Source organism: Gemmobacter nanjingensis, assembly GCF_014652195.1.
GTDB lineage: Bacteria > Pseudomonadota > Alphaproteobacteria > Rhodobacterales > Rhodobacteraceae > Gemmobacter > Gemmobacter caeni.
Genome location: NZ_BMYI01000001.1, coordinates 684761 through 901598, shown reverse-complemented (window position 1 = coordinate 901598; position 216838 = coordinate 684761). Strand labels below are relative to the sequence as shown.

Here is a 216838-nt window from a genome sequence, read left to right as displayed (position 1 = left end):
CGACCCGGGTCCGGACTTCGACTGGCAGCGCTTTGCTGCGCGCGGTCTGTCGGTCTGGCCCGCAATCACGGCGGGACCGGACCCCGAACCGGGCGCCTTCGTGGCGGCGGCGCGGGGCTTTGGCTACCCGGATGCGGCCGAGGATGTGCTGTTGGCAGCCTTCCGTGCGCGGTTCCGGCCCAATGCCTCCGGTCCGGTGGATGCCACCGATCTGGCCATGGTCATGGACCTTGCTACCCGTTTTCCCGTTGACGCCCCCGTGGCGCAGGCGTAAGCCGCCTGTCGCGCGGATGGCTGGATGACCGCGTGCGTCGCAAGACGTGCGAGGAAAGTCCGGACTCCATGAAGTAAGGGTGCCGGGTAACGCCCGGCGGGGGCAACCCCAGGGAAAGCGCCACAGAAAACAAACCGCCCTGCTTGCAGGGTAAGGGTGAAACGGTGGGGTAAGAGCCCACCGCGGGACTGGCAACAGGACCGGCATGGCAAGCCCCACCCGGAGCAATGCCGAATAGGGGCCTCGCGCGGAAAGGTCCGACGTTCAGCCGCAAGGCTGTCGGAGACCTCCGTAAGGGACGCTTCAGCCCAAGAGCGCCCGGGTTGGCAGCTAGAGCGCCGTGGCAACGCGGCGCGCAGAGGAATGGTCATCCAGAGGCGGTAACGCCTTGGACAGAATCCGGCTTACAGGCTATCCGCGCAATTTTCTGCCCTTTGGCCCGCCTCGTGGCAATCCGATGCTTCCCTTTCAACGAATCGCGCTATGCTGCGGGAAACAGAAGGGAGTCGCATCATGAGTTTCATCCGCACCCTCGCCACGCTGGCCGTGGGCTTCGCCGCCGCAAAAGGCGTGCAGAAGTTCCAGCAGAACGGCGGTCTGACCGGCATGAAGGACGCGCTGCGCGGTGCGGGGCAGCCCGGCGGCATGGCTGACCAGATGGGGGCCATGGCCGACAAGCTGGGCATCCCCGGCGGCAGCGCTGCCATGCGCGAGATGATGGGCAAATGGGGTGCCGGCGCCGCACAGGCGACCGAGCAGGCCGAGGCGGGCCTTGGCAGCCTGATGGGCGCCATGACCGGCGCCGCGACGGCGGGCGCCAAGAACATGGGCGAAATGATGGGGGCACTGACCGGCGCTACCCCGGCTGGCCCGATGGCCGAGGAAAATGCCCGCCTGATGATCCGCGCGATGATTCAGGCCGCCAAGTCCGATGGCGAGATTGATCCGGCGGAGCGGGCGGCGATTCTCTCGCATCTGTCGGATGCCAGCGACGAGGAGATTGCCTTCGTTCAGGCTCAGCTTGATGCGCCGGTCGATTATGCCGGGCTGGCCGCAGATGTGGGCGAGGCCGCGCGCAGCCAGGTCTATGCCGCGGCTTTGATGGCGATTACCGTGGATACGGATGCCGAACGCACCTATCTGCGCGGACTGGCCACCGCTTTGGGGCTGGATGCGGCAACCGTGACGGCGATTCACACCGGCGCAGGCAAGCCGCTGGTCTGACCCTGCAAAAGCGGCAGGGAATCCGGCTTTTCGCTGTTGACTCTGCCGCCCGCATCCTTAAAAGGCAGGCTTCAAAGGATTGAGCGGGCGACGCTGTTTCGCCTGATGCAGGAGAGACGACTATGGCGAAGCCGACGACGATCAAGATCCGTCTGAACTCGACGGCGGGCACCGGGCACTTCTATGTGACCAAGAAGAATGCCCGCACCATGACCGAGAAGATGACGGTCAACAAGTATGACCCGGTGGTGCGCAAGCACGTCGAATACAAGGAAGGCAAGATCAAGTAAGATCTGCCGCTCCTTTCTGGATCGAAACCGCGCCTTTCGGCGCGGTTTTTGCTTTTGCGGGGGGGTGTGATGCAGTGCGTGATGATTGTCGGCCAGCCCGGCGCCGGGAAATCCGTTCTGGCGCGCCAGCTTGGTGGGCTGACCGGGTTGCCTGTAGTGCATATCGACCTGATTCACTGGTGCTCCGGCTGGCAGGAGCGGACACGCGAGGAAAAGACCCGCTTGTGCCAAGAGGTCGAGGCGCAGCCGCGCTGGATCTTCGAAGGCGGGCATTCGGCAACATGGGCCAACAGGCTGGACCGGGCGGATACGCTGATCTGGATTGATATGCCGCTGTGGCTGCGGCTTTGGCGTGTCCTGCGCCGCACGCTGATGGGTCTGGGGCGCAACCGCCCCGACCTGCCCGAAGGATGCCCTGAACGGCTTGCAAACCTGCCGGAGTTCCTGGGCTTCATCTGGCGCACCCGACGCAGTTCCCGCGCGGCCATGGCGCGGCTGGTTGCTTCGGCTCCGGCGGGCAAACGAGTCCGTCATCTGCAAGGCCGCCGGGCCGTCACGGCGTTTCTGCAAGAGGTCGCCAATGAAAAGGGCCGGGGTTTCCCCCGGCCCTGATTGCCGTGCCGTCGGGCCGCTTATTCGCGGTTGCCGAGGAATTGCAGCAGGAACATGAACAGGTTGATGAAGTCGAGGTAGAGGTTCAGTGCCCCCATGATCGCCGATTTCGCCAGCCATTCCTGATCGCCATACTGGGCGTGCTGGATGTAGGTGTTCTTGATGTTCTGCGTGTCGTATGCCGTCAGGCCCGCGAAGATCAGCACGCCAATCACCGAAATGGCGAATTGCAGCGCGTCGGAACCCACGAACATGTTGACGATCATCGCGACGAACAGCCCGATCAGACCCATCATCAGGAAGGTGCCCATGCCACTCAGGTCGCGCTTGGTCACATAGCCGTAGATGCTGAGGCTCGCGAAAGCGATCGCGGTGATCAGGAAGGTGGTCGCGATCGACGTGCCCGTGAACACGAGGAAGATCGAGCTGAGCGAGACGCCCATCGCCACGGCGTAGACGTAGAAGAACAGCTGCGCGGCCGGGGCCGACAGGCGATTGATCAGGGCGCTGAAGGCAAAGACCATGACGAGCGGCAGGAACATCACCACCCATTTCAGCGGCGAGGTGTAAAGCAGAGAGCCGAAATTGGTCAGATACTCGCCGGCGCCGATCTGCGCGACACCCGCAGCGGGATCGGTGGTGACAGCAAGACCCGCAATGGCCCAGGCAGCCGCGCCGGTGATCAGCATTGCCACCGACATCAGGCCATAGACCTTGTTCATATGGGCGCGAAGCCCCTGGTCGATCCGCGCGGCGCTTGCGCCTGCGCCGACGGTTCGGATGGTATCGTATTCAGCCATGAGTGCCTCCGGTTGTTACATCGGGGCACGGCCGATTGCTGCCAGCCGCGCCTTATGCCGCAAATATCGGAAGTGTCACACATGATTTCAAGCGCTTCGCAGTGAAAACCATGCCGGTTTCACAGCGGATGCCGCCAGTGCGCCGGAACGTCCCAGATGGCCCGCCGGGCCTCTTCCGCCGCCTCGTCCTGCGTCAGGCCGATATCCTTCAGCAATGCGGCATCCAGACGGGCCAGCGCCCGGCGCTGGCGCGACAGCAGGGCAAGCGCGAACAGACGGCGCAGCAAGGGTTGGCGCGGGGCGGGCCGGGCGCGGCGGAGGCTTTGTGATTGTGCCATTTTCAGTTTCCTTCCTGATGCAAGTGGCAAGATGAATCAGATCTCTTGATGGATCATGCGGGATCTGGCATCTTCATGGAAACGAATGATCGTTGGGAATCATATCAAGGATCGTGATATGCCGCGAAATCTCGACCTTACGGCGCTGCGTGCTTTCGTTGCTGTTTCAGATGCGGGCGGTGTAACGCGGGCGGCGGGCCTGCTGAACCTGACGCAAAGCGCGGTTTCCATGCAGATCAAGCGGCTGGAGGAAAGCCTGGGCATATCGCTGTTCCAGCGTGCCGCCCGCAAGCTGAGCCTTACGCCCGAAGGGATGCAGCTTCTGGGCTTTGCGCGCCGGATGCTGGATCTGAATGACGAGGCGACGGCACGCCTGGCCTCGGATGCCTTCGAGGGCCAGATCCGGCTGGGTGTTCCGCATGACATCGTCTATCCCGCGATCCCCGGCATTCTTAAGCGGCTGTCGGGGCAATATCCCCGGCTGCGGATCAACCTCTCTTCGTCTTTCACCACGCTGCTGCGCACTGCCTTCGACAAGGGCGAGGTGGACGTGATGCTGACGACCGAGGATCGACCCGGGCCGGGGGGCGAGGTTCTGTCGCGGCAGGAACTGGTCTGGATCGGTGCCGACGGCGGCACGGCGGCCAGCCAGCGCCCGTTGCGGCTGGGGTTCAAGGATACCTGCATCTTCCGCCCGACTGCGCAGGCGGCGCTGGATGCGGCAGGTATCCCGTGGGAGCTTGCCTTCGAAGGCGACAGCGAGCAGGCGGCTGAGGCGCTGGTTGCTGCCGATCTGGCGGTCAGTGCCCGGCTTCGCGGCCGCTGGCCGGATGGCACGGTCGAGGTTTCGGGGCAGGGGTTGCCGGATCTGGGGAGTCTTTCGGTCTGCCTCTATGCCGCTCCGACCGCGCGCGGCGAAGCGGTGGAGGCGCTGATGGCGGAACTGCGGCTGGCCTATTGCGGCTGAACGCCGGACAAAAGGAAAGCCGGGATCGCACCGGCTTTCCCGCTTTTCCCGATCAGCCTTCCGCCAGCATCCCGCGCACCAGAGGGATGACGCGGGTGCCGTAAAGCTCGACCGAGCGCATCAGGTCTTCGTGCGGGGTCGTGCCTGCCGAATACTTCAGACTGAAGCGGTTCAGCCCCAGCGCCTTCACCGTCCCGGCAATCTTGCGGGCCACGGTTTCCGGGCTGCCGACATACTGGCTGCCCTGTTCGACCTCGTGCAGGAAGGCAGCCTTTGTGATCGGCGACCAGCCACGTTCGCGGCCCAGCCGGTCATGCAGCGCCTTGTAGCCGATATAGGCGATCTCGCGGGCGGCCTCGTCGGTATCGGCGATCAGGCCGGGCGAATGCACGCCCAGAGGTTTTGCCGTGCCGCCGATCTGCGCATAGGCGTCATGGTAAAGGTCGACGAAGGGGCGGAAGCGGCGCGCGTCACCCCCAATGATGGCCAGCATCATCGGCATGTCATAGCGGACCGCCCGGACGACCGATTCCGGGCTGCCGCCCACGCCGATCCAGGCCGCGATGCCCTGCGGCCCGGCCGGAGGATAGACCGCGCCAACTTTCACCGGCGCACGGTGACGACCTTTCCAGTTCACCGGGCCGCCCTTGTTGACGGCGGCGAACAGGTCCAGCTTTTCCTCGAACAGCATCTCGTAATCATGCAGGTCCTGGCCGAACAGCGGATAGCTTTCGGTGAACGATCCCCGGCCGAGGATGACCTCGCCCCGACCGCCGGACAGGGCATTGAGCGTCGAGAAGCGCTGGTAAAGCCGGATCGGATCGTCGGTCGACAGAACCGTGACCCCGGTTGCCAGCCGGATGCGGCTTGTCCGGGCGGCGATATTGGCCAGCAGGATCTCGGGCGCGGAAATGGCGAAATCGTCGCGGTGATGTTCCCCCAGGGCGATGACATCAACGCCCGCCTGATCGGCGAGGACCGCTTCGGCCACCACATCGCGCAGCACCTCGTCCTGCGCTTTCAGGCTGCCATCGGGGCGACGGGTCACGTCACCGAAAGTATCGAGACCGAATTCCATGGTCTGCCTCCTGTTCCTTCACGTTGCCGCCAAGGTAAGCAGCCGGGCGGTCAATGTCGCCCTGCATGGGGGCACAGTCAGCCGCTTGCTTTGCACAGAAGGTTCAGCCTTCCTCGTCCTTCAGCAGCAGAAGAAGCGCGATGATCGTCAGCGCCACGCCCCCCAGCACGATGGCGGGCGGCACCTCGTGCCCCAGCGCGATCTCCCAGATCAGCACCCAGCTTGGCACAAGATAGGTATAGGCCATGACCTTGGCGGATGGCAGGCGCAGGGTTGCGTATTGGAGCAGAACGAAGGTGGCGGCGCTGGCGGCGACCGCGACATAGACAAGGCATATCCACACTATCGCGGGCAGGGCGGCCCAGTCTGTGTCCAGTACGTCGCGCCAGCCGTAAAGGCATAGCAGGCCGAAGCCCGCCAGCATCATGCCGAAGGTAAAGACCACGGCGGGTTCGCCCCGGTTCAGGCGGCGGATCATCGGGGCATAAAGCGCATGGGCGATGCAGCCGATGAAATAGATGGCCTCGCCGCGCCCGACATGCAGCCGCATCAGGGCGGCAGGATCGCCCCGGAAGATCACCCAGACTGCCCCCGCCGCGCCGATGGCCAGCGCCAGCGCCATGCGTGGGGTCGTGCGCTGGCGCAGCAACATCCAGCCAAAGCCTGCCGCCATCAGCGGTGTCAGGGTAAAGACGGCAGCGGCCGGAACGGCGGCAGCAGTGCGCAGCCCTTCGAACATCAGCACGAAATAGGCGGCCAGAAGCGCACCGAGAATCAGGTAGCGCCAGGGAGCCACGAAGGCGCGGCGCGGAATGCCGGTGGTCAGATGTGCCGCAATCCCCACCAGCGCGCCAGCCAGCGCGAACCGCGGTACGGTCAGCGCGGCGGGGGCGATATGGGGGGCTGCCATCGCGCCCAGCGAAAACGACCCGGCAACCAGCGCTGAAAATCCCAGCATCGCCAGATGTCCGCGCTGGCCCGGGCTCAATGCGCTCAACCCCGCCGATGTCATACGTCGGCCCAGCTTGCGGCAGCGGCTTTCAGATGTGACAGGAAGCTTTGTACTTTCACGGTGCGATGCAGATCCACATGGGTCACCAGCCACAGCGGGGCGGCCCATTCATCGCGCGGCGCCATGATCTCGACCAGACCGGGGTCACGGGCGGCGATGTAATGCGACAGGAAGCCGATGCCCGCGCCCTCGCGCAGTGCTGCTTCCAGTGCGGCGCTGTCCGTTGCACGATAGCTGATCTGTTCGGGTTGCACCGTATCGTGCAGCCAGCGGTGGAAGGGCGCGCGGCTGAGATTGCTGTCAGCCCCGATGAACAGATGTCCGGCAAATTCATCCGGGCTTCGGGGGTGGCCATGCTGCTCGACATAGCTGCGCGCCGCGTAAAGCCCGGTGCGCATCCGCAGCAGGGGTTGCACCACATTGTCGGGCTCTTCCGGGATGGCGCCCGCGCGGATCGCAACATGCGCCTCGCCGTAGTCCAGCCGGAACAGCCGCATGTCGGTGAGGTAGCGCACGATCAGCCCCGGATGCGTCTTCTGGAACGACACCATGACCGGCGTCAGCAGCGAGGCGAGGCCGGTGATCGAGGTGACCACCAGCTCTCCGGTCACGGTTTCGCCCTGACCCTTGATGCGTGAGGCGAGCTGGCTGAACTGTTCCTCAGTGGCCTGCGCAACCGAAAGCAGGTCGCGCCCGGCTTCGGTCGGGGTGTAGCCGCGCGCGTGGCGCTGGAACAGCCGGGTTCCCAGCCGCTTTTCCAGTGCGTCGATATGGCGGATCACGGTCGCATGGTGCACGCCCAGCACCTCGGCCGCGCCTGAGACGGTGCCCAGCCGGGCGACCTGAAAGGCGGTGCGGACCTCATCCCAGTTTTCCATGCGCGGGCTCCTGCTGTTCGGTGCGAGATTAGCGGCTGGGGCCGCGGCGGCAAGGGGCACCGGCATGAGAGCGGCTCCGGGCGGTTTTCAGGCGGCGCGGCCTTGCGGCCGCACGGCTTTGTCTTGCCGTCCGGCTGCGCCGGTCCGGCGCGGCGTGCCTCCGGCGGGGATATTGGGACCAGGGTAAAAGGGGGCTCTGTGTTGACTCAGGGTGTGGTTTGGCCTAGAGGCAGGTCCAATTCCCCGGAGGCTCGTCGCTTCCGGTCCCATGGCATGAGCCGGGATCGCCATCCGTCAGCGCGTTGCGCCCACGGGTGCCCTTGGGCTTTGCTTCATCCGCCGCCGGACCCATATCCGGCAGAACCGCAACGGCCAAGGAGGGCGCGCGATGTTCGAGAACCTGTCGGAACGCCTTGGAGGTGTGTTCGAGCGGCTGACCCGTCAGGGCGCGCTGTCCGAGGCGGATGTGGAAACCGCGCTGCGCGAGGTGCGGGTGGCGCTGCTGGAGGCCGACGTCTCGTTGCCGGTCGCCCGCGACTTCGTGAAGGCGGTCAAGGCCAAGGCCACCGGGCAGTCGGTTACCAAATCGGTGACGCCGGGTCAGCAGGTGGTGAAGATCGTCCATGACGAGCTGGTGCGCGTGCTGTCGGGTGATGGCGCCGCCGATGCGCTGAAGATCGACAACCCGCCCGCGACCATCCTGATGGTGGGTCTGCAAGGTTCGGGCAAGACCACGACGACCGCGAAGCTGGCCAAGCGGCTGAAGGAAAAGAACGGCAAGAAGGTTCTGCTGGCCTCGCTCGATACGCAGCGCCCCGCCGCGATGGAGCAGCTTCAGATCCTCGCCGGGCAGATCGGCGTCGACAGCCTGCCGATCGTCAAGGGCGAGTCGGCGGTGCAGATCGCCAAACGGGCGAAGACCCAGGCCAATCTGGGCGGCTATGATGTGCTGTTCCTTGATACCGCGGGCCGTCTGCACATCGACGAAGTGCTGATGGACGAGGTTCAGGCGGTGCGCGACATCGCCCAGCCCCGCGAAACCCTGCTGGTGGTCGATGGTCTGACCGGGCAGGACGCGGTGAATGTGGCGACCGAGTTTGACGGCAAGGTCGGCATCTCCGGTGTCGTGCTGACCCGGATGGATGGCGATGGCCGTGGCGGTGCCGCGCTGTCGATGCGCGCGGTGACCGGCAAGCCCATCCGCTTTGTCGGTCTGGGCGAGAAGATGGACGCGCTGGACGCCTTCGAGCCCGAGCGTGTGGCTGGCCGTATTCTCGGTATGGGCGACATCGTGGCGCTGGTCGAGAAAGCGCGCGAGACCTTCGAGGCCGAGCAGGCCGAACGCATGGCCAAGCGCTTTGCCAAGGGTCTGTTCAATATGAACGACCTCAAGATGCAGCTGGATCAGATGCTCAAGATGGGCGGGATGCAGGGCGTCATGGGGATGCTGCCCGGCATGGGCAAGGCCGCCAAGATGGCCGAGGATGCGGGCTTTGACGACCGCATGCTGCGCCGCCAGATCGCGCTGATCAATTCGATGACCAAAAAGGAACGGGCAAACCCGGACCTTCTTCAGGCCAGCCGCAAGAAGCGCATCGCCCAAGGGGCGGGGCTTGAAGTGGCTGAGTTGAACCGTCTGCTGAAGCAGCACAAGCAGATGGCTGACATGATGAAGAAGATGGGCAAGGGCGGCATGATGAAGCAGGTTGCCAAGGCCATGATGGGCAAGGGCGGCGGCATGCCGGACCTGAAGAACATGGACCCGGCGCAGCTTGAGGAAGCGGCGCGGGCGATGAAATCGGGCATGCCGGGCCTTGGGGGTGGTATGCCGGGCTTGCCGCGTGGCATGGGCCTGCCTTCGGGCCTGCCTTCGGGCCTGTCGGGGCTGATGAAGAAGAAATGAGCCGGAGTCGCGTCCATATCATTGGGGCGACCCGCTGGGGCAGGGGGCTGCCGTGCTGAGCTATGGCCCCACCCCGGTGCTGGAAACCGAACGGCTGATCCTGCGCGCGCCGGTCACCTCGGATTTCGAGGCTCTTGCGGAGTTCATGGCCTCTGACCGCTCTGTCCATATCGGCGGGCCGATCAGCCGGGCGCTGGCCTGGCGGGCCTTTGGTCATATGACCGGGCATTGGGTCCATCGCGGTTACGGCATGTTCATCTTCACCGACCGCGCCAGCGGCGCACCGCTGGGCATGTGTGGGCCATGGTTCCCCGAGGGTTGGCCCGAGCCGGAGATCGGCTGGTCGGTCTGGGCGACGGAGGCAGAGGGCAAGGGCCTGGCATATGAGGCGGCACTGGCCGCGCGTGGATATGTCTATGGCGTTCTGGGCTGGCCCACGGTCATCAGCCTGATTGCCGCGAACAACACGCGGTCGCAGGCGCTGGCGCGGCGCATGGGCTGCGAGCCCGACGGCACATTCGTGCATGAACAATTCGGCGAAAGCGGCATCTGGCGTCACCCGGCGCCCGATACGCTGAGCGATGGCGGAATGGAGGCTTACGCATGACGACCGACGCAGCGACCCGGGCCGCCGCCGTGCTGAAGGAACATCGTGAATCGATCGACCGGCTGGACGCGATCCTGGTCTATACGCTGGCCGAGCGGTTCAAACATACTCAGGCGGTGGGACGTCTGAAGGCCGAGCATGCGCTGCCGCCTTCGGACCCCACGCGCGAGGCGCGGCAGATCGAGCGGCTGGAACGGCTGTCGCAAGAGGCGGATCTCGACCCGGAATTCGCCCGGAAATTCCTGAACTTCATCATTTCCGAAGTCATCAGGCATCACGAGCAACTGCAAAAGTAACACCCATCCCGGCGGGGGCTGATGCGCCCGTCAAACCGGACTTGAAGGAGAAAACCTATGTCCATGAAAATCCGTCTGGCCCGTGGCGGCTCGAAAAAACGTCCGCACTACGCCATCGTCGCGTCGGACTCGCGCATGCCGCGCGATGGCCGCTTCATCGAGAAGCTGGGCACCTACAACCCGCTGCTGGCCAAGGACAGCGAAGACCGCGTGAAGATGGATGTCGAGCGCGTGCAATACTGGCTGGGTCAGGGCGCGCAGCCGACCGACCGCGTGGCGCGTTTCCTCGAGGCCGCTGGCCTGAAGGCGAAAACCGTGCGCAACAACCCGAAGGCAGCCGTGCCGGGCAAGGCCGCGCAGGAACGCGCCGCGAAGAAAGCCGCCCGCAACGCCGCCCCGGCGGAAGAGTGATCGGCCGCCCATGCAGGGCAGCTATGGCCCGGAGTTCCGGGCAGAGCTTCTGGATCTGATGCGCTGGCGGCGCGATGTGCGCCGTTTTCGCACCGATCCTGTGGAGGCAGCGGTGCTTGACCGCTGCCTTCGCGCTTTTGCGCTTGCCCCCTCGGTTGGACTTTCCGAACCCTGGCGCCTGATCCGGGTGGAAAGCGAGGCCGCGCGCGCGGCGGCGATTGACAATTTCGAATGCACCAATGCGGATGCGCTGTCAGCCTACGATGGCGACAAGGCTGCGCTTTATGCCCGGCTGAAACTGTCGGGCATGCGCGAGGCGCCGGTGCATCTGGCCGTATTCTGCGACGAGGAAACCGCCAAGGGCGCGGGTCTCGGGGCCGGAACCATGGCTGAAACCCGTGCCTGGTCGGTGGTGGGGGCGATCAGCCTGTTCTGGCTCGCCGCGCGCTCCGAGGGGCTTGGCCTCGGCTGGGTTTCGATCCTCGATCCCGACCGGCTCACCCGCGATCTGGCGGTGCCCGAGGGCTGGCGCTTCATCGCTTATCTGTGCCTCGGCTGGCCCGAAACGACCGATGATACCCCCGAGCTGGAACGCGAGGGCTGGGAGGCCCGCGCACCCGCGCTGATCATGGAGAGACGCTGAGATGTCCGACGCCGCTGACCGGATCTGTGTGGGCGCCATCGCCGGTGCCTTCGGGGTGCAGGGCGAGGTGCGGCTGAAAAGCTTCTGCGCCGAACCCGCCGCCATCGCCGATTATGGCCCGCTCTATACCGAGGATGGCAGCCGCAGCTTCAAGCTGCGCCTGACCCGGCCCCTGGCGGGCGGGCTGGGCGCGCGGCTGTCAGGCGTGGCCACCAAGGAAGAGGCCGACGCGCTGAAGGGTGTACATCTTTACGCCGACAAATCCTGCCTTCCGAAGCTGCCGGATGACGAGTTCTATTATGCCGATCTGGTCGGGCTGACGGTGCAGGATACCGGCGGCGCGGTGTTGGGCCGGGTGCGGGCGGTGCATAACCATGGCGCGGGCGATTTTCTGGAAATCTCCGGGCCGGGTCTGAAACAGGGTCTCTTGCTGCCGTTCACGCAGGCGAATGTGCCGACCGTGGATCTTGCCGCCGGGATTCTGGTGGTCGATCCGCCGGAGGAGCAGGCGTAAGGGGCTGAGGCCCCTCGTATCAGGCTGGACGTGCAGGGGAAGTCGGCGCAATCTGTGCGTCAAGAAGGGCATGAAGCCACGTCAGGGGGCACCGGAATGACCAACCGCCTGCGGTTTTTGCAGTTTGCCAACGGGCTGATGTATTTCGGGCCGCTGCTGGCAGGTCTGGGCGGGTTTGGCTGGCGGGTCGTGCCCGCATTCACCCTGATCTTCGCGCTTTGGCTGTTTGTGATGAACCCGGCGGACTGGCCGCGCGGTGGCGCGGAATGGCGGGCGCCGGACAGCCTGCTGAACGCGGGTGGGCGTCTGGTGGTGCAGGTGCTGCTGGTTGCCCTGCTGTTCGGGCTGGGCCGGGGCATTGGCGGTGTCATGGGCAGCACCCCGCAGATCCCCGTGATGTTGCCGGTGGGTCTGTCCTTCCTTGCGATACCGCTGGCGCGGCTGATCTGGACGCCCGGGCCGCGCAGCGCCTCGCCTGACGCTTGGCCGACAGCGGGCGACAGCGGTGCCTCCCTGCCGTGCGACCCGGATCTGGCCTTTCGCATGACGCAACCCCTGGCCGATCTTCCGGCGGAAACCGCCCTTGGCCAGATCGAGGCGCATCTGGCCGCGCTGGCGCCGCATCTGCCGCCGGATCTTCTGCTGCGCGCCCTGTGGGAGCGGGGCCAGGCCCCGGAGGCCCCGCGCCATCTGCGGCAGGCCTTCATCCTTCAGGCCACCGATGCCCATGGGGCAGAGCTTTGCGCCGGGCAGGCGGCGCCGGTCAGGGCTTTGCAGATCGCGGCAGGCGATGACGCGTTGCTGATACTGTTCGCCACCCGCTGTTCCGCGCTGTTGCAGCAGAATGTCGATGTCTGGGGCGATTGCCCCAATGCAGCGGCGCTTGAGGCCGTCGCGGCGCGGTCCGGTCCCGAGGCGGCCCGGACCCTGCGCGCGCTTGCCGCGCTCAACCTGCGGCTCGCGCCGCTGAACGGCGATGGTCGCGGTGTCGTCCGGGCAGGCTGATCCTGCGGGCAACTGGGTGGTGGTGATCCATGCCGGATTTCACAAGACCGGCACGACATCGGTTCAGGCCGCGCTGGCTGCGCATCGGGAGGCGCTGGCCCCCGTCTTCGCGCTTCAACTGCCGCGCGGCCCGGCCTTCCGAACGCTGACCCGGGCAGCGCGTCTGTGGTCGGCGGAGCGGCGCCCGATGGCGATGCGGCTTTACCGTCAGGCGCTGGCGCAATGGCTCGGCGGCCTCGATCTGGCGGCGGGGCAGGGGCTGATCGTGTCGAGCGAGGATCTGGCGGGGCATATGCCCGGCGATTTCGGTATCACGGATTACGGGGCCGCGCCCCGCCTGCTGGCCGAGCTTGCGCGGGGTCTGCGCGCAGCCTTTCCCGGCGCCGATCTGCGCGTCGTGCTGGGGACGCGCGCGCCGGGGGCCTGGCTGGCCTCGCTCCACTGGCAGCAGGCCAAGCGGCACACGATGCTGGAGGATGCCACCGCTTTCGCGGATCGCATGGCGGGCGCGGTGCGCACAGGCCCGTTGCTGGAGGCCGTGGCCCGTGCGACTGGCGCACCCGTCCATGCAGCCCCGCTGGAAGAGCAGGCACAGCGGCGCCTTGGCCCGGTGGAGGCAATCTATGATGCGGCGGGGCTGGGAGCGGATCTGCGCGCGCATCTTGCGCCCGTGCCTGCCGCCAATCGCGGCGCCCCGGCCCAACTGGTGGCGGCCTTCGTCGCGCTGAACCGGCAGACGATGCCGCGGGAGGACCGGCAGGCGGCGAAAGATGCGCTTCTGGCGCAGTTTCGCGCGGGCCTGCCGCTGTAACGCCCCTTTGCGCCGCACAGGCTTTGCCCTAAAAGCGGGGGCATGAGCGAACCGACCATCCCCCCGAAACCGAAAAGCCATGGCCGGCTGAGCATTTCGGCCAGCCTGCAACCGCGCGACCTGATGGCGCCGCAGCGGGTGAAAGGGGCATGGTGCGCAAAGATCGTGACGCTGTTCCCCGATGCCTTCCCCGGCACGCTGGGCCTGTCGCTGACGGGCAAGGCGCTGGATATGGGGCTGTGGTCGCTGGAAACCATCGACCTGCGGCCGTTTGGCGAGGGCAGGCACCGCAACGTCGATGACACCCCGGCCGGGGGCGGGGCGGGCATGGTGCTGCGCGCCGATGTGGTGGCGCGGGCGCTGGATCAGGCGATGCAGGGCGCACCGCGCGACCGTGCCCGCTGGCCCATCGTCTTCCTGAGCCCGCGCGGGCGACCGTTCACCCAGGCCAAGGCGCATGAATGGGCCGCGACCGAGGGGCTGACCCTGCTTTGTGGTCGGTTCGAGGGCGTGGACCAGCGCGTGATTGACGCTTATGGCATCGAGGAAATCAGCCTTGGCGATTTCGTGATGACCGGGGGCGAGATCGCTGCGCAGGCGATGATCGACGCCACCGTCCGGCTGATTCCCGGTGTTCTGGGCAACATGGCCTCCACCGAGGAGGAAAGTTTTGCCGACGGGCTGCTGGAACACCCGCAATACACGCGCCCGACGGTCTGGGAAGGGCACGAAATCCCGGCGGTGCTGCAATCCGGCCATCATGGCGAGATTGCGAAATGGCGCCGGGCCGAGGCCGAGAAACTGACCGCCGCGCGCCGCCCCGATCTGTGGGCCGCACATCAGGCGAAGAAGGGCGGCTGAGCCCCCGCTGCCCTTGACCGGATCGCGCCTTCCCCCTATACGCGCGCAGTCCGGGGGCGAAATGCCCGCCGGACCCGATTCCCTTTGCCACAGGCCCGGCTTCTTCACCGGGTTTCGGCGACAGGGGCGGCACAAAATGCGTCGGTTCATCTCCGGCGGGCTTGCGCGGATGCGCGGGGACCCGATCGAAGGCCAGGAGCTCTGACACGGCATCACCTTTGCGGAACAACCGCAAGCAACGAAAGGACTTGCGCATGAACCTGATCGCGCAGCTTGAAGCCGAGCAGATTGCTGCCCTCGGCAAGAAGATCCCGGATTTCAAAGCCGGCGACACCATCCGCGTCGGCTACAAAGTGACCGAAGGCACCCGGTCGCGTGTGCAGAACTATGAAGGCGTCTGCATCGGCCGCAAGGGCGGCATGACCATCTCGGCCTCGTTCACCGTTCGCAAGATCTCGTTCGGTGAAGGCGTGGAGCGTGTGTTCCCGCTCTATTCGACGAACATCGACTCGATCGAGGTGGTGCGTCGTGGCCGTGTGCGCCGTGCGAAGCTCTACTACCTGCGTTCGCGTCGCGGCAAATCGGCCCGTATCGCCGAAGTCACCAACTACAAAGAAAAAGCTGAGTGAGGATTGGCGCCATGAAACAGGGCATCCACCCCGACTATCACTTCATCGAAGTGAAGATGACAGACGGCACCACCTTCCGCACCCGCACCACCTGGGGCAAGGAAGGCGACACGATGGCGCTGGACATCGACCCGCTTTCGCACCCGGCCTGGACCGGCCAGACCGCCAAGCTGATGGACACCGGCGGCCGTGTGTCGAAGTTCAAGAACAAATACGCGGGCCTGGGTTTCTGATCCACGTCTCTGCGAATTTCGGAAAAGGCGCATCTTCGGATGCGCCTTTTTCTTTGCCGGTCATCAGAGTGCCCCGTCATCGGGCAACTCGCCCGGTGACATGGTGTCTGTCTTGCAGGATTCGCGCGCAGCGTGTCACATCGGCGGCTTCCCGCTTCCCTCTGGCGGGGACAGGCCTTATGAAGGCCGCCACACAGACCAGCGGAAGGGTAGCGGGCCATGGCGCATATTATCGTTGTGGGCAATGAAAAGGGTGGCTCGGGCAAATCGACCACCTGCATGCATATCGCCACGGCCCTTGCGCGGATGGGTCATCGCGTCGGTGCGCTGGATCTTGATCTGCGGCAGCGCAGCTTTGGCCGCTATGTCGAGAACCGCCGCGCCTGGATGGCGGCGAACGGGGTGGACCTGCCCACACCGGATTACCGCGAACTACCCGAGGCCGATGCCGAAACCCTTGCGCCGGGCGAGAATACCTATGACCACCGGCTGTCTGTCGCGGTTTCGGCGCTGGAACCGATCAGTGATTTCATCATCATTGACTGTCCCGGCTCGCATACCCGGCTGAGCCAGGTCGCGCACAGCCTGGCCGATACGCTCATCACGCCGCTGAACGATTCCTTCGTGGATTTCGACCTGCTGGCGCGGATCGACCCGGAAACCAACAAGGTGAAGGGGCCGTCGATCTATGCCGAGATGGTGTGGAACGCACGTCAGCTTCGGGCGCAGGCCGGGTTGAAGCCGATCGACTGGATCGTGCTGCGCAACCGTCTGGGCGCGCAACAGATGCACAACAAGAAGAAGGTTGGCGCGGCGCTGACCGATCTTTCGCGCCGTATCGGCTTTCGCGTGGCGCCTGGCTTTACCGAACGCGTGATCTTCCGCGAACTTTTTCCGCGCGGGCTGACCCTGCTGGACCTCAAGGATACCGGGGTCGAGCAGTTGAACCTGTCGAACATCGCGGCCCGGCAGGAATTGCGCGATCTGGTGGCTGAACTCAGGCTGCCGAATGTAGCCGTGAATTTCTGAACGGGGTGGCGCGCGGCGCAAGGCGCTGGCGGCCCTGCATCTTGCGGATGCGGATATCGAAAAGGTCATCCATCCTGGCCTCTTGCGTCGCGGGCGTCTTGCGGAACATCTGGATCATGCGGGTGACGAAGCTCATGTGATCCTCCTTTCTGGTTGCCCTGAGCCTCAGGGGCACTCGCGGCAAAATTGCGGCAGCAAGCGGTCCGCCCCGGCAAAATCACAAGATTGGGTTAAACGGACCGTTTCCGAACCGGACCCAATCCGCTCCACAGCCTTGAGGCAGCGCCTGCCGCATGGCAGGAAGGTGACGGAGGTGCCCATGCCAAACACGCTGTTCGATGCCCTTTTCGCGCCGCTTGCGGATCGTTACGACGCTTTTCTGATCTTGCCGGACGGGCGCCAGATCACAGGTCACGCGTTTCTGGCAATGGTGGCGCAGCAGGCCCATGCCCTGCGTGCGGCCGGTCTGGGAACTGGTGACAGGATTGCAGTGCAGATTGCCAAAAGCCCCGAGGCTTTGGCGGTCTATGGTGCGGCAGTGGCGCTGGGGGCGGTGTTCCTCCCGCTGAATACAGCCTATACCCCTGATGAAGTTGATTATTTCCTTGGCAATGCGACGCCTGCGGTCTTTCTGTGTGACGGCACGAAAGAGGCAGCGCTTGCGCCGGTCGCGGCGCGCTACGGCGCGACGGTGCTGACCCTCAACGCGGATGGCAGCGGTAGCCTGACGGACCACGCAGCCGGACAGCCCCAAACCATCGCCCCCGTGGATCGTGGTCCCGAGGATCTGGCCGCCTTCCTTTATACCTCGGGCACCACAGGCCGCTCGAAAGGCGCGATGCTGACGCATCGCAACCTGCTGTCCAACGCCGAAGTGCTGCGCGACCTCTGGCGTTTCACGGCTGAGGATGTGCTGCTGCACGCGCTGCCGATCTTCCACACGCACGGGCTGTTCGTGGCTTCCAACCTTGTCCTGCTGACTGGCGGCAAGATGATCTTCCTGCCCGGTTTCGATCAGGAGGCCGTGATCCGTCTGCTTCCACAAGCAACCACCATGATGGGGGTGCCGACTTTCTACACCCGCCTGCTGGATGATCCGCGCTTCACCCGCGATCTCGTCGGGCATTTCCGCCTGTTCATCTCGGGCTCCGCACCGCTGCTGGCGGAAACGCACCGCGACTTCGAAGCCCGCACCGGCCATCGGATCCTTGAGCGCTATGGCATGACCGAGACTAACATGAACACCTCGAACCCCTATGAGGGCGAGCGCCGCGCCGGCACCGTCGGCCTGCCACTGCCGGGGGTGGAACTGCGGGTGATGGCGGACGGAGTTGAAGTGCCGCGCGGCGAGGTCGGCACGCTTGAGGTGCGCGGCCCCAACGTCTTCAAGGGCTATTGGCAGATGCCCGAGAAAACCCGCGAGGAATTGCGTGAGGATGGCTGGTTCATCACTGGCGATCTGGGCGTGCAGGGCGCGGACGGCTATGTCACCATCGTCGGCCGCGCCAAGGATCTGGTGATCTCGGGCGGGTTCAACATCTATCCGAAAGAGGTGGAGTTGCTGCTCGACGAGGTGCCGGGTGTGCTGGAAAGCGCGGTGATCGGCCTGCCGCACCCGGATTTCGGCGAGGCGGTCTTTGCGGTCCTTGTGCTGCAGAAGGGGGCGGTGCTGGAGGTCGAGACCGCACTTGCGGCCATCCGCGACCGTCTGGCGCGCTTCAAGCAGCCGAAAGCCGCTGTCGTGGTCGAGGCCCTGCCGCGCAACACCATGGGCAAGGTGCAGAAGAACCTGCTGCGCGACCAGTATCGTGACTGGTTCACCGCCTGACCGGCATAGAGGCGCCGCCCTCCTCAGACCCCTCCGGGGCCATCGTCTTGCGGCATTGCCATGGCCTGCGTATCGGTTGCCATCCTTGCCCGATGATGAGGCGGTGTAGCTGAAGCTTTTGAGTATTTGGGCAAGAAGCAAGAGCAGACCGATGTGTCCTGCTTCTTGTAAAAATACTCAATCAACTTCGGGCGTCCCTTGATCCGGCGGGGCAGGGGCCACATCACGCAGCTCGGTTTCCAGAAACCGTTCCAGCGCATCCAGATCCACGGGTTCGAACTGGCCGAAGCCCTGCATCCAGACCGAGGCAGTGCGCATGGCGTCGGGTTCCAGCTTGCACCAGATCACGCGGCCGCGTTTCTCGCGGCTGATCAGCCCGGCATCCGCCAGCACCTGAAGATGTTTCGAGATGGCGGCCAGCGACATGGCGAAGGGTTCCGCCACGTCGGTGACGGCCATGTCATCCTCCAGCAGCATGCCGAGAATGGCGCGGCGCGTCGGGTCGGCAAGGGCCGAGAAGATGGGCGACAGAGGGTCGGTCATGGCGCATCCTTGGCGGAGTGGCGCGTGATCGTCAACTGCGGGGTTGAATATGTCTCACGCCGCCGTGAGAGCGCAAACGGCCTCGGCGGGGCCTGAATGATTTTGCAAAATCATTCCTTATCAATGAGTTGATGGGCGCGGTGTTGCTTGACTCAATACGCGCCTCTGCGTAGGTTCGCGCCGACTGTTCAGGGGGCGTACCGCATGGCTCAGGAACCCGATCCGGAACGGCTTCGCGCGCTGGAAGCGCGTCTGGCCGAGGCGAAGGGGAGCAAGGCGAAGCCCGCTGCGGCAGGCAAGGATTTTTCGCAGGCGGAAGTGGCCTGGCGGATGGTGCTGGAGCTGACCTCGGGGATCATGATCGGGGGCAGCATCGGTTACGGGCTGGACTATCTGTCCGGCACCAAGCCCATCCTGCTGATCGTCTTCCTCCTGCTCGGCTTTGCGGCTGGTATCCGCACCGTCATCGGCACCGCCCGTGACATGCAGGAGCGCCAGTTGCGGGCACAGGCGACCGAGACACAGGCGGAACGTTCCGCCGGAACCGAAGGATAACAGACGTGGCCGAGACCGGATTTGCGATCCACCCGATGGATCAGTTCATCGTGAAACGGTTTTTCTGTGATCCCGCGCATGCGGACTGCACCTCGAACATCGGTGCGTTCGAAATCACCAATGTCACGGTCTGGATGGCTGCGACGGTTCTGGTGATCATCGCGCTGATGGTGTTCGGTTCGCGCGGTCGGGCGATCATCCCTTCGCGCATCCAGTCGGTCGGCGAGATGATCTACGGCTTCATCTACAAGATGGTCGAGGATGTGACGGGCCATGACGGGGTGAAATACTTCCCCTTCGTGATGACGCTGTTCCTGTTCGTGCTGTTCTCGAACCTGCTCGGTCTGATCCCGATGAGCTTCACCACCACCAGCCATGTCGCGGTGACCGTGACGCTGGCGCTGCTCGTGTTCCTGTTCGTGACCATCCTGGGTCTCGTGAGGAACGGCATCGGCTTCCTCGGCATGTTCTGGGTCTCGTCGGCGCCGCTGGCGCTGCGCCCGGTGCTGGCGGTGATCGAGGTGATTTCCTACTTCGTGCGTCCGGTCAGCCATTCCATTCGTCTTGCGGGCAACCTGATGGCGGGCCACGCTGTGATGAAAGTGTTCGCGGGCTTTGCCTCAATGGCTGTCATCTCGCCGGTGGCGGTGGGTGCCGTGACCGCGATCTACGGTCTGGAACTGCTCGTCGCGGTCGTGCAGGCCTATGTTTTCACCATTCTGACCTGCGTCTATCTGAAAGACGCGGTGGGCGGCGCCCACCACTAAGGTTCGGACCTCAACCCTTCAATCTGACTTTCCACCAAGGAGAACTCAAATGGTCGAACTCGCGCTCATGGGCAAATACATCGGTGCTGGCCTGGCGGCCATCGGTCTGGGCGGCGCCGGCATCGGCGTGGGCAACATCGCCGGCAACTTCCTCGCCGGCGCGCTGCGCAACCCCTCGGCTGCTGCTTCGCAAACCGCGAACCTCTTCGTCGGCATCGCGTTTGCCGAAGCTCTGGGCATCTTCTCGTTCCTGATCGCCCTGCTGCTGATGTTCGCCGTCTGATCCTGACGCTTCGCATCTTCTCGGCCGGGAGGGCGCTTCGTCCCCCGGCCAGGTTTTTGACGACGTGAGGACATCACATGGCGACCGAAGCGCATGAAGCGGCTGGCGCGGCGGGTCATTCCGCCGGTATGCCGCAACTCGACGTCTCGACCTGGGGCAACCAGATCTTCTGGCTCGTGGTCGCGCTTGTCGTGATTTTTCTCGTGCTGTGGCGCGTGGCCCTTCCCCGGATCGGGGCGGTTCTGGCCGAACGCAGCGGCACCATTACCAACGACCTCGCGGCAGCCGAAGAGCTGAAGCAGAAGGCGCTGGCCGCCGAAAAGGCTTACAACGAGGCGCTCGAGAAGGCACGGGTTGAAGCCGGCCGGATCGTGGCCGAGGCGAAAGCCGAAATCCAGGCTGATCTCGACAAGGCGACGGCGAAGGCCGATGCCGAAATCGCGGCCAAGACGGCGGAATCCGAAGCCCGGATCGGCGAGATCCGTGCGGGCGCGCTGGAAAGCGTGACCGAGGTGGCCAAGGATACGGCGAAGGAACTGGTTGCGGCGCTTGGCGGCAAGGCCGATGCACGCAGCGTGATGGCGGCAATCAACGCCCGGCTGAAAGGATAAGATCATGCAGAAGCTGATCCTGATCGTTGCAGCCTTGGCGGCCAGCCCCGCGCTGGCGGCGGACGGCCCGTTCGTCTCGCTGCGCAACTCGAACTTCATCGTCCTGCTGGCCTTCGTCGTTTTCGTCCTGATCCTTCTGTATCTGAAGGTTCCGGCCAAGCTTGGGGCGATGCTCGACAACCGGGCCGCGCTGATCAAGGCGGAACTGGAAGAAGCGCGTTTGCTGCGCGAAGAAGCCAAGACCATCCTCGCCTCCTACGAGCGCAAGCAGAAGGAGATGATGGAGCAGTCGGAGCGGATCGTGGCGGCGGCCAAGGAAGAGGCTCTCGCGGCGGCCCAACAGGCCAAGGCGGATCTCAAGACCTCCATCGCGCGCCGTCTGGCTGCGGCGGAAGAGCGGATTGCCTCGGCCGAAGCTGCTGCGGTGCGCGAAGTGCGCGAACGTGCGGTGGATGTGGCGATTGCGGCGGCCGGTGACGTGCTGACCAAGCAGATGTCGGCCGAAACCACCGCAGCCTCCATCGACGAGGCGATTGCGCAGGTCGAAGCCAAACTTCACTGATCCGATCCCGGATCGGTGACGCGGAACCCCGGCGCTGCCGGGGTTTTTGCGTTTCAGCGCTGACGTTCGTGTTCGATACGCTGGCGGGCCACTGCCTCGTTCCGGGCGGCGCGCTGCTGTTCTTTCAGGGCCTGTTCGACGTAATCCATGTGATGACAGATCGACGCCCGCGCGGCGGACGGATTGCGGGACTGGATCGCCGTATTGATGGCGCGGTGCTGGTCCAGCAGCCGGTCACGGGTCATGCGGTCACGGAACATCATCATGCGGTTGAAGAACACGCCCTGTTTCAGCAGATCGAACATGGATCGCATCATGTGCAGCATGACGACGTTGTGGCTGGCCTCGATGATCGCCATGTGGAATTCGGCATCCAGCTGCGCCTCGTCGGTCGGGTCGCGCTTCTGATGCGCGGCCTCCATCTTGCCGAAGATCGTGGCGATGACAGCAAGGTCGGTATCCGATCCCAGCCGGGCGGCGCGTTCGGCGGCCAGTCCTTCCAGATCGCGGCGAAAGTCGAGGTAGTCGAACACGGCCTCGTCATGGCTGGAAAACAGCTCGATCAGCGCGGGCGAGAAGGCCGAGCCCAGCACATCGGCAACAAACACGCCCGAGCCGGGGCGGCTGATTACCAGCCCCTTCAGTTCCAGCGCCTCCAGCGCTTCGCGCAGAGAGGGGCGTGACACGCCCATGCGTTCTGCCAGATCGCGTTCGGCAGGCAAACGCTCGCCCGGCCGCAGGATGCCCCGCAGGACCAGGAGTTCGATCTGGCGGGCAACGCTTTGCGACAGTTTCTCGGACACGATCTTTTCGAATGGCATGGCTTCCCCCGACTGGTCAGAAAATATGACCAACTGTCGGTTTCAGCAATGAAAAAGGGCGGCCAGCAGGCCGCCCTTTCCGACACAAGTGCCGCTCAGTTCGGGCGAATGATGATCTCGACCCGGCGGTTCTGCGCCTTGCCCGCCTCTGTGAGGTTCGAGGCGATGGGCTGATCCTCGCCCCGGCCATAGGCCGAAATCCGCGAGCCGGGCACACCGCCGGACATCAGGACACCCGCGACCGAACGCGCGCGGCGCTCTGACAGGTCCTGGTTGTAGGCTGCCGAGCCTGTGTTGTCGGTATGGCCAACGACTTCGACGCGGCTGTTGGGATAGCGCATGAGGTTGGCGGCCACGGCGCGGATGTCGCCTTGCAGATCGGGACGCAGGTTCGCGCTGTCGGTCGCGAACAGGATGTCCTGCGGCATGGTCACAACCAGCGCGTTGCCTGTGTTGGTGATGGTGGTGTTGGGGCTCATCTGCGCGCGCAGTTCGGCGGCCTGACGGTCCATCGCATTGCCGATGGCCCCGCCGAGGGCGCCGCCGACAGCCGCGCCGACCACGGCTTTCGCCAGCTTGTCATCGCCACCCGACTTGGCGCCGATCAGCGCACCGATAGCCGCGCCGGTAACCGCGCCGCCCTTGGTGCGGGCATTCGGGTCTTCGTAGCGATAGGGGTCCTGCACACAGCCTGCCAGCAGGGCAATACCCGCGATGCCAAGGATAACCGGGGTTCTGAAGGTCATTTTCTCGCCTCTCTCTTTGCCGGCACCGGGCCAGCCTCGCTCCACCATACCGCAGCAACGCATGAGGCCGGAATTGGTTGCGTGCGCATGCGCAGTATTCCGCGCATCACGTTTGCGGCACCGGAACCGGCGCCGCACCGCCTGCATCCGCACGGGCGGCCTCCCATGCAAGCATGGCCCGCTTCACGGGCAGGCCCCAGTGATAGCCGCCAAGCGCCCCTGATTTGCGGAGCGCGCGGTGGCAGGGGATGAGGAAGCTGACCGGGTTGCGCCCGACCGCCGTGCCTACGGCCCGCACCGCCGCCGGATGGCCGATGACGCGGGCGATGTCGGAATAAGTTGTGACATGGCCCGAGGGCACCGCGAGCAGAGCCTCCCATACCTTGATCTGGAATGGCGCCCCGATCAGATACAGTGGCGCGGTGCCGGTAGCGCCGAAGGCATCCAGCACCCAGGGGCGCAACATTATCGGGTCTTCCACGAAATCGGCCCTAGGCCAGCGGCGGATCAGATCGGCCATCACCTCGGCCTCGTCCTGTTCGGCGGCGAAGCCCATGCCGCAGATGCCCCGATCCGTCCCCATGACAAGCGCGGGGCCAAACGGGCTTTCGAACCAGCCCCAGTAGATGGTCAACCCCTCGCCACCACGGGCGAATTCACCCGGCGTCATCGCCTCCCATTTGATGAACAGGTCATGCAGCCGCCCGGTGCCGGACAGCCCGCTGGCCAGTGACGCCTCCAGCACGGAATGTCGTTCTGCAAGCAGGTGCCGCGCATGATCCAGCGTCAGATATTGTTGATAGCGTTTCGGGCTGACGCCCACCCATTGCGAAAAGGTGCGCTGGAAATGCGCCGGGCTCATCCCCATCCGCGCCGCCAGCCCGTCCAGCGTCGGTGCCTGCCCACCCGCCTGCATCGCGTCGATCTCGGCCAAGGCGCGCGCGATGACACGGTAATGATAGCTCTGGCTTTGGTCGTTCATGGTAAACTCCGGCAGGTCACATTGCCACTTTAGGCGGCAATGCAACACCCTTCGACCCGGAATATGCGGCTTCGCTTGGCAGCAGACCAAGGGCGCGCTAGGAGGTCGGCATGGCGAAGCAACTTGATTACCATACGATCCGCACGATCTTTACCCGGTTTCAGGCCGCCGAACCCGAACCGCAGGGTGAGCTGCATTACGTCAATGCCTATACGCTGCTGGTGGCGGTCGCGCTGTCCGCCCAGGCCACTGATGCCGGGGTGAACAAGGCCACACGGCCCCTGTTCGCCACCGTGGATACGCCGCAGAAGATGCTGGATCTGGGGCTTGAGGGGCTGACCGAGGCGATCAAGACCATCGGCCTCTTTCGCCAGAAGGCGAAGAACGTGATCCGCCTGTCGGAGATTCTGGTCAACCAGTATGGCGGCGAGGTGCCCTCGTCCCGCGCGGCGCTGCAATCCCTGCCCGGCGTGGGGCGCAAGACCGCCAATGTCGTGCTGAACATGTGGTGGCATGTGCCTGCTCAGGCGGTGGATACCCATATCTTTCGTGTCGGCAATCGTACCGGCATCTGCCCCGGCAAGGATGTCGATCAGGTCGAACGCGCGATCGAAGACAATATTCCGGCCGAGTTCCAGCAACACGCCCATCACTGGCTGATCCTGCACGGCCGCTACATCTGCACCGCACGCAAACCGCGCTGCGCCGATTGCCTGATCCGCGATCTGTGCCCCTACGAGGAAAAAACTGCATGAAGAAGTTTCAGGTCGTCGGCATCGGCAATGCCATGGTCGATGTGCTGTCCCATGCCGAAGAGGCGTTTCTTGAAACGAACGGTATCGGCAAGGGCATTATGCAGCTTATAGACATGGAGCGTGCCGTGACGCTTTACGACCGGATCGGCCCGGCCAAGGAAATTTCGGGCGGATCGGCGGCCAATACCATTGCGGGCATCGCCGCACTGGGCGGGCGGACGGCCTATGTCGGCAAGGTGAAGGACGACCAGCTTGGCCGCATCTTCGCCCACGACCTGCGGGCGCAGGGCGCGGTCTATGAAACCGCGCTGGCCCCGGCGGGCAGCGAACAGGAAACCGGCCGCTGCATCGTTCTGGTGACGCCGGACGGGGAACGCTCGATGAATACCTATCTTGGCTGGTCCGAGTTCCTGACCCCCGCCGACATCGACGAGGCCCAGATGGCCGAGGCGGACTGGATCTATCTGGAAGGCTATCGCTTCGATGGCCCGGAAAGCCACGCGGCCTTCGCCAAGGCGATCCGCGCCTGCAAGGGGGCAGGGGGCCGCGTCTCGGTCACGCTGTCGGACCCGTTCTGCGTCGAACGCCATCGCGATGCCTTCCGCAAGATGATCCACGATGACGTTGACCTGCTGTTTGCCAACCGGGCCGAGATCATGTCGATGTATCAAACCGACGATTTCGAGACTGCCCTGCAAGCCGCTGCTGCCGATGTCGCCATCGTGGCCTGTACGGAAAGCGAGAAGGGCGCCCATATCCTCGCCGAGGGCCAGCGCTGGCACGCGCCAGCTTACCCGACGCGGATTGTCGACGCGACCGGCGCGGGCGACCTGTTTGCCGGGGCCTTCCTCTGGGGGCTGACCAACGGCCATGGCTATGAAATGGCGGGCCGCATGGGTTGCCTTGCCGCCTCCGAGGTCATCAGCCACATCGGCGCACGTCCCGAGGCTGACCTGAAGGAAATGTTCCGCAGCCACGGGCTGATCTGAACACAAGTGCCGCCCTCCTCAGGCCCCGGCGGGGCCATCGTCATGCGGCATTGCCATGGGCGGTGGTGCCGCTGGTGCTTTCGATACAGCGTTTCAGCGACGGCGCGGGAGGAGTTTGAGTATTTGATCAAGAAGCAATACAGGCCGCAGAGAGCCGTTTTGGCATCCCCTTGTCCGCCTTGCCTTGCTTCTTGCAGAAATACTCGTCTTGCCCGGTCGAAGCTGCGCAGGTGGGCTGGTCAGCGGATGGGTTCCAGCACCGCATCCTTCAGTCGGCAGTCACGGATCGCGTCAGCGCCGCAGCGACGGGGGCGCAGATCCTTGGTCAGGCAGATGCGGATTTCCTGAATCATGCCGCTGTCGCAGGTGACTGTGATCTGGTCGGGGGAAAGGCCGGGGTTGGCCTCCAGAAATGCACCTTCCACCACATCGGCGGGGACTTTCAGGCGTTTGTCGATCATCGGGAAGACCTTTGGAATCTTCACCGTGGCGAAAGCGCGGCGCAGGCTGTCGTAATAGCTGCGCGCAGACAGGCCGGAACAGCGGCCATGTTTCTTCCACTGATACCATGCAAGTCCCGAGGCGCCCATGATGTCGGCCATCGTCTCGCTTTCCGCGCGGGAAGGATCGCGTTCGGTGGTGCGGCAGTAGCTGGGCCAGCCTTCCTCATATTGCGGCCAGAGCCCGTGCAGGGTGAAGGCGCGTCCCGCGCCTTTGCGGCATTCCGGGGCGCCGCGGGCGTCCCCCTCCAGCGCGCACCAGTTGGGCGACCAGCTGAGAGACATGACGTAGTAGTCGAAGTCGCCGGCTTTCTCGCCCCCGGCAAACGCGGCGGTGGAGATCAGGGAAGCGAGAGTGGCCCCGAGCAAGATGCGCATTTTCTCTTTCCCCCGCAGTAAAATCGCACTATAAGGCGCGCCAGACTTCCCCGAAAACGTGGAAATCGCGGGCCTCGCCCGCAGCCGTTTTCCCGGCGCGGGAAAGATTTGTAAAGGAGTGATCCTCATGTCGAAACCCCTTATGGCCAAGGCGACCGCGGTCTGGCTGGTCGACAATACGACGCTGACCTTCAGGCAGGTCGCCGATTTCTGCGGCATGCACGAGCTGGAAGTGCAGGGCATTGCCGATGGCGATGTGGCGACCGGCGTGAAGGGGTTCGATCCGGTGGCGAACAACCAGCTGGACCCGATCGAGATCGAGAAGGGGCAGAAAGATCCCTTCTACAAGCTGAAGCTGAAGTTCAACGCTGCTGCCGTGGGCGAGGACAAGCGTCGCGGGCCGCGCTACACCCCGCTGTCGAAGCGCCAGGACCGTCCGAATGCGATCCTGTGGCTGGTGAAGTTCCATCCCGAGCTTTCGGATGGCGCCATCGGCAAGCTGGTCGGTACGACCAAGCCTACCATCCAGTCGATCCGCGAGCGGACGCACTGGAACATCCAGAACATGCAGGCGATCGACCCGGTCGCGCTGGGGCTTTGCCGTCAGTCTGAACTGGATGCCGCCGTGCAGGCCGCCGTGCGCAAGAAAGCGGCCGAGGGTGGCGTGATGAGCGACGACGAGCGTCGCAAGCTCGTGTCGACCGAACAGTCGCTGGGCATGGCGCCCGAGCCGAAGATGCCGGGGTCGCTGGCCGGTCTGGAGGCCTTCACGCAGGTGGAGAAAGAGGAAAACCCCGCCGATTACTCGGATGCGGACAGTTTCTTCAATCTGCCACATGGCGATGACGACGAAGAAGAAGACGACAACTGATCGTGAGACCCCGGCCAAGGTGCCGGGGTTTTCGTTTCTGCGGACAGGGAGGCAGGAATGGGCCGGATCGCGGTGATGGGGGCGGGGGCTGTCGGCTGCTATTATGGCGCAATGCTGGCGCAGGCGGGCGAGGAGGTTGTGCTGATCGGCCGTCCCGCGCTGGCCAGCGCTGTTGCAGGTCAGGGGCTGATCATCGACCGGGCGACGGGGCGCGAGGTGGTGCACCTGCCGGTGGCGACCGATCCGGGGGCGATAGCCGGGGCTGAGCTTGTGCTCTTTTGCGTGAAATCTCAGGATACCGAGGCGGCGGGACGGCAGATCGCGCCGCATCTGGCGCCCGATGCGGTGGTGCTGAGCCTTCAGAACGGCGTGGGAAATGCAGAGAGGCTGGCGGCGTTTCTGGGGCGGCCTGTGATTCCGGCGGTGGTCTATGTCGCGGTCGGGATGACGGCGGCGGGACATTTGCGCCACCACGGACGTGGTGATCTGGTGCTGGGCGATGCGCCGCAAAGTGCGGCACTGGCCACGCGGTTCGCGGCGGCGGGCATTCCGACCGAAGTCTCCGCAGGTGCCGAAACCGCGCTTTGGGTCAAGCTGACCATCAACTGTGCCTGGAACGCCATTTCTGCGCTGACCCAGCAGCCCTATGGCCGCATCCTCGCCGCACCGGGGGCCGAGGGGGTGGTTTCTGGCCTCGTTGCAGAATGCCGGGCGGTGGCGGCCGCCAGCGGGATCACCCTGCCCGAAGGGCTGGAGGACGATGTGCATCGCATTGCCGAGACGATGGCGGGGCAAATGTCCTCGACCGCGCAGGATATGGCGCGCGGGCGTGCGACAGAGATCGGGTTTCTGAATGGCGAGATCGTCCGGCGCGCCGGGCTTCTGGGCATTCCGGTTCCGCTGAATGCGGCCATGACGGTGCTGGTGCAACTGGCCGAGGCGCCGGCCGTCTAGGATTGCGCGGCGAAGAAGGCGTTGGTCTCGGTCAGGAAGCGGCCGCGATGGGCTGGCAGCTCCATCATAACCTCATGTTCCGCCTTCGCGAAAAGCTCCAGCCGGCCTTGCGGCCAGGCGGCCATGCGACGGCGCACGGCGCGGGGGCTGATGATGCGTTCCGAGGTGCCAAGCGCGGTGAGCGCGGGTGTGGCGGGGGCGGGCAGGGCTTGCAGCGCCTGCATCTCGCGGAAGGCGGCATGCAGCCAGGTCAGCGACGGGCCGCCAAGTGCCAGATCGGGATGGGCCGTGGCCTGCTGGCGCATCCAGCTCCAGATCGCGGGATCGCGGGTCAGCATGTTGCCGCGGAATTTCGCGTGCAAAACATAGGTCTGCCGTGTGGTCGTGGGGGTCAACAGATGGCCATGCCCGCGTTCATGCAGCACACGCGACAGGGTGACGGCGACGGGTTCCACCGTCGGAAACAGCCGGATGCCCCACATCGGGGCGGAAAACACGGCGCTTTTCACCGGCAAACCGCGTAACAGCGCCCGCAACGCGATGCAGCCACCCATGGAATGACTGAGGAGATGCCAGGGTTCAGGCAGTCCTTCGGCCCGTGCAAAATCCAGCACCGCCGTGACATCCTGCTGGTATTCGTCGAAATCCTCGACATGGCCCAGCATCGGATCGGGGTGGCGGCGCTGCGACAGGCCCTGGCCGCGCCAGTCGGGCGCCAGCACATGCCAGCCCGCACCCGTCAGTGCGACGGCAGCAGGCCCATATTTCTCGGCATATTCCGACCGGCCCTGAAACAGCAGGACCGTGCCGCGCGCCGCCCCGAAGGGTGCCCAATGGGCGGCGCGCAGTTTTGTGCCATCGCCCGCCGCGAGCCAGACCGCACGGCCGCCTTCGGGGCCCTGCGCGATATCGGCGTAAAACGGCGCGGCGGTCATGGTCAGCTCAGCACGGAGCCGAGTTTCATGGCCATTCCCATGCTGCCGTCGACCTTCAGCTTGCCGGTCATGAAGGCGGTGGTCGGGTTCATCTCGCCGTCCAGAATGGCGCGAAATACCTCGGTATTCGCGGTCAGGGTAACATCGGCCTCTTCATCGCCCGCGTGGACGCCCGTCGCGTCGATCATGATGGCGCCTTCCCCCGGAATGACGAATTTCGCCACACCGTCGAAGCCCGATACTTTGGCTGACAGGGCCTCGACCGCTGCATTGATCACGTCGCTCATATTCTTGCCTCCTCGCTGTGCCATCCCCGGAATGTGACCCGAGGGTTATGGCATTTCCCCGTGCCTTGGATAGAGTGTAGATATGAAAGTCCTGTTGACGCTTCTCAATCTTGCCGTGGCGGCAGTTTTCGCACTGGCGCTTGGTGACGCTGCGGCGCAGGCGGGGCCTGCCGAGGATGCAGCGACGCTGGACCGGCTGTTTGCCGATCTGAAGACGACGGATGATGCCGGGGCGCGTGCCATCGAAAGCGATATCCAGCGGATCTGGTCGCGTTCCGGTTCGGCTTCGATGGATCTGCTGCTGGAACGCGGGCGCAAGGCCATCGACCAGGGCGATGCGGAAACTGCCATCGACCATCTGACCGCGCTGACCGATCATGCGCCCGATTTCGCCGAAGGCTGGAACGCACGGGCCACGGCCTATTTTCTGGCCGGTCGCTACGGGCAGTCGGTCAGTGACATCCGGCATGTTCTGGCGCTGAACCCGCGCCATTTCGGCGCGCTGGCCGGGTTTGGGATGATTCTTGAGCAGCTTGACCGAAAACCTCAGGCGCTGGAAGTCTATCGGGCGGCTCTTGCTATACATCCGCATATGCAGGCGGTATTGGAAGCAGTGAAACGCCTGGAAACTGAAACCTCCGGGCAAAGCATCTGAGACAACGAACCTATGGTCCTTCAGCGACGGGTCACGGCGGTCCTGGGACCGACGAACACCGGCAAGACGCATTACGCCATTGAAAGGATGCTGGGGCATCGGACGGGAGTCATCGGCTTCCCGCTGCGCCTGCTGGCGCGCGAGGTCTATGACCGTATCGTCAAGGCGCGCGGGCCTTCGGTGGTGGCGCTGGTCACCGGCGAGGAACGCATCGTGCCGGAACGGACCCAATACTGGGTCTGCACGGTCGAGGCGATGCCGACGGACATCGGCGCTGATTTCCTGGCCATCGACGAGATCCAGCTTTGCGGCGACCCCGAGCGCGGCCATGTCTTCACTGACCGGCTGATGAATGCGCGCGGACTGGTGGAGACGATGTTCCTCGGGTCCGATTCGATGCGCCCGGCGATTGCCGCGCTGATCCCGCAGACACAGTTCGTGCGGCGTGACCGTTTGTCGACGCTCAGCTATACAGGTTCGAAAAAGATAAGCCGGATGCCGCCACGCTCGGCCATCGTCGGGTTTTCTGTTGATGATGTCTATGCCATCGCCGAGCTGATCCGCCGCCAGAAGGGGGGCTGTGCAGTGGTGATGGGCGCGCTTTCGCCGCGCACCCGGAACGCGCAGGTCGCGCTTTATCAGAATGGCGAGGTCGATTACCTGGTCGCCACCGATGCCATCGGCATGGGGCTGAATCTCGACATCAAGCATGTCGCCTTTTCTGCAACCCACAAGTTCGATGGCCGCCGGATGCGGCATCTGTTCCCGCACGAGATGGGGCAGATCGCCGGTCGTGCCGGGCGGCATATGGAGGCAGGCACTTTTGGCGTGACGGGCGAGGCCAGCCCGCTGGACGAGGATCTGGTCGCCGCCATCGAGGAGCACCGCTTCGCGCCTGTCCGCAAGCTGATGTGGCGAAACGACGCGCTGGACTTCGGCTCGGCCGAGCGGCTGATCGCCTCGCTGGAGGCGCCGACCGGCAATGAATGGCTGATGCGCACGCGCGAGGCCGACGATCTGATGGCGCTGAAGGCGTTGACGCAGATGCCCGACATGGCCGACCGGCTGCGCGCCGGGCCGCGTGCGGTGAAATTGTTGTGGGATGTCTGCCGCATCCCCGATTTCCGCTCGACCACCGGCTCCGATCATGTGGGGCTGCTGCACCGGCTGTTCGGCTTCCTTCAGGATGGGCGTATCCCGGCTGACTGGCTGAAAAAAGCTGTTGCGCGCATTGATCGCAGCGACGGCGATATTGACGCGCTGTCAAAACGTCTGGCCTATATCCGCACCTGGACTTACGTTGCGCAGCGCAAAGGGTGGGTCGAGGATGAATCCCATTGGCGCGACGAAACGCGCGCTGTAGAAGACCGCCTGTCGGATGCGCTGCACGCGCGGCTGACGCAGAGATTTGTCGACCGCCGCACATCGGTCCTGATGCGGCGGTTGAAACAGAAGGAGAGCCTTGTGGCTGAGGTGAATGACAAGGGTGAAGTGACGGTGGAGGGCGAATTCGTCGGCCGTCTGGAGGGTTTCCGCTTCGGTCAGGATGCCTCGGCTTCGGGTGAAGAGGCGCGGGTGATGCGGCAGGCCGCCTACGAGGCGCTGCGCCCCGAGTTCCATCTGCGGGCGGATCGCTTCTACAACGCCCCCGATACCGAGATGGATTTCACCGAACAGGGTGGCCTCATGTGGGGCAGCGCTGCCGTCGGCAAGCTGGTGGCGGGTTCGGATGCGATGAAACCGCAGGTCGAGGCCTTCGTTGACGAAGAGGCCGGGCCGGAGGTGACCGAGAAGGTCAAGCGTCGTCTTCAGCATTTCATCGACCGCAAGGTTGCTGCGCTGTTCGAACCGCTCACGAACCTCAACCGCGACGAAAGCCTGCAAGGGCTGGCGCGCGGCTTTGCCTTCCGTCTGGTCGAAGGGCTGGGCATCGTCAGCCGCGAAAGCGTGGCCGATGATGTGAAGGCGCTGGACCAGGAGGCGCGGTCGTCGCTGCGCAAGCATGGCGTGCGCTTCGGGCAATATACGATCTTCCTGCCGCTGCTGCTGAAACCCGCGCCGACCCGGCTGCGTCTGGTTCTGTGGTCGTTGGCCAAGGGGCTTCAGGAGTTTCCTGAAAGCCCGCCGCCGGGCCTTGTGACCATTCCGAACATCCCGGATGTGCCGAAAGAGCATTATACGCTGGCCGGCTATCGTCCGGCGGGCACTCGTGCCATTCGCATCGACATGCTGGAGCGTCTGGCAGATCTGCTGCGCGCCAAGGACAGCCGTGCTGGGTTTGAGGCCACGCCCGACATGTTGTCGATCACTGGCATGACGCTGGAACAGTTCGCGGATCTGATGGGCGGTCTGGGCTACAAGGGCGAAAAGGGCGAACGCGCCAAGCAGCGCCGCGCCGAAGCTCCGGCTCCGGTGACCGAAGGCAGCGTGGCGCCGATTCCCGAAGAAGTTTCGGTTCTGGCACCTGCCGAGGACACCACGGCCCCCGAGGCGGTGGAAGGCGAAGCTGCTCCCGAGATGGAAGTGTTTTACACGTTCACCTGGGCACCGCGTCCGCGGAATGAAAACCGTGGTCCGCGCCGCGAGGGGCAGGGCAATCGCGGTCCGCGCCGCGAGGCGGGCGAGACGCAGGGCAACCGTCCTGAACGTGCGCCGCGGGAAGCCCGCGAGGGCGGCAAGCGTGAGGATCGTCCGCGAGGTGATGCGCCGCGTCGCGAAGGCAAGCCGGGCGGTAAGCCCGAAGGCCGCCGTGACGAGCATCGCAAGGGCGGCAAACCCGGCAAGGACCAGGGCCACAAGCCCAAATCCTACGAGGCGCGTCCGCCCCGGGCTGAAAAGCCCATCGACCCCGACAATCCGTTTGCGGCATTGCTGGCGCTGAAGGGCAAGGTCTGATTGGCCAAACACCGTTCCGAAGCGGCCCGGAAAGCCGATGGGGCACCGCCGCGTGTGACCATCCGGCTGGACAAGTGGCTCTGGCAGGCGCGATTCTTCAAATCGCGTCCGCTCGCCTGTGCCGTGATTGCCGAAGGGCACCTGCGGCTGAATGGCAATCGCTGTCTCAAACCCGGGCAGCAGGTGGGGGAGGGCGACACGCTCACCTTCCCGCAGGGCCGCCGCATCCGTCTGATCCGGGTGCTTGCCCCCGGCCAGCGGCGCGGACCCGCGACCGAGGCGCAGACGCTTTACCTCGATCTTGATCCGCAGCCCGCCGGAGCGGAGGACGCTTCTGCCGGGGATGACACTTCGTCGCTTGAATGAGCGGGCGCGTTGGACTAGAGCAACAGCCCAGAAACGACTGACCGGGGTTTGAGTCATGACCTATGTGGTGACTGATAACTGCATCGCCTGCAAATACACCGACTGTGTCGAGGTCTGCCCGGTAGATTGCTTCTACGAGGGTGAGAACACGCTGGTGATCCACCCCGATGAGTGCATCGACTGCGGTGTCTGCGAACCGGAGTGCCCGGCGGATGCCATCCGCCCGGATACCGAGCCGGATATGGACAAATGGGTCGAGTTCAACCGCAAATATGCCGAACTCTGGCCGGTGATCACCCAGAAGCGCGATCCGCTGCCCGAGGCCGAGGCGCGCGACGGCGAAAGCGGCAAGCTGGAGAAATACTTCTCGCCGAATCCGGGCGAAGGCTCCTGATCCGGCGACGGCCCCCGATTCGCGAACGGAAGGGGTGACGCGGCGTAAGGTCGCGCCTTTTTGTGCGTTTGGGCGCGTCGGCGAACCTGCTGCGTGTATGGTCGCAGTTGGAATCAGGTCGTTTTTGTGTTATATCTCTGAAACAAACAAAGCACGGTTGCCCGCTTTCCGCCTCGGGACTGCTCGCCTGAGACGGTCATCCATGTGACATTCCCCCATTTTGCCGATGCTCTGGCATCCGGCGGGGGAATTTGTTGCGCCCGGGTTGGCCCTGCGCATGAGGAAGCCGCTGGAATGACCAAGACCAAGAAGCCTGAGTTCCGCCCGAACGAGTTTGTTGTGTACCCGGCCCATGGTGTCGGCAAGATCATCTCGATCGAAGAGCAGGAAATCGCCGGTATCCATCTCGAACTCTTCGTGATCTCGTTCGAGAAGGACAAGATGACGCTGCGTGTGCCGACGCACAAAGCGACCGAAATCGGGATGCGTCAGCTTTCGACGCCGGATGTGGTGAACAAGGCGCTGGACACGCTGAAGGGCAAGGCGCGGGTGAAGCGCGCCATGTGGTCGCGCCGGGCGCAGGAATATGACCAGAAGATCAACTCGGGCGATCTGCTGTCGATTGCTGAAGTGGTGCGCGACCTGCACCGCAATGATGACCAGCGCGAACAAAGCTATTCCGAGCGTCAGCTTTATGAAGCCGCGCTGGAGCGTCTGACCCGCGAAGTCGCCGCCGTTTCCGGTGTTGACGAAGCGCAGGCGCAAAAGACCGTTGATCAGGTGCTGACCTCGCGCGCGGCCTGACCTGCCTGAAATCCGTTGAAAGGCCGCGCTGATGCGCGGCCTTTTGCGTTACAGCAGTGTGCAGGCGGCGGCCAGCGCGGCCAGCTCCCCCAGTTGCTGACTGGCCCCCAGAATATCGCCGGTTTGCCCGCCGATCTTGCGCCGGGCCAGAACGGCCAGCGCGAGTGTCATGGCCGCGACCCAAAGTGCCATGATCAGGGCCTGGCCCCCGGCCACCCCCAGCGCCAGAACGAATGCGACGAGCATGGCCAGCAGGGCCGCCGTGGCATCGGGGCGACCGACGGACTGGCTCAACCCGCTGCCACGCGCATTGGGCAAAAAGCTGATCAGGGCCACCATCGGCGCCCGTGACAGGATGGCGGCGGCGATCATCGCGCCCCAGGCCCCGGTGCTGATCAGCGCGGTGACTGCGCTCCACCGGGCCAGCGTCACCAGTACCAGCCCCATGACGCCATAACTGCCGATATGGCTGTCCTTCATGATTTCCAGCCGCCGTTCGCGCGTCCAGCCGCCCCAGAGCCCGTCACAACTGTCGGCCAGCCCGTCCTCGTGCAGCGCGCCCGTCATCAGCGTGCCCAGCCCGAGAAAGACAGCTGCTGCAAGGCTGGCGGGCAGACCGAACCAGCCACCCAGCGCCGCGCCAAGGCTTGCCAGACCGCCCAGCACCAGCCCGGCCACAGGCCAGGCCCAGACGGCAGGCGGGTTGGGAAAACGGGTGGGGGCGGGCAGGGGCAGGCGGCTGAGCAGGCTCAGCCCGGCGCGCGCCTCGGTCCACAGGCGCGCCGCAAGGGTCTCGGGGTCGCTCTGATACATTGCAATGCCCTTTCCGGGATGGTTTTCACCCGTGATCCTCGCTAGCCAAGGCGCAGCCGAGGTTCAATCGAGGAGTGCGCCATGACTGCGCCGTTTTCCAGCCTGTCCGAGTTTCGCGCCCTGTTGCAGGCGCTTCCGGCCACCGATGCGGCGGCGGTCGCGGCAGCGCAGGCCCGCAACGGGCAATTGACCAAACCGCCCGGCGCCCTGGGGCGGCTGGAGGAACTGGCGATCTGGTATGCCGGCTGGCGCGGCGATGCCCGGCCCCGGCTGGAACACCCGCAGGTCATTGTCTTTGCGGGCAATCATGGCGTGGCTGCCCGCGGAGTTTCGGCCTTTCCGGCCGAGGTGACGGTGCAGATGGTGGCGAATTTCCGGGCGGGCGGGGCGGCGATTAACCAGCTTGCCAAGGCTTTCGGCGCCACAATGGATGTTCTGGCGCTGGAACTGGATCGCCCGACCGCCGATTTCACGCAAACCGCCGCGATGACCGAAGCCGAGGTGATCTCTGCCCTTGCGGCGGGCTGGCTGGCGGTGGATGCGGCTGCCGATCTGCTGGTGGTGGGCGAGATGGGAATCGGCAATACAACCCCGGCCGCCGCCATTGCCTGCGCGCTGTTCGGGGGAACGCCCGGCGAATGGACCGGGCGGGGCACCGGCGTCGATGACAAGGGGCTGTCGGTCAAGACGCAGGTCGTGGCCGAGGGCTTGGTGACGAATCCGGACCGCGAGCCGCTGGAGGTGCTGCGCTGCCTTGGCGGGCGCGAGATTGCCGCCATGGCGGGGGCCATCGCGCGCGCGCATCACGCGCGTATTCCGGTCATCCTTGACGGCTTCATCTGTACCGCTGCTGCCGCCGTGCTGGCGCAGGCGGCGGAAGGCGCGCTGGATCACTGCATCGCGGGCCATGCGAGTGCCGAGGCGGCGCATCGCGCCTTGCTGTCGAAGCTGGGCAAGCAGCCGCTGCTGGAACTGGGCCTGCGTCTGGGCGAAGGTTCTGGGGCGGCGCTGGCCATCGGCGTGCTGAAAGGTGCAGTTGCCTGCCATTCCGGCATGGCGACCTTCGCCGAAGCCGGTGTGTCCGACGCCTGAGCCTGCGGTGGTTCGGGGCGTCGCTTTGCCCCGAACGCGCTATTGCGCGGCGCGGTCGGCGGCGATGTCGTCCTGATCGTCCAGCAGCGCCGTGCGCAGATCCTCGTCCAGCCGCCGGGCGCGGGCGACATAGGCCTCGTTCTGGTGGATGGGCTGGCCCGGCACCCAGAGCTCGGCCAGATCGCGCAGGGCCGCGCGGTCAACCTTGTAATAGGTCTGGCTCAGCTTCGCGGCCTCGTATTCGGTGAAGCCCATGTTTTCCAGCACATAGCGCCCTGCGCGGACCGAGCTGTCAAAGGTTTCGCGCAGGATGTCATTCGCCCCGGCACGGAACAGCTCGTAGACATGCACCCGGTCATAGGCGCGGGCAACGATATGCAGGTCGGGCCTTTGCCGACGAGCGAACTCCACGATCCTTGTGGCGTTTTCCGGGCTGTCGACTGCGACCACCAGAACCTCGGCCTCTGCCAGACCGGCGGCTTGCAGCAGGTCCGGGCGCGAAGGATCACCGAAATAGCCCTTGATGCCGAAACGGCGCAGCCGCTCGATGGCGGCCGCATCGGAATCCAGCACCACCGTGCTCAGCCCTGCGGAGCGGGCCATGCGGTTGACCACCTGCCCGAAGCGCCCGATCCCGGCGATGATGACCGTGCCTTTCTCCTCGATCTCGTCGGCGGGCTGGTCGCTACCGCGCTGGGGGCGGCGCGCCAGCCGGTCATGCAGGATGAACAGCAGCGGGGTCAGCAACATCGACAGGCTGATGACCAGCAGGGCACGCTGTGCCACCATTTCCGGCAGGATCGCCTGGGTCGAGGCGAAGCTGACGATCAGAAAGCCGAACTCGCCCGCTTGCGCCAGCGCCAGCGTGAACAGCACGCGGTCGCGGCCGCGCAGACGGAACAATGTGGCCAGCAGGAACAGCACGGCCGTCTTGGCCAGCATCAGAAGCAGGGTCAGCGCCAGAATGCGCAAGGGCTGATCCGCCAGGAGGCCGGTGTCGATGTTCACGCCCACAGTGGTGAAGAACAGGCCCATCAGGATACCCTTGAAGGGTTTGATATCGGCCTCGATCTGGTGCCGGAATTCCGAGTTGGCCAGCACGACACCGGCGATGAAGCTTCCCAAAGCAGGCGACAGACCGACCAGCATCATCAGGAAGGCAATTCCGATGACCATGAGCAACGAGATGAAGGTGCCCATCTCGGGCAGGTGCGAGGCATGGATGAAGCGGAAAACCGGGCGCGACAGGAAATGCCCGACGAGAACGATGGTCGCAACGATGCCCAGCGTCAGCCCAGTGACCGCCCAGCCGGGCAGCGCCTCGACCAGCGACATGATGGGCTGCGCGGCGCCCTCCTCGGTCGTGTGCGCGGGGCTGCGCAGGGCCATCAGCGGGATCAGCGCCAGCATCGGCACCACCGCGATGTCCTGTGACAGCAGCACTGCGAAGGTGGAGCGTCCGCCCGCCGTACGCAGCAGGTTCTTTTCGGTCATGGATTGCAGCACGATGGCCGTCGAGGACAAAGAAAACAACATGCCCAGCGTTGCCGCGATCTGCCACGGCTCTCCCATCGCCAGCAGCAGGGCCGCGACCAGAGCCGAGGTCAGCGTGACCTGAAGCCCACCGAGGCCCAGCAACTTGTGCCGCATGTCCCACAGCGTGCGCGGCTCTAGTTCCAGCCCGATCAGGAACAGCATCAGCACCACACCGAATTCGGTGAAATGTTGCAGGTCGTGGGTTTCGGACCCGGCAAGACCAAGGGCAGGGCCAAGCAGCAGGCCTGCCGCAAGATAGCCCAGAACCGACCCCAGCCCGAGCCGTACCGAAATCGGAACGATCAGGACGGCGGCGCCCAGATAGAAGGTGGCTTGTAGCAGCAGATTTTCCATGGCGCGACTATCCGGTGGCAGCGGGGCAGAGGCAACGGGCGCTGGCTCACCTTTTGCGCTGCACTTGTAACATGCCGTGTCTCAGGTGCGCACGGGCAACGGTGCATCGGCCTTGAACTGATCCATGACGATCTGGCTTTGCACGCGCGCCACGGCGGGATGCGGCAGCAGACGATGGTGGATCAGGTCATTGAGTGCGGGCAGATCGGCGCACCAGATCCGCAGCAGGTAATCCGCCTCTCCGGTAAGGGTCCAGGCAGAGATCACCTCGGGCAGGGTGGCGATCAGCGTGGCGAAGCCGCGCGCGGCCTCGGGTGAATGCGCAGCCATCTGCACCTGCACGAAAGCCTGCACCGCCAGACCGACGCGGGCCGGGTCCAGCCGCGCGGTATAGCCGGTGATATAGCCCTCGGCCTCCAGCCGCTGCCGTCTTCGCCCGGCCTGACTGGGAGAGAGGTTGAGCATCTGGCCCAATGCCTCGGCCGTCAGATGGGCGTCGCGTTGCAGCGCGGCCAGAAGGCGGGAATCGGTTTCATCCAGCATCGCGGGCTTTCCGTATGTTTTTCTTTAAACGTGCGTGAATTACGCATTTATGTCCAGACATGCGCTCCAGTTCGCGCAAATTCGGCGGAGCCTCCGCGCTATAATGCGGGAACGCGAACGAACAGGAGGATAAGATGGGTCCGTTTCCACACAATGCCCCGCCGGCGGTGATTTCGGCTGAAAACCCGGCCGGAACCGAGGGCTTTGCCTTCGTCGAGTTTGCCCATCCACAACCCCAGGAATTGCGCGCGCTGTTCAGCCGCATGGGCTATACCCTGACCGCCCGCCATCGCCAGAAGGCGATCGAGCTGTGGCAGCAGGGCGATATCACCTATATCCTGAACGACGAACCCGGAAGTCACGCCCGCCGCTTTGTCGAGGAACACGGCCCCTGCGCCCCCTCAATGGGCTGGCGCGTGGTGGATGCGCAGCACGCTTATAACCATGCGGTGAAAAGCGGCGCCAGGCCGCATGACTCCGACGACAAGGCGCTGGATGTGCCCGCGATTGTCGGCATCGGCGGGTCGCTGATCTACTTTATCGACGGCCACCGCAAAGGCAGCGCCTGGGCGGAGTTCGATTTCCTGACGCCTGAACAGCCGAAAGGCGTGGGCTTCTACTACCTCGATCACCTGACCCACAACGTCCACAAGGGCAATATGGATGTCTGGTTCGATTTCTACGGCCGCATCTTTGGCTTCAAGCAGATCCGTTTCTTTGACATCGAAGGCAAGTTCACCGGCCTCTACAGCCGCGCGCTGACCTCGGCCTGTGGTCGCATCCGTATCCCGATCAACGAGGACCGGGGCGAAAAGGGGCAGATCGTCGAATATCTGAAGCGCTATAACGGCGAGGGCATCCAGCACATCGCCGTTGGTACCGATGATATCTATGCCGCCACCGATGCCATCGCGGATCGCGGGCTGAAATTCATGCCGAAGCCCCCGATGTCCTATTACGAGATGTCGCGCGACCGCGTAGTCGGCCATGAAGAACCGCTGGAGGAGATGGCGAAGCACGGCATCCTGATCGACGGTGAAGGCGTGGTGGATGGCGGCGAAACCCGCATCCTGCTTCAGATTTTCTCGAAAACCGTGATCGGTCCGATCTTCTTTGAATTCATCCAGCGCAAGGGCGATGACGGCTTTGGCGAGGGCAATTTCAAGGCGCTGTTCGAAAGCATCGAACGCGATCAGATCGAGCGTGGGGTTCTGTCGGCGGCGGAATAACCAGGTTGCATTTGCAACGGTAACATTTTGAACTTGTTGGAAAATGTTGCGGCGAGGGAAACGGTCTTTCCTCGCCGCGATCTCGTTTGAGGCACCTTTTAGACACATTCTGGCCTTATTCTGGCATCCTTGCGTCAATGTGTGAGGTGCCCCTTGGGTCCGTTCCCCCATTCAGCCCCGGCAGGGCAAATCACTGCCGAAAACCCCGCCGGAACCAATGGCATAGAGTTCATCGAATTTGCCCATCCGGCACCGGATGAGTTGCGTGTGGTGTTTTCGCGCATGGGTTTTGCCTGCGTCGCCCGTCATCGGCACAAGGCCATCGAACTCTGGCAGCAGGGTGATGTGACCTATGTGCTGAATGACGAACCAGGCAGCCATGCCCGCCGCTTTGTCGGGGAACACGGACCCTGCGCGCCTTCTATGGCGTGGCGGGTCGTGGATGCGGCACAGGCGCTGGCCCATGCGGTTGCTCAGGGGGCCGTCGCCTATACCGCCGGTGACCGTGCTCTGGATCTTCCTGCCATCGTGGGGATCGGGGGCTCGCTGATCTATTTCGTCGATGATCGCGGCGCCTATGCGGATTTCGACTGGATTGCCGAGGCCAGTCCGGCAGGCGTGGGCTTTTATTATCTCGATCACCTGACCCACAACGTCCACAAGGGAAATTCGGAAACCTGGGTCGCGTTCTACCGGCGGCATTTCAATTTCCGGCAGATCAGCTTTTTCGACATCGAGGGCAAGCTGACCGGCTTTTACAGCCGGGCGATGCAATCGCCCTGCGGCCGCATCCGCATTCCGATCAACGAGGACAAGGGCGAGACCGGGCAGATCGTCGAATATCTGCGCCGCTACAACGGTGAGGGCATCCAGCACATCGCCATCGGCACCGAAGCGATCTATGACGCGGCGGACGAGATTCACGCGCGCGGCCTGCGCTTCATGCCAAGGCCGCCGATGGCCTATTATGAGGACAGCCACGCGCGGGTTTCGGGCCATTGCGAACCGATAGACCGCATGGCTCGTCACGGTATCCTGATTGACGGCGAGGGCGTGGTGGATGGCGGCCGGACCAAGATACTGCTTCAGGTTTTCTCGAAAACCGTGGTCGGGCCGATCTTCTTTGAGTTCATCCAGCGCAAGGGGGATGAGGGTTTTGGCGAGGGCAATTTCAAGGCCCTGTTCGAAAGCATCGAACGGGACCAGATCGAACGCGGGGTCCTAGCGGCAGAATAGAGCTTAGCCCTTCGGCATTTTCAGGGCGATCATCCGGCTGCCCTTTTTGTAGCGCAGTTCGTTGTCGGTGATGGCGGCCACGGTGCCGCCGTCCACACGATCTCCCACGCGGACCTTCTTGTAGCTGCCGGAGCCGGTGCGCACCAGTGCGTAGCGTTTGGCGGGTGTGCCATAGACGCCGATCAGGTTGGTTTTGCGCAGGTCGATCGCATTGACGAACGTCGCGCTCTTGGCGACCGAGGCTTTGGTCGGGATCTTCGGTGCGCGCGCGGCGGGAACGTTGTCAGGTTCTTCATCCTCACCCGGAATGGCGCTGCGGGCCACACGTTTCGGCTCGGGCTCCACTTCCTTGGCCGGGGCTTCCTTGACCGGGCGGGCGGCTGCGGCCACTGCGGCCTCGACGGCGCGGCTCAGGTCTTTCGGGCGGGCAGCGGGACGGCGCGAGATGGCAACGGCCAGCGGGCTGACCGGGCCACGATCCGCAACAGCGGGCGTCTCGGTTTGCGTCGCGGTCGCAGCAAGCGCTTCGGCTGCGGCAGCGGCGGAAAGCGAGGCGGCTTCGGCTACGCGACGGGCTTCCTCATCAAGCCGCCGCTGTTCCACCTGTGCGGCAATGCTTGCAGGGCGTTCGCGCGGGCGGCGGCTGGTCATGCGCTGATCCGCCGGAATATCCAGCGCGGCGTCATCCTGCGCAGGCGCGGCAGTGGCCAGCCCTTCCGGGCGCGGTTTCGGGCGGAACCCCTCCAGCGCCGGGTCGGCGGCGGGCGGTGGCTCGGCTGTCGTCGCCGTTGCGGCTTCGGGTGCCGGTTCGGCGGGCGTTGCTTCTGCCGCAGGTGCGGCCGTTGCCTGAGCCGCAGCGGCCTGCGTCGCGATGCTCTCGGGGCGGGTTGGTGGCACACGCGGGGGCGACCCGGCGACAAGCCGCACGCCATCCGGCGTCACGATGCCTTCCGCCGTGGGCTTGATCAGCCCGTCGGCACCAAATTCATATTGCGTGCCAAAGGGCGGTGGCGGCGCAGGGGCAACCGGCCCGGCATCAGCGGTGGTTTGTGGCGCCTCAAGTGCCAGCGCATCCAGTGCCTCGGGCGGGTTATCCATGGTGGACAGGATGATTTCATCCTGGCTGCCCGGCAGGGGCACCGGGGCGGCGCCGGTGCCCGAGGCGGCTTCGGGCGCAGGCTCGGTGACCGGCGCCGCTTCGGGGGCAAGGGCCTGCCCGTCGGCAGCCGCCTCATCCTCGGGCAGGGGCACACCATCTGCGGCGGCCTCGTCCTCGGTCGTCGGAGTGTCTTCCGGCGCGGCATCGGCCAAAGCCGGATCGGCCCCGCTGTCGGTCGCGGCCAGCGACGGAGTGCCATCCGTGCCGGCGACCTCGGCGGGGGCCGGATCATCGCCACGCGCCAGATAGAAACTGGACCATGCGGCGATCAGACCCAACAGCAGCAGGAGCGCCGCCGTCAGGATCAGCCCGAGGAACCGCGGCTTGCCACGCCGTGCCGGGCGGCCCATGCCGAAAGGCGGCTCTCCCACCGCACCCGGCGGCGGGGCGACCAGCGTTTCTGCCGCAGCCTGCGGCGACATCTGGCGCGCGGGCTTTGCCTTGCGTCCGGCTGCCAGGCCAGGAATGCCAGGGGCCGTCACCATCCCGCCAAGAGATTTTGCTGCCTTGGCCGCGGCATCCCTGGCGACGGCAGGCTTGGCGGCCTCAGTCCGGGGCGGACGGCTTGTGACGGGCGCGGCGCGTTGCGCTGCCAGACGCGCCTGAAGCGCGGGGGCCAGCGGCGGCGGCACATCATCCTCGGTTGCGGTGTCCTCGGCGGGCGGCGCATAGCTCCGGGCCTCGGCGGCCGTGCTGGCCAGCGGCGGCGGGCTGAGCGGTGCGGCAGGCGCCTTGCGCCGGGCTGTGACGTTGGTCACGGAAAGCTTGGGGGCTTCGGCAGACACGGGCGGCTCTTGCCCGGCGGCGCGGCGCGAGGCGAAGGCCGGGGGTTCTTCCGGCAGACCCGGATCGGCCACGCGGCGCCCAGTGCTCCGCTTGCCCGGCGCAACCGGCGGAATCACCTCAGGGCTGCGCGCGAGTGGCGGCTCGGCACGGCGGCGGGCCGGCAGTTCCTCGGCTTCCTCCATGTCGATGCTGATGAAGGGCGCTTCGGGCACGCTTTCCGCCGCCACCTGCGGCGGTGGCGGGGCGGGCGCAGCGGCGACTGGCGAAAAATCCAGCTCGGGCTGTTGCGCAACCTCGGCGGGCGGAGGCGCAGCTTCGTGCTGCGCGGCCTCGTATGCCGCAGCCACGACCTCCTGAACCGCTGTCAGTTCGACCTCCGGTTCCCATTCCGGCAGCGGGATTTCCGGCTCGGCAGGTTCGGGCAGTTCCGGCTCTGCGGACGGCAGATCGGGTTCCGGCTCCGGTTCCGGCAGTTCGGGAGGCAGGTCCGGGGCGGGTTCCGGCAGGTCCGGCTGCGGGGCCTCGGGTTCCGGCTGCTCCGGTTCCGCAGGAGTGGGTTCCGGCTCGGGGATTTCCGGCTCCGGTGCGGGGGCAGGCTCCTCGACAGGTGCGGGCACAGGCGCAGCTGGTTCGACCGGGGCCGGTTCTGGCACGGGCTCAACCTCGGGCTCCGGCACAGGGGCGGGCTCGGGCGCTGCCGAAACAGTGGGCTCCGGCGGACTGGTAGCCTCATGCCGGGCTTCGGCCGTGCGGGTTTCCCGGCTGATCATCAGCACCGGCTCGGCGTCGCGTTCCACGCTTTCGCCCTGTGGCAAGACCTCGGGGGCGATGGACGAGGGGCCGAACCACGGCTCGCCGGTAAAGCGGCCTTCGTCCGGGATGGCGACAAAGGACACCGGGTTGAACCTGTATTCAGCGGCGAAGCCTTCCGCCTCTTGCAGCGTTTCGCGCGCGATCACGGCGACCTGAACGCGCGGGCCGTCCCCCGACCAGTCAAAGGCCAGATCGTCGACGGCATAGGGCGTCACCCCTTCCAGCGCGCGGCGGATCTGTTGCAGCCGGTGCGCATCATCCGGGCCGGGAGCATCCACCTCGGTATAGAGGATCTGCGAATTGGGAATGACCAGCTTGGAGGTCACGCCATGCGGGGCAAGCCCCAGCGCCGAACGGCGCAGGTAATTCAGTGCTTCGCCGAGATCGGGCGCGTCCAGCGCGGTGGAGCCCACTTCCAGCCAGCCGCGCGCGGTGCGATGCAGCAGGCTGATGCCGTCGTCAGAGAAGTTCAGGGCGAAATTTGGTTTCATTGCACGAGGTCTAGCACTCTTGGCAGGATGCGGGGAGTCGCAGCCGCCGCCCGCCGAAGTCACTATAGCAGCTTTCCGCCGAATGAAAGAAAAACACCCCCGTGAACGCCAAGGATCGGCTTTTGCCGGACGTCATAACAGGCGAATGTCGCATCAGGACAAGGAGATCACGATGCAAGCTTTCCGTTCGACCCTTCTGGCGGCTGCCATGGTGGCCGGTTTTGCCGGCTTTGCCGCGGCTGCCCCGGCGACGCTGACCGTTACCGGCGAAGGGCGTGTGGCGCAGGCGCCTGACATGGCCAGCGTCAGCCTCGGTGTAACCACCGAAGGCAAGACCGCAGCCGAGGCGCTGGCGGCAAATTCGACCGCGCTGGCGGCGGTCATGGCGCGGCTGACGCAGGCGGGAATCGCCCCCGGCGATCTTCAGACCTCGGGGCTGTCGCTGAACCCGAACTGGCAGAATGACAGTTCGACCGGCGGGTCGCGGATTTCCGGCTATATCGCCTCCAACATGCTGACCGTGCGGGTGCGCGCGCTGGATGGTCTTGGCAATGTGCTGGATGCGGCCGTGAAGGACGGCGCCAATACGCTGAACGGGGTGAATTTCGGTCTGGCCGATCCCTCCCCGGTCGAGGCCGAGGCGCGCAAGCGTGCGGTCGCCGACGCAAAGGCGCGGGCTGCTGTTCTGGCCGAGGCTGCGGGTGTGACGCTTGGTCCCATCGTGACGATCACCGAAGGCGGTGGCGGCGGCAATTACCCGGCGCCGATGTTCCGCATGGCGGCCGAGGCGGCCCCGGTGCCGATGGCGGGAGGTGAGGTCGAAACCGCGATGCAGGTGACGATCGTCTGGGAAATCGGCCAGTAAAATTGAAAGGGGCGCCCGGTGGCGCCCCTTTTTGTTTCAGGCAGTTGCGGCGCTCAGCGCCTGATCCAGATCGGCGATCAGATCGGCGGCATCCTCGATCCCGATGGAAATGCGCACCACATTCGGTGCCGCCCCGGCACGAACCTGCGCCGCCTCGTCCAGCTGGCGGTGCGTGGTCGAGGCCGGGTGGATGATCAGCGAACGGGTGTCGCCAAGGTTGGCGACGTGGCTGAACAGCTTGAGGTTATCCACCAGCTTCACGCAGGCTTCGTAACCGCCCTTCACCGCGACGGTGAACAATGCCCCGGCCCCTTTGGGCACGATCCGCGCCACGCGGTCATGCCAGGGCGAGGATTTCAGCCCGGCCCAGGTCACGGCCTCGACCCGCGGATCGGCCTCCAGCCATTCGGCGACGGTGCGGGCGTTTTCGACATGGCGCTGCATGCGCAGGCCCAGCGTCTCGATCCCCATCAGCGTGTAATGCGCGCCCTGCGGGTTCATCGTCATGCCCAGATCGCGCAGGCCGACGGCGATGGAGTGGAAGGTGAAGGCCATCGGCCCCAGCGCCGGGTGGAAGGCAAGCCCGTGATAGGCGGGCTCCGGTTCCGACAGCGAGGGGAACTTGCCGCTGGCCGACCAGTCGAACTTGCCCGAATCCACCACCACGCCGCCGGTGACGGTGCCATTGCCGGTCAGGTATTTGGTGGCCGAATGCACGACCAGCGTAGCGCCATGCTTGATCGGGTTGCACAGCCAGGGCGTTGCGGTGGTGTTGTCGACGATCAGCGGCAGGCCGACCTCGTTGGCGATACCCGCGATGGCGTCCAGATCGGTGATATAGCCACCGGGGTTGGCGATGGTTTCGCAGAAGATGGCGCGGGTGTCGTCGTCAACTGCCGCACGCAGCGCCGCCAGATCGTCGAAATCGACGAATTTGCAGGACCAGCCGAAACGCTTGATGGTCTGGCTGAACTGGGTGATCGTGCCGCCGTAAAGCCGGGTGGAGGCGATGATGTTGCGTCCCGGCCCCATCAGCGGGAACAGCGCCATGATCTGCGCCGCATGGCCGGAGGAGCAGCAGATCGCGCCCGCGCCGCCTTCCAGCGCCGCCACGCGTTCGGCCAGCGCCATCACGGTCGGGTTGGTCAGGCGGGAATAGATGTAACCCACTTCCTGAAGGTTGAAGAGCCGTGCAGCATGGTCGGCGTCTTTGAACACATAGGCGGTGGTCTGATAGATCGGCACCTGCCGCGCCCCGGTGGCGGGATCGGGCTTGGCGCCGGCATGAATGGCAAGCGTATCGAAGCCGAGCGGTTTGTCGGTCATGGGTCTCCTCCCCGGAATGCAGTCGCGGCGGAGGTTAGGGGACAGCCGCGCGGCAGGCAACGGAGGATCGGGCCGGCGGGGTCACATTCGATAATCCGCATCCGAAAACAGGTCGAGAATGCGGAAAATCGCCATCAACCCATGCTGCACATTGTCGATGCGCAGCGTATTGTCGAAGGCCGAGGACCGCAGTCCGCCCAGAACTGCGCTGCGGCGGGTGATATAGCCCATGTCGCTGGCATGGCGGAACTGTAGCTGGCGCAGTGATCGCAACCCGCGCAGGATGGCGCGGCGATAGCGGCTTTCCCGGTCGCGGTCACCCAGGGCGCGTGCCAGCGCGAAGGCCTCGACCAGCCCTTCCAGATACACGCCTGTGGCAGAGGCATGGGGGGGGCCGAACTCCGGCCGGGCAGGGTCGAAGAACTCGCCCTGCACATCGGCGGGGGCCTCATCGCCCTGCTGCATGCCCAGAAGCCAGTCGTTCATCTCGAACACGAAAGCAGCGGCTGCGGTATCGCCGGTTTCGGCGTGATAAAGCGCCAGCGCCATGCTGTGCCAGGGAACGAAAGCCGGGTTCGGCTGCGCGCGATGCCAGTCGCGATAATGGGCGAAGCCACGCGCAACCTGATCCAGCAGGGCAGGATCGCCGGTATGACGGTATAGCCGCATCAGCGCCAGCAACGCCTCGCCGGGGTAGAAATTCTGACAATCATCCTCACGCCCCGGCGGGCGCAGGAAGCAGGTGAACCGGCCCTCCGGGTGCTGCATCGCCTTCAGAAAGGCGGCGAGCCCCCGCAGCTCGGTGGCATAGGCCGCAGGGGCGGGCAAATCGAGGATGGCCCCCAACGCGACGGCAGCGGCCCCCAGCTTGACCTTCGGACCCTCGACAATCACGCCAAAGGCGCCCTCGTCGCGATACCAATGATGGAAGTTATGGGCAAAGTTGCGGTCGCGCGCCTCGGCCAGCCCCTGAGGTGCCTCGGGGCGTGCGGCGGCGCGGGCAAGGCAGGCGCTGCCCATGAACTGTCGGATCATGTTGTTGGACAGAGCATACTGCCCCGAGGAGGGCCAGTATTTGTAGGTCGCCCGGCCCGAAGGCGAGACGCCGCGCTGCATCCAGCCGGTCATCAAGGTGGCCATTTCCGCCACCCTGGTACGGGTGATGGCCGTTTGTGGCACCACCGGCTGCCCGCGCATCAGTGGCCTTGCCCGGCCCTGCGGCAGTTCCAGCAGAATCTGGACGGCGGGAAGGCGCAGCGCCTCGACCGGCGCCTCAGGCGGCTGGGACAGGTCCGCTTGTAAAAGTTCCAGCGCGCGCGCAGGTGTCAGATTGCGCGCGATCATCAGGGATGGTGCGATCCGCGCCAGCCGCCCCGCCGCGTGCAATTCCAGCCCAAAGATCCCGCGAAACGCATTGCAGCGCCCCCGGCGCAGGTCATCGGGGTCCAGAGGCTCGGGTGCCCCGGCGATATCCAGCAGCAGCATGTCGGGGGGCGACCGGCGCCCCGCCGCCAGCGCGGCACGGGCCTGCGCAAGACCATGCGCAAGGGCGTCAGCCAGCCCGGCGCCCTGCGCCCAGAAGGCCATTTGCAAGCTGCCCTTGCGGCGCAGGGTCAGATGGACCAGCCGCTGATCCCGGATCTCTGCCGGCAGATCGGGCAGCGGCGCAGGTTCCCCCGCAAGATGCGCGGTGGCAAAGGCCGCAAGCGGCGACAGCAGGGCAGGGGTGAGAGGCGGTGCCATCTGCTGTGTCAGCGATACCAGAAGCCGTTCCGCTTCAGGGTGTTGCGGATCACATGCTCGCGGTGAGGCAGGTCGCTGCGGTCAAACAGCGCGCGTGCCTTGCGGCCCTTGGGCTGGAACACCATGCGCCGGAAGGCTTCATATTCCCGCAAGACCTTTTTCACCGGCTTCTGGTTGCACACCTCCTCCAGCACCGCGACGGCGTGGTCACTTTCGCGGGCATAGAGCAGGGGCAGGGTGCGATAGTGGCAGGTCACATCGCCATCCAGCCCCGCCAGCTCCGGCCCTGGACGGCCCCCCCCGAAGGAATGGATGACCAGCGGCAGCGCGATCTGGTCCAGCCAGGGGTCCAGCGTCTGACAGACCAGCGCATCGGGACGGTTGTCGCGGATTTCGCGTGCGTAATCCAGAAAACGCTGCCCGAAAGCCTGCGGGCTTTGATGGAAGAACCAGCCCGCGTTGAAATAGAGGTAGCGCTGCCAGTATTCGTCAGGCTGGCTCAGGTCCAGCGTGCTGTCGAACTCCAGCCCGAAACGGTCATACAACGATTTCCAGGTGGCGGCATAACCGGGGCCGTAAAGCTCCAGCTCGGGCCATGTGCCCTCCCGACGCATCGAGGCCGAAGGGCGGGTGAAATCGAACCCAACGGTGTCGAAGCTGCCGGTGATCAGCGTGTCGGTATCCAGAAACAGGAATGGTTCGTCCGGCAACGCGGTCAGCGCCTCGATCTTGTTGCCATAGGGGTAGGACTGGCCGAACACCTTGTTTTCAAAGGGCAGGAACACTGCGCCCAGTTCGGCCAGAAGCTCGCGCACGGCGCTGTTGGTCACGCGCGGATCCTCCTGCCAGCGCGGGCCGGGCTGCGGCTCTGCCAGAAACAGCTGGCCCCGGAAGCCGGGGTTGCAGTGGCGCAAGGAGGCCGCAAGCAACACGGCCTCATATTGCAGGCGTCCCGCCTGCATGATGGCGAGAATATTGAAGGATTGCCCCGCGCCGGGAACCTTTGCCATGATGCGGATACTCGTCTGGTTTTGCCCGGCCACCCTACAGAACAGGTGCGCGGGCGTCAAAATCTTCGTTTTGAAAGGGTTTTCATCATGTTGCGGATCGTTCTTCCGTTTGTTTTTCTGGCGGCCACCCCGGTGTTCGCCCAGCAGATGACCACGGCGGCCGAGGTGCGGCCGATCCTACAGGCCACCAGGGGCAACTGGATTGCCCTGCGTGATTACGATGGGCAGGATCTTCTGTATTTCACCCATCTGGAAAGCTGGCGCTGCGGGCTGGACCGGGTGGTTTATGCCATCAACGGCGGCCCGCTGACCGACTGGGCGATGGAGCCCTGCCGCGAGGGCACGGCGCAGCCCAATGCCATCGGGGCCGACCGGCTGCCCTATGCGGTGCTGCCGGCAGGATCGGTGCAGCGGGTGGATGTGATGGTCGTTTATGACGACGGCACCGCCGACAGTGCCACTTATGAACGTGCGGCGGTGCTGATGCCTTAGGGCTTCGGCGTGAAACGCAGGCTGAGGCAGGACATCCCGCCGTCGAGTTTGGCGCATTCGCTGTTGCCGATCTCGCGCACATCGTAACCCGCCTGCACCAGCCGGTCGCGGGTACGGGGGAAGCCTGCGGGCATCAGCACCAGATCGTTGAAGCGGATGGTGTTGGCGGCCGCTTCCTCACCCTCGGCCACGTCGATCAGACGATAGCCCTTGAAACAGCCGGAGGCCGAAAGGCGCGTGGTCGACAGGATGGTTTCAGCATCCAGCAGCGAACAGTCGGTCTTGAAATGCAGTACGCCGGGGGGCGTATGGACCTCGCGCACCACCTCGCCCCAATCGGCGGTCAGGCGGGCCAGTTCGGCGATGCCTGCCGCATTGGTGCGGGCCGACCGCCCGACGAGGATTTCCGTCTCGGTCATCAGGATGTCGCCGCCTTCGATGAAGCTGTCCGCGCCCTCGATGCGGCGGATGTCGCCGTAAAGGGCGGCCAGATGCGGCGCCATCTCGGCGGCTTCGCCCAGGCGCGAGGGGGCGCCGGGGCGCATCACGACGGCGCCGGAAGGCAGGCAAAGCGCGGTATCTTCCACGAACACGCTGTCGGGATAGGCCTCCAGCGCCTCAAGCTCGATCACCGTGGCGCCGGTTTCGCGCAGGGTCGCGATGTAATCGGCGTGATGAGCCTGCATCGTGGCAAGGTCGGGCGTGCCGGTATCCACCGCGCGCAGCCCCGCGATGATCGAGGCGGCAGGGTTGCGGGTGATCGCATGGGTGAAACGGTAAGACCTGTCGGACATGGGCTGTTCCTTCGCGCTTTGCCTGTGGTTAGCACGACCGCCGCGCCCGGGCCAGCGCGTCGCGCTTGCACCCCAGGCAAGGGGCGGCTTACGCTGATCCGGTTACTGAATGGGGATCAGGCGCCTGTCCCGGCGCCGGGGGGCATCATGGAAGCGGAACCGGGCATGGATGCCCTCGGGCTGGTGGCGCTGGCGCTGATCATTGTCGCCTTTGGTGCGATCCTGCTGCGGACGGCTGGGCGGGGAAGTGCGAGGCTGCGCAAGGGGGCGGCGGCGCTGGCCGCGCGGCGTGGCTGGCAGGCGGCGCTGGTCGAGGAAACCAGCGGAAAGGCCCGTAAGCTGCGGCTGTCCGGTCCCGGCTGGCGGGCAGAGACCCGGCGCTATGTTCAGGGTGAAACCGGCACATCGGTCTTTGCGACCGAGTTCGAGGCGCCGGGTGTGCCATGGCCGGGCCATGTGGTTATCGGCCCGACGCTCGACGGCGCAGAGGCGGCGCTGGCGGCGCGGCTGACGGGCGGGGCCGCCGCCATGTCCCTGTTGACCGCAGGTGAAATGGGGCCACTGGTGCCACGCCCGGAGGCAACCGGCTTCGGGGGCACGGTGTTCAGTTCCAGTGAAAGCGTGCCCCTGCCGGATGCGACCCGGCTGTACCCGCTGCTGGCGGCCTGGCGGCGCGATCACCCGGCAGAGCGGCAATTCCCCATCGTGATCCTTGGCCCCGGCGGCCTGCGCCTGCGGTTGCGCTCCGATCTGTGGTCCGTGGGGGAGATGGAGCGCTTCGCCGATCTGGGCCTGTCACTGGCCGAGGTGCTGGAAACGGCGGGCTGACACCAAGGAACGCTCAATGATCTGCATCCTGTGGGGAAATGGAAGGAGCAAAAGATGCGTATTGCGAGGCTGGCGGCCGTTCTGGGTCTGATGATCCTGCCGCAGGGCGCCATGGCTTTGTCCTGCCTGATCCCTGATGCGGTGCGCGCCTATGAAACCGCGCGCAAGGCGAAGGAGGACTATGTCGTCTTGCTGGGCCAGTTCGATCAGGCGCCGGTGAGGCAGGGCAAGACCGGCCCGGTGCTGAATTTTACCGGCAAACAACTGGGGGCCAGCGGCTTAGGCACGGCGTTCACCGGCCAGATCACGCTGGTGCGCCATTGCCTGACGGCCGAGCCCGCCTGCGATGCCAGTTATGTGCCCTGGGGCGAACAGCTGATCTTCGTGCAGAAGAAAGATGACCGGCTGGTGCTGTTTGAATCGCTCTGCGGCGACATGCTGATCGCGCAGCCGTCAAAGGACGATCTGCATCGCCTGCTGACCTGCCATCGCGGCGGCGAGTGCCTCGCGCTGAACTGAGCCGTCACAGACCGAGGCGCGGGATTTCGATGGCGGGGCAGCGGTCCTGCACCACCTTCAGCCCGGCGGCGCGGGCAGTTTCGGCCGCCGGATCATTGCGGATACCCAGTTGCATCCACACGGTTTTAAGCCCCGGCAGATGCGCCAGCGCCTCGGCCACCACGGGGGGCACATCCTCCGCCCGGCGAAAGATGTCGACCATGTCCACCGGGATGTCGATTTCCGACAGCGAGGCGCGCACGGTTTCCCCCAGGGCCTGTTCTCCGGCATGGCCCGGATTGACGGGGATCACCCGATAGCCCCGGTCTTTGAGAAAGCGCGCGACGCCGTGGCTCGGCCGGTCGGGTTTGGGCGACCAGCCCACCAGCGCAATCACCTTCGTTTCAGTCAGGATTTCGCGAATATCGGCATCGGTGGGTTCGGTCATGGCGGGCCTCAGACAAAAAAGCGCCCGGGACAGAGGGCCCGGGCGCCAGGTGTGGAACGAGGGACAGTAAGGGAAGGGACGGGAGTTCCTGACCCGCTCCTTGTGAGAGTGATATGGGTGGGTTGCCGAACCATTAAAGGGCCAGTCGCAAAAGCGTGAAAATCAACGGCGGTTGACGGCATAAAGCGCGACAGCGGCGGCGTTGGAGACGTTCAGTGACCCGAACCCTCCGGCATAGGGGATGCGCACGAGCCGGTCGCAGGTCTCGCGGGTCTTCTCGCGCAGGCCCGGCCCTTCGGCCCCCATGACCAGCGCGATGGGGCGGCTGCCTGCCTCGGCCACCGCCTGATCAATCGGGGTTTCCGACTCACCATCCAGCCCCAGAAGCACGAAGCCCATATCGCGGAGTTCCACCATCGCATCCGACAGATTGGTCACGCGCAGATAGGGCTGACGTTCCAGCGCCCCGCTGGCAGTCTTGGCCAGTGCGCCGGTTTCCGGCGCCGAATGGTGGCGCGGCGCGATCACCGCCCGCGCGCCGAACACCTCGGCCGAACGCAGCACCGCCCCCACGTTATGCGGGTCGGTCACCCGGTCCAGCAGCACGACCAGCGGCGCCCCTTCACCCGAAATCGCCACATCCGCCAGCTTGCCCCAGTTCAGCGGCTTCACCTCCAGCGCGGCACCCTGATGGACCGAGCCTTCGTCGATCGGCACGCTGAATTTGCGCGGATCGACGATGTCCGGCTCGATCCCGGCCTCTGCCACCGCATCGGCCAGCTTGTCATAGGCATTCTTCGTCAGCACCAGCCGCAGTTTCTCGCGTCGGGGATTGAGCAGCGCGTCGCGCACCGCGTGCAGGCCGAACAGCCAGACGGTTTCGCTGGCCGCCGCGCGTTTCGCGCGTTCCTTGTCGATTACCCAGGCCGGTTTCTTGGCTCCGCCGCTCATCTTTCGTGTCCCTCGATTTCAGGCGGGCAGAATGCGCAGGGGCCGCGCGGGGGCGCAAGTGAAAAACCCGCGAATTCGCTCTTGACGCCCCCCGCCCCCTTGGATACATCCGCCGCCAGTGGGCGACGTGCTGCAAGGTGCGGCAGCGGACTGTAACTCCGCCGAGGCGACTCGTGCCTGGTTCGATTCCAGGGTCGCCCACCATCTTACTGAAAATCTCTAATCCTTCAGGCGCCGTCGGCGCGGGTCGCGGTTTCGTGCGGATTGACTCCTCGCCTCCCTGCTCTCTGCCTGCTTAACTGGCCCTGCGCGCCCCGCAGCGGGGCGATTCCCTCATGGAATCAGGCAGGAGGATCAGGATGACCGCGCAACTTTACTGCTTTGGCGAAAGCGGCAATGCCTATAAGGCGGCGCTGACGATGCAGCTTTCGGGCTATGACTGGCAGCCCGTCTATGTCGATTTCTTCAACGGCGCCTCGCGCACGCCGGAATTTCTGGCGCTGAATGAAATGGGCGAAGCGCCGGTGTTGGTGGAGGGCGATCTGACCCTCACGCAATCCTGCGTCATCCAGCTGCATGTGGCAGAGCGGACAGGGAAATTTCTGGGCGGCGACCGCAACGATGTGCTGCGCTGGCTGTTCTGGGACGCCCAGAAGGGCTCGGGCCAGCAGGGCGGGTTGCGGTTTCTGATGAACTTTGTCCCTGCGGAGAAACGGCCGCAGCCGGCAATTGACTGGCTTTCCATGCGGGTGCAGACCGCGCTGGGCACGCTTGACCGGCATCTGGCCGGGCGCGACTGGATGGTGGGCGACGCCCCCTCCATCGCCGATTTCGCCTGCTGCGGTTACCTTTACTACCCCGAACCCTTCGGCTTTGACCGCAAGGCGCGACCGAATATCGACCGCTGGCTGGAGAATATCGCCGCGCTGCCGGGCTGGAAGCATCCCTATGACCTGATGCCTGGCCATCCGTCGGACCGCGCTGCAAAGTGACGCGACGTGATATGCACGTCAATCTTTTCGCGACGTGACGGCATTTACACATGATGGGGAAGGCCCTGCTAGGGTTTCCCCAAAGCAGCGTCGGGGCAAGTCTTTGCCCGGACGCCCGTCAGATACCGGAGGAGATCATGACCGAGGCTTTCATCTATGACGCGATCCGCAGCCCGCGCGGCAAGGGGCGCCCGGACGGCGCGCTGCACGAGGTGACATCGGTCGCGCTGTCGGCCCAGATGCTGAACGCGATCCGCAACCGCAACGGGCTGGAGGGCCATGCCGTCGAGGATGTCATCTGGGGCAATGTCACCCAGGTGGGTGAACAGGGCGGCTGCCTTGCGCGATCTGCCGTGCTGGCCTCGGACCTTGACGAGTCGATCCCCGGCCTTGCCATCAACCGTTTTTGTGCCAGCGGAATGGAGGCGGTGAACCTCGCCGCCAATCAGGTGAAGGGCGGTGCAGGCGCCGCCTACATCGCGGGCGGGGTGGAAATGATGGGCCGTGTCGCCATGGGCAGTGACGGCGCCGCGATCGCGGTGGACCCCTCGCTTGCCATGAAGACCTATTTCGTGCCGCAGGGCATTTCGGCCGACATCATCGCCACCGAATACGGCTTCACCCGCGATCAGGCCGATGCGCTGGCGGTGGAAAGTCAGCGCCGCGCCGCTGCGGCCTGGGCGGACAACCGCTTCGCGCGCTCCATCGTGCCGGTGACCGACCGCAATGGCCTGACCATCCTCGACCATGACGAATACATGCGCCCCGGCACCGACATGCAGACGCTGGGCGCACTGAAGGCCAGCTTCAGGGATATGGGCGAGGTCATGCCGGGTTTCGACAAGATCGCCCTGATGAAATACCCGCATCTGGAGCGGATTACCCATATCCACCACGCGGGCAATTCCTCGGGCATCGTCGATGGTTCCGCCGCGGTGCTGATCGGCAATGCCGATTTCGGCAAGGCCCACGGGCTGAAACCCCGCGCCCGCATCCGTGCCACCGCGAAGATCGGCACCGACCCGACGATCATGCTCACCGGCCCGGTTCCGGTCACGGAAAAGATCCTGAGGGACAGCGGCATGTCCATCTCGGATATCGACCTTTTCGAGGTGAACGAGGCGTTTGCCAGCGTCGTGCTGCGCTTCATGCAGGCGTTCAATGTGGACCCGGCAAAGGTGAATCCGAACGGCGGCTCCATCGCCATGGGCCACCCGCTGGGCGCGACCGGCGCCATCATCATCGGCACCCTGCTGGACGAGCTGGAACGCACCGGCAAATCCACCGGCCTCGCCACGCTCTGCATCGCCAGCGGCATGGGGGCCGCCACGATCATCGAGAGGGTGTGATGCCGAAGCTCGACCTGTCGCAGGTGCCCCTCAAAACCGGCTCCATCTACCCTGAGCCCTATGCGTCCATGATGCAGGGCCGCTCCAGCCTGCGGCTGGGGCAGGCGGGCGGGCTGACCCAGTTCGGTGTCAATCTTGTGACGCTGGAACCCGGCGCGTTGTCCTCGTTGCGGCACTGGCACCTGAACGAGGATGAATTCGTGATGGTGACGGAAGGCGAATGCGTGCTGGTCGAGGACGCGGGCGAAACCGTGATGCGGCCGGGCGATTGCGCGGCCTTCCCGGCAAATACGCCGGACGGGCACCATTTCATCAACCGCAGCGATGTGGTGGCGCGCTTCCTCGTGGTGGGCACCAGGGCCCCGCGCGAGGTTGCCACCTATTCCGATGTCGACCTGCGGGTGGAAATGGAAGGCGGTCAGGCGCGCTTCACCTACCGTGACGGCACCGACTGGACGGGGCCGCGCTGATGCCAAAGGTCGATCTGCCCGCTTTCGTGACCGAAGACGACACCGTTCATCCGGTTCTGGGCGGTGGCATCGGTCCCTATCGCTATCAGTTGCTGTCCGATCCCGGCGGTCTCACGCAGTTCGGCGCCTTCATCGAGGAACTGCCACCCGGCTCAACTTCCGGTCGCCGCCACTGGCACGAGGCCGAGGACGAGATGATCCTGATGCTTGCGGGGGAGGTGGTGCTGGTCGAGGACAGCGAAACCCTGCTGCGGGCCGGGGACGCCGCCTGCTGGCCCGCGGGGCAGCCCGTGGGGCACCGGCTCGACAACCGGTCCGACGCGCCCGCGCGCTACCTCGTCATCGGCACCCGCAAGGAGGCCGATGTGATCCACTACACCGACCATGACCTGATCACCCACAAACAGGGCAGCGCCCGCCGTTATCTGCACCGCGACGGCGCGCCCTGGTGACACCCCTGCCATTTACCCTGGCAAAAATATCCCGCGGGGGTCCGGGGGCGCGAAGCCCCGGGTCCTGCGGCCCGAGAGGAGGAACACGATGACCGATTTCACCAGCACGACCGACAGCGACGGCGTTGCCGTCATCACCTGGGACGTTCCGGGCAAAAGCATGAACGTCATGTCGATGGAGGGCTTCGCCACGCTGAATGCCCTTGTCGATGCCGCCCTTGCCGATCCGGGCGTGAAGGGGATCGTCATCACCTCCGGCAAGAAGGATTTCGCCGGGGGGATGGATCTGAATGTCATCGCCGGCATGCGGGCCGGGGGCGCACAGGCGATCTTTGACGGCGTGATGAACATGCACGGCATCCTGCGCAAGATCGAACGCGCAGGCATGGACCCCAAGACCCTGAAGGGCGGCAAGCCCATCGCGGCGGCGCTGCCGGGCACGGCGCTGGGCATCGGGCTGGAATTGCCGCTGTCCTGCCACCGTATCTTCGCCGCCGACAATCCGAAGGCCAAGATCGGCCTGCCGGAAATCATGGTCGGCATCTTCCCCGGCGCCGGTGGCACCACGCGGCTGGTGCGCAAGATGGGCGCCATGATCGCGGCGCCCTTCCTGCTGGAAGGCAAGCTGAGCGATCCGAAGAAGGCCAAGGCCGCCGGGATCGTGGACGAGGTGGTCGCGCCCGAGGAACTGCTCGCCCGCGCGAAGGACTGGGTGCTGAACGCGACCGACGCCGATCTGGTGAAACCCTGGGATGCCAAGGGCTACAAGATGCCCGGCGGTTCGCCCTACAGCGCGCAGGGCTTCATGACCTTCGTCGGCGCCTCGGCCATGGTGAACGGCAAGACCCAAGGGGTTTACCCCGCCGCCAAGGCGCTGCTGAGCGCGGTTTACGAAGGTGCGCTGGTGCCTTTTGACACCGCGCTGAAGATCGAGGCCCGGCAGTTCACCTCTGTTCTGATGAACCCCTCGGCCACCGCAATGATCCGCAGCCTGTTCATCAACAAGGAGGCACTGGAGAAAGGCGCTAACCGCCCGCAGGTGCCGGATCAGAAGGTGGCGAAGCTCGGCGTGATCGGCGCAGGGATGATGGGGGCGGGCATCGCCTATGTCGCCGCCAATGCCGGGATCGGGGTCGTGCTGATCGACGCGACGCAAGAGGCGGCGGAGCGCGGCCGCGCCCATTCGGAAAACCTGCTCGACAAGGGGATGAAGCGCGGCAAGGTCACCGCAGAGAAAAAGGCCGAAGTGCTGGGCCGCATCACCGCCACAGCCGATTATGCGGCGCTTGCGGGCTGCGACCTGATCGTCGAGGCCGTGTTCGAAGATCCGAAGGTCAAGGCCGAGGTCACCGCGAAGGTCGAGGCCGTCGTTGGTGCCGATTGTATCTTTGCCACCAATACCTCCACCCTGCCGATCTCCTCGCTGGCGAAGGCCAGCCAGCGGCCGGAACAGTTCATCGGCATCCACTTCTTCTCGCCCGTCGACAAGATGATGCTCGTCGAGATCATCCGCGGCAAGGCGACGGGTGACCGCGCCGTGGCCAAGGCGCTGGATTTCGTGCGCCAGATCCGCAAGACCCCGATCGTGGTGAATGACGCGCGCTTCTTCTACGCCAATCGCTGCATCATCCCCTATATCAACGAAGGCATCCGCATGGTGGCCGAAGGGGTGGAACCGGCGCTGGTGGAGAATGCGGCAAAGCTCGTCGGCATGCCGCTGGGGCCGCTGCAACTGGTGGACGAGACTTCGATTGATCTGGGGGCGAAGATTGCCAAGGCGACGAAGGCGGCGATGGGCGACGCCTATCCCGACGGGGCGGTGGACGAGGTGATCTTCTGGATGGCTGATCAGGGCCGCATGGGGCGCAAGGCCAATGCGGGCTTCTACGCCTATTCTGACAAGGGCGAGCGTCTGGGCCTGTGGGACGGGCTGGAAGCGCGCTATCCGATGGCGGAAGCCCAGCCGGAACTGGCCGAGGTGCAGCATCGTCTGCTGATGGCGCAGGTGCTGGAAGCTGTGCGGGCGCTGGAGGAAGGTGTGCTGACCGACATCCGTGAGGGCGATGTGGGGGCGATCCTCGGTTGGGGCTTTGCGCCCTGGTCGGGCGGGCCGTTTGGCTGGCTGGACATCCTCGGGGCTGCGCGCGCGGTCGAAATCTGTGACGGGCTGACCGAGCGTTTCGGCGCGCGCTTTGCAGCGCCGAAACTGCTGCGGGACATGGCGGCGAAGGGGCAGAGCTTCTATCCCGGCGCCACCGCCCAGGCGGCCTGAGGTGGCACCGGGGGCTTCGCGCCCCCGGACCCCCGCGGGATATTTTTGCCAAGATGAAAGCGGCTTAGGGATCGAAGCAATAGCCGAAGCGGGCGATATCCTCGGCGCTGTCGGTGGCGATCATCTGGGCGGTATCATCGGTGAAATAGCCGCGCCAGTCCCGGGCGCGGCTGCTTCCGTTGGCTTGGGGGAGGGGGCCGAGGCGGAAGCCCAGATGTGCTTCGACCGGGGCAAGGTCTTCTGTCAGATGTTCGAGCCGCACATAGGCCGAGGCGTGTTCCTGTCCGAAGCGGTCGGTCAGGTAGCTGCGGGCGGGGCTGGCGCGGAAGGCCGCCCGGGTTTGCGGATGCGCGGTGAAAGCGGTGAAATCAAGGCATTGCGCAAGGCTCACCGCCGGATGGGTGAAGCTCTGGCCGCGCAGCCAGTGGTAATAGCTGACGGCACGGTCCCACGGGTTTCGGATCAGTGTGAAGGTGAAGAAACTGGCGATTTCATCGTCGCTCGCAAGACCTGCGATATCGGCCAGCGTCGAGTGTTTCCAGAGCCGCCCGTGACTTTGCACCCCCTGCCAGCGGCCTTTTCGGGCGCGGGCCTTGGGCGTGTCGCCGATCAGGATGTCATCTTTCATCGCCCGCGCTTCCAGTGCGAGGGCAAGCGCGGTGCCGCCGGTCTTTGGTATATGGATAAAGATGAAGCGGCGCCCGCGCGACAGGATCATGCGACGGCGTTGGGCAGGGCGCGGCCTTCCGCGAAGGCGATGATGTTGTCGAGCGCCATCATCCCCATCGCCTCGCGCACTTCCAGCGCGGCGGTACCCAGATGCGGCAGCAGCGTCACGGTATCGAGCACGCGCAGCGCCTCGGGCACCAGCGGCTCGCGTTCGTAGACATCCAGCCCGGCACCGGCGATCCGGCTCTGTTCCAGCGCCGCGATCAGCGCCGCCTCGTCCACCACATCGCCGCGCGCGATATTGACGAGGATGGCATGGGGCTGCATCGCGGCCAGCGCCTCGGCACCGATCAGATGCCGGGTGGCGGGGCCGCCTGGCACGGCGATCACCACGACATCGGCGGCCATCGCCTCGGCCAGCGGCACCTGACGGGCGGGCAGGCCGGGATCGGTGACCGAGCGGTTATGGAACACCACCTCCATCCCGAAGCCGAAATGGCAGCGCCGGGCGATGGCGCGGCCGATGCGGCCCATCCCGATGATCCCGACGCGCTTTCCGGTCACATGCAGGCCCAGCATCTGCACCGGATGCCAGCCCTGCCACTGGCCCGAACGCACCAGCCGTTCACCTTCGGCGGCGCGGCGGGCGGTCATCAGGATCAGCGTCAGCGCAATGTCGGCGGTGGCATCGGTCACGGCGCCGGGGGTATTTGTCACGGCAAGGCCAGCGGTGCGGGCAGCGGCCACGTCGATGTGGTTGTAGCCCACGCCGAAATTGGCCAGGAGCCGCGCGCGGGGCTTCGGTACATCGGCAAAGACGGGCGCCGCGTAAAGATCGCCCAGTGTCGGCAGCACCAGATCGAAGTCACGCAGCGAGGCGCGCAGTTCTTCGGGCGTCAGCGGGAGGGTGCTTTCCCGCGCGGTCACGTCGAACCGGGTGCGGGCGGCCTGCATGACCTTGTCGGGCAACGGGCGGGTGATCAGCAGCCGCATCAGAACAGCCGCCCGCCCAGTGGCACGTCATGCCCCGGCCCGATCAGCACGACCTCGCCCGCCGCATCGGGGACGCCCAGCACCAGCACCTCGGATTTCACCGGGCCGATCTGGCGCGGCGGGAAGTTCACCACCGCCAGCACCTGACGGCCGATCAGCTCTTCGGGCTTGTAATGCACGGTGATCTGCGCGGAGGAGCGCTTCTCGCCGATCTCCGCCCCGAAATCGACCCAGAGCTTGATGGCGGGCTTGCGCGCCTCGGGAAAGGGTTCCGCGCGGGTGATCACGCCGACGCGGATGTCGACCCTGGTGAAATCGTCATAGGTGATCGTCATTTGCCCAGTTCCCGCCCGCGATCCGCCGCTGCCTTCACTGCGCGCCGCAACAGGGGCGGGAAGCCGGTTTCGGCATCCATCAGCACCGCCAGCGCGGCGGCCGTGGTGCCGCCGGGGGAGGTGACGTTGATCCGCAGCTGGCTGGCGGTTTCCGGCGATTGCTGAGCCAGTTCACCCGCACCGCAGACCGTGGCGCGGGCAAGCTGCATGGAGAGGGGGGCGGGCAGGCCCTCGGCCTCACCCGCTGTCGCAAGCGCCTCGATCAGGTGAAAGACATAGGCAGGGCCGGAGCCGGAGACGGCGGTAACGGCATCCATCTGATGTTCGCCTTCCAGCCGCACAACCTGACCCACGGCGGAGAGCAGCGCCTCGGCCAGTTGCAGATCGGCCTCGGTCGCGCGCGGGTTGCCGGTGATCGCGCTGATGCCGCGTCCCACGGCGGCGGGGGTGTTCGGCATGGCGCGGATGATCGGTGTCGCGGCGCCGAAGGTTTCCTCAAAACTGGCGATGGTGGTGCCTGCGGCGATGGAGAGGAACAGCGTGTCACCGCCCCCCAGAGCCACGACCTGCGGCAGCGCGGCGCCCATCATCTGCGGCTTCACCGCGAGCAACACGATGGCAGGAGCGGCGGGCAGAGGTTCGTTCAGGTGAACCCCGGTGGATTTCAGCCAGTCCGAAGGATAGGGCTCGATCACATGGACTGAACCGGGGGGCACGCCCTGCGCCAGCCAGCCTTCCAGCATGGCGGAGCCCATCTTGCCGCATCCCAGCAGCACAAGCCCCCGGTCCTTCACCCGATCCAGCATCGCATCCCCCGCGTCTTGCCCATGTTCGGGCGCAGCTTAGGCAGCCGGACGGACGGGGGCAATGGCCGGTTTGGGGTGGTTCAGGCGCGGCCGTAAGCTTCGGCCATGGCAACGCCCATCGCTTCGGCCGGGTCACGCTCGCCCCAGACAACCAGCTGGAAGGCCGGGTAATAGCGTTCGCAGGCGGTGATGGCCGCCTCGATCATGCGGCCGATCTGTTCGCTGCCCGCATATTGGCCGCCTGCCAGCGACAGGCCATAACGCCAGACCATCAGTTGCTGTTCGGCCCAGAAGGTGAAGGCACCGGCCCAGACCTGATCGTTGCAGCGGTTCAGCACATCGTAAAGTGCGGGCAGGCGCGGGGCGGGCGGCTCCATCTCGAAGGTGCAGATGAGCCGCAACTCCTCGTCCTGCGGCGACCAGGCAAGCGTCAGCGAATAGGTACGCCACAACCCTTCAACCGACATGGCGATCTGGTTGTCGGTCAGGCGGTCGAATTCCCAGGCATGGTCTGCTGCAAGCGTTTCGGCCATGTCGATCGGGTGCAGGTCATCATGCACCAAGAAATCTTCTGCGAGCGACATCCCTGACCTCATTCACTGCTTGTGTTAGCTTCGCCCCACAACCTCATGTGGTTCAGGCAGGTAACTGCGGAACACTTTGTGGCCCCTTACTAGATATGGTGTCGCCAAAGGGGAAGCCTGTAAAGAACTTTCAGGGCAAATCTTCTGTGCATAACTGCGCAAACATGCCGATTCCGGGGAAAAGGGTGCTGCGCGCCGGGCTGCTCTGGCATTGGCCCTGGCTGCAAGCCTGAAGGCCGTATCGCGCCCCTGTCAGAACAGCGCCAGCAGCACCGCAACGGCCAGCATGGCTGCCCACGCCCGCCAGAGAGCGTCACAGGCCGCCTCGATTTCCGCCGGGCCGGGGTCGCGACGGCCTTCCGAATGGACCCAGGGGAAATCGCGCATCTCGCCGTGATAGCTGCGCGGACCCGAGAGGGCGATGCCCAAAACCACGGCCATCGCCGCCTCAGGCCAGCCTGCATTGGGGGAACGGTGCAGCGGGGCGTCACGCAGGATGATCCGCGTCGCATCGGGCCGCCAATGCGCCAGCGCCAGCAGGAAGGCGGTCAGCCGTGCGGGGATCAGGTTCAGCAGATCGTCGAAGCGCGCAGCAGCCCAGCCGAAGGCTTCGTGCCGTGGGGTGCGATGGCCAATCATGCTGTCGGCGGTATTGGTGATCTTGTAAAGCAGCAGGCCCGGAAGGCCCGCGACCAGATACCAGAACAGCGGCGCAATGACGCCATCCGACAGGTTTTCAGCCGCGCTTTCGATGGCGGCACGCGCAACGGCAGGGGCATCCATCGTGGCGGTGTCACGCCCGACGATCCGCGCCACCATGCGCCGCCCCTCGGGAAGCGAGTGTCGCAGGCCATCCCCGACCGCGCGGACGTGATCGACCAGACTGCGCTGGGCCAGAAGAATCGCGACCACCAGCACTTCGATCAGGCCGGCGTCCGGCAGCGCGGAGATCAGCAGGCCCAGCAGCCAGCCGCCCCCGGCCAGCAGGGCCATGGCAAGGATGCCACGCGCGCGCCGCATCCGGCCCTTGTTCAGGGCATGGTCCAGCTTCCCGACCGCGCGGCCCATCAGAACGGCGGGATGCGGAAAGCGGTTCCACAGCGCTTTCGGCTCGCCCAGCGCGGCGTCCAGCAGCATGGCGGGGACCAGCAGCGCCGCGCTCATGCGTGAAGCCCTTGCAATGCGGCGGCGAGACGGTCCCACCCTGTCGCCGGGGGCAGGCCCAGCCGCAGCCAGCGGCGGGAGTAGGGAAAAATCCGGCTCCAGATCTGCCGCTCTGCCAGAGCCTCCTGCCAGCGGGCGGCGTCATCGACCTCGTAAAGCCGGAACAGCGGCGTGCCACCCACCAGCGGCGCGCGCACCAGGGCGTCGAGCCGCGCCGCGTCACGCAAAAGCCGCAGGCGGGTGGTCTCGGCCCATTCGGTATCTTCCAGCGCGGCGGCGCCGATTTCCAGCGCGGGGCCGGAGACGGGCCATGGCCCGAGCCGCTGCGAAAGCGCCCCGATCAGTTCGGGATCGCCGATGACAAAACCGAGCCGCAGCCCGGCCAGCCCCCAGAACTTGCCAAAGCTTTTCAGCACCAGTGTGCCGGGGCGGGTGGCCAGATGGATCAGGCTGCGGTCGGGCGCGATGTCGCAGAAGCTTTCGTCGATCACCGTCAGTGGCAGCGCGCCGGGCGCCGCGTGAAAGCGGCCATCGGGATTGTTCGGATGCACCAGAACCTGCGCAGTGGCGCCGGTATCGACCACCTCCCACCCGGCCGCACGGAAGGCGCGGGCATGTTCGTTGTAGGTCGGGCCGGGGATATGCACGCGGCCCGCAGACCGCAGATGCGGCACCAGCGCAATGGGGGCCGAGGCACCGGAGACGGCCAGAACCGCAGCTCCGTCCGGCACCGACCAGACCTGCCGTGCCGCCGCAATCAGCCGGTCCAGCGCCGTCTGGTCAGGCAGCGCGGTCCAGGCGTCAGAGGGCAGGGCGGGCAGCGGGAAGGGGTTGGGGTTGATGCCGGTCGACAGGTCCAGCCAATCGGCGCGCGCGCCGCTGAACCGCCGCGCCGCCGCGTCGATTCCGCCCCCGTGATCTGCCTGAGCTTCTGCCATTCCCGCACCTCCGGCCCGCAGGGATGGCCGATTTGGCGCCCAAGCGCAACCATTCCGAGTGCGCGTCGTGTCTTGCGGCCCACGATGGCGGAATTGTTTCGCAAATGTCGGTTGTTGCCTTGTTGTCAATCACTTCTGGCAGCGTAATGATCGAGAGACGGCGACGGGAGGAACGCCATGCTGGAATTTCTGCCACAGGAACTTCGCGAGGGATTTGCCCTTGCACAGTCGCGCAGGGCGCGGCGCAGCCGGTTGCGGGTTCAACTGGGCGAGGCGGTCTTTCCGGTGCTGAGCCTCAGTGAAGAGGCAATGGTGCTGGATGCGGCCAAAGTGCCCCGCCTGCGTGGGATGGTCGATGTCTATGATGGCGCGCGCCATATCCTTCAAGGGCTGATCGTCGCGGCGCAGGTCGAGAACGGGCGTCTTGTCTGCACCTTCAAACGCAGCAATCGTGTCAGCGAAACGCCGCCGCTGGATTATCCGCGCGACGAGAACGCGCCCTCCGGCTATCTGCCGTGGCGCTGACCGGGCCGGAAGCGCTGTATCACGATCCCGCTTTCACGCGGTTCTATGACCATGAAAACGGCTGGGCCGCCGACAGTGCGGCCTGTCTGCGGCTGGCGCGGGGCTGCGCCTCGGTGCTGGATCTGGGCTGTGGCACCGGCATGGTTGCGGCAGCGATTGCGGAAAGCGTGCCGCGTGTCGTCGGGGTCGATCCGGCGGAGGCCATGCTGGAGGTGGCGCGCAGCAGGCCCGGCGGCGACAGGGTGCATTGGGTTCAGGGCGATGCGCGGAAGCTTGATCTGGGAGAAAGCTTCGATCTGGTGATCCTGACCGGCCATGCCTTTCAGGTCTTTCTGACGGCGGAAGACCGCGCCGCCGTGCTGGGTGGCATTGCCCGCCACCTGCGCCCCGGCGGGCGCTTCCTCTTCGACAGCCGCAACCCGGTGTGCGAGGAATGGCGCGACTGGGTGCCCGAACGATCAGAAAGCCGGTTTACTCATCCGCAGGCAGGCGATGTGCGGGTGTGGAACGATGTTTCCCACGATGCGGCGACCGGCATCGTTACTTACTGGACCTTCTACCAGCCCGAGGGGCAACCGGCGCAGCGGGCCGAATGCCGCATCGCCTTCGCCCCGCAGGCGGAAATCGCCGCGCAGATCGCGGCGGCGGGGCTTGAGGTCGACGAATGGTGGGGCGACTGGGCTGGCACCCCCTGGCATGCGACGGCCCCCGAGATCATCCCGCTAGGCCGCCGCGCCTGAGCCTTATTGCAGATCGGCGAAGGCCGCTTGCAGACGCGCCACCGCCTCGGCCACCTGAGCGCGGGGGGCGGCCAGGTTGAAGCGCAGGAAGTTGTCGCCGCCCAGACCGAAGCTCGCGCCGTGGTTGGTGGCGATCTTCGCGCCCTTTTCGACACGGGCAATGAATTCGGCCGGGGCCATGCCGGTGCCCGCGAAATCGACCCAGGCCAGATAGGTGGCTTCCAGTTTCATCGAGGCAAGACCCGGAATCGCGTTCACGCCCTCGTCGAACAGGCGGCGGTTCCCGTCCAGATAGGCCATCAGCGCATCGACCCAGGCCGCGCCCTCGGCGCTGTAGGCGGCGGTCGCCATGAACAGACCGAAGGAATTGGCCGAAATCCCGAGCGCATTCATCCGCGCGGCGAAGCGTGTCCGAAGTTCCGGGTTGAGGATGATCACATTGCCGGAATGCGACCCCGCGATGTTGAAGGTCTTGGTGGTGGCCGACATGACGACCAGCCGGTCCACGATGCCCGGTGCGGCCAGCGGCATCACGGTATGTTTGTGGCCCGGATAGACCAGATCGTGATGGATCTCGTCGGAGACGAGGATCAGGTCATGCTTTTCGCAGAAAGCGGCGATGGCCTGCAATTCCGCCACGCTCCAGACCCGGCCGCCGGGATTGTGGGGCGAGCAGAGCACGAACATCTTCGTGCGCGGCGTGATCCGCGCCTCCCAGTCGGCGGTGTCAAAGACATAGCGCCCGGCCTCGGTCTTCAGCGGGCATTCCACTACCTCGCGCCCGGCGGCGCGGATGACGCGGGCGAAGGCGTGATAGACCGGGCTCATCAGCACCACGCCATCACCGGGCGCGGTGAAGGCATCGACGCAAAGGGCGGTGCCGTTCACAAGGCCATGGGTGGTAAAGATCGCCTCGGCCGGAACCTCCCAGCCATGGCGATGTGCCATCCACCAGCGGATCGACTCCAGATAAGCGCGGTCATCGCCGTAATAGCCGTAAAGGCCATGGGCGGCCATGTCCTCGACGGCCTTCTGCACGCAATGCGGCGGGCGGAACTCCATGTCCGCGACCCACATGGCGATCCCTTCCGAGGCCGACACGCCATAGAGCTTTTCCATCATGTCCCATTTCACGGAATGGGTGCCGTGGCGGTTGATGATCTCGTCAAAGTTCGGGGCGGTGCTCATGCGGTTTCCTTCCGTTCGGGCGGTCTTGCGGGGCAGACTAGGCCGGGTGGGAGGAACGGGCAATCCATCGCTTTGAAGTGATCATATGTTGCGGACTGATGTTGCATGTCGGGAAATATTCTCAATCATCATGCGAATGATGGGCATTGTTCTGCATGAAGGGCGGGCGGGCACCCGCTTCGCATCACGACCTCCCTTTGCCATGGTTGCGCGGCGGGCGGACTGCGCGTAAATCAGAGCCATGAAGCGCCCCATCCTTATTCATCCCGATCCGCGTCTGAAAAAGACCTGCGAGCCTGTCACCGAAATCACGCCCGATCTTGCGGCGCTGGCCGAGGACATGCTGGAAACCATGTATGATGCGCCGGGCATCGGGCTGGCTGCGCCGCAGATCGGTGTGATGCGCCGGGTGATTGTGCTGGATTGCGCCAAGGCGCCGGATGAGCCGCGCCCGCTGGTGATGATCAATCCCGAGGTTACATGGGCCTCCGAGGATCTGTCGACCTACGAAGAGGGCTGCCTGTCGATCCCCGAGCAATATGCCGAGGTCGCGCGCCCGGCCCGTGTGCGTGTCGCATGGACCGCGCTGGATGGCAGCGCGCAGGAGGAAGAGTTTTCCGATCTCTGGGCGACCTGTGTGCAGCACGAAATCGACCATCTGAACGGCAAGCTGTTCATTGATTTTCTGGGCCCGCTGAAGCGGCAGATGATCACGCGCAAGATGGAAAAGCTGAAGCGCGAACGCGCGCGGCAGGGCTGAATGACCGTTCTGCCGATCCTGCGCTGGCCCGATGTGCGGTTGGCGACCCGCTGCATGCCGGTGGGTCCGGTGGACGATGCGACGGCGCGTCTGGCCGCCGACATGCTGGAGACGATGTACGCTGCGCCTGGGCGAGGGCTGGCAGCACCGCAGGTCGGGGTGCTGCGGCGCATCTTCGTAATGGACACCACCTGGAAGGAAGGCACCCGCAGCCCGCGCGTCTGCATCGACCCCGATATTCTGTGGATGTCAGACACCCGTGCCGAGGGGCCGGAGGGCTGCCTGTCCATCCCTGGCGTCACCATGCAGGTGCGCCGAGCGCAGGCGATCCGGCTGCGCTGGACCGGGCTGGACGGTAAGCTGCACGAACAGGAGTTGCATGATTTCGACGCGATCTGCGCCCAGCATGAATTCGACCATCTGGACGGGATCGTGATTTTCGACCGCGTTTCCCCTGAAGCCCGCGCACGAGCGCTGGCGGAGTATGAGACATGACCGCCCGCCGCTGCATCCCCTGGCCCGACAAGCGCCTGCAAACGGTCGCCGCCCAGGTGGAGGCGATCACCGACGAGGTGCGCGCGATCTGGCGCGACATGGTGGACACGATGGAGGCAATGCCGGGCTATGGCCTTGGCGCGCCGCAGATCGGCGTGATGCAACGGCTCGCCGTGGTGGATTGCAGCGAAGAGCGTGGCAAGGTCGTGCTGATGGCCAATCCCGAGGTGCTGCATGCCAGCGTGCAGTTCCGTGAGCACGAGGAAGCCAGCCCCAACCTGCCCGGTGTGTCTGCCGTCATCAGCCGCCCGCGCGCGGTGACGGTGCGGTTCGTGAATGCGCAAGGCGAGATGGAGGAGCGCGATTTCGTGAACCTCTGGGCGACCTCGGTGCAGCATCAGATCGACCATCTGAACGGCCGGATGTATTTCGACCATCTGAAACCGCTGAAACGCAAGATGCTGCTGCAAAAAGCAGAAAAGCTGCGGAGGCGCGGATGAAGGTCGTGTTCATGGGGACGCCCGATTTCTCGGTCCCCGTGCTGGAGGCGCTGGCAGCGGCGCATGAGGTGCTCTGTGTCTACAGCCAGCCGCCGCGCCCGGCGGGCCGGGGCAAGAAAGACCGCCCCTCGCCGGTGCAGGCCAGGGCCGAGGCTTTGGGCATTCCGGTGCGCCATCCGGTCAGTCTGAAAGGCGCGGCGGAACAGGCGGAGTTCGCGGCGCTGGGTGCCGATGTCGCTGTGGTGGTGGCCTATGGGCTGATCCTGCCGCAAGCGGTGCTGGACGCGCCGCGCCATGGCTGCCTGAACATCCATGCCTCGCTTCTGCCGCGCTGGCGTGGGGCGGCGCCGATCCATCGCGCCATCATGGCGGGGGATGCGGAAACCGGCATCTGCATCATGCAGATGGAGGCGGGGCTGGATACCGGCCCGGTTCTGCTGCGCGAGGCGACGGTGATCGGCCCCGAGGAAACCACCGGCGCGCTGCACGACCGGCTGAGCACGATGGGGGCACAGCTGATCCTTCAGGCGCTGGACCGTCTGGCGGAACTGCGCCCCGATCCGCAGCCCGAGGACGGCGTGACCTATGCCGCCAAGATCGACAAGGCCGAGGCGCGGGTGAACTGGTCCGCTCCGGCAGCCGAGGTTGATCGGCTGATCCGCGGACTTTCGCCCTTTCCCGGTGCCTGGTGCGAGGTGGCGGGCGAGCGGGTGAAACTGCTGGACAGCCGTCTGGCCGAAGGGCAGGGCGCACCGGGGCAGGTGTTGGGCGGCCTGCGCATCGCTTGCGGCAGCGGCGCGGTGGAAATCACGCTGGCGCAGCGCGAGGGCAAGCGCGCCATGGCGCCCGAGGATTTCCTGCGCGGCTTCACTTTGCCGGAAAGAGTCGACTGATCCTGACAGCTTCTGTCAGCATGGGTCTGGCAGGGTGTCCCCGAAAGGGGAAAACCATGTCACATCAAGAGCCACGATACTGGGTCATCACCGCCTCTGCCGATCATGCGGCCACCGGGCGCGCACTGGGTATTGTCCAGACCTGCCATGGCAAGGTGGCCCCGTTGCGCCGGATGCGTCCGGGCGACGGGGTGGTGATCTACAGCCCGCGGGATCGTTTTACCGGCGGGGCGCCATTGCAGGCCTTCACTGCGCTGGGGCGGGTGGCGGACGGTGACAGCTGGCAGGTGGATATGGGCGGTGGTTTTCATCCGTTCCGGCGCCGGATGCTGTGGCGCGAGGCCCGGCCTGCGCCGATCCGCCTGTTGCTGGACCGGCTTGACCTGACGCGGGGGCTTGCGTCCTGGGGCATGGCTTTCCGCTATGGCCTGCGTGAACTGACGGCGGCGGATTTCGCATGTATCGCGGGGGCCATGGGCTGTGGCATGGACATGGGCTGGCCCTTGCGCCAAGCTGAGGCCGGATGATCCGCTGCGAGGCATGGCCATGAACTTTCTGCTTATCCTGATCGTCGGCGCGGCGGCAGGGTTTCTTGCCACCCGCTTCATGCGCGTGCAGGCTGATGTACCGACCACCGTGTTCATCGGCACGGTCGGCGCCGGGTTGGCCTGGGTCATCGTGCGGCTGCTGACGCGGCTGGCAAGTTCGGGCCTGATGTTCGTGCTGGCCGTGGCGGGCGCGATGGCGCTGATCTGGCTGTGGCAGCGCTTCAGCCGCTGAGCCGTTTGACCGCGTCCTTCAGGCGGAACCCCTTGCCACCTGCCGGTTGCCAGAGCCTTTGGCCCTGCCATGCCGCAAACAGCAGCGCGGCGGCCTCTTGTGCTTTGGCGCCGCCACCCAGACGCAGGGCAATGGCGGTTTCGACCCGCTGACGCCAGCGGTCGGCGCGGTCCCGCAGCACCGGATCGCGGAAATCGGCAGCCAGATGAGACAGGTCGGCCGCTTCCGGCGTATCGGCCCCCAGAGCCTTGAGGAAGGCCTGCGCCCCCTTGGCGTTCAGCGGCGCGTCGGCTTCGGCGGCTTCGGTTGCGGCCTCCAGCGCCTCCCACCCGGCGGCCAGGGCGCTGTGCACCATCGCCTCGCGCGATCCGAAGCGCTGCACCAGCGTCGGCGCGGCAAGCCCGGTGGCGCGGGCAACGGTCTGGAACGAGACCGCGCGTTCGCCATCACGGGCAATCATGCGCCGGATTTCGGCGTAGACATCAGTATCGGGGATGATCTTTCTGCGGGCCATGTGCCGATCATAGCCACAGGATTGTAAAGGAAAAGCCTCAGCGCAAACCGTCGCGCGGCGGACGGGGACGATAGACCGGCAGGCGCCATCCCAGCGCCACCGATCCGGCCCGCAGAACGAAAGTGGCCGCGGCGCAGCCGATCAGTGCGGTTTCACGACCCATGCCTGCCAGAGCCACGGCAGCCAGCGCACCCGCGAAGGCGGCGGTGACGTAAAGCTCGCCCTGTTTCAGCACCAGCGGCACCTCGTTGCACACCACATCGCGCATGAGGCCGCCCATGCAGCCGGTGGCGACCCCCATCAGGATGACGACCGGCCAGCCCAGCCCGGCATCCAGCGCCACGGCCACGCCCGCAGGCACCGCCACGGCCAGCGCGAAGGCATCAAGCCAGAGGAGCGCCTTGTAGCGGCTTTCCAGAAGATGCGCGGTGAAGAATACCAGAACGGCGGCCAAGGTGGGCACCGCCAGAATGCCGGGATCGGCGATCCAGAACACGGCCTCGCGGTTGATGAGCACATCGCGCAACGTGCCGCCGCCAAGGGCCGTCAGGCAGGCGATGAAGACAAACCCCACCAGATCAAGCTGCGCCCGGCTGGCAACCAGCGCCCCGGTCAGTGCAAAGACCAGAACCGAGGCGTGATCCAGCGCCCCGATCAGTGTCATGCCGCGCCCTGTTTCTTGAAGGGGGCCATGCCCTCACGCGCCAGTTCGTCGGCGCGTTCATTCTCGGCATGTCCGGCATGGCCCTTGATCCAGCGCCATTCGACCTTGTGCCGTGCCTGCGCCTCGTCCAGCCGCTGCCACAGATCGACATTTTTCACCGGCTTGCGATCGGCGGTTTTCCAGCCGTTCTTCTTCCATCCGAAGATCCAGCCGGTGACACCGTTCTTCACATAGGCGCTGTCGGTGACGACGATGATTTCGGAGGGACGGCTCAACGCCTCCAGCGCGGAAATGGCGGCCAGAAGCTCCATCCGGTTGTTGGTGGTATCGGCCTCGCCGCCATTCAGCGTGCGTTCCTTCACCACCACCTCGCCCTCGCGCGCGAGCAACAGCACCCCCCAGCCGCCGGGGCCGGGGTTGCCGGAGCAGGCTCCGTCGGTATAGGCGAAAAGCTGGGGCATCGGGTTTCCTTTCCTTGGACGCCCGCCTTACAGCGCCGCGCTCAGGGATGCCAGAACCCCGACGGTGAGCCAGAGCCGCAGCCGCATCCACCAGGCCGGGGCCAGCCCTTCGTTCCAGAACCAGAAATCGAACACCAGCAGCACGGCATATCCGGCCATCAGGGCAAGGATCGGATAGGGGTGCCCCGGCGCCAGCGCCAGAAAGGCCCAGAGCGCGGGCAGGGCCGAAAGGATATAGGCGACCCAGGCCTCGCGCCCTTCGGCCCGTGTGGCAAAGCCCCACAGGGCGCCGGACAGGAAGCACAGCATGACGACACCGTAATGCACCAGCATCCGGTTGCCATCTGCCAGCATCGCGAGCAGCGGATGCGCCACCGGCCAGCGCGCCAGTGACGCCCCGGCCAGAAACGGCGTCAGGCCCAGAAGCCCCAGAACGGCGACCGGCTGCGGGATCATGCCGCCCGCTCCATGGCCAGTTTCAGGCCGAGGCCCGCGAAGGACACGGCAAATGCGCGGCGCATCCACGTCATCACCCGTGCACTGCCCAGAATGGCCCGACGGCCCGAGGCGGCAATGATGGCGTAAAGCAGGAATGTCACGAAGGTCATGGCAGCAAAGCCAAGGCCAAGTTCGATCATCTGTCCCGGCGTTGCGCCGCTGGTCGGCAGGAACTGCGGCAGGAAGGCCACGAAGAACAGCGGCAGCTTGGGGTTGAGGATGTTCAGCATCACCCCGCGCGCGACGATGCGGGCCGTGCTGGCCGGGGCGGCGGGGGCAATATCCATCCCGCCCCGTCCGCGCAGGACCGCCCAGGCCATCCACAGCAGATAGGCGACGCCCGCATATTTCACGGTCTGGAACAGCACCGCGCTGGTCAGCAGGATCGCCGCCAGACCGGCCAGCGCGACGACCATATGCAGGATGGTGGCCAGCGTGCAGCCGGTGGCGGCCCAGATCCCGGCACGGAATCCGCCGCCAAGGGTGACCGACAGCGTGTAGACCACGCCGATACCGGGGCTGATGCAGACGATGAAAGCGGTCACAAGAAATTCGGGCGACATGGAAACCTCCGCTGTTTGCGACAGACTAGGCACTCGCGCGGTGGTGGCAAGCCCTTGGATGCGGGTTCACTCGGCCATGCGCAGGATGCGGGGCACCTTGAACTCCACATGCTCCTTCGCGGTTTCCACCAGTTCGACCGTGGTGTCGAACCGTGCCCGGAAGGCATCAATGACCTCGTTCACCAGCACCTCGGGGGCGCTGGCACCTGCGGTGATGCCAACGGCGCGGATGCCCTCCAGCGCGCGCCAGTCGATGTCGGTGGCACGCTGCACCAGTTGGGCATAGGCGCAGCCATTGGCGCGGCCCACCTCCACCAGACGCCGCGAGTTCGAGGAATTGGGAGCCCCGATCACCAGAAGCGCGTCGATCTGCCCGGCAATGGCCTTGACGCTGGCCTGCCGGTTGGTGGTGGCATAGCAGATGTCTTCCTTATGCGGCCCGATGATGGCCGGAAACCGCGCTCGCAGTGCCGCGATGATGTCGGTGGTATCATCCACCGACAGCGTGGTCTGGGTGATGAAGGCGAGCTTTTCGGGATCGCGCGGGTGAACCTCGGCCACATCGGCAACAGTTTCCACCAACAGAACTTCGCCCGCGGGCAGTTGCCCCATGGTGCCGATGGTTTCCGGGTGGCCCGCATGACCGATCATGATCATCTGGAGACCGTTTTCATGATGCCGTTCAGCCTCGATATGCACCTTACTGACCAGGGGGCAGGTGGCATCGACCCAGATCATCTCGCGTGCCTGCGCAGCGGCCGGGACCGATTTGGGCACGCCATGGGCAGAAAAGATGACGGGACGGTCGTCGGGCACCTCGTCCAGTTCCTCGACGAAAACGGCGCCGAGCGCCTTCAGCCCGTCGACCACGAATTTGTTGTGCACGATCTCGTGCCGCACATAGACCGGGGCGCCCCATTTCTGAAGCGCGATCTCGACGATCTTGATGGCGCGGTCCACACCCGCGCAAAAGCCGCGCGGGGCGGCAAGGTAAAGGGTCAGCGGCGGCTTCGGGTCGGTCATCGGGGGCCTCGTTCGCGTCTGGCTTCCAGCTAAGCCCTCGGACGGCTCAGGTCCAGCCCTCCATCACGTCCAGCCCCAGGAGATGACGCCGGCGGTCAGACCGGCAAGAACCGCATAGCGCGCTGTCTTGGCAAAACCGACGATCAGCAGGAACTGCCACAGCGGCACGCGGAAGGCCCCGGCCAGCAGACAGATCACATCGCCGAGCGGCGCCCAGCTGATCAGGAGGCTCAGCTTGCCCCAGCGCCGATACCAGACTTCGGCTCGGGCGAGCTTTTCGGCAGGCAGGCGCAGACGGTGTTCCAGCGTGCGCGCTCCGCGCCCCATGGCCCAGGTCACGGCGGAGCCTGCGGTATTGGCCAGACCGGCCAGCAGGATCATCGGCACAACCGGGGCAGAGCCTGCCAGTTGCAGACCCACGAAAACGGCTTCCGATTGCATCGGCAGGGGCGTGGCCGCCAGAAAGGCGGCCAGCATAAGGCCGGCGAGGGCGAGGAACACGGGTGTCAGATCCGGGCAGGAGACCGGCCACCCTTCTGGGGAGGGGGCCGGAGCCGTGTCACTGGCCGCTGGCTTGCGGCAGATCCTCGCGTTCAACCGCGCGCGGCTCGCGCGGGGGGCGGCCGATCACTTCGCGCAGTTCATCCAGCTCGATGAAATTGTCGGCCTGACGGCGCAGTTCATCGGCGATCATCGGCGGCTGGCTGCGGATGGTCGAGACGACCGAGACGCGAACGCCCTGACGTTGCAGGCTTTCCACCAGCGGCCGGAAATCGCCATCGCCCGAGAACAGCACGATATGATCAACGCGCGGCGCCAGTTCCATGGCGTTCACGGTCAGCTCGATATCCATGTTGCCCTTGACCTTGCGGCGCCCCTGGCTGTCGGTATATTCCTTGGCCGGTTTGGTGACCATGGTGAAGCCGTTGTAGTGCAGCCAGTCCACCAGCGGCCGGATCGGCGAATAGTCGTCGTTTTCCAGCAGCGCGGTGTAGTAGAAGGCCCGCAAAAGCTTGCCCCGGCGCATGAACTCCTGCCGCAGAAGCTTGTAGTCGATATCAAACCCGAGCGCCTTGGTCGCCGCATAAAGGTTTGATCCGTCTATGAACAGCGCAAGCCGTTCGTCCTTGTAAAACATATCATTTTCCCCTCAAATGTCTCGCGCAAACAACGTGTAAACAGGTAAGGCTGTCCGGCAGGCTGCCGCGGGAAACGATAATCGATACCAAGCTGTCCGCGATTTGCACAACCTATACTTAAGAGACTATCATTGAATATGATAAAGGCAAATCAAGCTCTGATTGCATTGGGCGGAAATCTTCCTGCCGAAAATCTCCCTGTGGTTGAGGTTTTGCGCGCAGCACTTGCAGAGCTTGCGCGATGCGGTCTGCCACCGACAGCGGTCAGCCGGTTCTACAGGACGCCGTGCTTTCCGGCGGGGGCCGGACCGGATTATGTGAATGCTGCGGCGGTGCTGGACTGCGGGGACAGGACTGCGGCGGAGGTGCTGGCGACCCTGCATGCGGTCGAGGCGCGGTTCGGCCGCGAGCGGGTGACGCGCTGGGGCGGGCGGACGCTGGATCTGGATCTGCTGGCGATGGGCACGCAGGTGCTGCCGGATGCCGCGACGCAGGCGGCCTGGCGCGACCTGCCGCCGGAAGATCAGGCCCGGCAGGCCCCGGACCGCCTGATCCTGCCGCATCCGCGCATGCAGGACCGGGGCTTCGTGCTGGTGCCGCTGGCCGATGTGGCGCCCGACTGGCTGCATCCGTTACTGGGGCAGAACGTGCGGCAGATGCTGGCGCGGCTGCCCGCCGGGGATCTGGCGGATATCACGGTGATTTGACCTTGGGCGCCTCGGACGATCCTCTCTTGTCAAGGGGCAAACTTGGGCTTAAAGAGACCGTTCCATGCCCCATCCTTGACGGAGACACCCATGGCCCGCGTGACGGTCGAAGATTGCGTTGACAAGGTTCCCAACCGGTTCGAACTGGTGATGCTGGCCGCGCATCGCGCCCGCGAGATTGCTTCGGGCGGGGTTCTGACCGTCGAGCGTGACAACGACAAGAATCCTGTCGTGGCGCTGCGCGAAATCGCCGAGGAAACCCAGTCGGCCGAAAATCTGCGCGAGCGGATGATCGAAAGCCACCAGACCCAGATCGAGGTGGACGAGCCGGAAGACGACCAGATGGCCATGCTCATGGGCAATGGCGAGATGGTCGACCGCCCGGCGCAGGACGACATGTCGGAAGAAAAGTTGCTGCGCGCCCTGATGGAAGCGCAAGGCGACCGCTGATCGGCGGGCAGATACAGGCGGGCAGGGCAGCATGATCGACGTCGAGGATCTGATTGCCCTCGTCCGCAACTACAATCCGCGCACCAATGCCGATCTGATCCGCACGGCTTATGCCTATGGCAAGGCCATGCATGAAGGGCAGTTCCGCAAGTCGGGCGAGCCCTATTTCACGCATCCGGTGGCCGTGGCCGCCATTCTGACCGAACAGCGTCTGGATGATTCGACGCTGGTCACGGCACTGCTTCACGACACGATCGAGGATACCAAGGCCAGCTATGGCGATATCGCCGCCAAATTCGGCGAGGAAGTCGCCGAACTGGTGGATGGCGTCACCAAGCTGACCAATCTGCAACTGACCTCGACCGAGTCGAAGCAGGCCGAGAATTTCCGCAAGCTGTTCGTCGCCATGTCGCGCGACCTGCGGGTCATTCTGGTGAAGCTGGCCGACCGGCTGCACAACATGCGCACCATCAAGAGCATGCGCCCTGACAAGCAGGTGCAGAAGGCGCGCGAGACGATGGAAATTTTCGCGCCCCTCGCCGGCCGGATGGGGATGCAGTGGATGCGCGAGGAGCTGGAAGATCTCGCCTTTCGGGTTCTCAACCCCGAGGCGCGCAATTCGATCATCCGCCGCTTCATCGCGTTGCAACGCGAGGCCGGGGATGTGGTGCACAAGATCACCGCCGATATCCGCAACGAACTGGAAAAGGCGCAGATCGAGGCCGATGTCTATGGCCGCGCGAAAAAGCCTTACAGCGTCTGGCGCAAGATGCAGGAGAAGGATCTGGCCTTCTCGCGTCTGTCCGACATCTACGGCTTCCGCGTCATCTGCGCCTCCGAGGCGGACTGCTACCGCATTCTTGGCGTGATCCATCAGCGCTGGCGCGCGGTGCCGGGGCGATTCAAGGATTACATCAGCCAGCCGAAATCCAACGGCTATCGCTCGATCCATACCACGGTTTCGGGGCGTGACGGCAAGCGGGTCGAAGTGCAGATCCGCACCCGCCAGATGCATGAGGTCAACGAATCGGGCGTCGCCGCGCATTGGTCCTACCGCGAGGGGGTGCGGGTCCAGAACCCGTTCGCGGTCGATCCGGCGAAATGGGTGGCCGCCCTGACCGAGCGTCTGGGCGAGGAAGATCACGACGACTTCATGGAGAATGTGAAGCTGGAAATGTACACCGATCAGGTGTTCTGCTTCACGCCCAAGGGCGATGTGATCCAGTTGCCGCGCGGTGCGACGCCGCTGGATTTTGCCTATGCGATCCACACGCGGATTGGCAATTCCACGGTTTCCGCCAAGGTTGATGGCATCCGCGTGCCGCTGTGGACGCGGCTGAAGAACGGCCAGTCGGTCGAGATCATCACCGCCGAAGGCCAGCGTCCGCAGGCCGCCTGGGTCGATCTGGTGGCGACGGGCCGCGCCAAGGCGGCCATCCGGCGCGGCCTGCGCGAAGATGATCGCGGCAGGTTCGTCAAGCTGGGGCTGGAACTGGCGCGTGTGGCCTTCGATCACGCGGGTAAGCGGGTGTCGGACAAGGCGCTGCGTACCGCCGCGCGCATGATGGGCCTGCCCGATGAAACCGAGCTTCTGGCCCAGATCGGTTCGGCCGAGACGACGGCGCGCAAGGTTCTGGAAACGCTTTACCCCGAATTGCAGACCGCGCAGCCCGACGAGGTGGATGTGCAGCGCCCGGTTCAGGGCCTGACGGCCGACCAGAGCTATCGCCGTGCGCCCTGCTGCCAGCCGGTTCCGGGCGAACGGATCGTGGGCATCACCTATCGCGGGCAGGGCGTGGTGATCCATGCCATCGACTGCCCGGCGCTTGCCGAATACGAGGAGCAGCCGGAACGCTGGATCGACCTGCGCTGGCAAAGCGGGCGCCATGCGGCGGTGAATACCGTGACGCTGGATGTCACCATTGCCAATGACGCGGGCGTATTGGGGCGGATCTGCACCTTGATTGGCGAGCAGAAGGCCAATATCTCCGATCTGAACTTCGTCGACCGCAAGCCGGATTTCTTCCGCCTGCTGGTCGATGTGGATTTGCGGGATGTCGAGCACCTGCATATGGTCATGACCGCCCTTGAGGCGGAAAGCGACGTGGCGCAGGTTTCGCGCTACAGGGATCTGGGCCGGAAGCCCTGAGCAAGCCGGGAAAGGCGGGGGCGTGGTCTTCAAACGGCGCAATCCAAGAAGCTACGCACAGATCGTCCGCGATCTGGTCTATCCGCGCGGGGGCATCCGCAGGTCAATCCAGTATGTGCTGCACCGGATGCGCCGCCTGCCGGATCAGCCGCACCGCATCGCCCGCGGCATCTTTGCCGGAACCTTCGTGAATTTCCCGCCGGTCTTCGGACTTCAGATGCTGCTGGCAGCGGGCCTGGCCTGGATGATCCGGGGCAATATCGTTGCCGCACTGCTGGCGACCTTCATCTCCAATCCGCTCACGACGCCCTTCATCGCCATGCTGTGCCTGAAGCTGGGCCACTGGATGCTGGGCATCGAGGCCCCGATGACCTTTATGACGGTCTATGCCGCCTTTACCGAGGCCGGGGTGCAGCTCTGGCACAATTTCAGTGCCATCTTCACCGGCGACGTGGCGCATTGGGACAAGCTGGAAAACTTCTTCTGGTTCATCTTCTGGCCCTACACTGTGGGGTCGATCCTCCCCGGGCTGGCGGCCAGCGCCGCGGGCTATTACCTGACCCTGCCGCTGATCAACGCCTATCAGAAACTGCGTGCCGCACGGCTGCGCGAAGGGGCAGAGCGGCGGAAGGCGATGAAGGGCCTTCTTCCTGCGCGGCGTGCCGCAGGGAAAACGCCCTCATCAGGGGATGACGACACGCCCGGCGCAGCCTAAGGTGCCGCCGATGGCAAGGAGAGGCATGATGACTTCGGGCAAATTGCGGCTGGGTGTGAACATCGACCATGTGGCGACGGTGCGCAATGCGCGCGGCTCGGCCTGGCCGGACCCGCTGCGCGCGGCGCTTCTTGCCGAGGCGGCGGGGGCCGACGGGATCACGGCACATCTGCGCGAAGATCGTCGTCACATCCGCGACGCCGATATGGATGCGTTGCGCGCCGGTATCGGCATTCCGCTCAACTTCGAATGTGCGGCAACGGACGAGATGCAGGCGATCGTGCTGCGGCTGAAGCCACATGCCGTCTGTCTGGTGCCGGAACGACGTGAGGAGCGCACGACCGAGGGCGGGCTGGATGTGGCAGGCGACGAGGCGCGGCTGACGCAATATATTGCCCCACTGGCCTCCGCAGGATGCCGGGTCAGCATGTTCATCGGCCATGATCCGCGCCAGATCGAGGCTTCTGCCCGGATCGGCGCTGCCGTGGTCGAACTGCATACCGGCCATTACTCTGACCTCCATGCCGAAGGGCGGATGGCCGAGGCGGAAGCCGAGCTTGCGGCACTGCGCGAGGGTGCGCGCCTGGCGGCCAGTCTGGGGCTGGAGGTCCATGCCGGACACGGGCTGACTTATGACAACGTGGCCCCGGTCGCGGCCATGCCTGAACTGGCCGAGCTGAACATCGGCCATTTCCTGATTGGGGAAGCGATCTATATGGGGCTTGGCCCCGCCATCGAGGAAATGCGCCGCCGCATGGACGAGGCGCGCGCGTGACGCCGGGCACCAGAGTTTTTGTGAGAATTTTGCAAATTCCTTTGAAGGGATTCGCGGTCCGAGGGTGGCGATGATCCTCGGCGTTGGCACCGATCTGGCCAATATCGACCGCATTGCCGCCGTGCTGGAGCGGCATGGCGACAGGTTTCGCGACCGCGTGTTCACGCCGCGCGAACAGGCCAAGGCGGCGCGGCGCAGCCGGGCTGAGGCCGCAACCTATGCGAAACGCTGGGCGGCGAAAGAGGCCTGCTCCAAGGCGCTGGGGACGGGGCTGCGCATGGGCATCTCCTGGCGCGACATGGCGGTATCCAATCTGGCGACGGGGCAGCCCGTGATGCATCTGACCGGCTGGGCGGCGGAGCGTCTGGCGGGTATGACACCGCCTGGGCATGAGGCGGTGGTGCATGTCAGCCTGACGGATGATCATCCCTGGGCGCAGGCTTTCGTGGTGATTGAGGCCCGGCCGATGGCCGCCGGGGCGCCGCCGCAAACTTGACTCCCGGCCCACCCGCGCGCATGTAGCGGCGATACCATCTGGCGCCGGTGCGCCGGCAACAGACGAGAGGCGCAGGCATGGCACGCAAGGCGAAATCGGACGGCGGGATTGTAGAGACCATCAAGACGGTGGTTTACGCCCTGCTGATCGCAGGCGTGTTCCGCACGCTGTTCTTCCAGCCGTTCTGGATTCCTTCGGAATCCATGAAGGATACGCTGCTGATCGGCGATTTCCTGTTCGTCAACAAGATGGCCTATGGCTATTCGCAATATTCCTGCCCCTTCGCGATGTGCCCCTTCTCGGGCCGGATCTTGGCCAGCGAGCCGGAGCGTGGCGATGTCGTCGTGTTCCGCCATCCGGTGAACGGATCGGATTTCATCAAGCGGCTGATCGGTCTGCCGGGTGATACGATCCAGATGAAGAATGGCATCCTGTGGATCAATGGCCAGGAAGTGCCGCAGGAACCGGCGGGCACCTTTGAAGAAATCTACGAGCCGCAGGGGCCGATGGGCAATCTTCCGCGCTGCGAGAACGGCCCGGTCGGTGCTGGCGGCATCTGCAAACGCTCGCGTTTCATCGAGACGCTGCCGAATGGCGTGAAACATGATGTGCTGAACATCGACACCAACGGCTTCGGCGACAACACCGATGTGTTCACCGTGCCGCCGGGGCATTACTTCTTCATGGGCGACAACCGCGACAATTCCACTGACAGCCGCTACAGCCAGGCTGTGGGCGGTGTGGGCATGCTGCCTGCCGAATATCTGATCGGTCGTGCCGACCGGGTGATCTTCTCCTCCGCCGGGCGGTCGATGCTGTATTTCTGGACCTGGCGTTCCGACCGTTTCTTCAAGGCTATCGAGTGAAACTGGCTGCCGATCTCCGTGCGTTCGAGGAACGTCTGGGTTATCACTTCCGCAACCCGGAACTGCTGGTGCGGGCGGTGACCCATGGCTCCATCGCCTCTGCCACCCGGCCTGACAATCAGCGGCTGGAGTTTCTGGGCGACCGGGTTCTGGGGCTGGCCATGGCCGAGGCGCTGCTGGCGGCCGACCGTGGGGCGGCGGAGGGTACGCTGGCGCCTCGTTTCAATGCGCTGGTCCGCAAGGAAACCTGTGCCGCTGTGGCCCGGCAGATCGGTCTGGGTGATGTGCTGAAGCTCGGCCGGTCCGAGATGATGTCGGGCGGGCGGCGGAAAGAGGCCTTGCTGGGCGATGCGATGGAGGCGGTGATCGCTGCCGTCCATGTCGATGCCGGTTTCGAGACAGCCCGAGACCTTGTGTTGCGGCTGTGGGGCGGGCGGATCGAGACCGTGGAAACCGATGCCCGCGACCCGAAAACCGCACTTCAGGAATGGGCGCAGGCGCGCGGTCAGGTGCCGCCAAACTATCTTGCACTTGGCCGCGAGGGGCCGGATCATCAACCGATCTTTACCGTCGAGGTGCGGCTGGAAAGCGGCGAGAGCGAACAGGCGAAGGCCGGAACGAAACGGGCGGCCGAACAGGCGGCCGCAAGGGCGCTGCTGGCGCGGATGGAGAACGGATATGGCTGACACGCGGGCGGGGTTCGTGGCGCTGATCGGCGAGCCGAATGCCGGAAAATCCACATTGCTGAACCGGATGGTGGGGGCGAAGGTCTCTATCGTCACCCATAAGGTGCAGACGACGCGCGCGCGCATTCGTGGCGTTTGCATGGAGGGGGCGGCGCAGATCGTGTTTGTCGATACGCCCGGCCTGTTCCGCCCCCGTCGTCGCCTTGACCGCGCGATGGTGGCCGCAGCCTGGGGCGGCGCGGCGGATGCCGATATCGTGGTGCTGCTGATCGAGGCGCATCGCGGGCTGACCGATGGCGTGCAGGCGATTCTGGACGCCCTGAAAGAACGCGGCGAAGGCCAGAAGATTGCCCTCGCGATCAACAAGATCGACAGGGTGAAGGCGGAAAGCCTGCTGGCGCTGGCGCAGGAGCTGAACACGGCGTTTCCCTTTGTCGAAACCTTCATGATTTCCGCTGAACGCGGATATGGTGTGGACAAGCTGCGCGAGTGGCTGGCGGGGCAACTGCCAGAGGGGCCGTGGTTTTACCCCGAGGACCAGATCGCCGACCTGCCGATGCGCATGATCGCCGCCGAGGTTACGCGCGAGAAGTTGACGCTTCGTTTACACGAAGAATTGCCCTACCAGCTGACCGTCGAGACCGAGAAATGGGAGGATCGCAAGGACGGCTCAACCCGGATCGATCAGGTGATCTATGTTGCCCGCGACGGCCACAAGGGGATCGTTCTGGGCAACAAGGGCGAGACGATCAAGGCGATCGGTCAGGCAGCGCGGGCCGATCTCATGGAATTCCTCGACCGCCCGGTGCATCTGTTCCTTCAGGTCAAGGTGCGGCCGAACTGGCTTGACGAGCCCGACCGCTATTCCGAGATGGGTCTGGATTTCCGCGACGGCGACTGAGCCATGCAGCCGCGGCTTGCCACCGATCTTTGGGTCTCCGCCTATCTTGCGCGGCTCAGGCTGGCCGACATTCCCGTCTATGTGACGGCGAAAGGCGATGCCACAGCGGGGGCCGTTGTGGTGAAATGCGCCACGCTGGACGGGCAGGCGCAGGCCTGGCAACGGAGTTATGACCTGACAGCCGACCGGCGGGTCTGGGTGATTCTGGCCGCAGGACCAGAGCGGGAGGTCGATGCCGCCATTACGCGCGCGCGGCAGGGCGACCCCGATCTGTGGGTGATCGAGCTGGAAGATCGCGCTGGCCGCAGCCTTCTGGAGGAACCGGGGCTGGATTGACGACCCGCGTTAACCGCCTCTTGGCATCTTGCCGCCATTCTGGACGCATCGGATAGTGAAGGGATGGAGTGGCAGGATGAAGGCACGCTGATCGGCTCGCGCCCGCATGGCGAGACATCGGCTATTATCGAGGTATTCACGGCGCAACACGGGCGCCATGCCGGGGTGCTGCGGGGCGGCGCTTCCCGGAAGGTGGCGGCCATGCTGCAACCGGGCAGTCAGGTCACAGTGAACTGGCGCGCGCGTCTGGACGATCATCTCGGGGTCTTTCAGGCAGAGCCTCTGCGCAGCCGGGCCGGGTTGATGGCGGATCGGATGGCACTGGCGGGGCTGAATGCGATATGCGCCATGCTGCGGTTTGCCCTGCCGGAACGTGCCGCCTATCCTTTGCTTTATGGGCGAACACAGGATCTGTTGTCCCGGCTGGACGGTGCAGGCTGGGCGGCGGATTATCTGCGCTGGGAAATGCTGCTGCTGGAGGAGACGGGGTTCGGGCTTGATCTTGCGCGTTGTGCGGTGACGGGCAGCCGCGAGGATCTGGCCTATGTCAGCCCGCGTACGGGGCGGGCAGTCAGCCGGGGCGGAGCCGGGGACTGGACGCCGCGCCTGTTGCCACTTCCCCAGGGGCTGCTGGGGCAGGGGGCCATGTCAGGCACGGAGCTGGCGCAGGGCTTTGCGATCACAGGGCATTTCCTGTTGCGGGAGCTTTCTGCCCTGCATCATGGTCGGCAGCTGCCCGAAGCGCGGGCGCGGCTGATTGATCGTCTGGCGCGAGAAAGCTCATAGCGGGCCTGCTGCCTTCTCTGGTGGAATGCTACACGCGACATCCGGTGTCGCCTCCGGTCAAGACCTGCCCACCGGAACGCGGCCAAGGTCGGGGCGGGAGACGAGCATGGCCAACAAATACATACCGCTGTTCCTGCGGCACTCGCCGACGCCGCGGATTCAGAATTTCGCATTGCTGGCCGGTCTGGAGGCGGCGGTGCGTGGCACGCTCATCTCGGTCATGCCCCTTGTGATGTATGACGCCCTTCAGGATGCGGCGGCGGTCAGCCGGGCCTATTTCGTGGTCGGGCTGATCTCGATGCTCTGGGGGCTGATGGTGCCCTGGGCCACACGTTTTGTGGCCCGCCGCTGGGTCTATACGGCGGGGGCGCTGTCCTATCTGGTGGCGATGACGCTGGCGCTGGTCGGTGGCCCGGTGGCGGTGCCGCTTGCGCTGCTGGCCATGGCGCTGGCCACAGCGACCTGTTTCGTGTGTTTCAACGCCTATGTGCTGGACTATGTGGCGCGGGCTGACCTGGGGCGAACCCAAAGCCTCCAGATGGTTTATGCCGCCGCCCCCTGGGCACTGGGGCCGCTGCTTGGCGTCTGGTTGCGGGATGCCTGGCTGCCCTTGCCCTTCCTGATCGCAGGCGGCTTTGCCATTGCGCTGCTGGTCACCTTCTGGATCCTGCGTCTGGGCAACGGCAAGCAGATCCAGCGCGCGCGCGGCCCGGCCATCAACCCGCTGGCCTATCTGGGCCGGTTTTTCCGACAGCCCCGGCTGATTGCCGGCTGGCTGTTTGCGGTGCTGCGAAGCTGTGGATGGTGGGTTTATGTCGTCTACCTGCCGATCTTCTGTATCGAGGCGGGTCTGGGCGACAAGGTGGGTGGCGTGGCCCTGTCGCTGTCGAACGGGCTGCTGTTCATCACGCCGCTGATGCTGCGGTTCGTGCAGCGCCATTCGGTACGGCGCACCGTGCGGGGAGCTTTCGCGCTGTGCATGATCACCTTCTCGGCATCCGGTCTGCTGGCGGGCTGGCCATGGGTCACCGTGCTGTGCCTTCTGGCAGGTTCGATCGGGTTGGTGACACTGGACGCTGCGGGTGGTCTGCCCTTCATGCTGTCGGTCAAACCATCGGAACGGGTCGAGATGGCGGCGGTCTATTCCAGCTTCCGGGACGTTTCCGGCGTGCTGACACCCGGTGTTGCCTGGGCTGTGCTGCTGGTGGCACCGCTGTCAGGGGTGTTTCTGGCCAGCGGTCTGGGATTCGTTGCCGCCTATTTCATTGCAGGACGTCTGCATCCCCGCCTCGGGGTGGTACGGCCATCCCGAGGCGGGGTGTAGGCACAGCCAGGGGCCATCCGGCTGCGCCCGCTCTCATCCCGTCAGTCCAGCAGACGGCGGGCGATGACCTGGGCCTGAATCTCGGCGGCCCCTTCAAAGATGTTCAGGATGCGCGCGTCGCAAAGGATGCGGCTGATCTGATATTCCAGCGCGAAGCCGTTGCCGCCATGGATTTGCAGCGCGTTGTCAGCCGATGCCCAGGCAACGCGGGCGCCCAGCAGCTTGGCCATACCCGCCTCAAGGTCGCAGCGCTTGTCGTGGTCCTTCTGCCAGGCGCTGTAGTAGGTCAGCTGCCGGGCGATGTTGATTTCGACGGCCATCATGGCGAGCTTACCCGCCACGCGCGGAAATTCAATCAGCGCCTTGCCGAATTGCTTGCGATCCTCGGCGTAGCGCATGCCGGTTTCCAGCGCCGATTGCGCCACGCCGATGGCGCGGGCGGCGGTCTGGATGCGGGCGCTTTCAAACGTCTGCATCAGTTGCTTGAACCCCTGACCGGGCTGGCCGCCCAGCAGGTTTTCGGCCTTCACCTTGAACCCGTCGAAGCCGAGTTCGTATTCCTTCATGCCGCGATAGCCCAGAACCTCGATCTCGCCGCCGGTCATGCCGGGGGTGGGGAAGGGGTTTTCGTCGGTGCCGGGGGTCTTTTCGGCAAGGAACATCGACAGGCCGCGCCAGTCAGTCGTGTCGGGGTCGGTGCGTGCCAGCAGCGTCATCACATGAGCGCGCGCGGCATGGGTGATCCAGGTCTTGTTGCCGGTAACCTCCCAGCCGTCCTCGGTGCGGACGGCGCGCGTGCGCAGGCTGCCGAGGTCAGAGCCGGTGTTCGGTTCGGTAAAGACGGCGGTAGGCAGGATCTCGCCGCTGGCGAGTTTCGGCAGCCATTGCGCCTTCTGTTCCGGCGTGCCGCCGCAGAGGATCAGTTCCGCTGCAATCTCGGACCGGGTGCCCAGTGAGCCGACGCCGATATAGCCGCGCGACAGTTCTTCGGAGACGACGACCATCGAGGCCTTGGACAGGCCGAAGCCGCCGAATTCCTCGGGGATGGTCAGGCCGAAGACGCCCATTTCGGCCAGCGCCTCGATAATGTCCATCGGGATGAGTTCATCCTTCAGGTGCCAGTCATGCGCGTTGGGGATGACCTGTTCATCGGCGAAGCGGCGGAACTGGTCGCGGATCATCTCCAGTTCTTCCTCAAGGCCGGTGGCGCCGAAGGTGGCACGGCCATGGTTGTCGCGCATCAGCGCGACCAGCGCGGCCCGCGCGGCGGGGCTGTTGCCGCCCGCCATCAGGGTTTGCGCGGCCTCGCCCGGCGCCCAGTGCAGCCCGAGGTCGGACAGACGCGCGGTTTCATTCTGCGACATCGGAATGCCGCCCGCGAGTTGCGAGAGGTATTCACCAAACCCGATCTGGAGCAGCAGGGCTTCCATTTCGCCGAAGCTGCCCTGGTCGGACAGGCGCGCGGCCCAGGCGTTCAATTGGCGGAGGCTTTCCACATAGGTGGCGAGCCAGCTGAGCGTATGGGCCGCGAATTGTTCGGTTTCCAGCGCGGCGGCGGAAATCTTGCCGCCGACGGTGACGCGGGCACGCAGCGCCTCGCGCGCGTCAGTGAACAGTGCCTCAACCTCAGGCAGGGCGGCGGCGGTCAGCGCCGTCAGATCGGCGAGACGGGGCGAATTCGGCGCGGCTTGTCCATCATGCGGCATGGCGATTCCTCGGGGTTCTGCGGTTGCGAAAGACGTAGTCTTTTCGCAGTCGCAGCGCAACAAAAATTCAAAGCATGCGTGTTGTGGGTAGGAAAGTGTCGCATCCGAATAGGCCGTGCAGTTGCCCCCCTCAACGGGTAAGCAAGGAAAAACAGGAGGGCGGGCATGGATTTCCTGATGGCGGGGCAGACGGAGGCGGTGTTCTGGGCCGCGATGGTGGTGACGCTGTTTGCGGGCTTCGTGAAAGGCGCCATCGGTTTTGCGATGCCGATGATCATGATCTCGGCCTTTTCAAGCTTCCTGCCGCCTGAACTGGCGCTGGCCGGGCTGATCCTGCCGACCGTGGTGGCCAATCTTGGTCAGGCATTCCGGCAAGGATGGCAAGCGGCGCTGGAATCCTGTCGTGCCTATTGGCGGATGATCACGGCGACGGTGGTGTTCATCGTCATTTCGGCGCAATTCGTGCGGGTCATTCCGCAGGATCTGTTCCTGTTCTGCCTTGGCCTGCCGATCACGCTGTTTGCCCTGGTGCAGCTTGCCGGGCGCAGCCTTGCGCTGAACCTCCATCACCGCAACCGAGCGGAATGGGCCTTCGGCATGGTGGGCGGGCTGTACGGCGGGATTTCCGGGGTCTGGGGGCCGCCGGTGCTGGTGTTCCTGCTGTCGGTCGGTGCCGACAAGCGCGAAATGGTGCGGGTTCAGGGCGTGATCTTCCTGATCGGCGCAGTTGTGCTGACGACGGCGCATCTGCAATCGGGGGTGCTGAATGCGCGGACATTGCCGTTTTCGATGGCGCTGATCCTGCCCTCGGTGATGGGCATGGTTGCCGGGCAATGGGTGCAGGACCGGCTGGACCAGCAGCGATTCCGCTGGTGGACGCTGCTGCTGCTGGTGCTGACGGGCGCCAATCTGATGCGGCGGGCCATCATGTGAAAAGGCCCGCCTGAGCGGCGGGCCCTTCTTCAAGATCGGGTGGGCCTCAGCCGATGGCGGCGGCCTTCACGTCCTGGTCGATATAGGGCACATATTGCCCGAAGTTTTCGGCGAACATCGACACCAGTTTGGCGGCCTGCGCATCATAGGCGGCCTTGTCGGCCCAGGTTTCCCGCGGGTTCAGCAGGGTCGCATCGACGCCCGGCACCGAAACCGGCACCTCGAAGCCAAAGTTCGGGTCCTTGCGGAATTCGACCTTCGAGAGCGAGCCGTCCAGCGCGGCGGTCAGCAGTGCGCGGGTCGCCTTGATCGGCATGCGCTTGCCGGTGCCGTGCTTGCCGCCGGTCCAGCCGGTGTTCACAAGCCAGCACTCAGCGCCGTGCTGCGCGATCTTCTCTTGCAGCAGCTTGCCATAAACCTCGGGGCGGCGCGGCATGAAGGGCGCACCGAAGCAGGTCGAGAAGGTCGGGGTCGGCTCGGTTACGCCACGCTCGGTTCCCGGCGTCTTCGAGGTGAAGCCCGACAGGAAGTGATACATCGCCTGCGCCGGGGTCAGCCGCGCGATGGGCGGCAGCACGCCGAACGCATCGCAGGTGAGCATGATCACGTTCTTCGGATGGCCGCCCATGCCATTGTCCGAAGCATTCGAGATGTAATCCAGCGGGTAGGCGCAGCGCATGTTCTGCGTCAGGCTGGCATCATCGAAATCCAGCTCCAGCGTCTCGGGATCGTAGACCATGTTCTCGATCACGGTGCCGAACTTCGAGGTGGTGCCATAGATCTCCGGCTCGGCTTCGGCCGAGAGGTTGATCGTCTTGGCGTAGCAGCCGCCTTCGAAGTTGAAGGTGCCCTTGTCCGACCAGCCATGTTCATCATCACCGATCAGGATGCGCGACGGATCGGCGGAAAGCGTGGTTTTGCCGGTGCCGGACAGGCCGAAGAACACGGCAGTATCCTCGGGGTTGCCAATCGCATGGTTGGCCGAGCAATGCATCGCCATCACGCCCTTTTCGGGCAGGATGTAGTTCAGCAGGGTGAAGACCGATTTCTTGTTCTCGCCGGCATAGGCGGTATTGCCGATCAGGATGAGCTTCTTTTCGAAGTTCAGCGCGATCACGGTTTCCGAGCGGCAGCCGTGTTTGGCGGGGTCGGCCTTGAAGCTGGGGCAGTTGATGATGGTGAATTCCGGCACGAAGCTGTCAAGCTCGGCCCGGTCGGGGCGGCGCAGCAGGTGACGGATGAACAGGCCATGCCAGGCGAGTTCGGTCACGACGCGCACATCCAGCCGATGCTCGGGGTCGGCCCCGGCATAGAGATCCTGCACGAAATAGTCGCGGCCCTTCATGTGTTCCAGCATGTCGGCATAGAGGCGGTCGAACGCCTCCGGTGCCATGGCGGCATTGTTTTCCCACCAGATCGTGTTTTCCACCCCGGGGGTGCGGACCACATGCTTGTCCTTGGGCGAGCGGCCGGTGAACTGGCCGGTGGTGCAGAGGAATGCACCGCCCTTGCCCAGACGCCCTTCGCCGCGCTGCACCGCCGCTTCGACAAGCGAGGGTTCGATGAAGTTGTAATAGACCGTTCCCAGACCGCTGATGCCTTGGGTTTCCAGCGTTTGGCTGGGGTTCACGCGTCCATGCGTCATTGTGCAAGCTCCCGGTGCCGCAAGTGCGGCGTCTTCAGGTTCACGTCGGCAGTCAGGGCCAAAAGACTACCGGTCGGCCCGGACGGGCGGGTCGACACCCGCGCTATAACACGACCGTTTCGTGACGGAACAGCGCCCTTTGCATCGGTTAGCGCAACCAAGTACGGTTTAGCGCAACCATTTGTCGTCGGAACCTCAAGGTGAGACATATTAGTCATTCCTTGAACCTTTCGGGCCGATGCTTGGGGCGCTGGCGGTCCTGATTCGTGATTTCCTGTTGATTCTGGAACAAGGAAAAACCACAATGTTGTCAAAATTCATAACAACGAGCAGTACGGGAAAACCCTAGATGTCCAGGATCGCCCTTGTGGACGACGACAGGAATATCCTGACGTCGGTTTCCATGACTCTTGAGGCCGAAGGCTTTGAGGTCGAAACTTATAATGACGGTCAATCCGCGCTTGATGCCTTCAACCGGCGCCTGCCCGATATGGCGGTGCTTGATATCAAGATGCCCCGGATGGATGGTATGGATCTGCTGCAACGGCTGCGGCAGAAGACCAGCATGCCGGTGATTTTTCTTACCTCCAAGGACGATGAGATTGACGAGGTGCTGGGCCTGCGGATGGGCGCTGACGATTATGTCAAGAAGCCCTTCAGCCAGCGCCTGCTGGTCGAGCGTATCCGCGCGCTGCTGCGGCGGCAGGAGGTGATCGCCACCGGCGAGGTCGCGGTGACCGAGGAAAACAAGATCATGGAGCGCGGGCAGCTTCGGATGGATCCGCTGCGGCATGCGGTGGCCTGGAAGGGGCAGGACGTGTCGCTGACGGTGACCGAATTCCTGCTGCTCCAGGCACTTGCCCAGCGGCCCGGCTTCGTGAAAAGCCGCGATCAGCTGATGGATGTGGCCTATGACGATCAGGTCTATGTCGACGACCGCACGATCGACAGCCATATCAAGCGCCTGCGCAAGAAAATGCGCGCGGCCGATCCCGACTTCTCGGCAATCGAGACGCTGTATGGCATCGGCTACCGCTATAATGAGGAGTGAGCGTCGGCCATGACCGTCGCGCAGCGGATCGGCACGAACCGGCAGGAAAACGGCACGCGCAAAAGCGAGGTGCTGATCGGTGAAGATTGGGAAAAGCCCGAGGCTCTGGCCGAGCTGGAGCTGCGGGCCCGCAGTTCCCGGCGCGGGCTTGTGGCGCTGAACCATTCTCCGCTGGCCCGCAAGATCGTGATCTTCAACATGATGGCGCTGGTCATCATGGTCGCCGGGGTTCTGTTCCTGAATCCTTTCCGCGACAGCCTGGTGCTGCAACGCGAACAGGGGCTGGTGACTGAGGCACAGCTTTCGGCCCGCGTGTTCGAGGCCAGGCTGGCGGATGGTGGCGTGCTGGATGCGGCGCTGCCGGTCGCGCCTGATCTTGGTCCGGGGGTCGAAATGCATGTCTTCGACGCCACCGGGGCGGTGGTGGCACGGGGCTGGGGCACCGCGCTTCCGGTACTGGAGGATGCGCGGGCAACGATCATCACCGATTTTCTGAACCGGTCGTGGGACTGGGTCTCCAATCTTCTGACTACGCATGAGCCGCAACCGGGAGCGCCGGATGGCGAGGCCCTGGCGCGCGCGTTGCTGCCGGTTGCGCAGGCGGGGGAGACGGCGGTGGATACCGCGCGGACATCGGAGGGCGGCACTGTATTCTCTGTCGCCACGCCGATCCGCCAGAACGGCACCGTTGTGGGGGTTCTGGCCCTGACTTCTGCTGAGGGCGAGATTGACCGGCTGGTCCGCTATGAACGTGAGCAGGTGTTGCAAATGTTCATTATCGCGCTGCTGGTTTCGGTCGGGCTGAGCCTTGTTCTTGCCTCGACCATTGCCAATCCGCTCAACGATCTGGCAACCGCGGCGGAACTGGGGCGCGACCGCGATGCCCGCAAGATGGCGCCGGGGCGTGTCCGCATTCCGGACCTGACCGCGCGCCCGGATGAAATCGGCCGTCTGTCGATTGCCATGCGCGGCATGGTTGCGGCGCTTTACGACCGGATCGACGCCAACGAACAGTTTGCGGCCGATGTGTCACACGAGATCAAGAACCCGCTTGCCAGCCTGCGTTCAGCGGTCGCCTCGCTGCATCTGGCGAAGCGCGATGACCAGCGTGTCCGCCTGCTGGAGGTGATTGACCATGACGTACGCAGGCTCGACCGGCTGGTCAGCGACATCTCCAATGCCTCGCGGCTGGACAGTGAACTGGTCAAGGAAGACGAAGAAGAGTTCAATCTTCTCAAAACCCTGTCGAACCTGACCGAATATCTGTCGCAGGAGGCCGTGGCGAAACAGGTCGAGTTCATCACCGACCTGCCACCCGACCCGATCATCATTCGCGGCCTCGAAGGCCGACTGGCGCAGGTTTTCGTCAACCTGATCACCAACGCGATTTCCTTCTGCGACGAAGGTGATGCCGTGCGGGTCTGGGCGCGGCGGCGGGATAACCGCGTGCTGGTAGTGGTAGAAGATACCGGGCCGGGCATTCCCGAAGCGGCGCTGACCAAGGTGTTCAAGCGCTTCTATTCGGAACGGCCGCAGGGGGATTTTGGCAATCACTCTGGCCTTGGTCTTGCGATTTCCAAGCAGATCGTCGAGGCGCATGGCGGCGTGATCTGGGCCGAGAACATCCGCCCGACCGACGCCGATATCACCTCCGAGCCACTGGGGGCCCGTTTTGTCGTCGGCCTCCCGGTCTGACGGCGGGGGCGCGGCGCCGTCCGGGCTGATCCATGGCTCCTGTGTTGCGGTCGGCGGGCAGGGGCTGTTGATCCTTGGGCCGTCAGGCAGCGGCAAATCCAGCCTCGCGTTGCGTATGATGGCATCGGGGGCCACGCTGGTCGCCGATGACCAGGTTCAGATGCGGCGCGAGGGGGAGGATGTGATCGCCTCTCCGCCCCCCCGTCTTGCCGGCATGATCGAGGCGCGTGGCGTCGGCCTTCTGCATGCGGCGCATGTAAGTGGGGTGAAACTGCGGCTGGTGACCGACCTGTCGCGCCCCGAGACGGATCGGCTGCCGCCGCAGCGACACATCCCCGTGCTTGGTCGTGCGCTCGACCTTGTGTTGGGGTGCGGTAACCCTCATCTTGAATATGCGCTTCTGCAATGGTTGCGGGGCGAAGGAAGGGTTGGATGATGGACGGCGCCACCGCCAAATCGGGGGATTTCCGCATCGTGCTGGTGACCGGCCCGTCGGGTGCCGGTCGGTCCACGGCCATTCACGCTCTGGAGGATCTGGGCTATGAGGTCATCGATAACCTACCGCTGAGCCTGATCCCGCGCGTGCTGGATGGCCCGCCGCTGGGGCGGCCTATCGCGCTGGGCATTGACGTCCGCAACCGCGAGTTCAGTGCAACGGCGCTGATCGAGCTGGTCGATACGCTGACCGCCGACCCCTGGGTGGATCTGGAGCTTCTGTATCTGGATTGCGCACCGGCCGAACTGATCCGCCGATATTCGGAAACCCGGCGGCGGCATCCGCTTGCCGCAGCGGAAACCCCGGCCTTGGGCATCGACCGCGAGATTGATCTGCTGGCACCGATTCGCGTTCGCGCCGACCATCTGATCGACACGACCGAGATGTCACCGCATGATCTGAAGGCCGAGATCGCGGAATGGTTTCGTGGCGAAGGGGCGCCAGGACTTGCGGTTTCGCTGCAAAGCTTCAGCTACAAACGCGGGGTGCCGCGCGGGCTGGACATGATCTTTGATTGCCGGTTTCTCAACAATCCGCACTGGCAGCCCGAATTGCGCGCTCTGGACGGGAGAAATCCGCAGGTTGCGGCTTATGTGGCCGACGATCCGCGATTTCAGGAATACACGTCAAAATTGCGGGATCTGATCCTGTTTCTTCTGCCGGAACAAACGGCCGAAGGGAAGGCGCATCTGAGTATCGGCTTCGGCTGTACCGGCGGGCAACATCGTTCTGTCGCCGTAGCGGAATTCATGGCCAATGCACTTGCAGAAGCCGGCTGGGCGGTGTCAAAACGACACAGGGAACTTGAAAGACGGTCCGCCGGGGGGCGACCGCAATGATCTGGGTGATCGGGGTTTGATCGGTATTGTGATCGTGGCGCACGGCGGTCTGGCACGGGAGTATCTCGCTGCTGTCGAACACGTCGTGGGCGCGCAGCAGGCAATGAGCGCCATTGCCATCGAGGACGAACACGACCGTGGCGCCAAATCGGCCGAGATTTGCGCTGCTGCCGACGCAGTGGACCGGGGCGAGGGCGTCGTGGTGGTGACCGATATGTTCGGTGGATCGCCGTCGAACCTGTCGCTTCCCGCCTGTGCCGCGCGCAACCGGCGCATTCTTTATGGTGCGAACCTGCCCATGCTGATCAAGCTGACCAAATCACGCGACCTTCCGCTTGCGGAAGCGGTAAGTCTGGCGCTGGACGCCGGGCGCAAGTATATCAACAGCCTTGATCTGGGCGGGGAACCCGCGCCGGGGCAGGGGGGGAATGCATGATCAGTCGCGAGTTGCGCATCGTCAACGAGAAGGGGCTGCATGCCCGCGCTTCGGCCAAGTTCGTGGAATGTGTCGAGGAATATGATGCGCGCGCCGAGGTTTCCAAAGACGGAATGACGGTTTCAGGTGACTCGATCATGGGTCTTCTGATGCTGGGTGCCTCGCGCGGGACGTCGATTTCTGTCGTGACCGAAGGCCCGCAGGCCGAGGCGCTGTGCGAGGCCCTGTCGGCTCTGGTCGCCAACCGCTTTGGCGAAGACAGGTGACGGGGCCGAAAACCGTGACCGAACCCACCCCGCGCCCGACGGACGAGCGCCAGTATGACATGCGCCGCCTGTCCTATGCAGGCACTTTCACGAATCCGTTCAAGGCTGGCACGATCCGCGCGATTGAATGGCTGACGGCCAAAATCACGCTCCTGCGGCTGATCCGTCAGTTCGAGCGTTCGGGTGCCCCCTTTGGCGCCCCGTTCTGGCCCAAGGCGATCCGCCAGATGGGGATCGAGATCCAGACCCCGCCTGAAGAGATTGCCCGTATTCCTGCGACCGGCCCTGTGGTTGTGGTGGCCAACCATCCGCATGGTCTGGTCGACGGCATGGTGATGGCTGAAATGGTGTCGCGCGTGCGGCCGGATTTCAAGATCCTGACCCGCTCGCTGCTGACAGGCATCCCCGAGATCGAGGAATTCATGATCCCGGTCCCCTTCCCGCATGAGGAAAACGCGCGCGAGGCGGGGCTGGAGATGCGGGCGCTGACCATGGCGCATCTTAAGCGTGGCGGGCTGGTCATCCTGTTCCCGGCGGGCAAGGTGGCGGTATCAGAGGGCTGGTTCGGTCCGGCGATCGAGCCGGAATGGAACCCCTTCACCCACAAGATGATCATGCGTTCCGGCGCAACGGTAGTGCCGATCCATTTCACCGGGCAGAACAGCCGCGCCTATCAGATTGCCGACAAGTTGTCGGCGACGCTCCGGCAGGGGCTGCTGCTTTATGAAATCAAGCGCGCGCTGTTCAAGCCGCAGCGCCCTTTCATCGGGCAGCCGATCCCGCCCGAGGCGCTGAAGGAATGGGAAAGCAACCCGCGTGGCTTCCTTGCCTGGCTGCGGCAGCTGACCCTCGATCTTGGACGCTGAGCCGAAGGCTCAGCGCGTCGGGACCGGCGTGTCTCCCCGGTAATCATAGAAGCCCCGGCCGGATTTGCGGCCCAGCCAGCCCGCCTCCACATACTTCGTCAGCAGCGGGCAGGGACGGTATTTCGTATCCGCCAGCCCGTCATGCAGTACGTTCATGATGGCGAGGCAGGTATCCAGCCCGATGAAATCCGCCAGCTCCAGCGGACCCATCGGGTGATTGGCACCCAGCTTCATCGATTCGTCGATGGAGCGGACGTTGCCCACGCCCTCATACAGCGTATAGACCGCCTCGTTGATCATCGGCACCAGAATGCGGTTCACGATGAAGGCCGGGAAATCCTCGGCCGAGGCGGCGGTTTTGCCCAGTTTGTTCACCACGGCCAGCAGCGCCTCATAGGTCGGCTGGTCGGTGGCGATGCCACGGATCAACTCTACCAACTGCATCACCGGCACGGGGTTCATGAAGTGGAACCCCATGAACTTTTCCGGGCGGTCGGTCCGGCTGGCGAGGCGCGTGATGGAAATGGACGAGGTGTTCGAGGTCAGGATTGTCGTAGGTTTCAGATGCGGCAGCAGCGCGTCGAAAATCTGCTGCTTGACCGTTTCACGCTCAGTTGCCGCCTCGATCACCAGATCGGTCTGGCCCAGATCCGTCAGGGTCAGCGTGGTCTTGATGCGCGCCATGGCGGCGGCCTTGTCCTCGGCCGAAACCTTGCCCCGTCCGACCTGACGCTCAAGGTTCTTGTCGATGGTGGTGACAGCCTTTTCAAGGCTTTCGGCACTGATGTCGTTCAGCAGCACCTCATAGCCCGCCAGCGCAAACACATGCGCGATCCCGTTGCCCATCTGTCCGGCGCCGATCACGCCCACCGTCTCGATTGTCATTCACGCCTCCACCAGTGTCCCCGGAACCTTATGCGCGGGAACGGGATGGGCGCAAGCCGGGAACGGATACAAGAAATTTGAAGCGAATGCCGGGGTTAGCGGTTTGGCAAGAACTGCGGCGCAATCTGGACGCGGGTGTAAAAGACATGGGTGGGACCAATGAGTTTTACTGGACCGGGCGCTGGTGCGCCGGATTATGCGCCATGCCGGTATGGCGCGTCGAAGCTGAGCTTCCGCGGGCCAGCCGCGCGGCTGGATCAACCCTACTGGGCGATGCTGGGCGGGACGATGACCTACGGAAAATTCGTCGAACATGCCTATCCGGCGCTGGTTGCCCGCGCGACAGGTCATACTGTTGTGAATCTGGGGATCCCCAACGCGGGCGTCGACGCCTATCTGGGGGACCCGGAAGTGCTTGCCATCGCGGCAGGCGCCGAGGCGGTGGTGCTTCAGATTCCAGGGGCGCAGAATCTGAGCAATCGTTACTACCGGGTGCATCCCCGGCGCAATGATCGCTTTCTGACCGCGCGCCCTTTGCTGCGGATGCTGTTCCGCGAGGTCGACTTTACCGAGTTCAACTTCACCCGGCATATGCTGACCGAATTGCGCCGGGTCTCTCCCCTTCGGTTCGAGCGTGTTGCCGATGAGTTGCGCGCTGCCTGGCTGGAGCGGATGCACGCGCTGATCGAAGTGCTGGCGGTGCCGGTGACGCTGCTATGGGCGGGGGAGAACCCGCCACCGGACGGCGGTTTGGACATGGCAGCCGACCCGCTGCTGGTGACACGGGCCATGGTGGATGCGCTGCGGCCCGCGACAGCGGCCTATGCCGAGGTCATCATCAGCGCAGAGGCGCGGGCGCAGGGGACAGAGGGAATGTTGTTTTCCGCGCTGGATCTGCCCGCTGCCCGGCTGTTGCCGGGGCCTGCCGCGCATGCAGAGGTCGCGGCGCATCTGGCGGCCTTGTTGGCGCGATAAGAAATGAAAAGGCCGCGCAGATCGCGCGGCCTCTCCTTCACATCCCTTTTGGGATCAGAGTTTGTCGGTCATTTCCGGTACGGCGGTGAAGAGGTCCGCGACGAGGCCGTAGTCTGCGACCTGGAAGATCGGGGCTTCTTCATCCTTGTTGATGGCGACGATGACCTTCGAGTCCTTCATGCCGGCGAGGTGCTGGATGGCGCCCGAGATGCCGACGGCGACATAAAGCGCGGGGGCGACGACCTTGCCGGTCTGACCCACCTGCCAGTCGTTCGGCGCATAGCCCGAATCGACGGCCGCGCGCGAGGCGCCCACAGCAGCGCCGAGCTTGTCGGCCAGCTTTTCGATCAGCGCGAAATCGGCTTCCGAGCCTACACCGCGGCCGCCCGAGACGACGATCTTCGCCGAGGTCAGTTCCGGGCGATCCGACGCCGCCACCTTGTCTTCCACCCAGGACGACAGCCCCTCGGCCGTCGCACCCGAGACCTTCTCGACCGACGCCGAACCGCCGGTGCCCGCCGCCGCGAAAGCCGCCGTACGCACGGTGAAGACCTTCACCTTGTCGCCGGATTTCACGGTCTGGATGGCGTTGCCCGCATAGATCGGACGCTCGAACGTGTCGGCGTCGACCACGGCGGTCACATCCGACAGCACCATTACATCGAGCAGCGCCGCGACGCGCGGCAGCACGTTCTTCGCCGCAGCGGTCGCCGGGGCGCAGATGTGGCTGTAGTTGCCGGCCAGACCCACAACCAGAGCCGCCGTCGCTTCAGCCATGCCATGGCAATAGTCGTGCCCGTCGGCGAAGAGTACCTTGGTCACGCCGGCAAGGCCCGCAGCCTCGGTCGCTGCCGCATCGCCGCCTTCACCGGCCACGAGAACGTGGATTTCGCCCAGACCGGCTACGGCCGTCAAGGTTTTCGCAACCGAATCGGTGGCAAGCTGGCCACCATTCACATCGGCCAGAAGGAGAACAGCCATCAGATCACCCCCGCTTCGTCTTTCAGTTTCGCGATCAGCTCGTCGACCGAACCGACCTTCACGCCTGCCTTCCGCCCGGCGGGTTCGACGGTCTTCACCACGGTCAGGCGCGGTGTGACGTCGACGCCGAAATCGGCAGCGGTCTTTTCTTCCAGCGGCTTCTTCTTCGCTTTCATGATGTTCGGAAGCGAGGCATAGCGCGGCTCGTTCAGGCGCAGGTCCACGGTCACAACTGCGGGCAGCTTCACCTTGATGGTCTGAAGCCCGCCGTCGACCTCGCGCGTCACCGTCGCGCTGTCGCCGTCCACCGCCAGTTCACTGGCGAAGGTCGCCTGCGACCAGCCCAGAAGCGCCGACAGCATCTGGCCGGTGGCGTTCATGTCATTGTCGATCGCCTGCTTGCCGGCCAGAACCAGACCCGGCTCTTCGGCCTTCACCACGGCTGCGAGGATCTTCGCAACCGCCAGCGGCTCGATGTCGGTATGCACGTCCGAAGCCGCCTCGACCAGGATCGCGCGGTCCGCGCCCATTGCCAGCGCCGTCCGCAGCGTTTCCTGCGCCTGCTTCACGCCAATGGACACCACGACGATCTCCGACGCGGTCCCCTTTTCCTTCAGACGGATCGCCTCTTCCACCGCGATCTCGTCAAACGGGTTCATCGACATCTTCACATTCGCCAGATCAACCCCGCTCCCGTCCGCTTTCACGCGAACCTTCACGTTGTAGTCAATCACGCGTTTGACAGGTACCAAAACCTTCATCAGCGGCAATCTCCCAGATTCCCGACCCCGCGGGGTCTTTCCAAGCTCTCCGCAGCGTTGTTAGCCCGTGCCGCATCCGGAAAACAATCCAAAAGCGACGCGGTGATGGCGCACGACGCCGCGTCATTGACGTTAGGTCAGGCCCCCCGCGCGCTTAACGCGACTGGCCTGGCACCCAGAGGATGTCGGCCCGGCCATCATCATTCGCGATGCGGGCGGCAACGAAAAACCAGTCGCTGAGGCGATTGAGGTATTTCACGGCTTCCGGGTTCACATCCTCGACCCCTGCAAGTTCCACCGCCAGCCGTTCAGCCCGGCGCGATACCGTGCGGCAGAGGTGCAGACAGGCGGCAAGCGCGCTGCCCCCCGGCAGGATGAAGCTGCGCAGCGGCTCCAGCTTCGCGTTCATCGCGTCGATCTCGGTCTCCAGCCGGGCGACCTGGGTGGCGATGATGCGCAGGGGCACATAGCCGGCCTCGTGATCCTTCGCCATATCGGGGCGGCACAGATCGGCGCCCAGATCGAACAGATCATTCTGAATGCGCTTCAGCGCCGCGTCCATGTCGCCGGTCGCGTGCAGCCGGGCCAGTCCGATGGTCGCATTGGTTTCATCCACCGTGCCATAGGCCTGCACGCGGGCATCATGCTTGGCAACCCGCGCACCGTTTCCAAGCGCGGTCTGTCCCGCGTCGCCGGTCCGGGTGTAGATTTTCGACAGAACGACCATCACATGCCTCCACGTTGATGCAGCCATGCGAAAAGAACGATCAGCAGCACCGCGATGGCTTGCGCGATGATGCGATAGCGCATCAGGCGGTTGGCATGTTTGCGGTTGAAATCGCCGCCCTTGGCAAAGCCGCCAATACCGATCATCAGCACGATCAGCACGACAAAGCTTGCCCCGGCGGCAAGCAGGAAAAGCGGGTCTTTCAGAAGCATGGCATTTCCTTCCTGAGCTTGCCGCAGATGTAGCGACCCCGGCGCGAAAGGCGAGGGCTTTCTTGTCCCGGGGCCTGATTTCAGCCCTTGGCGATCAGCCAGTCCAGTACCCGCGTCGGCAGGATCCGGCGCGCGGCGCCCATCAGATGCGTGGCTTTGGTGACATAGTAGCGCGGACGCGGGCGCGGGCTTTCCAGCGCGTGAATCAGTTTTGCGGTGACGGCGGAGCAGGGCAGTTCAAACAGGTCGGGCCTGGTGCGTTCGTTGTAAAGGCGGCCAAGAAGCGTGCGATATTCCTCGGCGCGGGCCGAATTTTCCCAATCGATCCACTTCTCGAAATGCGGGATCGAGTTCTGACGGATGCGGGTGGGAATCGGGCCCGGCTCGATCAGGATGACCTCGATGCCGGTGCCCTGCATCTCGATCCGCAGCACATCGGTCAGCCCTTCCAGCGCGAATTTCGTGGCAACATAGGCGCCGCGCCATTTCATCCCGACCAGTCCGAGGACCGAGGAACAGTTGACGATTCGTCCATGTCCCTGCGCCCGCATCAACGGGATCACCCGGCGGTTGAGGTCGTGATACCCGAACAGATTGACCTCGAAAATTTCGCGCAGCGCGGCGCGGGGCAGGTCTTCGGTCGCACCGGGACAGGCAAAGGCGCCGTTGTTGTAAAGCGCGTCCAGCCGTCCGCCGGTGCGGCTTTTTACCTCGTCCACGGCGGCCGCGATGCTGGCCTCGTCAGCATAGTCCAGCACGAAGCTTTCCAGTCCCTCGCCGCGCAGACGGGCGCAATCGGCCTCCTGCCTGCAGGTGGCAAAGACGCGCCAGCCGCGTGCTTTCAAACCCCGCGCTGCATCAAGCCCGATGCCGGACGAACAGCCTGTGATCAGGACGGTACGGGGGGTGGTCATACGCTGCTCCGGGGTTTTTCCCCGGATTAGGCGCTGACCGGGCGCATTGCAATGCGCTTGGAGTCAGGGGGCGGTAGCGGACAGCAGATCGCCCGAGACGAAGCCGGAAATCCCGTCCCCCTCGATCACGATATGAACCCAGCCGTTATCCTCGACCCACATGACGCGGATCGCCTCGCCACGGGTCAGACGTTCGACCACGGGAAACTCCGTGGATGGCCCTTCGCGCACATTCACCGCGCGGGCGCTGACATAGCGAATCTCTGCCTCGGGCTCGGTCGCTTCCGGTTCGGGCAGTTCGGCCACGGGTTTGATCAGAGGCAGCACGACAGGAAGATGGGCGGCGGCGGGTTGTGCCGCGGCCCCGGGGGTATAGGCGGCTTCAATCACCGCAGCCGGTTGTGCCGGGCTTGTGATCCGTGCGGCGGGCGCTTTGGCAGGGCTGTCCTGTGCGACAAGACCAGGGCGCAATTGGCCGTGATCCTCTCCTCCGATAAGGAGAATGGCGAACATTCCCGCGCAAAGAAAAGCCAGCAGCCGCAGCATCACAAATCCCAACCTGAATCACTCGGACCTGCCCGCATTATCACAGAAGTTTACGGTTTCGTGTGGAAAAAAGCGGCGGTTTTCCCCCTGACGGCAAATCCGGCTGGACCGGCGCGCGGGCCGCGATTACACCACATCCATGAGCAAGGAACCCGAGACCCCCAAGATCGAGCCCGTCACCGTGTCGGAGCCGCTGCGCCGCGCCATCGGCGAGCGCTATCTGACCTATGCGTTGTCGACCATCATGCACCGGGCGCTGCCTGATGCGCGCGACGGGTTGAAGCCGGTGCATCGGCGGATTCTCTGGGCGATGCGGCGGCTGCGGCTCAGCCCGACGGGCGGGTTTCTGAAATCCGCCAAGATCGCGGGCGACACGATGGGGGACTTTCACCCCCATGGCGATGCGGCGATCTATGACGCGATGGTGCGGCTCGCGCAGGATTTCAACATGCGCTATCCGCTCGTCGACGGGCAGGGCAACTTTGGCAATATCGACGGCGACAATGCCGCCGCCAGCCGTTACACGGAGGCGCGGATCACCGCGCTGACCGAGGCGCTGATGGAAGGGATCGACGAAACCGCCGTTGATTTCCGCCCGAACTATGATGGCCGTCTGGAAGAGCCTGCGGTGCTGCCTTCGGCCTTCCCGAATCTTCTGGCCAACGGCGCCAGCGGCATTGCGGTCGGTATGGCGACCAATATCCCTCCGCATAACCTGCACGAGCTGATCGATGCCTGTCAGGCGATGATTGCCGACCCCGATGTGTCGGACGAGGAACTGGTGAAGCTGGTGCCTGGCCCCGATTTCCCGACCGGCGGTGTGATCGTGGAACCGCGCGACAGCATCCTTGACGCCTATCGCACGGGGCGCGGGGCTTTCCGCCTGCGCGCCCGCTGGGCGGTGGAGGATCTGGGGCGCGGCCAGTGGCAGATCGTCGTGACCGAGATCCCCTATCAGGTGCAGAAATCCAAGCTGATCGAGCGTCTGGCCGAGGTCATCACCACAAAGAAGGTGCCCGCTCTGGCCGATGTGCGTGACGAAAGCGCCGAGGATGTGCGCATCGTGCTGGAACCGCGCGTTCGCACCATTGATCCTGACATGCTGATGGGGATGCTGTTCAAGAACAGCGATCTTGAGGTCCGCTTCAGCCTGAACATGAACGTGCTGATCGACGGGCGTGTGCCGAAAGTGTGCAGCCTGAAGGATGTGCTGCGCGCTTTCCTCGATCACCGGCGCGAGGTTCTGACCCGCCGCACCCAGCACCGGATCGAGAAGATCGACCACCGGCTTGAAATCCTTGAAGGGTTCATCATCACCTTCCTGAACCTCGACCGGGTGATTGACATCATCCGCTATGACGAGGACCCGAAGGCGGCGCTGATGGCCGAAAGCTGGGGCAAGAAGCACCGGCGGGCGACCTCTGAGGCCGATTATGTGCCGCCGAAACCCGGCAAGGGTGAACTGACCGAAGTGCAGGCCGAAGCCATTCTCAACATGCGGCTGCGCAGTCTGCGCCGGCTGGAAGAGATGGAACTTGTTGCCGAACGGGATGAACTGCGCGCCGAACGCGAGGATCTGATGGCCCTTCTGGGTGATCCGGGCCTGCAATGGCAGCGTATCGGCCGTGATCTGGCCGGGGTGCAGGTGCAATTCGGCAAGAATACCGAGGCAGGCCGCCGTCGCAGCACCTTCGCCGATCTGGCCGAGGTCGAGGAAGTGCCGCTGGAGGCCATGATCGAGCGCGAGCCGATCACGGTGATCTGCTCCAGGATGGGCTGGATCCGGGCCATGAAAGGCCACCAGCCGCTCGACATCGACGCCAAGTTCAAGGATGGCGACGAGGGCCGCTTCATCTTCCATGCCGAGACGACGGACCGGATTCTGGTCGTTGGCGCCAATGGCCGCTTCTACACGCTGCTGGGGGCCAATCTGCCGGGCGGACGTGGTATGGGCGAACCCGTGCGCCTGATGATCGACCTGCCGAACGACGCCGATATCACCGATCTCATGGTGTGGCGCGGGGGAGAAAAGCTTCTGGTGGCCTCGACCGCCGGAGACGGGTTCATCGTGCCTTCGGACGAGGTGGTGGCCCAGACGCGCGCGGGCAAGCAGGTTCTGACCGTAAAGGATGGCATCCGCACCGCGCTTTGCCGCCGCATCCGGGGCGATCATGTCGCTGTGGTGGGCGAAAATCGCAAATTGCTGGTTTTCCCACTGTCCGAACTGCCGGAAATGGCGAAGGGCAAGGGCGTCAGGTTGCAAAAGTACAAGGATGGCGGGCTGAGCGATGCCATCACCTTCTCGCTTGCGGACGGCCTGAGCTGGAAAGACCCGGCAGGTCGCACGAGGACGGAAACCGATCTGACCCAGTGGAAGGGTGGCCGAGCCGCTGCGGGCGCCATGGCGCCCCGTGGCTTCCCCCGCGACAACCGTTTTACCTGATCAGGGGAAATCGGAGTAAAACCAGTTGACGCATCACCCTCGGGGCGCGACCATTCGCACCGATATTTCAGGAGGGCGTGATGGCGCGACTGGTTTTTACTCCGAATCGGGCGGTTCCCTATTTCGATATGTTCGAAATCCGCTCGTCTTTTTCTGAGCGGGTTTTTGGCTATGATTTCGTGAATGCCCAGAGCACGGCGCTGACCGTCTACGATTCCGGCTCGGATTCGCTGACCTTTTCGGGGCGGGGGCTGGCTTATCAGTTTTCCGGTGCCAATCTGGTCGCCGTTACCGGCGGGCGGCTGCAAGGGATTACATGGAAGGTCGATGGCGATACCGTGCTGAAGCTGAGCGGCCTCAGCATCCCGGCGGCGCAGTTTGCAGATCATCTGATCCGCGACGATTCGGCAGCAGCGGTGAACAAGCTTCTTGCCGGGAATGACACGATCATCGCCGGGGCAGGCAGTGACGCCCTTCTTGCTGGCGGGGGGCGCGACCGGGTTGAGGCGCGGGGCGGCGATGATCGCGTTTATGGCGGCGCAGGCAGCGACACGTTGCTGGGGCAGGCGGGCAGCGACAATCTGGTCGGGGAGGCCGGGAATGATCGTCTGTCAGGCGGCAGCGGCAATGATGCCCTGTCCGGCGGTGCGGGGCATGATACGCTGATTGGCGGTGCGGGATCGGATCAGTTCGTCTTCGATACCCGTCCGGGGGACGCGCATTTTGACACGATCCAGGATTTCCAGTCTTCGCGCGACATGATCCTGCTCGACAATGATGTCTTCAGGGCATTCAGCATGATCGGCGGCAGCCTGCCGGAGGATATGCTGACCTTCGGTCTGCGCGCCCGCGATGCCGATGATCACCTGATCTATCACCGGGCGAGCGGCAGGCTCTGGTATGATGCGGACGGGGTGGGCGGCCGGGCCAAGGTGCTGGTGGCCGAAGTGACGGATGGCACCCGGCTCAATGCCGATCACTTCCAGATCATCTGACTGCAAATGAAAAGGGCGCCCGTGGGCGCCCTTGGCTCAGCGGCTGAGGCCACCGGGCAGGTCCGGCAGATCCAGCGCGGCAAAGCCGTAATGGCGCAGCCAGCGCAGATCGGCCTCGAAGAAGGCGCGCAGGTCGGGGATGCCGTATTTCAGCATCGCGATGCGGTCGATCCCCATGCCGAAGGCGAAGCCCTGCCATTCGTCCGGGTTCACCCCGGCGGCGGCCAGCACCTTGGGATGCACCATGCCAGAGCCCAGAATCTCCATCCACTTGTCGCCTTCGCCGATCTTCAGCTGACCGCCGACATTGGAATAGCGGATGTCCACCTCGGCGGAAGGTTCGGTGAAGGGGAAGTGGCTGGCGCGGAAGCGCAGCTCGACCTTGTCGACCTCGAAGAAGGCGCGGCAGAATTCCTCCAGCACCCATTTGAGGTTCGCCATCGAAATGTCGCGGTCGATCGCCAGCCCCTCGACCTGATGGAACATCGGGGTGTGGGTCTGGTCCATGTCCATGCGGTAGACGCGGCCCGGCGCGATGACGCGGATCGGGGCGCCCTGATCCATCATGGCGCGGATCTGTACCGGCGAAGTATGGGTGCGCAGCACATGCGGCGGGCGGTTGTCGCCCTCGGCGCGGTGCATGAAGAAGGTATCATGCTCCTGCCGGGCAGGGTGCTCCGGCGGAATGTTCAGCGCGTCGAAGTTGTACCAGTCGCTTTCGACCTGCGGGCCTTCGGCGACCGAGAATCCCATGTCGGCGAAGATTGCAGTCAGTTCGTCCATCACCTGGCTGACCGGGTGGATGGTGCCGGTACGGCGCGGCCGGCCGGGCAGGGTGACGTCCAGCCACTCGGCTTTCAGCCGTTCATCCAGCGCCGCATCGGACAGCGCCGACTTGCGGGCGCGCAGCGCGGCGTCGATTTCGGTCTTCAGCACGTTCAGTGCGGCGCCGGAGCTTTTGCGCTCTTCCGGGTCCATTTTGCCCAGCGTCGCCATCAGCGCCGAAATCTCGCCCTTCTTGCCAAGGGCAGCCAGTCGCACCTCTTCCAGCGCGGTCTCGTCGGCGGCACCGGCGACTGCCTCGATATACTTGCCACGAAGTTCGCTCAGGTCCATGTCCGCCTCCGCTTCTTGCGGCATCGTGCTAGCGGGGCAGGGGCGGATTTGCAAGGGCGAGGCGCCGTGCCCCGCCCCTGCAATGTGGTGTCACTTCCAGATTTCCGGCTCGACCCCGCGTGCGAGGTCCGGATGTTCGGCAATATGGAAACGCGGCTCCTGCCCCGCCTTGCGCTGCGCAAGGTAGTCGCGGGTCAGCGCGGCGACCACGCCCGACAGGGCGACAATGGCGATCAGGTTGATCGTCGCCATCAGCCCCATTGAGGCATCGGCGAAGTCGAACACCGTGGCAACCGCCTGAAGCGCCCCCCAGATCACCATGATCAGCACCAGACCGCGCAGGCCGGTCAGGGCCCCCTTGTGGCCCAGGCCGAGAAACTCCATCGCACTTTCGCAATAGGCGTAATTGCCGATGATCGAGGTGAAGGCGAAGAAAAAGATCGCCACTGCCACGAAGATCGCGCCGAAACTGCCGAAGTGATGGGTCAGCGCGGCCTGGGTCAGCGCCGTGCCGGTTACACCGTTCGTCGGATCCAGCACGCCCGACAGCAGGATCATCACGGCGGTTGCGGTGCAGACCAGCAGCGTGTCGATGAACACGCCCAGCGACTGCACGAAGCCCTGGCTGGAGGGGTGGTGCGGCGCCGGGCTGGCGGTGGCCGCGATGTTCGGGGCAGACCCCATGCCAGCTTCGTTCGAGAACAGGCCGCGCTTGATACCGTTCAGCGCCGCAGCCGCAATTCCGCCTGCGAAGCCACCCGCCGCCGCGCCAAAGCCGAAGGCACTGGCGAAGATCTGGCCCAGCACGCCTGGAACAGCGCCGATGTTCATGACCAGAACCACGATGGCCAGCAGCAGATAGACCCCGGCCATGAACGGCACCACAATTTCGGCCACACGGGCGATCTGGCGCACACCCCCAAAGATCACGACGCCGGTCAGCACCGCGACAAGCAGGCCGGTGGCAAGCTTCGGCAGGCCAAATGCGCCTGCGAAGGCGTCGGCGATGGAATTGGCCTGAACGGCATTGAACACCAGCCCGAACGAGATGATCAGACAGACCGAGAAGATGGCACCCAGCCACGGCAACCCAAGCCCGCGCGAAATGTAGAAGGCCGGGCCGCCGCGATAAATGCCGCCCTCGGCGCCATGGGTCTTGTAAAGCTGGGCCAGCGTGCTTTCGGCGTAAGCGGTCGCCATACCGACCAGCGCCACCATCCACATCCAGAAGATCGCGCCGGGGCCGCCCAGATACAGTGCAACCGCCACACCCGCGATATTGCCGGTGCCCACGCGCGAGGCGAGGCTCACGGTCAGCGCCTGGAAGGGCGAAATCCCGTCTCTGTCGGTCGCGCCCGAACCCATCACGCAGCGGAACATCTCGGCGAAATGGCGAAACTGAAGAAAGCCGAGTCGCACAGTGAAGAAGGCACCAACAGCCAGAAGGCCATAAATCAGGACATAGCCCCAGAATATTGTGTTCAGAAACCCGATGATTGCTGTCATGCGAACTGTCCTTTCGCTTTTGTCGCCACGGGGCCAGCGCGGCGGAACCATGCTCCCTGTTACCGGGATGCACCCTTTGGCAGAGGCTGGCAAAGGGTTTTCGCCATCTGGCCGAGAGGTGATGGAGTGTTTTTGGCTTTCGGACATGAAAAAGCCCCCGCCGGGACCCGGCGGGGGCTTGCATTCAGCAGGGCTGAACCGATCAGGCCAGCGCGGCCTTGGCTTGCGCGGCGATGGCGTTGAATGCCTCCGGCTCGTGCACGGCCAGATCGGCCAGAACCTTGCGGTCCACCTCGATCCCGGCTTTCGCCAGACCGTTAATGAAGCGCGAATAGGTCATCTCGATGTCATACAGACGCACGGCGGCGTTGATGCGCTGAATCCACAGGGCGCGGAAGTTGCGCTTGCGGGCCTTGCGGTCGCGGGTCGCATACTGGTTGGCCTTGTCGACGGCCTGGGTCGCGGTGCGGAAGTTGGTCGAGCGGGCGGCGTAGTAGCCCTTCGCGGCCTTGATGACCTTGCGGTGGCGGGCGTGGGTGACCTTGCCGGATTTGACGCGGGACATATCTGGCGCTCCTTAGCGGTTATACGGCATGTATTTTTTGACGATCTTCTCATCGGCGTCGCACAGGATCATGGTCCCGGATGCATCGCGGATGAACTTCGTCGAGCGCTTGATCATGCCGTGGCGCTTGCCTGCCACACCAGCCTTGACACGGCCCGAGGCGGTGAAGCTGAAGCGCTTCTTGGCCGCCGATTTGGTCTTCATCTTGGGCATTTCCATCTCCTCGTTGAGGGTGAACGCGCGACTCGGCAATGCCACACCGGCCGGCCGCGCGGGGATAGAGCGGGCCGTATAGGGCCCTGTCGGGAAAAGTGCAAGTGGGTCAGTGCCGGAACTGGCCGATGACACGGTAGAAGGCGTTCGGAATGTCGCGCACCTCGTAGCCGCCGGGCTTCTTGGTGAAGGCAAAGACAATCAGAACACCCGCGATCAGCACGGTGATGGAGGCCGCGCGCGGGGCGCGGCCATCGCTGAAGGCGGAAACCATCGCTGGAACGGCCAGAACCGCAAGCACGATGCCAATGACAAGCAACAGATCGGGATTCACGCGGCCACCTCCGGGTTACCGGGGCAGATTACTCGGCCTCGGCGCGGTGAATCAACCGTTCATCACAGGGGGCGACGCGCAGGATGTTGGTCGTGCCCGGCACGTTGAAGGGCACACCTGCCGTGACGACGATATGTTCCTTCTCGGTCGCGAAGCCCTGCTCGCGCGCTGCGCGAACCGCCGAGATGACGGCGCCCTTGAAACGGTCCTGTTCCTCGGTGATCACGCAATGCGTGCCCCAGGTCAGGCACAGCCTGCGTGCGGTGCCCACCAGCGGGGTCAGACCGATGATCGGCACGCGCGGGCGTTCCCGCGCCACGAGGCTGACCGTCGTGCCCGACTGGCTGAAGCAGCAGATCGCCTTGATGTCCGCGGATTCGGCAATCTCGCGCGCGGCGGCAACGATCCCGTCGGCAACCGATGTGCGCACCACCTTGCGGCTGGCCTCGATCACGTCGCGGTAGGTGCTGTCGCTTTCCACGCTGATGGCCACGTTGTTCATCGTGGTCACCGCCTCGATCGGGTAGCTTCCGGCGGCGCTTTCGGCGGACAGCATGATGGCGTCGGCGCCTTCATAGATCGCGGTTGCCACGTCCGAGACCTCGGCCCGCGTCGGCACCGGGCTTTCGATCATGGATTCGAGCATCTGCGTCGCCACGATCACCGGCTTGGCAGCGGCGCGGGCCTTGCGGATCAGGCGTTTCTGGATCGGCGGCACGGCATGGACCGGCAGTTCCACGCCCAGATCGCCACGCGCGACCATGATGCCATCGGCCACCGCCAGAATGCTGTCATAGACCTGCACTGCGGCGGGTTTTTCGATCTTGGCCAGAATGGCGGCTCGGCCATTGGCCAATGCACGCGCCTCGATCACATCCTCGGGGCGCTGCACGAAGCTGAGCGCAAGCCAGTCCACGCCCAGTTCGCAGACGAATTCCAGGTCCTTGCGGTCTTTCTGCGACAGCGCGGCCAGCGGCAGCACCACGTCGGGCACGTTCACGCCCTTGCGGTTGGAAATCGTGCCGCCCACCGTCACGGTGCAATCGGCGAAATCCTTGCCGCAGGCCTCGACCTTGAGGCGGATCTTGCCGTCGTTGATCAGAAGCGAGGCTCCGGCTTCCAGCGCCGCGAAAATCTCGGGGTGGGGGAGCTGCACGCGCGTCGCATCGCCCGGCGCATCGCTCAGGTCCAGACGGAAGCTTGCGCCTTCCTCCAGTTCCTCGGAATCATTGGCAAAGGTGCCCACCCGCAGTTTCGGCCCCTGAAGGTCGGCGAGAATGGCGATGGGGCGGCCGGTATCGGCCTCGATCTGGCGGATGATCTGATGCCGGGCGCGGATGTCTTCATGCGCGCCATGGCTCATATTCAGGCGGAAGACATCGGCACCCGCCTCGAACAGCTTGCGGATCATTTCATAATCCGACGAGGCCGGGCCCAGGGTGGCCACGATCTTGACATTGCGCATGCGTCTCATTCCAGCAAGTCCTTGGTTCTTCGCGCGCGTCTCGGCGGCGGTCGTTTGCGTCGGGCCGCGTCCCTTATGGCCGAATTTCGGTCTTCGGGCAATGCTGCGCATGTTAGCGTTAACATTGGCATGCAGCAAGGGAAAAGGCGGCAAATCCGCTTCGCCATTCCCTTTCGCGGGCCAATCCCCTAATGCAAATGACGCTACAGGATGACGCGAGAATGACAGTGCAGCCCTATTCGATTGAAGGCGCCACGCGGCCCGGCCGCTGGCTGATTACCTGCGACCATGCGACCAATCGGGTGCCACCGGATATCTGCGGCGGCGATCTGGGGATCGCGCCCGAGGATATGGCCCGCCATATCGCCTATGACGTGGGCGCCGCCGGTCTGGCACGGGCTTTGGGCCTGTCGCTGGACAGCCCCGTGATCTGTTCCGATTTCTCGCGCCTGGTGATCGACCCGAACCGGGGCGAAGATGACCCGACGCTGGTGATGAAGCTGTATGACGGCACCATCATTCCCGCCAATCGCCCTGTCGGTGCGGCAGAGGTGGAGCGGCGGCTCGACACGCTGTACCGCCCCTATCACGACGCGCTGGAGGCTTTGGCCGCGCGGCGCGACGATACGGTGTTGCTGGCGATCCACAGTTTCACGCCTTGTCTGCGGGGCAGGGCGCCCCGGCCCTGGCAGGTGGGTGTGCTTTACAGCCACCTGGATGACCGGCTGTCACGCCCGCTGATCGACCGTCTGAAGGCGGAACCGGATCTGTGCATCGGCGACAATGAACCTTATTCCGGCCATCTGCCCGGTGACTCGGTTGACCGTCATGCCTTGCAGCCGGGGCGGCATAACACGCTGATCGAACTGCGCAACGATCTGATCGGGACGGCGGAGGCACAGGAATACTGGGCCGCGCGTCTGGCGCCGATTCTGTCTGCGGTCCTGTCGGGGCTTTAGGCGGCGACAATCCGACGCCTGATCCGGCGGTGTTTCCCGTCCGACAGCTAAATACGTCAAAAATTTGACGAAACCGGGGCAGGGCGGCACAGTGGCGTTCTGAACCGGAGACTTGCCATGGAACTGCTTGGAATGTTGCTGACACTGCCGCTCGCCCTTGTGGGGATGAGCTTTGCGGGCCATCACTCCGGTTCAGACGATGATCATGCCGGGACCGAAGAGGAAGAGCAGGCCGCCAACGGCGACCTGCTGGATGCGGCGCGGGGCTGAGGCCGCGCCGCGCGGGGGTCAGACGGCGGCCTTGCGCATCTCGTCCAGATAGATTTCGCGCATCCGGGTGGCCACGCGGCCAACCGCGCCGGTGCCTACCGCCGCGCCGTCAATTTCCACGACAGGCATCACGAAGGCCGAGGCCGAGGTGATGAACGCCTCATCCGCTTTCTGTGCTTCGTCGATGGTGAAGTTGCGCTCCTCGACTTCCATCTGCGCTTCCTTGGCGAAACGCAGCACGGCAGCACGGGTGATGCCGTGCAGGATGTCGGAAGACAGGGCGCGGGTGATGATCTTGTTGCCCTTCACGATATAGGCGTTGTTCGAGGTGCCTTCGGTCACGAACCCGTCCTCGACCAGCCAGGCGTCATCCACGCCCGCCTTCTTGGCGGCCATCTTGGCCATCGAGGGATAGAGGAGCTGAACCGTTTTGATATCGCGGCGGTGCCAGCGGATGTCGGGCACCGAGATCACGCGCCAGCCGGTCTTTGCCGCCGGGCTGTCGGCCAGACCGGGCTTGGCCTGCGTGAACAGAACGACGGTCGGGGCGGTATCGGCGGGCGGATAGGCGAAATCGCGGTCGCCCGGATTGCCGCGGGTCACCTGCAGATAGACCATGCCCTCGTCGATGCCGTTCCGCGCCACCACTTCGCGGTGGATGGCCAGCCATTCGGCATCGGAATGCGGGTTGGTCATCTCCAGCTCGGTCAGGCTGCGGGCCAGGCGTTTGCTATGACCGTCGAAGTCGATCAGCTTGCCACCCAGCACGCTGGTCACCTCATAGACGCCATCGGCCATCAGGAAGCCACGGTCGAAGACCGAGACCTTCGCCTCTTCTTCCGGCATGTAGTCCCCGTTCACATAGACGGTGCGGCTCATCTTGAATTTCCTTTGAATCTTGCCCGGAACCCCCAGCGGTGTGCGGCAGATGGCAGGGCAGGTCAAGCATTCATCCTCGCCGCTATGCCGCATACGCAATGCTGCATTCGCAAATCCTGCTTGCCAACGCCTGCGCAACAATCTAACCATTCCGCAACCATCCCTGAAATTTACTTGCAGAGAGACGTCGATGAGCTTCCGCATCCAGCCCGCTGCCCCCGCCCGCCCGAACCGCTGCCAGCTGTTCGGCCCCGGCTCGCGTCCCGCGCTGTTCGAGAAGATGGCGGCATCGGCGGCGGATGTGATCAACCTTGATCTGGAGGACTCGGTCGCACCGGCCGACAAGCCGCAGGCCCGCAAGAACATCATCGAGGCGATCAACACGATCGACTGGGGCAAGAAATACCTGTCGGTGCGCATCAACGGGCTGGATACACCGTTCTGGTATCGCGACGTCGTCGAGGTGCTGGAAGGCGCGGGCGAGCGGATCGACCAGATCATGATCCCCAAGGTGGGCTGCGCCGCCGATGTCTATGCGGTGGATGCGCTGGTGACGGCCATTGAACGGAACATGGGCCGGACCAAGCCGATCAGCCTTGAGGTCATCATCGAAACCGCCGCCGGCATCGCCCATGTCGAGGAAATCGCCGCCTCTTCGCCGCGCCTGCAGGCCATGAGCCTCGGTGCCGCCGATTTCGCGGCCTCGATGGGGATGCAGACCACCGGCATCGGCGGTACGCAGGAAAACTACTATATGTATCGCGACGGCGCGAAATACTGGTCGGACCCGTGGCACTGGGCACAGACGGCCATCGTCGCCGCCTGCCGCACCCATGGTATCCTTCCGGTCGACGGCCCCTTCGGCGATTTCAGCGATGACGAGGGCTTTCGTGCGCAGGCCCGCCGGTCCGCCACGCTGGGCATGGTCGGCAAATGGGCGATCCATCCCAAGCAGGTCGCGCTGGCCAACGAGGTGTTTACCCCATCGGAACAGGCTGTGACGGAGGCGCGGGAAATCCTTGCCGCGATGGAAGAGGCCAAGGCGGCAGGGCAGGGCGCCGCCGTCTACAAGGGGCGTCTGGTCGACATCGCATCAATGCGTCAGGCCGAAGTGATCGTGCGCCAGGCCGATATCATCGCGGCATCGTGATGAATCGTTGACAAACTGCTGCCTTTGGTCGCAGTCTGATTTCACGAAAGCTTAACAATTCATCGCTCGCCGTAGCGATACCCGCGCCGCCAGCGGGGAGAGGAGGCCCCCGGCGGCATCACGGGAGGAGCAGACCCCGCGATCTGATCGCGGGGTCTTGCTGTTTTCAGCCTTTGGCCTGGTGGCGCCTTGCCCGCCCGGCCCCCGCTTTCAATGCTTCCACAAGCGGAGTTTCGGCCTGTCGCAGCTCAGTCACGTTGCAATTCCTCGCAACCGCCTGCATATAAGCCGCAATCGCAATGCGGAGAGAGCAATGACCTATCTCGAATTCGAGAAGCCCCTTGCGGAGATCGAAGGCAAAGCCGAAGAGCTGCGCGCCCTCGCCCGGCAGAACGAGAAGATGGATGTCGAGAAAGAGGCCGCCGCGCTGGATCGCAAGGCCGAGCAGCTTCTGAAAGACCTCTACAAGGATCTGACGCCCTGGCGGAAATGCCTTGTTGCCCGCCACCCGGACCGCCCGCATTGCAGCGATTACATCGACGCGCTGTTTACCGAATACACGCCGCTGGCCGGGGACCGGAACTTTGCCGACGATCACGCCATCATGGGCGGCCTCGCGCGGTTCAATGACATGCCGGTGGTGGTGATCGGCCACGAAAAGGGCAATGACACCAAATCGCGGATCGAGCACAATTTCGGCATGGCCCGTCCCGAGGGCTATCGCAAGGCGGTGCGGCTGATGGATATGGCCGACCGTTTCAACCTGCCCGTCATCACGCTGGTCGACACGCCCGGTGCCTATCCGGGCAAGGGCGCGGAAGAGCGTGGCCAGTCAGAGGCCATCGCGCGCTCGACCGAGAAATGCCTGCAAATCGGTGTGCCGCTGGTGTCGGTCATCATTGGCGAAGGCGGCTCCGGCGGGGCGGTGGCCTTTGCTACGGCCGACCGGATCGCCATGCTGGAACATGCAGTCTATTCGGTGATCTCGCCTGAAGGCTGTGCCTCGATCCTCTGGAAGGATGCCGAGAAGATGCGCGAGGCGGCCGAGGCGCTGCGCCTGACCGCGCAGGATCTGCAAAAGCTGGGCGTTATCGACCGCATCATCAAGGAACCTCTGGGCGGCGCGCAGCGCGGCAAGAAAGAGGCGATTGATGCCGTTGGCAAGGCGGTCGAGATGATGCTGAAAGAGCTTTCGGGCAAGTCGCGCGAGGTTCTGGTACGCGACCGACGGCAAAAGTTCCTCAAAATGGGTTCGAAGGGCCTCGCGGCCTGATCACATCCGCGTGGCTGCCGCAGGATGGCCGCATTTGCGACCGACTGCGGCCATGGCCATGATCCAGCCTTTCCGTCCATGTGTATCGGACGGAAGGTAATGGTTCATGGCGCCCAACCAGCTTATCCAGAACGGAAGCTTTTCGGCTGGCAGCACCAGTTGGACCGGCACCGATATCGAGCTGAACCCATATACCTCCTATGGTGTATCGGGCGGCTCCAACCCGTCTGCCGGAACGGTTACCGAAATGGATGGCCGCAGCGGCTATCGCACCGTCCTGCAACAGACCGTCACTGTTGCGCGTGATGGCCAGACCGGCACCTTCAGCTTTGATACCGCCCTGCGTTCGGCGCTGACCGGCAATCCGTCCTCCGGTGCCTATAATGTGCAGATCATCAATGCGACCACGGGCAGCGTGATCCTGTCGCACACGATCTCGCCGACCTCGACCACCTGGGTCAACCAGAGTTACACCGTCACCTTCCCGAGCGCCGGAAATTACATCGTGCGCTTCACCGAAGCCGCTTCGGGGGCGGATGACAGCCTCGGCTCGGTTCTGGACAACGTGTCGCTGCTGGTGTGCTTCGTCGCTGGCGCGCGTATCCGTGCCGAAACCGGTATGGTTCCGGTCGAGGCGGTCGAACCCGGCATGCGGATCTGGACCGCGGATCATGGCTTGCAGACCGTCCGCTGGTCGGGGCAGCGCCGGATCAGCCAGGCACAGCAACGCGCCACCCCCGCTCTGCGCCCGGTGATATTCGAGCCGGGTACGCTGGGCGAGGGTCAGCCCGCGCACCGGCTTCGCGTTTCGCAGCAGCATCGCATGTGCCTGCGCGACTGGCGCAGCCAGCTTTATTTCGGAGAAAGCGAGGTGCTGGTGCCTGCGAAAGCTCTGATCGACGGCAAGGGTATCCGGCTTGCACGACCCGATCAGGCGGTGACCTATGTGCACTTCCTGTTTGACAGGCACGAAATCGTCGAGGTTGAAGGATGTCTGGCCGAAAGCTTTCTGCCCACCGGCCTGTCACTGGGCGGAGTGGAAGAGGCCGCGCGGGAAGAAATTCTGCGGCTGTTCCCGCAGCTTCGGCAGCAGCGGAACATCATTGACAGTGCGCGGCCCGTGTTGTCGGCGCGCGAGGCGGCCGTGCTGGCTGCCTGAGTTACCACATGGTTTTCGCCGCCCGGCCCGGCCATTCGGCATCATAGCTGGCCCCGTCAAACCGGCCTTCGGTAATTTCACGCAGCATATCCCCGATAGTGGGCAGGCCCGCCGACTGGTCGCCCGAGGTCCAGAGTTCGGCACGGATCAATGCACGCGCACATTGGGAATAGACCTCCGCAATCTCGATCACGATGACCGTGCGCGGGGCCTTGCCATCGCGGGCGAAGCTTTGACACAGCTCGGGCGCCGCGCTCAGGCGGGCGGAGCCGTTCACCCGCATCGCCGTGGAGCTGCCGGCGACGAGGAACATCAGGCTTACCCGGCCATCACGCACGATGTTGCGCAGGGAATCGATGCGTTCGTTGCCCTTCCAGTCAGGCATCAGCAGGGTGCGTGCATCCGCGATGCGCACCACCGGCCCGCAGTCTCCGCGCGGACTGCCATCGGTGCCTTCCGGCCCTACGGTGGTCAGCACGCAGAACCGGGACCGCTCGATATGAGCGCGATAGGCCGGGGTCAGTATGGGGGTGACCTTGATCCGCGCAGCTTCGCCCGGAGTGCCGTAGAGCGCATGCAGCGCGTCCAGATCCTCAACCCAGCTCATGCGGAAAACCCGGCTTCGATCATCAGCGCGTCAGAGGAGGCCTCGATCTCGCGTTCCAGCCGGGCCATGAACTCGCCATTGCCAAGACCGGGGCCGATGGCGGGCAGAAACTCCACCACGGCGGTGCCGGGCTTGCGCAGCACGCCGCGCCTTGGCCAGAATAGGCCGACATTGGTGCCGACCGGCACGCAATCCTGACCAAGCTGACTATAAAGCAGGGCAGACCCGACCTTGTAAGGGGCTTTCACCCCGGGTGCGACACGCGTGCCCTGGGGATAGATGATCAGCTGCCCCGGCAGGCTGGCGCCCGATTTCACATCGGCCATCATCTTCATGATCGCCGCGCCCCGCTTGCCACGGTTGACCGGCACGCAACCGATGCGCAGCGCATACCAGCCCAGCACGGGCGCCCAGACCAGTTCGCGCTTCATGATGAACTTGCCACGCGGCACCGCGCCGAAGATCAGAATGATATCCAGAAAGCTCTGGTGTTTCGCGGCAATCAGCACCTCGCCCTGCGGCGGGGTGCCACGCACTTCGGTATTCAGCCCCGTCAGCAGCCGCAGGCTGAACCGCACCCATGCGCAGAAGCTGCGGCAGGCGGTATGGGCATAGCGGCGATCTATCAGGGCGGGGATCAGCAGCACGACGCCGATGACAAACATCGCCAGATACATCTGGATGCTGAAGGTCAGCGACAACAGCCATTGCAGGGGCAGGATGCGGCGCATTCAGGTCAGCTCCTTGAGGCGCGAGAAGGCGGCAAACCTTGTGGCGGCAAAGGCCACTGCAGCGGCGAGCAGGGGCAGGACAGCAGGCAGAAGCCAGCCCCAGCCGGTAAAGCCGAGGCCGGTCAGAAAGCCGCCCGCCGTGTCGGCAGAGGGCAGGATCGCCACACCGATCATGCCCAGCAGGGCGCCGACGGCGGAACCGGCCAGTGCCCGCAGGGTGAACCGCCGCACGAAAGCCCGCGCGATATAGCTGTCACGCGCACCGACCAGCCGCAGCACGCGGATCACCTGTGCATTGGCGGCCAGTGCCGCATGGGCGGCCAGCGTGATCATCCCGGCCATGGTGCCGCCGATCAGCAGGATCGACACCAGACCCAGCAGCCGCAACCGCCCCGCCGCTACCGCCAGCGGGCGGCGCCAGCGCGTGTGGTCATCCAGTACGGCACCCGGTGCCTCTGCCAGCAGCCGCTGTCGCAGCCCGTCGGCATCGTAACCCGTGGAATCCTCGGTGAGTTCGACCAGACGGGGCAGGGGCAGGCTGTCGACCGGCAGGTCGGGCCCGAACCACGGCTCCAGCAGCTTGCGCTGTTCCTCGTCGCTCAGCGCGCGGGCGCTTTCGACGCCGGGTGTGGTGGCCAGCACGTCAAGAACGGCGCGGGTTTGCATCTCGATCTGATCGGCCGGGGCAGAGATCCGCACCGTCGCAGTTCGGGCCAGCGCATCGGACCAGCGGTCTGCCATCCGGCCGGCGGCCATCGACAGGGCCAGTGCGAAGACCGCGAGGAACGTCATGGCGCCTGCGGTGAACGAGGTCAGCCATGCGGTATGGCCTGACCGTGGCACAACCCGGTCGGATTGCCGGTCACGACGCAGAAGCTGGGGCAGAAGGGCGCGCATCACAGATCCGCCCCGGCCAGTTGCAGCCGACGATTGCTGATCCGCAGCACGCGTGCCGCGATCTGGGCCTTGGCCTGCCGGATCAGGTTCATGTCATGGGTGGCGACAACGATGGTCTTGCCCATCCGGTTCAGTTCGACCAGCAGGGTCAGAAGCCGCAGCGACATTTCCCAGTCGAGGTTGCCGGTCGGCTCGTCCGCGAGGATGACTTCCGGGTCCATGATGATGGCGCGGGCCAGAACCGCCCGCTGTCGCTCGCCTCCGGACAGCGAGGGGGGCAAGGCATCGGCCAGATGTTTCAGCCCGACCCAGGCCAGAAGATCGCCCAGATCGCGGTTGTCGATCTCGCGTTGCGAAACGGTCAGCGGCAGCGTCACATTGGCGGCCAGCGGCAGATGGTCAAGAAACTGGCAATCCTGGTGCACCACCCCGATGCGTCGCCGCATCTGCGCCACGTCATCGCGGCCAAGGCTGCGGACTTCGCGGTCAAACAGCGTGACATGGCCTGCCGTGGGCGAAAGCTCGGCATAGCAAAGCTTCAGGAAGGTCGATTTGCCAGCGCCCGAAGGGCCTGTCAGAAAATGAAAAGACCCCGGTGCCAGCCGGAGCGTCATGTCCGAGAGCAGTTCGCCCCCGCCGTAACTGTAGGCCACGTTCTCGAAGGAAATCACCGGATGCCCCATTGTCGCATGGCGCGCACATTCGCCCAGTGGCGCGGCGGATTCAACCACATGCGCGACGACTTGCGGAGAATCCTGTCCGACTTGGGGTTGGACAAGCAACATATCGTTGCTACAACTGGGCCAGTAACAAGCCGGAAACGGCGGGCGGGAGCGGGACAGGATGCGGCTGATTTGCCCCAATTGCGATGCGCAGTACGAGGTCGCGGATGATGCCATTCCGACCGAGGGCCGCGATGTGCAATGTTCGAATTGTGGCCACGCCTGGTATCAGGAGCACCCGTCGGTTCTTGAAGCCCGCGAAGAGGCCGATGCGCTGGAAGCCGCGCTGACGCTGCCCGATCCCGTGCTGGAAACCGGGACGCCGCCGCTGGCGGAGCCGGAACCGGCGCCTGTGCCACCGCCGCCGACTGTCGAGCCCGTTCCGGAACCCCCGGTCCCGCCCGTCGCAGCACCACCCCGCCGCAGCAGTCTGGACGACAGCCTGATGGCCGTCCTGCGCGAAGAGGCGGAACGTGAGGCGCAGGCTCGGGCGAGGGAAGAGCCGCGCGGGCTGGAAGTGCAGGGTGATCTCGGGCTGGATTCCGTGGGGGCTGTTGTGCCTGCGTCTGCGCAGCGCGTGGCCCGGCTGAAAGGAATCGAGACCGACTCGCAGGAGGATGCCGAGGGCGAAGCCGCCGCGGCGCGTATCGCCAAGGGCCGGGATTTGCTGCCCGATATCGAGGAAATCAATTCCACGCTCCGCCCCTCAAGCGAGCGCGGTGTCAACGAGGCAGAGGTCTCGTCGGCGGCGCAGCCGCAGGGCAGTTCGTTCCGCAGCGGCTTTGCGCTGATGCTGCTGGTCGCGGTCGCCCTTGCGCTGGCCTATGTGATGGCGCCCCGGATTGCCCAGCAAATCCCGGCGCTTGCGAAACCTCTGGCGGGCTATGTCGAAGGCGTCGATGCGGCACGACTTTGGCTTGACGGGCTGATGCAGCGAGCAATTGCCGCCTTGCAGGGCTGACGCCCGGCTTCAGAACAGATCCAGCAGCCGCTTCAGATAACCAAGTTCGTTGTCGGCGCGCTGTTGCTCGCCCGCGCGGCGCCGGATCTCGTCCAGCAGATCCTGCGCGCGGCGGTAAACATCCTGCCCCTGCGCCATGTTGCTGTCCGAACCGATGGCGCGACTGTCGCCCTGCTCACGGCCCAGCGGATCGCGGGAGCGGCCGGGCTCATCGTTGCCGCCAGGCTGCTGCTCGGCCTGATCGGCACGCCGGGCTTCGCGCGCGGCTTCGTCAAGCGCCCGCATCCCCTGACGCAGCCGGTCCATCGCTTCGGCCTGCCGGTCCAGTGCGCCGGACAGATCGCCGTCGCGCAGCGCGCGTTCCGCCTCGTCCATGGATTGCTCGGCCCCATCCAGCGCCTGCCGTCCCTGTTGACCCTTCTCGCTGCCCTCGCCGGGAAGCTGGCGATTGCCCAGCCCTTCCAGCCGTTCGCGCAAAGCGCGCTGACGCTCGGCCAGACTGCCGCCTTCGCCCTCTTCCTTTTCGCCCTGACCCTGATCGCCCTGCTGCAACTGGCGGAAGGATTCGTCTGACAGATCCTGTTGGTCGCGCAGCGTTTCCTGAAGCGCCCCCATGCCGGGTACCGAAAAGCCATCATCGCCCGCGCCACCTTCGGTGATCTGCAAATTCTCCAGCAATTGCTGCAACATGGCCATGGCCTGCGCGGCTTCGGCCATCTTTCCTTCCTCGATCAGGCGCTGGATTTCATCCATCATTTCCTGAATCTGGTTGCCGGTGATCTGCATGCGTTCCTGATTTTCGGCCTGCTGCCCATCCGGGTTGCGCTGGGCGCGTTCGGCGAGCATGCGCACATAATCCTGCGTTGCGGCGCGCAGCTCTTCCATCAGTTCCTGAATTTCGGCCGGATCGGCGCCGTTGCGGATCGCCTCGTTCAGCCGGTCCTGTGCGCGTTCCAGCCGGGCGCGGGCTGAGGCCAGATCGCCTTCCTCGACCAGCAGCGCAATCTCCCAGAACTCTTTCGCCAGTTCATCGCGCAGTTCCGGGGTCAGCGATGCGGCATTGGTATCCAGCTTTGCCATCGCCGTTTTCAGCCGGTCGAAAGTTTTTTCGTCGCGGATCAACCCGTCGGGATGATAGGTGATCGCTCGGAAAATCTGCGCGGCGCGCGGGGCATTGCTGCGGTTCCAAAGCAGATCACGCCGCATCTCGACGATTGCGGCGGCCAGCGGATCGAAAAAGCGCTTGCCGGGCAGCACGAGACTCAGGGGCTCAGTCTGGCCGGTCTGTCCGCGTCCGTCCGTCACTTCAAGCTGCACCTGCACGGGCAGGTTGGCGAAGGGATGTTCCGAGATATCCTCGACCAGCGCATCCTCGAAGCTGGCGCGGTTGCCGCTGATCGGCAGCGGCAGGTCAAGCGTAAGGGAAGGGCGCGGTTCCGGCTCGGTCGCAAGGCCATACCGCCGGTCAACCTGCGGCAAGTCCAGCGTGATGCTGACGCTGCCCGAGGTAATGCCATAATCGTCCTCCGCGGAGAAGGGCAGCTTCATCTTGCCATCGCGTTCGCGGGTTACCGGCCCCGTCACTGAAACGCCCGGTGCCTTGTCCGGGCTGACGGCCACCTGCCATTCGCGTCCGCCGCGTCCGCTGATCGAAAGGGCGCCGCTTTGCATCACCTCAAAGCTCTGCGCCGGGTCCGAGACGGCACCGGGCCGGGTGCTGCCCGAGATGGTTTCGTTCAGCGTCAGCGCGCCGACATCGCCGTAAAGCCGGATCTGGACCTTGCTGCCCTGCGGTAGCTCCAGCGGGCCAGCGGGTACGTCATTGAGGTAAAGCGCCGGCTTGCCGGTATAAAGCGGCGGCTGGGCCCAGCCTTCCCACGAGGGGCCGGCCATCATGGCCTCGGCGGCGCCGGGGGCGAGGCCGGACACGCTGGCGACCCGCCAGATGGAGCCGAACAGCAGCGCCATCACCATGGCGGTCAGCGCCATGTAGCGGAGCCCGAACGGGTCGCGCTCCGCCAGACGCAGGTCGGGCCGCACCGGGCGGGCGGTGGCGGCGCGGGCTGTCATGCGGGCGCGATGGGCCAGCCAGACCGCGACCGAGGCCGGATCGGAGCCACCCACCGCCTGTTCGTCGGTCAGCGCCGAAATCGGCTGGCCGGGCAGCGAAGCATCCAGTCGCGCCAAAGCTTCGGTCCGCCGGGGGGCGTTAAAGCGGCGTAACCCGCGCCACAGGGCCCAGCCTGCACCGACACAGGCGGCGACCAGCCCGGTCCAGGCCGCTTCAAGTGGCAGGATATCCTGAAGCCCGAAGGCCAGCACGGACAGGACCAGCAGAAGCACGGTCCACAGCGGCCAGAAGGCGCGTGATAGGCGTTCGGCCCATAGCCCCGCCCACGTCAGCCGCAGCGGCCAACGGATACGGTGAAACAGCTCGGGCGCGGGTTTCGCCTGCATTGCCTCCGTCACAGTTGGGGCCGCGAAGTCACAGCCATGACGGCAGCTTATCGCGGCTCAGCATCTCGTCATAGCTCGGGCGTTCCCGGATGACGGCGAAGTGATCGTCGCGCACCAGAACCTCGGGCACAAGAGGGCGCGAGTTGTATTCGTTGGCCATGACCGCTCCATAGGCCCCGGCCGAGCGGAAGGCCACCAGATCTCCCTCTGCCATCAGCGGAAGATCGCGTGCCTTGGCGAACGTATCGCCGGTTTCGCAGATCGGGCCCACGATGTCGAAAGGCTGGGTCGGCGTGGCGGGGGCGGGTTCTGCCACCGCGACGATGTCGTGATGCGCACCATACATCGCCGGGCGCACCAGATCGTTCATTGCGGCGTCGACGATCAGGAAATCACGGCCCTCGCCATGTTTCACATAGATCACCTTCGACACCAGAATGCCGGAATTTCCGGAAATCAGCCGCCCGGGCTCGATCTCGATCTCACAATCCAGATGACCCAGTTTCTGCTTGATCAGTGCGCCGTAATCCAGTGGCAGCGGCGGCGCCTCGTTCGACCGGGTATAGGGAATACCCAGGCCCCCGCCCAGATCAAGGCGGCGGATCGTATGGCCATCGGCCCGCAGCGCGGCGGTCAGGTCGGCCACCTTGTCAAAGGCCTGGCCGAACGGCTCCAGTTCGGTCAGCTGGCTGCCGATATGAACGTCGATGCCCACGATCTCCAGCCCCGGCAGGCGGGCGATTTCGGCATAGACTTCGCGCGCGCGCGCGATCGGGATGCCGAACTTGTTCTCGCTTTTCCCGGTGGCGATCTTTTCGTGGGTCCGGGCATCCACATCCGGGTTTACCCGGACGGTGACGGGTGCGCGCAGGCCCATCGAGGCGGCGACTTCGGACAGCGCCCGCATCTCGGGTTCGCTTTCCAGGTTGAACTGGCGGATGCCGCCTTCCAGCGCGATCCGCATTTCCTCGCGCGTCTTGCCGACGCCCGAGAACACGATGCGATCCCCCGGCACCCCGGCGGCCTTGGCGCGCAGATATTCCCCGATGGAGACCACGTCCATCCCCGCGCCCAGATCGCCCAGAAGCTTCAGCACCGCCACGTTGGACAGCGACTTGATGGCGAAGCAGACCATGTTCGGCAGCGGGTCCAGCGCCTGTTTGAACAGTTGGTAATGCCGGGTCAGCGTCGCAGCGGAATAGCAATAGAACGGCGTACCCACCGCAGCGGCGATTTCGGTCAGCGGCACATCCTCGGCGTGCAGGCTGCCATTGCGGTAGATGAAGTGATCCATGCGCGCCTCCTCAAGCAGTCGCCCCGCCTATAGCAGAACACAGCATCTTCGCAATCGCGGCGCAAAGGGTTACCGCACCGGCGCGGTGCGCAGAAACAGGTAGAGCGGCAGACCGCAGCCGGGGCCAAGCAGAAAGGTCACCGGCAGGGCGATCAGCGCCAGCCAGTTGCGCCGCACCCAGGTTTCCGCGATGGCCCAGAGGGCAAGCGCGATGGCGGTGATCAGCATGTCCGACGGGCCGGGTGTGAAGCGGGCGAGGGCGGCGGGCAGCCCGCCCGCCAGTAATTGTGACAGGGGAGCCACCGCGCCGGCCAGTGCCAGCGCCAGATACAGAAGGCGCAACGCCGACATCAGAGGCCGATCCCGATTCCGATGCCGCCGATCCGGGTTCCGATCCGCGCGCCATGAGGCGTGACGCCGACCCGAGCCGTTCCGACCCGCGTGCTGACAGAGGGTGTCACCGCCACGCCGGTGGGCGTGGCATGAACGTTCAGGTTGGTCTGCGGCTCCGGCACCGAGGCGGCGCAGGCGGCCAGCAGGATCAGCCCGAGAACGGCGGCTGTTCGCATCACGGGCTCACATGGGTCAGTCCGGCACGGGCGTCGCCGGACAGCGTAACCCCGGTCTGGGCCTCGGGCGCCTTCGGCGGGCCGTCGGCCCCGCAGCCTGCCAGAAGCGCGGCCAGCGCCAGCCCGATCAACCCTTTGCCTGCATTCGTCATTTTCGTCTCCAAGACTTTCCGCCGCCTGTCGCGGCACATGCGCCGCAGGCAATCAGGCGGCGAGCGTCAGCGCAACAGCCCCTGCCAGCGCGCGATCTGTTCGCGCACCTGAACCGGCGATGTTCCGCCATATGACTGCCGGGAGATCACGGAATTCTCGACCCCCAGCACCGAATATACACTTTGGTTTATACCTTCGTGAACGGATTGCATTTCGGTCATGGTCAGCTCGGGCAGGTCACAGCCCTTCTTCTCGGCCAGCGCAACCAGCGTGCCGGTCACATGATGCGCTTCGCGGAAGGGCAGGCCCAGTTCGCGCACCAGCCAGTCGGCCAGATCGGTCGCGGTGGAAAAGCCCGAGGCGGCGGCGGCACGCAGGTTTTCGGTCATCGCCTGCATGTCGCTGACCATGCCGGTCATCGCGGCCAGACCGAGCATCAGCGTGTCTGCGGCGTCAAACACCTGTTCCTTGTCCTCCTGCATGTCCTTGGAATAGGTCAATGGCAGACCCTTCATCACGGTGAACAGCGCCACCGTCGCGCCGAGGATACGCCCGAGTTTCGCGCGCAGCAGTTCCGCCGCATCTGGGTTCTTCTTCTGCGGCATGATGGACGAGCCTGTCGTCCACTTGTCCGACAGTTTGACAAAGCGGAACTGGGCCGAGGACCAGATCACCAGCTCTTCAGCAAAGCGGCTCAGGTGCATGGCGCAGATCGCCGAGGCCGACAGGAATTCCAGCGCGAAATCGCGGTCGCTGACCGAATCGAGACTGTTGGCTGTCGGCCGGTCAAAACCCAGGGCCGCCGCCGTGGCATGGCGGTCGATGGGGAAGGAGGTTCCGGCCAGCGCCGCGGCGCCCAGCGGGCATTCGTTCATCCGGCGCCGCGCGTCCTCGAACCGCGAACGGTCCCGCGCCAGCATTTCCACATAGGCCAGCATGTGGTGGCCCCAGGTCACCGGCTGCGCGGTTTGCAGATGGGTGAAGCCCGGCATGATCCAGTCGGCGCCTGCTTCGGCCTGCGACAGGAAGGCTTTCATCAGCGCAGTCACTCCGGCAATCGCCGCATCGCACTGGTCGCGGACCCAAAGCCGGAAGTCGACGGCGACCTGATCATTGCGCGACCGTGCCGTGTGCAGCCGCTTGCCGGCCTCGCCCACGATCTCGGTCAGGCGGGCCTCGACCGACATATGAATGTCTTCATGTTCGACCCTGAAGGTGAAGTTTCCGGCCTCGATCTCTGACAAGACCGTGAGCAGCCCTTCCCGGATCGCCCCGGCGTCTTTATCGGTAAGGATGCCCTGCGCCGCCAGCATCGCGGCATGGGCGCGCGAACCGGCAATATCCTGGGCGTAAAGCCGCTGGTCGAAGCCGATGGAGGCGTTGATCGCCTGCATGATGGCATCCGGCCCGCTGCTGAAGCGACCGCCCCACATGGCATTCGCCGTATCCGGGGCGTTTGCGGAAGTCTGGGTCTTGTCGTCTGCGCTCATTCTGGGCCTGCCTTTGTGGAGGGAAAATGCTGCCTGTCCGTGCCGCCGTCCTTTATACGGCCTTGCTGTTCGGTGCAAACCCGGCTGCTGCCGATATTGCCGCCGCCGATGCGCTGCGCGACGGTGACATGAAGAAGCTGAACTTCGCCGAGGCTCAGGAACTGCCCGAAATCGGGCTGGTCGGGCTGGACGACAGCCCCCGCGCATTGTCTGAGTTTCGCGGCAAGTGGACGGTGGTGAACTTCTGGGCCACATGGTGCCCGCCTTGCCGCCACGAGATGCCTTCGCTCGGAGCCTTGCAACAGGTGATGGGCGGGCCGGAGTTCGAGGTCGTGACTGTCGCCACCGGCCGCAATGCCGTTCCGGCCATCGAAGAGTTCTTCGAAGAGGCGGGTGTCACCCATCTGACCGCGCTGCGCGATCCGAAATCGGCGCTGGCCCGCAATGTCGGGATCGCGGGCCTTCCGGTGACGCTGATCCTCAACCCCGAGGGCGAGGAGGTTGGCCGCCTGATCGGCGATGCCGACTGGAACAGCGCCGAGGCGCGGGCCGTCCTTACCGCGCTGATGCGCTGAGCCGAAGCGACCGGATCATTGCCACTGCTTCGGCCGGGGGAGCCTGTTCGATCCGCCGATAACCGGTTCCGTCGGGCTGCCTGGCAATCAGGCCGCTCTGCGCCATGGTGCGGCGCAGGATGGCGGCATCTCCGAACAGGTGCAGCCGGTCCAGCAGGGATGAAAACGCGCGCTCCGTCCAGCTTTGACCCTTTGGCACCTGTGCCCAGAGCCCCCACAGCGCCAGATGCTGGGCCGAGGTCTTGGCGGGCCAGCTTTTCAGCCGCGCCTCCGCATCGAAATACCGCCGGACCTTTTCGACCGCACGCAGGTCGACCTCGGGCAGGAGCGGCGGATCGAGCCGGAGCCGGGCGGCGTCCTGGGCCCGGAAATGCTGAAAGTTCCGAAAGCCTGCACCGCGCGCCAGCATGTTCAGCAAGGTCAGATGGCCTGGCTGGCCCTCATGTCCGGCGAGCTCCGCGCCAAGACGGCGCGCGAGCACAGAGATGTCTTCTGCCCGATAGGGCAGGGAAAGGCGTGTCATGGCACCCTCATGTCTGGCCCGGAACGGCGCGGGTCACCCTTGGCGGCCGGGCATGGGGAAACCATGGCTGGCGGGACGGCAGGTTTAGCTGGCCTTTCGGCTGGTGACGCCTGGGTGAACTGCGGACCCTGCACAAAGTCTAGCGCGGCGGTATTCCGGCGGCAAGCCGGCCATGACAGGGGCAGGTGACCATGTGGTCGTTCACCATGCCGGTTGCCTGCATGAAGGCGTAGACGATGGTCGGGCCGCAGAACTTGAACCCTTCGGCCTTCAGCGCTTTCGACATGGCCCGCGATTCGGGCGTCTCGGTCGGCACTTCGGCCATGCTGGAGAAGCGGTTCACGATGGGGTTGCCGCCGACGAAGCGCCACAGGAAGGGCGAAAACCCCTCGCGTTCCTCGATGCGCAGCCAGGCGCGGGCGCCTGCAATGGTGCCCTCGATCTTGCCGCGATGGCGCACGATGCCCGGATCGGCCAGAAGGCGCAGCACCTCGGGCTCACCCCAGCCTGCGATGACCTCCGGGCGGAAACCTTCAAAGGCGGCGCGAAAGGTCTCGCGCTTGCGCAGAATGGTGATCCAGCTCAGCCCGGCCTGAAACCCGTCGAGGATCAGCTTTTCGAACAGGGCGCGGCTGTCGTGTTCGGGCACCCCCCATTCGGTATCGTGATACGCGACATAAAGCGGCTCGGTGCCGCACCAGGTGCATCTGCCTTCCATGACAAACTCCGCAAAATTAGAACTAAATGTGAACTTTCATCCGGTCTTTACCTTTGGCCACGCAATCTGTCGAGCGGAAGCAAGCATGGGGGTGGTGATGGAGTTCCGGCAGCCAGGCGGTGCCAAACCGAAAGGGCCATTGTCCGATCCGCTCAGCTTTGCGATATCCGAACTGGACCGGCAGACCATGACCATGGTGGAGGAGGCGCTGCGCGATGGCCGGGTGCGGCTGGCTTTCCAGCCCGTCGTGATCGCGGCGGATACCCGGAAAATCGCCTTCCACGAAGGGCTGATCCGCCTGCTGGACCCTGCCGGGCGGGTGATCCCGGCGCGGGAGTTCATGGGCGCCGTCGAAACGCAGGAGCTTGGGCGACAGATTGATTGTGCCGCGCTGGATCTGGGGTTGCGGACGCTGGCGCGCCATACGGATATCCGTCTGTCAGTCAACATGTCGGCCCGCTCCATCGGCTATCCCCGCTGGATGCGCATTCTCAAACGCGGGTTGCGGCAATCCCCGACCATAGGGGAAAGGCTGATCCTCGAAATCACCGAAAGCTCGGCGATTGCGGTGCCGGAAACCGTGACGGCCTTCATGGATGATCTGCAACGTGAGGGCATTGCCTTCGCGCTCGACGATTTCGGGGCGGGCTATACCGCCTTCCGCTACTTCAAGGAGTTCTTCTTTGACATCCTGAAGATTGATGGCCAGTTCATCCGCAACATCCATACAGACCGCGACAATCAGGCGCTGACCCGGGCGCTGATCTCCATCGCACGTCAGTTTGAGATGTTTACCGTGGCCGAGGCGGTGGAAACCGTGGAAGAGGCGCAGTTTCTGCAAACTCTGGGCATTGACTGTATGCAGGGCTACCTTTTCGGGGCGCCGACGCTGAAGCCCGCTTTCTTGCCCGAGGATCGCAAGCTTGCCTGACATCTGCGACGAATCGCCAAAATTGGCACGTCGCCGCGCAATCTTCTTGCTCAGCGCCCGAAACTTGCTTACCCCATGCTGCAAGGCGGCAGAGGAGCCCCTCCGCCGCATCGGCCAAGGGAGAGGACTACAGCCATGACGAATGTCGTTATCGTTTCTGCCGGGCGGACTGCCGTCGGCAGCTTCAACGGGTCTTTTGCCAATACGCCGGCGCATGAGCTGGGCGCTTCGGTGATTGAGGGCGTGGTGGCCCGTGCCGGGATCGACAAATCCGAAGTTTCCGAGACCATTCTGGGCCAGGTGCTGACCGCCGGTCAGGGCCAGAACCCGGCCCGTCAGGCGCATATCCTGGCTGGGCTGCCGCAGGAAAGCTCTGCCTGGAGCCTCAATCAGGTTTGCGGGTCCGGCCTGCGCGCAGTCGCGCTGGGCGCGCAGCATGTGCAGCTTGGCGATGCCAGCATCGTCGTGGCAGGCGGTCAGGAAAACATGTCGCTGTCGCCCCACGTCGCGCATCTGCGGGCGGGTCACAAGATGGGTGACATGAAGTTCATCGATTCGATGATCAAGGACGGGCTGTGGGATGCCTTCAATGGCTATCACATGGGGCAGACGGCAGAGAATGTCGCGAACCAGTGGCAGATCAGCCGCGACATGCAGGACGAATTTGCTCTGGCCAGCCAGAACAAGGCCGAAGCGGCACAGAAAGCCGGCCGCTTCAAGGACGAGATCATTCCCTTCACGATCAAGGGTCGCAAGGGCGACATCGTGGTGGATGCCGATGAATATATCCGTCACGGCGCGACCATGGATGCGATGCAGAAGCTGAAACCGGCCTTCGTGAAAGACGGCTCGGTTACCGCGGCCAATGCCTCGGGTATCAATGATGGTGCGGCGGCGGTGCTGTTGATGTCGGCGGACGAAGCCGCGAAGCGTGGTCTGAAGCCGCTGGCGCGCATCGCTTCCTACGCGACGGCGGGTCTGGACCCGGCGATCATGGGCGTCGGCCCGATCTATGCCAGCCGCAAGGCGCTGGAAAAGGCGGGCTGGAAAGCTGCGGACCTCGATCTGGTCGAAGCGAACGAGGCGTTTGCGGCTCAGGCTTGCGCGGTGAACAAGGACATGGGCTGGGACCCGTCGATCGTGAACGTGAACGGCGGTGCCATTGCCATCGGTCACCCGATTGGCGCTTCGGGCTGCCGCATCCTGAACACACTGCTGTTCGAAATGCAGCGCCGGGACGCGAAAAAGGGCCTTGCCACGCTTTGCATCGGGGGCGGCATGGGCGTCGCCATGTGCCTTGAGCGCGTCTGAATATTTCAGACTTTAAAAACTTCCGGCGGCGCACTGGCAACAGTGCGCCGCTTGCCTTTTGATCCTTTGCGAAATTTTGCTGCGATTGCAAAAAAACTTTTGCAACATTGTTGCGAAGGCGCGCTCTGTCCGATAGCAAGATTCCAAGCAGACATTTCAAGGAGGAATCATGTCGAAAGTTGCTCTGGTCACCGGCGGGTCGCGCGGCATCGGTGCGGCGATCTCGGTCGCGCTGAAGAATGCGGGCTATTCCGTTGCGGCGAATTACGCTGGCAATGACGATGCCGCCGCCGCCTTCACCAAGGAAACCGGCATTCCCACCTACAAATGGTCTGTCGCCGATTACGATGCCTGCGCGGCCGGTATCGCCAAGGTCGAGGCAGAACTGGGTCCGGTATCGGTTCTGGTGAACAATGCGGGCATCACCCGCGATGCGATGTTCCACAAGATGACCCGTGCGCAATGGCAGGAGGTGATGGATACCAACCTCACCGGCCTGTTCAACATGACCCATCCGCTGTGGTCGGGAATGCGTGACCGCAAATTCGGGCGCGTGATCAATATCTCCTCGATCAACGGGCAGAAAGGCCAGGCGGGGCAGGCGAACTATTCGGCGGCGAAGGCGGGCGATCTGGGCTTCACCAAGGCGCTGGCGCAAGAGGGCGCGCGGGCGGGCATCACCGTCAATGCAATTTGTCCGGGCTATATCGGCACCGAGATGGTCCGCGCGATTGATGAAAAGGTGCTGAACGAGCGCATCATCCCGCAGATCCCGGTCGGTCGTCTGGGCGAGCCCGAGGAAATCGCGCGCTGCGTGGTTTTCCTTGCGGCCGAGGATGCAGGCTTCATCACCGGCGCGACCATCAGCGCCAATGGCGGCCAGTTCTTCGTCTGACCCGTTCACACAATCGCTCAAAGGCCCGCTTGCGCGGGCCTTTTTCTTTGCCTAGACCTGCGGTCGGACGCAAAAATCTTTGAAAGATTTTTGCAAATTTCTTGCAAGAAATTTGCGGGGGCAGATGACACAGGGCAGGGCGACCGCCATTGGATTCAGTGCAGTGCTGCTTTGGGCACTGCTTGCGCTGTTCACTATCGGTTCGGCGCCGGTGCCGCCCTTTCTGCTGAATGCGATCTGCTTCGCCATTGGCGGTGGCCTTGGATTGGTTCGCGTTCTCGCCAGCGGCGAGGGCGCGGTGCTGCGCCGTGTGCCGTGGTATGTCTATCTCTTCGGCACCATCGGGCTTTTCGGGTATCACGCCCTCTATTTCACCGCCTTCCGCATCGCGCCCTCTGCAGAAACCGGGCTGATCGCCTATCTCTGGCCACTCTTCATCGTGCTGCTGTCGGGCCTTCTGCCGGGCGAGCGTTTGCGCGCGGGGCATATCCTCGGCGCGCTGATCGCCTTCGCCGGGGCGGCGCTGATCGTTTTGGGCCGCGACGGCGGGCAGGCCAATGTGACGGGGCTTCTGCTGGCCTTCGGTTGCGCGATCACCTGGGCAGTTTATTCGGTCGCTTCACGCGCCTTCGGGCAGGTGCCGACGGCCGCGGTGGCAGTCTATTGCCTGGCAACGGCGCTGCTGTCCGCGATTGCGCATCTGGCCATCGAACAGACGGTCTGGCCCGCAACCGCGACAGGCTGGCTGTCGGTGCTGGCGCTGGGGCTTGGGCCAGTGGGGCTGGCGTTTTTCACATGGGATATCGGCATGAAAAAAGGCGACATCCAGTTGCTTGGAGTCGCCTCTTATGCTGCGCCGCTCCTCTCCACGCTGGCGCTGGTGATTGCCGGTATCGCGCCCCCATCGCTGACACTGCTTGTCTCGGCGGTTCTGATCACCGGAGGGGCTGCGCTGGCCGCGCGGTCAAGACCGGCGCGGCCCGGCGCGAAACGCGGTCAGGCGTGAGACAGCCGCTCAATCTCTTCCTTGAGCTTGAGCTTCTGCTTTTTCAGCGCCGCGATTTCGAGATCGTCACTTCCGGGGGCGCGCTGAGCGCGCTCAACTATTTCGGACAGGTGTTCGTGCTTTCTCCTCAGCTCGACAATATGCGAAGCGACGGTCATCAAAGCCTCCTGTTTTGTGTTCGACAGGTTGATTGCACCACGGATTCATTCGCTTGTCATCAAAATGTCACCGCTGCGGCGCGGCATTTTCGGGCAATTAGCCGAACTGCGCCGAAAGGTCGCCGCCGGTGCGCAGGATTTCGTTCGCGGCGGGGGTATAGCTTTCGCGGTCGCCCTCATGTGATGCGCCGTGATGGATGACAAAGGGGGTGAGCAGCCGGAAAGGTGCCCGCCCGCCCTTGCGGGCGCGCAGAATCAACCGGCGCGCGGCGCGGCCCTCGCGGGAAGCCAGCGGCAGAACACTGGCCGAGCCGAGCGTGCCAAGTGTCGACAGAAGGTCGGGCAGGGCATCTGCACCAGTAATCATGGTCAGCCAGCCGCCCGGGCGCAGCCGGCGCGCGGCGGTGCTGACCCATTCTCCCATAGCGACAGCCTCGACCCGCATGGCCAGCGCGCGGCCGGCGACGGGCGAGGGGGTGCCGCCAGGCGGGTAGTAGGGCGGGTTGCAGATCACATGGTCAAAGTCGCGGCGCAGATCGCGCGGCATGTCGCGCAGGTCGCCTTCTGCCACCTCCAGCGCGATGCCGTTGCGGGCGGCGTTGCGGCGGGCAAGATCCGCATAATCGGCTTGCAATTCCAGCCCGGCAAGACGCAGGCCCGGCACACGCCAGCCCAGACATAAGGAGGCAGCCCCGGCACCGCAGCCAAGATCCAGCACGCTCTGCCCCGCCTCTGCCGGACAGGCGGCGGCGAGCAGCACCGGATCTGTCGCCGCGCGATAGCCTTTCAGCGGCTGCCACAATCGCAGCTTTCCGCACAGAAACTTGTCATCACTGAGGTCCGCGTCGGAAAACATCAGCGCCCCGGGTCGATCTCATTGTCACGCAACACGGCGCGCGCGATGAAAAGGTCACGGTCCGCCACCATCAGCCGCTGCGGCAGAATGCCAAGGCTTCCATCAAGGATGCTCATGTGGACGTCGAGCGGAAACACCGCTATACCCTCGCCCTCAAGAAGGGTCGTGGCGAAGGCGATGACGGTCGGGTCTGTGCTGCGCAGGATTTCCTTCATGTCGCAGCAATGTCGGCAAAAGGCGCGCTTGTCGAGGGGATGAACGGGGGCGATATGGGGTTGGACGAGGCTGCACAGAAACCGCATGATCGCCTTGGCGAATGGCTGGCCGCCGATATGGAGGCGGTGAACGCCATGATCCGCGCCCGAATGGCATCGGAACATGCGCCGCGCATTCCCGAGGTCACCGCGCATCTGGTGGAGGCCGGAGGCAAGCGGTTACGTCCGATGTTGACGCTGGCGGCGGCGCGGCTGTGTGGCTATGACGGCCCGTTCCACATCCATCTGGCGGCGACGGTGGAATTCATCCACACCGCCACCCTGTTGCATGACGATGTGGTGGATGAAAGCACCCAGCGGCGCGGGCGTCCGACGGCCAACCTGCTGTGGGATAACAAATCCTCGGTTCTGGTCGGCGATTACCTGTTCGCCCGCAGCTTTCAGTTGATGACCGAGACGGGCTCGCTGCGGGTGATGGAGATTCTGTCCAACGCCAGCGCCACGATTGCCGAAGGCGAGGTGCTGCAACTGACGGCGGCGCAGGATCTTGCGACGACGGAAAGCATTTATCTGCAAGTCGTGCGCGGCAAGACGGCGGCGCTGTTTTCTGCCGCGACCGAGGTGGGTGGCGTCATCGCAGGAGCTTCGGCTGAACAGGTGCAGGCGCTTTATACCTATGGGGATGCGCTTGGCATTGCCTTCCAGATTGCTGACGACCTGCTGGATTATGGCGGCACCTCTGCCGCCATCGGCAAGAATGTGGGTGATGATTTTCGCGAGCGCAAGCTGACCCTGCCGGTGATCAAGGCCGTGGCGCAGGCCGATGCGGCAGAGCTTGCCTTCTGGGAGCGCACGATAGCAAAGGGCCGTCAGGAAGACGGTGATCTGGAGCAGGCGCTGGCCATCATGGCCCGTCATGGCGCGATGGAAGCGGCGCGCGACGATGCGCTGGCCTGGGCCGCAAAGGCGCGGGCCGCCATCGACACGCTGCCCGACCATCCGCTGCGCGGCATGCTGTCGGATCTCGCTGCCTATGTGGTCGCGCGGATCAACTGAGCCATATCGGCCCGTCCCGGATAGATCAGGCCCGACGCGACCCACCACTCGGGCTGGTCTGCTGCCAGAGCCTCGGACGCCGCAATCGCCTCGGCCTCCTTCGCGAACAGTGCGAAACAGGTGGCGCCCGATCCTGACATGCGCGCGAACAGCGCACCGGGCAGGGCCGCCAGCGCGCTGACCACATCGCCGATCACCGGGGCAATGGTCCGGGCGGGGGCCTCCAGATCATTGCGGGTCTCGCGCAGCCAATCCGCCAGCGCGGCGGCGTCGATCCATCCCGGCAAAGCCTCGGGCAGAAACGGGTTTTCCTTATGTGGCGGCAGGGCCTTGAAAACCGCAGGCGTCGGCACCTCGACGCGCGGATTGGCCAGAACCACATGCACTTCGGGCAGCGGCGGCAGCCAGTCCAGCTTCTCTCCGATGCCGCGCATCCGGGCAGGATGCGAGGCAAGACAGACCGGCACATCTGCCCCGAGCGCGGCCACCGCATCGGCCTGCGCCTGTGCCATGGCCGGCATTCGCCCTGCCATGGCCTGAAGCCGCAGCAGCACGCGGATGGCCGCCGCCGCATCAGCCGACCCGCCGCCAATCCCGCTGGCCGGGGGCAGGCGCTTGTCCAGCACCAGTTCGGCACCCATGTCGCCCGCAACCAGCCGTGCCGCGCGCAGGACCAGATTATCGTCACCGGCAGGCACGCCCGCTGCAAAAGGCCCCGTGATCCGCAGGCTCAGCCCGTCCGCCGGGGTCGCGCGCAGCCCGTCGCCGATCCCGGCGAAGACAACCAGACTGTCCAGCAGGTGATAACCGTCTGCCCGCTGTCCGGTGACATGCAGGCAGAGGTTGATCTTGGCATGAGCGAATTCAGTGATCGTTTTCGGCAGCATCGACCTTGCCCAGCGGGGCGGCGCCTTCATCGGCAAGCACGCGGTCCAGCCCGATTTCCAGCTTGCGGCGAATGCGCTTCGCCTCTTTTTCGTCGGGGTCGAACGACAGGGCGCGGCGCCACTGGAATTGCGCTTCCAGCTTGCGACCGACCGCCCAATAGACATCGCCCAGATGGTCGGTCACGATCGGGTCCACCGGCTCCATCAGCGAGGCGGCTTCCATCGGCTCGACCGCCTCGTCATAGCGGCCAAGGCGGAAATAGGCCCAGGCCAGGCTGTCAGTGATATACCCGCTGTCGGGTTGCGCGGCGACGGCGCGCTTGATCAGGTCCAGCGCCTCGTCGAGGTTCTTGTTCAGTTCAAGAAAGCTGTAGCCGAGGTAATTGAGCACCTGCGGCTGATCGGGGCTCAGTTCCAGCGCCTTGCGCAGATCGGCCTCGGCCTGATCCCAGCGTTTCTGGCGCTCGTGACAGATGCCGCGGCTGAAGAACAGCGGCCAGTCGCGGGCGGTCGGGGTGCCGACCAGCGCGATGGCGGCGTCATAGCCCTTGGTCGCATCCTCGAACCGATCCTCGCGACGCAGCAGGTCGGCATAGGCGATCTGCACGCTGAGAAGCTTCGGATAGGTACGGGCAAGGTTCTGGAGCACCTCCAGCGCGGCATCGGTGCGGTCACTGGCCAGCAGGGTGTCGGCCCGGCCCAGTTCAGCCATATAGAATTCCGGCGCGGTGTTCGGAACCAGCGCAAAGGTTGCGGCGGCCATATCATGCTGGCCTTCCGCATTCAGCAGGCTCGCCGACATCAGCACCGCCTCGGTGTGATCGGGGCGCAGCCAGGCAGCCGTGCGGGCATAGATCAGGGTATAGCTGTTGTCCGCCTCACCATTCAGCGCCACGGCCATGGTGTAGAAGGCCTCGGCCACGCCTTCGGCAGGGTTGGTTGCGATGGCATAGGGCACAGGCTCGCCCGCATCCAGACGTGCGCGCATCTCATCGACCGCCGGATCTTGCCCCTGCGCGAAAGCGCCGTCCAGAAGCGCGACGGCATCGGCATTGCGTTCCAATTGGCTGAGGATTTGGGCATGACCGAGCAAAGCGCGGCGCACGGTTTTCAGGGGGGCGAGGGCAGGGTCCGACAGGATCTTGTCTGCCCCTTCGAAATCACCGACCGATGCCAGCGCCAGCGCCTTGTGATAGCGCGCGAAGAGGGCGGCACCTTTTGCCTCGGCGGCCTTGTCGAAGGCAGCCAATGCCTCGGTCATCCGGCCCTGACCGGCCTCGGACCAGGCGCCGACCAGCTGGTCGAACAGCGTATTGGTGCTTTGCCCCTTGGCAATAGCCGCTACGATGGCGGCGTAATCTCCGCGTTTGGCCTCGTCGGCCAGCAGGGCGAGGCTGGCGAACTGGCTTTTGCCCCCCAGATCGACAAGCTGTTGGCCATAGCGCGCCGCAGCCTCGAAATCACCCGAACCCATGGTGGCGACGATGGCGCCATTCAGCATATCGGTGTTCTGCGGGTCCTTCGCGAGCGCGCGGGCAAACCAGCCTGCCGCCTCGGCGTAATTGCTGTCCGTGGCGGCGACACGGGCGGCCAGATAGGCGCCGGCATCCACCGGCTGTTCCGGGGCGGATGCGGTCTCGGTCGTTTGCGCGGGGGCTGTCTCGGCCCGTGCCAGCGGCGCGCCCGCAAGGGCGGCAAGGGCAAGGACGAGGGCGGTAGGTCCGAGGCGCATTCAAATCTCCGCTGACTGGCCGATGCGCCAGATTAGGCTGCGCTTGGGCACAGCGCAATGCGCCGGGGGCCGCGCAGGGGCGTTGATGGCGTGAAGTCGCGCAGATGTTATTTCAATCACTTGCGCAACAGCCCGCGCGCCCCGCCTGCGATCAGCAGGGCAACATCGGTCATCGCCCGTGTGGGTGAAAGTCCGGGTGGTACGGCGATATAGCGCGGCTGCCAGTCCGGGTGGAACTTCTGCTTGAAGGCACGCAGACCCGCGAAATTGTAAAAAGCCCCGCCATGGCGATAGATCAGCCGCCCGAAACGGTTCCACAGCCGCCCGACCGACCGCTCCGACAGGCCCGCCAGCGGCGCGACACCAAGGCTGAATTCGGTCGCGCCCAGATCGCGGTAATGTTCCATCAGCGTCAGGAACAGGAACTCCATCATGCCTGAAGCCTCATCGGGCAGATAGCGCATGAGGTCCACCGACACCCGCCGCCCGTCACCCGGAGCCAGCACATTGGCGAAGGCGAGGATCGGCCCGTCTGCCGCGCGCCGCACCACGGCGATCGGAAAGCGGGCCAGATAGGACGGCTCGAACCGTCCGACGGAAAAGCCCTTTTCGCGTGCGGTCTTGCCGCCGAGCCAGGCCTCCGACACCGTGGCCAGTTCCGCGAGCAGCGCGGCGTCATGCGGCGGTGTCAGAAGCTCCATCCGCAGGCCGTCACGCTCCTGCCGGTTGTGGGTGGCGCGCAGGGATTTGAAGGCGGCGCCCGACAGGCTGAAATTCTGCAACGGGATGACGGCCTCTTCGCCGACCTTGTGGAGCGCCATGCCCAGATCGACATAGACCGGCAGATGCTGCGGCCCGACTTCGTAGAACATCGGACGGCAATTGGCGCGCTGCGCCTGGTCGATGAAGGCCCAGCAAAGGTCAGGCACCTCCTCCGGGCGGCCGACGGGATCGCTCAGCGCGACCCAGGTCGAGCCTTGCACGCCGTACATGATGAAGGCGCCACCGGCATCCGAGAACAGAAAACGCTTGTCACCCGACAGGCCGATACAGCCCTGCGGATCGCCCGCCGCCGCCACGATGGCCGCTGCGCGCTCCAGCACGCCGGGATCTTGCGCGCGTACCGGACGGCTGCGCACCGGGCGCAGCGCCAGATAAATGCCGAAAAACAGCAGGATGGCCGAGGCGACCAGCCCGGCCCGCAACGCGCGGGGCGTATTGGCGCCATGGGCGATTTCGGTCCACAGATCGTTGGAATAGGGCGTGGTGCGGTGGACGAAGAAAAAGAACACCGCCGCCGCCAGCACGACCCCCAGAACCAGTGCGAACCATGCCGGGCTGAATACACCCTCGGTCAGCTTGGCCTTACGGTGGAAGGCTCCCCGGAACGGCAACAGCAGCAGCAGGCCCGCCCCCAGCAGCAGCGCGCTGTCCACATCAAACCCGTTCAGCAGCGAGGCAACCAGGCCGCCCGCCAGCACTGCCTGTGTCAGCCAGAACGCGGCCTCCACCCTCCGGGCCAGACCGTGCGACAGGATCAGCAGCAGCACCCCGGCCACAGCGGAGGCCAGCGTGCCGCCTTCGATCAGCAGGGCCGCGATGACGTCGCGGTCCGCCATCGCATCCCCCCGGACCGACGGGATCAGCGAGGCCATCAGCAGATAGACCCCGAAGCCGAAGGTCACCAGCCCCACCAGCGAGGGCACCACGCCGCCCAGAGCCTCGGTCACGGGGCGGCTTTGCGCGGGCAGGCGCCCCATCAGCCGGGTGATGAACCCGCCCGCCATCCGCGCCTCGTTGACCGAAACGATGACGAAGCCCAGCACGAAGGGCAGGATGTAATAGATCATTCGGAACATCAGCAGCGCGGCGGCAGCCTCACTGACGGGCACTTCCGGAGGCAGGGTGCCGATGACCACGGTTTCAAACACACCGACGCCGCCGGGCACGTGGCTCAGAATGCCGATCATCATGGCGATGGCGTAGATCGCCACGAAGGATGCAAAATCGGGGGTGCCGGCGGGCATCAGCACCCAGAGCGTATAGGCCGCTGCCACCACGTCGATCAGCGTCACCGCAAGCTGCCCGGCCAGACTGCGCGGCGGCGGCAGGCGCAGGTCGAACCGCCAGACCTTCAGGGAGCGGTTGCCCCAGGAAATGAACACGATCACCGCGACCGAGATCACCAGAACCGCCAGCGAGCCCCAGCGTACCAGGCCGGGGGACAGCGGCAGCACGTCCGAGGCCGCCATCGGATGCACCGCCAGCGCGGCCAGGCCGATCAGGGTCAGGCCGGTGCCGAGCGCCATGGCGATATAGGCTGAAACCGCCGCCACCTCGAAGGCATTCAGCCCGAAGGCGGAATAGATGCGATAGCGCACCGCCCCGCCGGAAACGATGCTGACGCCGATGGTATTGCCGAAGGCATAGCCCAGAAAACCGCCCAGCCCCACGACCCGCCACGGCAGCCGGTGTCCGATGAAATGCAGCGCGAAGACATCATAACCCACCAGCGCCGCATAGCCGACCGCTGTTGCCAGAACCGCGCCGATCAGGCTGTGCCACGGTGTTGCACGGATATGTGCCATCACATCCGCCGGATCGACCGGCCGCAGCAGGTGATACAGCGCATAAAGACCCAGCCCGAACAACCCGATACCCAGCAGGATCGGAAAGCTTCGGCGCAGGAAAGTGAGAGTGGATGAGATCATCTTGAAAATGCAGCCTGTCGCGGTCTTCCGGCCCCGTTTCAGCTAGGCCATCACCGTGCGCGTGTAAACACTGACGGGAGGATTGTGCCGTGGCGGAGCGGCCGCTGTGGCAGAGCGCCGCGCATCGGGGGCATTCAGCGGGTCGGCAAGGGGGAGGCTCCGACCGCATTCAGTGCCATGGCGGCATAGATCGCCTCGACCTCGGCGCGACCAAGGCGACCGCCCTCGCGATACCAGTTCGTCACCCCGGTCAGCATGGCAATCAGCGCCAGCGTGGCAAGCTTGGTGTCGGGCACCGCAAAGACCCCGGCGGCGCGGCCATCGCGCAGGATCGCCTCAAGCGTATTCTCGTAGCGGCGTCGCAGGGCTTCGATGGCGGTGAAATTGGCAGGCTCCAGATTGCGCAATTCCATGTAGGCAACGAAAACCGCGTCGGGCCGGTCGATGTGATAGCCGATATGGAACCGGGCGAACTGATCCAGCCGGGCCTCGGGGCCGTTGACAGGGGGCAGGGCGGCGCAGGCGGCCAGCAGACCGTCCAGATGGTCGCGCATCAGATCGGCCAGCAGGCTTTGCTTGTCGGGCGTGTACAGATACAGCGCCCCGGCCTGCACACCGACCTCGGCTGCGATCTGCCGCATGGAAACGGCGGCATAGCCGTGCCGGGCGAACAGGTGTTCAGCCGCCGCGCGGATGCGGGGGCCGGTGATTTCGGAGTGTGAGCCGGTCTTGCGTGCCATGTGTCCATGCTATCTGAACGCATGTTCAGTTCAAGCCCGCCCTTTCCGGGCCGCGGCTCTGGCTTGCCGAAAGGCCCGGCCTCCCTGTAAGGATAGGCGGCACGATGCCAGCGCCGGACCTGCCGATGAATGCTTTCCGCCCCTTCCTTCTTGCGCCGCTGGCCCTTGCGGCCTGCACGGCCATGCCGGAACTGGCGCCGCCTGCCGCCCCTGCGGGACCGGCCCCCGCGCTTCAGCCGATTGATACGCTGCTGGCAGAGGCGCAGCTTGATGCCGTGCCGGTCAACGCGGCGGATGGTCTGGCGGGTCGGGCCGCCGCGCTGCAGTCCCGTGCGGCTGCCCTGCGCGCGCTGCGTCTGACGACGCCGGAGCCGACCCCGGCAACAGACGGCTGACGCCAGCCCGATTGCGCAGGGCGGTTGAACGGGCTAACAGACGGACAGACAAATCACGGAGCATATTATGGTTCAGCCCCTGCGTCTCGGGCTCGCCGGTCTTGGAACCGTCGGCATCGGAGTGGTGAAGATCGTTCAGCAACATGCCGATCTGATCACTGCGCGCACTGGCCGCCCCGTGGTGATTACCGCCGTTTCGGCGCGGGACCGCACGAAGAACCGCGATGCCGATCTTTCGGCCTATGCCTGGGAAACCGATCCGGTTGCTCTTGCGCAGCGCGAAGATGTCGACGTGTTCGTCGAGGTGATGGGCGGGCATGAGGGCGCGGCGAAAGCTGCGACCGAGGCCGCCATCGCAGCGGGCAAGGATGTTGTGACCGCGAACAAGGCGCTGCTGGCGCATCACGGGCAGACACTGGCCGAAGCGGCCGAGGCCGCGGGCCGGGTGATCCGGTTTGAGGCGGCGGTGGCGGGGGGGATCCCCGTCATCAAGGCGCTGACCGAAGGTCTGGCTGGCAACCGTATCACCCGTGTCATGGGCGTTATGAACGGCACCTGCAACTATATCCTGACCCGGATGCAGAACGCAGGCCTGCCCTATGAAACCGTGTTCGAGGAAGCCCGCCAATTGGGCTATCTTGAGGCCGATCCGAATCTTGATGTGGGCGGGATCGATGCCGGACACAAGCTGTCGCTGCTGGCCGCCATCGCCTTCGGCACCCGCGTCGCCTTCGACGCGGTAGAGCTTGAAGGCATCGGCAATGTCTCGATCGAGGATATCGAACTGGCCGACGACATGGGCTATCACATCAAGCTCCTCGGCGTGGCGCAGATGTCGGGACGCGGGCTGGAACAGCGCATGACCCCGTGCCTTGTGCCTGCCGAAAGCCCCTTTGGCCAGCTGCAAGGCGGCACCAATATGGTGATGCTGGAAGGCGACAGTGTGGGCCAGATCGTGCTGCGCGGCCCCGGCGCGGGCGAGGGCCCGACCGCCAGCGCGGTGATGTCCGATGTCATCGACATCGCGCGCGGTCTGCGACTGCCGACCTTCGGGCGGCCTGCCGCCACGCTGGTTCCGGCGGTTCCGGCCAAGGCCGCGACCCCCGCGCCCTATTACCTGCGGATGACGCTGCTCGACAAACCCGGCGCCTTGGCCAAGATCGCCACCTGTCTTGGAGAGGCGGGCATCTCCATCGACCAGATGCGCCAGATCAACCAGCCGGGCGAGGAAGATGACGATGCCATCGTCATCTTCGTCACGCACAAAGCGGCCCCGGCCGATGTGGCACATGCACTCACAAGCTTTGCGCAGACCGGCGTGCTGGTTGGTCAGCCCGTCGCCATCCGCATCGAGGAACTGTAAGCGGGCAGGCCGCGCCAGTGCGTTAGCGGAACCATCCTTGCGGGCAGGGCTTGCGGCGGCTAGGACAGGGCAAAGTCTTTAACCGGCCTCCATATGGGGCAGACAATGGGGGTTTTCATGGCCGATGCGGCTCAATTTCAGGATCGGATGCTTTCCCTCGGACTCGCCCGCGTGTCCGAGGCGGCAGCACTTGCCTCGGCGACGCTAATCGGCCGGGGGAACGAGAAGGCGGCGGATCAGGCGGCCGTGAACGCGATGCGTGATCAGCTCAACCTTCTGGACATTGCCGGTGTGGTGGTGATCGGCGAGGGCGAGCGTGACGAGGCGCCGATGCTGTATATCGGCGAGGAAGTCGGCACCGGCAACGGCCCGGCTGTGGATATCGCGCTCGATCCGCTGGAAGGGACCACGCTGACCGCCAAAGACATGCCGAACGCGCTGACCGTGATCGCCATGGCGCCGCGCGGCACGTTGCTGCATGCGCCCGATGTTTACATGGAAAAGCTGGCCATCGGTCCGGGCTATGCGCCCGACACCGTGACGCTGGAGATGAGCCCGGCGGAGCGTGTTGAGGCGCTGGCCCGCGCCAAGGGCTGTGCGCCGGGCGATATCACCGTCTGCATCCTGGAGCGTCCGCGCCATGAAACGCTGATTGCCGAGGTGCGCGGCACCGGCGCGGCGATCCGGTTGATTACCGACGGCGATGTGGCGGGCGTGATCCATTGCGCCGAAAGCGACAAGACCGGCATCGACATGTATATGGGGTCGGGCGGGGCGCCGGAGGGCGTACTGGCAGCTTCGGCCCTGAAATGCATGGGTGGCCAGATCTATGGCCAGCTGCTGTTCCGCAACGATGACGAACGCGTCCGCGCCGCCAGTGCCGGGATCACCGATCTGAACCGGATTTATACCCGTGACGAGATGGTTACCGGCGATGTGATCTTTGCCGCGACCGGGGTGACCAATGGCTCGATCCTGTCGGGCATCAAGCGCGAGCCGGGCTGGGTGACGACCGAGACGCTCTTGATGCGGTCGAAAACCGGATCGGTGCGGCGGATGAGCTATCGCAGCCCTGTGAAAGCCTGAGGTTCCGAAATGTCAAAAAGGCCCCCGGTTTCGGGGGCCTTTTGCATTTTGAGTGTCGGGTTTTCACCTGTCCTCGGGCCGCAGCACCATCTGGGTCTGCGTAACCATCGCCGCCAGCTTGCCATCCTCGCGCAGGATGCGGGTCTGCCACACCATTGTCTTGCGCCCCTTGTGCAGCGGCTCGGTCACCGCGCGGGCGGTGGTGCCCAGCGGCACGGAGCGGAAGAAGCCGGTCTTGCTTTCCACTGTCACCGTCCCCTCACCCTCGCGCAGGTTGAGGAAGGTCGCCGTCCCGCCCAGGTTATCCGCTAGGCCCATGATGGCGCCGCCATGCAGAACGCCGTTCCGGTTTCCCAGAGCCTCGGTCACCTCAAGTTCTGCCTCCACCCGGTCGGGCGTGGCCGACATGATCCTCAGACCCAGCAGGCGGGCGAAGGCAGGCTGATCGGCAGCGATGGGCGGAATGTCAGACATGTGAAACTCGGGGACTGTGTTGAGAAGAAAACGCCCGCCACCTTGCGGGGCGGGCGTTCGAATTTCACAAGGCCGGGTCAGCGGCGGCGGTCGCGCCGCGCGCTCATCGGCTGGAAGGCCACGCCGACATGGGCGTCGCAATAGGGCTTGCCCGCCTGCGAGGGCAGGCCGCAGAACCAGAAATCTTCGGTCGCCGGATCACCGATCGGCCATTTGCAGGTGCGTTCGGTCAGTTCCATCAGCGTCAGCTTGCGGGCGCGCTTTTCCACCTCGCGCACCGAGGCCAGCGCCTCGGGGCTGATCTCGTTGGCCGAAGGTTGCGGCGGCAGCGGCTGGCCTGCCGGAACGATGGCCTTGCGCAGCGGGATCGGGGCCGAGGGCGCCGGAGCAGCCGCTGCCGGCTGCGGGGCAGGGCGTTCGGGCGGGGCAGGGCGCGGCGGCTCTGCCGCGCGCGGGGCCGGTTCGGGGGCCGGGCGCGGGGTTTCGACGCGCGGGGCCGGAGCCTCGACCGCGACCTCTTCCTCATCCTCTTTGCCGCCAGCGCCGCCGACACGGTTCGACAGGCCCAGACGGTGAACCTTGCCGATCACCGCGTTGCGGGTCACGCCGCCCAGCTCTTTGGCGATCTGGCTGGCGCTCTGGCCTTCAGACCACATCCTCTTGAGCGTCTCGACGCGCTCGTCAGTCCACGACATGCTGTTCTCCGGCTTGGGTCTCCCGCGGCACGGCCGGGCGCGGGGTCGGACGCTATTTTACCCTGCCACGCCGCAGATACAAGCCATGCAGATGAAGCGCGTCCGCCTCAGACCTCGATCTGGGTAAAGCCGTCGCGCAGGGCCCTGGACCAGGCCTCGCTCATGGCGCGGAACTGTTCGTCCCCGGCCTCGATCCGCCGCCGCATGCTGATCTGGCATGCATCGCGTTCGATCACGCACATATCGAGCGGCATGCCGACCGAGAGATTGGATCGCAGCGTGGAATCCATGCTCAGCAGCACCGCCTTCTGCGCATCGGCCAGCGAGGTTTCAGGCCGCACCACCCGGTCAAGGATCGGCTTGCCGTATTTGTGTTCGCCGATCTGGAGGAAGGGGGTATCCTCGGTCGCCTCGATGAAATTGCCCTCGGGGTAGATGAGGAACAGCCGCATCACGCCGCCGCGCCGCTGACCTGCAACGATCATCGAGGCAGAGGCGCTCTGGCGCATCGCGCTCATCTTCTCGTCCACCTCATTGCGGACGGAGGCCAGCATGTTGCCGACAATCTCGGCCACCTTCAGCATGGTCGGCGCTTTCAGGATCGAGGTTTCGCCGTCGGCGTCGGGTTCTTCGATGGCCTCGCGCAGGCGGGCGATGGTGGTCTGCGTGACGCTGAGGCTGCCAGCCGTCATGATGGCGATGACACGCTCGCCCGGTTCTTCGAAAGTGAACATCTTGCGATAGGTCGAGATATTGTCCAGCCCGGCATTGGTCCGGGTGTCCGACAGCAGCACCATGCCTTCATTCAGCAGAAGGCCTACGCAATAGGTCATGTTCGTTTCCGTGAGTGGCGTTTGGCGCAACACTAGGGCCGCGCCCACGCGGGCGCAACCATCGCTTTGTTATTGTTGCTCCTGTTGCTGGCTCTGCGTGCAGACGGCAACCCGCACCGCCATGGTTTCAGCGCCGGGGCCGCGCGCGATGCCGCGGATCGGCGCCGCATCCTGCGCGTCGAAGCCGGAGGCAAGCCGGATGTAGCGTTCATCCGGGCAGCAGGCATTGGCCGGATCGAAGCCGACCCATCCCAGACCGGGCAACCAGATTTCGGCCCAGGCATGGGCGGCCTCATGCGCATTGCCCCCGGCATCCGCGAAAAGATAGCCCGAGACATAGCGCGCGGGCATCCCCCGGTGCCGTGCAATGGCGATCAGGGCGTGGGCGTGATCCTGACAGACGCCTTCGCCCAGACCCAGCGCTTCGGCGGCTGTGGTATGCGCCTCGGTCACGCCGGGGCGATAGGTGATGGCCTCTGCCACCGCAGCGGAAAGCCGGTGCGCGGCATCCAGCGGGCCGTCGGCGCCTTCCGCCGACTCTGACAGATCGACCAGCGCGGTATCGACGCGGGTGGGCAGGGTGTCGCGCAGATAGACTTCGGGACGCACCGTCTCGCGATGGCCACGCAGCACGCCTGCGAGGTCCCGGGTATCGACCGTGCCGGTGACCTGCACCAGAATTTCACTGACCGGGCCGATGACGGACCAGGCGCTGACCCGGTCGCCCGCACCGTCGCGGAAGCTGCCGCCCTGAAGCCCGTCGCTGACGGTAACCTTCCAGTCCAGTACCGTCTGCCCTTCGAACACCGAAGGCGTCAGGCGATGGCTTTGCACCACACCGCGCACGGGCGCGGCATAGCGATAACAGGTGACATGATCGACGGTCAGACGCATCAGCGCAGATCCCCGCTCAGATAAGATTCATGGATGGCAGTGCCCAGTTCGGCGGAATCGCGGATGAACCGCGACAGAAACTCGTGCAGCCCCTCGTCGAAAATCGCCTCGACATTGGTGGTTTCCAGTTCGTTCAACATGGCGGTGGCCTTGCCCTGTGCAGGCATGGTGCGGCCATAGGCCTTGGCCAGCCGCGTCAGGTGGTTGTTCACGCCGGAGAGGCAGGTGATGAGCGAACGCGGGCTTTGCGGATTGAGGATCAGGAAATCCGCGATCTTGGCCGCCGTCACCTCGCCGCCATAGGCCCAGTGGAAGGCGCGATGCGCCCCCATGGCCCGCAGAAGCGTCGTCCATTGATAATTGTCGAGCCCGGACCCCACGAATTCGATGCGTGGCAGCAGGACGTAATATTTCACATCCAGCATCCGGGCGGTGTTGTCGCCGCGTTCCAGATAGTAGCCGATATTCAGGAAGTTGTAGCCGTCATTGCGCAGCAGCGTCGCGTCGATGGCGCCGCGCACCATGGCGGTGTGGCGCATCACCCATTCGGTCAGGCGGCTGAGTTCCAGCTCGCTGCGCGGGGTGCGCTCCAGTTGCCGCAACTCCTGAAAGGCGGTGTTCAGCGCGTCCCAGACCTGGCTGGTCAGCGCTGTGCGCACGATGCGGCCGTTTTCCCGCGCCGCCGTGATGCAGCTTGCCACCGAGGAGGGGTTGTCGCGGTCGAAGAACAGCCAGCTTTCAAGGTTGCGCTGTACCGGGTCACCGTATTTGTGGGAAAACCCGTTGGCCGTGCCCGAGGATTGCAGCAGGCTGTCCCATTCGTTGCGATAGCCATGGGTGGAGGGCATCAGCGTGATGCGCGACCCCACTTCCAGCAGCCGCGCCGCAATGTCGGCGCGTTCCATATAGCGGGCGATCCAGTAGAGGTTGTCTGCGGTTCTGCTCAGCATCAATGATTACTCCGCCAGCACCCAGGTATCCTTGACCCCGCCGCCCTGCGACGAGTTCACCACAAGGCTGCCGTCTTTCAGAGCCACGCGGGTCAGCGCGCCGGGCACGAGGTCGATGCTTTCGCCGACCAGGCAATAGGGCCGCAGGTCCACATGGCGTGGTGCGATGCCTTCGGCCACGAAAGTCGGCGTCGTGGACAGCGCAAGCGTCGGCTGAGCGATATAATTGTCGGGATCGTCGAGAATCTTCAGCCGGAAGGCCTCGACCTCGGCCTTGGTGGATTTCGGCCCGACCAGCATGCCGTAACCGCCTGAGCCATGCACCTCTTTCACGACCAGTTCGGGCAGGTTGTCGAGCACATATTTCAGATCATCCGATTTGCCGCATTGCCAGGTCGGCACGTTGTTCAGGATCGGCTCTTCCCCCAGATAGAAACGCACCATTTCGGGCACGAAAGTATAGACAGCCTTGTCATCCGCCACGCCCGCACCGGGTGCGGAACAGATCGCCACCCCGCCGGAGCGGTAGACATCCATCAGCCCCGGCACGCCCAGCATGGAATCCGGGCGGAAGCACAGCGGGTCGATGAAGGCATCGTCAATCCGGCGATAGATCACATCCACCTTCTTCGGGCCTTCGGTGGTGCGCATCCAGACAAATTCGCCCTCTACGAACAGATCCTGCCCTTCCACCAGTTCGACCCCCATCAGATCGGCGAGGAAGCTGTGTTCGTAATAGGCGCTGTTGAAATGGCCGGGGGTCAGCAGAACCACGCGCGGCTCGCCCGTGCATTTCGCGGGCGCGACCGAGGCGAGTGTACGGCGCAGCCTTTCGCTGTAACTGTCGACCGGCTGGATGCGGTTCTCGCGGAACAGATCGGGGAACATCCGCATCATGATTTCGCGGTTTTCCAGCATGTAGCTGACACCCGAGGGCGTGCGGCAGTTGTCTTCCAGCACAAAAAACTCGTCAGGCCCGGTGCGCACGAGGTCAATGCCGACGATGTGGCTGTAAACTCCCTTGGGCGGCACGAAGCCGACGACGGCCTTTTCGTAAGCCTCGTTTTCATACACCAGACGCGCCGGGATGCGCCCGGCCTTCACGATCTCGCCCCGGCCATAGACATCGGCCAGAAACATGTTCAGCGCCCGCGCGCGCTGCTTGATGCCGCGTTCCAGCCGGGTCCATTCCGGGGCGGTGAACACGCGGGGGAACATGTCGAACGGGATCAGCCGATCCGGGTCGCCGCCCTCGCCATAGACCGCGAACGTGATGCCGATGCGGCGAAACAACGTTTCAGCCTCGGCCTGCTTCATCTGCCTGAGCTCGGCCGGCATATGCCGCATCCAGTCTTCCAGCCGCGCATAAGGCGCGCGCACTGCGCCGTTATCATACATTTCGTTGAAATAGGTCGTCACTGAAGCGCCCCCGATCTTGCTGATTTCAGTTAAGCGTCGCCCCGGCGGACATGAAAGCGGCGGTGACGGTTTTCGCGGCAAAAAGGCCTGAAACCTGCCGGGAACAGGGTCATTCGCCTAATATTTGAGCAAATTTTGGTGAATTGCAGGAGCCAAAGCCTTTCGGATGGCCGAATCCGGGCGAAAATTCCCTATCGCGTGCATCAGATTTGCATGGCCCGGAAGGGCCTGAGGCTTGCGCTTGGTCCCTTCGGGAACCTAGATGGGAACAAACATGCTTGAGGTTCCTCCATGACTCTTCCGCTTCCTTCGCCGGTTTTCGATGCCAATGCCGCCGGGGGCGGGCTGGGCAATCTGCCCGAATGGGATCTGACCGATCTTTACCCCGCGCCGGATGCGCCCGAAGTTGCGCGCGACATGGCCTGGCTGGAAAAAGCCTGTGCCGATTTCGCGGCGGCCTATGAAGGCAAGCTGGCGGACCTCGATGCTGCCGGGTTGCTGGCCTGCGTGCAGGAATACGAGGCAATCGACGTGATCGCCGGGCGCCTGATGTCTTACGCCGGGCTGCGCTATTACCAGAACACCATGGACAGCGAGCGCGCCAAGTTCATGGCCGATGCGCAGGACCGTGTCACCACCTTCACCACGCCGCTGGTGTTCTTCAGCCTGGAGTTCAACCGTCTGGAAGATGCGGCGCTGGACCGGCTGCTGGCCGCCAATGCCGATCTGGCCCGCTACAAGCCGGTGTTCGACCGGATGCGCGCCATGCGCCCGCACCAGCTTTCGGACGAGTTGGAGCGCTTCCTGCATGACGAAAGCGTCGTCGGCGCCTCGGCCTGGAACAAGCTGTTCGACGAGACGATGGCAGGCCTGATGTTCAAGGTCGCGGGCGAGGAGGAGGAGCTGAACCTCGAAGCCACGCTGAACCTGCTGACCGATACCGACCGCGCGAAACGCGAGGCTGCGGCGCGGTCGCTGGCCGAAGTCTTTGATCGCCATATCAAGCTGTTTGCGCGGGTGCACAACACGCTGGCCAAGGAAAAGGAAATCCATGATCGTTGGCGCAAGATGCCCAGCCCGCAGCATGGCCGCCATCTGTCGAACCATGTGGAACCCGAGGTGGTGCAGGCTTTGCGGGATGCCGTGGTTGCCGCCTATCCCAAGCTCAGCCATCGCTACTATGCGCTGAAGGCGAAATGGCTGGGTCTCGACCGGCTGCAAGTCTGGGACCGCAACGCGCCGCTGCCCATCGAACAGCCGAAAACCGTGGACTGGGATACCGCACGCAAGACGGTTTCCGATGCCTATGCCGCCTTCTCGCCGCGTCTGGCCGAACTGGCCGAGCCGTTCTTCACGCAGGGCTGGATCGACGCAGGTGTGAAGCCCGGCAAGGCCCCCGGTGCCTTCGCGCATCCGACCGTCACCACCGTGCATCCCTATGTGATGCTGAACTATCTTGGTAAACCGCGCGACGTCATGACGCTGGCGCATGAGCTTGGTCATGGCGTCCATCAGCGGCTGGCGGCGGCACAGGGGGAACTGCTGTCCTCGACCCCGCTGACGCTCGCCGAAACCGCCAGCGTCTTTGGCGAGATGCTGACCTTCCGCAAGCTCCTGGACGGCGCCAGAACCCCGGCCGAGCGCAAGACCTTGCTGGCGGGCAAGGTCGAGGACATGATCAACACGGTCGTGCGTCAGATCGCCTTCTATGATTTCGAATGCAAGCTGCATGCGGCGCGGGCGGAAGGGGAACTGACCCCCGACGACATCAATGCCCTGTGGATGAGCGTGCAGGCCGAAAGCCTTGGCCCGGCCTTCGATTTCATGGATGGGTATGAGACCTTCTGGGCCTATATCCCGCATTTCGTGCATTCGCCGTTCTACGTCTATGCCTATGCCTTCGGTGACGGGCTGGTGAACGCGCTTTACGCGGCCTATGCCGATGGTCTGCCGGAGTTCCAGGAGAAGTATTTCGATCTGCTGAAGGCGGGCGGCTCGAAGCACCACAAGGAACTGCTGGCGCCCTTCGGGCTGGATCTGTCCGATCCCGGTTTCTGGCAGAAGGGGCTCGACATGATCGCGGGCTTCATCGACGAGCTTGAGGCGATGGAAGCCTGATCCTGAACCGGCCCTTCGGGGCCGGTTTTCATTTGTGGTCGTCAGAAATGTGCCTTGGGCTCATCCGGTTTGCCCGCCGCTACGGCGAGCAACCCGCCGACAAGGCAGAAGCCGATCGGGAACATGGTGAAGACGCCAAAGCCGAAGGCCAGATAGATCAGACCCGCGGACAACAGCATCAGAATACCACCCCAGAGCGCGCGCGCCCGCGCCATGGCGCCGCCCGCAATGGCCAGCAAAGGGGCGAGGAAGCTGGCGATGCGGATGGTCTGCGCATTCTCGAACTGGCCGAACATCCGCCCGACTTCGGCGTGATTCTGAACGACCTCGGTATAGCCGAAGCTGAAAAAGCCCACGATCATGGCGAAGATGCCGCCAATCAATCCCAATACCAGAGCGGCGTTGCGCATGGCCTGTCCTTTGCTTCGGTCCGGGAAATCACATGGGACCAGCGGTGCGCCCGGTCAAGGGCGCGGCAGGGTCAGTGCGTCCAGGCGCTGCGACGGTTGGTGGCGAAATTCTCGCCATAGCCCAGCGGGCGCACGTTGGGTTTGCGCTTGTGGGTTTCCAGCACTTCGAACTCGATCCCGTTGTCACGGGCGTAAACTTCCGCAGCTTCGCGGCTGTCGAAGCGCAGCTTGACCTGGGTGGTGGTATCGGTGGTCGAAGTCCAGCCCATCAGCGGATCGACCTCGCGCGCGCTGGCCTGTGCAAATTCCAGCACCCAGCCCTTTGTCTTGGCGGTGCCCGATTGCATGGCGTTGCGGGCGGGCTGGTAGATGCGTGCGCGCATGGGAAGCTCCTTGCAGATCTGCCTTCTTATTGGCGAAAACCGCAGGTTAGGCAAGGGCCGCCGCAGCGAAATCCGCCACCTGAGCAAGGTCTGTCGGCTGGTCTGGGAGTGTGGTTGGGGTGTGGGGTGCGACCAGCCGACAGTGCGTTGCTTGCCCTGTTACGATGCGGCATTCTGCAAAGCTTCGCAACCAAAAGCTGAAATTGACGCAATCAATTTTCTGTAAAATTGATCCGTCCATCTTCAGACTCTGGCAATCAGGGTTAACGCTGTCTGAAAGGCAGCAGGTATTCGCCCCTTGAACCGGAACAAAAACGGATCATCTTGAGGGCAAGCCAAGGAATCGCCATGCCGCACAACAATACCAACGCCCCGACCGAACGGCCCGAGGTGCTGACCCGTCCCAAGCTTGAAGGCGGGCGTCGCTTCGTCATGCATTCGCCCTTCCAGCCCGCAGGCGACCAGCCGACGGCTATCGCGGAACTGGTGGGGGGCGTGCAGGCGGGGGAGCATGATCAGGTTCTGCTGGGCGCCACCGGCACCGGCAAGACCTTCACAATGGCCAAGATCATCGAGGAAACCCAGCGTCCCGCCATCATCCTTGCGCCCAACAAGACGCTGGCTGCGCAATTATATGGCGAGTTCAAGGGCTTCTTCCCCGAAAACGCCGTCGAGTATTTCGTCAGCTATTACGATTACTACCAGCCCGAAGCCTATGTGCCGCGGTCGGACACCTATATCGAGAAGGAAAGCCAGATCAACGAACAGATTGACCGGATGCGCCACTCGGCCACCCGGGCGCTTCTGGAACGCGACGATGTGATCATCGTGGCCTCGGTCAGTTGCATCTACGGTATCGGCTCGGTCGAAACCTATTCGGCCATGACGCAGGACCTGGTCGTCGGGCAGATGTATGAACAGCGGCAGGTGATTGCCGAACTGGTGGCCCAACAATACCGGCGCAACGATTCGGGCTTCCAGCGCGGCAGTTTCCGGGTGCGGGGCGACAGTCTGGAAGTCTGGCCCGCCCACCTTGAGGATCGGGCCTGGCGGTTTTCTTTCTTCGGGCCGGAACTGGAAAGCATCGTCGAATTCGACCCGCTGACCGGCGCGAAGACCGATGTGTTCAAGCAGATCCGTATTTACGCCAACAGCCACTACGTCACGCCGCGCCCGACCATGCAGCAGGCGATCAAGGGTATCAGGCTGGAGTTGAAGCAGCGGCTGGAACAATTGGTGGGGGAGGGCAAGCTGCTGGAGGCACAGCGGCTGGAGCAGCGCTGCAATTTCGATCTGGAAATGCTGGAGGCGACCGGCGTCTGCAACGGGATCGAGAACTATTCACGCTATCTGACAGGTCGCGCGCCGGGTGAGCCGCCGCCGACGCTGTTTGAATTCATCCCCGACAATGCCATTGTTTTCGCCGATGAATCCCACGTTTCCGTGCCGCAGATCGGCGGCATGTATCGCGGTGACTATCGGCGCAAGTTCACGCTGGCGGAACACGGCTTCCGGTTGCCCTCCTGCATGGACAACCGGCCGCTGAAGTTCGAGGAATGGGACGCGATGCGCCCGCAGTCGATCTTCGTTTCGGCCACCCCGGCGGCGTGGGAGATGGAGCAGGCCGGCGGCGTCTTCGCCGAACAGGTGATCCGCCCGACCGGCCTTCTGGACCCGGTGGTAGAGATCCGCCCGGTGGAAATGCAGGTCGATGACCTGCTGGACGAGATCCGCCGCGTCGCGGCGCAGGGGCTGCGGGTTCTGGTCACCACGCTGACCAAGCGCATGGCCGAAGACCTGACCGAATATTTCCACGAACAGGGCATCCGCATCCGCTATATGCACTCGGACATCGACACGATTGAACGCATTGAAATCCTGCGGGATTTACGTCTGGGGGCCTTTGACGTGCTGGTGGGCATCAACCTGCTGCGCGAGGGGCTGGATATCCCCGAATGTGGGTTGGTTGCCATTCTGGATGCGGACAAGGAAGGGTTCCTGCGGTCGGAAACCTCGCTGATCCAGACCATCGGGCGGGCGGCGCGGAATGCCGAGGGTCGGGTGATCATGTATGCCGACCGGATCACCGGCAGCATGGAGCGCGCACTCGCCGAAACCAATCGGCGGCGCGAAAAGCAGATGGCCTATAACGAGGCGCATGGCATCACGCCGCAGACGGTGAAGAAGAACGTCGAGGATGTGCTCGCGGGTCTCTGGCAGGGCGATACCGATCAGGCGCGTATCACGACCAGGGTGGACAAGCCCATGGTTGGGCAGAACCTCGCGGCACATCTGGAAGCGCTGCGGGTGCAGATGCGCAAGGCCGCCGAGAACCTCGAATTCGAGGAGGCCGCGCGCCTTCGGGACGAGGTCAAGCGTCTGGAGGCCGTGGAGCTTGCCGTTGCGGACGATCCTCTGGCCCGGCAGGAAGCCGTGGAAGAGGCCGTCGATGCAGCGGTGAAGCAAAGCGGACGGTCCACCGCCGGGCGGGCGGGTCAGCGCGGCGGCAACAAGCGGCGGCGCTGAACCGGCGTCACCGGACCGGCAGGGCCCGCCCGCCGGGTTGCGGCGTTAAAGAACAGCCGCCACTTCGTACATCACCGGCTCGAAACTGCGGCAGAGCGTGGCGATAACCTTGTTGCGCTGGCGCATCTCGGGGCTGCGCAGCATGGCCTGGTAGTCCTCGCGCCGCTGCCATTGCGAATAGTTGCAGATCCGGGTCTGCGCATCATTCATATGCAGGCCCGCCGCGATGAAACCGGGTTGCTTGCTGATGAATTCGCGATAGGCGTCTTCCAGCGCCTCCATCAGGTCATGGGCGGTGCCGGGGCTGAGTTCGAATGTGGTGATGACGGTCTGGCCTTGAAAGGCGGTGCGGATGTCTGGCATGGTTGGCTCCTCCTGCCCAGGCAGCCTAACAGAAAAAGCCAGAGGAAACATGCGCCTCATCGACGCCGACCATCCGATGTTCGCCCGGCCCGTGGTACGCTGGCTGACGGCGGTGCTGCCGCTGATCTGGGCGGGGCTGGAACTGGCGGCGGGGAATACCGGCTGGGCAGTCATGTTCGGTCTGGCGGGCGCGGTTGCGGTCTACGAACTGATCATCGTCGGCCCTTCGGGCAAGTGACGCGGGCGCGCATCTCGCCGCTGTCACCCCGCACGGTCGAAGGCAGCACGTCGCAGCCGGTGAGCCACGGAACCACGGCGACCATGGTCGCCCGGATGTTCGCATGTTCCCCTGGCGCGGCCCAGCCTTCGCGGATGACCTCCACCTGATTGGCCTTGCGGTAGACGGTGTAGCGATGGCCGTCGACAACGGTTTCATGCCGCGCGCCGCCGAACATCAGCGGTGCGGGCTGGGCGCCGCAACCGGCGCAGAGCAGGAGCAAAAGCAGGATTCGCATCCTGCCACCTTGCGCGCCGATTGGTTGACGAATGCCTAACGCAGGTTAGCCCAGCACGGATTTCACCGCATCAGCGGCGGCGGCGATCACCGTATCGGCCTCGGCCTCCGTCAGGCACAGCGGCGGGGCGAAACCCAGAATATCCCCCTGCGGCATGGCGCGGCCGATCACGCCACGATCCAGCAGCGCGGCGGCAATGGCGGGACCGACCTTGCGTGCGGGATCAAAGAAGCGGCGGTCGTCGCGGTCTTCGACAAATTCCACAGCCGCCATCAACCCGTCGCCGCGCACTTCACCGACATGAGCATGCCCGGCCAGCGCATTGGCCAGCCCCCTGCGGAAATGCGCGCCGATGGTGCCGGCGTTCTGCACCAGACCCAGATCGTCGATCAGCCGCAGGTTCGCCACCCCGGCGGCGGCACAGATCGGATGCGCGGAATAGGTCCAGCCGTGGCCCATCGGCCCGAAGTCATCCGATCCCTGCACCAGCACCTGCCACAGCCGATCCGACACGATGGACCCCGACAGCGGCGCATAGGCCGAGGTCAGCCCCTTGGCGATGGTGATGAGGTCCGGCTCCATCCCGTAATGGGTCGACCCGAACATGGTGCCGAGGCGCCCGAAGCCCGTCACCACCTCATCCGCCACCAGCAGGATGTCGTATTTCTTCAGCACGGCCTGAATCGCGGCCCAATAGCCCTCGGGCGGGGGCACGATGCCGCCGGTGCCAAGGATCGGCTCGCCGATGAAGGCGGCGATGGTGTCGGGGCCTTCGGAAAGGATCAGCTCTTCCAGCTTTGCCGCGCAATGGGCGCTGAACTGCGCCTCGGTCATCGAGCGATCCTCGCGGCGGAAGAAATAAGGTGCCTCGGTATGCAGGACGGGCGCGCGCGGCAGGTCGAAATGCGCGTGGAACAGCGAAAGGCCGGTCAGGCTGCCGGTCATCACGCCCGAGCCGTGATAGCCGCGCCAGCGCGAGATGATCTTCTTCTTCTCGGGGCGGCCGAGGATATTGTTGTAATACCAGATCAGCTTGATGTTCGTTTCATTCGCGTCCGACCCGGAGAGACCGAAATAGACCCGGCTCATATGGGCAGGCGCGCGTTCGATGATCATGCGGGCCAGGGTGATGCTGGCCTCGGTGCCGTGCCCGACATAGGCGTGGTAATATGCGAGCTCGCGGGCCTGTTCGGCAATCGCTTCAGCGATCTCGGTCCGGCCATATCCCACGTTCACGCAGTACAGCCCGGCAAAGGCGTCGAGGCTGCGCTTACCCGTGGTATCGGTGATGTGGCAACCCTCGCCCCCGGCGATGACCCGGCGCGCGCTTTCGCCCCGCGCATGCATGCCCATATGAGTGGAGGGGTGAAAGAAATGGTCGCGGTCCCAGGCATTCAGCTCGTTGTCGTGGTCGGCCATGTCGGTCCTTTCCCTGCGCTTTGCCCCAAGGCTAGACCAAGGCGCCCTGCCGATCCAGCCGCAAGGCCAGGCGCTTGATAATGTCTCCCGGCAAGCTAACCTGCATCGGCGTGACGCGCTGCCGGAGCGGGAATGCGTCGCAGAAGCGGAGGCGTGGAAATGTCGGATGTCATCCTGAAGTTCAGCCGCGAGGAATATGCCGCCCGCCTGGAAAAGACCCGGCGTGCGATGGAGGCGAAAGGGGTCGATCTGCTGATCGTCACCGATCCCAGCAATATGAACTGGCTGACCGGCTATGACGGCTGGTCGTTCTATGTCCATCAATGTGTCGTGGTGCTGCCGCAGGGCGAGCCGGTCTGGTATGGCCGGGGGCAGGATGCCAATGGCGCGCGGCTGACCGCCTATCTGCGCCCCGACAACATCATCGGTTATCCCGATCATTATGTGCAGTCGACCGAACGGCACCCGATGGATCTGCTGTCGCAGATCCTGACCGACCGGGGCCACGGGAAGGCGCGGATCGGGGTCGAGATGGACAATTACTGGTTCACAGCCGCGGCCTTCGCCAGCCTGACAAAGCATCTGCCGAATGCACGGTTCAGCGATTGCACCGCGCTGGTGAACTGGCAACGCGCCTGCAAGAGTCCGCAGGAAATCGCCTATATGCGCACAGCCGCGCGGATCGTGGAAAAGATGCACGCGCGCATTCTGGAAAAGGTCGAGCCGGGGATGCGCAAATGCGATCTGGTGGCCGAAATCCAGGATGCAGGTCTTCGAGGCGTGGAAGGGGCGGGCGGCGATTATCCTGCGATCGTGCCGCTGCTACCCTCGGGGCGCGACGCCTCGGCGCCGCATCTGACCTGGGATGACCGGCCGATGCAGCGTGGCATGGGCACTTTCTTTGAAATCGCGGGCTGCTATCACCGCTATCATGTGCCGCTGTCGCGCACCGTGTTTCTGGGCAAGCCGACCCAGGCGTTTCTGGAGGCAGAGAAGGCGACGCTGGAAGGGATGGAGGCTGGCCTTGCCGCCGCGAAACCCGGCAATACCTGCGAGGATATCGCGCGCGGCTTCTTCGGCGTGCTGGCGAAATACGGCATCGTGAAGGACAACCGCACCGGCTATGGCATCGGCGTCAGCTATCCGCCGGACTGGGGCGAACGCACCATGAGCCTGCGGCCCGGCGACCGGACGGAACTACAACCCGGCATGACCTTCCATTTCATGACCGGCCTCTGGCTGGAAGATATGGGATTGGAAATCACCGAATCCATCCTGATCACCGAAACCGGGGTCGAATGTCTGGCCAATGTGCCGCGCCAGCTTTTCGTGAAGGATTGAGCCGATGTCACAGCTTCCTCCGTCGCCGGTCACCGCAACGGTGGATTTCGATGCACAGGGCGTCAGTCATGGCTTCCTGCGGCTGCCCTACAGTCGTGACGATGCGGCCTGGGGCTCGGTGATGATCCCGCTGACGGTGGTGAACAACGGCAGTGGGCCGACGGTGCTGCTGACCGGCGCGAACCACGGGGACGAATACGAGGGGCCGATTGCCTTGTTCGATCTGGCGGCAACGGTGCAGGCCGGGGAGGTCAGCGGGCGGCTGATCATCATTCCGGCGATGAACTACCCGGCCTTTCTGGCGGGAACCCGCACCTCGCCCATTGACAGGGGCAATCTGAACCGCAGCTTTCCCGGTCGCCCCGATGGCACGGTGACCCAGAAAATCGCCGACTACTTTCAACGGGTGCTGCTGCCGGTGGCGGATGTGGTGCTGGATTTCCATTCGGGCGGCAAGACGCTGGATTTCCTGCCCTATTGCGCAGCGCATGTTCTGCCCGACAAGGCGGTCGAGGCGCGCGCCTTCGATCTGGTCCGGGCCTTCGGGGCGCCCTGGTCGTGCCGGATGCTCGAAATCGACGCGGTCGGCATGTATGACACCGCCGCCGAGGAAATGGGCAAGGTCTTCGTCACCACCGAACTGGGCGGCGGCGGTACGGCATCGGCGCGGACGGCGGCTATCGCGAAGGAGGGGCTGCGCAACCTGCTGGTCGCCGCCGGGGTGATGCAGGGCGCGGTCGTGCCCCGCCCGACCCGCTGGCTCGACATGCCCGATGCCGATTGCTTCACCTTTGCCGAGGATGGCGGGCTGATCACATTTCTGGCCGATCTGGGTGATCGGGTCACGGCCGGGCAGCCCGTCGCGCAGATATATCCGACCGGCCGGACCGGGCTTGCGCCGGTGACGGTGACGGCACGCCGGGCGGGCCTGTTCATGGCGCGGCATTTTCCGGGCCTTGTGAAGCCGGGCGATTGCGTGGCTGTGGTCGCGGTTGAAGTGTAACCCTGCCTTCTGTTTCCGCCGCGGCGCGGGTGCTTTACGCTGGCAAACGGCGCTCCTATAGTCCGCGCATCTTCCGCGCAAAGCGGTGAAAATAACGACTGAACGGATGTGCCAGATGCTGACCATCGCGCGGGAAAACCCGACCGGAGCCGACCTTTCGCTGCTGTTTGAACGGCATACCGCCGATATGCATGCGGATACCCCGCCGGAGAGCATTCACATGATGGATGCCTCGGAACTGGATATTCCCGAAGTGTTTTTCTTCGTGATGCGCGATGCGGGCGTGCCGGTGGCGATGGGCGCCTTCAAGCGGATCAACGACAGCCATGCCGAGATCAAGTCGATGCATGTGCTCATTGAACGTCGGGGCGGCGGGCTGTCGCGGCGTCTGCTGGATCATCTGGTGGCCGAGGCGCAGGCGGCGGGGTTCACCCGGCTCAGCCTCGAAACCGGCGTGCAGGATATGTTCGGCCCGGCGCGCGGGTTGTATGAACGCGCAGGCTTCGTGCAATGCCCGCCGTTTGAGGGCTATTGGGATGACCCGAACAGCTATTTCATGACGCGAAGCCTTGCCTAACCGCGATCTGCGCGGCAAAAGGGGCGGGCGCGGGCTCGTCCCGCATTCTCCGGTCCCGTAGCTCAACCGGATAGAGCAAGCGCCTTCTAAGCGCTAGGTTGTGGGTTCGAGTCCTACCGGGATCGCCATGCCTCTTGTAGCGGCATGATATCGCTGGATTATTTTGCCTGTTTACAGGTATCCGGTGCGGCGTTTACTGCGTTCTGTTCCTGTTCCGCCCCGATGATCATGGCCTTGCGGTTCGCGGCGCGGGTGTAGCGCTCGGCCTCCGAGAGCGTAGTGTGACCGCCCCAAGCCATGATCGCATGCGCCGTTCCGCCAGCTTCAGCTATCGCGGTCAGCCGGTATTTGCGCAGCCCGTGCGCCGATCTGCCGACGATCCCGGCCAGCACCGCCGCGTCGCTGATCAAGTTGGACAGACCCTTGATCGACCGCGCCTTGCCATATGATGTTTCGAGCAGCGTAAACCCGTTGCCGATCATTACGGCCTCGCGCATCGTAGCGCGCTCGGCCTCCCATCCCCGCGCCCATGTCGGCAGGGGAGAGGTCCACGGCACATAGGCCATACCGCTAGTCTTGGCCTGCCGAAATGACAGCACCCCATCGGCGCCGATGTTGCCGCGTGAGAGCCTTGCGCCGTCGCTGACGCGGGCGCCGGTCCACGCCAGTAATTCCAGGGCGGCGCGTTGCGGTGTCCCGATGGGCCAGCGCGCGCGGAATCGGTCTACCTCTGCCTGCGACCATGTGGCGTGTCCGTCGGTCTTAACGATGCGATTGCCGACCGATGCGGTCAGGCCCTTCTCGGCCAGACCGGCGGTCTCTGCATGATCCATGATCAGACGCCACGCCTTGAGCCGCGCGTTTGCTGGGTTGGCGTCAAGTTTCGACAGGTCTGCTTCGATGTGCTTGGCGCGCACGCCGCTCACCGGCGCCTTGCCGTAGCTGTCAGCGATTGCATCCATGTGCCGCAGCATGGCCGCCCGGTAGGCATCGCTATAGTCCAGAAACCGCTTGGACTGGCGCACGTCGCGGATGATCTTGGCGACCGACCCGCTGGCGACAGGTGGAGCGCGGTCTGGCATCCCTGATTCCGCCCGCGCCCATGCTGCGACGAACTCAGGGTGATCCTCCGGCAGATCCGGCAGGCGCGTTCCGGTCGGGCGATGATAGCACAGCACGCGGTCGCCGCGCCGTATGCGCTGGACCCGTGGCAGCATCACCGTCTTACCACTCCGAACAGCGCGTCGCACTCTGCCACCTCATCCCGCTCGCCTTCATAGGGCAGGCCAGACACATAGGCGTCAAGGTCGATCCTGTCGAATAGCTTGCGCCGACCCAGCACGCGGCGCGGTATGCCGAGCGTCAGCAGGGTCGATACCGAGACGCCGATATATGCGGCCGCCTCGGTCTGGCCCAGCATGCGCGGCTGATATGTGATCGGCGCGAGTTTTCCCATGGTCAGCCATCCCCACGCTTGCGCAGAGTCATAGCTTCAGCCAAATTGACCGGCATTTCGTCTGACACTCGCCCGTAAAGGCTGGTGTCGCGCGACCTGATGTTCCCGCCCTCGGTTCGGAAGCTTGCGCGCATGATCGCGTTCATTGCAGCATGCGCCCCGCGCCACCCTTCCAGATCGGTGTGATAGCCAAAGGTCAGCACCTCGTGGTGGGTCGGACTGGTCAGGCACATCAGGAACGCGTGGTGGTCATAAAACGCGTCACCTGCCTCGATTTGGTCTGCGATGTGACGCAGGTGGCTGACAAGCTCGGCGCGGCGCGATGGTGTGTTGATCGGGAATGGCAGTATGGTCATCCTCACCCCTCCCCACGCTTGCGGATGGCGGCGGCGATCTGCGGGCATATGCGTGCCGACGCTGCAATATTCGTGCCTGTTTCGTTTTGCCAATCGTGTGCCACTTGCGCACACGCCTCCCGCTCTGCCTCCACCGCCTGCCGGATCAGCGCCTGCACTTCGGGCAGCGCGGCGAGAACAGCTGGGTCGTGGCGGATGTATTCGACGAGGCCGTAGGTATCCAAATCTTCATCGTCAGCATGGATACTCGTGAGCGCCGTTGTGAGTGTGGGCCATGCCCAAATCCGATCAGGCCCGGTCATTCGAAATCCTCCATACGCCACGGTTTGCTTGTCGAACGATTGCATTCACAGCGCCATGGGGTGCCGCAGCGGAAACGCAGCCATCCGGTCCCGCCGCAACGCTGGCATGGCTGAGTTATCGGTGCCAACTTCGGTCCAAGTCCACCAGGCGGCAGGATGCGGTCATTCGGCCCGGTCATGCGTCACCCCCTTCCATCGCCCTCGCCGCATATGCGATTTCTTCCAGCGTAAACCCGTCTTTGAGCATAGCGTCCTTGACAGATTTTGCCGTAGCGCCGGGCCGCGTCCCATAATCGTGCAGCGCAAGGATTGCCCGCTCTTGCCTGTTGATCCCGGTCATGCGTCACCCCCGATAGCGCGGAGGGCGGCATAGTCGCTTGCGGCATCGGAGAAATCCGGTTCGCCGCGTGGTGGACCCTCTCCGTGCTCGTGTGATCGCAGCCATTCACGATGAACCGCCATTGCCCCGGCCTCAAATGCAGCCGCGATTTCCGGCACCCGCGCCGCGTCCTGTGCGGTGACGGGCTGGCCGAACCCTGCAAGGGCGAAGTCGCGCTCAAAGCCCTTGTCCATATCAATCGCGGTCAGGAGCCATTGCGGTTCCGGGTGCCATGCCGTCGATCCGAACCAGACGCGCAGCGGCACGATGCGGCGCACCGCAGTCTGCCCGCGCCAGTTCGTATAGGTCAGCGCCACCGGCTCCACCGCAGGCGCTTCGCCGCGCACATGCTGGCACCCTGCGATGTCGCAGATCGGGCAAACGGCAACCGACACATCACCGCCGATTACCGTGCGCGGATCCACCGCAGGCGCAGGCGTCAGGTCCAGCGCGGCAGGCATAGCGAGGCGCATCCCGTAGATGATTTCCTGCACGCTGCCAGCCCATTCGCCGTCGTCAGGAAATTCGGTCACGCCGGTCGAATGGTCATAGATGCCGTGCTCGCTCACATAGTCGGCAAGATACGTTTCGAGCCATGCGATTGCCGCATTCCACCCGGCGCGTTCAGCCGGGTTAGCTGTCACCAAATCCGGTTGATGACAGTCAGGGGCCGCGCGAATGGCGGCAAGGGCGGCGCGGGCGGCCTTGAAGTCGGCAGCAGTAACCTGTCTTCGTGCAAATCTCGACCCCTGTGTCATTGGCAAGTGATCAGGCAGGCGGTCAAAACCTCGCGCATCTGCGAAATCAGCGAACGGGCGCAGCGCCTCTTCCAGCGCCGTGATGCGGTCATTCATTGGTGGCCTCCAAGTCAAAAAGCATGCGACCGAACCAGTCAGGCAGATACGTCGCGTGTCCGAAACAGTCTGCTCCAGGTCGCGCGCAATAGACATGGCGCGGCCATGTCACCGCGTAGACTGCGACACCGAGGTTGTTGAGCGGAAGCACTTGCTGCATGACCAGCCCAAGAGACAAGCCCGCTCCGATGTAGCATGACACAATTGCGGTGATGATCTGCTTCCCCATCACTTCCCCTCCGGCTCGATCATGGCGAGGATGGCATTCGCAAATTCTTCTCCGGTTGCAGGAATGTGGTTCCGTTGCGGCCTGACCCACTCGGCTATATCACGCCGCACCTTGTTCCGCTCGGCCCGCAGCTTGGCGTCAAGCGCGGCGGTGGCATCGGCTGGGGTCATGGATTTCAGGTGTGTTATGGCGCGAATAACCGCGTCATTATCATCGAAGGTTCGCTCGAACTCTGTGATGCTACCGCTGAAATGCCATGCCTTCATAATGGCAGCTTCCGCCGCCTCATACGCCACCGCCACCAGCGCATCCTGACCGGCGCGCAGGGCGGTGAGTTCGGCCTCGGCGGTGATCCGGCGCATATCGGCATGCATGAGATCATTGGAAACCTTATCCAGCACGGCGGTCAGGCGGGCGATTTCGGCGTCTTTGGCCGCGATGATTGCATTTTCGCCGATTAGTGTGCGCGGCTGATCTTTCTGGCAGGGTCCGAGTTTGCACGTCGGGCATGTGCGCGGATACGGGCGTCCAGCCGCGCGTTCTTCACGTTGACACAGCATCCCTCATTACCCCGCTTTGCGTTGAAGGGCGGCGAGCCATTGACTTGCGGAGGAACCCCCCATGTCTACCGGGCTATGCCCACACTCCATAGGATTTGAATGTCCGTCCATATTTTCGCCGCAGCAACACACGCCTGCGCTTACTTCGCAGTTAGCGAAGATGCCCTCCGCGCTATCCACAAGACTGCTCAGCCGCTCGTTCTCGGCGGTCAGCCGCGCCACCTCTGCCTCTGCCGCATCGGCGCGGGCGGTCTGCGCGTCACGCTCGGCGGTGAGGGCGCGCAGCAGGATCTGCGTAGCCATCGGGATCAGCCCTGCCTCGTGATTGTCATCCAATGTCAGATGACGCTCAACCGCCTCTTTGTTCGTGTCGATAGTCATGCTGTCCTCATGTGTTGTGCGGCGGCATATCCGCCCCATTGCTCCGCCATCGCCGCGGCGATGCCGGGGAAGAACCGCGCACGATCTGCGGCGCGATCTTCGCTCGGGGTAGCCTCATGAATTTCCGGGCGGGCAGTTGACCCGTCCAATGTGCCGGTGCGCGTCAGCTTCGGCAGGCCGCGCAGCCACAGACAAATTCGCTTCTTCACGTTGTCGGGGCCGTCTTCGGTCGTTCCGAAATGCCAAGGCTGGACGCTCTGCGCATGCGGCTGAAATCCGATGATCCGCTGTTTCGCGTGGCGGTGCATCACCGGGTTCTCGACTGCGATCCGGTCAATCGGTGCATTCCAGCACGCCGAAAACAGGGCGGCGCCATCTTCAAGGCTGCGCCACATGAAAACCAGCCGCTCGGCCTCGTCCATCTGCGCATATGCCTCGCGCTCGGCCCGGCTGTAGTTGCTGGTCAGCTTGCCCGGAGGGCTTTTCAGCCACCGCACGCCACTGTTTGCAAGTCTGGTGCAGGGTGGGTGCATCACCGCCAGCAGATCCCAGTCCATGTGCAGGTAGTCGCGCACATCACCGACGAAATGCCGGTTGCTGCCATCCTCTGCGGGCTTCAGGTCAACCGACCATGCATCGTGCCCAAGCGCAGAAAACGCCCGGCGGACCATGCCGCTGCATTCACAGCCGATCAGGACGCGGAGAGGGTCAGGCATTGTCGGCCACCATCCGCTTGCGCCAGTCGAAGAAGCCCAAGGCGCCCTTTACCGGGATGAAGTCGACAGGCCGCGCATTGCGCAGGACGAATCCATAGCCCCCGAAAAACCACGGAGAGGCGCTGGCCTCGACGCAATCCACGATCTCGGCCGTGCCGATAATGCCGCCGCGCAGCAGGCTCGGCGGGTCAGGCACCATCGTGCCTTTCGGGAACGGCCGCGTAAGGCTGACGTGGTGGATCGTCCGCATGAAGTCGTTGAACTCGGCAGCCGTCACCCCCTTCGCCGCATGGATGCAGACCGGACCGCGAAACCGTGTCGGCCAGTCGCGATTCTCCACGTCCTTGCCCGCGTTGATGATGGCCCAAGCCCACGGCTGGCGGATCGAAAGGGCAAGGCGGGGAAGGTCAGTCATGCCGCACCTCCAACACCTGAGCTACGGCCTCGACCGAATGCGCCACAGTCAGCCGCAGATCCGCGGGATAGGCTGGAAGCGTGCCGCGATTGGCGTGATAGGTCTTGGCTCGACGGTCATAGCGCAGGCGTCCGGGATGCAGCCGATTATACATGCCGATGTCTGCGGCTGCCTGTTGGGCGCTCACCTTGAAAGCGGCTATGATGTCAGACCGGTTCAGCCTGCCAGCGCCGACGATGCGCGCGTCGATCCAGATCATGCGGGTCTGCTGAGCATGTGTCAGGTCAGTCACGCCGCACCTCCCCGGTGCCATCGCACTTGCTGCAATCAACGTCATCGCAGCCGCGCGCTTTGGCACCGGCCTCAGGATAGGTCCGCAGGCAATCCAGATCAGGGTGCAGCGGATCGACCAAGGCCAGCAGGAAGGCCCGCATCAAAGCGGCAGGCGCAGCGTCCTCCATCGGCGCGGCGGCATATGCGGCGGATGCAAAACATGCCGCACGGGACAGGCGTTGCTCCATGGCTTCGTCGCAGGGATCGCCGCCCATGAAAGCGTCGTGGTTGGTCAGCATCTGGCGGGCTGCCATAGTGATCAGGTCGTCACTGGCGGTCGTCACGCCCATCGCGGCGAGGTCATCTGCGGTGCCCTGCGCCGCGATATACGGGCTGATGTGTACGGTGATGATGCGGTCAGGCATGGGTGGCCTCGGAACAATCGAGCTCGGACCGCGCCACCTCGTTCAGCGCGGCGAGCTTGGCCCGCATATGGCCGATATGTGCCGTCAGCACCGGAACGCAGAGCGACCATTCGACCATATAGAGGCGTGTGCTGTTTTCTCCGCTCGGCACGCCAAGCTGCAAACCGCCTTGGCTGTAGCCGAAGGCATCACGGATATCCGGCTGCTTGCGGCGGTCAACTGCTTCCTTGACCTTATCAAGGAGCTTCTGCGCCTTCTCGATTTCCTGATGGGCGCAGGCGATGTCGTATGCGGTCTTTTGGCTGATCATGGCCTATCTCCTATCTGGCCCTCTGGATGCCGCCCGGCGCGCGGGCGGTCACCGGAAGGTCAGGTGGCCTTGCGACCCATGATCCACGGCAGGCCGGTTTCTTCGGCAGCGGTGCTGGCGATCTGTGCGAAGTGGGCGCGGCGCTGGTATTCAACGCGATGCCACTGGAAGCCGAGGGCGACGGCCCCGCCGCCCACTGCGCGCCAGCGGAACAGGGCGGTGAGCGTGTCGGGTTCTTCACCGTTGTAGATCGGGATGTTCAGCGTGAACCGCTCGGGGATGATCACATCGTTCATCACCTTGGTTTCGCTTTCGAAGCGCAGCTTGCGGTCGCCATTGTCCAGCCGCACGCTGGACTTGTAGCTTTGGCCCACCGTCGCCTCGAAATCGCGGCTGATTTCCACCATGGTCGCAGCCTCGGGATAGCCAACGTCGCTGCTGTTCTCTTCGAGGAACCGCGCGAATTCCTCCTGCGGGTGCACCTTGCCCTCCATCGCATCCCAGCGCTGGAATTCCTCTGACGCGCGCAGCTTCAGCGTGACAGAGTGTTTCAGCGCGCCACTTTGGCCGAAGCTGTCGGGCATGGCGTTGTGCGGGTGCCAGTCGAGATGCGCCGCGATTTCCAGCGCGTCGAAGTCGGCCACGATAATCGAGCGATCATCGCGGAAGCGGTTGGCATAGGTCACAAGGCTGGCCCGGTCATCCACGATGACGCGCTGCGCCGGGATTGCCGGCAGGCGGGTGTCGTCGGGCAGTTGCGACAGGTTGAAGTCGCGCGGGACAAAGACATGCCGGCGCCCGTCGGGGCCGTCGATCACGGGATCGGCGAGGCGCGCGGCGCGGATCGCGGCCTCAAGTTCCTCGCCTGCGCTGATCACGGGCAGCGGTGCCGAGGCAGTGGTTTCAATCTTCTGTGCCATTTGAGGCGTCCTTTCTGGGTGAGAAATCAGGTGTCGCTGCCGCGCCGCCGCTCGATTTCATCCTCGATGTCGAGCTGGTTGGGGTCACGCCGGGTCAGGCGGCCATCATCGGTGGCGTAGTAGATCCCGGTGCCGATGGCGCGTTCCGGGCGCTTGATCGACAGGTCGGGCGTGATTTCCAGCTGGCCCGCCTTGTTGACCTTGAAGCTGAACTTCAGGGTCAGGCTGCCGCCCTGGCCGGTTTCGCGGATCGCCTCCATCAACTCGGTCAGGCGGCCATCGCCTGCGGCCAGCAATTCGCCGCGCCGGAAGGTCTGGAGGAATTCGAGGAAGTTCAGTTCGTGGCGCAACATTGCGGCGGCTCCGATCTGGGGGTGGGGTTTCAGCGCGTGCATCGCGGGCTCTCCGGTTGGTGGTGGTTCGATCACATCCCCCCGCGTTCGGCGGCCTGATCCAGCACGGCGGGCATGCCGATGGCGTTGGCGATGGCGGCGCGGGCGATTACCAGCGCGCCGCCGGTCATGGTCAGCACCAGCGCAACGGTCGCCGCGAAATGCAGGATCTGCGACATGTGGTCAGCGCGCGCGGCGGCAGAGTTCAAATGGATTTGAGGCGCTTTCATCGGCTTGCCTTCGGTGATGTGGAGGGGTTCGGGATGGGGGCGGCGCGCCGCCCCGCACCGGAGCCTCTCAGGCGACCGCCGGGCGGGCGGTGCGGAGCGGATCAGGCAGGTTGATCAGGTGATGCTCATAGGGCTTGCCGTCCTCGACCCGGATCACGGTCAGCTGGTCGAAGATCGTGATGCAGGCGTGGACCGAGCCGCCGGTGGGCGTGGGGCCCTGCAAGACCCAAGTACCCTCGCAGACCGGCACGGCGCGCAGGCCGGGGCAGGCGCTGTTGATCGCCTCGACCGCCGGGCTGGTTTCGCGGGCATAGGCCCATGCCGTGCGCAGCCGGTGCAGCGCCGGGTGCGTGGTGGTGCCGATGGGCGCATAGCCCTCGTCCCGGCGCGGGTGGCGGCCCGCCATCATGCCGCATCCCCCGGCGTGGTGCTGCCGCAGTGCAGGACCGGACGGCGGCCGAGGCGGCGACGGCGGTCGGAGATCAGCACATCCCATGCCGTCACCAGCAGCTCGCGCCGCTCATCGGCGGGCAGGTGCAGGTAGGTATGGCTGTTGGTGATCAGGTGGCGCGACTGCGCGATGAGGTCGGGGGGAAACTGGTCGTTTGGCAAAGAGGCCTCCATCGTTGGATGAAGGCAAGCTATCCGAAAATTTCGTATTGTCAATTGCGCGATACGAAAATTTCGGACATGTTAAGGCCACGCCTAGGCCTCAAACGGGAATAGGCTCCTGTCCCCGAGGGGAACACAGGTTAGCAGGGAGGCATTTCTGGGGTGAAGATTCGGTTGATGATCTGGATGCTTCGGATTGGCTTGAACCCTCAAAGAGTGTTCTGGCCTCGCATCAGTCGTGAGCGACGAGAGCGGCTATTATCCTATCTTGGACGTCGCAAGGCAGGTTGAAGACCTCGCCAAACAGGATGAAATTCGCGCCAATCATGTGATTTTTGTAAAGGTAATCCAAGACTTCCATTCCGGGGACGCCCTTGGACTCTTGCGAATTGTAGGTCGTGTAGGGAACTTCCAGGCGCTTTGCGAACTCTTTCTGGTTGAAGTTAAGCATCATGCGCGCAGCCTTAAGGCGGCGCGCAATAGCGACCTTGCTGCTGTCCCGATACCGAGCGATCCGCTCTTTTTCCGCCATGTCCATGCCGAAGTCATATCCTGCAATCCGAAAAAATCGAACCCCGTAGCTGCTGCGCCATTGACAATACGAAAATTTCGTATCTCTTTGGGGGCATGTCACAGACGCCTCGCCAGTTCATCTCGACCCTAGGGGGCTATCGCGCGGTAGCCAAACGGTTGCGCGTGAGCGCCACGACTATGCACGGCTACATGGTGGCGGGCTTGCTTCCACCGAAGTGGTATTCCGCCTTGCTGGCACTGGCGGCAGAGCGAGCGGTAGAGCCGCCCTCGCGTGACCTGTTTTCATTTGAGGCTTTGCCTCCGCCCGAACAAAAGCAGGATGTCGCCTGATGTCATCGTTCCCGCTCCGCAAAATCGCACCTGCTGACCTTGCCCCGCGCCGGGGTCAAATGTCCCATGCCAATGGTTTTGACCGCGCGGGCCGGGGCAGGGGTGCGGCGGCGGCGAGACGGGTCAGCGTGCCGCCAGTCATCACGCGCCATGCGGCGACGGTGTTCTGGGCCGATCTGGTGTCGCGGCGATGTGCCAGCCGCGAGGAATGCGCGGTGGTGTTTGGTGTCACGTTTCAGACGGCATGCAACTGGTTCGACGGTTTCAGCTGTCCGACCGGCGACAAGGTGATGATGGCCATGCGGATGTGGCCAGAGGAGTTCACGGGGGACGGCGATGTCTGACCCCTCCATTTCCACCGTTTTGCACCACCTCCCTGTTTGGTGCGGCTGCCTCGACCTCTCTGTCTCTGTCGAGGTGGCAAACTCGGGCGGCGCCGCGCCGCTCGTCTTTTCTTCCCACACGTCAGCACGAGGCCGGGTCCCCAGATCCTCCCGGCGCCGCACCGGGGCACGGCGGCTGCTGGCGATGGCGTGCCCGCCTCTTGTTGGAGCGTTGGCGGGGTGCGGTTCGTGTCCCGTCAGCGTCCACGGGGCGAAATTCGCGGGATGGCCCGTGGATGCGCGCCGGGCGCTTTCCCGGCAGGCCCTTGCGGGGCTGGTGCAGCGGCCCGGGTTGTTCCGCCCGGGCCGCATCTGCATGGGGGCGGTGTGATGGTGGCGCCCAGTGCGAAGCCGCTGTTTCGGGCGATACAGGGCGGACGCCGCCCTGATGCGCGGCAGGCTGCCCTGATGGATCTGCCCGAGGCGCGGGCGCCGGATGTACGGCGCGATCACGACTTTTACCCGACCGGCCAGCCCGAGGCCATTCGTGGCCTTTTGGCGCATGATGGTGAGGTGATCCGATTTTGCGGGTCGGTCTGGGAAAGTGCCTGTGGCGATGGGGCGCTGGTGATGCCGCTGCGCGAGGCGGGGCTGCGCGTGGTGGCATCCGACATCGTTGATCGTGGTTGCCCGGATGCCGGTGTGCGCGACTACTTCGATGTCGGCGAAAGCCCGGCGCGGGCGATCATCACGAATCCACCCTACAATCTGATCAATGCCCGGGATGGGCGCGGCCGGTGGCTGCGCCATGCGCTGGATATGCCGGGCTGGTCTTACATGGCCCTGCTGCTGTCGTGGGACTGGCCAGCCGCGCGGGCAAACGGGCTGGGCGAGCTGCTGGAGGCGTCGCCGTTCTCCTACTGCTACCTGATGCGCTGGAAGCTGGACTTCACGGGCGAGGGCAGCCCGCCGCAGCGCAATGCCTGGTTCGTCTGGCAGCGCGACTGGGCCGAAGTGCCGATGCAGATGCGGTTCATGGATCGCGTCGATAACCGCCAGCATTCACTGTTCGCTGAGGATATGCTGTGACCTCTCTGACCACCTACAATCGGTTTCCGCTGGCCGAGTTTCGTGCGCTCCGGGCTGATGGCGATTTGACCTGCGACCAGATCGCGGCACGGCTGAATCGGTCCGCGCGCGGGCTGTCGCAAACGGCGAAGGTTTTGGGGCTGCCCCCGCGGCGCAAGGGGCCGAAGCTCAAATATGATGAGGCTCTGTTCACCCGCCTATATAAGGCCGGGGTGTCGATGGCCGAAATCGGGTGCCATTTCGGCATGCACCGCTCTTCGTTCCCGCATGTCGTCAGAAAGCTTGGTCTGCCGCCGCGCGGCAAGGGCTGGGTCGCGCAAGTGACGCTGGCACAGTTCTTCGAGGCTGAAATGCGGGTGCGGATGGAGGCCGAGGCGGCACGATCCATGGCGGCCTGCCGGATCGCGGGTGTGCTGGCCTCCAATGACGGGGGGAAGCGCAGATGACGGATCTCGTGGGCGATTTCTGGCAATATCCGCTGCGCGAGGGCGATACGCTGGCCTCGCATGAATGGGTGGAGTTGCACATCCACAAGCTGCTGACCTCGCGCTTTCTGGCCTATGCGCTGCGCGAGGATCGCCGGGCCGACATTGGGACCGCGCTGATCCTGTGGTCGGAGTGCTACCGGCAGGACCCGGCGGGCACGCTGCCCGATGATGATGTGGAGCTGGCGCAGTTGGCCCGGTTCGGCGCGGATGTCGAGGGCTGGCGCGCGGTGCGCGAGGGCGTGCTGCACGGCTGGCGGCAATGCCATGTAGAGACGGGCGGCCAGATGCGATCTGACCGGCTGGGGCATCCCTTCATCGCCGAACTCGCTGAACGGGCGGTGAAGCGCAAGAAAGGCCGCGCGCGCAGTCGCGAGGAAAGCCGCCTGGCCGTCATGCGCAGTCGGGTGAAATCGAAGCTCAAGGGCATCGCGGGCATGACGCGGATCGCCAATTCCTCCCATGCGGTCGAGGCAATCACGCGGTGGCTGGATGAGCATGGGCTGTTCGTGAACGAGGATAATGTGCGCGTCGCGGCGGATGCGGTGGCGGGCGGGCCGCGTGTGATCAGCCTCGGCGGTGACGGTGAAACACGCTGAAATCGCTGAAATGGTTTCAGTAACACGGTGAAAGGTTTCAGGGCGATTTCGCTCTTTTTTCAGGGGTTTCGCTGAAATTGCCCTACAGGACAGGACAAAGAATGACAGGACAGGACCTGACAGAACATTCCTTCCCGGAACGCGGGGCAAAGCGCGGGATGGCAGATGGGGCAGAGGCTGAGAAAATGGAGGATGCGATGACCGAAGGCGCAGAGACCGATGAAGGACATGGCCGAAAGGCTGTGCGGGAGCATCTGATTGCCCGGCTGGAACAGGCCGGTTTTGTACGCAAGCGCGGCGTGACGCTTGAAGCGCATGAGGCGCGGATGACGGTGATCGTGGAAAAACTGTCCTACATGGACCCGGACAAGCTGGATGCACTGGCGGACGAACTGATTGACCTGTCGGGCGGCAAGGCTGACTGGCCGTCCGAAGTGCTGATCATGCACCGGGCTCAGGTCTGGCAGCCGCGCCCGCTGGCGCATAACCGGGCGCTGGTCAGCTGGCTCGGCTCGGTCGAAGGACCGAAGGCGCTGGGGCGCGGGGATCTGGTCGAGGTCTATCGGTTCCTGCGCAAGTATCCGCGCCCGCCGTTTGAATATGAACAGCGGGGCATCACGCAGGAGGCCGAGGATAATGCGCGGGGTCTGCGCATCCTGGCGGACAAGCGTGATCGCGGGGCCAGCCTGACCGATGCAGAGCTGCGGTGGGAGGCGGCCTATCTGCGCGACAAGGTCGACGCCATGGCGCTGGTCGAGGCGGGGCAGAGCAAGCGGGGTGCGGCGTGATCATGCGGTCAAATGGATTTGACCATGTGCGCGACCGGATTGACCGTCTGGTCGAGGCCGGGTCGGGGCTGACCTCACAGCAGATCGCGCCGCATCTGTGGGATGAGGCTGATGTGCGGCGGCGGGTCGAGGCCGCGCGGGCCTTTGCGGCGCGCACGGGTGCCCCGATGGCAGCGGCGCGTGATCCGATGCAGCTGGTTGAGAACTGGATTGTCGAGCGCGGTGGCACGCGGCGACGGGATGGCAGCCACTGGCGGGACATGTGCCAGCTTGAGGTCATGGTGGCGCAGGCGGCCCAGCGGCACCTCGACAAGGGTCTGGACCCCGCTGCCTTCGTCGCCCCATTCACTCCGGGGCAGATCGCGGTGGCGAGGGACTATCGGGCGCTGGTCGAGTGGCGCAACGGATCGGCCATGAAATGCGCCTCTCTTGAGGCTGGGCGCGGTAGTGGGCAGGGTGGCCTGTTCATTGACACGTTCATCGGGCAGGGTGACTGGCTGGCGGATCTGCGCCACCGCGTCGGTGATGTGGTGATCCTCGATATCCGCCGGCAGATGGATCGCGGCAATGCACGGCGCAAGGTTACGGCGCTTGCGGCTCTGGATGCCGTGGTGATCGAGGGTTTGGACCTGAGCGCCGTGCTGGCACGCTATCGCTGGGCGGTGAAGGGGCAGACGCGGGCGACGCTCAGGGCTGGTCTCAGGGCCGCTCTGGACCGTATGCAGGGATACCGTGAAAAAGGGGATTGACGCTTAGGTCCGCCGCGTGCATGTTCTTTGCCATCATCCACAGGTGCGCCCGCAGGTCACAGACCTCGCGGGCTTTACCTTTTCCATCCTGACATCGGTGAGCAATGGCACGGCTGAAGATGCTGCGCGACGGTACGCACAGGCTGCCGCCGATGGTCGGCTATCTCGCGCGGTCGGCGGCGCAGGCCTCGCGGGACAGGGATGCGCGGCTCGCTTGGCGGGCGTGGTACAAGACCGCACGCTGGCAGCGGCTGCGCTGGGATGTGCTGGTGCGGGATCTGTTCACCTGCGCCATGTGCGGCGTGGTCAAGGGTTCCGACACGTCGCTGCTGGTGGCTGACCACAAGGTCCCGCACCGGGGCGACCCGGACCTGTTCTGGGATGCGGGCAACCTGCAATGCCTCTGCAAGCGGTGTCACGACGGGGCGAAGCAACGGGCCGAGGCCGGGGCGGCCGGGCGGGGAGGGGGGGTGTGATCCCTGGGGCCGTCGGGACGCCAGACCGGTGCGTTCCTTCATCTGGAGATTTTTTTCTTGGGCGACGTGAAAAACGGGGATGACCTGATCGGCTACACGCTCTGGGGCGATCCGGTCTATCGCGTCAAGCGTAAGCGTGGCCGCCCACCGTTTGAGTGGACAGAAGAAAACTCATTTAAAGTCAGTATCTTGCTGTCTGCTGGTTGGTCGAATGAGCGGATCGCAGGAACCATCCTTGATCCGCGCACCGGGATAAAGATCAGTGTGCCGACGCTGAAGCGGTATTTTAGAGCCGAGCTGGCATCGCGGGACTTTGCGCGTGACCAGCTGAACGCCAAGCAACTGCTGGTCGCGGCGCAGGCAGCCTTCAGCGGGAACGTAGGTGCCATGCGGGTGCTGCAACAGCTGATGGACCGGAATGACCGGATGCAGGCTGAGCGGCAGGCCAAGAAGATCACATCGCCGGCCCAGTCTGCCGACCGTCAGGGCAAGAAGGCGATGGACAAGGTAAAGGCGGCAGATGCCGAAGCGGCATTGCAGGCCGCGCTTGAACTTGAGGCATCCCGTGGGTCACCACGACAGTAACCTGGCGCTGCCGCGTTTCGCCTGCCCGGACTGGTGGGAGCGGCTGTGTCAGGGGCTTCCGCCGATGGCGGATGTCCCGATCAACGAAGAGAAGGCCGCCAAGGCATTGGCGTTTTTCAACCGGATGAGGCTGCCGGACATTCCCGGCAACCCGCCGATGTCAGTCGCCTGTGGCGAGTGGTTCAAGGATGTGCTGGTGGCGTTCCTCGCCAGCGAAGATCCCGAGACCTATCAGCCTGTCGTCTGGGAACTGCTTTGCATGGTTCCCAAGAAGAACTCGAAATCCACCTATGTGGCGGCGCTGGCCCTGACCGCGCTCTACATGGAGGATGCGCCAAACCGTCAGATGCTTCTGGTCGGTCCATCGCAGAACATTTCGGAACGGTGCTTCGATCAGGCGCAGGGCATGATCCGGCTCGATCCGATTCTGGACAGCATCTTCCTCGTGCAGGATCACCTGAAGACGGTGACCAGGCGTCAGACCGGAACGAAGCTGGAGGTCAAGACCTTCGACACGTCGATTGTCACGGGCGAAATCCCGGTCCTCACGATCATCGACGAACTGCACGAGCTGGGCAAGAAGGCCCGCGCGGCGGCGGTGATGCAGCAGATCCGGGGCGGCGGTATCACCAAGCAGCGCGGGCGGGTGCTGATGATCACCACCCAGTCGGACGAATCCCCGGCTGGTATCTGGAAGATCGAACTGGACAAGGCGAGGGCAATCCGCGACGGGCGCGGCGGGTCGAACCCGATCATGCTGCCGGTCCTTTACGAGTTTCCGGCAGAGCTTCAGAGGTCGCAGGACTTCTGGCGGGCCCGCACGAACTGGCATCTGGTGTTGCCGAACCTCGGTCTGTCTATCGACGAACAGGCGCTTGTCGATGATTACGAAAACAACGGCCGGGTGACGAAGCATACTGAACAGATCTGGGCCAGCCAGCATCTGAACATTGAGATCGGTGTCGGCTTGTCTGCTGGATGGCTGGGTGCGCAATACTGGGATGACTGCGTTGAAGCCGGCCTGTCGCTTGATGAGCTGATCGAGCGCAGCGAAGTCGCGGTGCAGGGAATTGACGGTGGTGGGCTCGACGATCTGTTCGCGGAAGCCGTGATTGGCCGGTGCCGGGAAACCGGGCGCTGGCTGCATTGGGCAAGGGCCTTTGCTCATCCCGAGGTCTTTGAGGAACGCAAGGAGATCGCGCCGCGGCTGCTGAACTTCGCCGAGCATGGTGACCTGATCCAGTTGAAGGATGAGGATACGAGCGGCGATGTGCGCGGCGTAGCGGAAACAGCGGCCCGGCTCCTGGCGGCCGGGTTGCTGCCGGAACAGGGCGCGGTCGGTGTCGATACCACGAACTCCGCCGCGATTCAGTTTCAGATGTTCGGTAAGGGCATCACCTATGAGCAGCTGGTAGTTGTGGGGCAGGACTGGCGCCTGTCTCCAGCGATCTGGGGCATGGAGCGGATGCTGAAACAGGGCACGTTCCGGCACTGCGGGCAGCCGCTCATGAGCTGGACGGTCGGCAACGCCAAGCCGGAAATCAAAGGATCTGCTGTCCGCATCACCAAGGAGGTGGCGGGCAAAGCCAAGATCGACCCGCTGATGGCAACGTTCAACGCCTTCATGCTGATGCTGCGCGATCCGGTGGCGGCCGGGCCCGGCGCGTTCGAATATACAGGGATGTGACGATGGGACTTCTGGGTTTCCTGCGCCCCGGTGCTTCGGCCCGGGCGACAGATGCTGTGCGGGTTGAACCGCCCGTCGTCGCGGCAGAGCCCGCGAAGGTCAATTCCGAATCCCAGTGGCGTGGCTTTACGCCCATCGGTGGCGTTTCGAAATCCGGTGTTCGCGTGAACGAGGCCACCGCGCTTTCGCTGCCCGCCACCCTTCAGGCGCTGCGGATCATCAGCGGCGTCTTTGCAATGGCGCCGCTGCATCTCTATCGCAAGACCGAAGGCGGGCGGGACCGGATGGATGACCACCCCGCCGGCGTGCTGTTGGCGCAGCGCCCGAACAGCTTTCAGTCGCCGTTCGACCTGTGGGAAATGGTCATGTCCGACCTTCTGATGGCCGGGAATTTCTATGCCTATGTGTCACGAAGCTTTCGCGGTGATCCCATTGCGCTGACCCGGCTGAAACCGGGAAGCGTGATCGTGGCCGAGTATTTCGACCGGGCCGAAGGGCAGGTGCTGTTCTATGACGCGAGCCTTCCGGACGGGTCTCGCGAGCGCTTCGCGGCCCGTGATATCTGGCATATCCGCGGAATGTCGCGGGATGGGCTGGTCGGTTTGAACCCTGTCCAGTTCGCGCGCGACGCCCTGGGCGGGGCCATCGCGACAGGAGATCATGCCAACAGGTTCTGGCAGAAGGGCGGGCGTCCTTCGACGGTGCTTACGACAGAGCAAAAGGTTGGCCCGGATGACAAGAAGCGCATCCGGCAGGACTGGACGTCGCTCTACTCCGGGTCGGACGGCGATGCTGTCGCCGTGCTCGATCAGGATCTGAAGGCGGCTTTCCTGTCGCACAATCTGAAAGATGATCAGTTCATCGAGACGCGGCAGTTTCAGGTGGTTGATCTGGCGCGCATCTGGGGCGTGCCGCCGCATCTGATCTTCGACCTGTCCAAGGCGACGTTCTCGAATATCGAGCAACAGAGCCTTGAGTTTGTCACCTATCACCTCGGCCCGCATTTTGCGCGGGTCGCAGGCGCGGCAACGCGGCAGTTCGGCGGCGCCGGGCTTTACTTCGAGCATATCACCGACGCGCTGGTGCGCGGTGACCTCAAGAGCCGGATGGAGGCTTACTGGCTGCAGCGCCAGATGGGGCTGGCCAATGCCAATGAGCTGCGCAGCCGCGAGAATCTGAACAACATCAGCGGCGACGCCGGGTCGGAATACTGGCGGCCTTCGAACATGGGGCTGGCAGGTCAGCCGGTCAGCGCTGCACCGGGCGGCGGAAACCAGGGGAACAGCAATGCACAATGACCTGACCGCGATCATCGCGGCGATCCGCGCGCAACCATGGGCAATCATGCCCGAATATCTTGAGGCAATCGAGGCCATTGCCGCCCGTGCGCTGGATGCCGATGTGCTGGCCCGGATCGCCGGTGACAGTCACCATCGGACTATCGGTGCGAGCTGGTCCGCGCTGGCCGCTGTGGGGATGCCGCTGGACGGGGCCACCAGTGCGACGCAGCGTGACGGCGCTGCCATCATTCCGATGCTGGGGCCGATCTTTCCGCGGTCCAGCATGATCAGCGCAAGCAGTGATGGCACTTCGTTGTCGACCATGATGCGCGATCTGCGCGTGGCAAATGCCAGCGAACAGATCGACCGCATTGTTATGCTGGTGGACAGCCCTGGCGGGGTGGTGTCCGGCCTCGGGGAGGCGGCAGACGAGATTGCGGCCTCTCGCAAGCCGGTGACTGCCTTTGTCACCGGCATGTGCGCCAGTGCCGCATACTGGTTGTCCAGTCAGGCGCGCGAGATCGTCATGGACAGATCCGCCTATGCCGGATCGCTGGGCGTGGTGGCGACGGTCACCCGGCAGGAGGCGGTCGGTCAGGATGGGCGTCGGGCCTATGAAATCGTCAGCAGCGGTGCCCCGCTGAAGCGTGCGGACCCGAGCACCGAAGAGGGGCTCGCCGCCTTGCAGGCCGATGTGGACGCGGCCGAGGCGGTGTTCTTCGCGGACGTCGCCAGGGGGCGACGGGTCAGCCTTGAGACGATCAGCAGCGATTTCGGACAGGGCGGAATGCTGGCGGCGGAACGGGCCGTCAGGGTCGGCATGGCTGACCGCATCGGCACGCTGGAGGGCGTGCTCTCACAAGTTTCCGGGCGCACCCGGAGCAATACAGGTGGTCGCCGTGCGCTTGCGGCCGCCGAACTTGAAACGCGGCGGCGAGCCGCAGACAGGAGCTGACCATGGACCGTATCACGGCCCTGCGAGCCCGCCGCGCGGGCATCATCGAACAGATGGAGGCCATCGTTGCTTCCGTCGGCGAAAACGAGGATCTGACGGCGGAGCAGCAGTCGCAGTTCGACGCGCTGCGCGCCGAGGATGATCGGGTTGCGGCACAGCTGTCGCAGGCTGAGGATCTCGAGCGTCGCCGTGCCGCCGCTGCGCGCCCGGCTGCGCCGCTGCCTGGTGTGACCGCGCCGGTGGCCGGTCAGCCCGCCGTCCCGGCCCAGCCTGCCGAGAAGGGTCTGACCTTTGCGCGCATGTGCCGCACCATCGCAGCGGCTGGTGGCATCCCGCATGTGGCGGCGCAGATCGCCGAGGCGAATGGCGACGGCGGTCTGTTCGCCAATCAGAACATGGGCAGCGGCCCGGCCGGTGGTTTCCTCGTGCCCGAGGATGTGTCGACCGAGGTGATTGAGCTGCTGCGTCCCGCGTCGGTGGTGACTGCCATGGGGCCGCGCATGGTGCCGATGCCCAATGGCAACCTGACCACCAACCGCCGCGCGACGGGCGCCAACTTCAGCTACACCGGCGAACAGACCGACATCGACGCGACTGGCTACACCTATGGTCAGGTCAAGCTGTCGGCCAAAAAGCTGGCAGGCATCGTGCCGATCTCCAACGATCTGTTGCGCGCCAGCTCGACCGCTGTCGACCGTATGGTGCGCGATGATGTTCTGGCCGACGCGGCGCAGATTCAGGATCGGTTCTTCCTGCGCGGGTCCGGCACCGACTTCGCGCCGAAAGGGCTGCGCTGGCAGGCACTCGGGACGCCCTTCGCGACCACCCATATCATGACGATGACGGCCACGCCCGACCTTCAGAAGGTGACCAATGATCTGGGTCGGATGGAGCTGGCGCTTGGCAATGCCAATCTGCCTTATACCGGCGCGCACTGGACCATGTCGCCGCGCACGGCGATGTATCTGACCAATCTGCGCGACGGCAATGGCAATCTTGCCTTCCCGGAAATGCAGGACGGTCAGCTGCGCCGGAAGCCCGTGCATGTCACCACTGAAATCCCGGACAATCTGGGGGGCGGGACGGAATCGGAAATCATGCTGGTCCTGCCGCAGCATGTTCTGGTCGGCGAGCACATGGGCATCGAAATCGCGATGTCGACCGAGGCTGCCTACAAGGATTCCTCCGGCACCATGCAGGCCGCATTCAGCCGCGATGAGACGCTTCTGCGCATGATCATGCAGCATGACATCGGGCTGCGGCATCTGGCGGCCGTTTCCGTGCTGACCGGGGTGACCTGGGGCGCTGCCTGATCCGGCTGGCTGACCTTACAGACGGGCCGCACTGACGGCCCGTTTCACATTTGTGGGCATCGCCCAAGGAGCAAGACAATGACCACGCAGATCCGCAGCATCGGCGATCTTGTCGCCGTGAAACGTGCTGCTGCCAATACCGCCGTCACCGCCGGCGGCAGTGGCGATAATACCGAGGTTGCCGGTGTCATCATCGACCGGGCCGCCATCGGGTTCCCGCAATCCTGTGTCGTGGCGATCCCGTTCACGGCCACGCTTGCCGCCGCCGCGACGCTGACCATCGCGTTCGATGTCGACGAGGGCAACGATTCCGCCCTGTCGGATGCGGAAGTGCTGACCTCGGCGACGGCGGCTGTCGTCGCGACCGGGCCTTCCGGTGGTGGCACGGTGGCGGGCACCTTCGAAGCCAATGTGTCGCTGGCCGGGGCGGGGCGCTATGTGCGTCTGAATTTCACGCCGAACCTGTCGGCAGCCAACACCGATACCGCCGCCCTGTCGGCGGTGATCGTCTTCGGCGGCATGGACCGCTTGCCCCAATGAAGCGGCTTATTCTTGTGAAGGGCTGGAAGATGTACCAGCCCGGTGAGAGCGCAGGTTTCGATGACGCCACGGCGCAGCGCCTGATCGCCAGTGGTGTCGCCGCTGATGCTGAGGCAATCGAACGTCAGCGTGCCGAAGCGGAAGCGAAAGCCGAGGCTGATGCCGCGCAGGCCAAGGCTGATGCAGAAGCGAAGGCGCAGGCTGAGGCCGATGCGGCGGCTGCCAAGGCCAAGGCCGACGCTGATGCCGCGCAGGCCAAGGCTGATACGGGCAAGAAGTCCTGACCATGCGGCTTACGCGAACTGTCGGTCCTGCCGCAGCGCCGGTCACCGTGGAAGAGGCGAAGGCGCATTGCCGCGTGGACTTCGATCACGAGGATGATCTGTTTGCGGCATGGATCGACACGGCGGTCGATCTTCTGGATGGCCCGACCGGCATGCTCGGCCGGGCCATCGTTCGGCAGGAATGGCTGCTGGAGCTTACTGCATGGCCGGGTGCCATCGTGTTGCCTGTCGAGCCGGTCCTTTCCGTTGCTGTTGCATATCTGGATCAGGACGGAGCGGAACAGGATGTCGATGTCGGCATGACATGGTTGCAGCGCGCGCCCGGAATGGCCGCTGAGCTGCATTTTGCCAGCGGTTTCACCCAGCCCGCGCTGAGTGCATCTGATCCATACCCGGTGCGGATCACGATGGTTTGTGGTTTCGGGGATGCAGCGGACGTGCCGCCGGCGATCAAGATGGCCATGAAGATGATGGTCGAGCATTGGCATGAGCATCGCGGCGTGGTGGTGACTGTCGCGGTATCCGAGATCCCGATGTCCGCGCAGGCGTTGCTGGGCCGCTGGCGCAGGGTGCTGTGATGCAGGCGGGGAAACGATCAGATCGCATCACCTTCCAGCGTCAGTCTGTGAGCGATGATGGATATGGCAACGTCATGTCCAACTGGTCGAACCTGCTGACCTGCTGGGCGGATATGTTGGAACGTCTGGGCGGCGAAAAGATCCAGTCCGGCGCACTTGAAGCGCCTCGCCTCGCAACGATCAGGGTGCTGCGCGCCCCGGAAACTCTGGCCGTGACAGAGGCCGACAGGATCGTAGCCCGCGGTCAGACCTGGAACATCCGCAGTATCGCAGCTGTGGGCCGTGCGAACGAGGAACTGGAAATGCTCTGCGAAACACAGGTGGCGACATGACGGTGATTGGCGCAGACCGGGTGATGCGGAAGCTTTCGCAGCTTCCCGATCGGATCAAGAAAAATGTGGATCGGGCCGTGAAAACCTCCGGCGATGAACTGGTGCGCACTGCCAAGGTGCTGATCCCGGTCGGCAAGGATGCGCATGGCGACGGCCATGAGCGTGACAAGATCCACGCGACCCAGAACGCGGATGGGTCTGTGCTGGTGGATTTCGGTCCGAAATCCAAGGTCATCGAGGGCGACCGCGGGCCTCGGCCTTTCGTGAACCCGGCTCTATCCGTCACGCGCAAGCGCCACAAGAGCCGGGCCAAGCGCGCCGTCAACAAGGCGGTGAAGGAATTGTTCAATGGCTGAGATCAACCGTATCCACGTCATCGTCGAGCTGGTCGATGGTAAAGAAGTAAAGGCGGAGTTCGGCCCCGGACATCAGATCGAGGTCAGTCGAGAGGTTATTCCAAACGGCGAGGTGGATGGGTATAAAACCTATGTTGCTGGCAATGTCGCGGTGACCATCCATGGCTGACGGCCCCGGCCTTGCGCTGCAAAAGGCGCTGATCACCGTGCTGCGTGCCAATGCTGGCGTATCGGCGCTGGTCGGCGCGCGGGTCTATGATGAGCCGCCGCAGGCCGTGGCGTTTCCGTATGTGCGCATCGGCAATCTCGATCTGTCGCCCGAGCGCCTGTCCTGCGTCGATGACCATAGCATCGTGTTTTCGGTTGAGGCGCATTCGCGTCCGACCTCGGGCCGAGTCGAAGCCGCCCGCATCGCTGATGCAGTCCGCGTCGCGCTGAACGATCAGGAGGCGGTGATCAATGCCGCGATGACCGGCTACAGCGCCGACTGGTGTACCTATATGACCCAGACGGCGAACCGCGCCGCTGACGGTGAAAGTTACGTCGCAATCGTGGCGTTTGAGGCCGCTCTGGCCGACTGAGCCAATCTCGCCCTTTGGCAAGGCACTCCACCATAAAGGAGCCAGATCATGGCAAAGCAAAAGGGGCGCAAGCTCCTGATCAAGATTGGCAACGGCGCCACCCCGACCGAGGTTTTCACGGTGCTGTGCGGTCTGACGTCCAAGACGATGACCATCAACAACAATGAGATCGACGTGACTACGGCGGATTGCACCGATCCCGGCGGCGCGATGTGGACCGAGGTGCTGGCCGGGGCCAAGCGCGTTTCGGTCAGCGGAAACGGCCTGTTCAAAGATGAAGCCGCCGAGGCGACGCTGAACACGCTGGCGATGGACGATGACCCGATTGCAAATTTTCAGGTGATCGTGCCGGACTTCGGCACCTTTCGGGGCGGTTTCTTCGTGTCGAGCGTCGAATACGGCGGCGAACAGGAGGGCGGCGTGACCTACAGCCTCGCGCTGGCCTCGACCGGGGCCGTCACGTTCACGGCTGCCTGATGGCAGTTGCCCGCACATCCGCTGAGCTTGTGGAGGTCATCGGCGGTGAGAGCCGCCGGTTGATCCTGCGCAATTCCGAGATCGAGCGTTTCGAGGTGCAGTATGCGCCGTTCGGGATTTTCGAGTTGTGGGACCAACTGATCGGCAAGTCCGCGCCGCCGCAGGTGCGCCATGTGCGCGATCTGGTGGCGCTGGGGCTGATCGGTGCCGGTATGGATGACGTGAAGGCCGATGGGCTGCTGGCATCATTGCCGCCGTCTGACAACCTGTTCCTGCGCGGCGTGGCGGTGCGGCTGCTGGGGCTGGCCTTCGTGCCTGCCGCGATCAAGCCTCAAAAAAAAAGCGATGGTTCGCGCAGCGTGAAAGCAAGGGCGGAGCCAAGCGATACGACGCCCGCGAGCGGGTCGGAAACATCTGCGGCGTAATGGGCCTGCTGCCTGCGCAGGTCTGGGCGATGACGCCGCTTGACACCGATCTGCTGATCACCGGCTGGAACGAGGCGCAGGGCGACCAGATGCCAGCCGCCCCGACAATGGAAGAAATGGACGATCTGATCAGGCGTTACGGGTGATCAAGGGTATGCCTTGATGAGTTCGCTTGCTCTGGCCATTCCATTGATGCTTTCGATTTCGAAAACTGTTTCAGTGCCTAGCCCAAGTTTCGCGCAATCGCTTTTCGCGTGCGGCGGCGAAACTAGGGCGGCAATTGAGACATCACCACCGGCAAGCTGTGATCCGGCTGGCGGTCTTAACTCTATAGCAACGCGGTTATTTGGCCTTCGTGTCGCTAAGAAACTGACTGTATATTTCGATGGAGAGTCTGCGATGATCGCCCCGCGATCCAACCAAAGCTGACCGTCCATCGCGCAGAAATCGAACCTCTTCAGATAGGCGGATTCTCCGACAGCCAGATCGGAGAATGCAGTTTCTCCCTTCCATTCCAGATAGGCTTTTTCGCCTACATCAAGCCTGAACTCCGCCTTGGCTTGGTGAAGTGGGAAACCTATCGCCAAAGCTAAGATGAAAAGTAGAAGCGGCATGACAATCCCCGAGATATGCAATGACTGACGATAACCTTGAGCGCATCACGATCCTGTTGCAAGCAAAGGATCGCGAGTTTTCGCGGGCCATGGACCGCAACAACAAGCTAATCGCCAAGCTGACGCGTGATGCCGAGCAGGGCACCACTCGCATGTCGCGCACCGTCCAGAAGAACCTTGACGCCATGACGTCAGCGGTTGGAAGCTTCGCGGTCGGCTTTGCCGGTGGTATCGCTGGCGGTCTGGTAACGGGGGCCATCGACAAGCTGACCACCGGCCTCGCGCAGACGGTGAAGGGAATTGCCAGCATTGGCGATGAGGCGCGCCGGGCTGGCCTTGGCGTAGAGGCGTTCCAGGAATGGAAGTTCGTTGCGGAACAGAACCGCATCGGCATTGACCAGCTTGTAGATGGCTTCAAGGAATTGAACTTGCGGGCCGATGAGCTGGTGCAGACTGGAGCTGGTCCGGCGGCCGAGAGTTTCGCGCGGCTTGGCTACACCTCTGCCGATTTGGCGAAGAAGCTGAAAGACCCGTCTGCCCTTATGCTGGAAATCATCGGGCGCATGGAAGGCATGGACAAGGCCGCGCAGATCCGCATCGCGGATGAGGTGTTTGGTGGTTCGGCTGGCGAGCGCTTTGTGGAGTTGCTGGGGCAAGGCGACGAAGGGTTGCGGCGCACCATTGACCGGGCGAGAGAACTCGGCCTTGTGATGGATGAGGCAGCCATCCAGAAGGCGGCGGAGCTTGATCAGAAATGGAATGAGCTTGCCAACAGAGTTGAAAACTTCGGCAAGCGGGCTGCCATTGCTTTGGCCGATCTTCCATTTGCGATTGTGGAAGATCGGATCAACGAAATCTTCAACGAAGCAGAAGGGCGACATATCCTCGGTGATGAGGTCTACGACCAACTGCGCAAGGTGGGTGCCCTATCTGATGAGCAGGTTGTCACCCTGACAGCACTTCGTGGCGAGTGGCGTGGGCTGACCGAGGAAGCCGACCGGGCCGCAAACGTTCTCGCACAGGCAGCAAGTGAAGCTGACATGATGGGTCTGGACGGATTGTGGGAGGTGCTGGCGCGGGCGTCTTCTGAAATGCGCAAATTGGCTGATGATTTCCAATCTGGTGCTATCGACGGGGAAACCTTCAGCAAGGGGATGGATGAGGTCCAGCGTTCGGCCAGCGATGCATTCGCTGCGCTTGATGCTGCTGATCGTGTGAACTTCAGTGGGGCGATATCTGAGGTTGACCGGCTTGGTGGCATTGTTGATGCAGTAACTGCCAAGGTTCAGCAGCTTTATTCCTGGCTTAAGGCGGCGGCTGGTGCCGGAAGTGGGGCCGCGAATGTGTCCGTTGGCACGCCGATGGGCGTCGGTGATATCCAGATGCCACCGACCGAAAGCGCGCCGCGCACATCCGTCAAGCCGCCAAGCAAGCCATCTGGCTATGACACCGACATGGATAACAACGGTGTGCCGGATGTTGTGGACGAGGCGCGCGAGAGGGCCGCAAAATCCAAGGGAGGCGGGGGCAAGTCCAAGGGCGGTGGTGGCGGCGGCAAGGATCGCTTTGGCGACGGCATGAAAGACTGGCGCGTCGAGGTCGAGGGGATGCTGGCCGAAGCAGAGGCGCTGAACAACCTCGTGCTGGCCTATGACGAATACGGCATTTCCGTTGATGTTGCCCGGAAAAAGGCGGAACTGCTGCAAGAGGCCAAAGAGGCGGGCAAGACGATCACGCCGCAGTTGAAGGTGGAAATCGACAAGCTGGCCGAAAGCTATGCCAATGCGGCGGTCGAGTTGGAGCGCGCGAAAGAGCGGCATGAGGAATTCAAGTCGGCGGTTGAAGAAGCCAAGGGCACGCTGTCCAGCGCCTTCACCGGGCTTGTTACGGGCGTGCTGAGTTTCAGGGATGCTCTGGGGAACGTCATCGGCAAGCTGGCCGAAATGCTGGCGATGAAGGGTTTCGATAGGATCTGGGGCGCTGGTCTGGGTGACGCCGCTGGGGGCTTCCTGAAGATGCTTGGGTTTGCATCCGGTGGCTATACCGGGGCGGGAGGGCGCAACCAGCCCGCCGGGATCGTCCACAAGGGCGAGGTGGTGTTTTCTCAGGATGACGTTGCGCGGGCCGGTGGTGTCGCGGCGGTCGAGGCGATGCGGCGGAATGGCGTGTCGCGGGCCGTGCCCGCCCGGCAAAGTGCGCCTGCCGCCATGGGTGGGATGGACGTCTCAATTGGCTGGGATGACAGCATTGGCAATTTCCGCGCGACGGTGCGGGATGAGGCAGGGCGCGTCGTCGCGCAGGCCACGCCCGGTATGGTCGGGCAGGCCGTCGCTGCCACCTATCGCCGCGCGCAAGAGGTGCCCATCGGATGAGGATTGTTGCTTGGCCGCCTGTCGGTTTCATGTCCCGCGCGCCCGTGGTCGAGCGGCCCGTGGCGCGGTCGCAGGGCCTTTTCTCTGGTGCCCGCGCGGTGTCGTCTGCCGGGCCAGCGCGCCGCGTCACAAGCCTGTCGGTATCGGCGCTTTCCCGCAGCGCGGACGTGTCGCGGATCAAGACCAACCTGATTGCGGATGCACGGGCTGCGGGAACGCCGATCACCAGCGCGCTTGTGCGGGCGCTTGAAGCGCAGGCGCGTGAGATCGCGCGCGAGTCTCGGGCCGGGGCGGGGTTCATGGCGCAGCTCTGGCGCGAGATTGACGGCGGGGTGGATCTGATCCGCATGTCGGTGTGCGGCGATAACTGGTGGATGGATCAGGCGCGGTCGAAGGCGCGGGGCGGTGGCTATACCGCGCCGCTGACGTGGACAACCCCGACCGACCCGGATCTGTCATGGACTTCCGGCGGCGATCCACTGCGCTGGTTTACCGGCCCGGTGCGCATTGCCACGACCGGCACCAGCGCCGACGGCTATCCGACGATCACGCTGACTGGCCTGCCGCCCAATACTATCGTGGCCCGGCCTGACGATGTGATCCGGTCCTATCCAGCCGGGGCAAACAGCGAGACGGCGCGGGCTGTGACGCTGGCGATTAGCGATGCCGATGGGGAGGTGACGATCAAGCTGACCAGCGCCCTGCCTGCCGGGGTGATCAGCTTGCAGGATATGGAAAGCGTGGTTTTCGAGGTGCTGGGAGCGCCGCGCGGCACGCAGCCTGTGGCCGACAACTGGGCGCTCACCGTCGATCTGCGCGAGGTGCTGCCTGACGAATATGCCGGTGCAACGGAGGTCGATCCATGGTGATGTCGCGCGGTGTTCCCTCTGGCATGCTGGCCGCGCTGGATGGCCCCATGCACCCGGTGATGCTGGTGTATGTGGACTGGCCGGGCGGGGCGCAGCGTGCGCACAGCAATTTCGGCACGATCACATGGGGCGGTCACGACTGGACCGGGGTGGGCAGCATGGGCGGCGTGACGCTGCCCGGCGAAATGACCGGCATTGCCTCGGATGACGGCGCGCTGACACTGGGCGGCCTGCCCGAGGTGATTGACGATCTGCTGTCGGTCGATCCGCGCGGGTCTGAGGTGCTGATCTATTTCGGGCTGACGACGGTGCGCAACGGAACGACGCTGGTGTCTGGCCCGGTGCTGGCATGGTCCGGCTATGTGGATGGCATGGTATCGACCGAGGGCTATGAGGGGCAGGAGGTCCGCAGCACGATCACGCTGCCGGTGGTGTCGCGCGCCTCGCAGCGCCTGCGACCTGCCGCCTATCACAGCGAGGCGGATCAGGCGGCTGAGTATCCCGGCGATACCGCTGGCCGGTGGCTGACTGCAGCACTGGCCCGCACGACCACGGCGCTGCCGAAGTGGTGATTGATCACGTCCTCGCGGTGATGCGCGGGCCGATTGTCATGGGCGTGTCGGACTGCTGCCCGGCTGCCTGCGATGTATTCCATAGGCTACACGGCGTTGATCCAATGGCGCCGCTGCGGGGGCGCTACAGCACGGCGATAGGAGCGGCACTGATCATTGCACGGGCGGGCGGGTTTGAGGCGCTGGCCGATGATCTGGCCGAGCGGGCAGGGCTGGCGCGCTGCGGCTGGCAGCCCGGTGCGCTGGCAACGGCGGTCATGCCGACCGGCCCGGCGCTGGTGGTCGGGCTGGATCAGCCGGGCTGGTGGGCTGGCCGCTGCGAGGGCGGGTATCAGATTTTGCGGGACGTGGGGCGGATATGGTCGAAACCGTAGCTGGCTGGCTGGTAGCTGCTGGAGTAGAGGCGGGTATCGCCACCGGCATCGCGCAGATCGGCATGTCTGTCCTGCTGTCCACCGTGTCGCGGGCGCTGGCAAAACGGCCCAGCATGGGCGACCAATCGCGCGAGCTGGAGGTGACGCGCAGCCTGCCGGTCTATCGCACCGCCTATGGCGAGGCGCGGATCGTCGGATCATGGGCGCCGGGCTGGGTGGTCAATGATGGCATCCTGTATGCCTGCATCATCCTCAATTCGCGCCGGTCCGACAGCGTGTCGGCAATCGAGTTCGATAACCGCCTGGTCGAGTTCAGCGGGGACATGCTGGATTTCTCGACCGGGGCGACCGCGATCAATGACCCATTCGACGGCTATGTTACTGCATGGCTGGGGCTGGGCGACCAGACCGCGCCGCCTGACCTGATCATGTCGGAGTGGGGCGACGCAGGATCGACGGACGCCGCGAAATTCTGGCCGACCGATGCATGGGCTGGCCGCACGGTCCTGTGGTTGAGGCTCAAGAAAGGTTCTGCGAAATCGGCTGGCGAGCGCTGGCCGCAGGGCCGCCCGCAGGTGCACGTCACCGGCAAGTGGTCGCTGGTCTGGAACCCGGCAGACGTCGCGCAGGATGCGGACGATCCGGCGACGTGGGAGTGGTCGGACAATCAGGGCCTGTGCATTCTGGATGCGCTGCGCACCAATCCGATTGCCAAGCTGCCCACGAGCCTGATCCACATGGCCAGCATCAACCGGCAGGTCGAGGTGGCCGACGAACTGGTGCAGCGCAAGGGCGGGCTTGAATCGGACCCACGGTATCGCGTCGGCGGCGTGGTGGTCTGGAACCCTCAATCCGAGCTTTACCAGCTTCTGCGCCCGCTGGAGGTTGCGGGCGGTGGTGGGCTGGTCCAGATCGGCGGCATGATCGGCTATCAGCCGGGCGAGTATCTGGCGCCGTCTGCCGATATTACCGACGTGCTGGACGAGGCGCCGGTATCTTTCACGGCGATTTCGCGGGGCCGGGACATGCCGCGCGCGATCCGGGCGATCTATCCCGAGCCGGGGGCAGCTTGGGAGGATACGACACTGACGCCTATCGAGGTTCCGGGCGGCGGGGGCTGGGATGGTGGCGATGATCGTGTGGAGGATCTGGAGCTATCGCTTGTGCCCTATGCGCGGCAGGCCAACCGTCTCGCGCAGATCGAGGCGCGGATGCGGGGCCAGCAAAAGCGCATCGGTGGTATCCTGTTCCCGCGCCACCTCGATTTGGTGGCAGGGGCCAACATCACCATGGACCTGCCGCGCGCCACCGACCCGCGCAATGGGGTCTATCAGATCACGCGCATTCACCCCGCGCATTTCTTGGACGCGGGCGACGGTGTAGCCTTTAGGCTACCGTTTGAGGCATCTGGCATTGCGTCATCGGTCTATGCCTGGAACCCGGAGACGGATGAGCAGGATTATGCGGTCGCGGTCGATATCGACGCCAGCCTGACGCTGGCCCCGCCGGGTGACATCCTCACGACGTCCGGGGCCGATGTGGTGGTGGAGACGTGGGGCGGCTATGTGGCCCGCGTGCTGTTCGAGTTCGCGCCGTCCCCCTCATCTGGCGTCATGGCCTATGAGTGGCAGTGGCGCGTGACTGGCGGTGACTGGACCGACGGCGGCATGATTGACGCGGATGTGCGCAATGCCGATGACCGGGTGTTTGCCTATCTCGACTATGTTTCTGACACTCGCACCTATGAAATCCGCGTGCGCGCCATGTCGGAGGGCCGCACATCGGACTGGGTTACAGAGACGGCAATCGTCGTCACCACCGGGGTGCCGAGATATCGGGCGGATTTCGAGGATGCGCTCTATGAGATTGACCGCACCGCCGTTGCGCAGGCCACGGCATTCGGCCTGACGCGCGCCAGCACGGCGACTTATGTTGATGCCTTGGGCGTGATCCAGACGGCGGCCGCAGATGTGGCGCGGTTTGATTATCTAACCGGCAGCCGGTGCCTGCTTGTCGAGCCTGCGGCGACCAATACTTTCCAGCGGTCGGAGGCGCTGGACAACGCATATTGGAGCAAATCGCGAGCCAGCGTCTCAGCAAATACTGTCGCCGCGCCAGACGGCACTACGACGGCCGATACGCTGACAGATGACGCGACAACCGGAACGCACGCGCTATTTAGGGCGGGAGTGGCATGGTCGGCAGGCCAAGTTTATGCAATGTCGGTCTACGCCAAAGCCGGTACGTTGTCTCAAATCATGATGCAATTCGGCGGCGGCGGCGCAGTATTCCCGTCGCCCGCGACATGGCAGGCGAAATTTGATCTGTCATCCGGGACGCTGATTTCAGCGGGTGCCAGCCTACTTGACGCCGATCTAGTGGCACTTGGCTCAGGCTGGTATCGGTGCTGGATCATCGGGCAGGCGGCTGCCAGTGCGACGGAGGCGGCCGGGTTGGCTTACCTCCTGAGCGGGGGCGCGACGCCATACACCGGGACGGGCTCTGGGTCAGTGCACCTGTGGGGCGCACAGTTAGAGACTGACGGCGTGTCCAGCTACATCCCGACCGCAGGCGACACGGCCACGCGCGCGGCGGATGACCCAGAGATGCGCGGCATCACCACCACGATGGACTTGGCCGTGACCTATGGAGACGGCACGACCGCGACGCTTGCAGATCGAGCCGTGTCGCCGGGATTTTGGCCCACTCTGTCGCAGCACAGCATCCGCCGCATCGTCGGCACCCCCTAAAACTATCTGAGGTGCATCAATGACCTATACCCTGCCCATCACCGGGAGCGGGCCGTCTCAGGCTGCGTCCGTGGAGGATCATGAGGACGCAATCAACGGCGAAACGACGGCCCTTGCCAATGCCATCTCGACCGAAGCTGGCGCCCGCGCTGCCGCCGATACTGCCCTGCTCGATCTGGCTTCTGCTGGTGATCAGGTGCGGCTGGCCTATGTGTCCGGCGACGGGCAGGACGCGGTTTATGGGGTCGTCGCGGCGCAGGCCGCTCTGACACTGAGTGCGGGGCAGCTGATCCAATTTGCGTGGCCGGGGGCTAACACTGGCGTTGGTCCGTCGCTCACCATCGACTCTACCGTCTACACGCTGCGCGCTTCCGATGGCACTAACCTTGCAGCAGGTGATCTTCGGGCTACTTCGTATGTCGCGCGCATCCACTCCGGCACGGTGATCCGCCTGCTCAGCCTGACGCGCATCGCGGACGTTCCGGGGCTGACCGAGGCGCTTGACGCTGCTGAGGCGGCCGACTCTCTCGGAGATACGATCCGCATGACCAATGTCGCGGGCACCGGAGACGCTGTGACCGCAGATGTGCCGACCGAGCAAGGGCATATCTCGATGATCGTCGGCCAGTATATCGACCTGCTCTGGCCGGCGAACAACACGGCTCCAGACCCGACGGCGACCATCGGCGGCGTGACGTATATCGTCAGGCGGCGCGACGGCAGCGCGCTGGACGCTGGCGACCTACGGACTGGTGCAGTCTACCGGATGCGGGTGCAGGCCACCGGGGCCTCTCCGCGCCTGCGGGTCCAGAATGCGATTTCTGCGAGCGACATCAATGGTCTGGGCGCGCTGGCAGCAAAGACGACTGTCGGGTCGGCAGATATCGACGCCGGGGTTGTGACCAATGGCAAGCTGTCCGACATGGCTGAGGCCAGAATCAAAGGCCGCAAGGCTGGCGCCGGTACTGGCGCGCCGCAGGACATGACGGCGGCAGAGGCGCGCACCGTGCTTGGCCTCGGGACCGCCGCGACCACTGCCGCCAGCGCATATGCCACCGCAGCGCAGGGGGCCACTGCTGACAGTGCAGTCCAGCCCGGAGACGCCGTGTCTGATCTGGCCGAGACCGCGACAGCAAAGATCATGACCGGCGATGAGCGCGCCAAGCTCGCAGGTATCGCGCCAGCAGCCACCGCCAACGACACCGACGCCGACCTGCGCGACCGCACCACGCATACCGGATCGCAGGCCATCAGCACCGTGACTGGCCTGCAAGCCGCGCTTGATGGCAAGGCCACGACGGTCCACACGCATACCGCATCTCAGATCAGCGACAGCACGGCGGCTGGCCGGACCCTGCTGACGGCTACAGACGCCGCAGCGCAGCGCACGGCGCTTGGGCTTGGGACTGCCGCCACCACTGCCGCGAGCGCATATGCTACGGCTGCACAGGGCGATCTGGCTGACAGCGCGGTGCAACCAGGCGACGCCGTGTCAGTGCTGGCAGAGACTGCTGACGCCAAGATCATGACGGGGGTGGAGCGCACCAAGCTTGCTGGTGTCGCGCCTGCCGCCACCGCCAATGCGACAGATGCCGCCCTGCGCGACCGGGCCACGCATACCGGGTCGCAAGCCATCAGCACGGTGACTGGATTGCAAGCCGCGCTGGATGGCAAGGCTACGGCGGCGCAGGGGGCAAAAGCCGACAGTGCCGTCCAGCCGGGCGCGATGACCGCAGCGATTTCCGCAGAGGCCGACGCGCGCGACAAGGCTGATGTGGTCGAGGCATATCGACCCGGCGAAAATATCGATCTGTGGTCGCAGACGACGACCGGAGCGCCGGAGGATCGCGCGCCGGTCGCAGTCGGCACGGTCACGGCCAATGCTGACGGCGCTGTCCTGCGCATCACCGGGACTGATATTGACGGCGGCTTGGGGTATGGCGACTTTGCGCCGCGCGCAGCACATGCGATGGAGCCAAACCGGGTATATCTGGTCCGCGCTGTCGTGCGGCGCGTCGTCAATCCGGCTGACCCGCTCGGGCACGGTGTCGAGTTGCTGGGTCGCAATCTTAGCGCCGCGAAATCAGCCGTATCATATGTCGCTATCGCACCGGCCATCGCGCTTGCCGTGGCAGATGGCCGCGTGGAAATCTCCGCATATGTCTGCCGTGGCACGCCGCCTGCTGGCGTGACAGCCTATGCGCCGCCTGCGACATCTCGATACATGACGCCCGCGATCCGCATCCATGGCAATGGCGCGACGACGGATATCGAGGCGCTGTCGTGGGAGGACGTGACGGACATCGTGACCTCCAACGCTGACATCGCCGCAGTTGATGCTGATCTTGCCGCGCATGCCGCGCGGGCTGACAATCCGCATGCCGTAACGGCGGCACAGGTCGGCCTCGGTCTGGTTGACAATACCAGCGACCTTGCAAAACCGATCTCTACCGCGACGCAAGCCGCGCTGGATGGCAAGGCTACGGCGGCGCAGGGCGCTCTGGCCGATACCGCCGTCCAGCCGGGCGACGCCGTGTCAGTGCTGGCGGAGACTGCTGACGCCAAGATCATGACGGGGGTGGAGCGGTCCAATCTGTCGCATATCGACGCGCAGAGTGACGTTTGGGTTGAGGGTATTGGGATCGTTGACCGGGCCGAGATTGATCTTGACAGCCGCGCCACATTTGCGGCGACGGTGACGAGCGCGCATGCCACCAGCCAGACTACCGGCGGGCTTGAGCCGGTGCTCACGTCCGGCGAGATTGAGACTGACACGACTGCATGGATCGAGGGCGCAGGTATCGCATCTGTGGCGCAGATCGACGCTGACGGGCGCGCTGTGGCTGCAATCGTCTCGGATGCAGTCGTATCGGGTGCAGATCACCGTGATGTGTGGATCGAGCGCGAGGGCGCTGTCGATGCGATCAGTCTCGACGCCGACGGTCGTGTGATCGTAGCGGCGCGCGACGGTCGCGGTCTTACGGCATCGGACGACAATCTCATGGTCGATGATGGTCGCGCGGATCAGTCATTTGATCTTGTCGTTTACGGTGGCACGCTATCCGGCATCATGGCGGCGGTGCGGGCCAAGCGGCGCGGGCTGCGCGTTGCGATTGTCGACCCGTGGCCGCGTCTGGGTGGCGCGATCCTCTGCGGCGGGCTGGTCGTGACAGATTTTCCGGGGACGCAGGCAAACTGGGGCATCGTGCAGGGCTTGACGCGGCAATTTTTTGGCCAGTTGCAGGCGTGGTATGACGACCCTGTTGCGGCGCGGTCTTATCTGCACAGCGCGACGCAGATGATGCAGATCTACGACCCGCGCGCCTATCAAGCGGCGATCAAGCTCTGGACGCGCGAGATTGACCTGATCGTCCAGTCGTCGCCAATTTTCGAGGAGGGCGACCTGCGCAAGTCCGCATCCGGTGCGATCACCGCGATCCGATCCGCGGTCGGGTGGTTGCGCTGCAAGGTATGCATCGATGCCAGCTATGAGGGCGATTTGATCCGCGCGAGCGGTGCGCCATACCGCATCGGTCGTGAGGGGCAAGGCGAGACCGGCGAACCTTTTGCGGGGTTTAAACCCATCGGTCATGGCGCAATCTCTCGCAGCGGGTTTACGACCCCGGCAGACGGCGCGCTGGTGGAGGCGTCATCGTCGGTCGCTGGTCTGTCGGCTGGTGATGCAGATGATCGGGTGCAGACGCTCTCCGTCCGCTCGATCCTGACGCAGCACGCCAGCCGCGTGCCTTTCGCCAAGCCTGCCGGTTACAACAAGGCCGACTATCTGATCGCTGGCGAGGGCGCGGCTCTGGCTGGCTACACAAAGCTGATGACCAACAGCTTTGCCGACCCTGCCGCTGCTCTGGCGTATCAGGGCACTGTCATCCTCCGCGACGGCGTCTCCGCGCGACAGACCAACAACGGGACAGGCGCCATCGTCTCCAACGAGATCGGTGACGCTGGGTCGCGCTACGCCTCTGGCAACTGGGCCACGCGCCGCGCGATTGTCGATGCGCAGCACCGCTGGCAGCAGGGGCTATATTACTACCTCGCAAACGACATCGTGTCAGATTTTGACACCCCCAGCACGCAAGCACTGATGGCAGACGCGCAGACCTGGGGCATGGCGCCGTCGCTCTATCCGGCGTCCGATCATGGCGCAGAGTGGCCCGAGTGGGTCTATGTCCGAGAGGCGCTGCGGCTGGATGCGGCCTATGTCATGACGCAAGCAGACCTCTACGACAACGCATCTTCGTCGATCCCGGCTGGGTGGGAGACGTGGCATTCCGGTGCTGGCCGTACCAGCACTAAATCCTCGCAAGTGTCGCGCTGGTCGTATTTTCTGGATGCCCACGCAACGCGGATTTACGAGGACGCAGCAACGCCGGGGCGGTTTGTATTCGAGGGACCGACGCCGCCGGATCACGATGTTGATGTCTATGACATCCCGTACACATCGCTGCGCACGGATCACACAGCGGCCGGGCACGTCCCCAACCTGCTGGCGTCTGTCTGCATCGGCTGCACGCATGTCGCGTGGATGTCGCTGCGCATGGAGCCGTCCGAGGCGATGGTCGGCGAGGCAGCGGGCGAGGCTGCCGCGCTGATGGTCGAGGGCAACCTGAAAAGCACGCACCAGGTAAACATCGCAACTCTGCAATCCCGCATCGGCAACGCCGCATCTATCTGAGGACCATATCATGACCGCACTTATCACCCGCATCCCGACATCTACCGACGATGAGCGCAAGCCCGCCGCCGTCGTTGGCGTTGACGCCCAGATCTGCGCCGATCCGCTGGTTGCAGAGTATTTTCACCCCGGCAAGGCGTCGATCAGCGGCATCGCGGCGGGGACCGATCAGCCGTTCGCGTGGCGCGGTCTCAAGACCGGGGTGCGCATGACGCCTGCCGAGGCCGGATATCAGCCGACCTATGTCGCGGACGGCGGGTCCGGCTACGGCGCGCTTAAATTTGGGTCCGGCGCAAATGCCGGGCTGTCTGGCGGATCGCTCAGCGATACGCACAACGGCGCGCTGGCCTGTCCGCTCGACGCTCTGCTTTTCCCGCCGCAAGATGATGCGATGGGGATCGCAAACCCATACAGCATCGTCGTCGCGTGCAAGACGCCTGCCAGCGCTGTCGGCGACGACATCTATCCGGGCGCCATTGCCGGGACGATGACGCGCTTCCCGGACTCGACCTCTGTCAACCAAAACGACTGGGCTGGCATCGGCATCGGCCTCGGATCGATTTCGGAAAATCGCGGGTTTTTCGCGGGTCGCGGTCTTGTTGGGGCGGCTGTTAGCACGAGCAACGATGCAACAGACGCGTGGGTGATCCTGTCTGGCATCTTTGATCTTGCTGGCAATCAGTATGTGCTGCGGCGCAATGGTGTGCAGGTCGCGGTCACGGCTGTCACTCAGTCCGCGCCGACTGCCGAGCGCGCGGGGTATCGGCAGCTGCGGATCGGCTCGGCGGGCGACATCGGCGCTGCAATCGAGCGGACGTATATTGGCCAGATTGGCGCGGTCGCAATCATGCACGCGGCTGGCAATGCTGGGTCAGGGCTGACATCCATGCAGCGCATCGAGGCGCGTCTCAAGGCGATGTATGGCGTCGCGTGACAAATATCTCTGAATAATAGCAGCATCATCCGCGCGCAATTCCAACACCCCGCTTCGGCGGGCTTTTTCTTGCCCAGGAGGCGCCATTGCCCGTCCAGTTCGACAATAAGATCAGCCTCGGGCATGTCATCAGCATCGTGACGGTGCTGGCCGCCTGCATCATGGGCTACGCCACATTGTCAGCCCAGCAAGAACGTCTGTCTGCCGACGTGCTGGCGATGCAGCGCGCGGCCGAGGCGCGCGAGGCGCGCATCCGTGCTGTCGAAATTGCGCAGGCCAGTCAGTCCAGCGACCTGCGCAGCATCCAGATCGGCATCAGTCGTATCGAGGCGCAGTTGGAAAAGCTGCAACCGCGACCGTAACCCTGCCCGCCTCGCGCGGGCTTTTTCATGGAGCAACGAAATGACCAAGGTCGCCTTGGTGGTCGGGCATAACGCCCGGTCGCAGGGTGCTGTCCGTCAGACTGACGGGCGCACCGAATATGACTGGTGCGGGGATCTGGCCGCCGCGATCAGCGCCTGCGCGCCGGGGATGTATGAGGTTTTCCGGCGCCCTGCCGGTCGGCCCTACAGCGCAGAGATACGCGAGACCTATGCCGCTGTCGACGCCAAGGGCGCGGCGGCATCGGTGGAATTGCATTTCAACGGTGGGCCGACCAGCGCCAGCGGTGCCGAAACCCTGACCAGTGGGTCCAAGGGTTCGCGGCGTCTGGCCGGTCTGATCCAGCCCGCCATGGTGCAGGCGCTCGGGTTGCGGGATCGCGGCATCATCGTCCGCGCGCGCAATGATCGAGGCGGCCTGAGCCTTCATGCGGGGCGCACGCCTGCGGTGCTGCTGGAGCCGTATTTTGGCAGCAACCCGACCGACTGTGCCGCCGCCGACCGTCACTATGCCGCCCTGGTGCAGGGCATTCACAAGGCCTGTGTGGCCTATATCAACGGAGCCTGATCAATGGATTTTTTCCTCTTCATCCGCATGGTGATCCTTTACCCCTTCTTTGCTTGGCTGGGCGGCACTGGCGCGGCGGAGTTCGTGCAGTTCGACAAGGCTACAGATACGTTGACGATCCAGTTTACACTTGCGGCCGCTTGGCAGGCTGGTGCTGGCCTGCTGGGCTATGTCGGGACGTGGTGGGCATCGCGCAGGGCGAAGGCGTCGGGCGGCGCGACGTGATGCGCAGCCGCTGGCCCCTGCGGCGTGGCTTCAGGTGGTGGGGGATTCACAAGCCCCCGCTGCGGTGATATGGTGGCGTCACCGCTTTCTGGCGGGTTGCCTTGCTTGCTGCGAAAAGCCCACGGGCCAAATAGGCAAGATTAGCGGATTGCTGGCAATCCACCAGAGCGCGGTCGAGCCTGACCGTTCCTCGGCACCCAAAGGTCGTTAATCATGGGGCCGCGCTCAACATGCACGATGGCCAGAAATGGCGGTATCAGGGCTACGGCCCACTCAGTAGGGGAGCAGTGCGCCAACGATGGTCGTGGCCGATCCCTGCCGACCTGACAGCCGGGAAAGGCCGGCACCGCTTTCTGGCGGGTGCATCAAAAGGACGACGGTTTATGCCAAGGCCCGCCGCGTGACCGTCTCAGCAAGTCGCGGCAGATGTATCCTCCAGAGCGCGGCGGCGTGGAAAGCAGAACACGCGGCAGTGGCTGCCGATGAAAGCCTTTAAGATCGTCAAATAGCCGGAGTTGCGCCCGGCCCGTGCTCTACCTAACCCTGCGCGTGGGGTGATACGCGATGACGCAGAAGCGGTGGCTGTCTTTCTGCTGCCTTCCATGGGGACGCTGCTCCGATAGCCCATGGTCGTAGATTCTCGGGCCGCGCTGGCAGAGTGGGTGAAAGACCCCTAGATGCCATGGGTGACGCGAAACCGGCCATTACCCAGCCTGACGGTTGAGGAACACCGGCACCACACAGGCCCGTCAGTCTCACTGCTGGCGGGCCTTTTCTTTGGCGCTGACCGTTTACAGCAGCCGCATCTAAGTCGTTGATTCATCTCAGTTGCAAAATCAGGTGGTTTACAGCGCAACCGTATGATATTGCACGGTTTGCGACGCCCTACCGGGATCGCCAGTTTCTCAGGCCATTTCAGGCGGGCAGGCTATGGCCGAAACACTCATCACGACCCTGCGGGACGGGCTGGCGCTGCGGGCGCCCGCGATGATCGTCACGATCTATGGTGATGTGGTAGTGCCGCGCGGGGGGGTGCTGTGGATGGGCACCCTCATCGAGATCGGCGCCGCGCTGGGCTTCAGTGAAACGCTGGTGCGCACGGCGGTGTCGCGGCTGGTGGCCGCCGGGCAACTGGCAGGCGAGCGGGAAGGGCGGCGCAGTTTCTACCGGCTGGCCGAGAATGCCCGACAGGAATTTTCGGCGGCGGCGCGTCTGCTTTATGGCAAGCCCGCCCGCGCGACCGGCTGGCAGATTCATCATGCGCCGGGTCTGACGGAGGAGGCGGCGCGGCGCGGCGCGCTGGCACGCATGGCGGGGGATCTGTGGTTGCGACCCGATCATCCGGGTTTTGCCGCGCCGGGATTGTGCTTTCGCAGCGAGCCTCTGACGGGGATCGCGCTTTTGCCCGAATATGTCGCCGGACTGTGGCCGCTGGACCGTCATGCGACCGCCTATCGCGCCATGATCGCGCAATTCTCGCCGCTGGGGGACCGGCTTGCCTCCGGCCTGCCGGTTTCAGCAGAGACGGCGCTGGTGGCGCGGCTGCTGTTGGTTCATGCCTATCGAGGCGCTTTGCTGCGCGATCCGCGTCTGCCCGAGGCCGCTTTGCCTGACGACTGGCCCGGCGAGGCGGCGCGGACCCTGTTTGCACAGCTTTATCGCACGCTGTCGCCCGCCGCCGATTCGTATATCGGCACCCGCTTCGAGGGCGGCGCAGGCCTTTTGCCTGCCCGAACCGCCGAAACGCAGGCGCGCCTGCTGGCATTGTCCGAGGACTGATCCCGCCAAACCCTTGTCAAAGCGCCGTTTCCCGGCCGACGGCAGGCTGCCAATCAAAACATCACGAGGAATACAATAAATCGCTTAACAGTGTGATGTTTTCGCGCTATACGTTGACCGATCGGTTGGTGAATTGGGAGACGCACCAGCCTCATCCGATACATGCGAGGGGGAACAGGCCCATGACGGAAGCCTTCATCTGCGACGCGGTACGCACGCCCATCGGGCGATATGGCGGGGCGCTGGCCTCGGTGCGGGCCGATGACCTTGCCGCGCTGCCCCTGAAAGCGTTGATGGAGCGGAACCCCGGTGTGGATTGGTCGGCGGTCGATGACCTGATCTATGGCTGCGCCAATCAGGCGGGCGAGGACAATCGCAATGTGGGCCGCATGGCGGTGTTGCTGGCGGGTATGCCCATCGGCGTCCCGGGCACCACGGTGAACCGTCTTTGTGGATCGGGCATGGATGCGGTCGGCATGGCCGCCCGCGCCATCAAGGCGGGCGATTGCGATTTCGTGCTGGCCGGCGGCGTCGAAAGCATGAGCCGCGCGCCCTTCGTGATGCCCAAGGCCGAAAGCGCCTTTTCGCGCTCGAATGCGGTCTATGACACGACGATCGGCTGGCGCTTCGTCAACCCCTTGATGAAAAAGCTGTTCGGTGTGGACAGCATGCCGCAGACCGCCGATAACGTGGCCGCCGATTTCGCTGTCAGCCGCGCCGATCAGGATGCCTTCGCCGCCCGGTCGCAGGCCCGTTGGGCCGCCGCGCAAGAGGCCGGGATCTTCGCCGATGAAATCGTGCCGGTCACCATTCCCCAGCGCAAGGGTGACCCGATCATCGTTGCCACCGACGAACACCCGCGCCCCGGCACCACGGCCGAGTCGCTGGCAAAGCTCAAGGGCGTGAACGGCCCGGATCTGAGCGTCACCGCTGGCAATGCCTCGGGCGTGAATGACGGCGCGGCGGCGCTGGCGATCCTGTCGGAACAGGCGGCGCGCGCGCAGGGCCTGACGCCCAAGGCCCGCATCGTCGCAATGGCGGCGGCGGGGGTTGAGCCGCGCATTATGGGCATCGGCCCGGCGCCCGCGGCGAAAAAGGTGCTGGCCCGCGCGGGGCTGACCATCGACCAGATGGATGTGATAGAATTGAACGAGGCTTTCGCCAGTCAGGCACTGGCGACGCTGCGTGACCTTGGCCTGCCGGACGATGCGGCGCATGTGAACCCCAATGGCGGGGCCATCGCGCTGGGGCATCCGCTGGGCATGTCGGGCGCGCGGCTGGTGACGACCGCGATGTATCAGCTTCACCGCACCGGCGGGCGCTATGCGCTTTGCACCATGTGCATCGGGGTGGGTCAGGGCATCGCCATCATTATCGAACGCGTCTGAACAGGGAGGGACCGGCCCATGTATGCACAGATGGTGAAATCCGAGGGGATGAAATCCCGCGAGGACATGACGCCCGAGGAAATCGCGTTTCAGGAACGCATTGACCGGGGCGAGAAGATCGAGCCGAAGGAATGGATGCCGGAAGGCTATCGCAAGACGCTGATCCGCCAGATCGGTCAGCACGCGCATTCCGAGATCGTCGGCCAGTTGCCGGAGGGCAACTGGATCACCCGCGCGCCCACGCTGGAACGCAAGGCGATCCTGCTGGCCAAGGTCCAGGACGAGGCGGGGCACGGCCTTTACCTCTACAGCGCCGCCGAAACGCTGGGCGTCAGCCGCGACGAACTGCTGGACGCGCTGCATGCCGGGAAGATGAAATACTCCTCGATCTTCAACTATCCGACGCTGAACTGGGCCGACATCGGCGCGGTGGGCTGGCTGGTCGATGGCGCGGCGATCATGAACCAGGTGCCGCTGCAACGCACCTCGTACGGCCCCTACAGCCGCGCGATGATCCGCATCTGCAAGGAGGAAAGCTTCCACCAACGGCAGGGCTACGACATCATGATGAAGATGGCCGCCGGCACCCCGGAACAGAAGGAAATGGCGCAGGATGCGCTCAACCGTTTCTGGTATCCGGCGCTGATGATGTTCGGCCCGTCGGACAAGGATTCGGTCCATTCGGCGCAGTCGATGGCGTGGAAGATCAAGATCAACACCAACGATGAACTGCGCCAGAAGTTCGTCGATCAGACCGTACCGCAGGCGCATTACCTTGGCCTGACTGTCCCTGACGAGGGGCTGAAATGGAACGAGGAAAAGGGCGGCTGGGATTTCAGCGAACCGGACTGGAGCGAGTTCTTCGCGGTCATCGCCGGGAACGGCCCCTGCAATACCGAACGCCTGGAGGCCCGCGTGACCGCCTGGGAGGATGGCGCGTGGTTCCGCGACGGGCTGATGGCGCATGCGAAGAAGGCCGATGCCCGCCGCGCCGCCGCGCGCATGGCCGCCGAATAAACATCGAAAAGGGGGGCGCCTGCCCCCCAAGCCAGACACCCATCACCGGGAGGAACCCATGTCCAGCGAATGGCCCCTTTGGGAAGTTTTCATCCGTGGCCAGCACGGCCTCAACCATCGTCACGTCGGCAGCCTGCATGCGCCGGATGCCGAAATGGCGATCCGCAATGCGCGCGACGTCTATACCCGCCGCAATGAAGGCGTCTCGATCTGGGTTGTGAAGTCGAATGACATCACGGCCTCCAGCCCCTCGGACAAGGGGCCGCTGTTCGAGCCGTCGAATTCCAAGGTCTATCGTCATCCGACCTTCTTCGACATTCCGCCGGAAGTGGGGCATATGTGATGGGCAGCGCAGTCAATCAGGCCGCCTTCTTCGAATGGCTGTGCCGGATCGGCGACAATTGCCTGATCCTTGGCCACCGGGTTTCGGAATGGTGCGGGCATTCGCCGGTTCTGGAGGAAGACATCGCGCTGGCCAATCAGGCGCTTGACCTGATCGGGCAGACGCAGTTCTGGCTTGGCCTCGCGGCCGAGGTGGAGGGCAAGGGCCGCACTGCCGATCAGCTTGCCTATCTGCGTGACGCGGCGGCCTTCCGCAACGTGCTGCTGGTCGAACGTCCGAACGGCGATTTCGGCAATACGCTGATGCGGCAGTTCCTGTTCGACGCCTGGCATATCGAATTGCTGCGCGCCTTGGAGAAATCCTCCGACGCCCGCGTGGCGGAGATCGCCGCCAAGGCGGTGAAGGAAGTGGCCTATCATCTGGAACGCTCCGCCGATCTGGTGATCCGTCTGGGGGACGGCACCGAGGAAAGCCGCGCGCGGATGCAGAAGGCGCTGGATACGCTTTACCCCTATACGGGGGAGCTGTTCATGGCCGATGCCTCGGACGAGGCCGTGGTCGCCGCCGGGATCGCCCCGGCCCCGCCCAGCCTGAAGGCGGCATGGGATGCGACGGTTTCGCAAGTGCTGGCTGAAGCCACGCTGACCCATCCGGGCGAGACCTATCAGCATAAGGGCGGCCGCAAAGGGGTTCATTCCGAACACCTTGGCTATATCCTGGCCGAAATGCAGTTCCTGCAACGCGCCTATCCCGGCGCGACCTGGTAAGCGCGATGCAGGGGGGGGAGGAACGCCCGAGTGTCGCGGAAATCCGGGGCTGGCTGTCGGAAGTGCCGGACCCGGAGATCCCCGTGATCAGCCTGACCGATCTGGGCATCATCCGCGATGTGGTCTGGCAGGGGGAGACGCTGGTCGTCACGGTGACGCCCACCTATTCGGGCTGTCCGGCGACCGGGGTCATCAACCTCGACATCGAAAAGGCGCTGCGCGACCGGGGCATCACCGATCTGCGGCTGGAGCGGCAGTTGTCGCCGCCCTGGACAACCGACTGGATCACAGCCGAGGGGCGCGAGAAACTGCGCGCCTATGGCATCGCCCCCCCGATCGACGGCACCGCCGCCGACGGGCGTCTGGCGGGGCGGATCGCGCGGCTTTCGGGCACGTCGAACCTGACCATCGCCTGCCCGCGCTGCGGCTCCACCCAGACCCGCAAGGTCAGCCAGTTCGGCTCGACCCCCTGCAAGGCCAGCTATGTCTGCAACGACTGTCTGGAACCCTTCGACTATTTCAAATGCATCTGACGATGCGCCCGACCCAATAGGCAGGAGCCCATCATGGCACGCTTCCACTCCCTGAAGGTCACCGAGGTCCGCCGCGAGACGCGCGACGCCGTGGTGGTGACCCTCGCCCCGCGCGACGAGGACCGCGCGCTGTTCGACTTTACCCAAGGCCAGTATCTGACCTTCCGCCGCGATTTCGACGGCGAGGAACTGCGCCGCAGCTATTCCATCTGCGCCGGCAAGGATGAGGGCGTGCTGCGCGTCGGCATCAAGCGCGTCGATGGCGGCGCCTTCAGCACATGGGCGAACGAGAACCTCGCCCCTGGCGACGAGCTTGAGGCCATGCCGCCGATGGGCAAGTTCTTTACTGCGCTCGAACCCGAGGCGGCGAAACACTACCTTGGCTTTGCAGGTGGTTCGGGCATCACGCCGCTTCTGTCGATCATCAAGACCGTACTGGCGCGCGAACCTGCCAGCCGGTTCACGCTGGTCTATGCCAACCGCCAGATCAGCACGATCATGTTCCGCGAAGAGCTTGAGGATCTGAAGAACCTCTATCTTGGCCGCCTCTCGGTTCTGCATGTGTTGGAAGCCGAGGCGCAGGACATCGACCTGTTCACCGGCCGGGTGGATGGCGAGAAGATGAAAGCGCTGTTCGAGCACTGGATCGACGCGAAATCGGTGGATATCGCCTTCATCTGCGGCCCTGAGCCGATGATGCTGGCTATCGCCGCCAGCTTGCGCGACCATGGGCTGAGCGACAGCCAGATCAAGTTTGAACTGTTCGCCAGCGGCCAGCCGGGCCGGGCGCGTGCCAAGGCCGTTTCCAAGGTCGCGGTGACGCCGGGCAGCGGTACGCAGGCGACCGTCACGCTGGACGGCGCGACCCGCAGCTTCGAGATGCCGCGCGGGGGCCAGTCGATCCTCGATGCCGCCATCGCCGCCCAGATGGACGCCCCCTATTCCTGCAAGGCCGGCGTCTGTTCGACCTGCCGCTGCAAGGTGCTGGAGGGCGAGGTGGAAATGGCCGTGAACCACGCGCTTGAAGATTACGAGGTCCGCGCGGGCTATGTGCTGTCCTGCCAGGCGATCCCGCTCAGCGACCGTGTGGTCGTGACCTATGACGAATGAGGTCTGAAATGTCCGACACGATGAATATCGAAGACTATCTGGCGCAGGGCGGTGTTCTGACCGCGCCGGGCAACGTTCCCGCACGGTATCGGGGCGAGCTGATGCGGCTGATGGGGTCGTTCGTCGACAGCGAGCTGGCCGGGTCGGCGGGCTTTGCCGCCTCGATCAACTTCGCCCCCGGTATCAAGGAACGCATCAGTGCCAGCCGGATCACGCTGGAAAAGGCCGATCATGCGGAGCGCGTGCTGGACGTGATGGGCAGCTTCGGCACCGATACCAAACGCTATCAGGGCCAGCATGACTGGGCCGCCCGTGTGGGTCGCGACGCCGATCTGGGCGCGGCGCGGCAGGCGGGCGACATGCGCCTGTCGGTGTTCCATTACCCGATCACCGGCTGGGCGGATGCGGTGGCGATGAACGTGCTGATGGGCCTTGCTACCGGCGTGCAGATGACCGAACTGACCCGCGTCTCTTACGCGCCGCTGGCCGAGGTCTTCCGCGAGATCGCCCCGCGCGAGGCGCGTCACACTGAGCTGGGGCTGGAGGGGCTGGAGCGTATCGCCGCAGCGGATGCGGGCCGTTCTGACGCCAAGGCCGCCATCGCCTATTGGCGCCCGCGTGTCGCCGCAACCTTCGGCGTCGCAGGTTCCGGCCGCTATGATACGCTGCGCAAATTCGGCCTGCGCCATAGCCCGAACGAGGCCCTGCTGTCCCGCTGGGAGGCGCTGGTGGCCGAGAAGCTGGCCCCGCTGGGCCTCTGACACGCTACCTGCGGGCGCGGTGGAACAGGGCCGCGCCCGTTGATGAACGACAAATCTGAAGGAAACGCCATGACCGCCGCGCCGCGCCGTCTTGAAAGCTATCTCTGTGGCCACTGGATGGCCGGGCAGGCCGAGGGGCAGACGCTGCTCGATGCCGCCACCGGGGCGCCGGTGGCGATGATCGATTCCACCGGGCTCGATTTCGCCGGCGCGCTGGATTACGGCCGCCGCGTGGCCGGCCCGCGCCTGCGGGCCATGTCCTTCCACGACCGCGCCGGGATGCTCAAGGCGCTGGGCCTGAAGCTGATGGAATGGAAGGAGGAGTTCTATACCGAGAGCTTCCGCACCGGCGCCACCCGCGCTGATGGCTGGATCGACATCGAAGGTGGTATCGGCACGATGCTGACCTTCGCGTCGAAAGGCCGCCGCGAATTGCCCAATACCCGCGTGCTGACCGATGGCGAGGTGGAGGTGCTGTCCAAGGATGGCAGCTTTGTCGCGCAGCATATCCTATCGCCGCTGACCGGCGTCGCGGTGCATATCAACGCCTTCAACTTCCCCATCTGGGGGATGCTGGAAAAGATCGCGCCCACGCTGCTGGCCGGTGTGCCCTGCATCGTGAAACCCGCCAGCCAGACCGCCTATCTGACCGAGTTGATGGTGCGCCGCATCGTCGAAACCGGCATCCTGCCCGACGGCGCGCTGCAACTCATCTGCGGCTCGGTCGGCGATCTCCTGGATCATGTGACGGGGCAGGACGCCGTCACCTTCACCGGCTCGGCCTGGACCGGGCGCAAGTTGAAATCGCACAAGGGGATTGTCGAAAACTCGGTCCGCTTCACTATGGAGGCCGACAGCCTGAACGCCTCGATTCTTGGTCCCGATGCCGGGCCGGGCACGCCGGAATTTGACCTGTTCGTCAAGGAAGTTGCGCGCGAGATGACGGCGAAGGCCGGGCAGAAATGCACCGCCATCCGCCGCGTCATCGCCCCCCGCGCCCATGTTCAGGCCTTGGTGGAGGCGCTGCGGGACCGGCTGGGCAAGACCCTGCCGGGTCTGCCGGGGGATGAGGCCACCCGCATGGGCGCACTGGCGAGCCTCGATCAGCGCGACGAGGTCCGCGCCCGCATCCGCGACCTGCAAGCCGATGCCGAGATCGTGGCTGGAAACCCCGACGATGTGCGCGTCGCCTCGGGCGATGCGACGCAGGGCGCCTTCCTGAACCCGGTTCTGATGTATTGCGACCGCCCCTTCACTGCCACGGCGGTGCATGATGTGGAGGCCTTCGGGCCCGTTTCCACCGTCATGCCCTATGACGACCCGGCCGAGGCGGCGGAGCTGGCCGCGATGGGCAAGGGCTCGCTGGTCTCCTCGGTCTTTACCGATGATCCGAAAGTGGCCGAGGAGGTGGTGCTGGCTCTTGCCCCGTTCCATGGCCGCGTGATGATCGGCAACCGCGCATCGGCGAAAACCTCCACCGGGCATGGCTCGCCGCTCGCGCCGCTGGTCCATGGTGGCCCCGGCCGCGCTGGCGGTGGCGAGGAAATGGGCGGCATTCGCGGCGTCAAGCATTACATGCAGCGCACCGCCGTGCAGGGCAGCCCGCGCCTTCTGTCGGCGGTGACGGGCCGCTGGATCGAAGGCGCGCCGGTCACCCATGACATCCATCCTTTCCGCAAATCGCTGGCTGAGTTGAAAATCGGCGACCAGCTCGTCACCGCGAAACGCGAGGTGACGCTGGAGGATGTGGAGCATTTCGCCCATTTCACCGGCGATACCTTCTATGCCCATATGGACGAGGCCGCCGCCAAGGCAAACCCGTTCTTTGACGACCGCGTGGCGCATGGCTATCTGATCGCGAGTTTCGCGGCGGGGCTGTTCGTGGAACCGAACCCCGGCCCGGTTCTGGCCAATTACGGCGTCGATAACCTGCGTTTCCTGACCCCGGTCTATTTCGGCGACACGCTGCAAGTGCGGCTGACCTGCAAGGAGATCAACCCGCGTGCCAATGCCGAACATGGCGAGGTGCGCTGGGATTGCCAGGTGACCAACCAGAACGGCGCGGTGGTGGCGCAATATGACGTGCTGACCATGGTCGCGAAAAACTGGCCCGCCGCATGAGCCGCGTCTACGCCTATGACGGCGTGGTGCCGGTGATCGACCCCATGGCCTTTGTCCATCCCGAGGCGGTGGTCATCGGCGATGTGATCATCGGCCCGGCGGTCTATGTCGGCCCCGGCGCCGTGCTGCGCGGCGATTTCGGCCGCATCGTGCTGGAGCGTGGATGCAACGTGCAAGAAACCTGCGTGGTGCATTCCTTCCCCGGCAAGGATGTTGTGGTGGAGGAAAGCGGCCATATCGGCCATGGCGCGGTGCTGCATGGCTGCCAAATCGGCAGGAACGCCATGGTCGGCATGAATGCCGTGGTGATGGACGAGGCGGTGGTAGGCGAAAACACCATCATCGCCGCCATGGCCTTCGTGAAGGCGGGCGCACAGATCCCGCCCAACAGCCTTGCTGTCGGCTCGCCGGCCAAGGTGGTGCGGGAACTCAGCCCTGAAGAAATCGCCTGGAAACGGCAGGGCACCGGCGTCTATCAGCGCCTCGCGCTGGAGGCCCGCGACAAGCTCCGCCCTGCAGTGGCGCTGACCGAAGCGGAACCCGACCGCCGCCGCACCACCGCACCGGAATATGATCCGCTGGTGCTGGCGCGGGCAGGGTTCGAGGGGTAGGGCGGGCCTACCCTCCGCCCGCCTCCACGCGCAACTCCCGGATGACGCGAAACCCGTAAGACGGCATGGCGAAATCTTCAGAACCAAAGCGGCGGTGTGCCGGGCGCAGGCTGTCCATTGAAGTCTGATAGGAGCCCCCTTTTTCCACGCGGCGGCAGGTGGTGGTTGCGCGTGCCTGCGCCAGATAGGCGCTGTCGCTGGACAGGCCCAGATGTTCCGGCGTCCAGCAGGACAAGGTGTATTCAAAGACGTTCCCGGACATATGCCGCAGCCCCCAGCGGTTTGCCGCGTCCAGTTCATCGACGGTGACGGGGCCGTTCGGATCGCGCAGCTCGGGCATCGGGTGACCAAGGATGTTCTCGGTTCCTAGCCGCGAGAAATTCGCCTGATCCGATGTCAGCGCATCGCCCTGTGCGAAGGGTGTCTCGGTGCCCGCCCGGGCGGCATATTCCCATTCCGCCTCGGTCGGCAGCCGGTAGACCGGCTGTCCGACCTTCCGGTTCAGCCAGTCCACATAGGTCTGCGCATCTTGCCACGAGATATTGATGACGGGATGCCGCGGCCCGAGGCGGATGTAGCCGTTGATCGTGACGACCCGATGATCAGGAACACGGCTGCATCCGCCATCGTCGACACATTCCATCCACTCGGCATGGGTGGTTTCGTTCCGCGCCATGGCGAAGGGAACATCCATCTCGACCCGGTGGCGCGGATGTTCGGCGGGCAGGATGTTCACCTCGCCCGGTTTCCTGCGCCCGAACTGGTCTTTCGCCTTGTCGTAATAGAACGGGTCGCGGGATTCTCCCGGTATTGCGCCCATTATAAAGCTGCCGGGCGGCATGACGATCATTTCGGGACAGGCATCACATTCGCGGAATATCGAGAGCGGAGTAAGGGACGCGCCCGAAGCCTCTGCCAGCGCACCGGAGGGGATCAGTACCACAAGCGAGAGTGCCGTCACGATCAGGCGTCGACGGCAGGCGGGTGGCATCACTTGCATCTGGTCTCAAGCGTCAGAGCCATGGTCGCGATCTGCTTCTTGACGCGGCTCTGGTTCGGCAGACGCTCGATCGCCGACATGTTGTTGACGCCCCTGTACCAGGAGTCGAAAAGCAAAGCTGTGATGTCGTCGTCAAGTGTCGCTTCGGCAAGGCGGTGGGCACAGAGGCACTTGCGCTGATCCATGCCATTCGCGCGGCCCTCCCTGATCATCTTTTTGCAGATCTCAGCGCCCGACGGGGCTGCGGCGGCAGGGCCGACCGACAGAAGGATCGCCGCCAGGGTCGCGGTGGCGCGGAGGATGCGTCGCATGGGTTGAAAGCCTTCAAGGGAATGCGCGCGAAAATTGCCACACGCATCTTGGAAGGGCAATTGAAAACCCATGATTGTCAGGTGATGCCCAGAAGGGCGGTGCTTCACCGCACCGCCTTGATGCCTTCGAGGATCAGTGTCGTCGCTACGTCGGCGTAATCGTCGCGGCTGATGCGGCCGCCTTCCTTGAACCACATGTAGACCCAGTTCATCATGCCAAACAGCGACATGGTGACGGGCATCAGCAGCGGGCGGTCACTGCTGTCGAGGTCCGGGTTGATCTGGCGCAGCACGGTGGAAAAGCGCTTGACGATACGGCGCTCGACGCCGGTGATCTCGGCCTTCTGGTCGTCCGACAGGGCGGCGGCGGCATTGAGCTGCACCTTGTGCTGGTTGTCGGCACCGCGATAGTTTTCCAGCACGGCCCCCACCAGTTGCCGCAGGCGGTCGGCCGGGGGCAGGGTGGGGTCGTCGGCCTCTTCCGTGGCGGTCTCCAGCCCCTCCAGATGCGTCATGATGATCGCGAAGATCAGCGCATCCTTGCTGGGGTAATAGTGATACAGCAGCGCCTTAGACACCTGCGCATGCGCGGCGATCTGGGACATGGAGGCTTTCTCCATCCCCTGTTCGGCAAAGACGGCGGCGGCATTTTCCAGAATGCCGCGCTGCTTTTCTTCGAAATCTGTCGCTCTGGTCCGAGCCATTCTCTCGCTTTCCTGCCATTCGGCCGAAAAAAGGGGGCAGGGCCCCCGTTTCTGCTTTAGCGGCAAGTCGCGGCCGAGTCACCCCGGCCGCAGAAATTCGCCGTCATTCCTTCGGACGGTTGTCGATCACGCGCTTGGCCTTGCCTTCCGACCGGGCCACCGCATTCGGATCGCGCACCTCGATTTTGGTCGAGACGCCGACGACCGACTTGATGTGATGCGCCAGTTCCTTGGCCGACTTCGCGCGGGCGTCCTCGGCTGTCATGTCGGGGGTGCATTCAACGTGGACGGTCATGTTGTCCATCCGGCCCGAGCGGGTGAGTTCGATCTGGAAATGCGGGGCGAGGCCCTTGCACTTCAGGATCTGCTCTTCGATCTGGGTCGGGAAGACGTTGACGCCGCGCAGGATGATCATGTCGTCGCTGCGGCCGGTGATCTTTTCGATCCGGCGCATGGAGCGGGCAGTGCCGGGCAGCAGGCGGGTCAGGTCGCGGGTGCGGTAACGCACCATCGGCAGGCCTTCCTTTGTCAGCGTGGTGAATACCAGTTCGCCCATCTCGCCGTCGGGCAGCACCTCGCCCGTCACCGGGTCGATGATTTCCGGGTAGAAGTGGTCTTCCCAGATGTGAAGCCCGTCCTTGGTTTCCACGCATTCCTGCGCGACGCCCGGCCCCATGACCTCGGACAGGCCATAGATGTCGACCGCGTGCATGTCGAAAGCCTGTTCGATTTCCTCGCGCATGGCGTTGGTCCAGGGTTCGGCCCCGAAGATGCCGACCTTCAACGAGGATTCGCGGGGGTCGAGGCCCTGACGGCGGAACTCATCAAGGATCGACAGCATGTAGCTCGGCGTCACCATGATGATGCGCGGCTTGAAGTCGTTGATCAGCGTGACCTGCCGTTCGGTCATCCCGCCCGAGATCGGCACCACAGTGCAGCCCAGCCGTTCCGCGCCGTAATGCGCGCCCAGACCGCCGGTGAACAACCCGTAGCCATAGGCATTGTGCAGGATGTCGCCCGGACGCCCCCCCGCAGCCCGGATGGACCGCGCGATGAGGTTCGCCCAATGGTCGATATCGGCGGCGGTATAGCCCACCACGGTCGGTTTGCCGGTGGTGCCGGACGAGCCGTGGATACGCACCAGTTTCGTCTGTGGCACGGCGAACATGCCGAAGGGATAGGTGTCGCGCAGATCCTGCTTGGTGGTGAAGGGGAACTTCGCCAGGTCCTTCAGCGACTTCAGCTCCTCGGGGTGCACGTCGTGCTCGATGAAGCGGTTGCGGTAGAAGGGCGAGTTTTCATAGGCGTGTTTCAGCGACCGCTTCATGCGGTGGAATTGCAGCGCCTCGATTTCATCGCGCGAGGCGTATTCGATCGGGTCCAGATCCTGCTTGCGCGGCGTCAGGTCTTCCATGGTGTCCTCCCTTGGAAATGCGGGTCCGGTCAGGCTTCGACCGGCAGATGGCTGCCCTTCACGACACGCGAATGACCGCGGAATTCCGCGATATGCTGGCCGTGCTGGTTGGTGATGCGGATGTCATAGATGCCGGACCGGCCCTGACGTGACAGCTCGGTCGCAGTGGCGACAAGGCGGTCGCCGATGCGGGCAGGGGCGATATAGGTGATCGAGCAGTGCTGGCCGACCACCACCTGATTGTGGCTGTTGCAGGCGAAGGCAAAGGCGCTGTCGCCCAGCGTGAAGATGAAGCCGCCATGGCAATTGCCGTGGCCGTTCGACATGGCGTCGGTCACGGTCATCGCAAGGGTCGCCTCGCCGGGGGCGATGTGTTCCAATTCCATCCCAAGCCGCTGCGAGGTGCTGTCGTTGTTCCACATCGCATCGGCGCAGGCGCGCGCGATGTCCTGCGCGGTCATTTCGGCCATGTCCTTCATTCCCCCTTGAACTCCGGCTTGCGCTTTTCGAGGAAGGCGGTCACGCCCTCGGCATAATCGGCGCTGCGGCCCGCGATTTGCTGGCAATCGCGCTCCATGTCCAGTTGTTCGTCAAGGCTGTTGCTGCCCGCAGCCTGTATCAGCCGCTTGGTCATGCCAAGGCCCAGCGTCGGCCCGGCGGCAAGCGATTGCGCCAGCGCGGTCGCCTCGGCGAGCAGATCGGCGTCCTCCACCGCTTTCCAGATCAGGCCCCAGTCGGCGGCCTTTTCCGCCATCAGCGGTTCCGCTGTCAGGGCCAGCGCCTTGGCGCGCGCCTCGCCCAGCAGGCGGGTCAGGCTCCATGTACCGCCGGCATCGGGAACGAGGCCGATCTTGGCGAAAGCCTGGATGAATTTCGCGGATTTCGCCGCCAGCACGATGTCGCAGGCGAAGGCGATATTGGCGCCAGCCCCGGCGGCGACGCCGTTCACCGCGCAGATCACCGGCTTTTCAAGGCTGCGGATCAGGCGGAGATTCGGGTTGTAGAAAGTGTCCAGCGTATAGCCCAGATCGGGGGCGGGGCCGCCCTTGCGCGGATCGCGGTTGCCCAGATCCTGCCCGGCGCAGAAGCCGCGCCCGGCGCCGGTCAGCAGAACGGCCCGGACGTCCGCATCGTCATGCGCCCGCTGGAAACCCGCGCGCAGCGCAAGGTGCATCTCTTCGTTGAACGAGTTCAGCTTGTCGGGGCGGTTCAGCGTCAGCGTCAGCACGCCGTCGGCCAGTGTGGCCAGAACGGTATCGGATTGGGTCATCGCTCTCTCCCTTGCCCCGAAATCATGGGGCCCTCGAAAATTCATGTTGCATAAACCGACCGGCCGGTCAATGATAAAGCGCAGCCTGGGAGGAGGATGCCATGACCGCCCTGTTCGATCGCCACCGCGAGATGCTGGACGATGCCGTGAAGGCCGTCCAGAGCCGTGCCTTCTGGACCCCGTTCCCCGAGGTGCCCAGCGGTAAAATCTATGGAGAATCCGCGAAAGCGGATGGCGAGGCCGCCTATGCCGCGCTGCTGGGGCAACCCTTCGCGCTGCCCGGTCACCCCGAATCGCGCCGGGCGGGGGCCGAGGTTTCGCCCTTTGGTGGCGCCTTGGGAATCACCTATCCGGCGGCGGACGTGCCTGCCCTGATTGCCGCCGCTGAAGCGGCCGCCCCGGCGCTGGCCGAGGCGGGGCCGGAGGCGCGGGTGGGGATCTGTCTGGAAATCCTGACCCGGCTGAATCGGATCAGTTTTCTTCTGGGCAATGCCACCATGCACACCACCGGGCAGGCCTTCGCCATGGCGTTTCAGGCGGGCGGCCCCCATGCGCAGGATCGCGGGCTGGAGGCGGTCGCTGTCGCCTGGTCCGAGATGACGCGCTTCGCCCGTGATGCGATCTGGGAAAAACCGCAGGGCAAGGCCGCGCCCTTGGTGCTGGAGAAACACTGGACGCTGGTGCCGCGCGGGCTGGCGCTGACCATCGGCTGCAACACCTTCCCGACGTGGAATTCCTATCCCGGCATCTTCGCCAGCCTCGCCACCGGCAATCCGGTGATCGTGAAGCCGCATCCCGGCGCCATCCTGCCGCTGGCGCTGACCGTGCGGGTGGCGCGCGAGGTTCTGGCCGAGGCGGGTCTGCCCGCTGACGCCGTGCTTCTTGCGGTGGATGAACCGGGGGCCGAGGTCACGAAAGCATTGGCCAGCGATCCGGCGATCCGGCTGATCGACTATACCGGGTCGGCCACTTTCGGCGGCTGGCTGCGCGACAATGCCCGGCAGGCGCAACTGTTCACCGAGGAAACCGGGGTGAACAGCATCACCCTCGCCGCGACGGATGATTACGCGGGCATGTGCGCCAACCTCGCCTTCTCGCTGTCGCTTTATTCCGGGCAGATGTGCACGGCGCCGCAGAACATCTATATTCCCAGAGGTGGGATCGACACCGACGAGGGGCATAAGAGCTTTGACGCGGTAGCGGCGGCGCTGGCCGGGGCCATTGACGATCTGCTGGCCGATCCGGCCCGCGCGGCGGGCGTCTCCGGCGCGCTGGCCAATCCGGCCACCGCCGCCCGGCTGGAAGGCCTGCGCGGGCAGGGCAGGGTGGTGCGCGACAGCGCGGGCGAAGGCCGCCTGCGCTCGCCCCTGCTGCTGGCGGTCGAGGATGGCCAGCCCGGCCCGCAGGACGGCGAATGCTTCGGCCCTGTCGCCTTCCTGATCGCGGTCGCGGATGCCGATGCGGGCATCACGGCGGCGGCGGAGATCGCCCGCCGCAAGGGTGCCATCACCGCCGCGCTTTACGACACCGATGAGCCGCGCATCGCCCGTGCGATCCGGGCTTTCGCAGACGCGGGGGTGAATCTGTCGATCAACCTGACCGGCAATATCTTCGTCAATCAATCCGCCGCTTTCAGTGACTTCCATGTCACCGGCGGCAATCCGGCGGGCAATGCCAGCCTGACCGACACCGCCTTTGTCGCCAGCCGCTTCACCCGCGTGATGTGGCGCCGCCCCCTGCGGCAGGCGACCTGACCGTTTTCTCGTTTCTTTGGGAGGAGGAACCCCATGAACAGACTGACCACCACCGCAATCGCCACCCTGATGGCGCTGGGCCTTGCCCCGGCGGCGCAGGCCGAAATCAAGATCGGTGCCACGCTATCGGCCACCGGCCCGGCCTCTTTCCTGGGCGATCCGGAAGCCAAGACGCTGGAAATGCTCGTCGAGGAAGTGAATGCCGCAGGCGGCATCAACGGCGAGATGCTGGAACTCGTGATGTATGACGACGGCGGCGACCCGAACAAGGCGCGCACCTTCGCCACCCGCCTCGTCGAAGATGATGAGGTTGCCGCGATCATCGGCGGCACCACCACGGGCACCACCATGTCGATCATCCCGGTGGCGGAAGATGCGGAAATCCCGTTCATCTCGCTGGCAGGTGCGGTGGACATCATTGACCCGGTGAAAGCCTGGGTGTTCAAGACCCCGCACACTGACCGCATGGCCTGCCAGAAGATCTTCGAGGACATGCAGAAGCGCGGCGTGACCAAGATTGGCATGATCTCGGGCACCGACGGCTTCGGCGCCTCGATGCAGGCGCAGTGCAAGGGCGTGGTGGGGGATTACGGCATCGAGATCGTGGCAGATGAAACCTACGATCCCAAAGACGCCGACATGACGCCGCAACTGACCAACATCAAGAACACCGCTGGTATTCAGGCCGTTCTGAACCCCGGCTTCGGTCAGGGCCCGTCCATCGTGACGCGCAACTACAAGCAGCTTGCCGTCGGCCTGCCGCTGTATCAGTCGCATGGTGTGGCCTCGAAAGGCTTCATCGACCTCGCGGGGGTGGAAGCGGCTGAAGGCGTGCGCCTGCCTGCCGCTGCACTTCTGGTGGCAGACATCCTGCCCGACAGCGACCCGCAGAAAGCGGTCGTGACCGCCTATCGCGACGGGTTCGAGAAGAAGACCGGCACCCCGGTTTCGACCTTCGGCGGCCACGCTTATGATGCCTTCATGATCCTGAAAGGCGCGCTGGAAAAGGCGGGGGGCGAGCCTGCCGCGATCCGTGATGCCATCGAAGGCACCACCGGCTATGTCGGCACCGGCGGTATCGTGAACATGACGGCAGAAGACCACCTTGGTCTCGACCTGACCGCGTTCAAGATGCTGGAAATCAAGAACGGCGACTGGACCATCGTGGAGTGATCCAGCGTCGGGCATCCCTCGACTGACTTTCATTGACGGGACGGGGCGGTCTTTGGCCGCCCCGCGATCCCTGCCAGCCGGAGAGCCTCCTGCATGTCGGAACTATTGCAATTCCTCTTTTCCGGGGTGACGGTCGGCGCGGTCTATGCGCTTGTCGCGCTGGGCTTCACGATCATCTACAACGCCTCGGATGTGGTGAACTTCGCCCAGGGCGAGTTTGTCATGCTGGGTGGCATGGCCACGGTTTTCGCCCATGCCGCGGGGCTGCCGCTGCCGCTGGCGGCGCTGGTCGCCATCGTCGGCACCGCTGCCGTGGGGGTGGCGCTGAACCGGCTGGCGATCGAGCCCGCGCGCGGCGCGCCGGTCGTGTCGCTGATCATCATCACCATCGGCGCCTCGATCTTCATTCGCGGTGCGGCGCAACTGGTATTTGATAAGCAAATCCATACTTTCCCGGCCTTTTCGGGGGACGATCCGATCCGCATTCTGGGCGCGACGATCCTGCCGCAAAGCCTGTGGGTCATCGCGGGGGCGGTGCTGGTTTTCGTGGCGCTCTGGCTGTTCTTCACCCGAACGCTCTTGGGGCGGGCAGTGCTGGCGACCTCGAACAACCGGCTGGCGGCGCAGCTTGTGGGCATCAACACCAATTTCGTGATGACGCTTTCCTTTGCGCTGTCGGCGGGCATCGGGGCCCTGGCAGGTGTTCTGGTGACGCCGATCACGCTGACCTCGTATGACGTCGGTCTGACGCTGGCCCTGAAGGGCTTTGCCGCCGCCATGCTGGGCGGCATGGGCAACCCTAAGGGCGCGCTGGCGGGCGGGCTGCTGCTGGGCCTCCTGGAGGCGATGACGGCGGGCTACCTGAGTTCGCAATACAAGGATGCGGCGGCTTTCGTGGTCATCCTCGCGGTGCTGTTCCTGATGCCGCAGGGCCTGTTCGGCCGCAAATCCACGGATCGGGTGTGACGCCATGAAACTGACCCCGAAAACCGCAACCCTTCTGGTGCTGGCCGCGCTTGTGGCGATCACTCCGTTCTTCTTCCCTTCGGGCTACTACTACCGCGTGGGCGCCCTGATCTTCGTCAATGGGCTTGCCGTGACCGGCATCGTGATCCTGACCGGCTATGCCGGACAGGTGAGCCTTGGCCACGCCGGGTTCGCCGGGATCGGCGGCTATGCCTGCGCATTGGCGCCGGTGCATCTGGGCCTGCATCCCGCGCTGGCCGTGGTGCTGGGCGCGGTGATGTCCGCCGCGCTGGCCTGGCTGGTCGGGCGCCCGATCCTGCGGCTGAAAGGCTATTACCTGGGTGTTGCCTCGCTGGGTATGGGCATCCTGATTTCCATGGTGCTGAACAACGAACGCTGGCTGACGCGCGGCCCTGACGGGATCGACGTGCCCGACCTCGGCCTGCGCGGCGTGCTGAAGGACTGGGGCCTGAACCTGTCGAACGGCGAGTTCTGGTATTTCTTCAGCGGCATCGTGATGATCCTCGGCGCATGGGCCGCGCTGAACCTGCATCAAAGCCCGACCGGCCGCGCCCTGCGTGCGCTGCACGGGTCTGAAATCGCCGCCCGCACTGTGGGTGTGGATGTCAGCCGCCTGAAGCTCCAGGCCTTCGTGATCTCGGCGGTCTATGCCTCCGTTTCCGGCTCGCTGCTGGCCCTGCAAAACAAGTTCATCACCCCCGATGTCGCGGGCTTCATGCACTCGATCGAGATGGTGACCATGGCGGTTCTGGGCGGCGCGGGTTCGGTGCTGGGCGCGATCTTCGGCGCG

General features: G+C 64.6%; 255 protein-coding genes, 2 tRNA genes and 1 other RNA gene (2 of these 258 cut by a window edge). 146 read left to right on the top strand and 112 right to left on the bottom strand.

What is annotated here, in order from left to right; genetic code table 11:
* The 5 genes from IE126_RS04790 to IE126_RS04770 all read left to right on the top strand — a co-directional run.
* Window positions 1–274 carry the 3' end of an N-acetylmuramoyl-L-alanine amidase gene (locus tag IE126_RS04790; protein WP_189380296.1) on the top strand. The gene continues 416 nt to the left of window position 1, outside the view, so only the last 274 of its 690 coding nucleotides appear in the window; the start codon falls outside the window, past its left edge; the stop codon is at window positions 272–274.
* Between the two features lie 12 nt (window positions 275–286).
* Window positions 287–697, top strand: an RNA gene (gene rnpB / locus IE126_RS04785) — RNase P RNA component class A.
* Window positions 698–787: 90 nt separating this feature from the next.
* Window positions 788–1498, top strand: coding sequence for a DUF533 domain-containing protein (locus IE126_RS04780; protein ID WP_108129021.1), 711 nt, complete (start codon window positions 788–790; stop codon window positions 1496–1498).
* 122 nt (window positions 1499–1620) lie between these two features.
* Window positions 1621–1788 (top strand): 50S ribosomal protein L33, encoded by a 168-nt coding sequence (gene rpmG / locus IE126_RS04775; protein ID WP_011750518.1) that lies wholly within the window; start codon window positions 1621–1623, stop codon window positions 1786–1788.
* A 69-nt stretch (window positions 1789–1857) separates the two neighbouring features.
* Window positions 1858–2400, top strand: coding sequence for a P-loop NTPase family protein (locus IE126_RS04770; RefSeq protein ID WP_189380295.1), 543 nt, complete (start codon window positions 1858–1860; stop codon window positions 2398–2400).
* Window positions 2401–2420: 20 nt separating this feature from the next.
* On the opposite strand, the gene IE126_RS04765 is transcribed toward IE126_RS04770, so the two are convergent.
* Window positions 2421–3200: a Bax inhibitor-1/YccA family protein gene (locus IE126_RS04765; RefSeq protein WP_189380294.1), complete on the bottom strand. Its 780-nt coding sequence runs from the start codon at window positions 3198–3200 to the stop codon at window positions 2421–2423.
* Window positions 3201–3319: 119 nt separating this feature from the next.
* Complete coding sequence (locus tag IE126_RS04760; protein WP_054300854.1) at window positions 3320–3538, bottom strand: DUF1127 domain-containing protein; 219 nt, start codon at window positions 3536–3538, stop codon at window positions 3320–3322.
* Window positions 3539–3656: 118 nt separating this feature from the next.
* On the opposite strand from IE126_RS04760, the gene IE126_RS04755 reads away from it, so the two are divergent.
* Complete coding sequence (locus IE126_RS04755; protein WP_054300891.1) at window positions 3657–4505, top strand: LysR family transcriptional regulator; 849 nt, start codon at window positions 3657–3659, stop codon at window positions 4503–4505.
* Between the two features lie 52 nt (window positions 4506–4557).
* Here IE126_RS04755 and IE126_RS04750 read toward each other — a convergent pair whose 3' ends face one another.
* The 3 genes from IE126_RS04750 to IE126_RS04740 all read right to left on the bottom strand — a co-directional run bounded on the left by IE126_RS04750 (window position 4558) and on the right by IE126_RS04740 (window position 7473).
* The gene (locus IE126_RS04750; protein ID WP_054300853.1) at window positions 4558–5583 is read right to left on the bottom strand and encodes an LLM class flavin-dependent oxidoreductase; all 1026 of its coding nucleotides are present in this window, start codon (window positions 5581–5583) and stop codon (window positions 4558–4560) included.
* A gap of 103 nt (window positions 5584–5686) precedes the next feature.
* Window positions 5687–6595 (bottom strand): DMT family transporter, encoded by a 909-nt coding sequence (locus IE126_RS04745; protein ID WP_189380293.1) that lies wholly within the window; start codon window positions 6593–6595, stop codon window positions 5687–5689.
* Window positions 6592–7473, bottom strand: coding sequence for a LysR family transcriptional regulator (locus IE126_RS04740; protein WP_054300851.1), 882 nt, complete (start codon window positions 7471–7473; stop codon window positions 6592–6594). The genes IE126_RS04745 and IE126_RS04740 overlap by 4 nt, the downstream gene beginning before the upstream one ends.
* Before the next feature lie 388 nt (window positions 7474–7861).
* Between IE126_RS04740 and ffh the strand changes: the two genes are divergently transcribed.
* The 12 genes from ffh to IE126_RS04680 all read left to right on the top strand — a co-directional run bounded on the left by ffh (window position 7862) and on the right by IE126_RS04680 (window position 16415).
* On the top strand, window positions 7862–9376 hold the full coding sequence (gene ffh / locus IE126_RS04735; protein WP_189380292.1) for a signal recognition particle protein: 1515 nt from the start codon (window positions 7862–7864) through the stop codon (window positions 9374–9376).
* A gap of 52 nt (window positions 9377–9428) precedes the next feature.
* On the top strand, window positions 9429–9983 hold the full coding sequence (locus tag IE126_RS04730) for a GNAT family N-acetyltransferase (RefSeq protein ID WP_054300849.1): 555 nt from the start codon (window positions 9429–9431) through the stop codon (window positions 9981–9983).
* Window positions 9980–10279: a chorismate mutase gene (locus tag IE126_RS04725; protein WP_054300848.1), complete on the top strand. Its 300-nt coding sequence runs from the start codon at window positions 9980–9982 to the stop codon at window positions 10277–10279. The genes IE126_RS04730 and IE126_RS04725 overlap by 4 nt, the downstream gene beginning before the upstream one ends.
* A 57-nt stretch (window positions 10280–10336) precedes the next feature.
* Complete coding sequence (gene rpsP / locus IE126_RS04720) at window positions 10337–10690, top strand: 30S ribosomal protein S16 (protein ID WP_054300847.1); 354 nt, start codon at window positions 10337–10339, stop codon at window positions 10688–10690.
* 10 nt (window positions 10691–10700) lie between these two features.
* On the top strand, window positions 10701–11333 hold the full coding sequence (gene bluB / locus IE126_RS04715; RefSeq protein ID WP_189380291.1) for a 5,6-dimethylbenzimidazole synthase: 633 nt from the start codon (window positions 10701–10703) through the stop codon (window positions 11331–11333).
* 1 nt (window position 11334) lies between these two features.
* Complete coding sequence (gene rimM, locus IE126_RS04710) at window positions 11335–11847, top strand: ribosome maturation factor RimM (protein WP_189380290.1); 513 nt, start codon at window positions 11335–11337, stop codon at window positions 11845–11847.
* Window positions 11848–11943: 96 nt separating this feature from the next.
* On the top strand, window positions 11944–12852 hold the full coding sequence (locus IE126_RS04705; RefSeq protein WP_108128852.1) for a hypothetical protein: 909 nt from the start codon (window positions 11944–11946) through the stop codon (window positions 12850–12852).
* On the top strand, window positions 12824–13663 hold the full coding sequence (locus IE126_RS04700; protein WP_189380289.1) for a sulfotransferase: 840 nt from the start codon (window positions 12824–12826) through the stop codon (window positions 13661–13663). Before IE126_RS04705 ends, IE126_RS04700 begins: the two co-directional genes overlap by 29 nt.
* Before the next feature lie 42 nt (window positions 13664–13705).
* Entirely contained in the window at window positions 13706–14524 is an 819-nt protein-coding gene (trmD, locus tag IE126_RS04695; protein ID WP_082400619.1) for a tRNA (guanosine(37)-N1)-methyltransferase TrmD, read from the top strand.
* Window positions 14525–14778: 254 nt separating this feature from the next.
* On the top strand, window positions 14779–15153 hold the full coding sequence (rplS, locus tag IE126_RS04690) for a 50S ribosomal protein L19 (protein ID WP_054300842.1): 375 nt from the start codon (window positions 14779–14781) through the stop codon (window positions 15151–15153).
* A gap of 11 nt (window positions 15154–15164) precedes the next feature.
* Window positions 15165–15386 carry a 50S ribosomal protein L31 gene (gene rpmE / locus IE126_RS04685; RefSeq protein ID WP_054300841.1) on the top strand — a complete coding sequence of 74 codons (222 nt, stop codon included), beginning with the start codon at window positions 15165–15167 and terminating at the stop codon, window positions 15384–15386.
* 219 nt (window positions 15387–15605) lie between these two features.
* Window positions 15606–16415, top strand: a complete 810-nt coding sequence (locus tag IE126_RS04680; protein WP_054300840.1) for a division plane positioning ATPase MipZ — start codon at window positions 15606–15608, stop codon at window positions 16413–16415.
* On the opposite strand, the gene IE126_RS04675 is transcribed toward IE126_RS04680, so the two are convergent.
* Window positions 16384–16551, bottom strand: coding sequence for a hypothetical protein (locus IE126_RS04675; protein ID WP_189380288.1), 168 nt, complete (start codon window positions 16549–16551; stop codon window positions 16384–16386). The two genes, IE126_RS04680 and IE126_RS04675, sit on opposite strands and share 32 nt — an antisense overlap.
* Before the next feature lie 183 nt (window positions 16552–16734).
* Between IE126_RS04675 and IE126_RS04670 the strand changes: the two genes are divergently transcribed.
* Complete coding sequence (locus IE126_RS04670) at window positions 16735–18243, top strand: malonate--CoA ligase (RefSeq protein WP_189380287.1); 1509 nt, start codon at window positions 16735–16737, stop codon at window positions 18241–18243.
* Window positions 18244–18420: 177 nt separating this feature from the next.
* Here IE126_RS04670 and IE126_RS04665 read toward each other — a convergent pair whose 3' ends face one another.
* The gene (locus IE126_RS04665) at window positions 18421–18786 is read right to left on the bottom strand and encodes an ArsR/SmtB family transcription factor (RefSeq protein WP_189380286.1); all 366 of its coding nucleotides are present in this window, start codon (window positions 18784–18786) and stop codon (window positions 18421–18423) included.
* A 204-nt stretch (window positions 18787–18990) separates the two neighbouring features.
* On the opposite strand from IE126_RS04665, the gene IE126_RS04660 reads away from it, so the two are divergent.
* From IE126_RS04660 to IE126_RS04640, 5 genes are all read left to right on the top strand, one after another.
* Window positions 18991–19341, top strand: coding sequence for an AtpZ/AtpI family protein (locus tag IE126_RS04660; RefSeq protein WP_108128848.1), 351 nt, complete (start codon window positions 18991–18993; stop codon window positions 19339–19341).
* Window positions 19338–20108 (top strand): F0F1 ATP synthase subunit A, encoded by a 771-nt coding sequence (locus IE126_RS04655; protein WP_255349790.1) that lies wholly within the window; start codon window positions 19338–19340, stop codon window positions 20106–20108. Before IE126_RS04660 ends, IE126_RS04655 begins: the two co-directional genes overlap by 4 nt.
* Window positions 20109–20157: 49 nt before the next feature.
* Window positions 20158–20391, top strand: a complete 234-nt coding sequence (locus tag IE126_RS04650) for a F0F1 ATP synthase subunit C (protein WP_054300836.1) — start codon at window positions 20158–20160, stop codon at window positions 20389–20391.
* A gap of 77 nt (window positions 20392–20468) precedes the next feature.
* Window positions 20469–21002 (top strand): F0F1 ATP synthase subunit B', encoded by a 534-nt coding sequence (locus IE126_RS04645; protein ID WP_189380285.1) that lies wholly within the window; start codon window positions 20469–20471, stop codon window positions 21000–21002.
* Between the two features lie 4 nt (window positions 21003–21006).
* Window positions 21007–21564 (top strand): F0F1 ATP synthase subunit B, encoded by a 558-nt coding sequence (locus tag IE126_RS04640; RefSeq protein ID WP_189380284.1) that lies wholly within the window; start codon window positions 21007–21009, stop codon window positions 21562–21564.
* Between the two features lie 53 nt (window positions 21565–21617).
* On the opposite strand, the gene IE126_RS04635 is transcribed toward IE126_RS04640, so the two are convergent.
* From IE126_RS04635 to IE126_RS04625, 3 genes are all read right to left on the bottom strand, one after another.
* The gene (locus IE126_RS04635; protein WP_054300833.1) at window positions 21618–22385 is read right to left on the bottom strand and encodes a FadR/GntR family transcriptional regulator; all 768 of its coding nucleotides are present in this window, start codon (window positions 22383–22385) and stop codon (window positions 21618–21620) included.
* 95 nt (window positions 22386–22480) lie between these two features.
* On the bottom strand, window positions 22481–23131 hold the full coding sequence (locus IE126_RS04630; RefSeq protein WP_189380283.1) for an OmpA family protein: 651 nt from the start codon (window positions 23129–23131) through the stop codon (window positions 22481–22483).
* Between the two features lie 106 nt (window positions 23132–23237).
* Window positions 23238–24113, bottom strand: coding sequence for a methylated-DNA--[protein]-cysteine S-methyltransferase (locus IE126_RS04625; protein WP_189380282.1), 876 nt, complete (start codon window positions 24111–24113; stop codon window positions 23238–23240).
* Window positions 24114–24223: 110 nt separating this feature from the next.
* On the opposite strand from IE126_RS04625, the gene nth reads away from it, so the two are divergent.
* The gene (nth, locus tag IE126_RS04620) at window positions 24224–24868 is read left to right on the top strand and encodes an endonuclease III (protein WP_189380281.1); all 645 of its coding nucleotides are present in this window, start codon (window positions 24224–24226) and stop codon (window positions 24866–24868) included.
* Window positions 24865–25857, top strand: coding sequence for an adenosine kinase (locus tag IE126_RS04615; protein ID WP_189380280.1), 993 nt, complete (start codon window positions 24865–24867; stop codon window positions 25855–25857). Before nth ends, IE126_RS04615 begins: the two co-directional genes overlap by 4 nt.
* A 239-nt stretch (window positions 25858–26096) precedes the next feature.
* Here IE126_RS04615 and IE126_RS04610 read toward each other — a convergent pair whose 3' ends face one another.
* Window positions 26097–26735 (bottom strand): ribonuclease T2 family protein, encoded by a 639-nt coding sequence (locus IE126_RS04610; RefSeq protein WP_054300828.1) that lies wholly within the window; start codon window positions 26733–26735, stop codon window positions 26097–26099.
* A 127-nt stretch (window positions 26736–26862) separates the two neighbouring features.
* Between IE126_RS04610 and IE126_RS04605 the strand changes: the two genes are divergently transcribed.
* Window positions 26863–27606 (top strand): DUF1013 domain-containing protein, encoded by a 744-nt coding sequence (locus tag IE126_RS04605; protein ID WP_054300827.1) that lies wholly within the window; start codon window positions 26863–26865, stop codon window positions 27604–27606.
* 57 nt (window positions 27607–27663) lie between these two features.
* A complete protein-coding gene (locus IE126_RS04600) occupies window positions 27664–28560 on the top strand; it encodes a ketopantoate reductase family protein (RefSeq protein WP_189380279.1) in 897 nt (298 codons plus the stop codon).
* Here IE126_RS04600 and IE126_RS04595 read toward each other — a convergent pair.
* The gene (locus IE126_RS04595; RefSeq protein WP_189380278.1) at window positions 28557–29495 is read right to left on the bottom strand and encodes an alpha/beta hydrolase; all 939 of its coding nucleotides are present in this window, start codon (window positions 29493–29495) and stop codon (window positions 28557–28559) included. The genes IE126_RS04600 and IE126_RS04595 overlap by 4 nt on opposite strands.
* A gap of 2 nt (window positions 29496–29497) precedes the next feature.
* Window positions 29498–29782: an SCP2 sterol-binding domain-containing protein gene (locus IE126_RS04590; RefSeq protein ID WP_054300824.1), complete on the bottom strand. Its 285-nt coding sequence runs from the start codon at window positions 29780–29782 to the stop codon at window positions 29498–29500.
* Window positions 29783–29864: 82 nt separating this feature from the next.
* Between IE126_RS04590 and IE126_RS04585 the strand changes: the two genes are divergently transcribed.
* The 5 genes from IE126_RS04585 to IE126_RS04565 all read left to right on the top strand — a co-directional run bounded on the left by IE126_RS04585 (window position 29865) and on the right by IE126_RS04565 (window position 34896).
* Window positions 29865–30437, top strand: a complete 573-nt coding sequence (locus IE126_RS04585; protein WP_108128841.1) for a tetratricopeptide repeat protein — start codon at window positions 29865–29867, stop codon at window positions 30435–30437.
* 12 nt (window positions 30438–30449) lie between these two features.
* Entirely contained in the window at window positions 30450–33332 is a 2883-nt protein-coding gene (locus tag IE126_RS04580) for a helicase-related protein (RefSeq protein ID WP_189380277.1), read from the top strand.
* Window positions 33333–33698: an RNA-binding S4 domain-containing protein gene (locus IE126_RS04575; protein ID WP_229825222.1), complete on the top strand. Its 366-nt coding sequence runs from the start codon at window positions 33333–33335 to the stop codon at window positions 33696–33698.
* 55 nt (window positions 33699–33753) lie between these two features.
* Complete coding sequence (fdxA, locus tag IE126_RS04570; RefSeq protein ID WP_054300822.1) at window positions 33754–34092, top strand: ferredoxin FdxA; 339 nt, start codon at window positions 33754–33756, stop codon at window positions 34090–34092.
* Between the two features lie 294 nt (window positions 34093–34386).
* The gene (locus IE126_RS04565; protein ID WP_054300821.1) at window positions 34387–34896 is read left to right on the top strand and encodes a CarD family transcriptional regulator; all 510 of its coding nucleotides are present in this window, start codon (window positions 34387–34389) and stop codon (window positions 34894–34896) included.
* A 48-nt stretch (window positions 34897–34944) separates the two neighbouring features.
* Here the strand turns inward: IE126_RS04565 and cobS are convergent, their stop codons facing one another.
* Window positions 34945–35709 (bottom strand): adenosylcobinamide-GDP ribazoletransferase, encoded by a 765-nt coding sequence (gene cobS, locus IE126_RS04560; RefSeq protein ID WP_189380276.1) that lies wholly within the window; start codon window positions 35707–35709, stop codon window positions 34945–34947.
* An 81-nt stretch (window positions 35710–35790) separates the two neighbouring features.
* Between cobS and cobT the strand changes: the two genes are divergently transcribed.
* Window positions 35791–36801, top strand: a complete 1011-nt coding sequence (gene cobT, locus IE126_RS04555) for a nicotinate-nucleotide--dimethylbenzimidazole phosphoribosyltransferase (RefSeq protein ID WP_189380275.1) — start codon at window positions 35791–35793, stop codon at window positions 36799–36801.
* A gap of 39 nt (window positions 36802–36840) precedes the next feature.
* Here cobT and IE126_RS04550 read toward each other — a convergent pair whose 3' ends face one another.
* Both IE126_RS04550 and IE126_RS04545 read right to left on the bottom strand, forming a co-directional pair.
* Window positions 36841–38691, bottom strand: a complete 1851-nt coding sequence (locus tag IE126_RS04550; protein WP_189380274.1) for a cation:proton antiporter domain-containing protein — start codon at window positions 38689–38691, stop codon at window positions 36841–36843.
* Between the two features lie 81 nt (window positions 38692–38772).
* Window positions 38773–39234 (bottom strand): Lrp/AsnC family transcriptional regulator, encoded by a 462-nt coding sequence (locus tag IE126_RS04545; protein WP_054300817.1) that lies wholly within the window; start codon window positions 39232–39234, stop codon window positions 38773–38775.
* A 134-nt stretch (window positions 39235–39368) separates the two neighbouring features.
* On the opposite strand from IE126_RS04545, the gene hppD (IE126_RS04540) reads away from it, so the two are divergent.
* Both hppD (IE126_RS04540) and hppD (IE126_RS04535) read left to right on the top strand, forming a co-directional pair.
* Window positions 39369–40463: a 4-hydroxyphenylpyruvate dioxygenase gene (gene hppD / locus IE126_RS04540; protein WP_189380273.1), complete on the top strand. Its 1095-nt coding sequence runs from the start codon at window positions 39369–39371 to the stop codon at window positions 40461–40463.
* Between the two features lie 153 nt (window positions 40464–40616).
* The gene (hppD, locus tag IE126_RS04535) at window positions 40617–41699 is read left to right on the top strand and encodes a 4-hydroxyphenylpyruvate dioxygenase (protein ID WP_108128835.1); all 1083 of its coding nucleotides are present in this window, start codon (window positions 40617–40619) and stop codon (window positions 41697–41699) included.
* Between the two features lie 3 nt (window positions 41700–41702).
* Here hppD (IE126_RS04535) and IE126_RS26255 read toward each other — a convergent pair whose 3' ends face one another.
* Window positions 41703–44948 carry a translation initiation factor 2 gene (locus IE126_RS26255; protein ID WP_189380272.1) on the bottom strand — a complete coding sequence of 1082 codons (3246 nt, stop codon included), beginning with the start codon at window positions 44946–44948 and terminating at the stop codon, window positions 41703–41705.
* A gap of 172 nt (window positions 44949–45120) precedes the next feature.
* Here IE126_RS26255 and IE126_RS04525 point away from each other — a divergent pair, with 172 nt between their 5' ends.
* Complete coding sequence (locus tag IE126_RS04525) at window positions 45121–45813, top strand: SIMPL domain-containing protein (RefSeq protein ID WP_054300886.1); 693 nt, start codon at window positions 45121–45123, stop codon at window positions 45811–45813.
* Between the two features lie 36 nt (window positions 45814–45849).
* Here the strand turns inward: IE126_RS04525 and IE126_RS04520 are convergent, their stop codons facing one another.
* The 3 genes from IE126_RS04520 to IE126_RS04510 all read right to left on the bottom strand — a co-directional run bounded on the left by IE126_RS04520 (window position 45850) and on the right by IE126_RS04510 (window position 49892).
* Window positions 45850–47139 (bottom strand): O-acetylhomoserine aminocarboxypropyltransferase/cysteine synthase family protein, encoded by a 1290-nt coding sequence (locus IE126_RS04520; RefSeq protein ID WP_189380271.1) that lies wholly within the window; start codon window positions 47137–47139, stop codon window positions 45850–45852.
* A gap of 81 nt (window positions 47140–47220) precedes the next feature.
* On the bottom strand, window positions 47221–48882 hold the full coding sequence (locus tag IE126_RS04515; RefSeq protein WP_189380270.1) for a hypothetical protein: 1662 nt from the start codon (window positions 48880–48882) through the stop codon (window positions 47221–47223).
* An 8-nt stretch (window positions 48883–48890) separates the two neighbouring features.
* Window positions 48891–49892, bottom strand: coding sequence for a hypothetical protein (locus IE126_RS04510; protein ID WP_054300811.1), 1002 nt, complete (start codon window positions 49890–49892; stop codon window positions 48891–48893).
* Between the two features lie 87 nt (window positions 49893–49979).
* Here IE126_RS04510 and IE126_RS04505 point away from each other — a divergent pair, with 87 nt between their 5' ends.
* Window positions 49980–50384: a hypothetical protein gene (locus tag IE126_RS04505; RefSeq protein WP_054300810.1), complete on the top strand. Its 405-nt coding sequence runs from the start codon at window positions 49980–49982 to the stop codon at window positions 50382–50384.
* Here the strand turns inward: IE126_RS04505 and IE126_RS04500 are convergent.
* Window positions 50381–51178, bottom strand: a complete 798-nt coding sequence (locus IE126_RS04500) for a dimethylarginine dimethylaminohydrolase family protein (RefSeq protein ID WP_189380269.1) — start codon at window positions 51176–51178, stop codon at window positions 50381–50383. The two genes, IE126_RS04505 and IE126_RS04500, sit on opposite strands and share 4 nt — an antisense overlap.
* A gap of 147 nt (window positions 51179–51325) precedes the next feature.
* Between IE126_RS04500 and IE126_RS04495 the strand changes: the two genes are divergently transcribed.
* Entirely contained in the window at window positions 51326–52006 is a 681-nt protein-coding gene (locus tag IE126_RS04495) for a hypothetical protein (RefSeq protein ID WP_189380268.1), read from the top strand.
* 54 nt (window positions 52007–52060) lie between these two features.
* The gene (locus tag IE126_RS04490) at window positions 52061–52525 is read left to right on the top strand and encodes a hypothetical protein (RefSeq protein WP_189380267.1); all 465 of its coding nucleotides are present in this window, start codon (window positions 52061–52063) and stop codon (window positions 52523–52525) included.
* 4 nt (window positions 52526–52529) lie between these two features.
* Here the strand turns inward: IE126_RS04490 and IE126_RS04485 are convergent, their stop codons facing one another.
* Together IE126_RS04485 and rlmB are read right to left on the bottom strand one after the other, a co-directional pair.
* Window positions 52530–52952 carry a CoA-binding protein gene (locus IE126_RS04485; RefSeq protein WP_189380266.1) on the bottom strand — a complete coding sequence of 141 codons (423 nt, stop codon included), beginning with the start codon at window positions 52950–52952 and terminating at the stop codon, window positions 52530–52532.
* A gap of 162 nt (window positions 52953–53114) precedes the next feature.
* Window positions 53115–53903 (bottom strand): 23S rRNA (guanosine(2251)-2'-O)-methyltransferase RlmB, encoded by a 789-nt coding sequence (rlmB, locus tag IE126_RS04480; RefSeq protein WP_054300805.1) that lies wholly within the window; start codon window positions 53901–53903, stop codon window positions 53115–53117.
* A gap of 120 nt (window positions 53904–54023) precedes the next feature.
* Here rlmB and IE126_RS04475 point away from each other — a divergent pair.
* The 6 genes from IE126_RS04475 (at window position 54024) to IE126_RS04450 (ending at window position 59438) form a co-directional block, all read left to right on the top strand.
* A tRNA-Tyr gene (locus IE126_RS04475) sits at window positions 54024–54107 on the top strand.
* Between the two features lie 155 nt (window positions 54108–54262).
* On the top strand, window positions 54263–54895 hold the full coding sequence (locus IE126_RS04470; RefSeq protein ID WP_189380265.1) for a glutathione S-transferase family protein: 633 nt from the start codon (window positions 54263–54265) through the stop codon (window positions 54893–54895).
* A gap of 137 nt (window positions 54896–55032) precedes the next feature.
* Entirely contained in the window at window positions 55033–56244 is a 1212-nt protein-coding gene (locus IE126_RS04465) for an acetyl-CoA C-acetyltransferase (protein WP_054300803.1), read from the top strand.
* Window positions 56244–56714 carry a cupin domain-containing protein gene (locus IE126_RS04460; protein ID WP_189380264.1) on the top strand — a complete coding sequence of 157 codons (471 nt, stop codon included), beginning with the start codon at window positions 56244–56246 and terminating at the stop codon, window positions 56712–56714. The genes IE126_RS04465 and IE126_RS04460 overlap by 1 nt, the downstream gene beginning before the upstream one ends.
* Entirely contained in the window at window positions 56714–57166 is a 453-nt protein-coding gene (locus tag IE126_RS04455) for a cupin domain-containing protein (RefSeq protein ID WP_189380263.1), read from the top strand. Before IE126_RS04460 ends, IE126_RS04455 begins: the two co-directional genes overlap by 1 nt.
* A gap of 88 nt (window positions 57167–57254) precedes the next feature.
* Entirely contained in the window at window positions 57255–59438 is a 2184-nt protein-coding gene (locus IE126_RS04450; RefSeq protein ID WP_189380262.1) for a 3-hydroxyacyl-CoA dehydrogenase NAD-binding domain-containing protein, read from the top strand.
* Between the two features lie 64 nt (window positions 59439–59502).
* Here IE126_RS04450 and IE126_RS04445 read toward each other — a convergent pair whose 3' ends face one another.
* The 7 genes from IE126_RS04445 to IE126_RS04415 form a co-directional block, all read right to left on the bottom strand.
* A complete protein-coding gene (locus tag IE126_RS04445; RefSeq protein ID WP_189380261.1) occupies window positions 59503–60156 on the bottom strand; it encodes a sulfotransferase family 2 domain-containing protein in 654 nt (217 codons plus the stop codon).
* Window positions 60153–61100, bottom strand: a complete 948-nt coding sequence (locus IE126_RS04440; protein ID WP_189380260.1) for a 2-hydroxyacid dehydrogenase — start codon at window positions 61098–61100, stop codon at window positions 60153–60155. Before IE126_RS04440 ends, IE126_RS04445 begins: the two co-directional genes overlap by 4 nt.
* Window positions 61100–61435, bottom strand: coding sequence for a tRNA-binding protein (locus tag IE126_RS04435; protein ID WP_054300798.1), 336 nt, complete (start codon window positions 61433–61435; stop codon window positions 61100–61102). The genes IE126_RS04440 and IE126_RS04435 overlap by 1 nt, the downstream gene beginning before the upstream one ends.
* Window positions 61432–62241 (bottom strand): pyrroline-5-carboxylate reductase, encoded by an 810-nt coding sequence (proC, locus tag IE126_RS04430; RefSeq protein ID WP_189380259.1) that lies wholly within the window; start codon window positions 62239–62241, stop codon window positions 61432–61434. The genes IE126_RS04435 and proC overlap by 4 nt, the downstream gene beginning before the upstream one ends.
* A gap of 80 nt (window positions 62242–62321) precedes the next feature.
* On the bottom strand, window positions 62322–62825 hold the full coding sequence (locus IE126_RS04425; RefSeq protein ID WP_054300796.1) for a type III secretion system chaperone family protein: 504 nt from the start codon (window positions 62823–62825) through the stop codon (window positions 62322–62324).
* Between the two features lie 252 nt (window positions 62826–63077).
* A complete protein-coding gene (cbiB, locus tag IE126_RS04420) occupies window positions 63078–63989 on the bottom strand; it encodes an adenosylcobinamide-phosphate synthase CbiB (RefSeq protein ID WP_189380258.1) in 912 nt (303 codons plus the stop codon).
* Window positions 63986–64927, bottom strand: a complete 942-nt coding sequence (locus tag IE126_RS04415; protein ID WP_189380257.1) for a threonine-phosphate decarboxylase — start codon at window positions 64925–64927, stop codon at window positions 63986–63988. Before IE126_RS04415 ends, cbiB begins: the two co-directional genes overlap by 4 nt.
* A gap of 177 nt (window positions 64928–65104) precedes the next feature.
* Between IE126_RS04415 and IE126_RS04410 the strand changes: the two genes are divergently transcribed.
* Both IE126_RS04410 and IE126_RS04405 read left to right on the top strand, forming a co-directional pair.
* The gene (locus tag IE126_RS04410) at window positions 65105–65452 is read left to right on the top strand and encodes a hypothetical protein (protein WP_054300793.1); all 348 of its coding nucleotides are present in this window, start codon (window positions 65105–65107) and stop codon (window positions 65450–65452) included.
* Window positions 65443–66192, top strand: a complete 750-nt coding sequence (locus tag IE126_RS04405) for a class I SAM-dependent methyltransferase (protein WP_229825219.1) — start codon at window positions 65443–65445, stop codon at window positions 66190–66192. Before IE126_RS04410 ends, IE126_RS04405 begins: the two co-directional genes overlap by 10 nt.
* Window positions 66193–66195: 3 nt before the next feature.
* Here IE126_RS04405 and IE126_RS04400 read toward each other — a convergent pair whose 3' ends face one another.
* Window positions 66196–67380, bottom strand: coding sequence for a MalY/PatB family protein (locus IE126_RS04400; protein ID WP_189380256.1), 1185 nt, complete (start codon window positions 67378–67380; stop codon window positions 66196–66198).
* 241 nt (window positions 67381–67621) lie between these two features.
* Between IE126_RS04400 and def (IE126_RS04395) the strand changes: the two genes are divergently transcribed.
* Genes def (IE126_RS04395) through IE126_RS04370 form a run of 6 tightly spaced genes read left to right on the top strand, consistent with a single transcriptional unit; the run spans window position 67622 to window position 70808 of the window.
* A complete protein-coding gene (gene def / locus IE126_RS04395) occupies window positions 67622–68140 on the top strand; it encodes a peptide deformylase (RefSeq protein WP_054300791.1) in 519 nt (172 codons plus the stop codon).
* Window positions 68141–68635 carry a peptide deformylase gene (def, locus tag IE126_RS04390; RefSeq protein WP_108128115.1) on the top strand — a complete coding sequence of 165 codons (495 nt, stop codon included), beginning with the start codon at window positions 68141–68143 and terminating at the stop codon, window positions 68633–68635. It begins immediately after the preceding gene.
* Window positions 68632–69135 (top strand): peptide deformylase, encoded by a 504-nt coding sequence (def, locus tag IE126_RS04385; RefSeq protein WP_189380255.1) that lies wholly within the window; start codon window positions 68632–68634, stop codon window positions 69133–69135. Before def (IE126_RS04390) ends, def (IE126_RS04385) begins: the two co-directional genes overlap by 4 nt.
* Entirely contained in the window at window positions 69132–70028 is an 897-nt protein-coding gene (fmt, locus tag IE126_RS04380) for a methionyl-tRNA formyltransferase (protein ID WP_189380254.1), read from the top strand. Before def (IE126_RS04385) ends, fmt begins: the two co-directional genes overlap by 4 nt.
* Before the next feature lie 56 nt (window positions 70029–70084).
* Window positions 70085–70555 (top strand): EVE domain-containing protein, encoded by a 471-nt coding sequence (locus IE126_RS04375; RefSeq protein WP_054300787.1) that lies wholly within the window; start codon window positions 70085–70087, stop codon window positions 70553–70555.
* Between the two features lie 19 nt (window positions 70556–70574).
* Complete coding sequence (locus IE126_RS04370) at window positions 70575–70808, top strand: hypothetical protein (RefSeq protein ID WP_054300883.1); 234 nt, start codon at window positions 70575–70577, stop codon at window positions 70806–70808.
* On the opposite strand, the gene IE126_RS04365 is transcribed toward IE126_RS04370, so the two are convergent.
* The 8 genes from IE126_RS04365 to IE126_RS04330 all read right to left on the bottom strand — a co-directional run bounded on the left by IE126_RS04365 (window position 70798) and on the right by IE126_RS04330 (window position 75669).
* Window positions 70798–71322: a TetR family transcriptional regulator gene (locus IE126_RS04365; protein ID WP_054300786.1), complete on the bottom strand. Its 525-nt coding sequence runs from the start codon at window positions 71320–71322 to the stop codon at window positions 70798–70800. The genes IE126_RS04370 and IE126_RS04365 overlap by 11 nt on opposite strands.
* A gap of 37 nt (window positions 71323–71359) precedes the next feature.
* Entirely contained in the window at window positions 71360–71986 is a 627-nt protein-coding gene (locus tag IE126_RS04360) for a trimeric intracellular cation channel family protein (protein WP_189380253.1), read from the bottom strand.
* A complete protein-coding gene (rnhA, locus tag IE126_RS04355) occupies window positions 71983–72447 on the bottom strand; it encodes a ribonuclease HI (protein ID WP_108128120.1) in 465 nt (154 codons plus the stop codon). The genes IE126_RS04360 and rnhA overlap by 4 nt, the downstream gene beginning before the upstream one ends.
* Before the next feature lie 27 nt (window positions 72448–72474).
* On the bottom strand, window positions 72475–72903 hold the full coding sequence (locus tag IE126_RS04350) for a DUF3429 domain-containing protein (protein WP_054300783.1): 429 nt from the start codon (window positions 72901–72903) through the stop codon (window positions 72475–72477).
* Window positions 72900–73508, bottom strand: coding sequence for a LysE family translocator (locus tag IE126_RS04345; RefSeq protein ID WP_108128122.1), 609 nt, complete (start codon window positions 73506–73508; stop codon window positions 72900–72902). The genes IE126_RS04350 and IE126_RS04345 overlap by 4 nt, the downstream gene beginning before the upstream one ends.
* A 66-nt stretch (window positions 73509–73574) precedes the next feature.
* Entirely contained in the window at window positions 73575–74531 is a 957-nt protein-coding gene (ispH, locus tag IE126_RS04340; protein ID WP_054300781.1) for a 4-hydroxy-3-methylbut-2-enyl diphosphate reductase, read from the bottom strand.
* A gap of 63 nt (window positions 74532–74594) precedes the next feature.
* Window positions 74595–75032: a YqaA family protein gene (locus IE126_RS04335; RefSeq protein ID WP_229825217.1), complete on the bottom strand. Its 438-nt coding sequence runs from the start codon at window positions 75030–75032 to the stop codon at window positions 74595–74597.
* Window positions 75033–75090: 58 nt separating this feature from the next.
* Window positions 75091–75669, bottom strand: coding sequence for a LabA-like NYN domain-containing protein (locus IE126_RS04330; protein ID WP_189380252.1), 579 nt, complete (start codon window positions 75667–75669; stop codon window positions 75091–75093).
* 138 nt (window positions 75670–75807) lie between these two features.
* Between IE126_RS04330 and folK the strand changes: the two genes are divergently transcribed.
* The 12 genes from folK (at window position 75808) to IE126_RS04270 (ending at window position 85861) form a co-directional block, all read left to right on the top strand.
* Window positions 75808–76377 (top strand): 2-amino-4-hydroxy-6-hydroxymethyldihydropteridine diphosphokinase, encoded by a 570-nt coding sequence (folK, locus tag IE126_RS04325; protein ID WP_189380353.1) that lies wholly within the window; start codon window positions 75808–75810, stop codon window positions 76375–76377.
* 90 nt (window positions 76378–76467) lie between these two features.
* Window positions 76468–76827, top strand: coding sequence for a DNA-directed RNA polymerase subunit omega (gene rpoZ, locus IE126_RS04320; protein ID WP_054300777.1), 360 nt, complete (start codon window positions 76468–76470; stop codon window positions 76825–76827).
* Between the two features lie 31 nt (window positions 76828–76858).
* Window positions 76859–78976 (top strand): RelA/SpoT family protein, encoded by a 2118-nt coding sequence (locus tag IE126_RS04315; protein ID WP_054300776.1) that lies wholly within the window; start codon window positions 76859–76861, stop codon window positions 78974–78976.
* A 22-nt stretch (window positions 78977–78998) separates the two neighbouring features.
* Window positions 78999–79691: a DUF2062 domain-containing protein gene (locus tag IE126_RS04310; RefSeq protein WP_108128125.1), complete on the top strand. Its 693-nt coding sequence runs from the start codon at window positions 78999–79001 to the stop codon at window positions 79689–79691.
* Window positions 79692–79716: 25 nt separating this feature from the next.
* Entirely contained in the window at window positions 79717–80466 is a 750-nt protein-coding gene (locus IE126_RS04305; RefSeq protein WP_108128126.1) for a pyridoxine 5'-phosphate synthase, read from the top strand.
* Window positions 80467–80536: 70 nt separating this feature from the next.
* Complete coding sequence (gene acpS / locus IE126_RS04300) at window positions 80537–80962, top strand: holo-ACP synthase (protein ID WP_054300774.1); 426 nt, start codon at window positions 80537–80539, stop codon at window positions 80960–80962.
* A 77-nt stretch (window positions 80963–81039) separates the two neighbouring features.
* Entirely contained in the window at window positions 81040–81828 is a 789-nt protein-coding gene (gene lepB, locus IE126_RS04295; RefSeq protein ID WP_054300773.1) for a signal peptidase I, read from the top strand.
* Complete coding sequence (gene rnc, locus IE126_RS04290; RefSeq protein WP_189380251.1) at window positions 81825–82514, top strand: ribonuclease III; 690 nt, start codon at window positions 81825–81827, stop codon at window positions 82512–82514. The genes lepB and rnc overlap by 4 nt, the downstream gene beginning before the upstream one ends.
* Entirely contained in the window at window positions 82507–83415 is a 909-nt protein-coding gene (era, locus tag IE126_RS04285; protein ID WP_054300771.1) for a GTPase Era, read from the top strand. Before rnc ends, era begins: the two co-directional genes overlap by 8 nt.
* Window positions 83416–83418: 3 nt before the next feature.
* Window positions 83419–83751 (top strand): DUF1491 family protein, encoded by a 333-nt coding sequence (locus IE126_RS04280; protein ID WP_189380250.1) that lies wholly within the window; start codon window positions 83419–83421, stop codon window positions 83749–83751.
* Between the two features lie 63 nt (window positions 83752–83814).
* Window positions 83815–84537 carry a DNA repair protein RecO gene (recO, locus tag IE126_RS04275; RefSeq protein ID WP_054300769.1) on the top strand — a complete coding sequence of 241 codons (723 nt, stop codon included), beginning with the start codon at window positions 83815–83817 and terminating at the stop codon, window positions 84535–84537.
* Between the two features lie 106 nt (window positions 84538–84643).
* Window positions 84644–85861, top strand: coding sequence for an MFS transporter (locus tag IE126_RS04270; protein ID WP_189380249.1), 1218 nt, complete (start codon window positions 84644–84646; stop codon window positions 85859–85861).
* A gap of 41 nt (window positions 85862–85902) precedes the next feature.
* Here IE126_RS04270 and IE126_RS04265 read toward each other — a convergent pair whose 3' ends face one another.
* The gene (locus IE126_RS04265) at window positions 85903–87567 is read right to left on the bottom strand and encodes an acyl-CoA dehydrogenase family protein (RefSeq protein ID WP_189380248.1); all 1665 of its coding nucleotides are present in this window, start codon (window positions 87565–87567) and stop codon (window positions 85903–85905) included.
* 165 nt (window positions 87568–87732) lie between these two features.
* Here IE126_RS04265 and IE126_RS04260 point away from each other — a divergent pair, with 165 nt between their 5' ends.
* On the top strand, window positions 87733–88500 hold the full coding sequence (locus IE126_RS04260; RefSeq protein ID WP_229825215.1) for a sulfite exporter TauE/SafE family protein: 768 nt from the start codon (window positions 87733–87735) through the stop codon (window positions 88498–88500).
* A gap of 46 nt (window positions 88501–88546) precedes the next feature.
* Here IE126_RS04260 and IE126_RS04255 read toward each other — a convergent pair whose 3' ends face one another.
* The gene (locus IE126_RS04255) at window positions 88547–90145 is read right to left on the bottom strand and encodes a phosphoenolpyruvate carboxykinase (protein ID WP_054300766.1); all 1599 of its coding nucleotides are present in this window, start codon (window positions 90143–90145) and stop codon (window positions 88547–88549) included.
* A 349-nt stretch (window positions 90146–90494) separates the two neighbouring features.
* On the opposite strand from IE126_RS04255, the gene IE126_RS04250 reads away from it, so the two are divergent.
* Genes IE126_RS04250 through IE126_RS04220 form a run of 7 tightly spaced genes read left to right on the top strand, consistent with a single transcriptional unit; the run spans window position 90495 to window position 95794 of the window.
* Complete coding sequence (locus IE126_RS04250) at window positions 90495–91196, top strand: response regulator transcription factor (protein WP_054300765.1); 702 nt, start codon at window positions 90495–90497, stop codon at window positions 91194–91196.
* Window positions 91197–91205: 9 nt separating this feature from the next.
* Complete coding sequence (locus tag IE126_RS04245; RefSeq protein ID WP_189380247.1) at window positions 91206–92891, top strand: sensor histidine kinase; 1686 nt, start codon at window positions 91206–91208, stop codon at window positions 92889–92891.
* Entirely contained in the window at window positions 92869–93327 is a 459-nt protein-coding gene (locus IE126_RS04240; protein ID WP_229825213.1) for an HPr kinase/phosphorylase, read from the top strand. The genes IE126_RS04245 and IE126_RS04240 overlap by 23 nt, the downstream gene beginning before the upstream one ends.
* Window positions 93327–94226 (top strand): RNase adapter RapZ, encoded by a 900-nt coding sequence (rapZ, locus tag IE126_RS04235; RefSeq protein WP_054300879.1) that lies wholly within the window; start codon window positions 93327–93329, stop codon window positions 94224–94226. Before IE126_RS04240 ends, rapZ begins: the two co-directional genes overlap by 1 nt.
* Window positions 94227–94242: 16 nt before the next feature.
* Window positions 94243–94662 carry a PTS sugar transporter subunit IIA gene (locus tag IE126_RS04230; RefSeq protein WP_054300878.1) on the top strand — a complete coding sequence of 140 codons (420 nt, stop codon included), beginning with the start codon at window positions 94243–94245 and terminating at the stop codon, window positions 94660–94662.
* Window positions 94659–94928, top strand: coding sequence for an HPr family phosphocarrier protein (locus tag IE126_RS04225; protein ID WP_054300763.1), 270 nt, complete (start codon window positions 94659–94661; stop codon window positions 94926–94928). The genes IE126_RS04230 and IE126_RS04225 overlap by 4 nt, the downstream gene beginning before the upstream one ends.
* A 59-nt stretch (window positions 94929–94987) precedes the next feature.
* Window positions 94988–95794 carry a lysophospholipid acyltransferase family protein gene (locus IE126_RS04220; protein WP_189380352.1) on the top strand — a complete coding sequence of 269 codons (807 nt, stop codon included), beginning with the start codon at window positions 94988–94990 and terminating at the stop codon, window positions 95792–95794.
* 9 nt (window positions 95795–95803) lie between these two features.
* Here IE126_RS04220 and IE126_RS04215 read toward each other — a convergent pair whose 3' ends face one another.
* A complete protein-coding gene (locus IE126_RS04215) occupies window positions 95804–96679 on the bottom strand; it encodes a 3-hydroxybutyryl-CoA dehydrogenase (RefSeq protein ID WP_054300761.1) in 876 nt (291 codons plus the stop codon).
* A gap of 159 nt (window positions 96680–96838) precedes the next feature.
* Here IE126_RS04215 and IE126_RS04210 point away from each other — a divergent pair, with 159 nt between their 5' ends.
* On the top strand, window positions 96839–97654 hold the full coding sequence (locus IE126_RS04210) for a DUF6473 family protein (RefSeq protein ID WP_108128133.1): 816 nt from the start codon (window positions 96839–96841) through the stop codon (window positions 97652–97654).
* A gap of 54 nt (window positions 97655–97708) precedes the next feature.
* Here IE126_RS04210 and IE126_RS04205 read toward each other — a convergent pair whose 3' ends face one another.
* The 6 genes from IE126_RS04205 to IE126_RS04180 all read right to left on the bottom strand — a co-directional run bounded on the left by IE126_RS04205 (window position 97709) and on the right by IE126_RS04180 (window position 101795).
* On the bottom strand, window positions 97709–98635 hold the full coding sequence (locus IE126_RS04205; protein ID WP_108128134.1) for an electron transfer flavoprotein subunit alpha/FixB family protein: 927 nt from the start codon (window positions 98633–98635) through the stop codon (window positions 97709–97711).
* Window positions 98635–99396: an electron transfer flavoprotein subunit beta/FixA family protein gene (locus tag IE126_RS04200; RefSeq protein WP_054300877.1), complete on the bottom strand. Its 762-nt coding sequence runs from the start codon at window positions 99394–99396 to the stop codon at window positions 98635–98637. Before IE126_RS04200 ends, IE126_RS04205 begins: the two co-directional genes overlap by 1 nt.
* Window positions 99397–99550: 154 nt before the next feature.
* The gene (locus tag IE126_RS04195; protein ID WP_054300758.1) at window positions 99551–100123 is read right to left on the bottom strand and encodes a cob(I)yrinic acid a,c-diamide adenosyltransferase; all 573 of its coding nucleotides are present in this window, start codon (window positions 100121–100123) and stop codon (window positions 99551–99553) included.
* Window positions 100123–100335 (bottom strand): twin transmembrane helix small protein, encoded by a 213-nt coding sequence (locus IE126_RS04190; RefSeq protein WP_054300757.1) that lies wholly within the window; start codon window positions 100333–100335, stop codon window positions 100123–100125. The genes IE126_RS04195 and IE126_RS04190 overlap by 1 nt, the downstream gene beginning before the upstream one ends.
* An 80-nt stretch (window positions 100336–100415) precedes the next feature.
* Window positions 100416–101249, bottom strand: coding sequence for an SDR family NAD(P)-dependent oxidoreductase (locus IE126_RS04185; protein WP_189380246.1), 834 nt, complete (start codon window positions 101247–101249; stop codon window positions 100416–100418).
* A 63-nt stretch (window positions 101250–101312) separates the two neighbouring features.
* Entirely contained in the window at window positions 101313–101795 is a 483-nt protein-coding gene (locus tag IE126_RS04180; RefSeq protein WP_189380245.1) for an SH3 domain-containing protein, read from the bottom strand.
* 139 nt (window positions 101796–101934) lie between these two features.
* Here IE126_RS04180 and IE126_RS04175 point away from each other — a divergent pair, with 139 nt between their 5' ends.
* A complete protein-coding gene (locus IE126_RS04175; RefSeq protein WP_054300754.1) occupies window positions 101935–104238 on the top strand; it encodes a DNA topoisomerase IV subunit A in 2304 nt (767 codons plus the stop codon).
* 80 nt (window positions 104239–104318) lie between these two features.
* Window positions 104319–105233 carry a calcium-binding protein gene (locus tag IE126_RS26250; protein ID WP_054300753.1) on the top strand — a complete coding sequence of 305 codons (915 nt, stop codon included), beginning with the start codon at window positions 104319–104321 and terminating at the stop codon, window positions 105231–105233.
* A 36-nt stretch (window positions 105234–105269) separates the two neighbouring features.
* Here IE126_RS26250 and pheS read toward each other — a convergent pair whose 3' ends face one another.
* From pheS to pyk, 6 genes are all read right to left on the bottom strand, one after another.
* Window positions 105270–106349 (bottom strand): phenylalanine--tRNA ligase subunit alpha, encoded by a 1080-nt coding sequence (gene pheS / locus IE126_RS04165; RefSeq protein ID WP_108128138.1) that lies wholly within the window; start codon window positions 106347–106349, stop codon window positions 105270–105272.
* A 90-nt stretch (window positions 106350–106439) separates the two neighbouring features.
* Window positions 106440–107855 carry an alanine/glycine:cation symporter family protein gene (locus IE126_RS04160; protein ID WP_189380244.1) on the bottom strand — a complete coding sequence of 472 codons (1416 nt, stop codon included), beginning with the start codon at window positions 107853–107855 and terminating at the stop codon, window positions 106440–106442.
* A gap of 202 nt (window positions 107856–108057) precedes the next feature.
* Entirely contained in the window at window positions 108058–108420 is a 363-nt protein-coding gene (rplT, locus tag IE126_RS04155; protein ID WP_054300751.1) for a 50S ribosomal protein L20, read from the bottom strand.
* Between the two features lie 12 nt (window positions 108421–108432).
* Window positions 108433–108633 carry a 50S ribosomal protein L35 gene (rpmI, locus tag IE126_RS04150; protein WP_054300875.1) on the bottom strand — a complete coding sequence of 67 codons (201 nt, stop codon included), beginning with the start codon at window positions 108631–108633 and terminating at the stop codon, window positions 108433–108435.
* A 109-nt stretch (window positions 108634–108742) separates the two neighbouring features.
* Window positions 108743–108967: a hypothetical protein gene (locus IE126_RS04145; protein ID WP_054300750.1), complete on the bottom strand. Its 225-nt coding sequence runs from the start codon at window positions 108965–108967 to the stop codon at window positions 108743–108745.
* A 28-nt stretch (window positions 108968–108995) separates the two neighbouring features.
* Complete coding sequence (gene pyk / locus IE126_RS04140; protein ID WP_108128140.1) at window positions 108996–110441, bottom strand: pyruvate kinase; 1446 nt, start codon at window positions 110439–110441, stop codon at window positions 108996–108998.
* A gap of 212 nt (window positions 110442–110653) precedes the next feature.
* On the opposite strand from pyk, the gene IE126_RS04135 reads away from it, so the two are divergent.
* Both IE126_RS04135 and IE126_RS04130 read left to right on the top strand, forming a co-directional pair.
* Window positions 110654–111391 (top strand): N-formylglutamate amidohydrolase, encoded by a 738-nt coding sequence (locus IE126_RS04135; protein ID WP_189380243.1) that lies wholly within the window; start codon window positions 110654–110656, stop codon window positions 111389–111391.
* Window positions 111392–111508: 117 nt separating this feature from the next.
* Entirely contained in the window at window positions 111509–111661 is a 153-nt protein-coding gene (locus IE126_RS04130) for a hypothetical protein (RefSeq protein WP_158640449.1), read from the top strand.
* Window positions 111662–111679: 18 nt separating this feature from the next.
* Here IE126_RS04130 and IE126_RS04125 read toward each other — a convergent pair whose 3' ends face one another.
* The gene (locus IE126_RS04125; protein ID WP_189380242.1) at window positions 111680–112540 is read right to left on the bottom strand and encodes a D-amino-acid transaminase; all 861 of its coding nucleotides are present in this window, start codon (window positions 112538–112540) and stop codon (window positions 111680–111682) included.
* 190 nt (window positions 112541–112730) lie between these two features.
* Here IE126_RS04125 and IE126_RS04120 point away from each other — a divergent pair, with 190 nt between their 5' ends.
* The 3 genes from IE126_RS04120 (at window position 112731) to IE126_RS04110 (ending at window position 116122) form a co-directional block, all read left to right on the top strand.
* Window positions 112731–113690 carry an L-malyl-CoA/beta-methylmalyl-CoA lyase gene (locus IE126_RS04120; protein WP_108128142.1) on the top strand — a complete coding sequence of 320 codons (960 nt, stop codon included), beginning with the start codon at window positions 112731–112733 and terminating at the stop codon, window positions 113688–113690.
* A gap of 313 nt (window positions 113691–114003) precedes the next feature.
* On the top strand, window positions 114004–114963 hold the full coding sequence (locus IE126_RS04115) for an acetyl-CoA carboxylase carboxyltransferase subunit alpha (protein WP_054300746.1): 960 nt from the start codon (window positions 114004–114006) through the stop codon (window positions 114961–114963).
* Between the two features lie 106 nt (window positions 114964–115069).
* Window positions 115070–116122 (top strand): Hint domain-containing protein, encoded by a 1053-nt coding sequence (locus IE126_RS04110; protein ID WP_054300745.1) that lies wholly within the window; start codon window positions 115070–115072, stop codon window positions 116120–116122.
* A 1-nt stretch (window position 116123) separates the two neighbouring features.
* Here IE126_RS04110 and IE126_RS04105 read toward each other — a convergent pair whose 3' ends face one another.
* From IE126_RS04105 to IE126_RS04090, 4 genes are read right to left on the bottom strand one after another with little or no spacing between them, the layout of a single operon-like run.
* On the bottom strand, window positions 116124–116729 hold the full coding sequence (locus tag IE126_RS04105) for a pyridoxamine 5'-phosphate oxidase family protein (protein ID WP_054300744.1): 606 nt from the start codon (window positions 116727–116729) through the stop codon (window positions 116124–116126).
* Entirely contained in the window at window positions 116726–117460 is a 735-nt protein-coding gene (locus IE126_RS04100; protein ID WP_189380241.1) for a lysophospholipid acyltransferase family protein, read from the bottom strand. Before IE126_RS04100 ends, IE126_RS04105 begins: the two co-directional genes overlap by 4 nt.
* Window positions 117461–118357: a cell division protein FtsX gene (locus tag IE126_RS04095; RefSeq protein WP_108128144.1), complete on the bottom strand. Its 897-nt coding sequence runs from the start codon at window positions 118355–118357 to the stop codon at window positions 117461–117463. It lies immediately after the preceding gene.
* Entirely contained in the window at window positions 118357–119028 is a 672-nt protein-coding gene (locus IE126_RS04090; protein WP_108128350.1) for a cell division ATP-binding protein FtsE, read from the bottom strand. The genes IE126_RS04095 and IE126_RS04090 overlap by 1 nt, the downstream gene beginning before the upstream one ends.
* A gap of 172 nt (window positions 119029–119200) precedes the next feature.
* On the opposite strand from IE126_RS04090, the gene IE126_RS04085 reads away from it, so the two are divergent.
* Window positions 119201–120040 carry a zinc-ribbon domain-containing protein gene (locus tag IE126_RS04085; RefSeq protein ID WP_189380240.1) on the top strand — a complete coding sequence of 280 codons (840 nt, stop codon included), beginning with the start codon at window positions 119201–119203 and terminating at the stop codon, window positions 120038–120040.
* Window positions 120041–120049: 9 nt separating this feature from the next.
* Here IE126_RS04085 and IE126_RS04080 read toward each other — a convergent pair whose 3' ends face one another.
* The 6 genes from IE126_RS04080 to argH all read right to left on the bottom strand — a co-directional run bounded on the left by IE126_RS04080 (window position 120050) and on the right by argH (window position 126003).
* Complete coding sequence (locus tag IE126_RS04080; protein WP_189380239.1) at window positions 120050–122497, bottom strand: DUF4175 domain-containing protein; 2448 nt, start codon at window positions 122495–122497, stop codon at window positions 120050–120052.
* 28 nt (window positions 122498–122525) lie between these two features.
* On the bottom strand, window positions 122526–123791 hold the full coding sequence (lysA, locus tag IE126_RS04075; RefSeq protein WP_189380238.1) for a diaminopimelate decarboxylase: 1266 nt from the start codon (window positions 123789–123791) through the stop codon (window positions 122526–122528).
* Between the two features lie 69 nt (window positions 123792–123860).
* Window positions 123861–124142, bottom strand: coding sequence for a DUF2834 domain-containing protein (locus IE126_RS04070; RefSeq protein WP_054300738.1), 282 nt, complete (start codon window positions 124140–124142; stop codon window positions 123861–123863).
* A complete protein-coding gene (locus IE126_RS04065; protein ID WP_189380237.1) occupies window positions 124142–124360 on the bottom strand; it encodes a hypothetical protein in 219 nt (72 codons plus the stop codon). Before IE126_RS04065 ends, IE126_RS04070 begins: the two co-directional genes overlap by 1 nt.
* Window positions 124360–124512, bottom strand: a complete 153-nt coding sequence (locus tag IE126_RS04060) for an argininosuccinate lyase (protein WP_108128149.1) — start codon at window positions 124510–124512, stop codon at window positions 124360–124362. Before IE126_RS04060 ends, IE126_RS04065 begins: the two co-directional genes overlap by 1 nt.
* A 66-nt stretch (window positions 124513–124578) precedes the next feature.
* Window positions 124579–126003: an argininosuccinate lyase gene (gene argH / locus IE126_RS04055; protein ID WP_054300736.1), complete on the bottom strand. Its 1425-nt coding sequence runs from the start codon at window positions 126001–126003 to the stop codon at window positions 124579–124581.
* A 26-nt stretch (window positions 126004–126029) separates the two neighbouring features.
* Between argH and IE126_RS04050 the strand changes: the two genes are divergently transcribed.
* The gene (locus IE126_RS04050; protein WP_054300735.1) at window positions 126030–126578 is read left to right on the top strand and encodes a TlpA family protein disulfide reductase; all 549 of its coding nucleotides are present in this window, start codon (window positions 126030–126032) and stop codon (window positions 126576–126578) included.
* Here IE126_RS04050 and IE126_RS04045 read toward each other — a convergent pair.
* Entirely contained in the window at window positions 126559–127101 is a 543-nt protein-coding gene (locus IE126_RS04045) for a DUF2087 domain-containing protein (RefSeq protein ID WP_189380236.1), read from the bottom strand. The two genes, IE126_RS04050 and IE126_RS04045, sit on opposite strands and share 20 nt — an antisense overlap.
* Window positions 127102–127240: 139 nt before the next feature.
* The gene (locus IE126_RS04040; RefSeq protein WP_054300733.1) at window positions 127241–127819 is read right to left on the bottom strand and encodes a DNA-3-methyladenine glycosylase I; all 579 of its coding nucleotides are present in this window, start codon (window positions 127817–127819) and stop codon (window positions 127241–127243) included.
* Between the two features lie 85 nt (window positions 127820–127904).
* Here IE126_RS04040 and IE126_RS04035 point away from each other — a divergent pair, with 85 nt between their 5' ends.
* The 4 genes from IE126_RS04035 (at window position 127905) to yddG (ending at window position 131962) form a co-directional block, all read left to right on the top strand.
* The gene (locus IE126_RS04035; RefSeq protein WP_229825211.1) at window positions 127905–128750 is read left to right on the top strand and encodes an EAL domain-containing protein; all 846 of its coding nucleotides are present in this window, start codon (window positions 127905–127907) and stop codon (window positions 128748–128750) included.
* Window positions 128751–128885: 135 nt separating this feature from the next.
* Window positions 128886–130061: an acetyl-CoA C-acetyltransferase gene (locus IE126_RS04030; RefSeq protein WP_054300732.1), complete on the top strand. Its 1176-nt coding sequence runs from the start codon at window positions 128886–128888 to the stop codon at window positions 130059–130061.
* 169 nt (window positions 130062–130230) lie between these two features.
* Window positions 130231–130956, top strand: coding sequence for an acetoacetyl-CoA reductase (gene phbB / locus IE126_RS04025; RefSeq protein WP_054300731.1), 726 nt, complete (start codon window positions 130231–130233; stop codon window positions 130954–130956).
* 124 nt (window positions 130957–131080) lie between these two features.
* A complete protein-coding gene (gene yddG / locus IE126_RS04020; protein ID WP_108128150.1) occupies window positions 131081–131962 on the top strand; it encodes an aromatic amino acid exporter YddG in 882 nt (293 codons plus the stop codon).
* On the opposite strand, the gene IE126_RS04015 is transcribed toward yddG, so the two are convergent.
* From IE126_RS04015 to IE126_RS04005, 3 genes are all read right to left on the bottom strand, one after another.
* Window positions 131953–132120, bottom strand: coding sequence for a YdcH family protein (locus IE126_RS04015; protein ID WP_189380235.1), 168 nt, complete (start codon window positions 132118–132120; stop codon window positions 131953–131955). The genes yddG and IE126_RS04015 overlap by 10 nt on opposite strands.
* Before the next feature lie 97 nt (window positions 132121–132217).
* Complete coding sequence (locus tag IE126_RS04010) at window positions 132218–132976, bottom strand: tRNA1(Val) (adenine(37)-N6)-methyltransferase (RefSeq protein ID WP_108128151.1); 759 nt, start codon at window positions 132974–132976, stop codon at window positions 132218–132220.
* Entirely contained in the window at window positions 132976–133191 is a 216-nt protein-coding gene (locus IE126_RS04005; RefSeq protein WP_108128152.1) for a putative signal transducing protein, read from the bottom strand. Before IE126_RS04005 ends, IE126_RS04010 begins: the two co-directional genes overlap by 1 nt.
* 54 nt (window positions 133192–133245) lie before the next feature.
* Here IE126_RS04005 and IE126_RS04000 point away from each other — a divergent pair, with 54 nt between their 5' ends.
* Window positions 133246–134247 (top strand): polyprenyl synthetase family protein, encoded by a 1002-nt coding sequence (locus IE126_RS04000; RefSeq protein ID WP_108128351.1) that lies wholly within the window; start codon window positions 133246–133248, stop codon window positions 134245–134247.
* Here IE126_RS04000 and IE126_RS03995 read toward each other — a convergent pair.
* The 4 genes from IE126_RS03995 to IE126_RS03980 all read right to left on the bottom strand — a co-directional run bounded on the left by IE126_RS03995 (window position 134223) and on the right by IE126_RS03980 (window position 140317).
* Complete coding sequence (locus IE126_RS03995; RefSeq protein ID WP_189380350.1) at window positions 134223–135119, bottom strand: 4-(cytidine 5'-diphospho)-2-C-methyl-D-erythritol kinase; 897 nt, start codon at window positions 135117–135119, stop codon at window positions 134223–134225. The genes IE126_RS04000 and IE126_RS03995 overlap by 25 nt on opposite strands.
* Window positions 135112–136866: a tetratricopeptide repeat protein gene (locus tag IE126_RS03990; RefSeq protein ID WP_108128153.1), complete on the bottom strand. Its 1755-nt coding sequence runs from the start codon at window positions 136864–136866 to the stop codon at window positions 135112–135114. Before IE126_RS03990 ends, IE126_RS03995 begins: the two co-directional genes overlap by 8 nt.
* Before the next feature lie 116 nt (window positions 136867–136982).
* The gene (gene mprF / locus IE126_RS03985) at window positions 136983–139577 is read right to left on the bottom strand and encodes a bifunctional lysylphosphatidylglycerol flippase/synthetase MprF (RefSeq protein WP_108128154.1); all 2595 of its coding nucleotides are present in this window, start codon (window positions 139575–139577) and stop codon (window positions 136983–136985) included.
* A gap of 134 nt (window positions 139578–139711) precedes the next feature.
* Window positions 139712–140317, bottom strand: a complete 606-nt coding sequence (locus tag IE126_RS03980) for a TetR/AcrR family transcriptional regulator (RefSeq protein WP_108128155.1) — start codon at window positions 140315–140317, stop codon at window positions 139712–139714.
* Between the two features lie 104 nt (window positions 140318–140421).
* Here IE126_RS03980 and IE126_RS03975 point away from each other — a divergent pair, with 104 nt between their 5' ends.
* From IE126_RS03975 to glpX, 3 genes are all read left to right on the top strand, one after another.
* A complete protein-coding gene (locus IE126_RS03975; protein WP_108128156.1) occupies window positions 140422–140712 on the top strand; it encodes a hypothetical protein in 291 nt (96 codons plus the stop codon).
* Between the two features lie 67 nt (window positions 140713–140779).
* Window positions 140780–142075, top strand: a complete 1296-nt coding sequence (locus IE126_RS03970; protein WP_108128157.1) for a homoserine dehydrogenase — start codon at window positions 140780–140782, stop codon at window positions 142073–142075.
* 117 nt (window positions 142076–142192) lie between these two features.
* Window positions 142193–143161, top strand: coding sequence for a class II fructose-bisphosphatase (gene glpX, locus IE126_RS03965; protein WP_189380234.1), 969 nt, complete (start codon window positions 142193–142195; stop codon window positions 143159–143161).
* A 63-nt stretch (window positions 143162–143224) separates the two neighbouring features.
* On the opposite strand, the gene IE126_RS03960 is transcribed toward glpX, so the two are convergent.
* The 6 genes from IE126_RS03960 to IE126_RS03935 all read right to left on the bottom strand — a co-directional run bounded on the left by IE126_RS03960 (window position 143225) and on the right by IE126_RS03935 (window position 148405).
* Complete coding sequence (locus IE126_RS03960) at window positions 143225–143635, bottom strand: PaaI family thioesterase (protein ID WP_189380233.1); 411 nt, start codon at window positions 143633–143635, stop codon at window positions 143225–143227.
* Between the two features lie 77 nt (window positions 143636–143712).
* A complete protein-coding gene (locus tag IE126_RS03955; RefSeq protein ID WP_108128159.1) occupies window positions 143713–144330 on the bottom strand; it encodes a GcrA family cell cycle regulator in 618 nt (205 codons plus the stop codon).
* A gap of 107 nt (window positions 144331–144437) precedes the next feature.
* On the bottom strand, window positions 144438–145163 hold the full coding sequence (locus IE126_RS03950; protein ID WP_108128160.1) for a proteasome-type protease: 726 nt from the start codon (window positions 145161–145163) through the stop codon (window positions 144438–144440).
* 69 nt (window positions 145164–145232) lie between these two features.
* Window positions 145233–146057 carry a transglutaminase family protein gene (locus IE126_RS03945; RefSeq protein WP_189380232.1) on the bottom strand — a complete coding sequence of 275 codons (825 nt, stop codon included), beginning with the start codon at window positions 146055–146057 and terminating at the stop codon, window positions 145233–145235.
* Window positions 146057–147007, bottom strand: a complete 951-nt coding sequence (locus IE126_RS03940) for an alpha-E domain-containing protein (RefSeq protein WP_108128162.1) — start codon at window positions 147005–147007, stop codon at window positions 146057–146059. Before IE126_RS03940 ends, IE126_RS03945 begins: the two co-directional genes overlap by 1 nt.
* A 6-nt stretch (window positions 147008–147013) precedes the next feature.
* The gene (locus IE126_RS03935) at window positions 147014–148405 is read right to left on the bottom strand and encodes a circularly permuted type 2 ATP-grasp protein (protein ID WP_054302382.1); all 1392 of its coding nucleotides are present in this window, start codon (window positions 148403–148405) and stop codon (window positions 147014–147016) included.
* 312 nt (window positions 148406–148717) lie between these two features.
* Between IE126_RS03935 and IE126_RS03930 the strand changes: the two genes are divergently transcribed.
* On the top strand, window positions 148718–150544 hold the full coding sequence (locus tag IE126_RS03930; protein ID WP_054302377.1) for a M3 family oligoendopeptidase: 1827 nt from the start codon (window positions 148718–148720) through the stop codon (window positions 150542–150544).
* A gap of 41 nt (window positions 150545–150585) precedes the next feature.
* Here IE126_RS03930 and IE126_RS03925 read toward each other — a convergent pair whose 3' ends face one another.
* Entirely contained in the window at window positions 150586–150954 is a 369-nt protein-coding gene (locus IE126_RS03925; protein ID WP_189380231.1) for a hypothetical protein, read from the bottom strand.
* A 71-nt stretch (window positions 150955–151025) separates the two neighbouring features.
* Window positions 151026–151337, bottom strand: a complete 312-nt coding sequence (locus IE126_RS03920) for an ETC complex I subunit (RefSeq protein WP_189380230.1) — start codon at window positions 151335–151337, stop codon at window positions 151026–151028.
* Between the two features lie 348 nt (window positions 151338–151685).
* Between IE126_RS03920 and uvrB the strand changes: the two genes are divergently transcribed.
* On the top strand, window positions 151686–153863 hold the full coding sequence (gene uvrB, locus IE126_RS03915; RefSeq protein ID WP_054302374.1) for an excinuclease ABC subunit UvrB: 2178 nt from the start codon (window positions 151686–151688) through the stop codon (window positions 153861–153863).
* Between the two features lie 45 nt (window positions 153864–153908).
* Here the strand turns inward: uvrB and IE126_RS03910 are convergent, their stop codons facing one another.
* Window positions 153909–154226 (bottom strand): antibiotic biosynthesis monooxygenase family protein, encoded by a 318-nt coding sequence (locus IE126_RS03910; RefSeq protein ID WP_054302373.1) that lies wholly within the window; start codon window positions 154224–154226, stop codon window positions 153909–153911.
* A 49-nt stretch (window positions 154227–154275) separates the two neighbouring features.
* Here IE126_RS03910 and IE126_RS03905 point away from each other — a divergent pair, with 49 nt between their 5' ends.
* Window positions 154276–154464 (top strand): hypothetical protein, encoded by a 189-nt coding sequence (locus tag IE126_RS03905; protein WP_054302372.1) that lies wholly within the window; start codon window positions 154276–154278, stop codon window positions 154462–154464.
* Here the strand turns inward: IE126_RS03905 and IE126_RS03900 are convergent.
* Together IE126_RS03900 and IE126_RS03895 are read right to left on the bottom strand one after the other, a co-directional pair.
* The gene (locus tag IE126_RS03900) at window positions 154439–154741 is read right to left on the bottom strand and encodes a hypothetical protein (protein ID WP_189380229.1); all 303 of its coding nucleotides are present in this window, start codon (window positions 154739–154741) and stop codon (window positions 154439–154441) included. The two genes, IE126_RS03905 and IE126_RS03900, sit on opposite strands and share 26 nt — an antisense overlap.
* Before the next feature lie 45 nt (window positions 154742–154786).
* Window positions 154787–156160 (bottom strand): aspartate aminotransferase family protein, encoded by a 1374-nt coding sequence (locus tag IE126_RS03895; RefSeq protein ID WP_189380228.1) that lies wholly within the window; start codon window positions 156158–156160, stop codon window positions 154787–154789.
* Window positions 156161–156319: 159 nt separating this feature from the next.
* On the opposite strand from IE126_RS03895, the gene doeA reads away from it, so the two are divergent.
* The 4 genes from doeA to IE126_RS03875 all read left to right on the top strand — a co-directional run bounded on the left by doeA (window position 156320) and on the right by IE126_RS03875 (window position 159209).
* Complete coding sequence (doeA, locus tag IE126_RS03890; RefSeq protein WP_189380227.1) at window positions 156320–157501, top strand: ectoine hydrolase DoeA; 1182 nt, start codon at window positions 156320–156322, stop codon at window positions 157499–157501.
* A gap of 4 nt (window positions 157502–157505) precedes the next feature.
* Window positions 157506–158504 (top strand): N(2)-acetyl-L-2,4-diaminobutanoate deacetylase DoeB, encoded by a 999-nt coding sequence (gene doeB, locus IE126_RS03885; RefSeq protein WP_108128169.1) that lies wholly within the window; start codon window positions 157506–157508, stop codon window positions 158502–158504.
* Window positions 158505–158619: 115 nt separating this feature from the next.
* Entirely contained in the window at window positions 158620–159081 is a 462-nt protein-coding gene (locus IE126_RS03880; RefSeq protein WP_189380226.1) for a GNAT family N-acetyltransferase, read from the top strand.
* A 51-nt stretch (window positions 159082–159132) separates the two neighbouring features.
* A tRNA-Arg gene (locus IE126_RS03875) sits at window positions 159133–159209 on the top strand.
* 30 nt (window positions 159210–159239) lie between these two features.
* Here the strand turns inward: IE126_RS03875 and IE126_RS03870 are convergent.
* From IE126_RS03870 to IE126_RS03775, 20 genes are all read right to left on the bottom strand, one after another.
* Window positions 159240–160298: a tyrosine-type recombinase/integrase gene (locus tag IE126_RS03870; protein ID WP_229825208.1), complete on the bottom strand. Its 1059-nt coding sequence runs from the start codon at window positions 160296–160298 to the stop codon at window positions 159240–159242.
* Window positions 160298–160537: a MerR family transcriptional regulator gene (locus IE126_RS03865; RefSeq protein ID WP_189380224.1), complete on the bottom strand. Its 240-nt coding sequence runs from the start codon at window positions 160535–160537 to the stop codon at window positions 160298–160300. Before IE126_RS03865 ends, IE126_RS03870 begins: the two co-directional genes overlap by 1 nt.
* 2 nt (window positions 160538–160539) lie before the next feature.
* Window positions 160540–160893, bottom strand: coding sequence for a hypothetical protein (locus tag IE126_RS03860; RefSeq protein ID WP_189380223.1), 354 nt, complete (start codon window positions 160891–160893; stop codon window positions 160540–160542).
* Window positions 160894–160895: 2 nt separating this feature from the next.
* A complete protein-coding gene (locus tag IE126_RS03855) occupies window positions 160896–161240 on the bottom strand; it encodes a hypothetical protein (RefSeq protein WP_189380222.1) in 345 nt (114 codons plus the stop codon).
* Window positions 161241–161370: 130 nt separating this feature from the next.
* Window positions 161371–161535, bottom strand: coding sequence for a hypothetical protein (locus IE126_RS03850; protein ID WP_189380221.1), 165 nt, complete (start codon window positions 161533–161535; stop codon window positions 161371–161373).
* Window positions 161532–162428: a hypothetical protein gene (locus tag IE126_RS03845; protein WP_189380220.1), complete on the bottom strand. Its 897-nt coding sequence runs from the start codon at window positions 162426–162428 to the stop codon at window positions 161532–161534. Before IE126_RS03845 ends, IE126_RS03850 begins: the two co-directional genes overlap by 4 nt.
* Window positions 162421–162657 carry a hypothetical protein gene (locus IE126_RS03840; protein ID WP_189380219.1) on the bottom strand — a complete coding sequence of 79 codons (237 nt, stop codon included), beginning with the start codon at window positions 162655–162657 and terminating at the stop codon, window positions 162421–162423. The genes IE126_RS03845 and IE126_RS03840 overlap by 8 nt, the downstream gene beginning before the upstream one ends.
* Window positions 162657–163217, bottom strand: coding sequence for a hypothetical protein (locus IE126_RS03835; RefSeq protein ID WP_189380218.1), 561 nt, complete (start codon window positions 163215–163217; stop codon window positions 162657–162659). Before IE126_RS03835 ends, IE126_RS03840 begins: the two co-directional genes overlap by 1 nt.
* Before the next feature lie 6 nt (window positions 163218–163223).
* On the bottom strand, window positions 163224–163598 hold the full coding sequence (locus tag IE126_RS03830; protein ID WP_189380217.1) for a hypothetical protein: 375 nt from the start codon (window positions 163596–163598) through the stop codon (window positions 163224–163226).
* The gene (locus IE126_RS03825; RefSeq protein ID WP_189380216.1) at window positions 163595–164314 is read right to left on the bottom strand and encodes a hypothetical protein; all 720 of its coding nucleotides are present in this window, start codon (window positions 164312–164314) and stop codon (window positions 163595–163597) included. The genes IE126_RS03830 and IE126_RS03825 overlap by 4 nt, the downstream gene beginning before the upstream one ends.
* A complete protein-coding gene (locus IE126_RS03820; RefSeq protein ID WP_189380215.1) occupies window positions 164307–164729 on the bottom strand; it encodes an ASCH domain-containing protein in 423 nt (140 codons plus the stop codon). Before IE126_RS03820 ends, IE126_RS03825 begins: the two co-directional genes overlap by 8 nt.
* The gene (locus IE126_RS03815) at window positions 164722–165021 is read right to left on the bottom strand and encodes a hypothetical protein (protein WP_189380214.1); all 300 of its coding nucleotides are present in this window, start codon (window positions 165019–165021) and stop codon (window positions 164722–164724) included. The genes IE126_RS03820 and IE126_RS03815 overlap by 8 nt, the downstream gene beginning before the upstream one ends.
* Complete coding sequence (locus tag IE126_RS03810) at window positions 165014–165427, bottom strand: hypothetical protein (protein ID WP_189380213.1); 414 nt, start codon at window positions 165425–165427, stop codon at window positions 165014–165016. The genes IE126_RS03815 and IE126_RS03810 overlap by 8 nt, the downstream gene beginning before the upstream one ends.
* Window positions 165420–165737 (bottom strand): hypothetical protein, encoded by a 318-nt coding sequence (locus IE126_RS03805; protein ID WP_189380212.1) that lies wholly within the window; start codon window positions 165735–165737, stop codon window positions 165420–165422. The genes IE126_RS03810 and IE126_RS03805 overlap by 8 nt, the downstream gene beginning before the upstream one ends.
* Before the next feature lie 59 nt (window positions 165738–165796).
* Entirely contained in the window at window positions 165797–166657 is an 861-nt protein-coding gene (locus tag IE126_RS03800; RefSeq protein ID WP_189380211.1) for a DUF2303 family protein, read from the bottom strand.
* A gap of 26 nt (window positions 166658–166683) precedes the next feature.
* On the bottom strand, window positions 166684–167052 hold the full coding sequence (locus IE126_RS03795) for a hypothetical protein (protein ID WP_229825205.1): 369 nt from the start codon (window positions 167050–167052) through the stop codon (window positions 166684–166686).
* Between the two features lie 29 nt (window positions 167053–167081).
* Window positions 167082–167279 carry a hypothetical protein gene (locus IE126_RS03790; RefSeq protein ID WP_189380210.1) on the bottom strand — a complete coding sequence of 66 codons (198 nt, stop codon included), beginning with the start codon at window positions 167277–167279 and terminating at the stop codon, window positions 167082–167084.
* 67 nt (window positions 167280–167346) lie between these two features.
* Window positions 167347–167688 (bottom strand): hypothetical protein, encoded by a 342-nt coding sequence (locus IE126_RS03785; RefSeq protein ID WP_189380209.1) that lies wholly within the window; start codon window positions 167686–167688, stop codon window positions 167347–167349.
* On the bottom strand, window positions 167685–167891 hold the full coding sequence (locus tag IE126_RS03780) for a hypothetical protein (protein ID WP_189380208.1): 207 nt from the start codon (window positions 167889–167891) through the stop codon (window positions 167685–167687). Before IE126_RS03780 ends, IE126_RS03785 begins: the two co-directional genes overlap by 4 nt.
* 232 nt (window positions 167892–168123) lie before the next feature.
* Window positions 168124–168429 carry a helix-turn-helix domain-containing protein gene (locus tag IE126_RS03775; RefSeq protein ID WP_189380207.1) on the bottom strand — a complete coding sequence of 102 codons (306 nt, stop codon included), beginning with the start codon at window positions 168427–168429 and terminating at the stop codon, window positions 168124–168126.
* An 89-nt stretch (window positions 168430–168518) separates the two neighbouring features.
* Between IE126_RS03775 and IE126_RS03770 the strand changes: the two genes are divergently transcribed.
* The 23 genes from IE126_RS03770 to IE126_RS03660 all read left to right on the top strand — a co-directional run bounded on the left by IE126_RS03770 (window position 168519) and on the right by IE126_RS03660 (window position 182803).
* Window positions 168519–168755: a hypothetical protein gene (locus IE126_RS03770; protein WP_189380206.1), complete on the top strand. Its 237-nt coding sequence runs from the start codon at window positions 168519–168521 to the stop codon at window positions 168753–168755.
* The gene (locus tag IE126_RS03765; RefSeq protein WP_189380205.1) at window positions 168755–169099 is read left to right on the top strand and encodes a hypothetical protein; all 345 of its coding nucleotides are present in this window, start codon (window positions 168755–168757) and stop codon (window positions 169097–169099) included. The genes IE126_RS03770 and IE126_RS03765 overlap by 1 nt, the downstream gene beginning before the upstream one ends.
* Window positions 169100–169468: 369 nt before the next feature.
* On the top strand, window positions 169469–170167 hold the full coding sequence (locus IE126_RS03760) for a hypothetical protein (protein ID WP_189380204.1): 699 nt from the start codon (window positions 169469–169471) through the stop codon (window positions 170165–170167).
* Window positions 170164–170613, top strand: a complete 450-nt coding sequence (locus IE126_RS03755; RefSeq protein WP_189380203.1) for a hypothetical protein — start codon at window positions 170164–170166, stop codon at window positions 170611–170613. Before IE126_RS03760 ends, IE126_RS03755 begins: the two co-directional genes overlap by 4 nt.
* Window positions 170610–171251, top strand: a complete 642-nt coding sequence (locus tag IE126_RS03750; protein WP_189380202.1) for a DUF1376 domain-containing protein — start codon at window positions 170610–170612, stop codon at window positions 171249–171251. The genes IE126_RS03755 and IE126_RS03750 overlap by 4 nt, the downstream gene beginning before the upstream one ends.
* 101 nt (window positions 171252–171352) lie before the next feature.
* Complete coding sequence (locus tag IE126_RS03745; protein ID WP_189380201.1) at window positions 171353–172039, top strand: hypothetical protein; 687 nt, start codon at window positions 171353–171355, stop codon at window positions 172037–172039.
* Window positions 172036–172788, top strand: coding sequence for a hypothetical protein (locus IE126_RS03740; protein WP_189380200.1), 753 nt, complete (start codon window positions 172036–172038; stop codon window positions 172786–172788). Before IE126_RS03745 ends, IE126_RS03740 begins: the two co-directional genes overlap by 4 nt.
* Window positions 172789–172892: 104 nt before the next feature.
* Window positions 172893–173264, top strand: a complete 372-nt coding sequence (locus tag IE126_RS03735; protein WP_189380199.1) for an HNH endonuclease — start codon at window positions 172893–172895, stop codon at window positions 173262–173264.
* Window positions 173265–173330: 66 nt separating this feature from the next.
* Window positions 173331–173849, top strand: a complete 519-nt coding sequence (locus IE126_RS03730) for a hypothetical protein (protein ID WP_189380348.1) — start codon at window positions 173331–173333, stop codon at window positions 173847–173849.
* Entirely contained in the window at window positions 173830–175536 is a 1707-nt protein-coding gene (locus IE126_RS03725) for a terminase large subunit domain-containing protein (protein ID WP_229825203.1), read from the top strand. Before IE126_RS03730 ends, IE126_RS03725 begins: the two co-directional genes overlap by 20 nt.
* 2 nt (window positions 175537–175538) lie before the next feature.
* Window positions 175539–176834, top strand: a complete 1296-nt coding sequence (locus tag IE126_RS03720) for a phage portal protein (RefSeq protein ID WP_189380198.1) — start codon at window positions 175539–175541, stop codon at window positions 176832–176834.
* Complete coding sequence (locus IE126_RS03715) at window positions 176824–177771, top strand: S49 family peptidase (RefSeq protein ID WP_189380197.1); 948 nt, start codon at window positions 176824–176826, stop codon at window positions 177769–177771. Before IE126_RS03720 ends, IE126_RS03715 begins: the two co-directional genes overlap by 11 nt.
* Window positions 177772–177773: 2 nt before the next feature.
* Entirely contained in the window at window positions 177774–179084 is a 1311-nt protein-coding gene (locus tag IE126_RS03710; protein ID WP_189380196.1) for a phage major capsid protein, read from the top strand.
* Between the two features lie 78 nt (window positions 179085–179162).
* Window positions 179163–179624: a hypothetical protein gene (locus tag IE126_RS03705; RefSeq protein WP_189380195.1), complete on the top strand. Its 462-nt coding sequence runs from the start codon at window positions 179163–179165 to the stop codon at window positions 179622–179624.
* A complete protein-coding gene (locus IE126_RS03700) occupies window positions 179621–179908 on the top strand; it encodes a hypothetical protein (RefSeq protein WP_189380194.1) in 288 nt (95 codons plus the stop codon). Before IE126_RS03705 ends, IE126_RS03700 begins: the two co-directional genes overlap by 4 nt.
* Window positions 179909–179910: 2 nt before the next feature.
* Complete coding sequence (locus IE126_RS03695) at window positions 179911–180486, top strand: head-tail connector protein (RefSeq protein WP_189380193.1); 576 nt, start codon at window positions 179911–179913, stop codon at window positions 180484–180486.
* Window positions 180486–180818, top strand: coding sequence for a phage head closure protein (locus IE126_RS03690; protein ID WP_189380192.1), 333 nt, complete (start codon window positions 180486–180488; stop codon window positions 180816–180818). The genes IE126_RS03695 and IE126_RS03690 overlap by 1 nt, the downstream gene beginning before the upstream one ends.
* Complete coding sequence (locus tag IE126_RS03685) at window positions 180815–181174, top strand: hypothetical protein (protein WP_189380191.1); 360 nt, start codon at window positions 180815–180817, stop codon at window positions 181172–181174. Before IE126_RS03690 ends, IE126_RS03685 begins: the two co-directional genes overlap by 4 nt.
* Window positions 181167–181343, top strand: coding sequence for a hypothetical protein (locus tag IE126_RS03680; protein ID WP_189380190.1), 177 nt, complete (start codon window positions 181167–181169; stop codon window positions 181341–181343). The genes IE126_RS03685 and IE126_RS03680 overlap by 8 nt, the downstream gene beginning before the upstream one ends.
* Window positions 181336–181755, top strand: a complete 420-nt coding sequence (locus IE126_RS03675; RefSeq protein WP_189380189.1) for a DUF3168 domain-containing protein — start codon at window positions 181336–181338, stop codon at window positions 181753–181755. Before IE126_RS03680 ends, IE126_RS03675 begins: the two co-directional genes overlap by 8 nt.
* Window positions 181756–181803: 48 nt before the next feature.
* A complete protein-coding gene (locus IE126_RS03670) occupies window positions 181804–182232 on the top strand; it encodes a phage major tail protein, TP901-1 family (RefSeq protein WP_189380188.1) in 429 nt (142 codons plus the stop codon).
* On the top strand, window positions 182232–182657 hold the full coding sequence (locus IE126_RS03665) for a GTA-gp10 family protein (protein ID WP_189380187.1): 426 nt from the start codon (window positions 182232–182234) through the stop codon (window positions 182655–182657). The genes IE126_RS03670 and IE126_RS03665 overlap by 1 nt, the downstream gene beginning before the upstream one ends.
* Entirely contained in the window at window positions 182657–182803 is a 147-nt protein-coding gene (locus IE126_RS03660) for a phage tail assembly chaperone (RefSeq protein ID WP_189380186.1), read from the top strand. The genes IE126_RS03665 and IE126_RS03660 overlap by 1 nt, the downstream gene beginning before the upstream one ends.
* Here IE126_RS03660 and IE126_RS03655 read toward each other — a convergent pair whose 3' ends face one another.
* Entirely contained in the window at window positions 182804–183271 is a 468-nt protein-coding gene (locus tag IE126_RS03655) for a hypothetical protein (RefSeq protein ID WP_189380185.1), read from the bottom strand.
* A 20-nt stretch (window positions 183272–183291) separates the two neighbouring features.
* Between IE126_RS03655 and IE126_RS03650 the strand changes: the two genes are divergently transcribed.
* From IE126_RS03650 to IE126_RS03555, 20 genes are all read left to right on the top strand, one after another.
* Window positions 183292–185643: a hypothetical protein gene (locus IE126_RS03650; protein ID WP_189380184.1), complete on the top strand. Its 2352-nt coding sequence runs from the start codon at window positions 183292–183294 to the stop codon at window positions 185641–185643.
* A gap of 29 nt (window positions 185644–185672) precedes the next feature.
* On the top strand, window positions 185673–186512 hold the full coding sequence (locus IE126_RS03645) for a YbbR-like domain-containing protein (RefSeq protein WP_189380183.1): 840 nt from the start codon (window positions 185673–185675) through the stop codon (window positions 186510–186512).
* A complete protein-coding gene (locus tag IE126_RS03640; RefSeq protein ID WP_189380182.1) occupies window positions 186506–187084 on the top strand; it encodes a hypothetical protein in 579 nt (192 codons plus the stop codon). Before IE126_RS03645 ends, IE126_RS03640 begins: the two co-directional genes overlap by 7 nt.
* Window positions 187033–187458 (top strand): DUF6950 family protein, encoded by a 426-nt coding sequence (locus IE126_RS03635; RefSeq protein ID WP_189380181.1) that lies wholly within the window; start codon window positions 187033–187035, stop codon window positions 187456–187458. Before IE126_RS03640 ends, IE126_RS03635 begins: the two co-directional genes overlap by 52 nt.
* Window positions 187443–190208 (top strand): phage head spike fiber domain-containing protein, encoded by a 2766-nt coding sequence (locus tag IE126_RS03630; RefSeq protein ID WP_189380180.1) that lies wholly within the window; start codon window positions 187443–187445, stop codon window positions 190206–190208. Before IE126_RS03635 ends, IE126_RS03630 begins: the two co-directional genes overlap by 16 nt.
* 19 nt (window positions 190209–190227) lie before the next feature.
* Window positions 190228–194898: an FAD-dependent oxidoreductase gene (locus IE126_RS03625; protein WP_189380179.1), complete on the top strand. Its 4671-nt coding sequence runs from the start codon at window positions 190228–190230 to the stop codon at window positions 194896–194898.
* A 10-nt stretch (window positions 194899–194908) separates the two neighbouring features.
* Window positions 194909–195832, top strand: a complete 924-nt coding sequence (locus IE126_RS03620) for a hypothetical protein (protein WP_189380178.1) — start codon at window positions 194909–194911, stop codon at window positions 195830–195832.
* Between the two features lie 86 nt (window positions 195833–195918).
* The gene (locus IE126_RS03615) at window positions 195919–196194 is read left to right on the top strand and encodes a hypothetical protein (RefSeq protein WP_189380177.1); all 276 of its coding nucleotides are present in this window, start codon (window positions 195919–195921) and stop codon (window positions 196192–196194) included.
* A 40-nt stretch (window positions 196195–196234) separates the two neighbouring features.
* Window positions 196235–196780, top strand: a complete 546-nt coding sequence (locus IE126_RS03610; protein WP_189380176.1) for an N-acetylmuramoyl-L-alanine amidase — start codon at window positions 196235–196237, stop codon at window positions 196778–196780.
* A gap of 3 nt (window positions 196781–196783) precedes the next feature.
* The gene (locus tag IE126_RS03605) at window positions 196784–197005 is read left to right on the top strand and encodes a hypothetical protein (protein WP_189380175.1); all 222 of its coding nucleotides are present in this window, start codon (window positions 196784–196786) and stop codon (window positions 197003–197005) included.
* A 930-nt stretch (window positions 197006–197935) separates the two neighbouring features.
* Window positions 197936–198784 carry a PaaX family transcriptional regulator C-terminal domain-containing protein gene (locus IE126_RS03600; RefSeq protein ID WP_054302366.1) on the top strand — a complete coding sequence of 283 codons (849 nt, stop codon included), beginning with the start codon at window positions 197936–197938 and terminating at the stop codon, window positions 198782–198784.
* A 182-nt stretch (window positions 198785–198966) separates the two neighbouring features.
* Window positions 198967–200172 (top strand): 3-oxoadipyl-CoA thiolase, encoded by a 1206-nt coding sequence (pcaF, locus tag IE126_RS03595; RefSeq protein ID WP_189380174.1) that lies wholly within the window; start codon window positions 198967–198969, stop codon window positions 200170–200172.
* 18 nt (window positions 200173–200190) lie between these two features.
* A complete protein-coding gene (gene paaA, locus IE126_RS03590; protein WP_054302364.1) occupies window positions 200191–201189 on the top strand; it encodes a 1,2-phenylacetyl-CoA epoxidase subunit PaaA in 999 nt (332 codons plus the stop codon).
* A gap of 58 nt (window positions 201190–201247) precedes the next feature.
* Window positions 201248–201532: a 1,2-phenylacetyl-CoA epoxidase subunit PaaB gene (paaB, locus tag IE126_RS03585; protein ID WP_054302363.1), complete on the top strand. Its 285-nt coding sequence runs from the start codon at window positions 201248–201250 to the stop codon at window positions 201530–201532.
* Window positions 201532–202299 carry a 1,2-phenylacetyl-CoA epoxidase subunit PaaC gene (gene paaC / locus IE126_RS03580; protein ID WP_189380173.1) on the top strand — a complete coding sequence of 256 codons (768 nt, stop codon included), beginning with the start codon at window positions 201532–201534 and terminating at the stop codon, window positions 202297–202299. The genes paaB and paaC overlap by 1 nt, the downstream gene beginning before the upstream one ends.
* Window positions 202300–202304: 5 nt before the next feature.
* Window positions 202305–202832, top strand: a complete 528-nt coding sequence (gene paaD, locus IE126_RS03575) for a 1,2-phenylacetyl-CoA epoxidase subunit PaaD (RefSeq protein WP_189380172.1) — start codon at window positions 202305–202307, stop codon at window positions 202830–202832.
* A gap of 33 nt (window positions 202833–202865) precedes the next feature.
* The gene (paaE, locus tag IE126_RS03570; RefSeq protein WP_189380171.1) at window positions 202866–203942 is read left to right on the top strand and encodes a 1,2-phenylacetyl-CoA epoxidase subunit PaaE; all 1077 of its coding nucleotides are present in this window, start codon (window positions 202866–202868) and stop codon (window positions 203940–203942) included.
* Between the two features lie 8 nt (window positions 203943–203950).
* Entirely contained in the window at window positions 203951–204703 is a 753-nt protein-coding gene (locus IE126_RS03565; protein WP_054302359.1) for a Phenylacetic acid catabolic protein, read from the top strand.
* A 69-nt stretch (window positions 204704–204772) separates the two neighbouring features.
* Window positions 204773–206824, top strand: a complete 2052-nt coding sequence (gene paaZ, locus IE126_RS03560) for a phenylacetic acid degradation bifunctional protein PaaZ (RefSeq protein WP_189380170.1) — start codon at window positions 204773–204775, stop codon at window positions 206822–206824.
* Window positions 206821–207435 carry an acyltransferase gene (locus tag IE126_RS03555; protein ID WP_108128176.1) on the top strand — a complete coding sequence of 205 codons (615 nt, stop codon included), beginning with the start codon at window positions 206821–206823 and terminating at the stop codon, window positions 207433–207435. Before paaZ ends, IE126_RS03555 begins: the two co-directional genes overlap by 4 nt.
* Window positions 207436–207442: 7 nt before the next feature.
* On the opposite strand, the gene IE126_RS03550 is transcribed toward IE126_RS03555, so the two are convergent.
* The 6 genes from IE126_RS03550 to paaG form a co-directional block, all read right to left on the bottom strand.
* On the bottom strand, window positions 207443–208426 hold the full coding sequence (locus IE126_RS03550) for a formylglycine-generating enzyme family protein (RefSeq protein ID WP_189380169.1): 984 nt from the start codon (window positions 208424–208426) through the stop codon (window positions 207443–207445).
* Complete coding sequence (locus tag IE126_RS03545) at window positions 208426–208854, bottom strand: hypothetical protein (RefSeq protein ID WP_229825200.1); 429 nt, start codon at window positions 208852–208854, stop codon at window positions 208426–208428. Before IE126_RS03545 ends, IE126_RS03550 begins: the two co-directional genes overlap by 1 nt.
* Window positions 208851–209450: a TetR/AcrR family transcriptional regulator gene (locus IE126_RS03540; RefSeq protein ID WP_108128179.1), complete on the bottom strand. Its 600-nt coding sequence runs from the start codon at window positions 209448–209450 to the stop codon at window positions 208851–208853. The genes IE126_RS03545 and IE126_RS03540 overlap by 4 nt, the downstream gene beginning before the upstream one ends.
* Before the next feature lie 103 nt (window positions 209451–209553).
* Window positions 209554–210864: a phenylacetate--CoA ligase PaaK gene (gene paaK / locus IE126_RS03535; RefSeq protein ID WP_054302353.1), complete on the bottom strand. Its 1311-nt coding sequence runs from the start codon at window positions 210862–210864 to the stop codon at window positions 209554–209556.
* Between the two features lie 29 nt (window positions 210865–210893).
* Window positions 210894–211325: a hydroxyphenylacetyl-CoA thioesterase PaaI gene (gene paaI, locus IE126_RS03530; RefSeq protein ID WP_199750646.1), complete on the bottom strand. Its 432-nt coding sequence runs from the start codon at window positions 211323–211325 to the stop codon at window positions 210894–210896.
* A gap of 14 nt (window positions 211326–211339) precedes the next feature.
* Window positions 211340–212134 carry a 2-(1,2-epoxy-1,2-dihydrophenyl)acetyl-CoA isomerase PaaG gene (gene paaG / locus IE126_RS03525; protein ID WP_189380168.1) on the bottom strand — a complete coding sequence of 265 codons (795 nt, stop codon included), beginning with the start codon at window positions 212132–212134 and terminating at the stop codon, window positions 211340–211342.
* A 101-nt stretch (window positions 212135–212235) separates the two neighbouring features.
* Here paaG and paaN point away from each other — a divergent pair, with 101 nt between their 5' ends.
* The 4 genes from paaN to IE126_RS03505 all read left to right on the top strand — a co-directional run.
* Window positions 212236–213888: a phenylacetic acid degradation protein PaaN gene (gene paaN, locus IE126_RS03520; RefSeq protein WP_189380167.1), complete on the top strand. Its 1653-nt coding sequence runs from the start codon at window positions 212236–212238 to the stop codon at window positions 213886–213888.
* A gap of 33 nt (window positions 213889–213921) precedes the next feature.
* Window positions 213922–215061, top strand: coding sequence for an ABC transporter substrate-binding protein (locus tag IE126_RS03515; protein ID WP_108128183.1), 1140 nt, complete (start codon window positions 213922–213924; stop codon window positions 215059–215061).
* Window positions 215062–215154: 93 nt separating this feature from the next.
* On the top strand, window positions 215155–216027 hold the full coding sequence (locus tag IE126_RS03510; protein ID WP_054302348.1) for a branched-chain amino acid ABC transporter permease: 873 nt from the start codon (window positions 215155–215157) through the stop codon (window positions 216025–216027).
* A 4-nt stretch (window positions 216028–216031) separates the two neighbouring features.
* Window positions 216032–216838: the 5' portion of a branched-chain amino acid ABC transporter permease gene (locus IE126_RS03505; protein ID WP_108128184.1), read on the top strand. It continues 150 nt past the right edge of the window; only the first 807 of its 957 coding nucleotides appear in the window; it begins with the start codon at window positions 216032–216034; the stop codon falls past the right edge of the window.

Coding starts and splice junctions, on each gene's coding strand:
- IE126_RS04765 (WP_189380294.1), bottom strand. CDS start 3,200: ATGGCTGAATACGATACCATCCGAACCGTCGGCGCAGGCGCAAGCGCC.
- IE126_RS04125 (WP_189380242.1), bottom strand. CDS start 112,540: ATGAGCCGCACCGTCTATGTGAACGGGGACTACATGCCGGAAGAAGAG.
- IE126_RS04370 (WP_054300883.1), top strand. CDS start 70,575: ATGAACTTTCTGCTTATCCTGATCGTCGGCGCGGCGGCAGGGTTTCTT.
- IE126_RS03630 (WP_189380180.1), top strand. CDS start 187,443: ATGGTCGAAACCGTAGCTGGCTGGCTGGTAGCTGCTGGAGTAGAGGCG.
- paaC (WP_189380173.1), top strand. CDS start 201,532: ATGGGCAGCGCAGTCAATCAGGCCGCCTTCTTCGAATGGCTGTGCCGG.
- folK (WP_189380353.1), top strand. CDS start 75,808: ATGATAAAGGCAAATCAAGCTCTGATTGCATTGGGCGGAAATCTTCCT.
- cbiB (WP_189380258.1), bottom strand. CDS start 63,989: ATGAGCGCGGCGCTGCTGGTCCCCGCCATGCTGCTGGACGCCGCGCTG.
- IE126_RS04205 (WP_108128134.1), bottom strand. CDS start 98,635: ATGGCTGTTCTCCTTCTGGCCGATGTGAATGGTGGCCAGCTTGCCACC.
- IE126_RS03860 (WP_189380223.1), bottom strand. CDS start 160,893: ATGACCATACTGCCATTCCCGATCAACACACCATCGCGCCGCGCCGAG.
- IE126_RS03565 (WP_054302359.1), top strand. CDS start 203,951: ATGTCCGACACGATGAATATCGAAGACTATCTGGCGCAGGGCGGTGTT.
- IE126_RS04450 (WP_189380262.1), top strand. CDS start 57,255: ATGACCGATTTCACCAGCACGACCGACAGCGACGGCGTTGCCGTCATC.
- IE126_RS03990 (WP_108128153.1), bottom strand. CDS start 136,866: ATGCGCCTCGGACCTACCGCCCTCGTCCTTGCCCTTGCCGCCCTTGCG.
- IE126_RS03745 (WP_189380201.1), top strand. CDS start 171,353: ATGACAGGACAGGACCTGACAGAACATTCCTTCCCGGAACGCGGGGCA.
- IE126_RS03760 (WP_189380204.1), top strand. CDS start 169,469: ATGGTGGCGCCCAGTGCGAAGCCGCTGTTTCGGGCGATACAGGGCGGA.
- IE126_RS03655 (WP_189380185.1), bottom strand. CDS start 183,271: ATGCCGCTTCTACTTTTCATCTTAGCTTTGGCGATAGGTTTCCCACTT.
- lepB (WP_054300773.1), top strand. CDS start 81,040: ATGGCACGCAAGGCGAAATCGGACGGCGGGATTGTAGAGACCATCAAG.
- rpsP (WP_054300847.1), top strand. CDS start 10,337: ATGTCCATGAAAATCCGTCTGGCCCGTGGCGGCTCGAAAAAACGTCCG.
- IE126_RS03935 (WP_054302382.1), bottom strand. CDS start 148,405: ATGTATGATAACGGCGCAGTGCGCGCGCCTTATGCGCGGCTGGAAGAC.
- rpmI (WP_054300875.1), bottom strand. CDS start 108,633: ATGCCCAAGATGAAGACCAAATCGGCGGCCAAGAAGCGCTTCAGCTTC.
- IE126_RS04160 (WP_189380244.1), bottom strand. CDS start 107,855: ATGACAGCAATCATCGGGTTTCTGAACACAATATTCTGGGGCTATGTC.
- IE126_RS03610 (WP_189380176.1), top strand. CDS start 196,235: ATGACCAAGGTCGCCTTGGTGGTCGGGCATAACGCCCGGTCGCAGGGT.
- IE126_RS26255 (WP_189380272.1), bottom strand. CDS start 44,948: ATGAAACCAAATTTCGCCCTGAACTTCTCTGACGACGGCATCAGCCTG.
- IE126_RS26250 (WP_054300753.1), top strand. CDS start 104,319: ATGGCGCGACTGGTTTTTACTCCGAATCGGGCGGTTCCCTATTTCGAT.
- IE126_RS03800 (WP_189380211.1), bottom strand. CDS start 166,657: ATGGCACAGAAGATTGAAACCACTGCCTCGGCACCGCTGCCCGTGATC.
- IE126_RS03705 (WP_189380195.1), top strand. CDS start 179,163: ATGACCACGCAGATCCGCAGCATCGGCGATCTTGTCGCCGTGAAACGT.
- IE126_RS04445 (WP_189380261.1), bottom strand. CDS start 60,156: ATGATCCTGTCGCGCGGGCGCCGCTTCATCTTTATCCATATACCAAAG.
- IE126_RS04745 (WP_189380293.1), bottom strand. CDS start 6,595: ATGACATCGGCGGGGTTGAGCGCATTGAGCCCGGGCCAGCGCGGACAT.
- fmt (WP_189380254.1), top strand. CDS start 69,132: ATGAAGGTCGTGTTCATGGGGACGCCCGATTTCTCGGTCCCCGTGCTG.
- IE126_RS04110 (WP_054300745.1), top strand. CDS start 115,070: ATGGCGCCCAACCAGCTTATCCAGAACGGAAGCTTTTCGGCTGGCAGC.
- paaD (WP_189380172.1), top strand. CDS start 202,305: ATGCAGGGGGGGGAGGAACGCCCGAGTGTCGCGGAAATCCGGGGCTGG.
- rlmB (WP_054300805.1), bottom strand. CDS start 53,903: ATGAGCGGCGGAGCCAAGAAACCGGCCTGGGTAATCGACAAGGAACGC.
- recO (WP_054300769.1), top strand. CDS start 83,815: ATGGAGTGGCAGGATGAAGGCACGCTGATCGGCTCGCGCCCGCATGGC.
- IE126_RS04220 (WP_189380352.1), top strand. CDS start 94,988: ATGCGCCGCCTGTCCTATGCAGGCACTTTCACGAATCCGTTCAAGGCT.
- IE126_RS04525 (WP_054300886.1), top strand. CDS start 45,121: ATGCAAGCTTTCCGTTCGACCCTTCTGGCGGCTGCCATGGTGGCCGGT.
- IE126_RS04305 (WP_108128126.1), top strand. CDS start 79,717: ATGATGACTTCGGGCAAATTGCGGCTGGGTGTGAACATCGACCATGTG.
- IE126_RS04670 (WP_189380287.1), top strand. CDS start 16,735: ATGCCAAACACGCTGTTCGATGCCCTTTTCGCGCCGCTTGCGGATCGT.
- glpX (WP_189380234.1), top strand. CDS start 142,193: ATGGCCGATGCGGCTCAATTTCAGGATCGGATGCTTTCCCTCGGACTC.
- IE126_RS04585 (WP_108128841.1), top strand. CDS start 29,865: ATGAAAGTCCTGTTGACGCTTCTCAATCTTGCCGTGGCGGCAGTTTTC.
- rpoZ (WP_054300777.1), top strand. CDS start 76,468: ATGGCCCGCGTGACGGTCGAAGATTGCGTTGACAAGGTTCCCAACCGG.
- IE126_RS03785 (WP_189380209.1), bottom strand. CDS start 167,688: ATGATGGCGGGCCGCCACCCGCGCCGGGACGAGGGCTATGCGCCCATC.
- def (WP_189380255.1), top strand. CDS start 68,632: ATGACCGCCCGCCGCTGCATCCCCTGGCCCGACAAGCGCCTGCAAACG.
- mprF (WP_108128154.1), bottom strand. CDS start 139,577: ATGATCTCATCCACTCTCACTTTCCTGCGCCGAAGCTTTCCGATCCTG.
- proC (WP_189380259.1), bottom strand. CDS start 62,241: ATGCTGGATCGGGTGAAGGACCGGGGGCTTGTGCTGCTGGGATGCGGC.
- paaG (WP_189380168.1), bottom strand. CDS start 212,134: ATGACCCAATCCGATACCGTTCTGGCCACACTGGCCGACGGCGTGCTG.
- IE126_RS03805 (WP_189380212.1), bottom strand. CDS start 165,737: ATGATCAGCCAAAAGACCGCATACGACATCGCCTGCGCCCATCAGGAA.
- IE126_RS04510 (WP_054300811.1), bottom strand. CDS start 49,892: ATGGCAAAGGTTCCCGGCGCGGGGCAATCCTTCAATATTCTCGCCATC.
- IE126_RS04675 (WP_189380288.1), bottom strand. CDS start 16,551: ATGAGCTTCGTCACCCGCATGATCCAGATGTTCCGCAAGACGCCCGCG.
- IE126_RS04760 (WP_054300854.1), bottom strand. CDS start 3,538: ATGGCACAATCACAAAGCCTCCGCCGCGCCCGGCCCGCCCCGCGCCAA.
- IE126_RS03770 (WP_189380206.1), top strand. CDS start 168,519: ATGTCACAGACGCCTCGCCAGTTCATCTCGACCCTAGGGGGCTATCGC.
- IE126_RS03960 (WP_189380233.1), bottom strand. CDS start 143,635: ATGTCTGACATTCCGCCCATCGCTGCCGATCAGCCTGCCTTCGCCCGC.
- IE126_RS04215 (WP_054300761.1), bottom strand. CDS start 96,679: ATGACAATCGAGACGGTGGGCGTGATCGGCGCCGGACAGATGGGCAAC.
- IE126_RS03925 (WP_189380231.1), bottom strand. CDS start 150,954: ATGCGCAACGCCGCTCTGGTATTGGGATTGATTGGCGGCATCTTCGCC.
- IE126_RS04600 (WP_189380279.1), top strand. CDS start 27,664: ATGGGCCGGATCGCGGTGATGGGGGCGGGGGCTGTCGGCTGCTATTAT.
- rplT (WP_054300751.1), bottom strand. CDS start 108,420: ATGTCCCGCGTCAAATCCGGCAAGGTCACCCACGCCCGCCACCGCAAG.
- IE126_RS03945 (WP_189380232.1), bottom strand. CDS start 146,057: ATGCGTCTGACCGTCGATCATGTCACCTGTTATCGCTATGCCGCGCCC.
- IE126_RS04550 (WP_189380274.1), bottom strand. CDS start 38,691: ATGGAAAATCTGCTGCTACAAGCCACCTTCTATCTGGGCGCCGCCGTC.
- IE126_RS04135 (WP_189380243.1), top strand. CDS start 110,654: ATGACAGTGCAGCCCTATTCGATTGAAGGCGCCACGCGGCCCGGCCGC.
- rpmE (WP_054300841.1), top strand. CDS start 15,165: ATGAAACAGGGCATCCACCCCGACTATCACTTCATCGAAGTGAAGATG.
- IE126_RS04065 (WP_189380237.1), bottom strand. CDS start 124,360: ATGCGAACAGCCGCCGTTCTCGGGCTGATCCTGCTGGCCGCCTGCGCC.
- IE126_RS03600 (WP_054302366.1), top strand. CDS start 197,936: ATGGCCGAAACACTCATCACGACCCTGCGGGACGGGCTGGCGCTGCGG.
- IE126_RS04195 (WP_054300758.1), bottom strand. CDS start 100,123: ATGGTCGTTCTGTCGAAAATCTACACCCGGACCGGCGACGCGGGACAG.
- yddG (WP_108128150.1), top strand. CDS start 131,081: ATGACACAGGGCAGGGCGACCGCCATTGGATTCAGTGCAGTGCTGCTT.
- IE126_RS04440 (WP_189380260.1), bottom strand. CDS start 61,100: ATGCGGCTGCTGATCACCCGCCCGTTGCCCGACAAGGTCATGCAGGCC.
- IE126_RS04005 (WP_108128152.1), bottom strand. CDS start 133,191: ATGAAGGAAATCCTGCGCAGCACAGACCCGACCGTCATCGCCTTCGCC.
- doeB (WP_108128169.1), top strand. CDS start 157,506: ATGTCACAGCTTCCTCCGTCGCCGGTCACCGCAACGGTGGATTTCGAT.
- IE126_RS04015 (WP_189380235.1), bottom strand. CDS start 132,120: ATGACCGTCGCTTCGCATATTGTCGAGCTGAGGAGAAAGCACGAACAC.
- IE126_RS04115 (WP_054300746.1), top strand. CDS start 114,004: ATGACCTATCTCGAATTCGAGAAGCCCCTTGCGGAGATCGAAGGCAAA.
- pheS (WP_108128138.1), bottom strand. CDS start 106,349: ATGGACCTGAGCGAACTTCGTGGCAAGTATATCGAGGCAGTCGCCGGT.
- IE126_RS03675 (WP_189380189.1), top strand. CDS start 181,336: ATGGCTGACGGCCCCGGCCTTGCGCTGCAAAAGGCGCTGATCACCGTG.
- paaN (WP_189380167.1), top strand. CDS start 212,236: ATGACCGCCCTGTTCGATCGCCACCGCGAGATGCTGGACGATGCCGTG.
- IE126_RS03680 (WP_189380190.1), top strand. CDS start 181,167: ATGGCTGAGATCAACCGTATCCACGTCATCGTCGAGCTGGTCGATGGT.
- rapZ (WP_054300879.1), top strand. CDS start 93,327: ATGGACGGCGCCACCGCCAAATCGGGGGATTTCCGCATCGTGCTGGTG.
- IE126_RS04500 (WP_189380269.1), bottom strand. CDS start 51,178: ATGTCCGACAGGTCTTACCGTTTCACCCATGCGATCACCCGCAACCCT.
- IE126_RS04645 (WP_189380285.1), top strand. CDS start 20,469: ATGGCGACCGAAGCGCATGAAGCGGCTGGCGCGGCGGGTCATTCCGCC.
- IE126_RS04100 (WP_189380241.1), bottom strand. CDS start 117,460: ATGCGCCGCATCCTGCCCCTGCAATGGCTGTTGTCGCTGACCTTCAGC.
- IE126_RS04680 (WP_054300840.1), top strand. CDS start 15,606: ATGGCGCATATTATCGTTGTGGGCAATGAAAAGGGTGGCTCGGGCAAA.
- IE126_RS03765 (WP_189380205.1), top strand. CDS start 168,755: ATGTCATCGTTCCCGCTCCGCAAAATCGCACCTGCTGACCTTGCCCCG.
- IE126_RS04250 (WP_054300765.1), top strand. CDS start 90,495: ATGTCCAGGATCGCCCTTGTGGACGACGACAGGAATATCCTGACGTCG.
- IE126_RS04255 (WP_054300766.1), bottom strand. CDS start 90,145: ATGACGCATGGACGCGTGAACCCCAGCCAAACGCTGGAAACCCAAGGC.
- IE126_RS03920 (WP_189380230.1), bottom strand. CDS start 151,337: ATGCGCGCACGCATCTACCAGCCCGCCCGCAACGCCATGCAATCGGGC.
- paaZ (WP_189380170.1), top strand. CDS start 204,773: ATGACCGCCGCGCCGCGCCGTCTTGAAAGCTATCTCTGTGGCCACTGG.
- IE126_RS04700 (WP_189380289.1), top strand. CDS start 12,824: ATGGTCGCGGTGTCGTCCGGGCAGGCTGATCCTGCGGGCAACTGGGTG.
- IE126_RS04630 (WP_189380283.1), bottom strand. CDS start 23,131: ATGACCTTCAGAACCCCGGTTATCCTTGGCATCGCGGGTATTGCCCTG.
- IE126_RS03900 (WP_189380229.1), bottom strand. CDS start 154,741: ATGCGAATCCTGCTTTTGCTCCTGCTCTGCGCCGGTTGCGGCGCCCAG.
- IE126_RS04040 (WP_054300733.1), bottom strand. CDS start 127,819: ATGGAAGGCAGATGCACCTGGTGCGGCACCGAGCCGCTTTATGTCGCG.
- IE126_RS04470 (WP_189380265.1), top strand. CDS start 54,263: ATGACCGCGCAACTTTACTGCTTTGGCGAAAGCGGCAATGCCTATAAG.
- IE126_RS03620 (WP_189380178.1), top strand. CDS start 194,909: ATGACCGCACTTATCACCCGCATCCCGACATCTACCGACGATGAGCGC.
- IE126_RS04080 (WP_189380239.1), bottom strand. CDS start 122,497: ATGCAGGCGAAACCCGCGCCCGAGCTGTTTCACCGTATCCGTTGGCCG.
- IE126_RS03840 (WP_189380219.1), bottom strand. CDS start 162,657: ATGGGGAAGCAGATCATCACCGCAATTGTGTCATGCTACATCGGAGCG.
- IE126_RS03870 (WP_229825208.1), bottom strand. CDS start 160,298: ATGCTGCCACGGGTCCAGCGCATACGGCGCGGCGACCGCGTGCTGTGC.
- IE126_RS04185 (WP_189380246.1), bottom strand. CDS start 101,249: ATGACCACCCCCCGTACCGTCCTGATCACAGGCTGTTCGTCCGGCATC.
- IE126_RS04200 (WP_054300877.1), bottom strand. CDS start 99,396: ATGAAGGTTTTGGTACCTGTCAAACGCGTGATTGACTACAACGTGAAG.
- paaA (WP_054302364.1), top strand. CDS start 200,191: ATGTATGCACAGATGGTGAAATCCGAGGGGATGAAATCCCGCGAGGAC.
- IE126_RS03625 (WP_189380179.1), top strand. CDS start 190,228: ATGACCTATACCCTGCCCATCACCGGGAGCGGGCCGTCTCAGGCTGCG.
- IE126_RS03720 (WP_189380198.1), top strand. CDS start 175,539: ATGGGACTTCTGGGTTTCCTGCGCCCCGGTGCTTCGGCCCGGGCGACA.
- IE126_RS04610 (WP_054300828.1), bottom strand. CDS start 26,735: ATGCGCATCTTGCTCGGGGCCACTCTCGCTTCCCTGATCTCCACCGCC.
- era (WP_054300771.1), top strand. CDS start 82,507: ATGGCTGACACGCGGGCGGGGTTCGTGGCGCTGATCGGCGAGCCGAAT.
- IE126_RS03660 (WP_189380186.1), top strand. CDS start 182,657: ATGGGCCTGCTGCCTGCGCAGGTCTGGGCGATGACGCCGCTTGACACC.
- IE126_RS03940 (WP_108128162.1), bottom strand. CDS start 147,007: ATGCTGAGCAGAACCGCAGACAACCTCTACTGGATCGCCCGCTATATG.
- IE126_RS03950 (WP_108128160.1), bottom strand. CDS start 145,163: ATGACCTATTGCGTAGGCCTTCTGCTGAATGAAGGCATGGTGCTGCTG.
- doeA (WP_189380227.1), top strand. CDS start 156,320: ATGTCGGATGTCATCCTGAAGTTCAGCCGCGAGGAATATGCCGCCCGC.
- paaI (WP_199750646.1), bottom strand. CDS start 211,325: ATGACCGCGCAGGACATCGCGCGCGCCTGCGCCGATGCGATGTGGAAC.
- IE126_RS04435 (WP_054300798.1), bottom strand. CDS start 61,435: ATGACGATCACCTATGACGATTTCACCAGGGTCGACATCCGCGTCGGC.
- IE126_RS03775 (WP_189380207.1), bottom strand. CDS start 168,429: ATGGACATGGCGGAAAAAGAGCGGATCGCTCGGTATCGGGACAGCAGC.
- IE126_RS04360 (WP_189380253.1), bottom strand. CDS start 71,986: ATGACACTGATCGGGGCGCTGGATCACGCCTCGGTTCTGGTCTTTGCA.
- IE126_RS04665 (WP_189380286.1), bottom strand. CDS start 18,786: ATGACCGACCCTCTGTCGCCCATCTTCTCGGCCCTTGCCGACCCGACG.
- acpS (WP_054300774.1), top strand. CDS start 80,537: ATGATCCTCGGCGTTGGCACCGATCTGGCCAATATCGACCGCATTGCC.
- IE126_RS04210 (WP_108128133.1), top strand. CDS start 96,839: ATGAGTTTTACTGGACCGGGCGCTGGTGCGCCGGATTATGCGCCATGC.
- IE126_RS04085 (WP_189380240.1), top strand. CDS start 119,201: ATGCGGCTGATTTGCCCCAATTGCGATGCGCAGTACGAGGTCGCGGAT.
- IE126_RS04410 (WP_054300793.1), top strand. CDS start 65,105: ATGCTGGAATTTCTGCCACAGGAACTTCGCGAGGGATTTGCCCTTGCA.
- IE126_RS03735 (WP_189380199.1), top strand. CDS start 172,893: ATGGCACGGCTGAAGATGCTGCGCGACGGTACGCACAGGCTGCCGCCG.
- IE126_RS04315 (WP_054300776.1), top strand. CDS start 76,859: ATGATCGACGTCGAGGATCTGATTGCCCTCGTCCGCAACTACAATCCG.
- def (WP_054300791.1), top strand. CDS start 67,622: ATGAAGCGCCCCATCCTTATTCATCCCGATCCGCGTCTGAAAAAGACC.
- IE126_RS04130 (WP_158640449.1), top strand. CDS start 111,509: ATGGAACTGCTTGGAATGTTGCTGACACTGCCGCTCGCCCTTGTGGGG.
- IE126_RS04350 (WP_054300783.1), bottom strand. CDS start 72,903: ATGATCCCGCAGCCGGTCGCCGTTCTGGGGCTTCTGGGCCTGACGCCG.
- IE126_RS04770 (WP_189380295.1), top strand. CDS start 1,858: ATGCAGTGCGTGATGATTGTCGGCCAGCCCGGCGCCGGGAAATCCGTT.
- pyk (WP_108128140.1), bottom strand. CDS start 110,441: ATGAGACGCATGCGCAATGTCAAGATCGTGGCCACCCTGGGCCCGGCC.
- IE126_RS03605 (WP_189380175.1), top strand. CDS start 196,784: ATGGATTTTTTCCTCTTCATCCGCATGGTGATCCTTTACCCCTTCTTT.
- paaK (WP_054302353.1), bottom strand. CDS start 210,864: ATGGAAGACCTGACGCCGCGCAAGCAGGATCTGGACCCGATCGAATAC.
- rimM (WP_189380290.1), top strand. CDS start 11,335: ATGTCCGACGCCGCTGACCGGATCTGTGTGGGCGCCATCGCCGGTGCC.
- rplS (WP_054300842.1), top strand. CDS start 14,779: ATGAACCTGATCGCGCAGCTTGAAGCCGAGCAGATTGCTGCCCTCGGC.
- IE126_RS03640 (WP_189380182.1), top strand. CDS start 186,506: ATGGTGATGTCGCGCGGTGTTCCCTCTGGCATGCTGGCCGCGCTGGAT.
- IE126_RS03700 (WP_189380194.1), top strand. CDS start 179,621: ATGAAGCGGCTTATTCTTGTGAAGGGCTGGAAGATGTACCAGCCCGGT.
- ispH (WP_054300781.1), bottom strand. CDS start 74,531: ATGACCGACCCGAAGCCGCCGCTGACCCTTTACCTTGCCGCCCCGCGC.
- IE126_RS03550 (WP_189380169.1), bottom strand. CDS start 208,426: ATGCCACCCGCCTGCCGTCGACGCCTGATCGTGACGGCACTCTCGCTT.
- IE126_RS04595 (WP_189380278.1), bottom strand. CDS start 29,495: ATGACCGCCGCGCCGTTTTACGCCGATATCGCGCAGGGCCCCGAAGGC.
- IE126_RS04490 (WP_189380267.1), top strand. CDS start 52,061: ATGCGTATTGCGAGGCTGGCGGCCGTTCTGGGTCTGATGATCCTGCCG.
- IE126_RS04190 (WP_054300757.1), bottom strand. CDS start 100,335: ATGCTTCTGAAAGACCCGCTTTTCCTGCTTGCCGCCGGGGCAAGCTTT.
- IE126_RS03970 (WP_108128157.1), top strand. CDS start 140,780: ATGGTTCAGCCCCTGCGTCTCGGGCTCGCCGGTCTTGGAACCGTCGGC.
- IE126_RS04260 (WP_229825215.1), top strand. CDS start 87,733: ATGGATTTCCTGATGGCGGGGCAGACGGAGGCGGTGTTCTGGGCCGCG.
- IE126_RS04615 (WP_189380280.1), top strand. CDS start 24,865: ATGAAGAAGTTTCAGGTCGTCGGCATCGGCAATGCCATGGTCGATGTG.
- bluB (WP_189380291.1), top strand. CDS start 10,701: ATGCAGGGCAGCTATGGCCCGGAGTTCCGGGCAGAGCTTCTGGATCTG.
- IE126_RS03650 (WP_189380184.1), top strand. CDS start 183,292: ATGACTGACGATAACCTTGAGCGCATCACGATCCTGTTGCAAGCAAAG.
- cobS (WP_189380276.1), bottom strand. CDS start 35,709: ATGTATCAGAGCGACCCCGAGACCCTTGCGGCGCGCCTGTGGACCGAG.
- IE126_RS04705 (WP_108128852.1), top strand. CDS start 11,944: ATGACCAACCGCCTGCGGTTTTTGCAGTTTGCCAACGGGCTGATGTAT.
- uvrB (WP_054302374.1), top strand. CDS start 151,686: ATGCCGCACAACAATACCAACGCCCCGACCGAACGGCCCGAGGTGCTG.
- IE126_RS04175 (WP_054300754.1), top strand. CDS start 101,935: ATGAGCAAGGAACCCGAGACCCCCAAGATCGAGCCCGTCACCGTGTCG.
- IE126_RS03810 (WP_189380213.1), bottom strand. CDS start 165,427: ATGCCTGACCGCATCATCACCGTACACATCAGCCCGTATATCGCGGCG.
- IE126_RS03845 (WP_189380220.1), bottom strand. CDS start 162,428: ATGAATGACCGCATCACGGCGCTGGAAGAGGCGCTGCGCCCGTTCGCT.
- IE126_RS04225 (WP_054300763.1), top strand. CDS start 94,659: ATGATCAGTCGCGAGTTGCGCATCGTCAACGAGAAGGGGCTGCATGCC.
- IE126_RS04565 (WP_054300821.1), top strand. CDS start 34,387: ATGACCAAGACCAAGAAGCCTGAGTTCCGCCCGAACGAGTTTGTTGTG.
- IE126_RS04750 (WP_054300853.1), bottom strand. CDS start 5,583: ATGGAATTCGGTCTCGATACTTTCGGTGACGTGACCCGTCGCCCCGAT.
- IE126_RS04515 (WP_189380270.1), bottom strand. CDS start 48,882: ATGGCACCGCCTCTCACCCCTGCCCTGCTGTCGCCGCTTGCGGCCTTT.
- IE126_RS04050 (WP_054300735.1), top strand. CDS start 126,030: ATGCTGCCTGTCCGTGCCGCCGTCCTTTATACGGCCTTGCTGTTCGGT.
- IE126_RS04425 (WP_054300796.1), bottom strand. CDS start 62,825: ATGTCGCTCGCAGAAGATTTCTTGGTGCATGATGACCTGCACCCGATC.
- IE126_RS04635 (WP_054300833.1), bottom strand. CDS start 22,385: ATGCCATTCGAAAAGATCGTGTCCGAGAAACTGTCGCAAAGCGTTGCC.
- IE126_RS03710 (WP_189380196.1), top strand. CDS start 177,774: ATGGACCGTATCACGGCCCTGCGAGCCCGCCGCGCGGGCATCATCGAA.
- IE126_RS03910 (WP_054302373.1), bottom strand. CDS start 154,226: ATGCCAGACATCCGCACCGCCTTTCAAGGCCAGACCGTCATCACCACA.
- IE126_RS03955 (WP_108128159.1), bottom strand. CDS start 144,330: ATGTCGTGGACTGACGAGCGCGTCGAGACGCTCAAGAGGATGTGGTCT.
- IE126_RS04245 (WP_189380247.1), top strand. CDS start 91,206: ATGACCGTCGCGCAGCGGATCGGCACGAACCGGCAGGAAAACGGCACG.
- IE126_RS04030 (WP_054300732.1), top strand. CDS start 128,886: ATGACGAATGTCGTTATCGTTTCTGCCGGGCGGACTGCCGTCGGCAGC.
- IE126_RS03835 (WP_189380218.1), bottom strand. CDS start 163,217: ATGCTGTGTCAACGTGAAGAACGCGCGGCTGGACGCCCGTATCCGCGC.
- IE126_RS04465 (WP_054300803.1), top strand. CDS start 55,033: ATGACCGAGGCTTTCATCTATGACGCGATCCGCAGCCCGCGCGGCAAG.
- IE126_RS03825 (WP_189380216.1), bottom strand. CDS start 164,314: ATGCCTGACCCTCTCCGCGTCCTGATCGGCTGTGAATGCAGCGGCATG.
- IE126_RS04010 (WP_108128151.1), bottom strand. CDS start 132,976: ATGTTTTCCGACGCGGACCTCAGTGATGACAAGTTTCTGTGCGGAAAG.
- IE126_RS04740 (WP_054300851.1), bottom strand. CDS start 7,473: ATGGAAAACTGGGATGAGGTCCGCACCGCCTTTCAGGTCGCCCGGCTG.
- IE126_RS03670 (WP_189380188.1), top strand. CDS start 181,804: ATGGCAAAGCAAAAGGGGCGCAAGCTCCTGATCAAGATTGGCAACGGC.
- IE126_RS04105 (WP_054300744.1), bottom strand. CDS start 116,729: ATGAGCTGGGTTGAGGATCTGGACGCGCTGCATGCGCTCTACGGCACT.
- IE126_RS03830 (WP_189380217.1), bottom strand. CDS start 163,598: ATGACTATCGACACGAACAAAGAGGCGGTTGAGCGTCATCTGACATTG.
- IE126_RS04780 (WP_108129021.1), top strand. CDS start 788: ATGAGTTTCATCCGCACCCTCGCCACGCTGGCCGTGGGCTTCGCCGCC.
- IE126_RS04180 (WP_189380245.1), bottom strand. CDS start 101,795: ATGCTGCGGCTGCTGGCTTTTCTTTGCGCGGGAATGTTCGCCATTCTC.
- IE126_RS03540 (WP_108128179.1), bottom strand. CDS start 209,450: ATGGCTCGGACCAGAGCGACAGATTTCGAAGAAAAGCAGCGCGGCATT.
- IE126_RS04035 (WP_229825211.1), top strand. CDS start 127,905: ATGGGGGTGGTGATGGAGTTCCGGCAGCCAGGCGGTGCCAAACCGAAA.
- IE126_RS04725 (WP_054300848.1), top strand. CDS start 9,980: ATGACGACCGACGCAGCGACCCGGGCCGCCGCCGTGCTGAAGGAACAT.
- IE126_RS04455 (WP_189380263.1), top strand. CDS start 56,714: ATGCCAAAGGTCGATCTGCCCGCTTTCGTGACCGAAGACGACACCGTT.
- IE126_RS03930 (WP_054302377.1), top strand. CDS start 148,718: ATGACTCTTCCGCTTCCTTCGCCGGTTTTCGATGCCAATGCCGCCGGG.
- IE126_RS03690 (WP_189380192.1), top strand. CDS start 180,486: ATGCAGGCGGGGAAACGATCAGATCGCATCACCTTCCAGCGTCAGTCT.
- IE126_RS03975 (WP_108128156.1), top strand. CDS start 140,422: ATGCCAGCGCCGGACCTGCCGATGAATGCTTTCCGCCCCTTCCTTCTT.
- IE126_RS03515 (WP_108128183.1), top strand. CDS start 213,922: ATGAACAGACTGACCACCACCGCAATCGCCACCCTGATGGCGCTGGGC.
- IE126_RS03980 (WP_108128155.1), bottom strand. CDS start 140,317: ATGGCACGCAAGACCGGCTCACACTCCGAAATCACCGGCCCCCGCATC.
- cobT (WP_189380275.1), top strand. CDS start 35,791: ATGACTGCGCCGTTTTCCAGCCTGTCCGAGTTTCGCGCCCTGTTGCAG.
- IE126_RS04365 (WP_054300786.1), bottom strand. CDS start 71,322: ATGGCCCGCAGAAAGATCATCCCCGATACTGATGTCTACGCCGAAATC.
- IE126_RS03880 (WP_189380226.1), top strand. CDS start 158,620: ATGCTGACCATCGCGCGGGAAAACCCGACCGGAGCCGACCTTTCGCTG.
- pcaF (WP_189380174.1), top strand. CDS start 198,967: ATGACGGAAGCCTTCATCTGCGACGCGGTACGCACGCCCATCGGGCGA.
- IE126_RS04580 (WP_189380277.1), top strand. CDS start 30,450: ATGGTCCTTCAGCGACGGGTCACGGCGGTCCTGGGACCGACGAACACC.
- IE126_RS04345 (WP_108128122.1), bottom strand. CDS start 73,508: ATGTCGCCCGAATTTCTTGTGACCGCTTTCATCGTCTGCATCAGCCCC.
- IE126_RS03715 (WP_189380197.1), top strand. CDS start 176,824: ATGCACAATGACCTGACCGCGATCATCGCGGCGATCCGCGCGCAACCA.
- IE126_RS04270 (WP_189380249.1), top strand. CDS start 84,644: ATGGCCAACAAATACATACCGCTGTTCCTGCGGCACTCGCCGACGCCG.
- IE126_RS03555 (WP_108128176.1), top strand. CDS start 206,821: ATGAGCCGCGTCTACGCCTATGACGGCGTGGTGCCGGTGATCGACCCC.
- lysA (WP_189380238.1), bottom strand. CDS start 123,791: ATGGATCACTTCATCTACCGCAATGGCAGCCTGCACGCCGAGGATGTG.
- phbB (WP_054300731.1), top strand. CDS start 130,231: ATGTCGAAAGTTGCTCTGGTCACCGGCGGGTCGCGCGGCATCGGTGCG.
- rpmG (WP_011750518.1), top strand. CDS start 1,621: ATGGCGAAGCCGACGACGATCAAGATCCGTCTGAACTCGACGGCGGGC.
- IE126_RS04625 (WP_189380282.1), bottom strand. CDS start 24,113: ATGAACGACCAAAGCCAGAGCTATCATTACCGTGTCATCGCGCGCGCC.
- IE126_RS03905 (WP_054302372.1), top strand. CDS start 154,276: ATGCGCCTCATCGACGCCGACCATCCGATGTTCGCCCGGCCCGTGGTA.
- hppD (WP_189380273.1), top strand. CDS start 39,369: ATGGGTCCGTTTCCACACAATGCCCCGCCGGCGGTGATTTCGGCTGAA.
- IE126_RS04605 (WP_054300827.1), top strand. CDS start 26,863: ATGTCGAAACCCCTTATGGCCAAGGCGACCGCGGTCTGGCTGGTCGAC.
- IE126_RS03695 (WP_189380193.1), top strand. CDS start 179,911: ATGCGGCTTACGCGAACTGTCGGTCCTGCCGCAGCGCCGGTCACCGTG.
- IE126_RS04400 (WP_189380256.1), bottom strand. CDS start 67,380: ATGAGCACCGCCCCGAACTTTGACGAGATCATCAACCGCCACGGCACC.
- paaB (WP_054302363.1), top strand. CDS start 201,248: ATGTCCAGCGAATGGCCCCTTTGGGAAGTTTTCATCCGTGGCCAGCAC.
- argH (WP_054300736.1), bottom strand. CDS start 126,003: ATGAGCGCAGACGACAAGACCCAGACTTCCGCAAACGCCCCGGATACG.
- trmD (WP_082400619.1), top strand. CDS start 13,706: ATGAGCGAACCGACCATCCCCCCGAAACCGAAAAGCCATGGCCGGCTG.
- IE126_RS04415 (WP_189380257.1), bottom strand. CDS start 64,927: ATGGCAGAAGCTCAGGCAGATCACGGGGGCGGAATCGACGCGGCGGCG.
- IE126_RS04070 (WP_054300738.1), bottom strand. CDS start 124,142: ATGTCGGCGTTGCGCCTTCTGTATCTGGCGCTGGCACTGGCCGGCGCG.
- IE126_RS04590 (WP_054300824.1), bottom strand. CDS start 29,782: ATGAGCGACGTGATCAATGCAGCGGTCGAGGCCCTGTCAGCCAAAGTA.
- IE126_RS04060 (WP_108128149.1), bottom strand. CDS start 124,512: ATGACGAATGCAGGCAAAGGGTTGATCGGGCTGGCGCTGGCCGCGCTT.
- IE126_RS04375 (WP_054300787.1), top strand. CDS start 70,085: ATGTCACATCAAGAGCCACGATACTGGGTCATCACCGCCTCTGCCGAT.
- IE126_RS03645 (WP_189380183.1), top strand. CDS start 185,673: ATGTCCCGCGCGCCCGTGGTCGAGCGGCCCGTGGCGCGGTCGCAGGGC.
- fdxA (WP_054300822.1), top strand. CDS start 33,754: ATGACCTATGTGGTGACTGATAACTGCATCGCCTGCAAATACACCGAC.
- IE126_RS04095 (WP_108128144.1), bottom strand. CDS start 118,357: ATGCGCGCCCTTCTGCCCCAGCTTCTGCGTCGTGACCGGCAATCCGAC.
- IE126_RS04505 (WP_054300810.1), top strand. CDS start 49,980: ATGTTGCGGATCGTTCTTCCGTTTGTTTTTCTGGCGGCCACCCCGGTG.
- IE126_RS04520 (WP_189380271.1), bottom strand. CDS start 47,139: ATGACCGACAAACCGCTCGGCTTCGATACGCTTGCCATTCATGCCGGC.
- IE126_RS03685 (WP_189380191.1), top strand. CDS start 180,815: ATGACGGTGATTGGCGCAGACCGGGTGATGCGGAAGCTTTCGCAGCTT.
- IE126_RS03865 (WP_189380224.1), bottom strand. CDS start 160,537: ATGGGAAAACTCGCGCCGATCACATATCAGCCGCGCATGCTGGGCCAG.
- rnhA (WP_108128120.1), bottom strand. CDS start 72,447: ATGCCCCAGCTTTTCGCCTATACCGACGGAGCCTGCTCCGGCAACCCC.
- IE126_RS03820 (WP_189380215.1), bottom strand. CDS start 164,729: ATGACTGACCTTCCCCGCCTTGCCCTTTCGATCCGCCAGCCGTGGGCT.
- IE126_RS04495 (WP_189380268.1), top strand. CDS start 51,326: ATGGAAGCGGAACCGGGCATGGATGCCCTCGGGCTGGTGGCGCTGGCG.
- paaE (WP_189380171.1), top strand. CDS start 202,866: ATGGCACGCTTCCACTCCCTGAAGGTCACCGAGGTCCGCCGCGAGACG.
- IE126_RS04545 (WP_054300817.1), bottom strand. CDS start 39,234: ATGCTGGATGAAACCGATTCCCGCCTTCTGGCCGCGCTGCAACGCGAC.
- nth (WP_189380281.1), top strand. CDS start 24,224: ATGGCGAAGCAACTTGATTACCATACGATCCGCACGATCTTTACCCGG.
- IE126_RS04485 (WP_189380266.1), bottom strand. CDS start 52,952: ATGACCGAACCCACCGATGCCGATATTCGCGAAATCCTGACTGAAACG.
- IE126_RS04045 (WP_189380236.1), bottom strand. CDS start 127,101: ATGACACGCCTTTCCCTGCCCTATCGGGCAGAAGACATCTCTGTGCTC.
- IE126_RS04460 (WP_189380264.1), top strand. CDS start 56,244: ATGCCGAAGCTCGACCTGTCGCAGGTGCCCCTCAAAACCGGCTCCATC.
- def (WP_108128115.1), top strand. CDS start 68,141: ATGACCGTTCTGCCGATCCTGCGCTGGCCCGATGTGCGGTTGGCGACC.
- ffh (WP_189380292.1), top strand. CDS start 7,862: ATGTTCGAGAACCTGTCGGAACGCCTTGGAGGTGTGTTCGAGCGGCTG.
- IE126_RS04330 (WP_189380252.1), bottom strand. CDS start 75,669: ATGTTTTACAAGGACGAACGGCTTGCGCTGTTCATAGACGGATCAAAC.
- IE126_RS04000 (WP_108128351.1), top strand. CDS start 133,246: ATGGGGTTGGACGAGGCTGCACAGAAACCGCATGATCGCCTTGGCGAA.
- IE126_RS03895 (WP_189380228.1), bottom strand. CDS start 156,160: ATGGCCGACCACGACAACGAGCTGAATGCCTGGGACCGCGACCATTTC.
- IE126_RS04640 (WP_189380284.1), top strand. CDS start 21,007: ATGCAGAAGCTGATCCTGATCGTTGCAGCCTTGGCGGCCAGCCCCGCG.
- IE126_RS03750 (WP_189380202.1), top strand. CDS start 170,610: ATGACGGATCTCGTGGGCGATTTCTGGCAATATCCGCTGCGCGAGGGC.
- IE126_RS04650 (WP_054300836.1), top strand. CDS start 20,158: ATGGTCGAACTCGCGCTCATGGGCAAATACATCGGTGCTGGCCTGGCG.
- IE126_RS03510 (WP_054302348.1), top strand. CDS start 215,155: ATGTCGGAACTATTGCAATTCCTCTTTTCCGGGGTGACGGTCGGCGCG.
- IE126_RS04265 (WP_189380248.1), bottom strand. CDS start 87,567: ATGCCGCATGATGGACAAGCCGCGCCGAATTCGCCCCGTCTCGCCGAT.
- IE126_RS03790 (WP_189380210.1), bottom strand. CDS start 167,279: ATGAAAGCGCCTCAAATCCATTTGAACTCTGCCGCCGCGCGCGCTGAC.
- IE126_RS04660 (WP_108128848.1), top strand. CDS start 18,991: ATGGCTCAGGAACCCGATCCGGAACGGCTTCGCGCGCTGGAAGCGCGT.
- IE126_RS03665 (WP_189380187.1), top strand. CDS start 182,232: ATGGCAGTTGCCCGCACATCCGCTGAGCTTGTGGAGGTCATCGGCGGT.
- IE126_RS04280 (WP_189380250.1), top strand. CDS start 83,419: ATGCAGCCGCGGCTTGCCACCGATCTTTGGGTCTCCGCCTATCTTGCG.
- IE126_RS04755 (WP_054300891.1), top strand. CDS start 3,657: ATGCCGCGAAATCTCGACCTTACGGCGCTGCGTGCTTTCGTTGCTGTT.
- IE126_RS03855 (WP_189380222.1), bottom strand. CDS start 161,240: ATGCAATCGTTCGACAAGCAAACCGTGGCGTATGGAGGATTTCGAATG.
- IE126_RS04120 (WP_108128142.1), top strand. CDS start 112,731: ATGAGCTTCCGCATCCAGCCCGCTGCCCCCGCCCGCCCGAACCGCTGC.
- IE126_RS03850 (WP_189380221.1), bottom strand. CDS start 161,535: ATGACCGGGATCAACAGGCAAGAGCGGGCAATCCTTGCGCTGCACGAT.
- IE126_RS03795 (WP_229825205.1), bottom strand. CDS start 167,052: ATGCACGCGCTGAAACCCCACCCCCAGATCGGAGCCGCCGCAATGTTG.